The 230686-nt window shown below is 35.6% G+C and carries 220 protein-coding genes, 1 tRNA gene, 1 pseudogene, 1 riboswitch and 2 other annotated features (2 of these 225 only partly in view); of the genes and pseudogenes, 49 read left to right on the top strand and 173 right to left on the bottom strand.

The genetic code is table 11. From position 1 onward, the window contains the following. The 5 genes from RBQ61_RS09300 to pdaA all read right to left on the bottom strand — a co-directional run. A protein-coding gene (locus tag RBQ61_RS09300; RefSeq protein WP_308137059.1) for an aldehyde ferredoxin oxidoreductase crosses the window boundary here: on the bottom strand, positions 1-1229 show its 5' portion. Its footprint begins 874 nt before the window's first position; 1229 of the gene's 2103 nt are visible here — the first part of the coding sequence; it begins with the start codon at positions 1227-1229; its stop codon lies off the left edge, out of view. Between the two features lie 47 nt (positions 1230-1276). Further along, a complete protein-coding gene (locus RBQ61_RS09295; RefSeq protein ID WP_308137058.1) occupies positions 1277-1957 on the bottom strand; it encodes a ferredoxin-like protein in 681 nt (226 codons plus the stop codon). A gap of 55 nt (positions 1958-2012) precedes the next feature. Continuing rightward, on the bottom strand, positions 2013-2192 hold the full coding sequence (locus tag RBQ61_RS09290) for a twin-arginine translocase TatA/TatE family subunit (RefSeq protein WP_213925290.1): 180 nt from the start codon (positions 2190-2192) through the stop codon (positions 2013-2015). Between the two features lie 37 nt (positions 2193-2229). After that, entirely contained in the window at positions 2230-2856 is a 627-nt protein-coding gene (locus RBQ61_RS09285) for a hypothetical protein (RefSeq protein ID WP_308137057.1), read from the bottom strand. Between the two features lie 331 nt (positions 2857-3187). Then, positions 3188-3997: a delta-lactam-biosynthetic de-N-acetylase gene (gene pdaA, locus RBQ61_RS09280; RefSeq protein WP_308137056.1), complete on the bottom strand. Its 810-nt coding sequence runs from the start codon at positions 3995-3997 to the stop codon at positions 3188-3190. 170 nt (positions 3998-4167) lie between these two features. Here pdaA and RBQ61_RS09275 point away from each other — a divergent pair, with 170 nt between their 5' ends. Then, the gene (locus RBQ61_RS09275) at positions 4168-4557 is read left to right on the top strand and encodes a DUF1622 domain-containing protein (protein ID WP_308137055.1); all 390 of its coding nucleotides are present in this window, start codon (positions 4168-4170) and stop codon (positions 4555-4557) included. A 37-nt stretch (positions 4558-4594) separates the two neighbouring features. Here RBQ61_RS09275 and RBQ61_RS09270 read toward each other — a convergent pair whose 3' ends face one another. The 11 genes from RBQ61_RS09270 to RBQ61_RS09220 form a co-directional block, all read right to left on the bottom strand. Continuing rightward, positions 4595-4855, bottom strand: coding sequence for a thioredoxin family protein (locus RBQ61_RS09270; RefSeq protein ID WP_308137054.1), 261 nt, complete (start codon positions 4853-4855; stop codon positions 4595-4597). Beyond that, positions 4852-6348, bottom strand: a complete 1497-nt coding sequence (gene hemZ / locus RBQ61_RS09265) for a coproporphyrinogen dehydrogenase HemZ (protein WP_308137053.1) — start codon at positions 6346-6348, stop codon at positions 4852-4854. Before hemZ ends, RBQ61_RS09270 begins: the two co-directional genes overlap by 4 nt. Continuing rightward, positions 6349-6969 carry an MBL fold metallo-hydrolase gene (locus RBQ61_RS09260; protein WP_308137052.1) on the bottom strand — a complete coding sequence of 207 codons (621 nt, stop codon included), beginning with the start codon at positions 6967-6969 and terminating at the stop codon, positions 6349-6351. 9 nt (positions 6970-6978) lie between these two features. Continuing rightward, positions 6979-7428, bottom strand: a complete 450-nt coding sequence (dtd, locus tag RBQ61_RS09255; protein ID WP_308137051.1) for a D-aminoacyl-tRNA deacylase — start codon at positions 7426-7428, stop codon at positions 6979-6981. Between the two features lie 146 nt (positions 7429-7574). Further along, positions 7575-9791: a bifunctional (p)ppGpp synthetase/guanosine-3',5'-bis(diphosphate) 3'-pyrophosphohydrolase gene (locus RBQ61_RS09250; RefSeq protein ID WP_308137050.1), complete on the bottom strand. Its 2217-nt coding sequence runs from the start codon at positions 9789-9791 to the stop codon at positions 7575-7577. Between the two features lie 63 nt (positions 9792-9854). Then, positions 9855-10370 carry an adenine phosphoribosyltransferase gene (locus RBQ61_RS09245; RefSeq protein ID WP_308137049.1) on the bottom strand — a complete coding sequence of 172 codons (516 nt, stop codon included), beginning with the start codon at positions 10368-10370 and terminating at the stop codon, positions 9855-9857. Positions 10371-10390: 20 nt separating this feature from the next. Further along, positions 10391-12310, bottom strand: a complete 1920-nt coding sequence (gene recJ, locus RBQ61_RS09240; protein WP_308137048.1) for a single-stranded-DNA-specific exonuclease RecJ — start codon at positions 12308-12310, stop codon at positions 10391-10393. Further along, entirely contained in the window at positions 12285-12782 is a 498-nt protein-coding gene (locus RBQ61_RS09235) for a LapA family protein (RefSeq protein WP_308137047.1), read from the bottom strand. The genes recJ and RBQ61_RS09235 overlap by 26 nt, the downstream gene beginning before the upstream one ends. A gap of 108 nt (positions 12783-12890) precedes the next feature. After that, positions 12891-14228, bottom strand: coding sequence for a thioether cross-link-forming SCIFF peptide maturase (scfB, locus tag RBQ61_RS09230; protein WP_308137046.1), 1338 nt, complete (start codon positions 14226-14228; stop codon positions 12891-12893). A gap of 313 nt (positions 14229-14541) precedes the next feature. Further along, complete coding sequence (gene scfA / locus RBQ61_RS09225; RefSeq protein WP_213926898.1) at positions 14542-14682, bottom strand: six-cysteine ranthipeptide SCIFF; 141 nt, start codon at positions 14680-14682, stop codon at positions 14542-14544. A gap of 82 nt (positions 14683-14764) precedes the next feature. Beyond that, positions 14765-15130 (bottom strand): TIGR04086 family membrane protein, encoded by a 366-nt coding sequence (locus RBQ61_RS09220; RefSeq protein ID WP_308137045.1) that lies wholly within the window; start codon positions 15128-15130, stop codon positions 14765-14767. Positions 15131-15449: 319 nt separating this feature from the next. Between RBQ61_RS09220 and RBQ61_RS09215 the strand changes: the two genes are divergently transcribed. Then, the gene (locus RBQ61_RS09215; protein ID WP_308137044.1) at positions 15450-18131 is read left to right on the top strand and encodes a cation-translocating P-type ATPase; all 2682 of its coding nucleotides are present in this window, start codon (positions 15450-15452) and stop codon (positions 18129-18131) included. A 79-nt stretch (positions 18132-18210) separates the two neighbouring features. Here the strand turns inward: RBQ61_RS09215 and yajC are convergent, their stop codons facing one another. From yajC to ruvC, 7 genes are read right to left on the bottom strand one after another with little or no spacing between them, the layout of a single operon-like run. Then, on the bottom strand, positions 18211-18546 hold the full coding sequence (gene yajC, locus RBQ61_RS09210) for a preprotein translocase subunit YajC (protein WP_308137043.1): 336 nt from the start codon (positions 18544-18546) through the stop codon (positions 18211-18213). A 15-nt stretch (positions 18547-18561) separates the two neighbouring features. Further along, positions 18562-19671 carry a tRNA guanosine(34) transglycosylase Tgt gene (gene tgt / locus RBQ61_RS09205; protein WP_308137042.1) on the bottom strand — a complete coding sequence of 370 codons (1110 nt, stop codon included), beginning with the start codon at positions 19669-19671 and terminating at the stop codon, positions 18562-18564. Between the two features lie 10 nt (positions 19672-19681). Beyond that, positions 19682-20719 (bottom strand): tRNA preQ1(34) S-adenosylmethionine ribosyltransferase-isomerase QueA, encoded by a 1038-nt coding sequence (gene queA / locus RBQ61_RS09200; RefSeq protein ID WP_308137041.1) that lies wholly within the window; start codon positions 20717-20719, stop codon positions 19682-19684. Further along, a complete protein-coding gene (locus RBQ61_RS09195) occupies positions 20716-22452 on the bottom strand; it encodes a SpoIID/LytB domain-containing protein (RefSeq protein WP_308137040.1) in 1737 nt (578 codons plus the stop codon). The genes queA and RBQ61_RS09195 overlap by 4 nt, the downstream gene beginning before the upstream one ends. A gap of 9 nt (positions 22453-22461) precedes the next feature. After that, positions 22462-23496, bottom strand: coding sequence for a Holliday junction branch migration DNA helicase RuvB (gene ruvB, locus RBQ61_RS09190; protein WP_308140104.1), 1035 nt, complete (start codon positions 23494-23496; stop codon positions 22462-22464). A 2-nt stretch (positions 23497-23498) separates the two neighbouring features. Further along, positions 23499-24095, bottom strand: a complete 597-nt coding sequence (gene ruvA / locus RBQ61_RS09185; RefSeq protein ID WP_308137039.1) for a Holliday junction branch migration protein RuvA — start codon at positions 24093-24095, stop codon at positions 23499-23501. A gap of 11 nt (positions 24096-24106) precedes the next feature. Beyond that, positions 24107-24607: a crossover junction endodeoxyribonuclease RuvC gene (gene ruvC / locus RBQ61_RS09180; RefSeq protein ID WP_308137038.1), complete on the bottom strand. Its 501-nt coding sequence runs from the start codon at positions 24605-24607 to the stop codon at positions 24107-24109. A gap of 170 nt (positions 24608-24777) precedes the next feature. On the opposite strand from ruvC, the gene rodA reads away from it, so the two are divergent. Beyond that, complete coding sequence (gene rodA / locus RBQ61_RS09175; RefSeq protein ID WP_308137037.1) at positions 24778-25932, top strand: rod shape-determining protein RodA; 1155 nt, start codon at positions 24778-24780, stop codon at positions 25930-25932. A 40-nt stretch (positions 25933-25972) separates the two neighbouring features. Here rodA and RBQ61_RS17645 read toward each other — a convergent pair. Together RBQ61_RS17645 and RBQ61_RS09160 are read right to left on the bottom strand one after the other, a co-directional pair. Then, positions 25973-27623: pseudogene (locus RBQ61_RS17645) on the bottom strand (nucleoside kinase). Next, positions 27601-28542: an RluA family pseudouridine synthase gene (locus RBQ61_RS09160; protein ID WP_308137034.1), complete on the bottom strand. Its 942-nt coding sequence runs from the start codon at positions 28540-28542 to the stop codon at positions 27601-27603. The pseudogene RBQ61_RS17645 and the gene RBQ61_RS09160 overlap by 23 nt, the downstream one beginning before the upstream one ends. A gap of 175 nt (positions 28543-28717) precedes the next feature. On the opposite strand from RBQ61_RS09160, the gene RBQ61_RS09155 reads away from it, so the two are divergent. Beyond that, a complete protein-coding gene (locus RBQ61_RS09155) occupies positions 28718-29212 on the top strand; it encodes a hypothetical protein (protein WP_308137033.1) in 495 nt (164 codons plus the stop codon). A gap of 250 nt (positions 29213-29462) precedes the next feature. Here the strand turns inward: RBQ61_RS09155 and RBQ61_RS09150 are convergent, their stop codons facing one another. The 3 genes from RBQ61_RS09150 to RBQ61_RS09140 all read right to left on the bottom strand — a co-directional run bounded on the left by RBQ61_RS09150 (position 29463) and on the right by RBQ61_RS09140 (position 31807). After that, the gene (locus RBQ61_RS09150) at positions 29463-30017 is read right to left on the bottom strand and encodes a DUF6648 family protein (protein WP_308137032.1); all 555 of its coding nucleotides are present in this window, start codon (positions 30015-30017) and stop codon (positions 29463-29465) included. 310 nt (positions 30018-30327) lie between these two features. After that, positions 30328-30756, bottom strand: a complete 429-nt coding sequence (locus RBQ61_RS09145; RefSeq protein WP_308137031.1) for a hypothetical protein — start codon at positions 30754-30756, stop codon at positions 30328-30330. 121 nt (positions 30757-30877) lie between these two features. Further along, complete coding sequence (locus RBQ61_RS09140) at positions 30878-31807, bottom strand: TIGR01212 family radical SAM protein (RefSeq protein ID WP_308137030.1); 930 nt, start codon at positions 31805-31807, stop codon at positions 30878-30880. A gap of 174 nt (positions 31808-31981) precedes the next feature. On the opposite strand from RBQ61_RS09140, the gene RBQ61_RS09135 reads away from it, so the two are divergent. Then, positions 31982-32197: an asparagine synthase gene (locus RBQ61_RS09135; RefSeq protein WP_308137029.1), complete on the top strand. Its 216-nt coding sequence runs from the start codon at positions 31982-31984 to the stop codon at positions 32195-32197. 85 nt (positions 32198-32282) lie between these two features. On the opposite strand, the gene RBQ61_RS09130 is transcribed toward RBQ61_RS09135, so the two are convergent. The 19 genes from RBQ61_RS09130 to RBQ61_RS09040 all read right to left on the bottom strand — a co-directional run bounded on the left by RBQ61_RS09130 (position 32283) and on the right by RBQ61_RS09040 (position 50911). Beyond that, complete coding sequence (locus RBQ61_RS09130; protein WP_213926915.1) at positions 32283-32474, bottom strand: DUF378 domain-containing protein; 192 nt, start codon at positions 32472-32474, stop codon at positions 32283-32285. Positions 32475-32550: 76 nt separating this feature from the next. After that, positions 32551-33384, bottom strand: coding sequence for an HAD family hydrolase (locus RBQ61_RS09125; RefSeq protein ID WP_308137028.1), 834 nt, complete (start codon positions 33382-33384; stop codon positions 32551-32553). Positions 33385-33570: 186 nt separating this feature from the next. Then, entirely contained in the window at positions 33571-35289 is a 1719-nt protein-coding gene (lpdA, locus tag RBQ61_RS09120) for a dihydrolipoyl dehydrogenase (RefSeq protein ID WP_308137027.1), read from the bottom strand. A 66-nt stretch (positions 35290-35355) separates the two neighbouring features. Continuing rightward, positions 35356-35709, bottom strand: a complete 354-nt coding sequence (locus RBQ61_RS09115) for a carboxymuconolactone decarboxylase family protein (protein ID WP_308137026.1) — start codon at positions 35707-35709, stop codon at positions 35356-35358. 220 nt (positions 35710-35929) lie between these two features. Further along, positions 35930-36310 (bottom strand): MarR family winged helix-turn-helix transcriptional regulator, encoded by a 381-nt coding sequence (locus tag RBQ61_RS09110; RefSeq protein WP_308137025.1) that lies wholly within the window; start codon positions 36308-36310, stop codon positions 35930-35932. 397 nt (positions 36311-36707) lie between these two features. Next, positions 36708-38453: a peptide ABC transporter substrate-binding protein gene (locus RBQ61_RS09105; RefSeq protein WP_308137024.1), complete on the bottom strand. Its 1746-nt coding sequence runs from the start codon at positions 38451-38453 to the stop codon at positions 36708-36710. A gap of 123 nt (positions 38454-38576) precedes the next feature. Then, complete coding sequence (locus RBQ61_RS09100) at positions 38577-39560, bottom strand: ABC transporter ATP-binding protein (protein ID WP_308137023.1); 984 nt, start codon at positions 39558-39560, stop codon at positions 38577-38579. Beyond that, entirely contained in the window at positions 39550-40581 is a 1032-nt protein-coding gene (locus tag RBQ61_RS09095; protein WP_308137022.1) for an ABC transporter ATP-binding protein, read from the bottom strand. Before RBQ61_RS09095 ends, RBQ61_RS09100 begins: the two co-directional genes overlap by 11 nt. 15 nt (positions 40582-40596) lie before the next feature. After that, positions 40597-41859 carry an ABC transporter permease gene (locus tag RBQ61_RS09090; protein ID WP_308137021.1) on the bottom strand — a complete coding sequence of 421 codons (1263 nt, stop codon included), beginning with the start codon at positions 41857-41859 and terminating at the stop codon, positions 40597-40599. A 13-nt stretch (positions 41860-41872) separates the two neighbouring features. Then, complete coding sequence (locus tag RBQ61_RS09085) at positions 41873-42790, bottom strand: ABC transporter permease (RefSeq protein WP_308137020.1); 918 nt, start codon at positions 42788-42790, stop codon at positions 41873-41875. Positions 42791-43095: 305 nt separating this feature from the next. After that, the gene (locus RBQ61_RS09080) at positions 43096-44532 is read right to left on the bottom strand and encodes an aminoacyl-histidine dipeptidase (protein ID WP_308140103.1); all 1437 of its coding nucleotides are present in this window, start codon (positions 44530-44532) and stop codon (positions 43096-43098) included. 79 nt (positions 44533-44611) lie between these two features. After that, positions 44612-45121 carry a signal peptidase I gene (lepB, locus tag RBQ61_RS09075; protein WP_308137019.1) on the bottom strand — a complete coding sequence of 170 codons (510 nt, stop codon included), beginning with the start codon at positions 45119-45121 and terminating at the stop codon, positions 44612-44614. Between the two features lie 22 nt (positions 45122-45143). Next, on the bottom strand, positions 45144-46172 hold the full coding sequence (locus RBQ61_RS09070; RefSeq protein WP_308137018.1) for a dipeptidase: 1029 nt from the start codon (positions 46170-46172) through the stop codon (positions 45144-45146). A gap of 152 nt (positions 46173-46324) precedes the next feature. Continuing rightward, a complete protein-coding gene (locus RBQ61_RS09065; RefSeq protein WP_308137017.1) occupies positions 46325-47419 on the bottom strand; it encodes a Xaa-Pro peptidase family protein in 1095 nt (364 codons plus the stop codon). A 189-nt stretch (positions 47420-47608) separates the two neighbouring features. Then, on the bottom strand, positions 47609-48757 hold the full coding sequence (locus RBQ61_RS09060) for an FAD-binding oxidoreductase (RefSeq protein WP_308137016.1): 1149 nt from the start codon (positions 48755-48757) through the stop codon (positions 47609-47611). Then, on the bottom strand, positions 48747-49028 hold the full coding sequence (locus RBQ61_RS09055; RefSeq protein WP_308137015.1) for a (2Fe-2S)-binding protein: 282 nt from the start codon (positions 49026-49028) through the stop codon (positions 48747-48749). Before RBQ61_RS09055 ends, RBQ61_RS09060 begins: the two co-directional genes overlap by 11 nt. Continuing rightward, entirely contained in the window at positions 49029-49517 is a 489-nt protein-coding gene (locus RBQ61_RS09050) for a 4Fe-4S ferredoxin (protein WP_308137014.1), read from the bottom strand. Positions 49518-49529: 12 nt separating this feature from the next. Further along, the gene (locus RBQ61_RS09045; protein WP_308137013.1) at positions 49530-50609 is read right to left on the bottom strand and encodes an NAD(P)/FAD-dependent oxidoreductase; all 1080 of its coding nucleotides are present in this window, start codon (positions 50607-50609) and stop codon (positions 49530-49532) included. Beyond that, positions 50606-50911, bottom strand: coding sequence for a (2Fe-2S)-binding protein (locus RBQ61_RS09040; protein WP_308137012.1), 306 nt, complete (start codon positions 50909-50911; stop codon positions 50606-50608). The genes RBQ61_RS09045 and RBQ61_RS09040 overlap by 4 nt, the downstream gene beginning before the upstream one ends. 328 nt (positions 50912-51239) lie before the next feature. On the opposite strand from RBQ61_RS09040, the gene trkA reads away from it, so the two are divergent. Both trkA and RBQ61_RS09030 read left to right on the top strand, forming a co-directional pair. Further along, entirely contained in the window at positions 51240-52598 is a 1359-nt protein-coding gene (gene trkA, locus RBQ61_RS09035) for a Trk system potassium transporter TrkA (RefSeq protein ID WP_308137011.1), read from the top strand. Between the two features lie 15 nt (positions 52599-52613). Further along, on the top strand, positions 52614-54071 hold the full coding sequence (locus RBQ61_RS09030) for a TrkH family potassium uptake protein (RefSeq protein ID WP_308137010.1): 1458 nt from the start codon (positions 52614-52616) through the stop codon (positions 54069-54071). A gap of 117 nt (positions 54072-54188) precedes the next feature. On the opposite strand, the gene RBQ61_RS09025 is transcribed toward RBQ61_RS09030, so the two are convergent. The 6 genes from RBQ61_RS09025 to RBQ61_RS09000 form a co-directional block, all read right to left on the bottom strand. Then, positions 54189-55670 carry a cobyric acid synthase gene (locus RBQ61_RS09025; protein WP_308137009.1) on the bottom strand — a complete coding sequence of 494 codons (1482 nt, stop codon included), beginning with the start codon at positions 55668-55670 and terminating at the stop codon, positions 54189-54191. Between the two features lies 1 nt (position 55671). Further along, a complete protein-coding gene (locus RBQ61_RS09020; protein ID WP_308137008.1) occupies positions 55672-56703 on the bottom strand; it encodes a phosphoglycerate mutase in 1032 nt (343 codons plus the stop codon). Beyond that, complete coding sequence (cobD, locus tag RBQ61_RS09015) at positions 56700-57776, bottom strand: threonine-phosphate decarboxylase CobD (protein ID WP_308137007.1); 1077 nt, start codon at positions 57774-57776, stop codon at positions 56700-56702. Before cobD ends, RBQ61_RS09020 begins: the two co-directional genes overlap by 4 nt. 14 nt (positions 57777-57790) lie before the next feature. Continuing rightward, a complete protein-coding gene (gene cbiB, locus RBQ61_RS09010) occupies positions 57791-58741 on the bottom strand; it encodes an adenosylcobinamide-phosphate synthase CbiB (RefSeq protein ID WP_308137006.1) in 951 nt (316 codons plus the stop codon). A 94-nt stretch (positions 58742-58835) separates the two neighbouring features. Next, positions 58836-59005: riboswitch (cobalamin riboswitch) on the bottom strand. A 39-nt stretch (positions 59006-59044) separates the two neighbouring features. Further along, positions 59045-60139 carry a low specificity L-threonine aldolase gene (locus RBQ61_RS09005; protein WP_308137005.1) on the bottom strand — a complete coding sequence of 365 codons (1095 nt, stop codon included), beginning with the start codon at positions 60137-60139 and terminating at the stop codon, positions 59045-59047. Between the two features lie 175 nt (positions 60140-60314). Continuing rightward, positions 60315-61307 (bottom strand): L-lactate dehydrogenase, encoded by a 993-nt coding sequence (locus tag RBQ61_RS09000; RefSeq protein ID WP_308137004.1) that lies wholly within the window; start codon positions 61305-61307, stop codon positions 60315-60317. Between the two features lie 257 nt (positions 61308-61564). Here RBQ61_RS09000 and RBQ61_RS08995 point away from each other — a divergent pair, with 257 nt between their 5' ends. From RBQ61_RS08995 to RBQ61_RS08980, 4 genes are all read left to right on the top strand, one after another. After that, positions 61565-62284 carry an N-acetylmuramoyl-L-alanine amidase gene (locus RBQ61_RS08995; protein WP_308137003.1) on the top strand — a complete coding sequence of 240 codons (720 nt, stop codon included), beginning with the start codon at positions 61565-61567 and terminating at the stop codon, positions 62282-62284. A 158-nt stretch (positions 62285-62442) separates the two neighbouring features. Beyond that, a complete protein-coding gene (locus RBQ61_RS08990) occupies positions 62443-63066 on the top strand; it encodes a hypothetical protein (protein ID WP_213926939.1) in 624 nt (207 codons plus the stop codon). Positions 63067-63290: 224 nt separating this feature from the next. Further along, entirely contained in the window at positions 63291-64598 is a 1308-nt protein-coding gene (locus tag RBQ61_RS08985; protein WP_308137002.1) for an HD-GYP domain-containing protein, read from the top strand. 7 nt (positions 64599-64605) lie between these two features. Continuing rightward, positions 64606-65163: a DUF5317 domain-containing protein gene (locus RBQ61_RS08980; protein ID WP_308137001.1), complete on the top strand. Its 558-nt coding sequence runs from the start codon at positions 64606-64608 to the stop codon at positions 65161-65163. A gap of 59 nt (positions 65164-65222) precedes the next feature. Here RBQ61_RS08980 and RBQ61_RS08975 read toward each other — a convergent pair whose 3' ends face one another. The 3 genes from RBQ61_RS08975 to RBQ61_RS08965 form a co-directional block, all read right to left on the bottom strand. Continuing rightward, positions 65223-65738 (bottom strand): spore maturation protein, encoded by a 516-nt coding sequence (locus tag RBQ61_RS08975; RefSeq protein WP_308137000.1) that lies wholly within the window; start codon positions 65736-65738, stop codon positions 65223-65225. Then, positions 65735-66313, bottom strand: a complete 579-nt coding sequence (locus RBQ61_RS08970) for a nucleoside recognition domain-containing protein (protein ID WP_308136999.1) — start codon at positions 66311-66313, stop codon at positions 65735-65737. Before RBQ61_RS08970 ends, RBQ61_RS08975 begins: the two co-directional genes overlap by 4 nt. A 115-nt stretch (positions 66314-66428) precedes the next feature. Next, on the bottom strand, positions 66429-67694 hold the full coding sequence (locus RBQ61_RS08965) for a hemolysin family protein (RefSeq protein ID WP_308136998.1): 1266 nt from the start codon (positions 67692-67694) through the stop codon (positions 66429-66431). Positions 67695-68040: 346 nt separating this feature from the next. Here RBQ61_RS08965 and RBQ61_RS08960 point away from each other — a divergent pair, with 346 nt between their 5' ends. Further along, entirely contained in the window at positions 68041-69303 is a 1263-nt protein-coding gene (locus RBQ61_RS08960; protein ID WP_374049912.1) for a glycosyltransferase family 2 protein, read from the top strand. A 72-nt stretch (positions 69304-69375) separates the two neighbouring features. Here the strand turns inward: RBQ61_RS08960 and orr are convergent, their stop codons facing one another. The 8 genes from orr to RBQ61_RS08920 all read right to left on the bottom strand — a co-directional run bounded on the left by orr (position 69376) and on the right by RBQ61_RS08920 (position 79182). After that, positions 69376-70449, bottom strand: a complete 1074-nt coding sequence (gene orr / locus RBQ61_RS08955) for an ornithine racemase Orr (protein ID WP_308136996.1) — start codon at positions 70447-70449, stop codon at positions 69376-69378. 1 nt (position 70450) lies between these two features. Beyond that, complete coding sequence (locus RBQ61_RS08950; RefSeq protein WP_308136995.1) at positions 70451-71806, bottom strand: GlmL-related ornithine degradation protein; 1356 nt, start codon at positions 71804-71806, stop codon at positions 70451-70453. A 1-nt stretch (position 71807) separates the two neighbouring features. Continuing rightward, complete coding sequence (gene oraE, locus RBQ61_RS08945; RefSeq protein WP_308136994.1) at positions 71808-74000, bottom strand: D-ornithine 4,5-aminomutase subunit OraE; 2193 nt, start codon at positions 73998-74000, stop codon at positions 71808-71810. Positions 74001-74013: 13 nt separating this feature from the next. Then, positions 74014-74364 carry an ornithine aminomutase subunit alpha gene (locus tag RBQ61_RS08940; RefSeq protein ID WP_308136993.1) on the bottom strand — a complete coding sequence of 117 codons (351 nt, stop codon included), beginning with the start codon at positions 74362-74364 and terminating at the stop codon, positions 74014-74016. A 240-nt stretch (positions 74365-74604) separates the two neighbouring features. Then, positions 74605-76005, bottom strand: a complete 1401-nt coding sequence (ortB, locus tag RBQ61_RS08935) for a 2-amino-4-oxopentanoate thiolase subunit OrtB (RefSeq protein ID WP_308136992.1) — start codon at positions 76003-76005, stop codon at positions 74605-74607. Beyond that, positions 75998-76303, bottom strand: coding sequence for a 2-amino-4-oxopentanoate thiolase subunit OrtA (gene ortA / locus RBQ61_RS08930; RefSeq protein ID WP_308136991.1), 306 nt, complete (start codon positions 76301-76303; stop codon positions 75998-76000). Before ortA ends, ortB begins: the two co-directional genes overlap by 8 nt. Before the next feature lie 75 nt (positions 76304-76378). Next, a complete protein-coding gene (gene ord / locus RBQ61_RS08925) occupies positions 76379-77437 on the bottom strand; it encodes a 2,4-diaminopentanoate dehydrogenase (RefSeq protein ID WP_308136990.1) in 1059 nt (352 codons plus the stop codon). A gap of 350 nt (positions 77438-77787) precedes the next feature. Further along, positions 77788-79182 (bottom strand): sigma-54-dependent Fis family transcriptional regulator, encoded by a 1395-nt coding sequence (locus RBQ61_RS08920; protein WP_308136989.1) that lies wholly within the window; start codon positions 79180-79182, stop codon positions 77788-77790. 143 nt (positions 79183-79325) lie between these two features. On the opposite strand from RBQ61_RS08920, the gene RBQ61_RS08915 reads away from it, so the two are divergent. Next, positions 79326-79805 carry an S-ribosylhomocysteine lyase gene (locus RBQ61_RS08915; RefSeq protein WP_308136988.1) on the top strand — a complete coding sequence of 160 codons (480 nt, stop codon included), beginning with the start codon at positions 79326-79328 and terminating at the stop codon, positions 79803-79805. 109 nt (positions 79806-79914) lie between these two features. Here the strand turns inward: RBQ61_RS08915 and typA are convergent, their stop codons facing one another. From typA to RBQ61_RS08850, 13 genes are all read right to left on the bottom strand, one after another. Next, a complete protein-coding gene (gene typA / locus RBQ61_RS08910) occupies positions 79915-81744 on the bottom strand; it encodes a translational GTPase TypA (protein ID WP_308140102.1) in 1830 nt (609 codons plus the stop codon). Between the two features lie 444 nt (positions 81745-82188). Further along, positions 82189-83364, bottom strand: coding sequence for an amidohydrolase (locus RBQ61_RS08905; RefSeq protein ID WP_308136987.1), 1176 nt, complete (start codon positions 83362-83364; stop codon positions 82189-82191). 17 nt (positions 83365-83381) lie between these two features. Further along, positions 83382-84383 carry a tryptophan--tRNA ligase gene (gene trpS / locus RBQ61_RS08900; protein ID WP_308136986.1) on the bottom strand — a complete coding sequence of 334 codons (1002 nt, stop codon included), beginning with the start codon at positions 84381-84383 and terminating at the stop codon, positions 83382-83384. Positions 84384-84536: 153 nt separating this feature from the next. Beyond that, positions 84537-85685, bottom strand: a complete 1149-nt coding sequence (locus RBQ61_RS08895; RefSeq protein WP_308136985.1) for an ABC transporter permease — start codon at positions 85683-85685, stop codon at positions 84537-84539. Further along, positions 85639-86829 (bottom strand): ABC transporter permease, encoded by a 1191-nt coding sequence (locus RBQ61_RS08890; protein WP_308136984.1) that lies wholly within the window; start codon positions 86827-86829, stop codon positions 85639-85641. The genes RBQ61_RS08895 and RBQ61_RS08890 overlap by 47 nt, the downstream gene beginning before the upstream one ends. A gap of 12 nt (positions 86830-86841) precedes the next feature. After that, the gene (locus RBQ61_RS08885; protein WP_308136983.1) at positions 86842-88092 is read right to left on the bottom strand and encodes an HlyD family secretion protein; all 1251 of its coding nucleotides are present in this window, start codon (positions 88090-88092) and stop codon (positions 86842-86844) included. A 17-nt stretch (positions 88093-88109) separates the two neighbouring features. Continuing rightward, entirely contained in the window at positions 88110-89792 is a 1683-nt protein-coding gene (locus RBQ61_RS08880; protein WP_308136982.1) for a TolC family protein, read from the bottom strand. Positions 89793-89816: 24 nt separating this feature from the next. Beyond that, positions 89817-90188 carry a hypothetical protein gene (locus RBQ61_RS08875; protein WP_308136981.1) on the bottom strand — a complete coding sequence of 124 codons (372 nt, stop codon included), beginning with the start codon at positions 90186-90188 and terminating at the stop codon, positions 89817-89819. 159 nt (positions 90189-90347) lie between these two features. After that, positions 90348-92093: an ATP-binding protein gene (locus RBQ61_RS08870; protein ID WP_308136980.1), complete on the bottom strand. Its 1746-nt coding sequence runs from the start codon at positions 92091-92093 to the stop codon at positions 90348-90350. After that, positions 92090-92782 carry a response regulator transcription factor gene (locus RBQ61_RS08865; RefSeq protein WP_308136979.1) on the bottom strand — a complete coding sequence of 231 codons (693 nt, stop codon included), beginning with the start codon at positions 92780-92782 and terminating at the stop codon, positions 92090-92092. Before RBQ61_RS08865 ends, RBQ61_RS08870 begins: the two co-directional genes overlap by 4 nt. Positions 92783-92961: 179 nt before the next feature. Continuing rightward, positions 92962-93681, bottom strand: a complete 720-nt coding sequence (locus RBQ61_RS08860) for a hypothetical protein (protein WP_308136978.1) — start codon at positions 93679-93681, stop codon at positions 92962-92964. A gap of 358 nt (positions 93682-94039) precedes the next feature. Beyond that, entirely contained in the window at positions 94040-94741 is a 702-nt protein-coding gene (locus tag RBQ61_RS08855) for a hypothetical protein (RefSeq protein WP_308136977.1), read from the bottom strand. 80 nt (positions 94742-94821) lie between these two features. Next, positions 94822-96174 carry an S-layer homology domain-containing protein gene (locus RBQ61_RS08850; protein WP_308136976.1) on the bottom strand — a complete coding sequence of 451 codons (1353 nt, stop codon included), beginning with the start codon at positions 96172-96174 and terminating at the stop codon, positions 94822-94824. A 200-nt stretch (positions 96175-96374) separates the two neighbouring features. Here RBQ61_RS08850 and rlmH point away from each other — a divergent pair, with 200 nt between their 5' ends. Continuing rightward, on the top strand, positions 96375-96854 hold the full coding sequence (rlmH, locus tag RBQ61_RS08845; protein WP_308136975.1) for a 23S rRNA (pseudouridine(1915)-N(3))-methyltransferase RlmH: 480 nt from the start codon (positions 96375-96377) through the stop codon (positions 96852-96854). Here the strand turns inward: rlmH and RBQ61_RS17640 are convergent. From RBQ61_RS17640 to RBQ61_RS08815, 7 genes are all read right to left on the bottom strand, one after another. Beyond that, complete coding sequence (locus RBQ61_RS17640) at positions 96845-96931, bottom strand: putative holin-like toxin (RefSeq protein WP_374049911.1); 87 nt, start codon at positions 96929-96931, stop codon at positions 96845-96847. The two genes, rlmH and RBQ61_RS17640, sit on opposite strands and share 10 nt — an antisense overlap. A gap of 55 nt (positions 96932-96986) precedes the next feature. After that, positions 96987-97565: a Fic family protein gene (locus tag RBQ61_RS08840; protein ID WP_308136974.1), complete on the bottom strand. Its 579-nt coding sequence runs from the start codon at positions 97563-97565 to the stop codon at positions 96987-96989. 5 nt (positions 97566-97570) lie between these two features. Beyond that, positions 97571-97900, bottom strand: coding sequence for a type II toxin-antitoxin system RelB/DinJ family antitoxin (locus RBQ61_RS08835; protein ID WP_308136973.1), 330 nt, complete (start codon positions 97898-97900; stop codon positions 97571-97573). Positions 97901-98043: 143 nt separating this feature from the next. Beyond that, entirely contained in the window at positions 98044-98298 is a 255-nt protein-coding gene (locus RBQ61_RS08830; protein WP_308136972.1) for a TfoX/Sxy family protein, read from the bottom strand. Positions 98299-98378: 80 nt separating this feature from the next. Continuing rightward, positions 98379-99161 (bottom strand): VanW family protein, encoded by a 783-nt coding sequence (locus tag RBQ61_RS08825; RefSeq protein WP_308140101.1) that lies wholly within the window; start codon positions 99159-99161, stop codon positions 98379-98381. Between the two features lie 61 nt (positions 99162-99222). After that, on the bottom strand, positions 99223-99723 hold the full coding sequence (locus tag RBQ61_RS08820; protein WP_308136971.1) for a GNAT family N-acetyltransferase: 501 nt from the start codon (positions 99721-99723) through the stop codon (positions 99223-99225). Between the two features lie 114 nt (positions 99724-99837). Continuing rightward, the gene (locus RBQ61_RS08815; RefSeq protein WP_308136970.1) at positions 99838-100284 is read right to left on the bottom strand and encodes an N-acetyltransferase; all 447 of its coding nucleotides are present in this window, start codon (positions 100282-100284) and stop codon (positions 99838-99840) included. 257 nt (positions 100285-100541) lie between these two features. Between RBQ61_RS08815 and asnB the strand changes: the two genes are divergently transcribed. The 3 genes from asnB (at position 100542) to RBQ61_RS08800 (ending at position 103370) form a co-directional block, all read left to right on the top strand. Continuing rightward, positions 100542-102386, top strand: coding sequence for an asparagine synthase (glutamine-hydrolyzing) (gene asnB / locus RBQ61_RS08810; protein ID WP_308136969.1), 1845 nt, complete (start codon positions 100542-100544; stop codon positions 102384-102386). A gap of 161 nt (positions 102387-102547) precedes the next feature. Further along, positions 102548-102847 carry a hypothetical protein gene (locus RBQ61_RS08805; protein ID WP_308136968.1) on the top strand — a complete coding sequence of 100 codons (300 nt, stop codon included), beginning with the start codon at positions 102548-102550 and terminating at the stop codon, positions 102845-102847. A gap of 301 nt (positions 102848-103148) precedes the next feature. After that, on the top strand, positions 103149-103370 hold the full coding sequence (locus RBQ61_RS08800) for a small, acid-soluble spore protein, alpha/beta type (protein WP_308136967.1): 222 nt from the start codon (positions 103149-103151) through the stop codon (positions 103368-103370). 44 nt (positions 103371-103414) lie between these two features. Here the strand turns inward: RBQ61_RS08800 and RBQ61_RS08795 are convergent, their stop codons facing one another. The 10 genes from RBQ61_RS08795 to ftsH form a co-directional block, all read right to left on the bottom strand. Then, the gene (locus RBQ61_RS08795; protein ID WP_308136966.1) at positions 103415-104311 is read right to left on the bottom strand and encodes an LCP family protein; all 897 of its coding nucleotides are present in this window, start codon (positions 104309-104311) and stop codon (positions 103415-103417) included. Between the two features lie 132 nt (positions 104312-104443). Continuing rightward, positions 104444-104992: a cob(I)yrinic acid a,c-diamide adenosyltransferase gene (locus RBQ61_RS08790; RefSeq protein WP_308136965.1), complete on the bottom strand. Its 549-nt coding sequence runs from the start codon at positions 104990-104992 to the stop codon at positions 104444-104446. A gap of 65 nt (positions 104993-105057) precedes the next feature. Continuing rightward, positions 105058-105924: a 16S rRNA (adenine(1518)-N(6)/adenine(1519)-N(6))-dimethyltransferase RsmA gene (rsmA, locus tag RBQ61_RS08785; RefSeq protein WP_308136964.1), complete on the bottom strand. Its 867-nt coding sequence runs from the start codon at positions 105922-105924 to the stop codon at positions 105058-105060. Further along, positions 105924-106478 carry a ribonuclease M5 gene (gene rnmV, locus RBQ61_RS08780; RefSeq protein ID WP_308136963.1) on the bottom strand — a complete coding sequence of 185 codons (555 nt, stop codon included), beginning with the start codon at positions 106476-106478 and terminating at the stop codon, positions 105924-105926. The genes rsmA and rnmV overlap by 1 nt, the downstream gene beginning before the upstream one ends. After that, a complete protein-coding gene (gene udk, locus RBQ61_RS08775) occupies positions 106471-107124 on the bottom strand; it encodes a uridine kinase (protein WP_308136962.1) in 654 nt (217 codons plus the stop codon). The genes rnmV and udk overlap by 8 nt, the downstream gene beginning before the upstream one ends. Positions 107125-107347: 223 nt before the next feature. Next, positions 107348-108082, bottom strand: coding sequence for a 3D domain-containing protein (locus tag RBQ61_RS08770; RefSeq protein WP_308136961.1), 735 nt, complete (start codon positions 108080-108082; stop codon positions 107348-107350). 392 nt (positions 108083-108474) lie between these two features. Next, on the bottom strand, positions 108475-109341 hold the full coding sequence (locus RBQ61_RS08765; RefSeq protein WP_308136960.1) for a pyridoxamine kinase: 867 nt from the start codon (positions 109339-109341) through the stop codon (positions 108475-108477). Positions 109342-109538: 197 nt separating this feature from the next. After that, positions 109539-110462: a glycine betaine ABC transporter substrate-binding protein gene (locus RBQ61_RS08760; RefSeq protein ID WP_308136959.1), complete on the bottom strand. Its 924-nt coding sequence runs from the start codon at positions 110460-110462 to the stop codon at positions 109539-109541. 364 nt (positions 110463-110826) lie between these two features. Next, entirely contained in the window at positions 110827-111675 is an 849-nt protein-coding gene (locus RBQ61_RS08755) for a glycosyltransferase family 8 protein (RefSeq protein ID WP_308136958.1), read from the bottom strand. A 50-nt stretch (positions 111676-111725) separates the two neighbouring features. After that, positions 111726-113573, bottom strand: coding sequence for an ATP-dependent zinc metalloprotease FtsH (gene ftsH, locus RBQ61_RS08750; RefSeq protein ID WP_308136957.1), 1848 nt, complete (start codon positions 113571-113573; stop codon positions 111726-111728). A gap of 178 nt (positions 113574-113751) precedes the next feature. Next, positions 113752-113946, top strand: a binding site (T-box leader). Positions 113947-113982: 36 nt separating this feature from the next. Then, positions 113983-114180 (top strand) — a binding site (T-box leader). 57 nt (positions 114181-114237) lie between these two features. Here ftsH and RBQ61_RS08745 point away from each other — a divergent pair. Continuing rightward, positions 114238-115104, top strand: coding sequence for a pyrroline-5-carboxylate reductase dimerization domain-containing protein (locus RBQ61_RS08745; protein WP_308136956.1), 867 nt, complete (start codon positions 114238-114240; stop codon positions 115102-115104). 236 nt (positions 115105-115340) lie between these two features. On the opposite strand, the gene RBQ61_RS08740 is transcribed toward RBQ61_RS08745, so the two are convergent. The 4 genes from RBQ61_RS08740 to RBQ61_RS08725 are packed head-to-tail and all read right to left on the bottom strand — an operon-like array spanning position 115341 to position 118973. Beyond that, positions 115341-116522, bottom strand: coding sequence for a winged helix-turn-helix domain-containing protein (locus RBQ61_RS08740; protein ID WP_308136955.1), 1182 nt, complete (start codon positions 116520-116522; stop codon positions 115341-115343). Positions 116523-116577: 55 nt separating this feature from the next. Next, positions 116578-117249 (bottom strand): HD domain-containing protein, encoded by a 672-nt coding sequence (locus RBQ61_RS08735; protein WP_308136954.1) that lies wholly within the window; start codon positions 117247-117249, stop codon positions 116578-116580. Then, positions 117239-118639: an FtsW/RodA/SpoVE family cell cycle protein gene (locus tag RBQ61_RS08730; protein WP_308136953.1), complete on the bottom strand. Its 1401-nt coding sequence runs from the start codon at positions 118637-118639 to the stop codon at positions 117239-117241. Before RBQ61_RS08730 ends, RBQ61_RS08735 begins: the two co-directional genes overlap by 11 nt. Beyond that, positions 118626-118973, bottom strand: coding sequence for a PadR family transcriptional regulator (locus RBQ61_RS08725; RefSeq protein ID WP_213927000.1), 348 nt, complete (start codon positions 118971-118973; stop codon positions 118626-118628). The genes RBQ61_RS08730 and RBQ61_RS08725 overlap by 14 nt, the downstream gene beginning before the upstream one ends. Positions 118974-119214: 241 nt before the next feature. On the opposite strand from RBQ61_RS08725, the gene RBQ61_RS08720 reads away from it, so the two are divergent. Further along, the gene (locus tag RBQ61_RS08720; RefSeq protein ID WP_308136952.1) at positions 119215-120705 is read left to right on the top strand and encodes an IMP dehydrogenase; all 1491 of its coding nucleotides are present in this window, start codon (positions 119215-119217) and stop codon (positions 120703-120705) included. 88 nt (positions 120706-120793) lie between these two features. On the opposite strand, the gene RBQ61_RS08715 is transcribed toward RBQ61_RS08720, so the two are convergent. Continuing rightward, entirely contained in the window at positions 120794-121159 is a 366-nt protein-coding gene (locus RBQ61_RS08715; protein WP_308136951.1) for a DUF1292 domain-containing protein, read from the bottom strand. A gap of 153 nt (positions 121160-121312) precedes the next feature. On the opposite strand from RBQ61_RS08715, the gene RBQ61_RS08710 reads away from it, so the two are divergent. Together RBQ61_RS08710 and RBQ61_RS08705 are read left to right on the top strand one after the other, a co-directional pair. Beyond that, positions 121313-121389 (top strand) — tRNA-Pro (locus tag RBQ61_RS08710). A 176-nt stretch (positions 121390-121565) separates the two neighbouring features. Then, entirely contained in the window at positions 121566-122099 is a 534-nt protein-coding gene (locus tag RBQ61_RS08705; RefSeq protein WP_308136950.1) for a 2'-5' RNA ligase family protein, read from the top strand. 72 nt (positions 122100-122171) lie between these two features. Here the strand turns inward: RBQ61_RS08705 and RBQ61_RS08700 are convergent, their stop codons facing one another. The 3 genes from RBQ61_RS08700 to RBQ61_RS08690 are packed head-to-tail and all read right to left on the bottom strand — an operon-like array spanning position 122172 to position 129333. Further along, a complete protein-coding gene (locus RBQ61_RS08700; protein ID WP_308136949.1) occupies positions 122172-123230 on the bottom strand; it encodes a flavodoxin family protein in 1059 nt (352 codons plus the stop codon). Positions 123231-123259: 29 nt separating this feature from the next. Beyond that, positions 123260-124468, bottom strand: a complete 1209-nt coding sequence (locus RBQ61_RS08695; protein WP_308136948.1) for a lactate dehydrogenase — start codon at positions 124466-124468, stop codon at positions 123260-123262. Further along, positions 124468-129333, bottom strand: coding sequence for a cytidyltransferase (locus RBQ61_RS08690; protein WP_308136947.1), 4866 nt, complete (start codon positions 129331-129333; stop codon positions 124468-124470). Before RBQ61_RS08690 ends, RBQ61_RS08695 begins: the two co-directional genes overlap by 1 nt. Positions 129334-129496: 163 nt before the next feature. Between RBQ61_RS08690 and RBQ61_RS08685 the strand changes: the two genes are divergently transcribed. After that, the gene (locus RBQ61_RS08685; RefSeq protein WP_308136946.1) at positions 129497-130390 is read left to right on the top strand and encodes a fumarylacetoacetate hydrolase family protein; all 894 of its coding nucleotides are present in this window, start codon (positions 129497-129499) and stop codon (positions 130388-130390) included. Here the strand turns inward: RBQ61_RS08685 and RBQ61_RS08680 are convergent, their stop codons facing one another. From RBQ61_RS08680 to RBQ61_RS08610, 15 genes are all read right to left on the bottom strand, one after another. Next, positions 130391-130774, bottom strand: a complete 384-nt coding sequence (locus tag RBQ61_RS08680) for a DUF4363 family protein (protein WP_308136945.1) — start codon at positions 130772-130774, stop codon at positions 130391-130393. A 3-nt stretch (positions 130775-130777) separates the two neighbouring features. After that, complete coding sequence (locus RBQ61_RS08675; RefSeq protein ID WP_308136944.1) at positions 130778-131416, bottom strand: DUF421 domain-containing protein; 639 nt, start codon at positions 131414-131416, stop codon at positions 130778-130780. A gap of 184 nt (positions 131417-131600) precedes the next feature. Beyond that, positions 131601-132362 (bottom strand): GNAT family N-acetyltransferase, encoded by a 762-nt coding sequence (locus tag RBQ61_RS08670; protein ID WP_308136943.1) that lies wholly within the window; start codon positions 132360-132362, stop codon positions 131601-131603. A gap of 44 nt (positions 132363-132406) precedes the next feature. Next, positions 132407-133189, bottom strand: coding sequence for an epoxyqueuosine reductase (locus RBQ61_RS08665; RefSeq protein WP_308136942.1), 783 nt, complete (start codon positions 133187-133189; stop codon positions 132407-132409). 266 nt (positions 133190-133455) lie between these two features. Next, complete coding sequence (locus RBQ61_RS08660) at positions 133456-134142, bottom strand: hypothetical protein (RefSeq protein ID WP_308136941.1); 687 nt, start codon at positions 134140-134142, stop codon at positions 133456-133458. Between the two features lie 2 nt (positions 134143-134144). Continuing rightward, positions 134145-134468, bottom strand: coding sequence for a PadR family transcriptional regulator (locus RBQ61_RS08655; protein ID WP_308136940.1), 324 nt, complete (start codon positions 134466-134468; stop codon positions 134145-134147). Between the two features lie 263 nt (positions 134469-134731). Beyond that, a complete protein-coding gene (locus RBQ61_RS08650) occupies positions 134732-135826 on the bottom strand; it encodes a PIN/TRAM domain-containing protein (RefSeq protein ID WP_308136939.1) in 1095 nt (364 codons plus the stop codon). 179 nt (positions 135827-136005) lie between these two features. Further along, positions 136006-136500: a CarD family transcriptional regulator gene (locus tag RBQ61_RS08645; RefSeq protein ID WP_308136938.1), complete on the bottom strand. Its 495-nt coding sequence runs from the start codon at positions 136498-136500 to the stop codon at positions 136006-136008. A gap of 228 nt (positions 136501-136728) precedes the next feature. Further along, the gene (locus RBQ61_RS08640; RefSeq protein WP_308136937.1) at positions 136729-137670 is read right to left on the bottom strand and encodes a transketolase family protein; all 942 of its coding nucleotides are present in this window, start codon (positions 137668-137670) and stop codon (positions 136729-136731) included. Continuing rightward, entirely contained in the window at positions 137670-138482 is an 813-nt protein-coding gene (locus RBQ61_RS08635; RefSeq protein ID WP_308136936.1) for a transketolase, read from the bottom strand. Before RBQ61_RS08635 ends, RBQ61_RS08640 begins: the two co-directional genes overlap by 1 nt. A gap of 10 nt (positions 138483-138492) precedes the next feature. Beyond that, entirely contained in the window at positions 138493-139143 is a 651-nt protein-coding gene (fsa, locus tag RBQ61_RS08630) for a fructose-6-phosphate aldolase (protein WP_308136935.1), read from the bottom strand. A gap of 12 nt (positions 139144-139155) precedes the next feature. Beyond that, positions 139156-139923, bottom strand: coding sequence for a WecB/TagA/CpsF family glycosyltransferase (locus RBQ61_RS08625; protein WP_308136934.1), 768 nt, complete (start codon positions 139921-139923; stop codon positions 139156-139158). A gap of 2 nt (positions 139924-139925) precedes the next feature. After that, entirely contained in the window at positions 139926-140978 is a 1053-nt protein-coding gene (gene csaB / locus RBQ61_RS08620) for a polysaccharide pyruvyl transferase CsaB (protein WP_308136933.1), read from the bottom strand. Beyond that, complete coding sequence (locus RBQ61_RS08615) at positions 140975-143125, bottom strand: DUF5693 family protein (protein ID WP_308136932.1); 2151 nt, start codon at positions 143123-143125, stop codon at positions 140975-140977. Before RBQ61_RS08615 ends, csaB begins: the two co-directional genes overlap by 4 nt. Before the next feature lie 99 nt (positions 143126-143224). Further along, entirely contained in the window at positions 143225-144061 is an 837-nt protein-coding gene (locus RBQ61_RS08610) for a class I SAM-dependent methyltransferase (protein ID WP_308136931.1), read from the bottom strand. 226 nt (positions 144062-144287) lie between these two features. On the opposite strand from RBQ61_RS08610, the gene RBQ61_RS08605 reads away from it, so the two are divergent. After that, a complete protein-coding gene (locus RBQ61_RS08605) occupies positions 144288-144776 on the top strand; it encodes a hypothetical protein (protein ID WP_308136930.1) in 489 nt (162 codons plus the stop codon). A 95-nt stretch (positions 144777-144871) separates the two neighbouring features. Here the strand turns inward: RBQ61_RS08605 and RBQ61_RS08600 are convergent, their stop codons facing one another. The 3 genes from RBQ61_RS08600 to polA are packed head-to-tail and all read right to left on the bottom strand — an operon-like array spanning position 144872 to position 148814. Next, entirely contained in the window at positions 144872-145483 is a 612-nt protein-coding gene (locus tag RBQ61_RS08600) for a hypothetical protein (protein ID WP_308136929.1), read from the bottom strand. 3 nt (positions 145484-145486) lie between these two features. Then, on the bottom strand, positions 145487-146116 hold the full coding sequence (gene coaE / locus RBQ61_RS08595; RefSeq protein WP_308136928.1) for a dephospho-CoA kinase: 630 nt from the start codon (positions 146114-146116) through the stop codon (positions 145487-145489). Continuing rightward, positions 146103-148814 (bottom strand): DNA polymerase I, encoded by a 2712-nt coding sequence (gene polA, locus RBQ61_RS08590; RefSeq protein WP_308136927.1) that lies wholly within the window; start codon positions 148812-148814, stop codon positions 146103-146105. Before polA ends, coaE begins: the two co-directional genes overlap by 14 nt. 209 nt (positions 148815-149023) lie before the next feature. Between polA and RBQ61_RS08585 the strand changes: the two genes are divergently transcribed. After that, positions 149024-149641 (top strand): superoxide dismutase, encoded by a 618-nt coding sequence (locus RBQ61_RS08585; RefSeq protein ID WP_308136926.1) that lies wholly within the window; start codon positions 149024-149026, stop codon positions 149639-149641. A 183-nt stretch (positions 149642-149824) separates the two neighbouring features. Here the strand turns inward: RBQ61_RS08585 and RBQ61_RS08575 are convergent, their stop codons facing one another. From RBQ61_RS08575 to RBQ61_RS08550, 6 genes are all read right to left on the bottom strand, one after another. Further along, complete coding sequence (locus RBQ61_RS08575; RefSeq protein WP_308140070.1) at positions 149825-150772, bottom strand: selenium metabolism-associated LysR family transcriptional regulator; 948 nt, start codon at positions 150770-150772, stop codon at positions 149825-149827. Continuing rightward, on the bottom strand, positions 150738-151172 hold the full coding sequence (locus RBQ61_RS08570) for a HutP family protein (RefSeq protein ID WP_308140069.1): 435 nt from the start codon (positions 151170-151172) through the stop codon (positions 150738-150740). The genes RBQ61_RS08575 and RBQ61_RS08570 overlap by 35 nt, the downstream gene beginning before the upstream one ends. A gap of 48 nt (positions 151173-151220) precedes the next feature. Continuing rightward, entirely contained in the window at positions 151221-151835 is a 615-nt protein-coding gene (locus RBQ61_RS08565) for a cyclodeaminase/cyclohydrolase family protein (protein WP_308140068.1), read from the bottom strand. Position 151836: 1 nt separating this feature from the next. After that, positions 151837-153081, bottom strand: a complete 1245-nt coding sequence (hutI, locus tag RBQ61_RS08560) for an imidazolonepropionase (RefSeq protein WP_308140067.1) — start codon at positions 153079-153081, stop codon at positions 151837-151839. 86 nt (positions 153082-153167) lie between these two features. Continuing rightward, on the bottom strand, positions 153168-154058 hold the full coding sequence (ftcD, locus tag RBQ61_RS08555) for a glutamate formimidoyltransferase (RefSeq protein WP_308140066.1): 891 nt from the start codon (positions 154056-154058) through the stop codon (positions 153168-153170). A 22-nt stretch (positions 154059-154080) separates the two neighbouring features. Further along, a complete protein-coding gene (locus RBQ61_RS08550) occupies positions 154081-156102 on the bottom strand; it encodes a urocanate hydratase (protein WP_308140100.1) in 2022 nt (673 codons plus the stop codon). A 264-nt stretch (positions 156103-156366) separates the two neighbouring features. Between RBQ61_RS08550 and RBQ61_RS08545 the strand changes: the two genes are divergently transcribed. Then, complete coding sequence (locus tag RBQ61_RS08545; protein WP_308140065.1) at positions 156367-158040, top strand: BTAD domain-containing putative transcriptional regulator; 1674 nt, start codon at positions 156367-156369, stop codon at positions 158038-158040. 41 nt (positions 158041-158081) lie between these two features. On the opposite strand, the gene RBQ61_RS08540 is transcribed toward RBQ61_RS08545, so the two are convergent. From RBQ61_RS08540 to RBQ61_RS08515, 6 genes are all read right to left on the bottom strand, one after another. Then, on the bottom strand, positions 158082-158780 hold the full coding sequence (locus RBQ61_RS08540; RefSeq protein ID WP_308140064.1) for an ABC transporter permease: 699 nt from the start codon (positions 158778-158780) through the stop codon (positions 158082-158084). Continuing rightward, positions 158777-159460, bottom strand: a complete 684-nt coding sequence (locus RBQ61_RS08535; RefSeq protein WP_308140063.1) for an ABC transporter permease — start codon at positions 159458-159460, stop codon at positions 158777-158779. Before RBQ61_RS08535 ends, RBQ61_RS08540 begins: the two co-directional genes overlap by 4 nt. Continuing rightward, entirely contained in the window at positions 159457-160302 is an 846-nt protein-coding gene (locus tag RBQ61_RS08530) for an ABC transporter ATP-binding protein (protein WP_308140062.1), read from the bottom strand. The genes RBQ61_RS08535 and RBQ61_RS08530 overlap by 4 nt, the downstream gene beginning before the upstream one ends. Continuing rightward, positions 160295-160948: a TetR/AcrR family transcriptional regulator gene (locus tag RBQ61_RS08525; RefSeq protein ID WP_308140061.1), complete on the bottom strand. Its 654-nt coding sequence runs from the start codon at positions 160946-160948 to the stop codon at positions 160295-160297. Before RBQ61_RS08525 ends, RBQ61_RS08530 begins: the two co-directional genes overlap by 8 nt. 164 nt (positions 160949-161112) lie before the next feature. Beyond that, entirely contained in the window at positions 161113-161700 is a 588-nt protein-coding gene (locus tag RBQ61_RS08520) for a hypothetical protein (RefSeq protein WP_308140060.1), read from the bottom strand. A 121-nt stretch (positions 161701-161821) separates the two neighbouring features. Further along, positions 161822-162397 (bottom strand): TVP38/TMEM64 family protein, encoded by a 576-nt coding sequence (locus tag RBQ61_RS08515; RefSeq protein ID WP_308140059.1) that lies wholly within the window; start codon positions 162395-162397, stop codon positions 161822-161824. Between the two features lie 137 nt (positions 162398-162534). Here RBQ61_RS08515 and RBQ61_RS08510 point away from each other — a divergent pair, with 137 nt between their 5' ends. Then, positions 162535-163035, top strand: a complete 501-nt coding sequence (locus RBQ61_RS08510; protein WP_308140058.1) for a 2'-5' RNA ligase family protein — start codon at positions 162535-162537, stop codon at positions 163033-163035. A gap of 49 nt (positions 163036-163084) precedes the next feature. Here the strand turns inward: RBQ61_RS08510 and glmM are convergent, their stop codons facing one another. From glmM to RBQ61_RS08495, 3 genes are all read right to left on the bottom strand, one after another. Further along, complete coding sequence (gene glmM / locus RBQ61_RS08505) at positions 163085-164431, bottom strand: phosphoglucosamine mutase (protein WP_308140057.1); 1347 nt, start codon at positions 164429-164431, stop codon at positions 163085-163087. A gap of 136 nt (positions 164432-164567) precedes the next feature. After that, the gene (gene metA, locus RBQ61_RS08500) at positions 164568-165506 is read right to left on the bottom strand and encodes a homoserine O-succinyltransferase (protein ID WP_308140056.1); all 939 of its coding nucleotides are present in this window, start codon (positions 165504-165506) and stop codon (positions 164568-164570) included. Between the two features lie 176 nt (positions 165507-165682). After that, on the bottom strand, positions 165683-166159 hold the full coding sequence (locus tag RBQ61_RS08495) for a hypothetical protein (RefSeq protein WP_308140055.1): 477 nt from the start codon (positions 166157-166159) through the stop codon (positions 165683-165685). A gap of 163 nt (positions 166160-166322) precedes the next feature. On the opposite strand from RBQ61_RS08495, the gene RBQ61_RS08490 reads away from it, so the two are divergent. Together RBQ61_RS08490 and RBQ61_RS08485 are read left to right on the top strand one after the other, a co-directional pair. Continuing rightward, positions 166323-166712 carry a helix-turn-helix domain-containing protein gene (locus tag RBQ61_RS08490; protein ID WP_308140054.1) on the top strand — a complete coding sequence of 130 codons (390 nt, stop codon included), beginning with the start codon at positions 166323-166325 and terminating at the stop codon, positions 166710-166712. Positions 166713-166813: 101 nt separating this feature from the next. Continuing rightward, positions 166814-168730 carry an ABC-F family ATP-binding cassette domain-containing protein gene (locus RBQ61_RS08485; RefSeq protein ID WP_308140053.1) on the top strand — a complete coding sequence of 639 codons (1917 nt, stop codon included), beginning with the start codon at positions 166814-166816 and terminating at the stop codon, positions 168728-168730. A gap of 107 nt (positions 168731-168837) precedes the next feature. Here RBQ61_RS08485 and tsaD read toward each other — a convergent pair whose 3' ends face one another. From tsaD to RBQ61_RS08455, 6 genes are all read right to left on the bottom strand, one after another. Continuing rightward, positions 168838-169860, bottom strand: coding sequence for a tRNA (adenosine(37)-N6)-threonylcarbamoyltransferase complex transferase subunit TsaD (gene tsaD, locus RBQ61_RS08480; protein ID WP_308140052.1), 1023 nt, complete (start codon positions 169858-169860; stop codon positions 168838-168840). Positions 169861-169999: 139 nt separating this feature from the next. Then, positions 170000-171301 carry an ABC transporter permease gene (locus tag RBQ61_RS08475; RefSeq protein ID WP_308140051.1) on the bottom strand — a complete coding sequence of 434 codons (1302 nt, stop codon included), beginning with the start codon at positions 171299-171301 and terminating at the stop codon, positions 170000-170002. Next, positions 171301-172401 carry an ABC transporter permease gene (locus tag RBQ61_RS08470; RefSeq protein ID WP_308140050.1) on the bottom strand — a complete coding sequence of 367 codons (1101 nt, stop codon included), beginning with the start codon at positions 172399-172401 and terminating at the stop codon, positions 171301-171303. Before RBQ61_RS08470 ends, RBQ61_RS08475 begins: the two co-directional genes overlap by 1 nt. Continuing rightward, complete coding sequence (locus tag RBQ61_RS08465) at positions 172401-173996, bottom strand: sugar ABC transporter ATP-binding protein (protein ID WP_308140049.1); 1596 nt, start codon at positions 173994-173996, stop codon at positions 172401-172403. The genes RBQ61_RS08470 and RBQ61_RS08465 overlap by 1 nt, the downstream gene beginning before the upstream one ends. Positions 173997-174097: 101 nt before the next feature. After that, the gene (locus RBQ61_RS08460) at positions 174098-175336 is read right to left on the bottom strand and encodes a DUF3798 domain-containing protein (RefSeq protein ID WP_308140048.1); all 1239 of its coding nucleotides are present in this window, start codon (positions 175334-175336) and stop codon (positions 174098-174100) included. Positions 175337-175699: 363 nt separating this feature from the next. After that, a complete protein-coding gene (locus tag RBQ61_RS08455) occupies positions 175700-176017 on the bottom strand; it encodes a hypothetical protein (RefSeq protein WP_308140047.1) in 318 nt (105 codons plus the stop codon). Positions 176018-176179: 162 nt separating this feature from the next. Between RBQ61_RS08455 and RBQ61_RS08450 the strand changes: the two genes are divergently transcribed. After that, entirely contained in the window at positions 176180-177112 is a 933-nt protein-coding gene (locus RBQ61_RS08450) for a hypothetical protein (RefSeq protein ID WP_308140046.1), read from the top strand. Positions 177113-177171: 59 nt separating this feature from the next. On the opposite strand, the gene addA is transcribed toward RBQ61_RS08450, so the two are convergent. The 6 genes from addA to hutH all read right to left on the bottom strand — a co-directional run bounded on the left by addA (position 177172) and on the right by hutH (position 189171). After that, entirely contained in the window at positions 177172-180810 is a 3639-nt protein-coding gene (gene addA, locus RBQ61_RS08445; RefSeq protein ID WP_308140045.1) for a helicase-exonuclease AddAB subunit AddA, read from the bottom strand. After that, entirely contained in the window at positions 180807-184208 is a 3402-nt protein-coding gene (addB, locus tag RBQ61_RS08440) for a helicase-exonuclease AddAB subunit AddB (protein ID WP_308140044.1), read from the bottom strand. Before addB ends, addA begins: the two co-directional genes overlap by 4 nt. A 125-nt stretch (positions 184209-184333) precedes the next feature. Further along, positions 184334-185347, bottom strand: coding sequence for a 3'-5' exoribonuclease YhaM family protein (locus RBQ61_RS08435; protein ID WP_308140043.1), 1014 nt, complete (start codon positions 185345-185347; stop codon positions 184334-184336). Between the two features lie 197 nt (positions 185348-185544). Continuing rightward, the gene (locus RBQ61_RS08430; protein ID WP_308140042.1) at positions 185545-186822 is read right to left on the bottom strand and encodes a DUF4349 domain-containing protein; all 1278 of its coding nucleotides are present in this window, start codon (positions 186820-186822) and stop codon (positions 185545-185547) included. 12 nt (positions 186823-186834) lie between these two features. Beyond that, entirely contained in the window at positions 186835-187416 is a 582-nt protein-coding gene (locus tag RBQ61_RS08425) for an RNA polymerase sigma factor (RefSeq protein WP_308140041.1), read from the bottom strand. A gap of 225 nt (positions 187417-187641) precedes the next feature. Then, positions 187642-189171 (bottom strand): histidine ammonia-lyase, encoded by a 1530-nt coding sequence (gene hutH / locus RBQ61_RS08420; RefSeq protein ID WP_308140040.1) that lies wholly within the window; start codon positions 189169-189171, stop codon positions 187642-187644. Between the two features lie 298 nt (positions 189172-189469). Between hutH and RBQ61_RS08415 the strand changes: the two genes are divergently transcribed. Continuing rightward, positions 189470-189904 (top strand): Lrp/AsnC family transcriptional regulator, encoded by a 435-nt coding sequence (locus RBQ61_RS08415; protein WP_213924197.1) that lies wholly within the window; start codon positions 189470-189472, stop codon positions 189902-189904. A gap of 91 nt (positions 189905-189995) precedes the next feature. Here the strand turns inward: RBQ61_RS08415 and RBQ61_RS08410 are convergent, their stop codons facing one another. Further along, on the bottom strand, positions 189996-190427 hold the full coding sequence (locus tag RBQ61_RS08410; protein WP_308140039.1) for an FMN-binding protein: 432 nt from the start codon (positions 190425-190427) through the stop codon (positions 189996-189998). 404 nt (positions 190428-190831) lie between these two features. Between RBQ61_RS08410 and RBQ61_RS08405 the strand changes: the two genes are divergently transcribed. From RBQ61_RS08405 to RBQ61_RS08395, 3 genes are read left to right on the top strand one after another with little or no spacing between them, the layout of a single operon-like run. Continuing rightward, a complete protein-coding gene (locus RBQ61_RS08405) occupies positions 190832-191305 on the top strand; it encodes a hypothetical protein (protein ID WP_308140038.1) in 474 nt (157 codons plus the stop codon). A 1-nt stretch (position 191306) separates the two neighbouring features. Continuing rightward, positions 191307-192650: a TrkH family potassium uptake protein gene (locus RBQ61_RS08400; RefSeq protein ID WP_308140037.1), complete on the top strand. Its 1344-nt coding sequence runs from the start codon at positions 191307-191309 to the stop codon at positions 192648-192650. Between the two features lie 8 nt (positions 192651-192658). Beyond that, on the top strand, positions 192659-193306 hold the full coding sequence (locus RBQ61_RS08395) for a TrkA family potassium uptake protein (RefSeq protein ID WP_308140036.1): 648 nt from the start codon (positions 192659-192661) through the stop codon (positions 193304-193306). 140 nt (positions 193307-193446) lie between these two features. Here the strand turns inward: RBQ61_RS08395 and RBQ61_RS08390 are convergent, their stop codons facing one another. Both RBQ61_RS08390 and RBQ61_RS08385 read right to left on the bottom strand, forming a co-directional pair. Continuing rightward, on the bottom strand, positions 193447-194136 hold the full coding sequence (locus tag RBQ61_RS08390) for a response regulator (RefSeq protein WP_308140035.1): 690 nt from the start codon (positions 194134-194136) through the stop codon (positions 193447-193449). After that, positions 194136-195575, bottom strand: coding sequence for a DUF4118 domain-containing protein (locus RBQ61_RS08385; RefSeq protein ID WP_308140034.1), 1440 nt, complete (start codon positions 195573-195575; stop codon positions 194136-194138). The genes RBQ61_RS08390 and RBQ61_RS08385 overlap by 1 nt, the downstream gene beginning before the upstream one ends. Positions 195576-195704: 129 nt before the next feature. On the opposite strand from RBQ61_RS08385, the gene RBQ61_RS08380 reads away from it, so the two are divergent. Then, positions 195705-196337 carry a flavodoxin family protein gene (locus RBQ61_RS08380; RefSeq protein ID WP_308140033.1) on the top strand — a complete coding sequence of 211 codons (633 nt, stop codon included), beginning with the start codon at positions 195705-195707 and terminating at the stop codon, positions 196335-196337. A gap of 44 nt (positions 196338-196381) precedes the next feature. On the opposite strand, the gene RBQ61_RS08375 is transcribed toward RBQ61_RS08380, so the two are convergent. Beyond that, positions 196382-197008 carry a hypothetical protein gene (locus RBQ61_RS08375; RefSeq protein ID WP_308140032.1) on the bottom strand — a complete coding sequence of 209 codons (627 nt, stop codon included), beginning with the start codon at positions 197006-197008 and terminating at the stop codon, positions 196382-196384. Between the two features lie 250 nt (positions 197009-197258). Here RBQ61_RS08375 and RBQ61_RS08370 point away from each other — a divergent pair, with 250 nt between their 5' ends. The 5 genes from RBQ61_RS08370 to rbsB are packed head-to-tail and all read left to right on the top strand — an operon-like array spanning position 197259 to position 202114. Then, positions 197259-198269, top strand: a complete 1011-nt coding sequence (locus RBQ61_RS08370; RefSeq protein ID WP_308140031.1) for a LacI family DNA-binding transcriptional regulator — start codon at positions 197259-197261, stop codon at positions 198267-198269. Between the two features lie 23 nt (positions 198270-198292). Continuing rightward, positions 198293-198712 carry a D-ribose pyranase gene (gene rbsD, locus RBQ61_RS08365; RefSeq protein WP_308140030.1) on the top strand — a complete coding sequence of 140 codons (420 nt, stop codon included), beginning with the start codon at positions 198293-198295 and terminating at the stop codon, positions 198710-198712. Positions 198713-198741: 29 nt separating this feature from the next. Next, positions 198742-200235 carry a sugar ABC transporter ATP-binding protein gene (locus tag RBQ61_RS08360; RefSeq protein ID WP_308140029.1) on the top strand — a complete coding sequence of 498 codons (1494 nt, stop codon included), beginning with the start codon at positions 198742-198744 and terminating at the stop codon, positions 200233-200235. After that, complete coding sequence (rbsC, locus tag RBQ61_RS08355; RefSeq protein ID WP_308140028.1) at positions 200235-201182, top strand: ribose ABC transporter permease; 948 nt, start codon at positions 200235-200237, stop codon at positions 201180-201182. Before RBQ61_RS08360 ends, rbsC begins: the two co-directional genes overlap by 1 nt. A 29-nt stretch (positions 201183-201211) precedes the next feature. Continuing rightward, complete coding sequence (gene rbsB / locus RBQ61_RS08350) at positions 201212-202114, top strand: ribose ABC transporter substrate-binding protein RbsB (protein ID WP_308140027.1); 903 nt, start codon at positions 201212-201214, stop codon at positions 202112-202114. Positions 202115-202240: 126 nt separating this feature from the next. Here rbsB and RBQ61_RS08345 read toward each other — a convergent pair whose 3' ends face one another. The 14 genes from RBQ61_RS08345 to RBQ61_RS08280 all read right to left on the bottom strand — a co-directional run bounded on the left by RBQ61_RS08345 (position 202241) and on the right by RBQ61_RS08280 (position 214530). Further along, positions 202241-202975, bottom strand: coding sequence for a YoaK family protein (locus RBQ61_RS08345; protein ID WP_308140026.1), 735 nt, complete (start codon positions 202973-202975; stop codon positions 202241-202243). Between the two features lie 287 nt (positions 202976-203262). Continuing rightward, entirely contained in the window at positions 203263-203994 is a 732-nt protein-coding gene (locus RBQ61_RS08340; RefSeq protein ID WP_308140025.1) for an amino acid ABC transporter ATP-binding protein, read from the bottom strand. Beyond that, a complete protein-coding gene (locus RBQ61_RS08335) occupies positions 203981-204673 on the bottom strand; it encodes an amino acid ABC transporter permease (protein WP_308140024.1) in 693 nt (230 codons plus the stop codon). The genes RBQ61_RS08340 and RBQ61_RS08335 overlap by 14 nt, the downstream gene beginning before the upstream one ends. Positions 204674-204733: 60 nt before the next feature. Next, entirely contained in the window at positions 204734-205534 is an 801-nt protein-coding gene (locus RBQ61_RS08330; RefSeq protein ID WP_308140023.1) for a basic amino acid ABC transporter substrate-binding protein, read from the bottom strand. A 156-nt stretch (positions 205535-205690) separates the two neighbouring features. Continuing rightward, a complete protein-coding gene (locus RBQ61_RS08325; RefSeq protein ID WP_308140022.1) occupies positions 205691-205930 on the bottom strand; it encodes a hypothetical protein in 240 nt (79 codons plus the stop codon). A 129-nt stretch (positions 205931-206059) separates the two neighbouring features. Continuing rightward, positions 206060-207265, bottom strand: a complete 1206-nt coding sequence (locus RBQ61_RS08320; protein ID WP_308140021.1) for an ABC transporter permease — start codon at positions 207263-207265, stop codon at positions 206060-206062. Continuing rightward, complete coding sequence (locus RBQ61_RS08315; RefSeq protein ID WP_308140020.1) at positions 207262-207957, bottom strand: ABC transporter ATP-binding protein; 696 nt, start codon at positions 207955-207957, stop codon at positions 207262-207264. Before RBQ61_RS08315 ends, RBQ61_RS08320 begins: the two co-directional genes overlap by 4 nt. Positions 207958-207969: 12 nt before the next feature. Beyond that, positions 207970-209202, bottom strand: a complete 1233-nt coding sequence (locus tag RBQ61_RS08310; RefSeq protein WP_308140019.1) for an efflux RND transporter periplasmic adaptor subunit — start codon at positions 209200-209202, stop codon at positions 207970-207972. A gap of 164 nt (positions 209203-209366) precedes the next feature. Beyond that, positions 209367-209798: a hypothetical protein gene (locus tag RBQ61_RS08305; RefSeq protein ID WP_308140018.1), complete on the bottom strand. Its 432-nt coding sequence runs from the start codon at positions 209796-209798 to the stop codon at positions 209367-209369. Between the two features lie 121 nt (positions 209799-209919). Then, positions 209920-211203 (bottom strand): sensor histidine kinase, encoded by a 1284-nt coding sequence (locus tag RBQ61_RS08300; RefSeq protein WP_308140017.1) that lies wholly within the window; start codon positions 211201-211203, stop codon positions 209920-209922. Next, positions 211193-211921, bottom strand: a complete 729-nt coding sequence (locus RBQ61_RS08295) for a LytTR family DNA-binding domain-containing protein (RefSeq protein ID WP_308140016.1) — start codon at positions 211919-211921, stop codon at positions 211193-211195. The genes RBQ61_RS08300 and RBQ61_RS08295 overlap by 11 nt, the downstream gene beginning before the upstream one ends. A 144-nt stretch (positions 211922-212065) precedes the next feature. After that, positions 212066-212851 (bottom strand): EcsC family protein, encoded by a 786-nt coding sequence (locus tag RBQ61_RS08290; protein ID WP_308140015.1) that lies wholly within the window; start codon positions 212849-212851, stop codon positions 212066-212068. Positions 212852-212864: 13 nt separating this feature from the next. Then, on the bottom strand, positions 212865-214097 hold the full coding sequence (locus RBQ61_RS08285; RefSeq protein WP_308140014.1) for an MFS transporter: 1233 nt from the start codon (positions 214095-214097) through the stop codon (positions 212865-212867). Between the two features lie 67 nt (positions 214098-214164). Then, positions 214165-214530, bottom strand: a complete 366-nt coding sequence (locus RBQ61_RS08280; RefSeq protein WP_213924220.1) for a VOC family protein — start codon at positions 214528-214530, stop codon at positions 214165-214167. 228 nt (positions 214531-214758) lie between these two features. On the opposite strand from RBQ61_RS08280, the gene RBQ61_RS08275 reads away from it, so the two are divergent. Next, the gene (locus RBQ61_RS08275) at positions 214759-215391 is read left to right on the top strand and encodes an SIMPL domain-containing protein (RefSeq protein WP_308140013.1); all 633 of its coding nucleotides are present in this window, start codon (positions 214759-214761) and stop codon (positions 215389-215391) included. Positions 215392-215461: 70 nt separating this feature from the next. Here RBQ61_RS08275 and RBQ61_RS08270 read toward each other — a convergent pair whose 3' ends face one another. From RBQ61_RS08270 to RBQ61_RS08255, 4 genes are all read right to left on the bottom strand, one after another. Continuing rightward, entirely contained in the window at positions 215462-216610 is a 1149-nt protein-coding gene (locus RBQ61_RS08270; RefSeq protein WP_308140012.1) for an AI-2E family transporter, read from the bottom strand. Then, positions 216591-218237 carry a hypothetical protein gene (locus tag RBQ61_RS08265; protein WP_308140011.1) on the bottom strand — a complete coding sequence of 549 codons (1647 nt, stop codon included), beginning with the start codon at positions 218235-218237 and terminating at the stop codon, positions 216591-216593. The genes RBQ61_RS08270 and RBQ61_RS08265 overlap by 20 nt, the downstream gene beginning before the upstream one ends. Positions 218238-218246: 9 nt before the next feature. Next, on the bottom strand, positions 218247-219017 hold the full coding sequence (locus RBQ61_RS08260) for an ABC transporter ATP-binding protein (RefSeq protein ID WP_308140010.1): 771 nt from the start codon (positions 219015-219017) through the stop codon (positions 218247-218249). Positions 219018-219342: 325 nt separating this feature from the next. Next, positions 219343-219798: an Hsp20/alpha crystallin family protein gene (locus RBQ61_RS08255; protein ID WP_308140009.1), complete on the bottom strand. Its 456-nt coding sequence runs from the start codon at positions 219796-219798 to the stop codon at positions 219343-219345. 336 nt (positions 219799-220134) lie between these two features. On the opposite strand from RBQ61_RS08255, the gene yedE reads away from it, so the two are divergent. The 3 genes from yedE to RBQ61_RS08240 are packed head-to-tail and all read left to right on the top strand — an operon-like array spanning position 220135 to position 221690. After that, the gene (gene yedE, locus RBQ61_RS08250) at positions 220135-221232 is read left to right on the top strand and encodes a YedE family putative selenium transporter (RefSeq protein ID WP_308140008.1); all 1098 of its coding nucleotides are present in this window, start codon (positions 220135-220137) and stop codon (positions 221230-221232) included. Between the two features lie 12 nt (positions 221233-221244). After that, a complete protein-coding gene (locus RBQ61_RS08245; protein WP_308140007.1) occupies positions 221245-221454 on the top strand; it encodes a sulfurtransferase TusA family protein in 210 nt (69 codons plus the stop codon). Beyond that, positions 221451-221690, top strand: coding sequence for a DUF3343 domain-containing protein (locus RBQ61_RS08240; RefSeq protein WP_308140006.1), 240 nt, complete (start codon positions 221451-221453; stop codon positions 221688-221690). The genes RBQ61_RS08245 and RBQ61_RS08240 overlap by 4 nt, the downstream gene beginning before the upstream one ends. Before the next feature lie 110 nt (positions 221691-221800). Here RBQ61_RS08240 and RBQ61_RS08235 read toward each other — a convergent pair whose 3' ends face one another. The 3 genes from RBQ61_RS08235 to RBQ61_RS08225 all read right to left on the bottom strand — a co-directional run bounded on the left by RBQ61_RS08235 (position 221801) and on the right by RBQ61_RS08225 (position 224645). Then, entirely contained in the window at positions 221801-222799 is a 999-nt protein-coding gene (locus RBQ61_RS08235; RefSeq protein WP_308140005.1) for a nucleoid-associated protein, read from the bottom strand. Positions 222800-222985: 186 nt separating this feature from the next. Beyond that, positions 222986-223177: a DUF4177 domain-containing protein gene (locus RBQ61_RS08230; RefSeq protein WP_308140004.1), complete on the bottom strand. Its 192-nt coding sequence runs from the start codon at positions 223175-223177 to the stop codon at positions 222986-222988. A gap of 61 nt (positions 223178-223238) precedes the next feature. Then, on the bottom strand, positions 223239-224645 hold the full coding sequence (locus RBQ61_RS08225; RefSeq protein WP_308140003.1) for a glycosyl hydrolase family 18 protein: 1407 nt from the start codon (positions 224643-224645) through the stop codon (positions 223239-223241). Positions 224646-224899: 254 nt separating this feature from the next. Here RBQ61_RS08225 and RBQ61_RS08220 point away from each other — a divergent pair, with 254 nt between their 5' ends. Together RBQ61_RS08220 and RBQ61_RS08215 are read left to right on the top strand one after the other, a co-directional pair. Further along, positions 224900-225874, top strand: a complete 975-nt coding sequence (locus RBQ61_RS08220; RefSeq protein WP_308140002.1) for a biotin--[acetyl-CoA-carboxylase] ligase — start codon at positions 224900-224902, stop codon at positions 225872-225874. Between the two features lie 41 nt (positions 225875-225915). Next, positions 225916-226464 carry a biotin transporter BioY gene (locus tag RBQ61_RS08215; protein ID WP_308140001.1) on the top strand — a complete coding sequence of 183 codons (549 nt, stop codon included), beginning with the start codon at positions 225916-225918 and terminating at the stop codon, positions 226462-226464. Between the two features lie 42 nt (positions 226465-226506). Here the strand turns inward: RBQ61_RS08215 and RBQ61_RS08210 are convergent, their stop codons facing one another. Further along, positions 226507-227853: an FAD-dependent oxidoreductase gene (locus tag RBQ61_RS08210; RefSeq protein ID WP_308140000.1), complete on the bottom strand. Its 1347-nt coding sequence runs from the start codon at positions 227851-227853 to the stop codon at positions 226507-226509. Between the two features lie 201 nt (positions 227854-228054). Here RBQ61_RS08210 and RBQ61_RS08205 point away from each other — a divergent pair, with 201 nt between their 5' ends. The 4 genes in view from RBQ61_RS08205 to RBQ61_RS08190 are tightly spaced (at most 56 nt apart) and all read left to right on the top strand, a layout consistent with a single transcriptional unit that may run on beyond the window. Further along, positions 228055-228774, top strand: coding sequence for a carboxypeptidase-like regulatory domain-containing protein (locus RBQ61_RS08205; RefSeq protein WP_308139999.1), 720 nt, complete (start codon positions 228055-228057; stop codon positions 228772-228774). Positions 228775-228786: 12 nt separating this feature from the next. Then, entirely contained in the window at positions 228787-230199 is a 1413-nt protein-coding gene (locus RBQ61_RS08200) for a peptidoglycan-binding protein (RefSeq protein WP_308139998.1), read from the top strand. A 27-nt stretch (positions 230200-230226) separates the two neighbouring features. Beyond that, the gene (locus tag RBQ61_RS08195; RefSeq protein ID WP_308139997.1) at positions 230227-230376 is read left to right on the top strand and encodes a hypothetical protein; all 150 of its coding nucleotides are present in this window, start codon (positions 230227-230229) and stop codon (positions 230374-230376) included. Positions 230377-230432: 56 nt separating this feature from the next. After that, positions 230433-230686, top strand: partial view of a peptidoglycan-binding protein gene (locus tag RBQ61_RS08190; RefSeq protein WP_308139996.1) — the start only. Its footprint extends 274 nt past the window's final position; only the first 254 of its 528 coding nucleotides appear in the window; the start codon lies at positions 230433-230435; the stop codon falls past the right edge of the window.

Raw genomic sequence — 230686 nt, 5'->3', positions numbered from 1 at the left:
ATGCTGTCATATTCTTCCTTAGGAAGAACTTCTTTAAATTTCCCTGAATTATAAGCATATCTAAAGTCTCTCGGCAACTGACCGTAATTGCTCCAAATACCGTAATCATCAGCAAGCCTTGATCCCAGACATTTTGTAATAAGTGAATCCATTCCCTTCTTTTCACCATCTGCATAACCTTTTATCATTGCAGTGTTAGGCGAACTGTAGTTAATGCATGTACTTGTTGCATAAGGAGTTAATCCGTATTTTTCAAGTTCAGGCATATACATATTTGACTGACATCGAATCGGACATGAGTAGCATCCTCCCATTTTTATGGTTCTGTCTTCAGCCAGCGGTCCCAAGTCAAATATAGCCTTCTGTGTACGAAGTCCTACCTTGTTTTTATCTCCTGCAGCACATTCTCCCGTTTCCACAGGCGGATTAGCTGCTCCCCAGAACAGCCCAAGCTGTGCAGTCCAGCGGCTCTTTGAATTGTGATATTCTGCCCAAGGCTGTGGTGTGCTAGGTACCACGTGATTGTTGTTGGATCCTATTATATCTTTCATCATGTATTCATTCAAATCCAGCCAATCCTGAGCTTTTCCTTCTGCTATATGTACAGCATTAGTTCCTTTTACACCTATGGCTTTTAGTTTTTTTGCTCCTAAAATTCCTCCGTGTCCTCCTGCTGAGTGGTTAACTGAATTAACTATTGATGCCAGATTTTTCATCTGCTCCCCTGCAGGCCCGATTGCGGCAATACATGCTTCCTTACCCATAATTTCATTTATTGCATAAGTTGTGTCTATGGTACCTTTTCCCCATAAGTCACTTGCATCTTCTATTGATATATTATCATCTTCAATTTTTAACCATACAGGTTTTGTTGATTCCCCTTCAATTATAATTCCGTCGTATCCTGCAAATTTCAGCCAAGCTCCGAAATTTCCTCCCATGTGGCTGTCAGCTATAGCATGATACGGATTTGTAGGGCTCAATGAAGTAATATTTGTTCTTCCGCTACAAGGTGCCGTTGTACCTGTAAGCGGCCCCACTGCTATTACTACCTTGTTTGCTTCATCAAAAGCCTTTGTTCCCTGAGGAACTTCGTCAAATATTATTTTGTATCCGAATCCTGCTCCTCCTACAAGGTCTTTGTATTTCATTGTATCTTCTGTTTTAATATTGCCAGTAGTTAAATTAACTCTTAATAGACTTCCTGTCCATCCTGTTATATTAGCCATTTATTCTTCCTCCAATCAAAATTCTTTCATTTTTCAGTTAGCTTAAACTATGAAAATCTATATCCTTTTCTTCTGAAGATTGCCTCCATTTTTTCCCAAGGTATAATCTGCAAAGCTCCAGTTATGCAGTTGTCAGCACATGCACCACATAAAATACATTTAGTTGATTTACCTGTCTCCGGATCAACAGTAGGCATATTCCAAGGACATGCATCTGAACATGCTCCACAGCCCACACATAAACTTTCATCTACTGTCCAAGCCTTGGTTGTTTCATTTTGACTGATGGCATTTTTCGGACATGCTTCAGCACATTTAGCATCTTCGCATTGACGACATGTTTCAGGCGTCATCAAGAAGTTACCAAAATATCCGTTTTCATAACGATAGTTTTCTGTCATTTCTTTTCCGTAGTTAAAATTTCTGCTGATTTTGACTCTTGAAATTAACGGGTGAATCTTTTGGTCATTTGCAACAGTACAAACCATTTCACATCTCTGGCATCCTGTGCATTTGTTAGGCTCTACAACAAGAAGACCAGTAGGAATTACAAAGGCCTCAACTTCAGGTGATTCTTCATTTCCCGACGGCTCAGCCTGGGAACATCCCATTAGGTTCAAAACAGAAGTTGCGACAGTTACACCTGCAATTCCCTTACCGCTCATTTTCAAAAATTCGCGTCTTGTTCTGATTTTTTCAATAAAATCTTCAATCTCTCTTTCAAACATGATAACTCTCCCTTCAAATATATATCATCTCTCTGATAAAATATGAATCGCTTGTTTAATCTTCTTTAACAGCATCTTTTTCTGTAGGTTCGTCACTGGTCTTATTAACATTATCCTTAAATTCTCTTATAGATTTCCCGAATGCCTTTCCTATTTCCGGAAGTTTGGAAGGTCCAAATATAACTAAAGCTATAACTAATACAAGTATCAGTTCAGCAGGTCCTATTTTGCCCATGTTATCCCTCCTTTCCAAGTAATTTAAATTGACAAACTTATGGATTTTGCTCGGATTCCACTTCTATCCATTCGGCAAGTGAAGCGGCATGAGCTTTTCTCATGAACTTGTCAGAATAAAGATAAAGCGCATTATTTGAAGCTCTCGTTTCCTGTATATCCTTGTACTCCTCATTTTTTTTGAGCTGCTCATACACTTCTGCAAACTCTTCTTTGGACAACTTAAAAGGAGATTTACCGAACAGCCTTACATCTGTCGGCCTCGGATATATCCTTGATTCCTCTCTTACAGTTTCAGATATGGTTTTAAATAAATCATTTTCTTCCACCAAAACCATCATCTTAGCATATTTTCCGGTCATGTACTGCTCCGAGTACAAATACATTTTTTCCTTCCCGTTCATGGTGCAAATATCAGAGAATTCTTCTCTTGCTTTCAGCTCTTCAATGATCTCCAAAAGGTTTTCGACCTCCAATGACATCGGCTCGTCCAAAAAGTCCTCTGCATTTGCCAAAATTCCTTCATATGATTTATCCCTGATTAAAATTGCCAATTCAGCTAATTTATCATCAGGGGCATCTTCGAAAGCATCATTTTCCTCGGAAATTAAATCAGACTCAAATTCTTCTTCATTATTTCTGTCTTCAACAGAATTATCAATCATCAAGTCCCTCCCGCGAGCAATATTTTATAATTGTATATTTTTTAACAATTATAATGTTATAATTTTATCATAATTAAACTTTTTAATCAATACTAAAATCGCTTAAAACCGTTATATCCTAAATGATATAACGATTTTTCCTCATAAAAAAATGATTACTAATGAATATTTAATTTGTTTTTTTTACGACATATGTTAATTTGCTCACATATTAAGAATTTTACACACTTTCTTTCAATAGTTGTAAGCGCGCTTTTGCATAATCATTCAAACACTCTATTTTATTCCACATCTTTATAAATTATTAATTTTTTGTAATTCATTAGTTTTATTAATTATTTTCTGTTAAATCATCCAAAGTCTTAAATATATATCCTTCTTCCTTGTATTTTGTCAGAAGTTCATCCAATATTTCTGAATTTGTTTTTGAGGTACTATGCAAAAGTAATACGGCACCCGGATGAATTCTTGGTATAAGCTTGCTGTACGCCTGTTCTTTTGTAGGTTGCTTATCGGCGTACCAGTCTACATATGCAAGACTCCAGAAAATTGTTTTATATCCCAGTTCATTTGCCATCATTAGATTTTTTTCATTAAATTTACCCTGAGGAGGCCTATAATATTTAGACATTTCAGTACCAGTTATCTGCTTAAATATCTCTTCAAGAGATGTAAGCTCTTTTTTAAATGATTCCACATCTGATATCTTTGACATGTCCGGATGATGGTATGTATGGTTTGCTACAATATGCCCTTCATTAACCATTCTCTTAACCAGCAGCGGTTCTTCCTCCATATAATGGCCTACAAGAAAAAAAGCTGCCTTAACATCATGTTTTTTCAATGTATCAAGTATCTTTTCAGTAAATCCATTCTCAAAACCCGCATCAAAAGTAAGATATATTACCTTTTCGTCATCATTCCCCACGTAATAAGCATTGTATTCTTTTAGTGCCCTTGCGGTGGCATTGCCTATGGGAGCCTTTCCGTTTTCCCTGAAACTCAGTCCCCAATTGGTTATTTCAGTAGAAACTGTTATAGAAAAATTAAACATCGCCTCATAAACAAACATGCCCGCAAATAAAAGCACCGCACAAAACAAAGCTATACCAATACTTTTCTTTCTTATATAAATAATCATATACTTCACCCCTTACTTATATATATATATTGTGACGCACATTATGTCTTAAAATCGCAATATTAATTAGCACTTTTTACCAATCAAACGTATGCTCACATGTTTGACATAACGAGACAAATTATATATAATACTAGTAAATGTTTTCATTATATATACTTGGAGGTACTATGCTAGAACATTTGATTACTATTCTTGTGCCTAATATTGCGCATATTTTGGAATTAATAGGTGTATTTATAATAATTTACTCTGCTTTAAAGGCATTCGGAAGGTATGCGCTTAGGTTTTTTAAATTTACTGATGAAACTATTAAAATCGAATTTTCGCAGGCTCTGGCAATGGCACTGGAATTTAAACTGGGCGCTGAGATTTTAAAAACCTTGGTTATCAGAACAATTGATGAACTAATTATTCTTGCTTCCATAGTAGTTTTAAGAGCAGCATTAACATTAATTATTCATTGGGAAATAGAAAGCGATTCGAAACGTGCAAATCACTTCAAAGAATTGAAAGAAAAAACGGCTCACAAGAATGAAGTTGATGAAAAAAAATTATAACATACATAAAAAATTGGGACTGGCTCAGTCCCAATTTTTATGATATTGCTTTTTTCAATACTTCTTCTATTTTTTCGAAAGATGGTACTCCCTCATGGACTTTTATTTCGTCAACGTAAAATGTGGGAACCTGGTAATAATCATAAGCATCGGCAATTTGCGCATGCACTGATTCTTCAATACGTTCAATTTCAACATCCTTGTATTCAGGTTTTTTTGTCTTCAACGCATCTACCATTTTAAAGGCCCTCTTGCAGTGAGGACAATTTTCCAAATAGAATGCTTTTACCTTCTTCATACAATCTCCTTTTTGTCAAATAATAATCTCTTCTTTTTTTGCAATATTTCTTCAATCCGCCCTTCGTACTCCTCCAGACTTTTAAAATTCCGAAGGGGAACATGCCTCCCGTCCTGTTTCTTTATTTTTGAAGATGCTCCAAGTCCGCACGCCAGTATGGTCTCCAGTTCCTCTATTATAACAATATTGTATAAACTTTCCTTTTCCGGCAAAGTATAACCAATATTTTCAGAATTTCCCTTTATGTTTTTTTGCCTGTACATATAGTATGGTATGTACCCGCTGTCAATGCATTCCTTCTTTACCACCTCATACATTTTTTGTATCAAGTCATAATCCTTACGCAATTCTTCACTTTGTCTTGTAAGCTCAGATTTCGTCTTGTATGCCAGTGAATGGACAGTAATATTTTCAGGCCTTAATTTAATTATTTCTCTTATGGTGTAATTAACGTCTGCTTCATCTTCTCCTGGAAGTCCCAATATTATATCCGTGTTAATCCAATCAAAGCCTGTTTTTCTTGCAAGGTTATATTTATTTACTATATCCTCTGAAGAATGCTTTCTCCCGATTATTTCAAGCGTCTTTTCGTTCATTGTCTGAGGGTTGATGCTTATTCGGTTTACGCCTGTTTCTTTTAGGAATATCAATTTTTCTTCTGTCAAAGTATCCGGTCTTCCGGCTTCAAACATCACTTCTTTTATTTCAGCCAGATCATAGTATTTTTTTATGCAGTCAAATATAACAGATATCTGCCTTTCATTTAATACAGAAGGAGTTCCTCCTCCTATATATATAGTGTGTAGCTTTAGGCCCCTTCTCAAAGCCATTTTTATCGTTTCTTCAATCTCATATACAAGTACATCTATATATTTATCTATTTTATCTTCCTTTGCGCCTGTATATGATGTAAATGAACAATAGCTACATTTTGAAGGGCAAAACGGTATCCCGGCATACAAATTGTAATTTTGCTTGTTTTCCTCTTCATTCACATACTTTCTTTCAATATCCAGTACTTCCCACAAAAGATCAATTTTTTCCGGTAAAACTTCGTAGGTATCTTTTAATATTTTTGTAGTTTCTTTTTTTGTCTTCCCATGTTTAAGTGCTGTTATCAGTATCTTTACCACTCTCACGCCGGTCAGAATACCGTACTCTGGATTTACACCGTAGTATCTTTTCAGAACACTGTGTATTGATTTTACGACAAGAATCTTTTTAAGTCTCTTCGAATCAGCACTCTCAAGAAAAATTTCATCACTTTCGTATTCTGCTCTGAACAAAAGCTGGTCGTTTAAATACAGACAAGCAGTACTGATTAACGAATTCCCATCATCGTTCAATACTGACACCATTGCCAGCCCTGTGTCATTATAGCTTTTTCCGGAAAGTTTGACTTCATATCCTATGTTTAAATCAAATATTCTGAGGTCATTTCTTGCTTCATATTCAAAATTATGTCCTGAAAAATAAAATGTAAGCACCTTCATTTAGTTTACAAACGGATTCCCGAGTTTCTCAGATTTAATGGTAGAAGGTGAGTTGTGGCCCGGATATATTACAATATCATCGTCATATTTAAAGATTTTATTCTTTATTGAACTTATTATATCATCAAAGGATCCTCCCGGAAAATCCGTCCTGCCTATGGATTTGTTAAAGAGCGTATCGCCGGTCATCATAATATTTCCGACCTTTATACATATACCGCCCTTTGTATGGCCCGGAGTATGAATAATATCAAATTTTAAGTCTCCCAGCATTATATCATCACCATCATTTAATTCAACATCCGGAATTATAGATGTACTCCTGCCAGTAATCATCTTTGAAAAATTAGCATTGCCGTCCTTAAGAACTTCTGCGTCATCCTTGTGAATATAAATTTTCAAATTATACTTATCAGTCAGCTCCTTCACAGCTCCTATATGGTCACCGTGAGCATGAGTAAGTATGATAATTTTAGGAATAAGGTTAAGTTCCTTCAGCTTATCATCTATTTTTTTAAAGTCTGCTCCCGGATCTATTACAGCGGCTTCCATTGTTGTTTCAGAACCAACAATATAACAATTGGATAAATAAGACCCTACAGTCATAGCTTCAAATATCATTTGTTCCTCCTAAAATAATTTTTTGCTGTCTAGAAGAATTGTAACCGGGCCGTCATTGACAAGTTCTACATCCATATCGGCACCAAATTCTCCGCACTGAGTAAATATTTCTTTTTCTTTCATTCTATTTATGAAGCTTTCATACATGGGGACCGCCTTCTCCGGCAAAGCTGCGTGAATAAAACTGGGCCTTCTTCCTTTTCTTGCATCTCCCAAAAGAGTAAACTGAGAAACAACCAAAATACTTCCTTCCACATCTATGAGGCTTTTATTCATTTTCCCGTTTTCATCTTCAAATATCCTTAAATTAGGGACTTTTTCACACATGTATTCCAGGTCTTTTTCATTGTCCGTTTCTTCCACTCCAAGCAATAGCAATATACCGTGGTTTATCTCGCCTATAATCTTGTTGTCAACAGTAACGCCTGCTCTTTTTACACGCTGTACTACTCCTCTCATTTAATCACCTTCCTTATTTTATAGTTTAATTTTATGTTAGTCTGTAATTATGTCACCTACAATAAAACAGAACGACGCGAAGTCGTTCTCAGATTGATTACAAAGCCATCAAGATAACAAACCGTCTCGAAAAGTTTGTTATTAAACTATTTTTTGTTCCTGTATACTTCCAGTACTCCGTCTAACTTTTTGATTTTTTTGATTAAATCTTCTATTTGTTTTGTTTCATTTATTTCAAATCCAATGTCTAATATGGCAACCCGTTCCTTATTTACTCTTAAGTTGAGTGAAACGGCATTCAATTTAGCTTCCGAATATAGATTAGTCACGTCTTGAAGAAGTCTTGGTCTGTCTATGGCTTTTATCTGAAGCTCGCTTAAGAAAGTCGCCTTTTCTTCTGTGTCCCATTCTACCTCGATAAACCTTTGATCATCCGAATCATTCAGGTCATGGACATTTGTACAGTCTGACCTGTGAATCGAAACTCCTCTGCCTCTGGTAATATATCCTACAATTGCATCTCCGGGAACTGGATTGCAGCATTTAGAAAAACGGACCTTTATGTTGTCTATGCCCTTTATAATAACACCCGAAGCATGTTTTTCTTTTCTTGGCGGCGATGCTTTTGCTGCTGTCAGATTCTTCTCAAGATTTTCTATCTTTTCAAGCTCTATTTTATCCTTGTTTTTTTCCAGATATAGTAACTTCAGCCTGTTTACAATCTGGTTTTCTGTGATACCGCCATTTCCTACCGCCGCAAACAGATTGCTTATGGTATTCATGTTGTATTTATCTGCTACAAACTTCAGCCATTCTTCCTTCATCAAATCAACAATTTGAAAGCCTTGTTTTTTGACTTCTCGCTCTACAAGCTCTTTCCCTTTTTCAACATTGAAATCTTTGTCTTTTTCCTTGAAGAACTTCCTTATTTTTGATTTTGCCTGGCTTGATGCAGCTATTTTCAGCCAGTCTCTGCTGGGACCGACACTAGACTGCGATGTAAGTATTTCAACCTGATCACCTGTCTTTAGCTTCGTGTCAATAGGCACTATTCTGCCGTTTATCTTTGCACCTACACACCTGTTGCCCACGGCACTGTGTACCCTGTAAGCAAAATCTATCGGTATTGAACCCTTAGGCAGATTTACAACTTCTCCCTTAGGTGTAAATACAAATACTTCGTCAGCATATAAGTCTATTTTTAGCGATTCCATAAATTCCTGAGGATCATTTGTTTCCTGCTGCCATTCAAGCATCTGCCTCAGCCAGTTCAGTTTCTCCTCATAATTTGTCTTTTCATCGATTCCTTCCTTGTACTTCCAGTGCGCCGCAATACCGTACTCAGCAGTCCTGTGCATTTCAAGAGTCCTTATCTGTATCTCAAATGGTTCTCCATACGGCCCTATTACCGTAGTATGCAAAGACTGGTACATGTTTGGTTTTGGCATTGCAATGTAGTCTTTGAACCTTCCAGGAATAGGCTTCCAAAGTGTGTGCACAGTTCCCAGAGAGCCGTAGCAGTCTTTAATAGTGTCCACAATAATTCTAACGGCAATCAAGTCATATATCTGCTCAAAGGATTTATTCTTAAAATACATTTTCTTATAAATGGAATATAGACTTTTCGGTCTCCCTTTGATTTCTGATTTTATTCCCGCTTCGTTAAGCTTTTCAGACATTATAGAAATTATTTGAGAAATGTAATCTTTTCTCTTTTCACTTTTTTCCTGTACTTTTTTGACTAAGTCTTCATATCCTTCCGGATCTATATATTTAAGGCTCAAGTCTTCAAGCTCCCACTTAATGGATGCCATACCGAGACGATTCGCAATAGGTGCATATATTTCAATAGTTTCCATTGCCTTCTGGTACTGCTTTTCCTTAGGCATGTATTGAAGCGTTCTTATATTGTGAAGTCGATCCGCAAGTTTTATTATAACAACCCTGATATCCTTTGACATGGCAATTATCATTTTTCTTAAGGATTCAGCCTGGCGTTCTTCTTTATTTCGGTATTTTACCTTGCTCAACTTTGTGACACCGTCAACCATATTAGCAATTTCTTCACTGAATTCTCTCTTTATGTCATAATATGTAATGCCTGTATCTTCAACCACATCATGGAGAAGAGCTGCTGCGATCGTTTGTACATCAACATGCAAATCAGCTAAAATAAGCGCAACATTATAAGGATGCACAAAGTATCTTTCGCCAGAATACCTAGTCTGCGCATTTGAATGAGCCATCTCCGCATAGTTGTATGCCTTTGCAACAACAGAAATATCCGCATTGGAATTATACGATTCTATTTGATTAATTAAATTTTCCAGCATGTCTTCACCACTATTTCTAATCAGTATCATAATTAATGTCTGTTACTTTTTCTATTACAGTGTCTTATGTTAATAAGTTCACTGACTAAAGCATTAGCTGTATTTTACTAATGATTCAACATTGTACCCTTTTAGTTTTTCTCTTCCGTTTAAATCTTCCAGCTCAATTAAAAATCCAAGTCCTGCTACTTCGCCTCCCAGTTTTTCAACCAGTTTTGCAGCAGCGTACATCGTTCCACCGGTAGCAAGTAAATCATCCACAATTAATACTTTTTGCCCTTTCTTGATTGAGTCCTTATGTATTTCCAGTTTATCTTTTCCATATTCAAGGGAATATTCGTAACTTACTGTTTCAGCAGGAAGTTTTCCCTGCTTTCTTACAGGAACAAATCCTGTTCCCAGCAAATAAGCAAGAGGAGTTGCGAATATGAAGCCTCTTGATTCAGGTCCAACTATTATATCAACATCTATGTCCTTGAATTTTTCAGCCATTTTGTTTATGCATTCCTTTAAAGCATCCGCATCCTTCAGAAGTGTCGTTATGTCTTTAAAACTTATTCCCTCTGACGGAAACCCTTCTATTACACGAATCTTTTCTTTTAAGTCCATAATTCCTCCAATTTAAAAGACTATTTCTTTATATACAGTACTTCATTTTTTAATGCGTATTGAATATTATCAGCCTTTTTAAGCATACATATTATTTCTTCTGCTGTTATTTTAGTATTATATATTTTATTTAGCTTTTCCACAAGCACGAATATGTCAGTCTTTATTATTTTTGACTTGCTTTTATTTATGACTGAATTCAGCACTTTCATTTTTTCATCGTCGATAGAGTAATCCAGTTTGTCACTATCCTCAACATTCTGCAATACCAGCTGAATACTTTTTCTGCCGTTAAATTCATTCAAGCTCATGGTAACCACATAAGCTGACGGTTTTGTGAGAACTTTTTCCAAAATGCCGATTTTACCAAATCCAATTACAGAAATTTCTCTATTATCTTTTACAAGAACAAAGCTTAAATGACTTCCATCCCTGCCTACTTTTCGAATATTTTTCAGTTCTGCATCCTTAAGAGCAAACACCGGTTTCGGATTTCCCGATCCATAAGGCTCAAACATGCAGATTTCTTTATATAAATCAAAACTGACGTCTTTCGCTTCAATATACGAATCGGCTTCAATTTCATTTAGGCTGTCATCCCTGTTTAAAGAGAAGATGTAGCTGTTCAATTCATCTGCAAATATATTTATATTTTTCTCTTCTATCGTCAGTCCAGCTGCAAGCTTATGACCGCCATACTTCAGCAAATATTGCTTCACCGCTGTAAAAGCCTCAAAAATATCAACACATTCCAGACTCCTGGCAGATCCTTTGCCTATACCTTCTTTCATAGATATAACAACACTGGGTATTTCATATTTATCCGTAAGCTTTGAAGCTACAATTCCAAGCACGCCTTCATGCCAGTTCTCTCCATAAACAACAATAATACTCTTCTTGTATAAAAAGTCTGTTTCTATCTTATTAACAGCTTCTTCAAAAATTACACTCTCGGCCTGCTTTCTCAAAGCATTTAAAGCTTCAAGCTCCAGTGCAAGCTTTTCTGCTTCCTGCTCATCAGACGAAAGCATAAGCTTTATTGCCTTTTTTGCGGTATCCATTCTCCCAGCCGCATTTATTCTCGGAGCAATAATAAATCCAATGTGGTAGGATTCGATTTCTTTATCTTTGATACCGGAAACTTCAATAAGCTTTTTTAAGCCTATCAACCTTGTGTTGTTAATTTTTCTCAATCCGTTCTTTGCAATAACCCTGTTGTCTCCAAAAAGATCAACTATATCCGCTATAGTACCAAGGCATGCCAGTTCAAGAAGAACATCTTCAATGTCTTCAACCTTAAGATATGTGTTCAAATGTTTCAAAAATTTAAAAGACAGTCCTGCCGCGCATAAATGCTTGTTTTTCGACGGACAGTCTTTCTGCTTCGGATCTATGACTGCATAAGCCGGAGGCAGCTCCTCCTTGCACTGGTGATGGTCTATTATAACAACATCCTTATTCATTTCGCTTATGCAGGCAATCTTTTCAATTTCAGCTATACCGCAGTCTACTGTAACCACTAAGTCAGCCTCTATTCTATTATCCTTCAGCTTTTCCACAAATTCGGAACTTATGCCATAACCTTCATTTTCTCTTTCAGGCACATAATAATCAACATCTGCCCCAGCTTTTGACAAGAGCAATATGAATTGACTTATGGAGGTCACACCGTCTACATCATAATCTCCATATATGATTATTTTCTGATTCTTATCAATTGCTTCAAGAACTCTTGAACATCCTCTTTGTAAATCTTTATAATTCTTAGCATTTTCAAAGTATTTGAAATCCGGATTAAGAAATTCCTCTATTTCATTATATTCTGTTATATTTCTGTTTAAAAGTATCCTTGAGGATATTTTTGAAAGATTAAATTTTCTGCTTACATCTTTAATATATCCTCTGTCATACTCTTTAACTTTGAGCTTCACTTTTTTCATCGTTGTCAGTAATTTTGGCACCTTCATCTTTAGTATCGGTTACAATCGATTCGTTTGATTCAGTTTTTAGAGAATCCAATTCATTGTTTAACTTTGCGATTGTATCTGCCTGAGCCTTGTTTTTCTGCTCCAGTTCGGAGATTTTTGCTTCTAATGCGCTTCCGTTTTCTTTCAGCTTATTCGTTTCTTCTTCCATTGCTTTAATATTGCTGTCTGCCAGTACTTTGTCGTTTTCAAGTGTTTTTAATTTATTCTTCATCTCTTTTGACTCAGATCTTTTTTTAAACTGTCTAGTTGTTCCGAGAATCAAAACAAGTACAGCTCCTATAATTATACAAATCATCATAACAACAGCCAAAGGCATTTCAAATCTGGCAAGAAACAAATCAACAGGAACCGGTGTGCCGTTCTGAATAGCAAATATAGCAACAAAAATTGCTATTATCAATATAACTATAAAACCAACCTGCATAGTAACACTCCTCTCTTGTAATCATATGTAGATATCAAAATATATTATACTATAGTCTAGTATATATTTACCACTATTTTTTACAATTAAGCATAATATTACAATAAATTATTCACTTAATTTCGCTTTTATATATATTGAGCACTCAATTCTTTTTTTCTCAAGCTCGCATCCAACATTGTAAGGAACATCAAAATTATGGTTAAAATTGTATGCATTTGCATGACATCCTCCGCTGCAGTAATACTTTGCCCAGCAATCTTTGCATACAGGCTTGTCATTTACAGATACATTTTTGAATTTGCTTACAACCGGCTCGTTTACTATTCCTTCATCAACATTTCCTATAATGAATTCCTCCTGGCCGACAAACTGATGGCACGGATAAAATTCCCCTGCAGGCGTTACGGCAACATATTCCGTTCCTGCTCCGCAGCCTATAGATCTCTTGTATATGCACGGGCCTCCATCAAGTTCAATGTTAAAGTGGAAAAATTGGAATTTCTTGCTGTCATCTTTTTGGGATTCCAAATAAAGTCTGGCAAGCTTTTCGTATTCATTTTTTAATATTTCAAGATGTTCTTCAAGCAAGGCGTATTTTTCTTCTGGGCTTGCAACCACAGGCTCTACGGAGATTTTATCAAATCCCAAGTCTCTCATATGCCTTACATCTTCAGAAAAATCAAGATTGTTCGCAGTAAAAGTACCTCTGGCAAAATAATCTTTATCCATCCTTTTTGCTACAAATTTTTTAAAGTTATTTACAATAACATCGTAGCTACCCATTTTATTAACAGTCTTTCTCATGCGGTCGTTAGTAGATTTTCTTCCGTCTATACTTAACACCACATTGTCCATATTTTCATTTATATAGTCTATCTTTTCGTCATCCAGGAGAACTCCGTTTGTAGTTACGGTAAATCTAAAGTGCTTATTGTACTTATCTTCCAAAGACCTTCCATAACTCACAAGCTTTTTAATCGTTTCAAAATTCATAAGAGGTTCCCCTCCAAAGAAGTCAACTTCAAGATTTCTTCTTGTTCCAGAATTTTTCACCAGGTAATCAAAAGCTTTTTTCCCTGTTTCAAAGCTCATATATGATCTTTCACCGTTGTAACTTCCCTGTGATGCAAAGCAATATTCACACCTCAGGTTACAATCATGTGTCATGTTAAGACACATAGCCTTAACAGCAGGTTTAATTTTGTTTACAGGATTGGATTCTTCTGTGTAAAGCATATTGTTAACTATGAGATAGTTAATTTCTAAAATAGCCTCATCAGTTGCTTCCTTGCCGTATTTTTTTTCAATTTCTTCAACTTTATGTCCGCATTTAAAACTTTCATCATTTAATAGGTCATATACCACTTCATCAACAACATGCACCAGCCCGCTGTTAGTATCAATAGCGAAGCACATGTTGTCCAAACAAAATAGATGTATCATCTCTTCCTCCAAATTACTTTATGGCTCATCAATGGATCATATTATATTACATATTCCGTTAAACATTGTGTTGATCAGGCCATTTATCAGTTAGCGTTTCATTAACAGAAATTTTTCGCTGTTCAGAAAAAAACCCCCTTAAAGGGGTCATCTACACAAAGGCAACAACTTAACCAAGAAGCTGCACAAGTTGCTGAAAAAATCTGCCTGCATCGATTCTGTTAAAACAAACAATCGTTAAGTATCCGAACATACTGTTTATGCCTACCTTCCAAAATCTTGCAGAACAAACTTTTTCAACACCCTTAACTATTTATTTATTCTCGCACTTTTGGTTTCCTACTGTACAAGAAGTTTTGCATGCAGATTGACATGAAGTCTGGCATTCGCCGCATCCTTTTACATTCATGTTATCTGTAAGTTTTGTTTTGTTTAGCGTTTTAATATGTACCATACTGAACCTCCTTCGAACTTTTTAAATTATAGCATTTTTGGAGATTATTTAAAAGTGTTTTTTTTTAAATTTTATAAATAGGCTACCTTTGAGTGCGAAGTTTCATATTTACTCCTACTATTCCTGCGAGAATTGAAACAGGCAGGTAAAGCAAGTGCATCAATATATTTATTTCTCCCGGATGCCTGAATATAACTTTCATCAGCAACACAACTGCAAAATAAACTATCCACATTTCAATTCCCCTTAGCAAACCTCTCTCGTGCACACTTTTGGAGTACATAAGCGTCACTACAAACATACATATGGGAATCACAAAACTGTATGCAAGTTCCAATGAGGGCTGTTTAGAAAAAAAGTACATGTACAATGTAAGAATAAAAAATACAGACAAGGACATTATTAATAAATATAGCGAATATTTAAGCAATTTCATTATTTTCATCATATTAATCCTCCAATTATTATAATCATTAAATTTTATTCAGATGTAAAAAAAAAAGAACCGACAATACTAATAATGGCTATATTTGAGGCATAAAACACTTGACAACAACAGTCGGATTTGCTAAAGTAAGGATACTAAGAGGGAGTAGTTTTAAATCTTCAGTCAACAACCGAATGCCAGCATTCTGGCTGAAGATCTGTTTAAGTAACGTAGGTAACAAGACTTTTAGTATATCTTGGATTTATTATAAAGATATGCCACGAGTCTTTTTTTTTTTAGAAATGGCATACTAGTATAAACTATCAAAAAGGAGAAAATTATGTATTATCAAAAAAAAGCTGACGAAGTCTGTACAGAGTTAAGCACTCTAAGAAGCGGACTGAGTCAGGAGGAAGCAAAAAAGAGACTTGAGCAGAACGGGCCTAATGCTCTAGTTGAGAAAAGCCGTAAAACCTTACTCCAAAAGTTTTTGGCACAATTGAAGGATACTATGATTTATATATTGTTTGCTGCCGCAGCCATATCATTCATGCTGCATGAAGTAACAGATGCAATAATTATACTGCTGGTAGTGCTTATAAATTCTGTGATCGGTGTAATACAGGAATCAAAAGCAGAAGCAGCACTTGAAGCTTTAAAAAACCTTTCAAGCCCGTCAGCAATGGTAAAACGAGGCGGAAAAATAATGGAACTACCTGCATCTGAATTAGTAGTTGGAGACATTGTTGTACTAGAAGCTGGCCGGATAATTCCAGCAGACCTAAGACTTCTTAACTCAGTTAATCTGAAAATAGAAGAATCGGCATTGACCGGTGAATCAGTACCTGTTGACAAGAATGCTGAATTCATTGCAGATACAGAAGTCGGCATAGGCGACAGAATTAATATGGCATACTCATCAACAAGCGTTGCTTACGGGCGGGGCGAAGGTGTTGTTGTATATACGGGCATGGATACAGAAATCGGTAAAATTGCCGCAATGCTGAATGAAAGCGAAGAAGAGCTTACGCCTCTTCAAAAAAGGCTTAACGATTTAGGCAAGGTTCTGGGGATAGTTGCAATTGTAATAGTTCTTGCAATGTTCGGTATTGCGGTACTGCAGGGCAGAGACATTGTTGAAATGCTTATTACTGCAATTTCTCTTGCGGTAGCTGCTATTCCTGAGGGTCTTACAGCAGTTGTAACCATCGTTCTTGCTCTTGGGGTTCAAAGAATGGTAAAAGTCAACACAATAGTGCGAAAGCTGCCGGCAGTTGAAACATTAGGCGCAGTAAGCACTGTATGCTCAGATAAAACAGGTACCCTCACTCAGAATAAAATGACTGTAACAAAAATATATTTAGATGGGCAAATAAAAGAAGTTAATGACCTTTCCTACGATAAAAATACTGTATTTATGAAAGGTTTTGTACTGTGCAATGATGCCTCAACCGCAAACAATGAAAGAATAGGAGACCCAACTGAACTGGCTCTTCTTGATATGGGTTCTCTTTCCAACATTACGAGAGAAGAGCTGGAAAAGAGCAACCCACGAATAAACGAGCAGTCATTTGATTCTGCGCGTAAACTTATGACTACCGTCCACAAGGATGAGGACGGCAAGGTTATAAGCTACACAAAGGGAGCAACAGATGTGCTTCTTGGGCGATGTAAAAAAATATACATTGACGGAAAGACTGTAGATATTACAGATACGCATATTGCAGGCATAAACAATGCTGCTTCTGAAATGGCAAAAGATGCCTTAAGAGTTTTAGCACTGGGTATCAAACAGGATGATGATTCTGCAAGTGAAGAAAATCTTACATTTGTTGGTTTGGTTGGCATGATAGACCCTCCACGTCCGGAAGCCAAAGATTCTGTCAAAACATTAAAACAAGCGGGTATAACAACCATAATGATTACCGGAGATCATAAAGATACAGCCCTTGCAATAGCCAAGGAACTGGGTATTGCAGAGGATGAGAGCCAATGTATAACCGGAAGCCAGTTGAACGAGCTGACTCAGGAACAGTTAAACCATAAGGTTAACAACTTAAGAGTGTTCGCCCGCGTGTCGCCGGAACATAAGGTAATGATAGTTAAAGCATTCAAATCAAACGGAAGCATAGTTTCAATGACAGGTGACGGTGTAAATGATGCTCCTTCATTAAAAGCAGCCGACATTGGCGTTGCAATGGGAATAACCGGAACTGATGTAGCAAAAGGTGCCGCTGACATGGTTCTGACAGATGATAACTTTGCGACGATTGAGAAAGCAGTTGCTGAAGGAAGAGGTATTTACAATAATATCAAGAAGACTGTATTGTTCCTTCTTTCCTCAAATTTTGGAGAAGTTATATCCATGTTTGGAGCAATAGTCGCAGGACTTGCAGCTCCTCTGCAATCAATTCACATACTGTGGATTAACCTTATAACCGACTCTCTGCCGGGCCTTGCTCTTGGAGTTGACTCAAAAGATGAAGATATAATGGAAGCGAGTCCAAGAAATCCAAATGAAAGTCTGTTTGCCCACGGAGGCATGGCATTTACCGTATACAACGGCTTCATGATTGCAGCCCTTACATTGGGAGCATTTCTTTGGTCTCCTGTCATTCATCTGAATAATGCCGGCATGGAAGTAACACTGGAAAATATAAAATGGATGCTTGGACAGGTTATACAAGAAAACGGGGTCGATTACAGCATAATCGAGCATGCTCAGACATATGCATTCACAACACTGGGCGTTTCACAGCTGTTTCATGCAATAGGAATGAGAAACTACGATAAATCTCTTTTTAAACAGAATTTATTTGACAATAAATCAATGATAGGTGCTTTTATCATAGGTCTGCTTCTTCAAGTTGCAGTTACTGAAATTCCTATACTTGTCGAAGCTTTTGAAACTAGCAAACTGTCATTTAAAGAATGGGGAAACCTGATACTTTTATCAATGGTTCCTCTGCTGTCCCATGAAATTGTTGTAGCAGGAAAGCACATATTTAAAAAACAAGCATAATTATAAATAAACCCGGCTTCTTCAAGCCGGGTTTATTTATGCAAGAAAAAAGGAGCATCAATGCTCCTATATGTATCAATTACTTATTATCATCTTCATCTGTCGATTTGGTTTCAGTTTCAACTTCTTCGACAGCAGCTGCTTTTTCTTTTCCCTTTTTAACAACATTTCCTATTGCCCATTTAGAGAATTCAATTCTTTGCTTAGCGTGCGGCATTTCTAATACCACGATTTCATCATTAACCTTAACTACTTTTCCATGAATTCCGCCGATTGTAATGACTTCATCTCCTGTAGCCAGGCTGTCTCTCATTGCCTTTATTTCTTTGTCCTTTTTTTTCTGCGGTCTGATCATCATAAAATACATTAATGCAAATAAAACGACCATCATTAAAATTCCGCTATATTGTTCCATATTTCCTCCTAATGTTTAGTATCCATAGTTCTCATAAAATTGTTTTTTAAATTTCATGAAATTGTCTTCCATTATACTTATTCTAATACGTTTCATTAAATTAATCAAGAAAAATAAATTATGAATTGATGCAAGCCTTGCACCAAGTATCTCGTTTTCACTGAATAAATGCCTTATATAAGCCCTTGAATAGTTTCGGCATGTGTAGCATCCGCACTCTTCGTCAATTGGCCCAAAATCATGCTTGTGCTTGGCATTTTTAATGGTAAGCTGTCCTTTGCTCGTCATGAATGCACCGTGCCTTGCCATTCTTGTGGGAAGCACACAGTCCGCCATATCTATTCCTCTTTCAACCGCTTCAAACAGATAATCAGGACTTCCAACACCCATCAGGTATCTTGGTTTTTTCTTTGGCAGAAGCTCAACGGTATAATCCATTACCTCGCACATCAATTCTCTCGGCTCACCTACGCTTAGCCCTCCAACAGCATATCCAGGGAAATCAAGCTCTGTGAGTTGCTTTACACTTTCTATTCTCAAATCTTTGTACATTCCTCCCTGCACAATACCAAACAATGCCTGATTGTCGATATTTTTATGAAAGTCCTTGCAACGTTTTGCCCATCTTGTAGTTCTCTGCATAGATTTTTCAACATATTCATATGTTGCCGGATAAGGAGCACATTCATCAAATGCCATCATTATATCCGATCCCAGGTAGTTTTGTATTTCCATAGACTTTTCAGGGCTTATGAAGTGCTTAGAACCGTCTATGTGGGATCTGAATTCAACTCCCTCTTCCCTGATTTTTCTTAAATCTCCGAGGCTGAACACCTGAAACCCTCCGCTGTCCGTTAGAATTGGACCATCCCAGTTCATAAACTTGTGCAATCCTCCAGCTTCTCTAATAAGCTCATGTCCGGGTCTTAAGTACAAATGGTATGTATTGCTCAATATTATTTGAGCTTCCAACGATTTCATTTCTTCAGGAGTCATTGCCTTTACAGTCGCCTTAGTTCCCACCGGCATGAAAATAGGTGTTTCTATATCTCCGTGATTTGTATGGATAATTCCCAACCTTGCCTTACATTCTTTAGATTCTTTTATTAATTCAAAATTAAACATATTTCACCCTTTATTTAATCAGCATAGCATCGCCGAAGCTGAAAAACCTGTATTTGTTTTTTACTGCAATATTATAAGCATTCATTATGTTTTCTTTGCCTGCCAGCGCACTTACAAGCATTATAAGCGTGGACTCTGGCAGATGGAAATTTGTAATAAGTGTGTCCACAACCTTGTATTTATATCCCGGATATATAAATATATCTGTCCATCCTTTTTGAGCTCTAACAAATCCACGATCATCTCCTATTGTTTCCAATGTTCTCGTGCTTGTTGTTCCAACAGAGATTATTCTATTTCCATTCATTTTTGCCCTGTTTATTTTTTCCGCCTCGATTTCCGACAGCTCATAATATTCAGAGTGCATTTTATGCTCGGAAATAAATTCAGACTTAACCGGTCTAAAGGTTCCAAGCCCTACATGCAACGTCAGCCTGGCTATGTCTGTTCCCATTTCTTCTATCTTTTTCAACAATTCGTCATTGAAATGTAATCCGGCAGTAGGTGCGGCAGCAGAACCGGGATTTTTAGCATAAATCGTCTGATACCTGTTCTTATCCTCCAGCTTCTCGTGTATGTACGGAGGAAGCGGCATTTCTCCCAACTGATCCAGTATTTCCTCAAAAATTCCATTATATTTAAATTCAATTATTCGATTACCATCATCCTCAACCTCTATTATTTTGCCGGAAAGCAGATTTTCTTTGAATACTATTTCAACTCCGTTCCTTGCTTTCTTGCCTGGTTTAACTAAAGTTTCCCATTTGTTGTCATCAATCCTTTTCAACAAAAGAAGCTCAATTACGGCTCCCGTATCCTTTCTTGTTCCAAAAAGCCTCGCCGGTAGCACCTTAGTATCGTTAATTACAAGGCAGTCGCCTTTTTTTAAATAGTTCACAATTTCATAGAAATGTCTATGCTCAACCTCTCCGGTACTTTTATCAAGCACCAGAAGTCTTGAATGATCCCTATCCTTTATAGGAGTCTGAGCTATAAGCTCCTGGGGAAGATCATAATAAAAATCACTTGTCTTAAAATCATTTATCATCTAATTGTTACTCCAGTATAGTAATGTTCTAATATTTCGTCGTACTTAAATCCTTCTTCAGCCATTTGCTTGGCTCCGTACTGGCTCATGCCGATACCGTGCCCCCAGCCTCTTCCCTGGAAATTGTAATCTGATGAATCTGTATCCAAAACAGATACTCCTGAAGAGCTAATAACTGAAATTTTTTCTTGTGTTAATTTTTTTGTACCTGAGGATGATATTACATGTCGGCCTGTAACACTTCCTGTATCCAATCGATTCACCGTATCCGCCGTTTCGCTGCCTGCATCTTCTTCTGGTATTTCATCTATTATGTGATCCAGAATTCCTCCTCTTGAAGGGATTTCCTGCTTTAAACCGTCATCTTCAGCTGTGCTTGAACTTTTATCAAATGTAAATTCATTTGTAAAATAATACACTGTTCCGTTTTCAACTGTAAACCATTGGCTCATAAGACCAAGAACAAGCCTTGCATCTTCCTTATAATATACAATTTCTCCAATATCAGTTAAAAATATGCATTTCAAAACCCTGTTATTTTCAGAAACCTCCGCTATTTCTATACTGTAAAGCTCATCAACGTTGTTTCCATCATCATTGAGCATTTTAATTATTTCGCTTCTTTTATATGATTTCTGCCATTCATTGTACGGTGAATCAGACCTGTCCGAATACTCATCATCTACAGCAACGCCATACGGAAGTTTTGACGACCATACATTTTCCGTATTCTCGGTTTTTCCTCCGCTGGTAGAATGATAAAATGCTTGAATAAGCTTGTCTTCATAATAAATCATTTCACCCTTTGTTTCATCTACAGCTTCATTAGTTGATTCCTTTTCCGAAGAATAACCCATGTATACCTGGCTGTTTTGGTTGTCATCCATATCATAGCCGTATGAAGCATAAGGACTTAGGCAAGAAACTGCATATGTCCTGGCTGCAACCGCCTGTGCTTTAAGAGACTCTTTTCCCCATGAAGCGGATATTTCATTTGGAACTACACCATACAGATAGCTTTCAAGATCTACAAAATTAATAGAAATAAGCTTAGAATTATCTATTATTTTAAACCCTATAAAACCCCTGTAAGGTTTCTTATCAATTTTAATCATTTCACAGCCTTCGCCGTCATTGTATGATGAAAAATATATGTCCATGTCGTTACTGTACATAAATGCAACATTGTCATTATCATCATAGGCTGCTACATTTTGCATATTAGTGCTTACAACTTCTACTTCATACCCCTCGTCAACCATTTCTTCCATTAACTCTTTTGCTCCGTACATGTCAGCATACATACCACCGTAAATTCTGTAGCCATCATTACTAAGCTGTGGGAAAAAGTCTTCTCTGAATTCTTCCTCCAGTTCATTTGCAACTCTATCAGCTTTTTCAAAAGAAGAATATAGCTGGTCAAGAACAACATGGTTTGGTCCAACAGACGCCTTGTTTTTTTCCTGTGTGTAGCTGTATTCACTGTCGAAATACGAATCTAAGAGGAGACATAAGCTGTCTTCATTTAACTGAAACAGCTCCTCCGGCTTTCCATCCAGTTCATAAACGGTTATATCTTCATAGCTCTGGATTGATGACTGCTCGTTGTATACTCTTGGATACCGTATTCTGATTCTAACATATTCTTCATCAGAAGCTCCGAAGCAGGCAGAAATTGATAAAATTAAAATCAATAAAGACATAGCTGTAATCTTCAATATGTTTTTTTTCATATAAATCACCTAATCCAGATCAATTGTTGTTTGACTTGTATTTTTTCTATGCTTATTTACATGCCTGTATCCATGTTCTGTAACGATTCTACCTCTTGGCGTTCGGCTCAAATATCCTATCTGAAGAAGATAAGGTTCATAAACATCCTCTATCGTTCCCTTTTCTTCACCTATTGAAGCAGACAGAGTTTCCAGCCCTACAGGGCCTCCCTTGTAAAAATCAATGATTGTGTTCAATATTCTCCTGTCAAGTTTATCCAGTCCCATTTCATCTATTTCTAACATTTTAAGAGCGCTGTCAGCCGTTTCTGTATCGATTATTCCGTCACTTTTCACTATGGCATAATCCCTTACACGCCTTAGTAGTCTGTTTGCTATTCTAGGTGTTCCCCTTGATCTCCTTGCAATTTCTTCTGCTCCATTCTCATTTATTTCAACATCAATAATTCCGGCAGAACGAAGTACAATTTCTTTTAAATCTTTTACATTATAAAAATCCAGGTTGCACATGACACCGAACCTGTCTCTCAAAGGTGATGCCAGCATTCCAGATCTTGTTGTGGCACCGATTAAAGTAAATTTCGGCAAATCAAGCCTTATAGATCTTGCTGATGGTCCCTTGCCTATTATAATATCAAGAGCGAAATCCTCAAGTGCAGGGTATAAGATTTCTTCCACATTCTTATTTATTCTGTGAATCTCATCAATAAACAGCACATCATTCTCGTTTAAATTCGTCAATATTGCTGCTAAATCTCCCTGCCTTTCTATCGCCGGACCTGATGTAACTCTGATGTTCACTCCCATTTCATTTGAAATAATATTGGCAAGCGTGGTTTTTCCCAACCCAGGAGGCCCAGAAAGCAGCACATGATCCAGAGGCTGATTTCTCATTTGAGCCGACTGAATGAAAATATTAAGAACCTCTTTAACCTTGCTTTGTCCAATATATTGACAGAGTCTTTGGGGCCTCAGGCTGAGTTCAAGTTCTTCCTCACCTGTATTTGCAGTACCGGCAACTATTTCATTTTCTCTTTCAAACATCATTATCCCTGCCTGTTAATATTTTTTAATGCTTCCTTAATAATTTCGTTCTCCGTCTTTCCAGTCGTGTCAATTTTATCAAGGGCCTTTTTAGATTCATTCGGATTAAATCCCAGTGATATTAAACCATTTATTACATCATCTGATTCGGAATCAAAGCGCTGAATTTCCGTTGGTGCCGAAACTTCTATGCTGTCAAGTGTTCCAACTTTGTCCTTTAACTCAAGAATTATTTTCCCTGCTGTTTTTTTCCCTATGCCGGGAACCTTGGACATGCTTGCAACATCATCTTTAATAATTATTTCCTTAACAGTATTTGTTTCATAAGTGGACAAAATTGATAATCCTGCTTTAGGGCCGATACCATTCACTGAAATTAGTTTTTTATACATTTCAATTTCATCCGAGGTCAGAAACCCGTACAGCGCAATATTATCCTCTCTTACATGCATATATATATGTATTGAAGTCCTCTCTCCTTCACTTACCTTATTTAAAGTTGAGCGGGATGTGCTTACATAGTAGCCTATATCATTATTTTCTACAACTATGTAATCAGGTCCTTTTTTTACTACTTCACCTTTGATATAACTAATCATCTGACACTCCGTTAATATTTTAATATTTTATAGTTATTTGCATATTTTAATGAATGAGCATGACAGATAGCTGCCGCCAGTCCGTCGGCTACATCATCTGGCTTTGGAATGCATTCAAGGTGAAGTATTATTTTCACCATTTCTTGGATCTGCCTTTTTTCGGCTCTGCCGTAGCCCACAATGCCCTGCTTTATCTGAAGAGGTGTGTATTCATACAAAGGTATTCCGAAATTTTCCGCTGCTAAAAGGTGTACCCCCCTTGCCTCTGCAATGGCTATGGCTGTCTTAACATTTTTATTATAAAAAAGTTCCTCAATGGCAACTGCTTCGGGCTTGTACAACATAAACAGCTCTGTATATCTGTCATATATTTTTTTTAGCCTCTTTGGGAATTCTTCACAGCTGTCTGTTGTAACCGCACCGTAATCCAATACTTCGAATTTATTTCCGACATAATTTAAAATACCGTAGCCTGATATGGCAAGGCCCGGATCTATACCGAATATAATCATAGTTTCTCCTAACTCTTGGGTTATTTCAAATTATAACATAGATTCATCGTCATGTTAAGAACTTTTTAACCCCTGAAATATCACGGTATACAATTATTGTCATAAATAATATTTTACTTTTCATTATATTAAAATATGATATAATAACGTATATTACAAAGGAGTTTAACATGTTTAAGAAAGAAAGCAAACTTAAGAGGTTTGATTTTGTGTTGTTTTTTACAACGATTATATTGTGTGTTTTTGGTTTTATAATAATTAATAGCGCAACCATGAGCAAAATATCCGGAAGCGAGCCGTATTTAAAAACTCAGATAGCTGCCTTCGGGATTGGTCTAGCTGTACTGCTTGTGCTCGTAATGATAGACTACGACATATACGGAACCTTTTATATCCCAATTTACGGAGTAACTGTGATTCTGCTGGTATATGTTCTTATAAATCCCGTAAGCGCCTCAGAATGGGGTGATGTACGAAGCTGGATTTCCGTAGGTCCTATTGTATTTCAGCCTTCAGAATTGGCTAAATTTGGAGTTATAATATCAGTATCAAAATACATTGATATAAACAAGGAAAATTTGAACGATCCTGCAGTGCTTATAAAAGTTTTAATTTTTGCATTTTTCCCAATAGCATTAATTTTAATGCAGCCTGATTTTGGAACCGCCATGGTTTTCATTTTCTTTATTGCGGTTATGATTTTCGTAGCTGGGATAGACAGGAAATATATTATTTCAGTCATGTTAATTATTCTTATACTTCTTATAGTAGGGCTTGTTTTTCTCTACTATATAATGCAGGATTATACACCCAATGAAGATTATCGTATAGACAGAATAGTAACATTCTTTTACCCCGAACTGGACCCGGAAGATACAGGTTACCAGGTTATACAGTCCAAGACTGCCATCGGCTCAGGCATGCTTTACGGCAGAGGATTGTACAACGGAGTTCAAAACCAGCTTGGATACCTGCCGACAAAGGAAACAGATTTTATATTTGCGGTAATAGGAGAAGAATTAGGGCTCATTGGAGGTCTTTTTCTGCTCAGTCTTTATGCAATCTTGCTTAACAGGTTGATACGTATTGCGAAACATTCATCTAACCTGTTCGGATCCCTGATAGTGACAGGAATAGCCTCCATGCAATTCTTCCATATTTTCGAAAATATAGGCATGACAATGGGATTGTTACCTGTAACAGGTATACCTCTTCCGTTTATAAGTTCTGGAGGAACATTTATGCTTATAAATATGGTAAGCATGGGGCTCGCCCTCAGCGTAGGTATGAAAAGAGGAAAAGTAGATTTAAATGATTTCATGTAAAAAGGAGTTGAACAATTTGTTAATTGTTCAACTCCTTTTTTTATTCAAAACAGCTTCCACCTATAAATTCCCTCAAAATTGATGTGCTTGCAATTGCACTTTCATCTTCGATTGATTTAAAATAGCTTAAAAACTTCAGTAATCGCTGCCTCTCGGGATAAAACTTGCTATTTTTTTCTATTCCGTTTATAAGAGGCTCAGCGTATTTTTTTAGTACGCACAGTTCATATACCAAAGCAGAGTTAAATATTGCATCTGCATTTTCCTGATACGGAAAAATAAACCTTTCAGTTCCTCTAACTACATTATCCCAAAGCTCCATTGTTTTCAACGCATCATTTCCCCGGTGAGTATTGTCTCGCACTATTCTCCTCAGTAGCCTTAAATCAGATGTAGAAATACGATTGTGATTATCTATGTTCAGCTGAGTCAAAGCACTTATATAAATCTTAAACTTATTGATTTGAGGTATCTGCTTTGTGAGTTTATCATTCAACCCGTGTATTCCTTCAATAATAATTATGTGATCTTTCGTCAGGGTAACGGGCTCTCTGGTATATTCCCTCTTGCCAAGCTTAAAATTATAGACCGGCAATTTAACAGTTTCACAGGTCATAAGGCTCAACAGCTGCTCGTTAAACAAATCCAAATCCAAAGCGTCAATCGTCTCAAAATCATAAGCACCATTTTCGTCCTTAGGTGTCAGATACCTGTCAACAAAGTAATCATCAAGAGAAAGCGCATATGTCTTTTTCCCGTTAACTCTCAGCTGAATTGACAGCCTCTGCGCAAATGTAGTCTTGCCCGAAGAGGATGGACCAGCTATGAGCACTATTTTAATATTTTTGTCACCGGCTATCTCATCCGCAATATAGGCGATTTTTTTCTCATGCAGGGCTTCGTTAATACGGATCATATCATTAATTGTATTATTGACTATTTTTTTTGTTTAGAACGCCTACATAGCCTACATCCATTATTTCTCCCCACTCCTCTGCTTCCTTGAACACTTTGTAAAGCTTCTTCTGTTCAATGTATTCGGGAAGTTCAAAGTTGCTTTCTTTTGTGGGAAAATTTAATATTATTCCGGGATAAAACAGCCTCAAGTCAAATTTATCTATATAACCTGTATTTGGTGCCAGGTAGCCGTAGAAGGTATCATAGTATCCATCAAGTTCATATACACGAATTTTATCTTTAGTCCAATATTTCAGAAGCTCTGCCTTATCTTTCATGCCCTGTCCTAAGAATATTTTTTCAGCTTCATCGATATCTAAAAAAACAGTATTAACAGGTCTTTGAGCATCTATAATTTCCTTCATTCTCTTTTTTATGCTTTCAAGCTTGGTATTATTTACCGGCTGCTTAAATTCAAGTTCTGTATACAATCCCTTGTTTAATGAATGCTTAATCTCCACATCTATATTCTTAAATACATCCTTGCATGCTTTTATGTAAATCAAAGAAAGAGTTCTCACATAAATCCTGTGTCCGTCCCTGTCTGTTATATCCAGAAATTCGACCTTATCATTTTCGCAGAAATCTGCGTTGACAAGCTCACGCAGTTTATTGTTTACTTTGATTCCGAGATATTTTTTATAATCCGTTTTGTATTCCTTCAAAAAATCATACAAAGATTTATTATTATCTATGTCTACATTTTTATTTTCATTTACTAATTCTATTTTCATGAGTTTTCCCCCTTAATAAAAATCTGTCATTAATTTCCGACTTTACCGTCTTTCCGTTCAAATAAGACAAGCTGCCTTCATATCCTTCTAAAATCAATTTATAGGCATGCAGAATCTGGTGCTTTTCACTATCTTTTCTGCCATACTTTTTGTCTCCCACAATTGGATGCCCTATGGATGCAAGATGGGCTCTTATCTGGTGTGCTCTTCCGGTTTCTATTTCTATCTCAAGCCATGTAAAATTACCTTCTTCCCTCAAGGGACGTACCGTGGTAATTACCCGTTTTGCACTTTCAGCTTCGTTTTTTATTATTTTCACCATATTTTTATTTTCGTTTTTAATCAGGTAATCCTTAAGTTCAATAGTGTTATCGATTATTCCGTGCACCTTTGCCATGTAGAATTTTTTTATGCTTCTTTCTCTTATAGCCATGTTTGTCTGTTTCAGTGTCTCATAGTTTTTTGCTGCAATAACCAGACCTGAAGTATTCTTGTCCAGCCTGTTGCATACTGCCGGCTTGAAAGTAAAACTGATATTCTTCTCCTTTGCATCCAGATACATTTTAATCTCATCCACAAGGTTTATTGAACTTGTCTCGTCAGGCTGACTACTTAAGCCTATGGGTTTGTTTACAATAAGAATATTATCATCTTCATATACAACGCCAAAATGTATATCTGTCTGTTTTAGTGTTTTCTTTTCTCTGAATTTTGAGATTGTTTCATCAGATAGATAAACCTGCACCAAATCATCCTTTTTTAAAAGGATTTCAGGTTCTGCCTTGGAATTGTTCAATTTTATATTTTTCTTCCTTATCATTTTATAAATAAAGGACTGATTAGCTTTATTAAGATATTTTTTTAAGAATCTATCAAGTCTTTGGCCTTCTTCATTATTAGTAATTATTATTTCCTTCATGTTTTCTCCATGTCTGTTTTGTGATATCTTCATTATATTATACCAAATTATTAGTGAAAGTATATACCTTTGTAAAATTTGATAAAATTTAGTAGGTTTTTATATAACGTGATTATTGTATATGAGCGAATTTTGTGCTATTATTAATCAATAGGATAATCTCAAGGAGTTACAAATGAAAACAATAATTAATGCAATAAGAGACTTTTTATATAATATTACGGACTATGGGTTGATTATTACGGTAATCGTTATTATGGCTGTAATATTAAGTTGGAGGTTTGACATTTTATTTAGCAGGGGCATTGAAAAGGATGTTATTGAAGATTTTCCCGTTGCATCGGAAAATAACCCTGAGACACCAACCGGCGAAGACACTCCTGACCCCGAAAATCCGGAAAGCCCTGAAGAACCAGCGCAAGATGATAACCCAGGATCAGAAACTAATGGCGGAAACAAATTATTTGCAACAGTTAGTATTCCGGAAGGTTCATATCCATCGACAATCGGAGATATCCTTCTTAATTCCAATCTAATTGATGACAAGAATGAGTTTTTAAACAGATCAGTTGAGCTGGGACTTGATACAAGGCTTAGAAGCGGAACATTTGAAATAGAAGTGGGAACATCGTTGGACAATGTGATAAAGATAATAGCAAACGCACAATAGTGATGTCGACAGAAATACTAAAATCAAAGCTTAATAAATAAGAACATCAAGTACACAGCAAAACAGTTTTAAATTAATGGTTTGCTGTGTTTTATTATAATACTTCATATTTTATCATAATTTATAAAATTCATTAATTATGGGGTCTGCAGACAGTTCAAAAATGCTGCAGACCTTTTAATTGATGCTTTCTTAACCAAAAAAGTGTCAATAAAAGTTATAGGAACAATTTATATTCATTGCCTTTTCATCAATACTTAGAATTTACATAGTAATCAATAACCGATTTTTTCTTTTTATCTGAAAACACATTTTCTTTTTTTAATACTTCCAGAAGCCACAGGCTTTTAGAATGAAGCACCGCATATTCATAATCATTCAGCACAATTTCATAAAGCTTACCCTCAAGAATTGTAGATTCCATTTTAATATAGTATGCTTCTACATTTTCGTACTGAAGGAATCTCAAAAGCCTGAATGTTGTTTTATCCTTCTCATTATAATAATAATCGGCATCATTCAAGTACTTGCTGTAAAAGCTTATGTGCTTCCCTTTGTCCTTAATTTCTTGGGCAATCATTCTATGATACTTTGCCATCATATTGTAATACTGATAATTGTACATGCCTTTTTCAAAACTGTCTATTCGCTGAAACGGCTTAATATTTTTTTCAAGCATGTATTTATAATTTAATTCAAGATACTCCTTCTTATTGATATCACCATTCATATGCTGAATAATCAGCATATCCCTGTGTTCGAAAAACTCGTCAAAAATATTCTTGCTCTGTTTAAAATAATTCATAAGATCACTCTTTCTAATAGTCGTACTAAATAGTAAAATAATTTTAACAGAAAAAATGCTTTTTAGCAATAGTGACAGAGATAAGTCCCTAAAATTAGATTCGTTTTAAAGATAATTGCCGCCGAATATCGGCGGCAATTATTAAATAGCAAACATAACAAAATGACAACATCCAAAATGATTCGTTCCGCAGGGCACCTGTTGCGGATAAACCGAATGCATTTAGATGATTAGATTGATAGTTGAATTTTCTGAGATTTTTATAGTTTTAAAACAGCATGAGCCACCGATAAATCGGTGGCTCACCTAACTATAGCATTACTGCCTCTTCAATTACTCTATCTCTTAATCCTTCCGGAATATCTTCTACATCATGATTTACACTCATTACAAATTTCACATCAAATTTCTCTGATAAATAATCCAGTCTTTCTACTACATAATCCAGTTTTTCCATGCCCGCCTGGGCTATCTTGTACAATCCATCTATGTAAACCTGTTCTATATCATAATCTGTGGCAATTAAGCCGCATACAAAGCCTTCAAACTGCTCAGCATTTGTTAGTCCAAATTCTTTTGTGTTTATATATCTGATTCTGTAATCCAAATCGAATATATGTCGGTTGTTCGCTTCCAAAAAAACCATCTTTCCATGTATACTATCGATTGTTTTGTTTGCCATATCAATCATTCTTCTTGTTTTACCGGTGCCGTTGTGCCCACAAACTAATTGAACCATAATAATCACACTCCTATGTTTTTTTTATAAAAGTTAATTACATATATATTGTACCACAAATTGAAAATGTTTACACTACTTATTTTTAAAATTTACAAGTTGTAGTAAAAGTCTTTACATTTTAACCTGCGGTATAATTTTTTATTGATTTGGAACCTTGATGCCTGCCTTCCTTCTCCATTTTCTCAAGAATATCATCCTTTATTTTCCACCAGCTCATACCCCAGTTAACAAACAGGGAGTTTTTCTCCGGAGCTCTACCCACAAGCCTTTGCACCACTATATTCTTATCAAGATGTTCCAGAAATACAATTACTCTTTCAACATATTCTTCCTCGTCAATAACAGTTATTTCCTTATTTTTATATAATATTCCCATCTTTGTATTTTCCATAATATATAGTGAGTGAATTTTAACCTGGTCAACCATGAGTACTGACAAAATTTTTGCTGTCTCCTTCGCATCAATAATATCATCTCCCGGCAGGTTTAAAATAACGTGAGTACATACTTCAAAACCGTATTTTTTTATTCTCATAACAGCATCAATGAATTCAGCAAGAGTATGCCCTCTGTTAATGGATATAAGTGTGTGGTAATTTGCCGTCTGTAATCCCAGCTCTATTGAAATATCAATATTGTATAAATCTTTTACTTCTTTAAGAAACTCAAGATATTCGTTTCCTATACAATCAGGCCTCGTAGAAACAGATATCCCCACTATATCTTTACCAACTGCTTCATTGATATATTTTTTAAATTCTTCAAGTTCAAGATACGTATTCGTATAATTCTGGAAGTAAGCAATGAATTTTTTTGCCTTATACTTTTTAGATATATACTGCATGTTTTTTTCAATTTGTTCCTTTACACTAATAGTATTCTTAAGCATTTCAAAACCTGTACCTACATCTGCACAAAATGTGCACCCTCCGTATCCGATTGTTCCGTCGCGGTTAGGACATGTACATGGAATATTAACCGGAAGCTTATAAACCTTTTCGCCATATTTTTCTTTTAAAAATATAGAATATTCATTATATAATTTCATATTGCCCCTATCATTTGTAATTTTGCAATTTTATTTATATCATATAATTATAATTAAATTAAACAATTAAAGCAATTGAAATTATAATTATTTATATATTTTGGTAATAAAAATTATATTATTTTTAAAATTTATGCAAACAATAATTAAACAACAAAAATTCAGGAGGTATATATGCATATTAGAGAAGGAATCATCCCCGCAGTTTTAGGAACCGCCGTAACAGCTACGGGATTTGCACTAAAAAATAATATTCCGAAATCCTACAGAAACGGAATTATAGGCTTTGGCCTGGCGCATATTGCTATGGGCTCCGCAACGTTTGTAGGTCAAAAAGTCCAAAACAGCAATATGGTAAGAAAAGCTTCTAAAGCAGTTTCGTTTAAGTAGAAAATTTCTGATAATAATTACTGCGGAATATTTTAAAGCAGCAAAACGCTGATGAGCGTTATTGCTGCTTTAAAATATTATTGCTTTACGCAAATATTACGTATAAAAGAGAATAAAGTCCGGCAAGTCCAATAAGAATGTAAAGCATTCGTCCAAATTTATTTTTCCAACCGCCAAAGAAATTTTCAATTATATCAATTTTTGATAATCCGTATAGTCCCCAGTTTAAAGCTCCTATGATAATAAGAATTGACGCTATTGCAGTTAAGATTCTCATAATTCCTCCTCAACAATCTAATATTATTACATTATATTTGATGTCTAAGAGAAATATGTACAAAGCTTATATATTTTTACATCTTAAATATTTCATTCAATATATGGTAAACTCCAGAATCATTGTTATTGTGCGTAGTAATTATTTTAGCAGCTTTTTTTGATTCTTCAGTTCCGTTTAACATGGCAATTCCGAGGCCTGAATTTTTCAAAAGTTCGATATCATTGTTGTCATCTCCTATTGATACTATTTCATCCGGTCCAACATTGTGCTGTAAAGCGTATTTTTTTAATGCACTCCACTTACATCCATCAGGATGAAGGAACTCAAGCAGAGCTCTTTTTCCTATATTTCTGTTGCATATTGTATTATAATTTCCTCTATTTATTTTATTCATTTCATCACTGAAGTCACAAAGCATGTTATAATCATTAAAATAACATACAGACAAAATGTTCTTGATTTCTAGTGGATTAAATTTTTTAAGCTTCGCTCTTTCATAACCCTTCTTAATATATCCCCTGTATACTTCCTCAAAATTCTCATTTTCATATATAAGGTCATATCCGTTAAAGTACTCATCCACATGCAGAACAGGATTCAAATTGCGTTTTATTCCCTCTCGGTAGATTTTTTCAAACTCAAGAGGACTTAGATAATTACATTCAATGAGCTCGTCATTCTGTGATTTTCTTATTATAGCTCCGTTGTTTGCAAGAATAACTGGCTCAACATTTTCTACATCCTTAACAAGAGTCTTTGCCATATAATAATTTCTACCTGTGGCAATAACTATTTTTATTCCTCTTCCATGAAGATCATTTAATATTTCTATATTATTTAAGCTTATATGCTTATCATTATTCAGCAAAGTTCCGTCCAAGTCAAGGACAACCATTTTATACTTCATATAATCACCCCTGTTAATTATACACTGTATTCAGGGAATTGTATATATAAAAGAACGGCTGAGCAACTCTAAGCAATCCTCTGGCTCTATTCGATAAAAAAATAAAAAATATTAGAAAAAAAAATGCTAATTCTAATATTTTTTATTTTGCTGTATAAAATTTTAAAATAAATCTTACAATTCTATTTACTCAGCCAAATGTATTGCCCCTTTTGCTGTAGCTGCTAACATAGCCTCATGTACAGATTCGGCAGTTGTAGGATGAGCATGAACAGTATTAATTACATGTTCAGCGGTTGATTTGTTTTTTATTGCAACTGCAACTTCATGTATAAGATCTGAAGCGTGAGGACCTATTATAGATCCACCCAATATTACGCCTGTATCTTCCTGGGCTATTATTTTTACAAAACCCTTTCTGTCTCCCTGAGTCAGAGCCTTGCCGTTAGCTCCAAATGGGAACTTTCCAATGCTTACGGGTATACCTTGCTCTCTTGCATCTTTTTCTCTAATGCCGACAGAAGCAATTTCAGGGCTCGTAAATATTACGCTTGGTATAGCAGAATAATCAGTTTCTGTATCTTTGCCCATTATGTTCTCAATAGCAACCAAACCCTGATGAGAAGCAACGTGAGCCAATTGTATCACATTAGTAACATCTCCAACAGCGTAAATATTCTCTGCCGTAGTTTGCATCTTACTGTTAACTTTTATTCCTCTTTTATTTCTGCCAACTTCAATTCCCAGCTCTTCCAAATTTATATTACCATAAAATGGCTTTCTTCCAACTGCCATAAGAACTTTGTCACCTGTTATATAACCATTTTTACCTTCTTTATTGAATAATACGATTGACTTGCCTTCTTCGGTATCTATAATTTCTTCAACCTTTGAACCGATATATACCTTTATTCCTTTTTCTACAGCTATCTCTCTGATTTCATCTCTTATATCTTCATCCAATGAAACTAAAATATCATCAGCAAACTCTACCACACTAACATCTACATCTAAAGCATTGCAAATAAATGCAAACTCCATACCTATTACACCGCCACCTACAATAATTATTTTCTCAGGCAGTTGGCTTAAATTCAACATGTCAGTACTAGTCAGTACATTTTTTGACTCCACTCCTTTTATTGGAGGGACAAATGTATCTGAGCCGGTGGCTATTATGATGTTTTTTGTATTAATTGTAATTTCTTTGTTCCTTTCCTTTACAAATACCACATTCTTATTTACTATTTGACCGTCTCCTCTGAATACAGTAACATTATTTTTGGCCATCAGATAATCTATTCCTCCAACCAATTCCTTTACAACTTCATTCTTTCTATCTACTATTTTGGAAAAGTCGTAACTTGGAGAAGAATTAAAAATTCCATATCCTTCAGAGTTTTTAACTATATTGTAAACCTCAGAAGACCTCACCAAAGCTTTTGTTGGTATGCATCCTCTATTGAGACAGGTTCCTCCCAGGCTTTCTTTTTCAATCAATATTACATTAGCGCCTTCCTTAGCACCTTCAATTGCAGCAACATATCCTCCCGGACCGCCGCCGATTATGACTATGTCTCCGTCAATTGTTTCTTTTTGCGGTTTTAAAAAATTAGCCATATAATTAAAACCCTGCTTCTTATCAGTCTGCCCTTTACTTTCGACTTTTTCACCTTCAACAGTATATAGAACATCACCTATTGAAACCTTATCTCCTTGTTTTGCTTTTATTTCTACAATCTTTCCTTCCACATCAGAAGTAATGGTAATGTTCTTTTTTTTAACTTCTACATCGAGGACTTCATCTCCTGCTTTTACAGGGTCTCCATTTGACTTATATATGCTGCCTATCACTCCGGATCTGTCACTACCTGATAATTTTTCCAGTTTTATATCAAATATCACTTTATTCCTCCCGTTAATTTAAAGACTATGCAATGAGACTCCAATCTGCTCATTATCCTTTTTTGCCTATTTAAAATCCTTTTCAAATTCATCAAGAGAATCTTTTAATACTGTTGAACTATATGCCATTGAAGGGCCTCCTCCAAATGCTACAGAAACCATCGCTGCTTCTATAATTTCTTTTCTTGTGGCACCTGCCTGCAGAGCATTGTAAGTGTGGAAAACAATGCAATATTCACAACGATTGTAAACAGCAACTCCTACGCTTATTAATTCTTTTGTTTTTAAATCCAATGCATCAGGCTCGTAAGCCGCTCCCAATAAATTCATAAATGCATCAATCTGAGCTCCGCTGGTATTTGACAGCTCTTCCATTCCTCCTGTAAAATCCTGTAATAATTGTCTTACATCTTTAGCCATTTCTTATCCTCCCAATCATTTTACTTGCTATGCTAACTATTAGTATAGCAAGTAAAATGATTTTTGTCAACATTTTTGGACAAATTTTTAACAACTATTATAATTTTACATATTTTTATATTTAAAAAAGTTGATTCGTTGCCTCAACTTAACTGCAGAGCATCAAATCCTTGTAATTTTCATTATATATATTTACTAGTATAAAAAAAATGCACACATTTTATAATTCACGTGTACATTTTTCATCCATATTCTCTTCCAATATATTATTAACCATCTTTGATAAAACCATTGTAAATATCTTCATATCCTCATCCGATATGTTTTTATGCAACAATCTTTCAAATTTCTCACCTTCCGGAACCAATTTAGCTCTACGCTGCCTTCCTTTTTCGGTAAGTCTTAAATTTATAACTCTTTTATCTTCTTCGCTTCTGACTCTTTCCACTAATCCGTCTCTTTCCATACGATCTAAAAGTCTAGCTACAGATGATTCTTTTACACTCATTCTTTCAGCCAATTCCTTTTGACTTATAAATTCATCTTTTCCTAAATAATACAGAGCAATCCACTGTACTCTGGTTACACCTAAATCTTTCACCCTCTCACTAAAGGCATCACAGATAATTTTACTTGAATTATCTGCTATATATCCCACTCATCTATCTAAATCAAACATTTAAAAACCTCCTTAATTTTGCGGCATGAATATTTTTCATTTTTGTTTCGAAGTCAATTACAATAGTTTTTCCATGGCAAAGTTTTGCGGAAGAATTTTTATAATTATGTTATCTTTGCTCCTTTATTGTGCAACTATAATAACATAAAGCATACTCAAAGTCCAGCAATTCGTTGATTTAAACAATTTTTCACATCATTTATTCTCTTGTTCACCTTATCCTTAGATTCTAAATCTACGGAAAATTTTTGGTGCTTTTAAAGCCCTAAATTTCCATAAAAAAATACGGCAGAAAATCTGCCGTATTTTCGTAACTTTCTTATTTTATAATCTCAGCGTGTCTGAAATCCCATTTATTAGTCATTGTAAGCTCAACACCTTCAACTACAGATTCATCAACTATGTTTGTGAATGTATAGTAGTAAATAGGAGCTATAACATGATTGTTCATAAGAGCATCTTCAGCTATCTTCAATTGCTCATCTCTGTCTTTTCCGCTTGCAAGCATTGAAGCATCAATTGCATTTTCAAATTCTTCCTGCTCTGGGTTCAGCATTTTATCATGAGGTGCCAAAACAGACATTTCTTTGTATCTCCACTGAGGATCATTGTTTCCTGATTTACATGCAAATAAATCAAGCATAGTCATTGGATCACCGTAGTCACCCAACCAGCCGCCTCTGGCCATCATGTAGTTTCCAGCTCTTCTTTCTTCCTGGAATACAGCCCAGTCTTGATTAAGAAGTGTAACATCTACGCCAAGGTTTTGTTTCCACATACCCTGTAATGCTTCAGCAATTTTCTTATTGTTTTCGTTTGTATTGTAAAGGAATGTTACTTCAGATAATCCTTCTCCATTAGGATATCCAGCTTCAGCTAATAATGTCTGAGCTTCTTCTACTAATGCTTTGCTTGGGTCTATACCATACTCAACTGCTGGAAGTCCATTTTCATCCAACGGTCTGATGTCAGTTCCTTCAGAATACTGCATACCGGATGGTATAAATCCTGTTGCAGGAACCTGCCCACCCTTTGTAACCTGTTCAACAAACGCTTTTCTGTCAATAGCAAGTGAGAATGCTTTTCTTACTCTTACATCCTTAAATACATCGTCGTCAACGTTGAAGTTTACATAGTATGTTCCGATGTGAGGAGTAATTTTGAAGTTAGGATCTTCTTTTTGAAGTCTTGGAATCTGTTCTATAGTAATACTGTCAAGAACTTGGATTTCTCCATTTTCATAACCGTTAAGAGCAGTAGTTCCTTCAACTATCATAAGGCCTTTAATTCCAGCAAGTTTAATGCTGTCTGCATCCCAGTACTGGTCGTTCTTAACCATTGTTAAATGATCGCCAGTCTTATATTCAGAAAGCTTGAAAGCTCCGTTTGAAATACAAGTTTCAGGATTCTTTTCCCAACCTTCACCGTTAGCTTCAACTATGTCCTGTCTTACAGGCATGTAAGTATAGAATGAAGTCAAGCTCAGGAAGTAAGATACAGGGAATTTCAGATTAACTTCTAAAGTTGTATCGTCAAGTGCCTTAACTCCCACTTCATCTATTGTACCTTCACCGTTAAAAAATTCTTCTCCACCAACTAAGTAGCTAGTTACAAGGAAAGAATATTCTGATGCTGTTGCGGGATCGCATGCTCTTTTCCAAGCATATTCAAAATCCTTAGCTGTTAACGGTTGTCCGTCTGACCACTTAAGACCTTCTTTTAATTTGAATGTATAAGTTTTACCGTCATTTGTAATTTCCCAACTATCTGCTGCGGCAGCTTCAATACCATCTTTTGTTTCTCTTGTCAAACCTTCAAATAAGTTTTGAATTATGTGTCCACCGTCTGCAGAACTGTTAAGCGTTGGGTCCCAAGTTTGTGAGTCAACTGCTATGTTCCAAACTAAATAATCGTCATTACCTGCTGCTTGTTCAGCCGGCTGTTCTTCTGATGGTGTTTCCTCTGCTGGCTCATCTGTAGGTGCAGGTGCTTCCTGCTTAGCGCAGCCAACTATAGAAAATACCATTGCTAGTACCACTATTAACGCCAGTACTCTCTTTAACATAAAATCCCTCCAAATATCTATGTATTTACAGCCATTTTTTGGCTGCATTTATATTATCACCCTTTTTATGCAATATGTCAAGAGTTATACTTTTAACACATTGCATAAAGGATGAAAACATCATTATTTATTTACCAAATGACATGCTACAAAGTGTTCTTTTTCGACTTCTTTAAGTTCAGGCGACACTTCTTTGCATATATCTGTTGCATACCTGCATCTTGTCCTGAATTTACAGCCTGAAGGCGGATTTACAGGACTCGGAACGTCTCCTTCTAAAACGATTCTTTTTGATGCTTTTGCTATGTCTGGATCAGGTATAGGAATTGAAGACAGCAGAGCCTGAGTATACGGATGAACCGGATTTGCATACAGTTCACTGCTTTTTGCAACCTCCACAAGGCTTCCGAGATACATAACCCCTACCCTGTCTGATATATGTTTAACCATAGACAAATCATGAGCTATAAACAGGTACGTCAATCCTCTTTCTTCCTGCAGATCTTCAAGCATATTTACAACCTGTGCCTGAATAGAAACGTCAAGAGCCGAAATCGGCTCATCACATATTATGAATTCTGGATCAACGGCCAATGATCTGGCAATACCTATACGTTGTCTCTGTCCTCCGGAGAATTCATGAGGGTAACGCGCAGCATGATCCTTATTCAACCCTACTGTATCAAGCAACTCATAAATTTTTTCCTGACGCTCTTTTCCGGAAGCCAGATGATGTATATCCATGGGTTCCCCAATTATATCAGAAACCGTCATCCTGGCATTCAATGATGCATACGGGTCCTGGAAAATCATCTGCATTTTCTTTCTATACGGCATAAGCTGTTCTATGTTTAACTTTGCAATATCCTTTCCGTTATACAGTATTTCTCCTGACGTAGGCTCGTAAAGTCTCAAAATAGTACGTCCAGTAGTTGATTTACCGCAACCGGACTCACCAACCAGCCCCAGTGTTTCTCCATTTTTTATATAAAAAGATACGTCATCAACCGCTTTCGTTATTTCAAGTTTTTTTTGTATAAATCCTTTATTTTTTATAAAATATTTTTTCAAGTTTTTAACTTCAATCAATATTTCCTTATTTTCCAATTCTTACTCCTCCCTTCAATCGTTCATACTCTTCATTTCTGGGAGCTTCAGGGTGGAGTAACCAGCACATTGATTCGTGCTGCCCATCTGCTGTTTTAAAATACGGAGGCTGCTCCTGGTTGCATATGCGCATAGCATACTCACATCTTGCATAAAACGGACATCCTGTAGGAGGATGCAATAAATCAGGAGGAGTACCTGCTATTGGAATTAGCCTTTGTTTTTCATCGGAAGCTACTTTTGGTATTGATTTTAGCAATCCCATAGTATACGGATGCCTCGGTTCATAATAAATATTTTTTATGCTCCCTTTTTCCATTATGAGACCGCCGTACATAACAACTACTCTTGAGCAAACATCAGCAACAACTCCAAGATCATGAGTTATAAGCATTGTTGATGTGTCAAGCTTAGAATTCAGTGTTTTCATCAAATCAAGTATCTGTGCCTGAATCGTAACGTCAAGAGCCGTAGTAGGCTCATCTGCAATTAGCAATTCAGGTTCGCAAGACAGAGCTATTGCTATCATAGCTCTTTGTCTCATACCTCCCGAAAACTCATGAGGATAGTTCTTTATTCTCTTTTCAGGGTCCGGTATATTAACAAGCTTCAGCATTTCCAAAGCTTTTTCATTTGCATCTTTTTTCGATAATTTCTGATGCTTCATAATCGCTTCGGTAATTTGATTTCCTATTGTATAAACAGGATTCAATGATGTCATAGGGTCTTGAAATATCATTGCAATCTCATTTCCTCTGATGCCCATCATTTCTCTGTTTGATTTTTTTACTATATCAGCTCCATTGAACAGTATCTCTCCGCCTACAATTTTACCTGGATATAACAATAGTCTCATAATAGATAAAGAGGTAACGCTTTTACCGCTTCCTGACTCACCTACTATACCTAAGGATTCTCCTTTTTCAACATCAAAGCTTATGCCTCTTATAGCCTTTACTTCGCCTAAGTGAGTGAAAAATGATGTCCTTAAGTCTTTAACTTCTAATAATTTTTCTGACATTTTTTACACCTCACTTTACTTTCTTTGTTTTGGGTCAAGAGCATCTCTTAAACCGTCGCTAAATAAATTAAACGCCAATATTGTTATTGATATTGCAAAAGCCGGCAAGAACAATTGGTACGGATATGTCATGTATGTCAGCAATGCATCATTACACAGTGAACCCCAAGACGCCTGAGGAGCTGAAACTCCTAAACCTACGAAACTTAAAAAAGCTTCAGTAAATATGGCGTTCGGTATCTGCATGGTTACAGAAACCATTATCGGCCCCATCATATTAGGAATCAGGTGCCTTAACATTATTCTGTTTGTTGATGCGCCCAAAGACTGTGCTGCCAATACAAATTCCTGTTCCTTAAGTCCAAGAACCTGTCCTCTTACAAGTCTAGCCATACTTAGCCAGTAGGTTATACTCAGTGTAACAATTATAGGTGTCATACCACTTCCCATTATAACCATCAGGAGTATAACATATAAAAGTGTAGGTATGGCGTTTATTACGTCAACGACACGCATCATTAGATTGTCTGTTCTTCCTCCGATATATCCTGATATACCTCCGTACAGAACCCCTATGATGAAATTAACAAATGCAGCGACAAAACCTACTATGAATGATATCCTGCCTCCGTGAAGTATTCTTATGAACATATCTCTTCCGAGATTGTCTGTGCCAAATATATACGTCTTGTTGTGAACCGTATCAACAGGCTTTATTTCTGTGCCTTCAACAGTAAGCTCAACTCTTTTCGCATTGTCGAGGTTGAATTTTGCTTCAGTCAAGTCTATCGTAGGATCTTTTCTTGCTTTCTTTTCCAAGCTGTTATATTCAACTTTGGCATTAAAGTACGGACTGTAATCGACAATTACCTCTTTACCGCTAAAATCATAAATATACCTTTTATTCTGCACGTCATCCTTAACAAGTGGATGTTTCTGAAGAAGTTCTCCATCCTTTGTGATGTCCAAAAGATAATATTCGCCGTTCATATAGAAATAATTTCCGTCCACTTCATATATGTCAAGCATAATGCCTATATTTGAAAAGTCCAAAACCTGATCTTCGTAAGTTATTGGATAAAACATCGGCACAAAAGCACATGCCAAAATCATAATAGCAACAATAACCAGTGAAATCATTGCAACTTTATTTTGTTTTAATCTTCTTGCCGCATCCTGCCAAAATGTAAGACTTTGTCTGGATACACCTTCCGCATCCTTTTCTGATTTCTCCAAAGGCGTCCACATATCAGGAGACATTTTAAAATTGTTTTCCATCTATAAGTTCCTCCTAATCATACTTAATACGCGGATCTATGAAAACATAAAGAATATCCACTATTAAAGTCGCAATTACTATAAATATACCAAAAAACACTGTGATACCCATAATTAAAGTATAGTCTCTGTTCATAATACTTGTTGTAAACAGCGAACCTATTCCTGCGATACCAAATACTTTTTCAACTACAAATGATCCAGTAATAAGACCTGCTATCATTGGCCCAAGATAGCTTACAACCGGGATAAGCGCATTTCTTAAAGCATGTTTTACAATTACAACGCCTTCGGATAATCCTTTTGCCCTTGCAGTTCTTATGTAGTCCTGCTGCAGAACATCAAGAACCGAAGTCCTTGTAAGTCTTGTTACATACGCAAGCGAAAACATACCTATACAAAGAACAGGACCGATATAATGCTTCCATGTACCGGCACCGAAGGAAGGCACCCAGCCCAACTTCCTGTTAAATATATAAATGAACATTGTAGCAAAAACGAAACTCGGTATAGTTGCTCCCAATGTTGAAACTACCATCATTATTCTGTCAGGAATCTTATTTTGTTTAAGTGCCGATATTATCCCGAAAGATATGCCCGCCACTATTATAAATAACGATGACCATGCTCCGATTTTCAGCGAATATGGGAACCCATCACCAATTATTTGATTTGTTGTTAAACCTATTTTCTTGAATGAGACACCGAAATCTCCGTGTGCATAATTTTTTAAATAAGTAAAATATTGCTCAATTATAGGTCTGTCCAACCCGTATTTTGCTTTGATTGCTGCTTCGACCTCCGGCTGCAAAGCCTTTCCTGATGAAAACGGGTCACCTGGAATGCTGTTCATTAAAATGAATGTCAAAGTCAAAATAAACCATATAGTAATAAATGCTGAAATAATTCTTTTTACTATATATTTTACCACTTTTCTTTCTCCTCTCTTAGCTAAATGTGTAGGTTATTATAACATAGAAACTAATACATTTCAATATATTTATTTTTATACCACTAGCGTTTATTTATGTAACGAAATCGTTTTTTTCAATGATGTTAACGAATTCAATTTGCTGGTATTTTTAGTTAATTGCATATAGTAAAAATTGAATTTGATGAATTTATATTCAAATTTAACCATAGAAAGTTGAAAAGCAAGCATTCTCTATACATTCAAAACAATATTTTTGTAGTTAATATAAAGACAATGCTTGCTTACGTAAAACAAGTATTGGTTTATTTAATTTTTTCTAGAATTTTTAAGAGCAAATTATAGACATTTTCAGTAGACTTAATGCTTACATGTTCATTGGGAGAATGTGCGTCGTATGCATCTGGGCCCATTGAAATTGCATCCAAATTATGTATTTTACCCATCAGCAGACCACACTCCAGACCTGCATGAATAGCTTCCACAACAGGTTCTTTACCAAAAATATCGCGATAGGCTTCTGTGCAAATGTCCCTTATTTTAGATTCCTTGGCATATTCCCATCCCGGATAACACCCTCCGATCACGCATTCAATATCTAAAGCCTCTCCAATCTGCTTCATTACATATTCCACGTTATTTGTTATTAGTGATTTTACTGAACTTCTTACCTGATTGTTCAATATTATGGATTTATCATTCTGTGTTATAACTCCAAGGTTATTTGAGCTTATTACCAAATCTATTACAGTGCTTTTGGACAAAACGCCGCTAGGTATTAAATTGATGGCGCTTACAACTTTTTTAAATATATCTTTTTCTAAAGGATGTTCTTCTGAATCAGATTTTTCCAATAGAATCTCTATTTGCTTATCAGTAAATGAATATTCGTTTCTTAAGATTTCATTCCAACAATTTACTTTTTCTTGTACTTGCTCAATATTGCTTGAAGCGATAAACGCATGTGCCTCTCTAGGTATGGCATTTCCCTTTGAACCTCCGTTTATGCTTATTAAATCAACAATATCATATAAATCATAGAGAATTCTTCCCAGAATTTTATTGGCATTTCCTCTTTCTTTATCAATATCCGAACCTGAATGACCTCCCTGAAGCCCTTTAACGATAAGCTTATATGCTTGCATTTTAGTTTTCTGTTGAATGACAGGTATTTTAAAATCTACACCGCATCCGCCTGCACATCCGCAGGTAAAAACGCCCTCTTCCTCGCTGTCAAGATTTAACAAATACTTGCTATTAAACAAACTGGCATCTACATTTTCCGCACCGCTCATTCCTTTTTCTTCATCAACGGTTATCAAAACTTCCAATGCTGGATGCTTAATATCATCCGAATCAAGTATAGATAGCGCATATGCAACAGCAATTCCGTTATCTGCACCCAAAGTTGTTTCCGTGCCATAAATATTTCCGTCAATAACTCTTAATTTTATAGGATCTTTTTCAAAGTCATGTTCAATGCCTTCATTTTTTTCGCAAACCATATCCATATGCCCCTGAAGCATAACAACTGGTGCATTTTCATACCCTTTTGAGGCAGGTTTTTTTATTATGATATTTAAATAATCATCCTGAACAACATCCCAGTTCTTGGACTTTGCCAAGTTATACAAGTAGTCCGAAATTTGTTTTTCATTTCCGGATCCTCTTGGAATTTTCGATATTTCCTCAAAATAGTAAAATACCTTTTCTGGTTTTAATCCATCTAGTACTCTTTTCATCATACTCCTCCACTTTATTTATTAATAAGAATCAAACTTAATAAACGTTCAATATTCAAATATTAGTTAATTTTTAGATTTATTCAACTTTACCTATTCTGGTAAAGGGGAAAAATCTAAATTTAACATCTCCTATTATTTTGCTCCCGTCTATATATGGATTTTCCCAATAACGTGCATCATATGAAATAGGTCTGTTATCTCCAAAAAACAGGTAAGAATTCTCCGGAACTTTAAATACTTTTTCTTCGCCTTCGGCTTTAGTAACATAAGGTTCATCTAATTTTTCTCCGTTGATAAACACACTGCCGTCTTCCTTAACCTCGACTGTCTCCCCTGGGAGCCCTATCAATCTTTTAACCAATCTTTTTTCATCAAGCTCATCCGATTTGAACACTAATATATCTCCCCGCTCCGCATCTTTTATATCAAACAATTCATTAACATAAAGTCTGTCTCCGGGCATAATTGTACCCACCATAGAGCCCGTTGGCACGGTAACCAATATGAATACAAATTTGTTCAAAAATATTACTATTACCAGAGCTATTACAACAGGTACAACCCATTCTTTAATAAAATACTTCATTCTCTCATCCATTCCTTTTCAATTATTGAAGCATATCATTAAATATTCTATAGAAATTTCCGCCTATAATTAATTTCACATCTTCTTCTGACATACCTCTTCTTAAAAGCTCTTCAGTTATTAATACAGCCTCCGCATGGGAATTCAGGCTGTCATTATTATACGGTTCAAATTTAAACTTCAATTCGCTTTCATAGTAACCATTGCACAAATCGAATCCAAATCCAACATGTTTTGCCCCAACAAGGTTAACCATGTGCTCAATATGGTCGGCCAACTTTTTAACAGGGTTTTCTCCATCCTTAACTCCTGCAATATTTTTGTATGCGTTTATCCCTATTACGCCGCCTCTTTCACCTATAATTTTAATTTGTTCGTCTGTTAAATTTCGCATCCTTCCATGAATGTTTCTTGAATTTGAATGGGAAGCTATAAATGGCTTCTCAGTAAATTTTAAAACATCATAAAATCCTTCGTCGTTTAAGTGGCTTACGTCAATCAACATATTCATTTCATCCATCTCTTTCACAGCGTTTACTCCAAATTTTGTAAGCCCGCCTCTTTGCCCTTCTTCAACTGGATTAAAACTGCAACCATCAGCCGCGTAGTTCCTTCTGCTCCATACAAGACCGGCTGCGCGTACACCAAGTTCATAAAATATTTTTAAAAGCCCAATATCATTCCCTATTGGATCTAAGCCCTCAAAAGACAGCATTATTCCTATTTTATTTTCTTTTATTACATCTTCCATCTGTTTTTTTGTCTTTATAAGAATAACCTCTCCCTTTAACGTCTCTATATCTTCCATCAGCGCTCTTATTTGACCTAACGCAACTCTCAATCCCATTTCCGGCAAAAATATATCATCTATGAACAAAGAAGATACAATAATATTGAATCCCCCTTTTTTGAAATTGCTTAAATATTTATTTTTAATTACTTCTTTCTCACCCGCAAGGTACCTGTTGTATATTTCGCCTGCAAGATCAAGATGAGTGTCGACAACCACATTGCTTTTATGCAGTTGTAAAGCAGCTTCCTTAAAATCCATTTTGCTCTCCTTTGATTATAATATATTTAATTATAATTAATACATCAATATTTTACAAGTGTTTGTTAACTTAGAATTCAAATGAAGGGCATAAAATTAATAATGAGAATCTGCAGCATATGCAAATCCTCATTATAATTGTTATTTCTTTATTATTTCTTAATTATTTGAATTTCCTTTGTCGCTTTGTTCAGCACTTCATTGCCGTTCTCGGTAACAGCCACAATATTTTCTATGCGCATACCAAACTTTCCTGCTATATAGATTCCCGGCTCTATGCTGAAAACCATTCCTTTTTCAAGCTTTCTCTTGTTACTTGCCTTAATATCCGGCGCTTCGTGCACTGAATATCCTATACCGTGTCCCAGTCTGGTGAAGAAATTATTACTATATCCGGATTTTTCGATAACTTCTCTTGCCGCCTTGTCTACATCCGGTATATATGCTCCTTCAACAGCAGACTTTTCACCTGCTTCCTGAGACGCCAGTACAATTTCATATACTTTTCTTTCTTCCTCTGTAATATCTCCTACGAATACAGTTCTTGACATATCAGCACACATATTTTTATACTTGCATCCCCAGTCAAGAATTATAACGTCTTTTTCCTGAATTACCCTCTGGTCAGAATTGTAGTGAGGATATGACGAATTAGGCCCTGAACAAACCATTGTAAATCCTTCATCTGCACCTTTTTCCTTAAATATTTCGTTCATTTTTCTTGCAATATCAGCTTCTTTTATTCCAGGTCTAATATATTTTAAAAGTTCTTCATATGATTCATCTGTAATTCGTGCAGCCATTCTGAGGTTCTCAAGCTCTTCATCATTCTTAATCATTCTCATTTCTTCCAGCAGCGGCTTTCCGTTTACAAATTTGACATCCATCGCATCCATTATCTGGAGAACTAAAAATGCCCTTTCAGTAGAGTTTACTCCGATAACTTTTCCTATAAGGTCGTTTTCTTCAAATGCTTTTTTGACTGTGTCCGTAAATATATCTCCGTCAAACCATCCATAAACTTTTATATTCGGACCCAAGACAGCCTGAACCTCGTCAACCGTTAGCAGGTTGCATATGTAAAAATATGTTCCGTCTTTTTTAATAACTAATGCTTGAAATCTTTCGCAAAGATGTGTGTTATGCCCCATTATGAATTCCATTTCTTCCGAAGGTGCAATTAGAATGGCATCCATATTATTTTTCTGCAAAATATTCACAAGCTTATCCAAATACTTTTTCCTCATTTTTCACCTCTCATAGTAGTTGCGAACGATTACCTATTTAAAAAACATATGCTGAATGAAATTGTCCGCCTATATTTTATTATAAAGCCAAACATAACAAAAATCAAATCATTTTAATATCAATTAGTCGTTCTAACTAGTTAGAAACAACGCAAATGACTGCAGGTGCTCCTTTAACTGCAATACAATCTAAACAACAGAAGGTTCAAGTATAAGGTTTCCAGTCCTAAACCTATCAAGGTTAAGCATGCTCACGTCCACTGTCGGCTTTTCACCCAATATCATTTCAGACATGGCTACCCCTGTTATAGGCCCAAACATGAAGCCATGTCCGCTAAAACCTACAGCGAGATAAAAACCTTCCACATTTTCTGCTTTGTCATAAATAGGCTGCTTATCAGGCGTCATGTTATATAATCCCGCCCACTGCCTCACTACTCTTAATTTGGAAATCGGAGGCAATACAGCATCAATAGTCTTTGCCATCTCCTCTGCAAAATGCCAGCTTGAAGTAATTCTTAAATCTCTTGGCTCGCTATTATCACCTCTACCCATTATAAATGACCCTTCAGGCGACTGCTGCACATAAAGATTAAGCCCAAATGACATTACCATTGGTTCCTGCATAGGTTCAACAGGTTCAGTAACCAATATCTGATGTCTTTCAGAATATACTGGTATACCTAGTCCGATCATATCACAAATACTTTTTGAATATGCATTGGTTGCATTAACAACAATATTTGTGTGTATAACCCCTTTGTTTGTTTCTACACCTGTAACTCTACCTTTTTCTTTTATTATGCCTGTTACTTCGGTAAAGGTGTTAAATTTCACACCTAACCTTTTAGCTGCCCTGTAAAATGCGTCTGTGGTCTTAAATGGATTCAAGAATCCATCCTTGCTGCAATAAGCAGCGCCTTTAAGCATGTCTGTATTTAAGTACGGAACTATTTTTTTTGCTTCCTCCGGCGTAAGAAGGCTTGATGGTATACCGCACTCATGCTGAACTACAATATTTTTTTTAAACTGCTCTATTTCCTTTTCATTATCTGCTATCAGCAAATATCCGCTTTGTTTGAACTCAACATCTCTGTCGTATTCAAGAATTTCATTAGCATGTTCGTAAAATTCAATGCTTTTTTTGGCAATTTTGCAGTTCATCTCTGTTCCCCACTGCATTCTAACGCCTGCACCGCACCTACCAGTAGAGCCGCTGCATATATAGTTTTTCTCCAGCACAACAATATTTTTAACGCCTTTTTTTGCCAGGTTATAGGCAGTAGAACATCCTGATATGCCGCCACCTATAATTACCACCTCTGCACTATTCTTCATTTCTTCTTCCCTCCTCTGCTATAAGTCCCAGCTTAACTCCCACTGCCGGAGGTCTTGTCGTCTGGAATTTTACATCCTTAATGTTTTGCCCGGTTGCATTGGCTATTTCTCTCATTACAAGCTGACCGCAGGTTTTTCCCTGACACGGGCCCATACCGATACGAGTAATTCTTTTTATTTCATCATATGTCACATAGCCATCATTTATAAGATCTCTGACCTGCTTTAATGTAACATCCGAACATCTGCAAATTATAGTATTTTCGTCCATCTATGCCTCCACCTGAATATTTCTTAATTCATAAATATATTTTCTGTCAGCTTCTATGGTTATTACCGGAGTCCTATCAAAAGATTTTGGGTTTAAAACATTAACAACCGTTACATCCGCAACATATTTCCCTTCTCTGTCCAAACCTCTTACAATATCGCCCCTTTCAGGAAGCGGAAGAAACTCATAAGGAATCTTTATTTGTACGTTTTCTTCAGATTTAGAACCGTCCACAACCATTATAGCAAGCCCAGGACATTTGCTTAAGCATACAGCACAGCCTGTGCAATTATCAATATTCAAAACCGGAATGTTATTTATGTCATCACCTACATTGATTCCATTAAATTTACATGCTGTTTCACACGGATTGCACGGAATCTCTTTGTAGCATTCAACAACCGCAACCGGTCCTTTATTTATTCTTTCTATTGAAGGGAATTTGCCCGTAACCATTTCTTTACTTGGTATTCCTGTTTTTTCGAACATCACAACCTCCTGTTATATAACTATTTGTTCAATTCCTGATAATATGTGTCTGCTCACGGGACCTGAGCGCAGATCATTTAACTGTTTAACATAATCACTTTTTCTTTCGTCAAAATCATCAGGTGTGCATCCAATTTTTGAAGCTGCGCACAAACCTGCCAGATAACCTTCAACCATGGCTGCGCTGGCTTCTTCCACACCTGTTGCATCTCCTGCGGCAAACACATATTCAACAGTTGTTTCATAGTTTTCATCTCTTATAGGCACAAACCCGCTCAGCTGAGGAACATACTTCATCTGACATCCTCTCATAGAAAGCAGCTCATTTAGCGGTGTTAACCCTACGGATATGCAAATTACATCAACATCAAATTCTTTTTCAGTTCCAGCAATCGGCCGAAATTTTTCATCAACCTGGCTTACTATAGCTTTTTCCACAAAGTCTTTTCCAATAGCTTCTTTAACTGTATGCGACGTAAGTATCGGAACACCCATTCTTCTTATTTTAGAAGCATGAACAAGGTACCCTCCTATTCGCGGTGCTGCATCAAGAATTGCTGCTACCTCAACCCCGGCCTGAATAAGCTGATAACTCACAATCAGACCTATGTTGCCTGCCCCAACCATCAGCACTTTATCCCCGGGTTTTACGCCGTGAACATTCATGAGCGTCTGCACTGCACCTGCTCCGTAAATTCCCGGCAAATCATTGTTAGGGAAAGCCAAAGCTTTTTCAAAAGCACCCGTTGAAACTACAACTGCTTTAGGTTTAATTTTATAATACACATCCTCCTTGTGAAGAACCGATATCACCCCGTCTTCATACATCCCCACAACTGTGGTCTCCGTCAGAATTTCGACGTTATTAAAACAACCTAATTTATTTAATAACATTCCGGCAATGTCAATACCTCTGTCAGAAGCATACTGTTTCTCAGAACCGAAGAACATATGTGTCTGTTTTACAAGCTGGCCTCCAAGTACTTTGTTTCTTTCAATAACTAATACTCTTGCTCCGCTTTCAGCAGCGCTTATTGCGGCACACAATCCTGCAGGCCCTCCGCCTATTACAACCAAATCTGCCTCTCTCATATTATCTCTCCTTTGCCTTCCTGTGTTTCAACCACCATTCCTTCCTCAAGATCCGTAACGCAGGTTTTTACGTTTGCCACCCCGTTTACCTTCATTAAACAAGACGAGCAATTTCCTATTGCACAGTAAAATCCCCTCGGCCTGTGCATAAACAGACTTTTACCCAAAACTTTAACTCCTGCCGCATGCAAAGCTGCAGCTATTGTTTCTCCTTCATAACCCTCAATCTTCTCACCATTAAATGTAAATGAAATTTTCTTATTCCTGCGGAACTCAAGGATTGGATGTTTTTCAATTCTCATTTATTTTCTCCTCTCAAAAATTATGCCATAAAAGCGTCTATGTTTTTCACTTATGTTTTTGCAATAACTATGCCAAACGTTATCATTGATTGCTAAAGCCTGGTTCCAACAAAATTTAACATAGTAAGTGCGTAATTCTTTCAAAGTTTACGTCAAATATCTGACGCTTCGTCCGTTTTATGACGCAAGGTGTTTATATCTGTTATACTTATTACTTTAACGTTAAAAAATGCGAATTATCTTGCAAAATCTCAATTTTATGATATAATACATAGTATTTTACTAAACAAATTAACTTAATATTTAGCCTGTAATGTTCGGAGGAAATATGAAAATTATTATTGTCGGAGGCGGAAAGGTCGGATATACGTTAGCCCAACAGCTGACTACCGAGGAACACGATGTCATACTAATTGATAACAACCCAGTAGTTTTGAACCACGCTGATGAAACATTGGACATAATGTGCATCAGGGGTAACGGCGCAAGTGCTGAAATTTTAAAGGAAGCAAATATAAATGGAGCTGATTTGCTCATTGCCGTAACCGACGGTGATGAATTAAATATGATATGCTGCGTTATAGGGAAAAAACTAGGTGCAAAACATACCGTTGCACGTATAAGAAACACAGATTATTCCAATGAATACAAAATGCTTAAGCAGGAGCTTGAGCTTGATATGGTTATTAATCCGGAAATGGATGCTGCAGATGAATTAGCAAGGATGGTTCAATTCCCATCGGCGACCAATGTGGAAACTTTTGCAAACAACATGCTGGAAATGGTTGAGTTCCGTGTGCTTGAAACAGATCCAATAATAAATATAAAACTTATGGATCTTACTAAAAAGCTCCCATCAAAGGTGTTGTTCTGCGCAGTCAGAACAAACAATGAAATTATAATTCCAAATGGTAACTATACATTCAATTTGAACGATACAGTCTATGTTATCGGAGAAAGAGGAGATATTTCTAAATTTTTCAGTTTTTTAGGAAGAAGCTCACACAAAGCGAAAAACGTTACAATAATTGGTGGAAGCAGAATAGCAATATATTTGACATGGCTTTTGAATGAACTTGGAATGCATACAAAAATTATTGAAATAAATAAGGGCAGATGTGTTCTGCTAAGCGAAATGCTTAACAATGCTTTAATAATCTGCGGCGATGGTACGGATCAAGAGGTTTTGGATAATGAAAACATACAAACTGCAGATGCAATGATTTCATTAACCGATATGGACGAAGAAAATTTAATTTCATCTTTGTACGCACACCAATGCGGAGTTCCAAAGGTTATATTAAAAATTAACCGTCACAATTACATTCCAATAGTTAAAAGACTTGGCTTGGACAGCATAATAAGCCCTAAGCTGACAACAGCGAACAACATTTTAAGGTATGTAAGAGCCTTGGACAACTCTCAGGGCATAGCTGTTGAAAAGTTGTACAAGATATTGGATGACCAGGCGGAGGTTGCTGAATTCACAGCTAAAAATTCACCTGAGTTAAACGATATCAAACTTAAGGATCTTAATTTAAAGAAAGATATATTAATTGCAGCGATTGTACGAAACAAGAAAATAATCATCCCATACGGTGATGACTGCATCAAACAAGGTGATAAGGTAATCGTTGTAACTAAAACAGGATTTATAAGTGATTTAAGTGAAATTTTAGAAAATTAATGAGAGGTATTCAGAGTGAATATTAAAATTGTACTAAAAATAGTGGGTACAGTGTTATTTTGGGAATCCATTCTGATGATGCCCTCCCTGATAATCTCGGCTGTTGATGGCAGCTACGAGGTAAAAGCTTTTATTATAGCAATATTATTATGTGGTATCTTCGGATTATTATTTAAAAATATTAAAACTAACGAAAATGAAATGAGAAAAAGAGAAGGCTATGCATCAGTTGCATTGTGTTGGCTTGTAATGTCCTTAGCCGGTGCACTTCCGTTTTATATAAGCGGTTCCATACCTTCATACATAGATGCTTTATTTGAAACTGCGTCCGGGTTTACAACAACCGGTTCAAGCATATTAACAGATATTGAGGGTATGCCCCGCGGACTTCTTTTTTGGAGAAGCTTCACACACTGGATAGGTGGTATGGGCGTGCTTGTATTTACAATGGCTCTGGCTCCATTATTAGGAGCACGTTCAGTTTTTTTAATGAGAGCAGAAAGCCCTGGACCAACATTTGGTAAGCTCGTGCCTAAGCTTTCAAACTCGTCGAAAATACTTTACATCATTTACGCCAGCATGACTGCAGCCATGGTTATACTTCTTATTATGGCAGGAATGCCAGCTTTTGATTCTTTTATTCACGCCTTTGGTACTGCAGGAACAGGTGGATTTTCAAATAAGGCGCTGAGCATTGGAGCCTACAACAGCATATTGATAAATTGGATTATTATATTCGGAATGTTTTCGTTCGGTGTTAATTTTGCCCTTTATTACTTGTTTTTGACTAGCGGTAGCTTTAAAAACATATTTAAAGTATTTAAAAACGAAGAATTTCGCTTATATGCATCCTATGTTTTAATATCAATATTTCTTGTATTTTTGAATGTTCTTCATGATTTTGATTACGATATAATTAAAGCCTTGACACATTCAGCCTTTGCCGTTTCCACAGTCGTTTCAACTACAGGGTATGTTACGGCAGATTTCAATTTATGGCCTATGTTTTCAAAAGCGATTCTTGTAACCTTGATGCTTTTTGGCGCTTGTGCCGGCTCAACTGGAGGCGGAATGAAGTCAATACGAATTTTGGTACTTTTTAAGACATTGATTCATGAAATAAAGCACACGATTCATCCTAATTCAGTTCAGACAATACGAATTGACGGGAAACCAGTCGATGACGACACCATAAAAAGCATTTTGATATTTTTCTTTGCATATATAATCATAATAATTTTTGCGGTACTTATTGTATCGTTGGATAATTTTGATTTCCAGACATCACTTACAGCAGTAATTGCCACAATAAGCAACATTGGACCTGGATTGGGGGCCGTAGGGCCAGTGGGAAACTTTGCTGATTTTTCAAACATCAGCAAAATAGTTTTTACTATGTGCATGATAGTTGGAAGATTGGAGATTCTCCCGGTATTGGTTTTATTTTCTCCATCTATCTGGAAAAAACATTGAGCATAAATAAAATAATGGATAAATATAAAAGCCGATAATCGCTAAATACAAATTTCGGCTTTTTTTGCAAACAAGAGTTACATTAATCAAAAATCAAAGCACCCTGCTCTTTTCATTTTATATTCCTATTATTCTATATATTTGTTCCATGTCAACAGCATTCCTAACATTATCTGCTAATTTATCATACTGAATTTCTTTATATTTTTTAAAATCAAATTCGCTGATTTCTTCTAATGATAGACCCTTATGCTCTGCAAGTGTTCTTACAATGGCATTAACAACTCGACTGCTGTCAAATATTCCGTGGATATAGCTTCCGGCAACGTTGCTGCGGACACATCCGTCTTTTTTTTCATCCAGTAAACATAAGGGCTGTCCTTCCATTATCTTTGAATTGCCCATATGAATTTCATATCCTTCCACATCAATGCCTGAAAGCAGGCTGTAAAAGCCTTTTATATCACCTATTTTTCCCGACGAACGCACTGTAGTCTTTGTGCCTGAAAAGTCTGTAACAGTCTTAAGCAGACCTAACCCCCTGATGCTTCCTCCACCTTCTACACCCTCGGGGTCATTTATTATATCACCAAGCATCTGATAGCCTCCACATACACCAAACACGGCTCTTCCTTCCTTGGCATGCCTTACTATCTTTACCTCTAATCCCGACTGCCTGAGCCATTTTAAATCCTCTATGGTGTTTTTAGTGCCAGGTATAATTATCATATCGGGACTACCCAATTCTCTCACAGACGATACATATCTGAGCGAAACACCGCTGATTAATGAAAACACATTGAAATCAGTAAAATTAGACAACCTTGGTAGCTTAATAACTGCAATATCAATCATGCTGTGCTCACAACTTTCCACAAGCCTTTCAGAAAGGCTGTCCTCATCATCAATATCAACGTTCATGTAAGGCACTACTCCCAACACAGGTACCTCAACAATATTCTCAAGCATATCCAGTCCAGGCTCCAGAAGCTTTATGTCACCTCTGAATTTATTTATTACGAAGCCTTTAACTCTATCCTTCTCTTCTTCATCAAGCAAAAGCATTGTTCCTGCCAAAGATGCAAAGACTCCTCCTCTGTCAATATCTCCAACTATAATAACCGGTGCATCAGCAATTTTTGCCATGCCCATATTCACTATATCCTGTTCTTTCAAATTAATTTCCGCAGGGCTTCCAGCTCCCTCAATAACTATGATATCATATTCTTCCGCTAGTGAACTGTAAGACTTGATAATATGAGGAACCATTTCATCCTTGTAAGTATAATATTCTTCAGCCGACATGTCCTTGAATACCTTTCCGTTCAATACAATCTGCGATCCCTTTTCCCCAGTAGGCTTCAAAAGGATAGGATTCATTCTAACATCCGGTTCTATGCTGGCAGCTTCTGCCTGCATAACCTGTGCTCTTCCCATTTCAAATCCGTCCTTTGTTATGAACGAGTTTAAAGCCATGTTCTGCGACTTAAATGGTGCCGTTTTGTATCCGTCCTGCGTCAATATTCTGCACAGAGCGGCTGTTATAAGGCTCTTGCCCGCATTTGAAGTTGTTCCTTGAACCATTATTACTTTTGCCATCTTAATTCCTCCTATCGCTGCATATATAATCAACAAAGCCGGTTTCATGCCTGCCTGTTATGCTGCTGGTCTGATGATCCGATACAATAATCATACTTGCATTTTCTATGTTTTCGTAAATTATTTTTATTAATTCTTTGTCTATTTTTTCAATAAAATTTATTTTTCCTTTTATGTCCCTTCTATGGGAAGCTTCATCCGTTCCGTTTACATGAACTATAACTGTATCATGAGTTTTCAGCTCATTAATTGCATTTTCCGCTTTTTCTCTTAAATCTGTATCAACATCCCCCGTTCCCCTTTTAAGAACAGGAACGTCCATCTTCATAGATTTGGCTATACCTTTCATAATATCAGCACTGCATATGCACGAACAACTCTTTCCAAACAATTCAGGAAACGAAGGCAGTACTGTTTTATCCGCAACGCCCCAGGGATAAAACATATAGCTTTTACCTCTCACAGAAAATTTGTTATCATTTATAAATTCCTTTAATTCTTTAATTCCTTCAAGCTGATTCAGCAAGCACTCCATTCTGCCTCCTATGTTTTCATGAGGAGGCATATCCTTAATAGAAAAAAGCTTTTCTGATTTCCCAGCAATGATAATATTTCTGTATTCATTCAAGTGATAAAATTTAATGCCCCCGGGTTTTATATTCCCTGAAGCTGAACGCATCTCTTCTCTTGTAAGACCCTCACCGTTAAAGGATTCAAGCTTGTTGCCTTGAATGCTCACTAAGTTGCATCTCAGAGCAACCTCATCTTCTCCTGCATCAATATTTTCCGCAACTGCCTCAAGATATGCCCTGTTTTTTGGAATAAGATTTCCGTTAACTCCAAGTATTGATAAAATGCACCCCAAGCTGTCAGGCTCTCTTCCATCAGGGCAATACATCTTTTTTGTTCGGAACCCTTCATAAATAATCTTATCAATAAACGGTGTATATGCGTATTCTAAAGGCTGCATATCATTCAGCTCTGCTATATTTTTTTCACTTAAACCGTCTATTATTATTAAAACCTTCTTCATAGCATCTCCCTTATTTCATACAATGCCTTAATGAGAAGTTTATTTTCATTCTTTGATTTCACTGCAATTCTGTAATAGCTTCTGTCAAAGTTTTTGTAATTTGAGCAGCTTCTTATCAATATATTTTTTTTAAGCAGTTCTTCCTTTAAATCCACATCATTAAAAATTTTAAACAATATATAGTTGGCATTAGAATTATATGCCTTAATATTCAACTTATTTAGTTCACTGAGCATGTAATTTCTTTGCTCCTTTATGTACGAAACAGTCCTGCTTACATACTCTCTTTCCTTCAGTGCCGCAATCCCCGCAGCCTGTGCAATATTCGAAACATTCCAGGGAGGCCCTGACGATTTCAGTCCATTAATAACATCTCTTTTTGAAGACATACAATAACCCAGGCGTATCCCCGGAATAGCATATATTTTGGTAAATGCTTTCAATACAATAAGATTATTGTATTTATTCATTAGTCTGACAGAACTTAATGATTCTTTATTTTCCACAAAATCCAGAAAACATTCATCTATAACCACAGTTGCCCCTGACTTCATACATTTGTCAATTATTTTTTCTGTTGTTTTAATATCTGTTATTTGCCCAGTTGGATTATTGGGGTTGCACAAAAATACAATATCTGTATCATTATTTATATGATTTAATATGTTATCCTTTATCTTAAATTCATATTCTTCACCCAGATTGTAATAGTTAATATCTGCACCGACTGCTTTCAATGCGCTCTCATATTCGCTGAAGGCCGGTGCAGTAACAAGGCCTTTTTTGGGCATTAAGAAAAAAGCAATACGATATATGGCTTCTGCTGCTCCATTTGACGCAAAAATAAAGCTGGTCGGGACTTTTTCGACTGATGCAATACTTCGGATTAATTCTGAAGAATTGATGTCCGGATACCTGTTAGAATATTCAATTGAATTTATACAGGCGGATTTAACCGAATCGGGTATACCCAAAGGATTTATGTTTGATGAAAAATCCAATATTTCATTTATCCCGCTACCGTTTTTTTCGGCCGCCGTATATATGTCGGCGCCATGTATTTCTATACTCATAGTATTCTCCTATTTTATAAGCTTGTAACAAAGTAGTAAAGCAATGAACCTGTTGCCAACGTCAGCATAGATGCTGCGTACATAAGCCTATTAGCCCTTTTAATATCTTCTATTTCTATTTTTCTTATGTCATCTCCTATTGTCGGCTTGCTGACAAGCGCGCCTCCGTAATAGCTGTCTCCTCCAAGCATTATGTCCAGAGCTCCGGCGCACACTGATTCCGTATGTGCTGAGTTTGGGCTCTTGTGATTGTACCTATCTCGCAAATAGATTCTGAGGGCATTTTTGTAATCCATGCCTGTAATAAATGCCACAGCGATCATAATAAGCGCTGAAATCCTTGAGGGAATGAAATTTGCAACATCATCAGCTATGGCTGAAACCCTGCCTATATTTATATATTTTTCATTTTTGTATCCAACCATTGAATCTAAAGTATTGACTGCCTTGTACATAAATCCCAGAGGAGCTCCTCCAATCATTATGTAAAGCATTGGAGCAATAACCCCGTCAGATGCATTTTCTGCAACAGTTTCCACAGCCGCTTTTGCAACAGATACTTCATTAAGCTTTTCCACGTCCCTGCCCACAATAAAAGATAAATAATTACGAGCTTCAGCTAAATCATTTCTTTTCAGTGATTTATAAACCTTCATACTTTCATCCTTCAAACTTTTTGTTGCAAGTATGTAGTAGCACATTAATCCTTCAATAATTAATGCAAGCATAAAACTAACCTTTGATGCAAAATATAAAATTACATATGGAATTACAAATGAAGTAAAAACAACCGAAAACCATAATATCGCTCCTGCCGCTGTTTCTTCCTTTGAATTTTTGCAGCATTTTCTCAGCTTGTCCTCAACAAAGCAAATCATATTCCCTATGAGTCTTATAGGATGAAACCATCCTTGAGGATCTCCGATAATCAAATCAAGCACATATCCGATGATGAGTGAATTCATATTATTCCTTTCTGACATACCTTATTTGGACAAACAAAAAACCCTCCTGAACGGAAGGCGGTTACACACATATTTCAGACAGTCCTCCCGACAATCCATAAAAAACTAATTTGGCAGGTTTCCTGACTTTCGGATCATTTAACGCTCGCCTTCCCATTTTCACAGTGGCAATGAGCCTTATCACCTTTCACAGTAGCGGGGGCTGTAACAGCTTTTACTGTTTTCCCTATTAAAACAAAAGTTACCAACAAAGTACATTTTCATTTATTTATGAAATAATTATAAATCAACAGGATTTAAATGTCAATGAAAGAGATAGCTTCTTACTTTTATGTATTCATTAAACCTGTCAAATACTTGTTTTAACAATTCCTTAGGAATTTTCGAAAACTCTTCACCAATTGATATTTCGAATTTTGATGTTTTTTCATCTATTTTTTTAATACCTCCGGCTATTGAAACATCAAATTCGCTAAATATTTTTGAAACTATTTTCTCCAGTTGATCACTGCTGAAATCAGCATGCACATGAAACATATTAGTCATCGGTATTTCAGGTGTCGTACGAACAGATGGCAAATCATTGAAATACTTTGCCAGTTCTATAGCTTCTTCATGAAATTTACTCATCATATCTTTTCTTTTTTCATAATAATAATCAGCAGCAATGATATACGGATAGAGACTTATTAAATCCCCTCCATGCCTGCGTTTCCAGATTTTAGCTTTGTTAATAAACTCTTTTTCCCCAGCTAAAACAGCTCCTGCAACAGCACCTATACCCTTGTAAAAGGAAATATACACGCTGTCAAAATACGCTGATATTTCAGCCGGAGATTTTTCATAGTATGGAAGCGATTCAAATAATCTGGCACCGTCAAGATGGATGTACATATTTTTAGACCTTGCGTATTCTATAATTTCTTCCAATTCATTAAGAGCCGGCAGATATCCTCCTATTTCTCTCTGAGGTAGTTCAATTAACAAAGTCCCAACATTCTCCTTAACAGACATTAAATCTTTTATGGTAAACAGTCGGTTTGTTTCACCCAAAAGAACAGTTTCCAAACCATGCAAAATCTTTATTGCATCTTGCTCATGCAATTCCAAATGTGAGAGAGGATGATATGCAACTTTCTTGTTGTTTTTATCGTCTGCGTAGATCCTAAGAGCAATCTGTTGTGCCATCGTACCGCTTGGCATAAAAACAGCTGATTCTTTTCCAAGTATTCCAGCAAATTTCTTTTCAAATTCTTCAATAATTTCGCCTTTGCCGTATAAATCGGCAAACCTATCTTCTTGTATACTGTTTAAGGCTTCCTTTAATATATCGATACTTCTTGGACCGTTACCTTGGAATTTATACTTTGCAGCCTTATATTGATCAGTTAACTTCATAATTCACCTCTTAAAATGTTATTGTTACAATGCTTTCTAACAAGCATTTATTTTTATTATACCGCTAAATGATAATGTTTGCCACAATTATTATATATCATCGTTTTTGTAGCAAACAATAAAAATCAAAGTTTCAAATACTCTGTATCTAAAACTTTGATTTTTATTTTAAATATTATCTCTTAGAAAATTTAGGACCTGTTTTTGCATCAACCATGGTTTCTTGGATATACGCTATTGTTTCTTCTAATTTTTTTGTTTCCCATTCATTTAACTTTACAGGTATCTGCTTCAAAACACCTTCACGCCCTATAATACATGGCATGCTCAGCGCCACATCTTTGTCATGACCGTATTGACCACGCAATGTAGTTGATGCAGGGTAAATACTTTTTTCGTCTAACAGCACTGCCCTTGCCATTGTAACTGCCGACTGTGCGACTCCTGCATTTGTCCAGCCTTTGCCGTTAAACACTTCATATGCAGCGCTTACAGTCAATTTTTTAACCACATCGGGATTTTGTATATCTTTCTTTCCTTCTAGGAAAGTATCTGCTTCAGATAAAGGAATCCCGCTGATATATACATGGCTCATAACAGGAAAAGCTGTCCTGCCGTGTTCTCCCATCATAAATCCTGTAACAGATTTCGGATCAATATTGTAATTATCAGCAACTATTTTGCGTAGTCTGGCAGAATCAAGCATGGTTCCTGTACCAAAAATACGCCCTTTCGGATATCCAAATTCGTTTTCGGCAATATAAACCATAGTATCCAATGGATTAGTAATAAAAATAATAACAGCATCTTTAGTATATTTTGTAATACCTTTCATTACACCGCGAATAACTTCACAGTTTGTTTTTGTCAATAAGGTACGGTCTGGTTCACCTTTTGGATCATTTGGATCAGGTATTATGCTTGGACCTGCAGCTACGATAATCACATCTGCATCAGCACATTGTTCATATTCTCCATTTGTAACATTTACGTTGTTCATATAAGTCAATGCTGTAGCCTGGGCTTGATCCAATGCCTCGCCATAAGCTACATTCTCTAAAATATCAATTACTCCTATTTCAGCGAACAGTCCGGTTTTCATAGCATCTGCCAAAACATATGAACCGACATGTCCCACTCCTACAACTACTAATTTATTTTTGTGCATGTCATGTCTCCTAAAAATTGTTATTTAAATTTCTTTACAGTTTACTGCCATATATGTAATCTGTCAATCCCGCGCTGTGATTTACAATATCAGAAATTACATATTTATTCTCTTTTGGATTAATTAATTCCTATTAAATATTACTGTTTTCTGCCCTGCTGCCGCACGATTAAAATTTCAACTATATAAAGCAGTATTTTGTAATTATTGTTGACAGCCCCTCATAATCTTATATAAGAAAGGCTTTGGAGGTAGCAATGGAAAATATTTTTAAAAGAGTAAATATAATATTTGCGATAGCATTAATGATTGTAATGCTGATGTCATTATTTTCCGATATAAACAAAACAACAGAGACAATTGATGCAACGGATAGAGAACAGGTAAAAAAGCTCAAGGTTCTTATTGACCCCGGACACGGAGGTATCGATCAGGGAGCAAGCGGTGACATGGGAATTGGCGAAGCCCCCCTGACTCTTGCAATATCTGAAAAGCTTATGGCTTTCCTTGAAGGAAGCGGATTCGATGTAGAAATGACCAGGTATGAAGATGAAGGACTCTATTCGCTAAAATCCAAAACTATCAGAGAAAAGAAAAATGAAGATTTGACAAACAGGGTAAAAATGATAAATGAAACCGAAGCAGATTTGACAATTTCCATACATCTAAATTCCTTCCCGCAAAAACAATATTACGGCGCCCATGTTTTTTATCAAAAAAACAGCATGCCGGGAAAAATTGCCGCAGAAATAATGCAAGATTCATTAAAAAATATTCTTGATAAAAATAATAAAAGAGTTCCTCAGGTGAAAAAAAACATAAAAATAATGGACGAAACGAAACCTCCTGTACTGCTGATAGAATGCGGTTTTTTATCAAACCCTTCTGAAGAAAAGAAGCTGGTTTCCGATGAATATCAGGAAAAAACAGCTTGGGCAATATATACTGGGTTAATAAGATATTTTAATGAATATTAATATAATACAAAAAAATACGTTTGTGGTCTGCCTGCAAATGTATTTTTTTGTATTTATTGAAAATTATTAAAAAATATAATAATTATTGTTAACTTTGTGTTGAATTATAGGGAATGTTGTATTATAATCAAGATAGTATAACGTTTTGGAGGACTAATATGGATTTCGAAGAAATAGAATATTTTCTCGCCAATATCAAATCTGTTCTATCATGTAAAATTATTACCGACTCTAATAATAATATAACTGAAATACATGTCCTGTCTGACAGCAGCCGACACTCTAAACAAATTGTGCGGGACATAAGAACTGCTCTACTGTCTCATTTTAATTTGGATGTAGATTACAAGATTATAAGTGTTGCTCAAGTTAATAAGAACATTTCTATTAGCTCTGATTTCAGGCTGATTTACGAAGGTTATACAAATGAGACAAATTCGGAAAGAATAAAAATTTCCATTAAATTTTCATGGGATGAAAAACAATACATAGGAGAAGCAGAAGGAATAAAATCTGAAAAAAATACCCTCATGGTTGCGGCTCAGGCGACTTTGAACGCTATAAAAAAAGCAATTGATTTAGACTGCTTCATAGTTGATGATATACAAGCCGCCCGTATAGCAGGCATGGATGTAATGCTTTCTTCCGTTACCCATATAGAGCGTGGAAGAGAGAACACACTGATAGGATCTGCAATTGTTAATAACAATAAGGTCGATTCCACAATAAAAGCTACCCTTAATGCTATAAACAGAAAAATCTGTTTATTTATAAAAGAATGATCGGGCTGACTAAACAAAAAATAGAAACAAAAAACTAGCGTAGCGAAACCTTCCTGTTCTACTAGCGAACAGAGCAGAGATTCTCTGTAGGAGGGGTTCACACATGAAAAAATTAATGCCTATAATATCTTCAATAGTAGCATTGGTACTAGCTGCAGGCGCAAGCTTTACTTGGGCTTAACAGCAATTTAACATGTCAGCCCTTCATTATATGAGGAATGAAAATGAAAAATATTGCAGACAATAAAATACCTAAAAAAGAAAAAATAAGCACAAATTTATTTTTATATATTTTCATACTGGCTATTACGGCTTTTGTTCTTATGTTGCACCTTTCTAGAGTATATGCTATAAATGACTATTCCCTGCTCATAGTATTTTCCGCATTATCAATTATTGCGGAAACATTTTTTATATTGCTTCCTAAAGTTGGCGCAATTTCCGTAAGCTTTGCACTGTATTATTCTGCCATAATATTGACAAATCCCCTATTGGCTTCAATAATATCCGCCATAGGTGTCGCTTTTAGATTTCCATATAAGGATGGCGTAGGGAGAGTCCATATTTTAAACAACCCTATATATAAAACTATATTTAACACAAGCCAACTTATGATATGTTCAGGCATGGCTGGAATGGCATATGTATACTTAAATAATATTATAAATGTAGGTTTTGATTTTTATAATCCTGTCGCAGGAGCTGCAGCATTATCAGTATATATATTACTGAACACCCTTTTTATGTCAGCTTTAATGTCAATATTATTAAATGAGAAATTTATTTACATATGGAGAAACAATTTCTTTTCCATGATGATAAATGTGCTTTTAGTTGGATTGTTAGGCATAATACTTGCATTTGCGTACAACAGCTACGGTATCGGCGGTCTGCTGTTATTCTTCATTCCACTTTTGCTGGCAAGGTATACTTTTAAGCTTTATATAGATATGCGCAAAAACTATTTTGAAACAATGAATGTTTTGGTACGAGCTATTGAAGCAAACGACCCGTACACCAGCGGACACTCGTTAAGAGTGAGCGCATACTCCGAAGCAGTTGCAAAGCAAATCGGACTCCCTCAAAGCAAAATTGATTTGATAAAAAGTGCCGCTTTGCTGCACGATATAGGTAAAATCGGAATAGATAAAAATATATTAAATAAGACCGGCAAACTGGAGCGGGATGAATTTGAAACAATAAAATCTCACCCTGAAATAGGTGCTACTATAATTGCCGACTTAAGTTATCTGTCAAATATTTCAGATATTATTCGTCATCATCATGAAAGAAATGACGGAAAGGGCTATCCTGACGGTCTGTGTCATGACAGCATACCTCTTGAAACCTCAATACTCACTATTGCTGATTCCTTTGATGCCATGACAACCAACAGACCTTACAGAAAATCTCTGAGCCTAGAGGCTGCATTAAGTGAAATAAAGCTGAATTCGGGTACACAATTCAATCCCGACATAGTTGACGACGCAATAATAGCTCTGAGAACCACATATTACAAGGTAACAGAATAGGTGTACTATGCTTCCTGAAATCATATTTTTTTCAATACTGTCCATATTCATCCTGATTATAAGAAACAGAAAAATTAATTTCACAGATATTAAATTAGAAATTAAAGGATATAAAATACTGATAGCAGTGGCCGTAATAGAAATTACTGCTGAATATTTATACGGAAATTTCAGCCATAACAACCTGCTTAGGATTTTGAGCCTGAACTGGCTTATATACCTTGCGCTGATAATCGTTTCAACACTAAACTTCAAAAAAACATTCATGAAGCTTTTGCTTATAGGTACACTTCTCAACTTTATTGCAATAGCATCGAATGATTTCAAAATGCCTGTGCTTGTTTCCGATTTGCTGGCTAATGCAGATGCTAACAGGTTATACCTTGGAACAGGTCAGGATCTGATACATTCACTTCTAACCGAAGATACAAAGTTTAAAATGCTGTGTGACGTTATAACTCTTGCTTCTCCCTACCCTTTTCCTAAATCAATAAGTATAGGTGATATATTTTTATTTCTGGGAGTCTTTGTATTTTGGCAGGAGCTTCCGCGATATACTAAGTAATTAACTTGCATAAATCATAGCTAAAGCCTGATTCACAAAAAACAGTTTAACTTACTATTTTAAAACATTAATTTGCATACTGCCAGCGCAGCAAAAATTGATGCACAATGAGCTATTAAGCCAACTTTTATTGTATACCTTACGTTTTTAATTCCTACAGCTCCAAAATATACTGCAACAGTATAAAAAATCGTCTCTGATGATCCCATTAACACCGATGCGGTTCTTCCTATGTATGAGTCCGGACCGTAAATATCGAGTATTGTTTTAAATACACCCAGTGATCCGCCTCCGGAAAGGGGTTTTACTATTGACAGCGATAAGATTTCCGGGGGAAACCCAATCATAGAAGTTAAGGGAGAAAGAATTCCCACAATAAAAGCTTCTGCTCCGGAATGTATAAATAAATTGATTGCAAAAACAACAGCCAGTATATATGGAAAAATTTTCACTGCAGATTTTGCACCTTCCAGTGCCCCTTCAACAAAAACGCCGTAAATATCCACATTTTTTATCATTCCGTAAATTAATATTCCTCCAATTACCGACGAAAGCAGTATATCTGATGCGCTCATCTGAAATCCCTCCCTTCGTAATATTTTGCGGCAGCAACTGCAACCGCTGTTGAAAAAGCTGTTGCAACAATAGTAGGTACCATTACATCTCCCGGAAAGGCCGCTCCCGAATCCGCCCTTAATTTTATTATATTTATAGGAATAAGCTGAACGGACGATACGTTAATTATTAAAAACATACACATTGCATTATTTGCTGTGCTTTTATCTCTGTTATGAAGCTGCATTTCATGCATTGCCTTTATGCCGAATGCAGTAGCAGAATTACCGATACCAAGCATATTTGCTGCTAATGTCATAATAATTGCATTAACTGCTTTTGTATTATTTTGAACCTCTTTAAACAAAAATCCGACTATAGGTTTAATTGCTGTCGAAACCCTGCTTAAAATTCCTGATTTTTCAACTATTGCCATTAACCCTGTCCAAAAAGCCATAACAGGCAGTAAACTTAATATAATCTCAACTGATTTTTCCAAGTCATAAAATAAAACATTTGTAACTGTTTGAGGACTCCCGTTCAAAAATGAAAACAGTATGCCAAGTCCTATCAAGCTAATCCATATTTTCCCCATATTCAACCCTCTCCATGTATATGCTTCTTTGTTAATAAGTCATCACCCTGCAATTTAAGGCACAAAAAAACAAACATACTAAATAATATGCTTGTTTCTAATAAATATATCTTAATTATTGAACAATGGTATGTGCTTCATTTTTTATTTTTTCAACCTGTATTTCCAGGACTCTTTTTGCTTCAGCCTTTGTTACGGTAATATCCAAATTTTTATATGCAATTCTGCCCCCAACCTCTGGAATTTCTTCGAAGAGTGTTGTAATAAATCCATTCACTGTCGTAACATCCATCTCATCATCAGCTTCAAGTCCAAACAAATCAAACATGTCTTCAATGTCTGCATTGCATGAAATAAGGAACTTGTCGTCATCAATCTTTTTGAACCATTCTATTACCTCGTCATGCTCATCCCATATTTCTCCCACAAGCTCTTCAATTATGTCCTCCATTGTAACAAGGCCCTCTGTTCCTCCATATTCATCAATTACTATTGCCATATGTGCTTTTGCAATTTGAAGTTCTTTCAACAGCTCTGAAATTTTTTTGTTGGGCGTAACAAACAATATTTTGGAAACAAGCCCTTTAATATCTTTTTCCTTCCTGTTCAGAGCCTGATAAAAGTCTTTTTCGTGCAATACTCCAACAATATTATCAATATCTCCTCTAAATACAGGTAATCTTGAGTAACCGCTCAACAGAAATTTTTCCTTAATATCGTCAAGGTTTTCTTTTTCCTCAATACCTGCGATATCAATTCTCGGTGTATAAATATCCTCCACAACAGTTTCGTTAAACTCAATTGCAGATCTAATTAAGTCACTTTCACTTTTATTTATAACACCTTCATTTTCTACTTCATCAATCATAGTCTTAAGCTCATCCTCTGTAACAGACGGAAGGCTTTCTGTTCCAAAAATCCTGACGAATCCTTTTTTAAATGAAAACAACAGAAAATTTATCGGAATGCAGACAAATGCCAAAGCCTGTATTGCAGGAGCTGAAAATATAGCAAATTTTTCAGGTGCAATTTTGGCCAATACTTTAGGCAGCAGCTCTCCAAATATCAAAATTAACAAAATTGTGGTTATTGTAGCCAAAGCTATTCCATAATTGTTAAAATAACTAGATAAAGTAAATACTGCTATAGATGTTGCCGTAATATTTGTAATATTGTTAATAATAAGAATTGTCGACATCGTTTCTTCGTAATTTTCATCCAATTTCAAAACCAATGCCGCCTTCTTAGAATTCATGCTGTATAAATTTTTCATTCTAGTCCGGTTAAAGTTAATGAATGCTGTTTCTGCAGCGGAAAGAATTGCAGATGCCAGTATCAGAAAAATAAATATTACGACCCGACTTATACCGTCATCGTCCATTATTGTAAATCACTCCCAATTAATTATTATATATAAATAGTATAAGATATTCGATAACAATAGTCAATCGATTTTGTGTATCAGCGCTATATTAAATGTAGCGCATCGAACTTTTAGCTAAATTAATCTAGCAGTTTTTTAAAAATAATTTTATGGTATATTAAGGAATTAATAAATAGCATAAAAATATATATTTTTCAAATAATAATTAATACCTTCACTTTCAGATATTTGTATTTTAAATAGCTCAGTCCTTTAAATTAAGCGAATTTTAAGAATTCCTTAATTGATTTAATTCGTGGAAATGCTATACTTACAAAACGAAAAGGGTAAAAAAAATGGAGGTATTACATTGTTATCGTTTATAAGCATATTTAACTTAACTATATTTATAATATTAACAGGATTTTATTTTTATCAATTATTTTATGTATTTGTAGGTCTATTCAGAAAAAGTAAAATAATGTATGCTGAAAATAATAACAGATATGCTGTTATTATTGCAGCTAGGAATGAAAGTGCTGTTATAGGTCAATTATTAAAAAGCCTTAAAAAGCAGGATTATCCGTCCTCGCTTGTAGATGTTTACGTCGTTGCAGATAACTGCACCGATAATACTGCAGAAGTTGCCAAAAATTCAGGTGCAACTGTGTTTGAAAGGTTTAACAGACAACTTGTTGGAAAGGGATATGCCTTAGATTATGCATTTAAAAGGATATTGAACAGCGATGAAAAATATGACGCATATTTTATTTTTGATGCAGACAATCTGCTTGATGAAAAATATATTTCTGAAATGAACAAGGTATTTGATAACGGATATAAAATAGTAACAAGCTACAGAAACTCCAAAAATTATGACACCAACTGGCTTTCAGCAGGATATTCGTTATGGTTTTTGAGAGAAGCAAAGTACTTAAATAATTCGAGAATGATACTGAATACAGGATGTGCAATTTCGGGAACAGGATTTATGGTATCAGATGAAATTATAAGAAAGAATAATGGTTGGAAGCACCACTTGCTAACCGAAGACATAGAATTTTCTATCGACAGCGCCATTCATGGTGAACAGATAGGCTATTGCGGAAATGCAGTGCTGTACGATGAACAGCCTTATTTGTTTGAACAGTCATGGAATCAGAGACTTAGATGGGCAAAAGGTTTTTACCAGGTTTTTGCACGGTATGGTCTTGAACTGCTTAAGAACATTTTTACTAAAAGAAGCTTTTACTGCTACGATATGTTTGTAACTATATGCCCGGCATTATTTCTGTCTCTGCTGAACGTAAGTATAAATCTGATATTTCTTACTGTTGGTTTAATTAATATTGAAATATATCCGGAAATAATTCAGGAAACATCAGGAGCAATTATGATGTCCGTAATTAATTCTTATTCAGTTCTATTTGTATTGGGGTTAATTACAACAGTTTCAGAATGGAAAAACATAAATTCAACTCCATGGAACAAGGTTAAATATATGTTTACATTTCCAATATTTATTTTCACATATATTCCTATTTCAATAGTAGCTCTATGCAAGAAAATAGAATGGAAACCAATAACGCACAGCATTGCTAAATCTATTGAAGAAGTGCGACAATAAATACAAAAAGATATAAACAAACAGCCTCCTGAAAATTATGGAAGCTGTTTATTTATATCTAAGGCTTTGAAACTATCTTATATAGACTCTATCCACATATGCGCTGCTTGTAGCCGCTCTTAAAAGGCTTGAGTAGCTTAGTTTGAATTTAATTATATCTCCGACCTTGTAATTTCTATCAGATTCGTTTACATTTAAAAGCAAATGGTCAGAGCTTGCACCCAGTACGGATATTTTAGAGTCTATAGGATGCAGGTTGTCAGGATCAACGTCCTGTCTTCCTACTGCTATTATGGCTCTCTTGATTACTCCAAGATCTTCGTAAAAAGGCTTGTTTCCAAATGCATCCACACCTATCTCTCCGATAGGGACTGATTGCTTTTCCTTCAATTCAATTATTTCCGCTTCCAATGTAAAAGCATCGTCATAGAAACCGTCCAGCATTTGGCTGTACGCGGTTTCATCTCCCAGAGCGAATGCCTCTCCCACTCTCAAATTATTAATTCCTTCCGGAAGCTCATTTTTTCCTATCAGATGAACCGAACTTGAGTTTCCTCCTGAAATCATCTGAAGCCTTATTCCAAACTTTTTCTCTATTTTATCTGACGTTTCAACCAATATAGACAAGTTTTCCTTTTGAGGTATTACTGCACCGTAGCATGTAAGATTAACACCAACGCCGTAAAGCTCAATATTTTTCAGCTTAAGTATTTCCTCAACCGCATTGTAAATTTCGTCTTCATTTTTATAGAAAATTCCTTCTCTTAAATCTCCCAAATCTATCATCAGAAGTATCTTATGTTTTTTATTCTGTTCAGCTGCTGCTTCATTTAATCTTTTGATTGTTTCAATTTCTGAATTCAAAGAGATATCAGAATAACGAACTGTTTCTTCTGCTTCGGACATCATGGGAAGTCTTAAAAGCACTCTTCCTTTTTTTGTTCCTTCATATTTTTTCAGATTTTGGATTCTTGAATCGGCGAAGTAATCAATTTTTGATTCCTCCAGCATTTTGTATATCTCCATATCTGCACAATAAACTTTTGTCACTATCATGAGAGAACAGCCTGAACCTTTTACCAATTCAATAGTTTTATCCAGATTATTTTTCAATTTTTTTAAATCTATTACCAATCTGGGATACATATCATTCTCCTATTCTTAAGCTTTTTTTCATTAATCTCAAGGCATCCTTGGGATAACTTTTTGCAAGTACTCCTAAAGATGACAGTATATAATCTTCGTCTATTAATATTTTTGCTGTCTGTTTAGGATATAGTTCCTGCTCCTTGCTGTGATTTTTTACCTTCTCCAGTATTTTCTTTTTATTCGGTAACCTTGTTAGAGCTCCGCCGGTACCAATTACATATTTTATTACCGTAAGATCTTTTCCCTCAGCAACAGTCTTTTTACCAGATGCCGTATAAAAATATCTCAAATGCCCTGCATGTCTTTCCAGTGAAGTTAAAACAGCTTCAAGAGTCAGTCTTTCAACAAACTGCTTTTCTCTGTCTGTCTCTGGTATTGGCTTGTATCTTTCTAAAATTTCATCACAGTTAGGAAATTCTTGTCTCAGCTTGTCAATTCCTATTTTTTCGACAACGTGGCTAACATTGACAAATACACCTAAATCTCCCTCCACTGTACGCTTTGCTTCCGGTTCGGGACTGATTAAAATCGAATTGACCTCTTCACTCCCTGCAGTTACAGAATGGACATCCGTCGTTGCTCCACCCACATCAAACACAACCAAATCTCCCAAGTTATCCTTCAATACTTTGGCTGCTTCCATTACAGCTCCCGGTGTAGGAATTATAGGACCTTTAACAAGATCTCTAACTTTCGACATTCCCGGAGCATGAATAATATGCTCTTCAAAAGCATCTTGAATTATTTTTCTTGTAGGTTCAACTACAAGCGTATCTATTTTAGGATATACATTTTCAACAATATAAACCTGATTTCCGGCTTCCTCGCACATAAGTCTAACTTCATCCTGATTCTCAACATTTCCTGCATATATTATAGGAATGTTTAAATTCATCGAAAGAATCTTCTCCAGATTATGAAGCGCCGTTTCTCTTTCACCGTAATCCACTCCCCCGGCGACAAGAATAATATTAGGCATAATTTCCTGTATTTTTTTAAGATCCGTCCTTCTCATTCTACCTGAGGTAATCATTTTTATAATTCCTCCGGCTCCAAGCGCGGCTTCCTTTGCCGCTCTGACAGTCATGTCATATACCAGGCCGTGTACTGTCATTTTTAATCCGCCTGCAGCACTGCTTGTAGCCAACATATCATCCCATGTTATTTCATCCGCTTGCAGATTTCTGGTTAAGGAATCAATAGCTCCTTTAAGCCCGACCGTTACATCTCCCTCCAGGACGGATGTAGGTGCCTGACCCTGTCCTATAAAGACAGGGTCAATGCCTATTCCATTGAATGCGTTGACTACTGTAGTGGTGCTGCCTATTTCAGCTACCAATACATCAACTTTCAATTTAATTCATTTCCCTTCTTCTTTTTACTAAGAAACTTGCAACATCTATACCGTGTGTTCCTCTTCCAAATCCTGCATCAAGTCCGGCTTCCAAAGCTATTTCATTTGTTACCTGAGTTCCTCCGCAAATTATCATAACTTTTTCTCTGATACCTTTTTCTATGCACAAGTCATGAATCTTCTTCATGTTCTTAATGTGAACATCGTCATGAGTTATTATTGTACTTAACAATATTGCATCAGCATTAGTTTCTATTGCGGCATCCACAAGTTTCTCAACCGGGCATGATGTTCCAAGATATTCATACTTGATTCCAAATTTCTCAATTCCACCGTGCTTGATATCGAGAGTTTCCTTCAAACCTACGGAATGCTCATCTTCTCCGACTGTTGCAGCAACTATAAACATCGGTTTTTCCTGAATGTCATCTCTTATTTCCTGCTCTGAAAGCACTTCAGGTTTTTCCGGAATTACAAGTTCATTTATATCTATATCGAAGTTTACTCTTCCTTTAACTTCGCAATATGTTCCTTCTGAAGGATGCATGCATTGCTTGTGTACAACAGTTACATCTTCAAGTCCCATTTTTTCTCCACACTTCATTGCAGCAAACTCAGCCGTCCTTTCATCCAAAGGCAGGAATATAGAAAGAAGCACAGTTCCATCAGCTCTCCATTCAACTTCAGGTTTAACAAGATTTGTATCATAGTATTTTTCAACTTCTTTAAGTCTTACATTAACATTGTCATTTTCATCCAGCTCATCTATATATTGAATTTTAGAGCGGTCTTCAAATGTGTCTCCGCCTATTGCTTCACTTGCGCTCTTAAATTGCTTAGGAATGTTATTGTACCCATAGTGAACAGATACTGGAGCAAAATAATCCTCATCTCTTTCATAAACAAAGCCGTATCCTATTCCGCCTTCAATTTCTCTGGCAATACCGTCTCCGTTTCTTTCAGGATACTCACCGCTGTCAACAAAGAATCCTTGTTCAACTGCTTTAAAGAATCCGCCTACCTCAAGGATTTCTTCCATGAACAATACTGCTCTCTCCTTAAGTTCACGAACCTTATCTCCCAACGGTCCTTCTCTGTCCAACTTAACCATTTCTCTTAAGCCGTCCATACCTGTAAGAGACTGTTTTGCAGTCATAACACCTGCAATATTGTTATAATGCCAAGGAACGTTTCTTCCTTCGTCAGGAGTTATTGTCGACTGGATATCTGCACTTGTTAATCTTGATATCATCATGTTCATCGTGTGAGTAACAGCCGCCTCACGAGTATCTGATTCCATATATTTCGTATTTTGCTGAGCTCTCATCTTGTATTCTCTGAAGAAATCACGCAGTGCCACAGCATACGGAAGATCCAGTCTCATACACGGTGCCGGAGGAGCAGTCGGCGGTACTGTAGACAATGCTATATTTTCAGGCTTAATACCTACTTTTCTTGAGAATATTGAGTTAATAGCATGCTGAACCATTAATTCAGGCATTACTTTCCATGCTTTCATAGCAGTTGCATTTGCATTGTGCGCTCCATCTATTTGAAGCATATCAGACCAAGCCATTATTTTCTTTGCCTCACATGCGTCAACAAAGCTTCTTACCATGTTTACATTTCTGTACAGAACATTGTACTGAGGGTCCTGGTGTGCACCGTTAACTCCTTCTTCAGCAAACATAACCGCAATATCAGGACCTGCGACTCCTGAAATATATGAATGGAAATTAATAGGGCGCCCTACTTCATCTTCAATCAAATCGCATGCTTTTCTGCTTGCTCTTACCTGCTTTCTAGTTACCATGATACCGCCTATACCCTGGTTTGTTCCTTCCAGCAGTGAATCTATATGTGACTGTCCTGCTGTTCTGATAACCATTAGATGATCAGCACCGTGCCATGCAGCCATACGCATTCTTCTTATATCATCTTCAAATCTTCCTGAAGCAATTTCCGTAGTTATAACGCAATCAGGCTGAGGGTCTATATATCCGAAACCTCTGCTGCCAGGCAGCGGAACAGAATTCTTCAGGCCTTCGGATGTTTCGTGATATTCGAAATCTCCTACTGTCCTTTTTTCATTTCTTTTATCTCTCCAATGCCATCCGCGTCTTCTAGGCTCATATTTATCTAAGTCTTTCAATAATTCTTTAATATCTATCTTCTTGTTAGGATCTAGCTTCATCTACTTCCCCTCCTTAAAATAATGATTCTACGTCGTCCCAATGTCTTCCGTTTGCAAGCTCTAAACCTGCTTCACGAACTGAGCATCCCAGTTTTTGAGATAATCTCCAAACAACGTTTCCAGCACCCTTGCCCATAAGCCCTTTGTTCATAACACCTTCTACAATAGGCTTAACTTCAAGACTTGAGAATCCCATTCTTAACAAAACACTTCTTTCAACAGAAGGGGTTGTATTTTTCTTTCCTAATTCCAGCAGCGGGTCAACTACTTTATCTGCCAAATTCCAAAATCTTTCATATAATTCCTCATCTGAAAGATTCGCAAGATGAGCTCTTCTTTGTTCATAATCGTCGGCTCTTTTCATATTTTTCCTCCATCAAATAATTTGAACATATGCATTAACATATGAATCAGATCAATATCAAAGTATCAATCTGTTTGCCCGTATAATTCGTCCTGCGAGACACCATAATCTATCCGTAAGTACTGTAAAATACGTATATACCTGGCGGAAACGAAACGGTTCGTTTTTTCATCAAAAGCTACATTCTTTTTTAACAGCCTAAGGCGTATTTGCATACGCCTTAAATTAATTGCTTTTTTCTTATAAAGTCTCTAATACTTTCTTTACGTAATCTTTATCTGTCTTTGTTTCCTCTGCAAGGAACTCAATATCTGCATCATTTGGTACAACATCATAGTTTTTCAAAGCATTTTTAATAAGAGATTTTCTCATGTGTTCTAAGTCTGCATCATTTGCTTTAATCAATGACGGATGTGAAGGAAGAATTATATTTTTACCCGGAACTTCATCTTTAGGATCCCCGAATTTTACTTCTATTCCGTTTTGTCTTGCAAATGAAAGCTGTGGCTGTATATGCTTTCCTGCTCCAGTGTATTCAGTTTCCTGTACAACTATCATCTGATCCTGATCTAATTCCTGTGCCAGAGAGAATGCAGCTGTTAATGCAGTATTTCCTGCAGGCCCTTTTTCCAGTCCTTCAAGACTTGCAAGAACTTCGGTTATATAAAATACTTCGCCTTGACGAATTGTTAAATATCTATCCATGTATCTTAACGGTCTTGCAGCTGAACGAGGAACATCTGATCTGTCTGGCCATGTTGTAAATGGCATTCCAAACCCTGTATGTCCAGTTGTAAATGACTTTCTATTAAACTGACTGTCAGAAGCCATATGCAATCCTGACAAGTCAACACTTGCTGCAACTATTTTTGATTCAGCTCCTGCTTTTTTCAACCCTCTTGCAGTACCAGTCAAGTTTCCTCCGCCGGCATTTGTGCAAACTACCACATCTGGGTCCTTGCCGTGCTTTTCTCTAAACTGCATTGCTATTTCATATCCCAATGTTTCAACGCCTGCGATTGCAAATGGTGTATAAAGTGATGCATTGAAATATCCTGTTTCTTCAAGTATAGCCAAGAATGTGTAGAATAATTCAGGTCCTACAGTAAGTTGTACTACTTCTGCGCCCAGTGCTTCACATTTTCTAGCTTTTTCAATTATTTCAGGCTGTCCAATTCCTTTAGAATCATAGCACTCCTGAACTACTATACATTTCAATCCATACATTGCAGCCTGTGATGCAACTGCTGCACCATAGTTACCGCTTGTTGCTGAAACAACACCTTTATATCCAAGTTTCCATGCCTGATATACTGCTGTAGATGCTCTTCTTGCTTTAAAGCTACCAGATGCATTTGCTGCTTCATCTTTTATAAATATTCTAGCGCCTTTTCCTGCCGGTGCCATTTTTCTTGCTAATGCTGTAAGATTTCTCAGTTCTATTATGGGAGTATTTCCAACGCCGTGATCTGATTGGATTTTTTGAATTTCTTCAATTGAAAATCCTGCCTCTCTCATCATTCTTTCGTAGTCAAAAGCTATAGAACCGCTCTCAAATACAGAGAAATCAAGTCCTGCTGCCTGCTTCATTATCTCAGGCCTTCTGCTCATTACCGCTGAATAGCTCATATCCTTACTCATTGTCAGCACCTCCAAATAAAATATCTTTCACTTGATCGCTGATTTTCATTAGCTCAGGAACAAATGTGCCAAAGTCATGTTTATAGTACGGATTTGCTTCCAGCAAAGTTCCTTTTTCTGTACGTTTTGTCCTTGTAATAACTGTTACTTCATCGCCTACATTTGCGTCATCTTGCAGATATCCTTTAACCCACATTTCCAGAGGAACTTTTTTAGTATCATCTGGAGCCTGAGGTGCTCTTTGTGACGGTTCTAATATATTTCTGTGTATTAAAACCCATTCGCCTTTTTTAATCATTATTGCACTTCCTTATTTATTATTTTATTTCTTAACATACATAAGTATCGATTATACTTTTTATTCTGTTAACAATTATTTAACTATTTTGCATTCAGGATCTATTAAATCTCTCATATCACCCATAATAGCTCTTGGAACAGGCAGATCAATCATTGATCTTAATCCTGGTTTTGCATTGATTATCTGAGGTATCATGTTTACGCACATTGCAATTGTACCTATTCCTCCTGGAACTTCAGGTGAATTTACCATGTTAATATTTGGTGTTCCCTTAATTATTACATAATCACCTGTCTGTACTCCAACCTGTTCTGGCTCAATCTGCTGTGGATGATCCATCTCAAGTTTTAATTCTCCGTCAACGTATCCAAAACCTTTCATTGCAACGCCAGCAACATTTCCAGCTGCTGCAAAGCCATAAGGAGATTTTCTATCAACATCTGTAACTATAGGTTCCATTGAAGTAGTTATTTTGTCTACTTTCCAACCTATAGCATCAGCAATCATACTAATTGATTCATGGAATCCTACATGCCCTGCTAAGTGACCTGTTTCAACGCCTTTATTGAATTCATCAGCTGTGATTCCTATACCTTGTTCCTGCATAACAGTTGGTCCAAACGGAGACAAGCTGTTAACTCTTCTTGAAATTACGTGGTCAACTGATTCACAGCAACCTGTCATAACAACAACAAGCAGGTCCATAATTAAGCCAGGGTTAATTCCTGTACCAAGTATTGAAACTCCGTTTGCTTTTGCTATTTCATCTAATTTCTTAGCATGCTCAGGAGATTGAGCCTGTGGGTATGACATTTCTTCAGCACTCGATACAACGTTAATTTTTCTTTCTAAAACAAATTTAAGTCTTTCGAAAGCAACTTTGGTATAAGAGTCAGTACAGCACAAAACAACGTCTGCAGCCTTTTCCTTGATAACATCTTCAGGAGAGCCTATTAAAACTTCCGGTCTGTCTCCTTTTTCAACTCCTATTATTTCATACATGCTTTTACCGATTTTTGCTCCTCTGCCTACTGCACCTACGATATCAACACCTTTTTTGTTTAATAACATTTTAGCCATACCAGAACCCATTGCTCCAAGGCCCCAAATAATTACTTTTACATTCTGCATTTTGAATCCTCCTTATTTAAATAGATATATTATAGTTGCGGTCACGCCGCATCAAACATAAAAGTTAAAGCATATTTATTATTTACAACTTTAACACTTCATATACCCCTGACTCCCTTAACTATATATTTAGCAATAACTATGCCAAACATTTTCTAAAATAAATAAAATATTTGTTTTAATGCTTTCACAACGCTTTGTAGCGTTTATATTCCAATGAAAAAAAATCATTTACCAGTAAAAGTAATAAATTTATACATATGTATAAATTACATAAAAATACCATTTTCAAAATAAAAAAACGCAAAAATAGCAAATATTTTTGCGTTTAGCGCAAACATATTTGCTATTTATTGCATTATTTCATATTTCTTTATTTTATGTTGAAGCGTTTGCCGCTTAATTTTCAACGCCTCAGCTGCTTTTGTTATATTATTGTTGTTATTTCTCAAAGCTTTTTCAATTATACATTTTTCCAAGTTACTTAAGTATTCATCGATGCCCTCATCATCCATTTCGTGATCAACATTCGAATACTCTCTATCTGCATCAAGCACATTAAAGTGGTTTAGCTTCAATATTCTTTCATTATCATCTGTCATGCTTATAGCAGCCATAACAATATTTTCAAGTTCCCTGACATTGCCGGGATAGTTATATTTCAAAAGATTTTCCTGTGCGTCCTTCTCTATAGACAATATTTCTTTATTTAACCTGTCATTGTATTTGTGAATAAACATATTTACAAGCATCATAATGTCATCCTTGCGTTGACGAAGTGGCGGAACATTCAGCTGAATTACATTTAATCTGTAAAACAAGTCCTTTCTTATTTTGCCATTTTTCAATATTACTTCCGGTGGTTCATTGCTAGTGGAAATTATTCTTACATCTATTGGTATATCTCTTGTACCACCAACTCTTCTGATGTAATTTTCCTGCAAAACTCTTAAAAGTTTAGCCTGAAGTTCATACGGCATTGAATTTATCTCATCAAGCAACAATGTGCCACCGTTAGCCTGCTCAAAAAGCCCAGACCTGTCCATAGCGCCGGTAAATCCTCCTTTAGACGTACCAAACAAAAGCCCCTCAAGCAATGACTCTGGAAGAGCTGCGCAATTCTGCGCTATAAAAGGTTTATCCTTTCTAACGCCTTCATAGTGGATGCTCTGAGCTATGAGCTCCTTACCAGTGCCTGTTTCTCCGAATATGAATACCGAAGCCGAATTTTTTGATGCTTTTTTTGCCTTCTCTATTACGTTAATGAAATTGTTGCTGCTCCCAACTATATTATTAAAATTATACTTCCTGATTCTTTTAGTTTTAGCGGTTTCCGGCTTGCCGATTTCATTTTGTAGCTTTAAGATAGTATGAGACATTTCGGTCATTTTTGTTATGTTTTTAGCTACTTCAACAACTGCAATAACTTCGTCATTAATTACAACCGGAAATGTTGTATTGATAGTTGTTATTTCTCTTCCGTCCTTGTTAAGATAAGTTTGCTTAAGATCCGACGTAGTAACACGAGAGTTAAGCGCCTTAAGCAGTGTGCTGTTATCTACATCCAGATTTTTGAACACTTCTCCGAAGGGTTTTTTCATTACTTCCTTGGTTTCCATTTTTTCAAGCTTAGACATTGCTTCGTTATATATTATTGTATTGCCACTATTATCCAAAACATGAACACCTTCATCTGTATAGTGCAAAATTTTTTGCATTATAAACAAATATTCTTTAGCCTTCATACTACTCTCCTTTTACTATTATGTCATTATATCACGGTGATATATTTTTTACAATCATATAAGTTTACATACCAATCTAATTGTTGTAAAATTAAATTAATATAAATATAGTCAAAATATATATTTTTTATAAAGGAGTACAAATGAAAAAAATTGAAAGTTTTCAGGTAAATCATCTGAAATTAAAAAGAGGAATATACGTTTCAAGAAAAGATGCTGTGAATGATTCAGCTGTAACTACATTTGACATAAGAATGAAGGAACCCAATAATGAACCTGTAATCAACACAGCAGAGTTGCATGCAATAGAACATCTGGGAGCAACATTTCTAAGGAATCATGCGGTTTATGACAAGCAAACAGTGTATTTTGGGCCAATGGGATGCAGAACAGGATTTTATGTTATTTTTAAAGGAGACTTAAAATCAATAGATGTTGTTGATATAATAAAAGAAATGTTTAAGTTCATTAAAGATTATGAAGGAGAAATTCCCGGAGCAGATGCACGCTCCTGCGGAAACTACCTCGATATGAACCTGCCAATGGCAAAGTATGAAGCATCCAAATTTTACAATGAAGTTTTGTTAAATTTAAGGGACGAAAATTTAATTTATTCGAAATAGTTAAATGTGTAATTACCAAGAAGAAAAAATTGAAAATAGTTTCCATATTGAATGTCACTATCAGTTAAGAAATGGAAGAGCAGCTGCTCTTCCATTTTTATTAAATATATTATTGTGTCTTCAATCTGTTCGCGTGTTTCCTTCTGTCCATTTCAGTAAGATGTCTTTTTCTTAATCTTATATTGTCAGGAGTTACTTCCACAAGCTCATCATCATTAATAAATTCCAACGCCGATTCCAATGTCATGATTCTTGGAGGTGATAATTTTATTGAATCATCCGCTGATGAAGATCTTGTATTGGACTGTTTTTTAGCCTTGCACGGATTTACGGTTATATCCTCTCCTCTTGCACACATACCAATAATCATTCCTTCATACACCTTTTCACCGGCACTGATGAACAATGTTCCCCTGCTTTCAAGGTTATTTAAAGAATATGCAATTGCTTCACCTTCGTCGTTTGAAATAAGCACTCCGTTAATTCTTTGAGGAATTTCTCCTTTGTATTTCTCGTAATGGTCAAAGCTCCTTACCATTGTACCTTCGCCTCTGGTATCATTTATCAGCTCTGTTCTGTAACCCAGAAGTCCTCTTGTAGGAACCATGTACTCAATCCTTACATAATTTCCGTCTGGAGTCATGGATACCATCATTCCTTTTCTTACATTAAGCTTTGAAATTACTGAACCTGAATATATTTCAGGAACATTTACAAATACTCTTTCAATAGGCTCCATGGTAACGCCATCAATTTTTCTCAGTATTACTTCAGGACGTGAAACCGCAACTTCATAGCCTTCTCTTCTCATGTTTTCAAGGAGGATTGAAATATGAAGCTCTCCTCTTCCTGATACCTTGTAACCGTCTACAGCATCTTCCAACGGTTCAACCCTTAACCCTACATTTACCTCAAGCTCCTTTTCAAGCCTTGCTTTAAGATGTCTTGTAGTCACATACTTGCCTGACAATCCAACAAATGGAGATGTGTTTATCAAAAAATTCATTGAAAGTGTCGGCTCTTCTATTTTGATTGTCTCCATGGGTTTTACTTTGTTTTCTGTACATATCGTATCGCCTATGGAAATGTTTGGGACTCCTGCCACTACTACTATTTCGCCGCTTGAAGCTTCTTTTACGCTTATTCTGCTAAGGCCTTGGTATATAAATATATTTGATACCTTTTGCTTTTCTACAGATCCGTCATGCTTTGCCACAGATACAGTCTGGCCCTCTTTGATTGTCCCGGCTGTAACTCTTCCTATTCCAAGTCTTCCTATATATTCATCATACGCAAGTGAAGATATCTGCATTTGCAAATCTTCTCCATCTCTGTCAGGATACGGCGCAACGTGATTTATTATTGTTTCGAACAATGGTTTTATGCTGTCGCTGGGCTGATCCAGTTCGTACTGAACAATGCCTTGTTTTGCTATTCCGTACAATATAGGAAAGTCAAGCTGTTCATCAGTGGCATTCAACTCAACAAATAAGTCAAATACCATGTCTACAACTTCTTCTGCTCTATTGTTTTTCTTGTCTATTTTGTTAATAAGCAGAATAGGTTTCAGACCTATTGCCAGTGACTTTTGAAGAACAAATCTAGTTTGTGGCATAGGGCCTTCTATTGAGTCAACCAGCAGAATAACTGTATCCACAGTCTTCATAATACGCTCAACCTCTGATGAGAAATCCGCATGCCCTGGCGTATCCACAATATTAATTTTATAATCTCCATGCATTACTGAGCAGTTTTTTGAATAAATAGTTATTCCTCGTTCACGTTCAATTGCGTTAGAATCCATTACTTGATCTACCATTTCCTGGTTTTCTCTAAAAACGCCGCTTTGTTGAAGAAATGCATCTACTAATGTTGATTTTCCCGCATCTACGTGGGCTATTACCGCTATATTTATTATCTTATTTTTCATATTTACCATCCTCTTTTTTTCCACTGATAAGTTTATTCTTTCTAAAGACATTTTGCAAGTTTTTTTTCATATATTACACAAATTTTAATAAATAATTCAATAACTTGCAAATAACTAGCTGAGAATTCTATAGCACCGCCATTAAATTTAATCCTCACACATAGTTTGTCTCCCTTAATTAATAAATATATTTATTGAATTTTACGAATTGATAAACACAAAAAGGCCTTTCGGCCTTTTTGTTAAGCATTAAAAATGCTTAAAGGGGTATTGGGAATATTTTTAGTTATCGGGGGGGATAACCAATTATCATTATATCAATTATTTGATAATAATACAAGCTGATTGTTCTACAAAACTACATTTAATTTAATTCAATATTTTATATACCCATATGCAATAGGTTTATACTTGTTTATTGCATAATAGAACGTCAAAATGTATAGCTGATAGCTAAGCTATTACCTTTTCGTTTTTATAAACAATTCTGCCGTCTATTATGGTCATTACAGTTTCATAATCAACATCCAATAAAGGATTGCCTTTAAATATTGCTATATCCGCATCCTTACCTGCCTTGATGCTTCCAACTCTGTCAGCTATTCCGGTAATTTCAGCTGGATTTATTGTTATTGATCTCCATCCTTCTTCTTCCGGAAGTCCGGCCTTCACTGCCATGCCTGCACACATAGGTATGTGTTGAATGGGTATAACATTTGAATCTGTTATAATTGCAATTTTTATTCCTGAATCATATAATACTTTAGGTGTTTCGAAGCTTTTATTCTTAAGTTCATACTTTGTTCTGGACCCAAAAGTTGGCCCAATAAAGCAACTCTTGCCTGCTTCCTTCAATTCTTCGGCAATTAAATGTCCTTCCGTGCAATGATCTAAAGTAATGTCTAAATCAAATTCTTTGGCAATCCTAAGTGCCGTAAATATGTCATCCGCCCTGTGAGCATGCGCCTTCAAAGGAATCTCTTTTCTCATAACAGGCAGTAGAGCATCAAGCTTAAGATCAAAATCTGGCTTTTTGTCAGGATCTTCAACAGAAGCATCCAAATCTTCCTTATATTCCTTTGCCTCGTACAGCGTTTCCCTGAGCAATGCAGCTATGGCCATTCGAGTTACAGGAGACTTGTGCTGTTCATCATATACCCTTTTTGGGTTTTCGCCAAAAGCAATTTTCATGGCAACAGGATCTTTTATAACCATATCGTCCACTCTTTTGCCGTATGTCTTCATAGCCAAAAATGTTCCGCCTATTACATTAGCACTTCCCGGTCCTGTTATCGCTGTTGTTACTCCACCTTCAATTGCATCCGTGAACCCTTGGTCCATGGGGTTTATTGCATCAATTGCTCTCAGCTGTGGAGTTATGGGTTCCGTATCTTCATTGCCATCTGATCCTTCAAAACCTATGCCCTCTTCCCACATGCCTATGTGACAGTGACCATCAACAAAACCAGGAGAAACTATTAGCCCTCCTGCGTCTATTACCTCTGCATCATCTGGTATCTCCAGTTCCTTGCCAACAGCCTTTATCTTTCCTTCTTCAATAATTATTTGTCCGTTTTCTATATCTTTACCTGCCATAGTTTTTATATAGCCGTTTTTAATTACAATCATGTGTCCTCCGTTATGAATTAATATCTTGGAATAAAGCCTACCTTTTTATAAACCTTTCTCAATGTCTTTCTTGCTACTACCTCAGCTTTTTCAGCGCCTTTTACATAAATTCTTTCCAGATAATCTTTGTTCTTCAGCAAGTAATCAATTTTATCCTGAAGAGGTTTAAGCTCTCCGATTATTATCTCTGCAACGTCCTCCTTGAATTGGGCATAGCCCTTTCCATCATAAAGAGATACTATTTCATCGGATGATTTACCGGTTATTTTAGAATATATATTTATCAAGTTTTTAACGCCGGGCTGGTTATTGTCGTACCTTACAACGCCCTCAGAATCTGTTACTGCCCTTTTAAGCTTTCTTCTGACCGCATCAGGATCGTCCATTAAAATTATATATGAATTTTCATTTGGATCTGATTTTGACATTTTGCTGGTGGGATCCTGAAGACTCATTATTTTTGCTCCGTCCTTAGATATAAATGCATCCGGAACTTTGAACGTTTCGCTGAAGCGATTATTAAACCTTTGAGCAATGTCTCTTGTAATTTCAAGATGTTGTCTCTGATCCTCTCCAACAGGAACTAGATCAGCCTGATATAAGAGTATATCTGCCGCCATAAGGACAGGATATGTAAATAACCCGGCTGGAATTGAATTGTTGTCAAGTTTTTGTGACTTATCTTTGAACTGCGTCATTCTCCCCAGCTCACCGAAGTATGTTAAGCAGTTTAAAACCCATGACAGCTCCGCATGAGCAGATACATGGGATTGTATAAACAAAGTAACCTGGTCTGGATCCAAGCCTGCTGCAATATAATTAGCAAGTACCTCCAGTGTGTTTTTTCTCAAATTCTTGGGTTCCTTTGGAACTGTAATGGCATGCATATCTACTACACAGTAATAGCTGTCATATTCGCCCTGAAGCTTTACCCAGTTTTTTAATGCCCCAAGATAATTTCCCAGCGTAAGTGATCCTGATGGCTGCATACCGCTGAATATAACCTTTTTATTCTCCATTGTAACCTCCATATATTAAAAAGAACCTTCCAGCACATAAGACGAGAAAGCCCTAAAAAGTCTGATTTTTTTGATTATACTACAATCAATTTTATTTGTCAATGTACTGAAAGACCGCGAAAAAATGGATTTTTCACGGTCTGCAGACATTCATTACTGCTGTATGGTATCAGAATATGTGAGCGTAAATGATTTTTTATATAAATGAATACCTAATGGAAACCAAATTGCAGAAAACAGTAAAAGACTTATAATGTTTGGAAGAACAGTAATGAATCCCATCCCTTTTATAATTACCTCCTGCACTGTTTTTGCATAATATATCAAAGGCCAGGATATTTTCATTATCACTGCTAAAATCCACGGCATCTGCTCTACAGGCCACACACATCCAGCAGTTGCAAATGTGGGCAGCGACAGCATAAATTCAAGCTGTGAATATTTAATCCTGTCCTTTGTTAATGACAACATAATCAGAGACGGCCCTGTAAGCGCCAATATAAAGCAAAGTGTCATTATAACAACCGTAAGCATGTTCCCGGTAAACGGAACATGGAAAAGCATTTTAAGAATCAAAATACTTGCAATCAACGCCGGTATCATTGCTATAAAACATGAGCTTACTATTCCCAGTACCTTTTTAGCAGTATCTCCATGTGTTATGTATTCGCTCTCTCTGAAAAAAGAACCTCCCATGGCAGCAAGCATAAGCTGCTGAATGAATATTGCCAGGAAACAAATCATAAGGTAATTCATGTAGGTCATTTTAGGGTCGAATAAAATTCTTTCGCCAATGTTATATACGAGAGCCATGTTTTCAGCCACAGCAGGCAAAACACCTTTACCCTGTATCAGCTTCATTTCAATTCCGGCTGAAACTGATTGAACTATCATAGTAGCCTGGGCCAAAGCATTGTTTGCCGTAACAACATTTGAACCGTCTGTAATGACCAATATTTCAGAGGATTTATACGTTCCTACCTTGCTTTCAAAACCTTTCGGAATATATAACCCCATTTGCACTTCCCCGTTGTCAATGAGCTCCTGAAGTTCTTGTCTTGATTCGGGATAATTCGTTACCTGAAATCTTTCATTTGTAATAAAATAACTGTTTACAAGCCGGCTGAGGCTGGTGCAGTCTTCATCCAATACAGCAACAGGCACATCTTTTACATAATCATTGTAATATATGCCTCCAAAAAGAAGTGTAAGAAAAATCGGACCAATAAAAACAATTATCATCATGCCCTTGTGCTTAAATATTGAGCGAAATCCCCTTTTCATCGCGTTCATATAAGTCATAAGCCTTCACCTCCCCGAAATCGGATTTTTGCTCCGCTATAAGCATAACTCCTTCAGACAGCAGCAACATTACCGCTCCAAAGATAAGCATATAAATTATATCTCCGTAAATTTGATTTATTGAAAGCCCTTTAAGGTATAAATACCGTATATTACTTACATAGTGAGTAAAGGGCAGAAATTCAGCAAAACTCCTGTATCCTGAAAGCATCGACAATAGAGGCCATGTAGTTCCAGCCATTGCAGAATTAGGAATAAATACAACTGCTCCTGCAACTACGGCTATCATTCTGTTCTCAAACAGGGCAGAAATAAGAATGCAGAATGCAGAAACTGAAAAGCTTAAGGCAGCGGATAAAATTACCGCATAGAATATGTTACCTTCAAAAGGAAGGCGGAATACCACAACCTGAAAAACAATATTAATCATAAAAGCAATTGTGCCGCAAATAGTATAAAATATAGTCTTGCCTGTTGAATATCCCAAACGTTCGCTTCTTCTTTTTTTATATATACCGTGATCTACAGCCACTGCAGCCACCAATGCTATAGCAGACTGTACATACCCTGCCAACAAAATCGGAGACAGGAAATTATCAAAACTTTTTGTTGGATTATACAATGTTTGATTACTGAATTTTATTGCTTGAGCAATATTGTATGCCTCTTCATACGGCATATCCAGCCTTGCCGTAAGTTGTTTAATTGCCGCTCCAGCTTTATATGTCAATAGAATTTCGGTAGCCTTTGTTTTTGCGGCACTTGTAATGGACATATGGCTTCCGTCATACACCATCATTACGGTAGGAGATTTAAGCATGGCTATATCATTGTAAAAATTCTTCGGTATAATCATTCCTACCCTTGCTTTGCTGTTTTTCATAAGGTATTCCAGTTCATCTTCATTTGCCGGATGATAAACAACATTAAATATTTCATTGCTGTCAAAGGCATCCGTAAGCTGCATGCTAAATGTGGATTTATCATAGTCTATAACTGCCATTGGAATGCTGTCAATAAATTCATGCGACAGTTCTAAGCCCAGCACTATAGCAAAGATCAACGGTAATACCAGAAGCACTAAAATGCTCATTTTATTTTTCCTAAAGCTATAATATTCGTCTTTAAAGCTTTTAAAAATCATTGCACACACATCCTAATCAGCAAAATCCACGATAGCTGTCATTCCGGGTCTTATTAGCTCATCATGATTATCTAATTCAATTTTTACTTCGTATGAAACAATATCAATATTTCCGTTTTCCGATGTAGCTTTTTTTACGGCAAAATCCGGCTGCTTATTGATTGTAACTATTTTACCTATAAATTTCTTCCCCTTGTAAGCTGGAAGATTTACATCTACCGACTGTCCTTCCGACAGATCGCTCAGCTTATATTCATCAAGATTTGCACTCACCCAGCACTTATCCAAATTACTAACTGTTCCTATGGAAGTTCCTGTAGATACCAGCTCTCCCTCATCGGAATTTAACGCTGTAACAGTTCCGTCAATAGGAGATTTTATAAGCGTATCCTGCAGATATACCTCTACCTCCTGCTGTCCTGCTTTAGCCTGCTCTAACTTTCCCTGAGCCGCCGTAAGCCCAGCCTGAGCCTGATTTACCTGAGCAAGAGCAATGTTTGAAGCTTCATTTGCCTGATTAAGCAATGACGCGCTGGACTGGACTCCTGCCTCAGCCATTGAGAGCTGTGCTAAGGCTGCTTTTTTATCTTCCGATCTTGCCCCTTCTTTTGCCATATTTAGAGTCTGCTCTGAAACATCCATCTGTGTTTTTATTTCTTCAAGCTTCTGCTTTGTAAGAGCTCCTCCCTCATAAAGAACCTTAGCTCTGTCATATGTAGATTTCCATAAATTATATGCACTTTCAGCCTGAGCTACTTCCTGCGTTCTAGCACCATTTTCGGCTTTTTCGCTTACAGCCTTTGCCATATCTCTTTGACTTTGACTTGCCTTGAGCCCTGCCTCTGCTTGCTTTACCCTCTCCTGAGACAGACTGTAGTTTCCCTGAGCCATTTCAAGCAATGCCTTCGATGCATCAACACCTGCCTGTGCCTGCTCTATCTGCGCTTCCAGCTGCGCCTTTTTGGCCTGCAGCTCCTCACTTGATATTTCTACAATAGGATCCCCCGCCTTAATCTTCTGTCCTTCTTCTACATAAAACTTCACAATTCTCCCAGGTATTTTTGTGTTTAGGCTTACGTCCTTGGCATATACAATACCTTGAGATTTATCCTTATCAATACTGCCGGCACTTACCTGAACCGCCCCTACGGTAATAATCATTGCTGAGCATATTACCACGAGAGAAACAACAATTTTTCTGATATTCCTACTTATCCACTCCTTATTGGAGACAGTTTTCAATGTATCTTTAAATCTGTTCATATGCTTTCCGTCCTTTCTTATTTATAAATTAAAATTCCTGCATCATTTTGATACTTTATTCTTGCCATTATGCTGTTGTATCTAATTTGAGCAACCTGAGCCTCAACCTCTGACAGCTTTTCCTGTGCCGCAATAAGTTCAATCACAGTGCCGGAACTCTCCTCAAGATTCATCTGTTTTAAAAGAGAGTTTTCTACACCAAACCCCTGCTCATACTTCAGCTTAGCAATTCTTACAACTTCCTCTGCATTGCCTACAAGTTCTTTTGATTCTTCCAGCATTTTATTCAATGCGGTCATTGTCTCATAAGACTGCACAATGTCGGATTCCACAGTTTTTTTAACCTGTTCAAGCTGCAGCTCTGCACCTTCCCTCAACAGTTTAGCCTCTTTAATTGCTCTGGAATTTGTTCTATATTCAGCTCTTGATGTAATCAGCTTTTCGTTTAGCTGATATATAGCCAGTTGCCCCAAAGCCTGCTGTATTTCAAGCCTGTTTGTCAACCCTGATTTTATTCCTTCCTCAAGGCTTTCAACTTCTGCATTATTTGGATCCACATCTGCCAGTGTTATTTCAGTATCAAAATCAATATTCATATTTTTTTTCAACTCTGTAACCGCATTATTATAATCAGCTATTGCCAGATCGTATTGAAGAACTGTGCTGTCATAATACATTTTACTTAGCAAAAGATCGTCTTTCGCCTTCATTCCGTTATCATAAGACAGTTTAACAATATTGTACTGCTTTTCTCCGCGTTTCATTGCAATTTCTTTAAGTTCTGCAAATTTTTTTGTGTACAATGCATCATAATAATTTTTATTTATAAGCATTGCTATCTGGTTTTTGTATATACTTTTTGCATACCTGGTTACATCAAGATTAACTCCGCCCATTTCTATCATAAGTTTACTTGCATCATTTGCATCAAGTGTTATAAAACTTCCGTAATCCATCTTTACATCAAGCTTTTCAGAGGTATCTTTAAGTACATCCTTAAACTGCTCTTTTTTTAATTCAAGTGTTTCCTTTGCTTCGGACAGTGCTGTGGAAGCTTCGCTTATTTTACCTTTTGATCCTTCCAGCTCATTTTCAACACCGGATATTATTTGTGAAGCAACGCTTTGTGCCATGCTTTCAGGGTATCCGTTTTTAACTAACTCAGATACTATATTAGAGCCTGCAGGAATAACAATTGCATTTCCCAAAGGATCCTTAAATGGTATTGACTGTGGAGCTATACCTTTGCCAAGAAGCGCCTCCGCTTTATCTAGATTGCTTATTCCTTCTGCCAACTCCTTCTGTTTATCAAAAAGCTCATTGTTTGCATCGTTGAGGGTTTTTTTGGCATCTTTAAGATCTTTGGCATTCTTCTTTGAATTTTGATACAATACCTCAGCAATCTTAATCTTATTATCCAATATTTCAATAGTTTTGTTATGCTCCAACCCGTATTCTACTGCCGATTCAGCGGTGAAATTAACAACATTTTTTTCCTTGGGTTCTTCCTCATCAGTATTCTCACTATCTTCTTCAGAAGATTTACTGTCTTTTCCTTCATCCTCAGGTAGCTTGTATGGTGCTGTAACTTCCGTGCTGTCTTTGGAATCATCCGTGTTTTTATCAGCAGCATATACCGGATATACTGACGAACACAGCAATATAGAAGCAATGCATATAAAGGCCGTAATTTTTTTCATATTCATCATTCCTTTCTTGTTTTACTAAAAAACATATACTTTAACACTGTCTGTATTAACTTTAGATTTTTTTTCAAGGGTGCTCAAAACTGTATTATCGTTTGGCAGAATTATGTTTATAACATTGAACCTCTCAATACAATCTTTTAGTATGTCAATAGGATTATCAGAAAAAAATATGAGCATCTGTGCGTTAAGCTTCTCTGAAAGAGTAAACATATCTTCCAGCTCTCTGCTCAACTTTCTTCCCCATTTGCAATTTTCCTGAACATTTATTATGTACAATTGAGTATTTGTATCATCAGCAATTTTTCTGCCCTCGTTCAGGAACCCCCACCCCTCTGACTGTGCCTCTAAAAAAACTAAAGTTGTTTTGATCTTCAATTCATCAGGCATTTTACACCTCACAATTTGTATTCCCTAAACAATTTTAAAGTAATTATAATTTATATATTTGTATTTAGTATGGTATGAATTTGAACAATTGTGAACAACTTGGAAATAATGTTAACAAAAAAAGCATAAGCCCCAGCTTATGCTCAGATATTTATTCATTTATATTTCTTCTGTGTGTACCGTAAATTCAAACTTACTTCCCTTTCCGGCAGTGCTTTCCACCGTTATGCTCTCACCCATTATATTGAGTATCTCTTTTGCAATGGAAAGGCCAAGTCCTGTACCTTTTTTTGAACGTGACTTGTCACTTTTATAAAATCTGTCAAAAATATATGGTAAGTCATCAGGTGAAATGCCTTCACCAGTATCTTCAACTGAAACCGCAACATATTTTTCTGCTATCTTTGTGGATATTTCTATAGTTCCGCCTTTTTTTATAAATTTATAAGCATTATCCAGCAATATTACCATGACCTGCTCAATCCTGTCATAATTGGTATAAACCTTTGGAACTGGGCTTGCAGAATATACAAGACTGATTTCCTCGTCATGCAGCCTGTATCTTTCATATACCATTTCCAAGAGAGCTTTTAAATCTACCCTGCTTTTATCAATAACCGCCCCATCGTTCTGAAGCCTGGACAATTCCATAATATCATCCACAAGCCTTGAAAGTCTCAGGCTCTCCTGATAAATTATATTATAATATCTTTTAATATCCTTTTCGTCAGTCACAATGGAATCCATAAGTGGCTCAATTAGCCCTCTTATAGATGTCAGCGGTGAACGAAGTTCATGAGATACATTGGCCACATAATTTTTTCTCATGCTTTCCAGTTTTTCTAATTCAGTAATATCTCTAAACAATATAACAGCACCTACTGCAGAGCTTTTCTCATCCTCTATTGAAGCTATTATTATTCTTATAATACGTCCATTAGCAGTACTATTTTTAACGATAGAATATTTTCCCTCAATAACCTGTGTAAGTTCTGTCAAATCCTCAGATATTATTTCTATGTCATCCACACACGTTTCCTTTATATCCTCCTTTAAATTAAACATGTCCAAAAACACTTTGTTGAAATGCGTTATATTTTTATTTTCATCTACTGCAATCATGCCCTCTTCAAGGCTGTCCAAAACTTTTTGAAGCCTGTTTCTTTCTATAAAAAGCTGTGATACATTTCTGTACAAGTCAACAGACATCTTATTTAAGGTTCTTCCTAAAAAACCTATTTCTCCTTTCAGAGTTTCATCAGCCCGAATCGAAAAATCTCCCTCAGTCATAGAAAGAGCCACCTCTACAACATTCTTCACAGGTTTGACTATTCTTTGTAAAACCATGTATGAAAGAACCGAAATAAAAGGAATAACTATAAACAAAGAAATAATCACAGCCTTCATAAAACGCATCCTGTCAGGCAAGAAATCAGCTGCACACTCCAAAGCAAATGCGGCACAAATAATTTGATTTTCCTTTACAATCGGTATCCCCACAAGCACCAAAGGATTATTCGGATAATCGTATAATTTAACAACCGTTTTTTTATTTTTTAAAATTTCACTGATTGAATCATTTATTTTTTCTTCTGTAGTATTATCTGTTTTTTCTCCTGTGTTTATAAGAATTGTACCGTCAGAGTTAAATATAATATATTGTCTGTTATTTTCCTCCACGGAATTCATTATAATGTTTTCATATGTATTTCTGTCAATATTTCCGTCAATATAATTAAGAGTGTTCTGTTCCACAAGAGAAAGAGCCGGAATAAGCTGCTTCCCCATATTATCCACTTTAATACTTTCCGACATTACAGCACCCAAAAAAGCTACAAGCACCGATGATATCATCAGTGCCAGTGAAATTAAGATTGTAAGGCGTCTGGTTATTGTATTTTTCACTGTTCCACCTCGAATTTATATCCAACTCCGTACACTGTCTGCAGACTCCAGCTTGTACCATCCTGAGGCAGCTTTGATCTTATTCGCTTAATGTGTGTATCAACGGTACGTGTGTCACCGTAATATTCATATCCCCACACTCTGTCAAGTATCTGCTCTCTTGAAAATACTTGTCCCGGATTAGAAGCAAGAAGGTATAGTATTTCAACCTCCTTAGGCGTTGAAATTACAACTTCATTCTTGTACGTAACCTGATACTTTTTAATGCTTACTTTCATTTCGCCAAACAAAAGGGTCAATGATTTTCCTTCTACTGCATTTTCAGTAATCCTTCTTCTTACAGCCTTAATCCTGGCCACTACTTCCCTGGGGCTGAAAGGCTTTACTATGTAATCATCCGCTCCAAGCTCCAGGCCCAAAATCCTGTCAATTTCCTCGCCCTTTGCAGTCAGCATAATTATCGGCACCGTGCTTGATTTTCTTATTTCCTTGCATACGTCCAGCCCGTTTATTTTTGGCATCATAATATCAAGCACAACCAAATCAGGTCGGTTATCTTTGACCTGCATCAAGGCATTCTCTCCGTCATAGGCCGACATGCATGCAAAGCCCTCATTTTTTAAGTATATTTTAAGAGATTCATGCACCACCGGATCATCATCACATATCAAAATATTGGTATCTCTCATCTGTCAACTTCCTTCTTATAATTTTTGTCTCTATGCTATGAAAAGTATAACACAAAAATATATAATTGATAATATTGTTTTTCCAATAATTAATTCCACATTGAGTATATTCTAAGTTTGTTGCAAACGAGCTTCAGTTCAGCAAATAGCTTTTAGTCAAAGCAAACGCAATAGTGTCTCTAAAGCATGGAATCAATATCCTTCGTATCGCACATTTCTTGTTTTAGTAATTGGTAATATCCTGTAGTAGAAACCGCAAATGCACTAACCGCATCAACAATTATATCCTTCATTGTATCCTCCAAAGCTTCTCTTCCAACCAACGGAATTCCGTTTTTCAGCGTATGTTTTTGCATATTAAGAGATAGCAAGCCGTCAAAAGTAAATTCATAAATCTCCCAAGCAGCTCCTGCTGCCAATGCAAAGCAAAAAGCAAACATTGCAACAAAAAACGGACTCAATTTTAGGTTAATGTAACTGGCATCGTTTAAAAAACTCACAAGCCAAAACCCTAGCGCCCCAAGCATGGCCCCGCTGAATGCATGCAGAATTGTATCCCAGTATGGTATCAAATAGTAGAAATCCCGAACTTCTCCCAAATATATTGCACAAAATAAAAATATAAAATATAGCACTTCCATATTATTTGGAATATCTATTGAAAGCCGACGTTCAACTATAGATGGAATCATCATTACAATCAGTCCTAGAATACACTGTATAAGCATAAGAACATAATCACTTTTTATTTTAACATGAGCATCCGAAACGGTAAGCTCGGAAGGTGCCATTATTATTCTTACTATCGTATAAGCAATAGAGATTAATAAAACAACAAATAAGAAGTAGCCCGTGATATTCTTCCAATTTCTTTTCTTTTTTTCATTGATTCCCGACATATTTACCTCTCAGTATTCATTAAGTTTGCAACTAATTATATCCTATTATCCTTAATATTATATTATGCTGTGCTTTAGTATTCTTTTTTTTTCTTATTTATAAGACGATTCCCATTTCACTGCGGAAAATATCGCTAAAAAAAGGAGCAACATATACATTAATATGATACTCCTTTTTATTCTCCAACAAATATATTATTATTCCAAAATATAATTCAAGACAGCATCATTACCATTCATAAAATCCTCTATGGAAGGGCTTAACAGTATATCCGGCGTATATGTATTGCTGCCGTTCGTTACATATTTTATACAAAACAACGACCATCAGGTCGTTGAATATGCATAGTTGAAAATTTTAAATTTTCAGTATATATGTAATTATAAGAAACAAAAGTTGCGTCATTTCAATGATTGTTCCTTCAACTGAATTCGGAAGCTTTTTTATTTTTTCATCCAAAATGCTCACAACGGCAGCAAGTACAATATATGTAAGTGCAAGTGAAACAACCAATCTGTAATTAAAAACGGCAGCTGTAAAAAATGAAATTCCAAATGCTGCTATGATATGGTACCGCCCGCAGTACTTCATGATCGTCGTGTTGCTCTTGTTACGTTTTATTGCTGAGCTTGATATAATGAGACCTGAGTATCCTGCCGAAGCCATGACTATCAGTGCTGTGGAAGAGACAATTCTGAAAATAGAAAAATACATTAAATTAACCAATATAATACCGATCAGCCCTGCAAGCTGCTCTGACTGATTTTTTGGTTTTATATAATAATTTAATGTTTTGTAGGTATCTCTCATAGTTACGGTTTTTGTAACTACATTATAATATGAAAGGATTAAAGCACTTACAAAAAACCCATCATAGAATATTTTCAGAGACGAAATAATAAACGCAATAAAGCCGATGGCAATACCAATCAAGGGCAGTGCCATTATGCCGCTTTTATAATCTTCTTCATTTTCCTCTGCGTATATGGTAATATCAACACAAGTATATCTTTTCAGCATCAACACAATGCCTATTACAATACTTCTCAAGTCAAACATGTCTCTACCCTCATTATTTTTACCATTATAACACATATGAAAAATTTATTAAATATGTTATTTTCAAACAATATGTATTGTTAAATTAGCGAATAAAATCTCATCAGTATAAGATATGCTTCTTGGTATGTGCAATAATTGTGAGGCTTGAAGCTTGTTCCATAGCCCTTAAGCAGCCCTTTGCTTGATGCAAAATATATAAGGTTTTTTTCAGATTTGTTAACACTTGAAATGTCATCATAATTAACAGCCTCGTAGTCGGAAATATCAACACCCAGTTCATTTCCCAGATAGTTAAATATTCTTGCAATCTCAAGCCTGGTTATATATTTATTTAAATCCGACAATCCCTCGGCATCAATTAATCCTATCTGATATGCTTCATAAAGCTTTTTTTCTTTATAATCGCTCACGTTAAAATCAATGTTTACTACATCTGCACAACTATTAACAAAAATTTCACCTTTTACAGGGTCAATGGATACATTGCCCTCATCGCTAATTAAGTTGAAAGTTTTTACGAATTCTTCTCTGCCAAGCTTTTTTTCTATTACATTCAGAGTCAGTACATAAAAATCTTCTCTTGTTACATAGGATCCATACATTCCGTCAAATTCTTCAGGAATAAGAGCTGCCTCTTTCATAGCTTGTATAGTATCTAATGCCCAAGAATCAGGTTTTTGCGGTAAGGCTTCAAGCCACATCTTTGAATCCGCAGTTACGGATTTTAAACTTTCATCTAAAGCATGTGCTAAAACCTCAACCTTTTTATGTATAACGGTATAATTATCTTTATCAATAGTTCTTACAATATTGGGATGAATTTCATTGAACCATATTAAATCCACAACTTCATCTTCAAAGCTAAGGGAGGCATGTTTATTTACAAATACATTTTCATAACCATCTTTCCATGCACCGTATGTATAACCCTCATTTAATTTTTCAAATTCCTTTTTAATTTTGTCATAGCCGTAAGAATTAAATAAATAATCACTTATAAAGCGTCCCATCTCATAGACAAATCCTTCCTCAGATGCAACGCAAGAAGCATTATACATGCTGCTTTGAAGTGTATTTATATATATATCAGCCGAATGCTCATTTAATTTATATTCAGAAAACAAATCCTTTATTTTTTCAGTCTTATTTATTATAATATTTGTTTCTATACCATTATCAAAATAGTATTGTGTTATTTCCTTTATAACTCCATCCGAGAACCTGCTTAACCCTCGTTCAAGAACCAGCAGACATTCTCTGTATCTTACATATTCCCCGTCATCCGGAATAATTATATTTATATTGTAATTACTTTCAAGATTTTTAATTAATTCTTCTTCATCTGAAGGTTCATATGCAAGACCGTATGCATATGTTCCTATAAAGCATATTGCAAAGGCAACACATAAAATTCTTATTAGTTTTATCATAGTTTCTACCTCGCTAATTTGGATTTTATTGCTTGCGTTAGCGTGATTATTAAAAAATTATAACATATTAATAGTTTATAATCAATAATAAAATTGTAAACGTTTACTTAAAAAATCCTGTAAAAATTTGTTTCTTATTGTTATACTATTATATTATAGAGAAAAAAAATTATGAAAAAAACTTGCTTAAGGATACGAATATGAAAATTACAATAATTTCCGTAGGAAAAATTAAAGAAAGATTTTTTACAGACGCAATAAATGAATATTCAAAAAGACTTACAAAATTCTGCAGGCTGTCAGAAGAGATAATACATGACGAACGAGCTGACGAAAGCTTTTCTCCTGCAGAAATAGAACAGGTTAAAATTAAAGAAGGTATAAAAATATTAAATAAAATACCAAAAAACACTTATATTGTCGTGTTGGATGTAAAGGGAAAACAACTTACTTCAGAAGAGCTTGCCGAAAAAATCAATTCATTGGGAATTGACGGAATTTCAGATATAACGTTTATAATAGGCGGCAGTAACGGTCTGTCCAAGGAAGTTCTGGATGCTGCAAATTTCAAGCTTTCATTTTCCAAAATGACATTTCCGCACCAGCTTTTTAAAGTAATTTTAATGGAACAGATATACAGAACATTTAAAATTAATTCAGGTGAGGCATATCATAAGTAACTTTTTTTGTCATTTATGATAACCGCTACTAACATCGCAAACGCAATCATTAATGTTAAAGTATCATATATTGACATAGGCTATCGAAGCCGAAATGGTTATATACTTTCTGTGATAAATAACAAACATTGCCTATAACTTTTCACTTAAGCAAATATTAAATAGTTCTTCCATTTTACTATAATTGCACAAAAAAGAATCTTTACAAGCTTCTAACATTAGGTTATTATCTATTTTTCTAAAATCAATTCTATAATTGAAAAACAGTGCCAATTCTCTAATAAATTCTCTTTGACTACGTCCATTACCCTCTCTGAAAGGATGAAGTGCATTTATTTCAGAAAAATAATAAGCTAATTTTATTATCATTTCATCTCGACCCAAACTATATAAATAGTTGTCCTTCTTCAGACTTTCAAAAATACTATTAGCCTGTTCTTCAATATATTGAGCCTTACAAAACATATTTCCCTTAGATATATTTACTGTACGAATTTCACCAGCCCAATGATAAATATCTTGAAATATATATTTATGAATTGCCTGCAAATGTCTTAAGTCAAACTCACCTTCAATAGGAGTGTCAATCAAATCAGAAATACGTAACATTGTAAGTTTTCTTTCAGCTTCAATCAATATCTTACTATCTCGAATATTTAATTTATTAGTCAATACATCGGAATTAGCATAGCAATATACATGATCGCTCATTCTTATTACTCCTTGGTATATTCAGAAATTATTTTTTTCCGAATTTTATCAGCTGAACTCTTATCATTCCTATATTCTTTTAATAATAATATATCTTCTTTTGTTAAATTCATATTTTCCATCGCTAAAGTCGCAACTATTTCAGAAACTGCTTCATCTTCAGCATAGCTGGTTTCATTAAGCTTCACTTCAAACGGAATGCTTTTAGTCATAATAATTTGTTTTAATAGCATATTTACAACCGTAGATAAATTAGTACCTAACTTTTCAAGTATTTCAGATGCTAATTCCTTATCGCTTTCTTCCGCTCTCACTTGAATATATGTTTTTGACATAAAATCACCTCATCATAATTATACCTCATTGTAATGACAACATCAATACAATTTTATCTTTTATGAATAATTAGTCGTCAATAATATATGTTACGGAGAGGCATCATAAGTGCTATGCCTAACTTTATGTAGCAAAATGCTAGCTATTTTACTGAATTGCAAAATTTTTTCAGCTCACTTTTTATTTCCTCTGAAAGGCTGTGCCACCTGATTCCTTGTATTGCTCCCTCTAACGCGCACAGTCTGTTAATGCATGCAGAATTATCATTAGCCTTAATTTCAAGCCAGGCCTGTTTGCTTCCGACTTTCTTTAATTGTTCAGTTGTATTTATACCGATTTCATTAAGCTGTTCTTCAAGTTTAATTCCTATATTCGGTAATTTGCTTAATTCTCCCATTATTACCTCCTTCACAAGTTTTATTAGGCAACAGCAGTTAATACAATAATATAATAGCCATACGCTAACGTCATAAAGCTTCACTCCGCTTCCGACTCTATAAATGGTGAGTACATCATCAGCGCATGGTTTTCTGTTATATATTGTTCTTCTATTAATTCTCCAGACAAGTTATATTTTTTTCTGTAAAGCTCGTTGTGCCTGCTAAATGCTCCCCAGTATTCGCTCTCAAATCTATGGTTCTTTTCAACTATCTCATATCTGCTGCAGGGCTTGAAATCAGTCAGCCACTTGCCCTCTAAGTATGCGTCTCCAACCTTAACTCTCAGCTGAAAGTTATCTTCAGTATCATTTCTTATCATCAAATCCCTGTATGGATAAACGCAGGTTGCTCCACTGCCGAAAGGCTGAGTGCGGTTTGAATCCGGGAAAACATCAAATGAGTGGCGATATCTTTCCACAACCGTCAGCGGAGTATGAAGAGTCATCCAATATATCAGATTTGACAATTGACACAATCCTCCCCCAATTCCCATGGTATAGCTTCCACAATATAAAACCATGCCTTGTACATAACCTTTTCTTGAAGTAGGATTACCTATACACTTCCAATAGCTGAAGGTTTCTCCTGGCTTTATTATTATTCCGTCAATTTTTTTAACCGCAAGCTTCAGATTGATAATTTTATTGTATTGATAAATCATATCAACTTCCTTAAGCTTTCTGATCAATGGAGTATTATGAGAAAAATATTCATATTCCAAATTGCTTTCGGATTGATGCCCGGCATATTTATACTTACCTGAATGCCACAGCATGTACCGCAAAGCTGTATAATATACCTTCCCAGCCATCAAACGCATTTTGTTTCTGTTAACTGGTTTTATAGTCAAATTGTCGGCTTTCTTCAATTAACTTCCCCTTTTAATATTTTTGAAAGTATTCATCTTTTAGCATAGAGTAAACCACCTGATCCAAGTATCCTCTCTCGGATTTGTAATTCTGCCTCAGCACACCATCCCTGTGCATTCCCACCTTTTCGTAGAGCTTTATTCCTGCAGAATTATCAGGATATACGTCCAACCAGAATTTGTTCATTTTAAGATTTTCAAATGCAAACTTAAACAATCCTGTTATTACTTCACTACCATATCCCATTCTTTTTTTTGAGATAACAAATCTCCTAAGCTCAAATCGTCTGGACTTATTATCCAGGTGAATAAGACAGAACCCTACGGTTTCGCTATCTTCCTTCTGCTTGACAACAAAGAGGAAAAAGTCACTGTTCTTAATTTCTTCCTTATGCTCTTTATAAGTGCCTTTCCATACGAAGTTCCTGTTATCTTTATGATTTTCCAACTCCATAATTGTATCTATATCTGATTCCTTTGCATCATCCAAGTACAGTCTTTTAGTTTCGATCATTTTTGCCCCCTGTTAATTCTTATGTTTACTATATAATACCATAATTTGTGCTGCTATAAAAGAAGTTGTCCTGAAAGTAGTCCTAATTTGATTTCAATGCACTTCATGTATTTATTATAACCGCATTTCAATGGTATTTTCTTTAAACCCTAATGTTCTGTAAAACTGAATTGTATTTTCGTTTTCATATGCAACTATTATTGTAATATTTGTGCACCCATTATTTTTCATCCACTCTATATGGCTGCTCATCAGGCTTTTACCAATTCCACACCCACGGGCACCTTCATATACATGTAGAGAGTGAGTTTCTCCTTCAACTCCATTAAAAGTGGATATACAATATCCCAATATTTCTTTGTCTGAGGAATTTTCGGCAATTGTTATTTTTATGTGGTCTTTATCAAAGACACCAAAATTATTGATTCTCTCTTCAAAAATCAGATTTGAATATATTTCTCCAAAATTTTTTGATAATCTTTCATGGTACTCTCTGTTCTTTTCCCACAAACACTTTATAATTGAAACATCGCTGAATGGTATATCTCTGCAACAAAACATTTTATTCCTCCCATGTTTTTAAATTATGTGTTGCACTTCCTTCAATGCTAAAATCCTATGGTATCGTTATCTCCACATATTCATTTTTACATCCTTAGGCCATAGAAATATCAAAGCCATAGAAATATTATATAATAATCAGGATAATATTTCCACTGTTTACTTTAAACTGTAATTACATTTTATAAAATTATTATGGAACAATAGATGTATTGACACATAAAATTATTTTATCAAAATTAATTAGGAGGCATCATATGTGTGGTATTGCAGGATGGATTAACACCAAAGCAAAAATCTCAGGCAACATGGAAATAATGAAAAACATGACTGATAAATTATTATCCAGAGGGCCGGATAATTCCGGCTACTATGAGGATGAAAATATAATACTTGGTCACAGGCGTTTAATAATTGTTGATGCTGAAGGCGGAGTACAACCAATGATAAGGCAGATAGGGGAGCACAAGTTTTTGATGGTGTACAACGGCGAACTTTACAACACGGACGATTTAAGAAATGAACTAAAATTAAAAGGATACAATTTTGAATCATATTCAGATACGGAAGTGCTGCTTGTCTCATATATTGAGTGGGGTCCAAACTGTGTTAATCACATAAACGGCATTTTTGCATTCGGTGTTTGGGATGAATACAACAAAACTTTCTTTCTGGCAAGAGACCATTTGGGAGTAAAACCATTATTCTACAGCTTTAAGGATAATAACCTTTTATTTGCTTCTCAGATAAAGGCCATACTTGCACATCCCATGGCAGAACCTGCTATAGGAGAAGAAGGAATCATGGAAATACTAGGCCTTGGACCTGCACGTTCATTGGGCAGCGGAATATTTAAAGATATTAAAGAAATTCCACCTGCTCACTACCTTTTTTACAGAGACGGCTCAACTATGCTCAGAGAATATTGGAAACTCGAAGCAAAACCTCACGAAGAGGATTTCAAACAAACAAAACAGTCTGTTAGAAATCTGTTGATTGATGCTGTTGAGAGACAGCTTGTCTCTGATGTTCCGTTATGCACATTTCTTTCAGGCGGACTTGATTCAAGCGCCATTTCCTCAATATCTTCTAAATACCTGGCTAAACACGGTAGAGAAATACTCAACACATATTCCATAGATTACAAGGATAATGACAAGTACTTTCATTCTAATATGTTCCAGCCAACTTCCGATCAGCAATTTGCAGTAAAAATGTCCGAGCATATTAAAAGCATTCACCATACAGTAGTACTCGACAACTTAAAACTTATGAACGCCCTTGAGGATGCAGTCAAAGCAAACGATCTACCAGGAATGGCGGATATTGATTCCTCACTGTTATTATTCTGCAGAGAAATAAGAAAGAATTTTACGGTAGCCCTGTCAGGTGAGTGCGCTGATGAAATCTTCGGAGGATATCCATGGTTTACACGCCCTGAAGATATAAGTTCCGATACATTCCCATGGTCAAAATCAACAAAAGAAAGACGTGAAATCATTAATAAGGAGCTATCACATCTTCCGATAGAGGATTATGTAAATCAAAAGTATCACGATACTATCATCAAAGTATCTAAACTCAGCGGTGAATCAAAAGAAGAATCAAGAATGAGAGAGCTGTTTTATCTTAATATAAAATGGTTTATGATGGCGCTTTTAAACAGAAAAGACCGCATGAGCATGGCTAACAGCCTTGAAGTAAGAGTACCGTTTGCTGATTACAGGTTAGTTGAATACGCTTTTAATATTCCTAATAAATTTAAATTTTACAATGGCAGAGAAAAGGGTCTTCTAAGAGAGGCATTGAGAGGAATGCTTCCTGATTATATTATAGACCGAAAAAAATCTCCTTATCCCAAAACACATCATATTGATTACACAAATGCTGTTCAAAGCAAAATGAGAAACATCCTGTCAGATAGTAACGCACCTATTTATCAGCTTATTGACAAGGAAAAGGTCAGCGATATAGTAGAATCCGGAGGCAAATCCTTCAAAAAACCATGGTATGGTCAACTTATGACAGGCCCTCAGCTCATTGCCTACTTTATACAGATTAATACATGGATGCAGGAATTCAATGTAACCATTAAAAAGTAAGATATAATTATATTTTTTAAAATAGTGTACATGTCGTAACACTTTGAAATATGTCGAATATGATATTAATGAGCTTGGCTCAAATTTAAAAAGAATAAGGTGTTATAATGTGTTGCAATAATAGATGTAGATGTAGATGTAGATGTGGAAACGGTCAGGTTATGGGAGAATCTGAAATTCCCAGAATAGCACTGAGAGGACCCGGATGCATAAGCGGCACAGGACGATGCGATGTGCTCGGAACTGGCGGAAGAAGATGTAACAATATATTAGGTGCCGGAGGAAGAAACTGCGGAAATTTCAGAGGCACCGGAGGCAGCGGATGCAATAATAACACTGCCGGAGCTGGCGGAAACCGCTGCAATAATGTCCAAGGCTCAGGCGGAAGCAACAGATGCCACAGATGCTGCTGCGGATGGCTTTGGAATTCACTTGAAACTCCTATAACTGTTCCCAGATAATATACCTGTCGGTATGTACTACTCATAAAGCTGCTGAAAAAGCAACTATTAGCCCGATTCAGTAATTCATTTCTCTGTTATGTCTAAGCGCTTCGGGCAACAACTAAGTCAACTTGAAATTTTTCAGCAGCTTACTATTATAAGTACTCATTATCCCCATAATGAAATTACACTGGTAACTATATAACCAAGTATAAATTTTTACATTAATTTTTTATTATAGAAATATTTATCAGTTTATTTTTTTGATTGATGATAATAATAAATATATAGCTTCATAAAATGAAAGGAGCTGTATATTATGAGCAAGAACAAAATAATAGTTCCTGAAGCTCAGCAGGCCATTAATAATCTGAAAATGGAAATAGCGCAGGACTTAGGTATCCCTACAATAAACGGCACGACTTCTGAAATGTATCCTGCCATTGTTAATGGCCTGAGTGTCCGGGAAATGGTTCGAATGGGAGAAAAGATGCTTGCAAACAGGCAAACCGAATCTCCTTCTGATAGAGATATTTTCTGACACTAAATAAAAAACGCCTTCGGGCGTTTTTTTTAGTCCATTTATTATTCTATTTCGAGTATGCTGTAAACAAGATCTTTAGTTTCAGTTGTATCCATTATATAGAACGAAAGTCCATTTATTGTCTTTGAATTTCCCGGCAAAACATGAAAATTTATATTTTCAGTTGAAAGTCCAATGCTGCTCACAGCTAAAGAAGTTGCCTCAGCTAATGTAAAGTCTGTGTCCACATACGGGTAAACCTCGCTGACAACCTTAGGCAACTTAAAACTAAGCGCTTTTTTAATTGCTGATTTAATAAATCCCTGCTGAGCTTCTATTCTTCCCAAGTCACCTTCTGAATACCCCGAGTATCCGGAATAATTGGTTTTTCTAAATCTTAAAAATTCCATGGCATTATCGCCATCTATAGTCTGTACCCCGGCAGGTATGTTTATATCCAAAGGTGGATCTGAATACGGGTCGGTATATCTCATATGAAACGGTACATCTACCTCTACTCCTCCTACAGCATCAACTGCAGCTCTTACACCATCATAATCAATTGTAACAAACTTATCTACTTCAATACCTGTAATGTTTAAGACTACTTTCTTTAGTCCTTCCATCCCTTTTACAGTATAGACAGAATTTATTTTGTTGTTTGCGCTGTTTACAAAGCCGTCTCTTTCCACGTATGTATCTCTGGGAATAGAAATTATATCGGCTGTCTTTGTTTTTGTATCATAGCTTGCAAGCATTATTGTATCAGACCGTTCATGTTCTAGACCGAGCAAAAGCACGTTTATTCTTTTTTCTTTGTCGTTACCTATTATATTAAATATATCTGAAGCATCCACATTTTGATCGCTGCTAAACCCGGCAAGAACATATAAACCAGCAGTCGCAACCAGCGAAAAGCAAATGAGGGATGTAAAAAACACCTTAAGAAATCGCTTCAATTTTACTTCCTCCAAAATTAGTATCATTGATATATAATAACACAAATTATGTTTTTGTAAATAAATTAAATCTTAATTTTTAATTAATAAAGGGAAACGGATTTCCGTTTCCCTTTCAGATAATTATAGAACTTAGAGCTTTTCATTATATGCTTTTTCAAAATCCATTATAGTCAAATCACTTTCAAGGTATCTTGCATATGAATAAAGAACATCTGAAAGTCTGTTGACAAATTTAAGGAGAACATCACTAACCTGCTCATGCTTTTTTAATGTTATTATTCTTCTCTCTGCTCTTCTGCATATAGTTCTGGCTACATGCAGGTATGCCGCTGCTTTCGAAGAGCCTGGAACTATAAATTTATCTTCCCCTTTTATTTCTGAAATACAGCCGTCGATTATTTTTTCAAGAGCCGCTATATCTTCTTCCGTTATCTTATATTTGTACCTTCCTTCTTCAATTGTAGCAAGCTCACCGGCTACAAAGAAAAGGCGCATCTGAATTTTTTTGAGAGATTCCCTTATATCTTCATCTTCAACAAATCTGATTGCAACACCTATGGAAGAATTAAGCTCATCAACAGTGCCGTAGGATTCAACTCTTAACGAATCCTTGTCAATTCTTGTTCCGTCATAAAGCGATGTCTGTCCTTTATCACCTGTCTTGGTATAAATTTTCATAAATGCCTCCCATTATATTACTATATTATGTTATTGTAATATATACCCCGTTTTATGTGTTTTAATTATAAAATTAATTTACTCAATTCATCCGAAATTTTTCCGAATTGCTCCAGACACAGCATCTCTCCCCTGACACTCGGGTCAATTTCCGCATTTTCCAAAGCATTTTTAACAATATCCTTTGATATTTTCAAGTTGTTGCTCATTCCGTTAAGCAAAGTCTTCCTTCTCTGTCCGAACGATGCCTTTATTACCCTAAAAAGTAAATCTTCATCCTGTACAGTTATTCTAGGTGTGCCCAGGATGTTGAATTCAATTACTGCCGAATCTACCTTTGGCCGTGGCATAAACACGGAATTCGGAACAATCATGGCAATATTCGTATCTGCCCTATATTGTACCGCAAGAGTTATAGCTCCGAATTCTTTACTTCCAGGTGCTGAATTAAGCCTTTGAGCCACTTCCTTTTGAACCATGACCACAATCTTTGAAACTTTATATTTTTCTTCAAGTATTTTCATGATTATTGGAGTTGTTATGTAGTAAGGCAAATTAGCAACTATTTTTACATCAAGTCCGGAGAACTCTTCATCAATAAGCTTATTTACATCTACCTTCATAAAATCATCATATATTAATTTAAGGTTGTCGTAATTCAGAGTTTCCCTATGCACCTTTTCCAGACTTTTATCCACTTCTATAGCAACAACCTTTTTCGCCCTGCCGCAAAGAATCTGGGTCAGAGTACCAAATCCCGGTCCTATTTCAAGCACTCCGGAATTTTCATCCAGTTCTGCTACATCTACTATCTTATTGATTATATTTCCGTCTATGAGAAAATTCTGCCCGAGGCTCTTACTAAACTTAAATCCGTACTTATCAAGTATATCCTTCATCACTCTTGGGGAGTATAGTTTTTTGTCATCCATTATTTATCCGCTACCTCTTTTTTATCTGCCAATATAACTGCTTTTTCCAGTTCGGCTCTGGTTATACCGAATGAATTTATTCTTTTCAAGAATTGTTTTGCACTGCAATATCCTATGCCAAGCTCATCACCAACCTTGGCTCTTCTTTTGGATGCATTGTCATTGCCTGCAAGATCATAGTAAATCATATCCCTGTTAGTAAATTCCTGCCTGCATTCAGTTATTTCAGCCCGTGCATTTTTCAATGCTTCTCTTATTATGTCCGGAGAAGCATTTTCAACGCCGACATCACCGTTTTTGGTTGCCTTGTCTCTTGGAATAAAAGCATGCTTGCAGTTTTCTATTTCAGCTGAAAGCATATATCTTATTTTTTTACCGGGATAGTCCGGATCTGTAAGTATTATAATTCCTTTTCCTTTTGAAGCTCTTTTTATAGTCTTGATAATATTTTGGTTGAGTCCCAGTCCGCTTGTAGCTATAACCTGCGCATCCACAGCTCTCTTCACTGCGTTTATGTCTGATTTACCCTCAACGACTATTATTTCCTTAATCATAAGCTTTGCCCCTCATAACATTTTTAGAGCTTTCCAGCAGAGATTTAATTTTTGTAACCATAAGGTCTACAGCAACAAGGTTGTTTCCGCCTTCTGTAACAATTATATCGGCATATTTCTTGCTTGGCTCTATAAATTGTTCATGAGCCGGTCTTACCATACCCATATATTGGCTTATTACCGATTCTAGGCTTCTTGACCTTTCGTTAATATCTCTTACGATTCTTCTTAAAATTCTGATATCTGCATCAGTATCAACATATATTTTAATATCCAGCAACTCTCTTATTCTTTTTTCGTAGAATACCAAGAGCCCCTCAACTATAATTATCTCTTTTGGATCCACAGCAATCGTATCATTCTTTCTGTTATGTATTCCATAATCATAAATCGGTTTTCTTACCGAATTCCCTTTTTTTAATTCCTTTATGTGCTCTACAAACAAGTCCGTATCAAACGCAAACGGATGGTCGTAATTTGTCTTGCATCTTTCTTCATATGTTAATGAGCTCTGATCCTTATAGTATGAATCATGCTCCATTATTGTAATGCTCTTTTCGGGTACAGCTGAATATATTCTGTTAACTATTGTTGTTTTTCCCGAGCCGCTTCCTCCTGATATTCCTATAAATATTGGTTTTTTCATACATTCCTCACATGTAAATAATTTATAATAACAATATACACTATTTTTTACAATTTGCCTACATGAAAAAAGAAAAAAATCCGATTGATTTTTAAAAATTCAAAATTATAAGGTTTTTATTATTATAAAAAAATCTACTGATTAAAAAGATAAAAATGAAGTCCTCACTTATATGTGTGAGGACTTCATTTTGTTTTTAATTTATCAAGTAGCTTCAGATGGGCTACTCTAAAATATAAACTTTTACTTGTCTCATCCCATAGTTGTAACATACTGTACCGTCTTCAAAAAACAAGTCGATTCGGTTTCCCTTTATGGCACCTCCTGTATCGAGAGCCGTTGCAAAACCATAATCAGGACTGCCATCTGTAGAAGCTACGTATAGCTTCGTTCCAAGCGGGATTACACTTGGATCCACCGCAACCGTACCTGGCTGAGCTTTCGTGCCAGATGCTGTTATTCCATAGTAAGGATCACCGGGATACTTGCCGCAGCTTTCATATGATAAATCATATGCACTTGCTATCATATCAAGCTCTTCTTCAAATCTGATTCCACCTCTTGATGTGACAACTTCATATTCCTTTGTTCCTATTTCAATAATTTCGTCTACCGGATCAATGTATACTATTTCTTTTTTCAGAGACTTGGAAGTCAGTTTTCCGTCAGTATAGCATTCCTGGTAAACTGATTTCTTCATTCCGTCTGATCCTTTCTGAACTACTTTCTTATAGTCAACATATTTTTCATTGTTATATAATATTTTTGTTTCATGCTCTACTCCAGTTTTGTAAATATCATATTTTATTTCTTTTAATGAAGGTTTTGATATTGCCGTTAAGTTATTTTTTGTATCCGCAAACACATTTGCACCGATGCTTCCTTCATCATAATAATAAAATGCAATAAAGCTCATTATCAATACTGCCATAATAAATGGGTATATTTTTCTTTTCATATTATCACCAACCTTTTACTTTTTTCCAAAATTGACATTTCTACCTGTCAAATAAAGGTGTAAATTTTTACTGGAAAAATTTACTTTTTGTATAAGTATTAACTTATAGCTCTCTGGCAATCCCTATGCAAAATCCCATATTTTTTTGCACAAGTGCTATTATAACCGATTTATATAAATAAAACAAATTAATTTTTTCTTAAGTGGTGTTAAGAAATTCGACTGCTGTGCATTTTTAAGGATTTTTTATATAAATTTTCCCGTAAATTACACATAGTATTTGCTTATTTTTATAAAATATACCAATTTAACATAAAAAATACATGAAAACAGCTGGTATCGTCCTTTATGGATGCGCCATGGGCCGCTTTCATGTATGTCATCATTAATATTTATATTCGTGAATATTTATAATATTTGTGTTTCTTGTATAATTCTTTCATTATTTTTTCAAACATAACCCCTTCGGATTTCGGAGTATTTGCCTTGTGCGTTTCCTTAACCGCCTTAGAAATAAATATCGAAGCATCTTCCATAGCCTCCGGTAATTTTTTCCCTTCCAATAGGTAGCCTGTAAATAAAGAAGCAAATAAGTCACCGGTTCCTGGATACCTTGTATCAACATACTCAAAGGGAACCTTCCAATATTCATCGGTATTCTTATCATAACACGCATTTATGTGTTCTCCCTCATTGGTGGTAACACCTGTTATAACTGCCGTGCCAGGCCCCATTGAACAGAGTTTTTTCAAATACTCTTTCAAAGCAGAAATACTTATTGTCTCACCGTCATATTTTTCACCGATTAAAATTGCTGCTTCCGTCAAGTTTGGAGTAATTATGTCAGCCTTATTTACCAAGCAGCCCATTTTATGCACCATCTCAGATGTATACGTTTTATAAATTTCGCCATGATCGCCCATTACAGGATCAACTACTATTAACGGATTATTGTGTTCCTTCATTTTATCTATAATATCTATCATAATGTTAATTTGTTTCTCTGAACCTATAAAACCGCTGTACAGGCAGTCAAATTCAGCATCGTTTTTTTCCCAATTGCTGTAATATTCCTTCATATGATCAGTAAAATCAAAAAAATAAAAATATTCGTATTCAGAATGATTGCTGAGAAGTGCAGTTGGCAGAGGACAAACCTGACAGCCCAACGCTGACATTATGGGAATTATAACCGTCATAGAGCACCTTCCCATACCTGACATGTCATGTATGGCTGCTACTTTTGGAACATTTTTCATATGCCATATCCTTTCTTATAAATGTGCTACTATTATTATAAGCAATTTTGGTACTTTCAAAAGGTACAGATTGCCATAATTATAGGATAACAGCCAACACTGTCACTATAATTTAATCTGTCCATATATAAAATCTCCATAATATTATAGTTGTTTTGCAAAAAAAAGCACCCTTATTTAGGTGCTTATTCATTCGATTATTTTATAAGACCTTCTGATTCAAGCCACTCTCTGGCAACTTCTTCAGGCTCTCTCTCATTTATATCTACTTCATAATTTAATTGCATCATTGTTTCAGAATCTAATAATCCAGCAATTTCTTCAAGAACATCCTTTATTTCAGGGTTGCTTTCCAAAACATCAGTTCTAACTATAGGAGCCCCATTATAAACTGGGAAAAATGCCTTGTCATCTTCCAAAGATACCAAATCATACGCGGGTATACGCCCATCTGTTGAAAGTCCCATTGCTACATCAACCTGTCCTTCCTGTAAAGTCTTGTACATAATTCCCATGTCCATTATTTTTATATCATCTTCGTCATGCGCATATCCGTAATGTTTCTGTACTCCCGGGTATCCGTCAGGTCTTATTGCAAATTCATGACCTACCGCAACTGTTAATTCTTCTGGATTTGAATTAACATATTCAGCTAAATCGCTAAGCGTTTTTATGCCAAGCTCTTCTGCCTCCGCACGCCTCATCAGCAATGTATAGGTATTATTTAATGGTGCATACTGGAGCCATGTAATTCCATTTTTAGCATCTTCATCTCTTACTTTCTCAAAAGCTTCCTGGGAATCTGTTATAGGTTCATCATGCTGAAGGTGAGAAAGCCACGCTGTCCCTGTATATTCCCAATATAAATCAAAATCACCACTTTCAAGTGCCATACGTACTTTATCCGATCCAGCTACATTAGTTTTATCTTCCACATTAAAACCTGCATTTTCCAAAGCAATTACAGATATCTTTCCTAAAATTATTTGCTCAGTAAATTCTTTTGAACCTACCTTAATAGTATTTTCGTCTTTACCACCGCATGCACTAACTGATACTGCTATAAATAGCAACACTAATGCTAGCGCTAAACCTTTCATATGTTTTGATTTTTTAATCATAAAATTCCTCCTAAATAATTGTATTTTTAGTGAGTTCGAGTAAACTCATTAATAAGCCATTAGCTTGCAGCTCTCCTGCGCCATAAAAAAGCAACCGGAATCACTGCACCTTTGATTTATTGTAACCACAGTGCATATCCGGCCATATTTTAAAACTCAGACATTACCATACATTTTAATAGTTTTTTTATTCTTAGTAACTATAAATCAAGCCAACTACTTCAGTGTATCATACAAGTTGTTGTTTTGGCTAGGGTTTTTATACAAAAAAGAGACTTACTTTTTATGCAGTCTCTTTTTTGTAAATAAAAATATCCTTTACAAATGGTAAAACTTATCAAATAACTTCATGGTTTAATTTTTTTTAGTCATTTTTACAAAACGCATATTTATTTTTACCCCTCTTCAAAATATTTTCATAGTAATAATAAAATACTCCCAAATCTCCTCTGTAATTATTCTTCCACGGTTTGTTACGTCCGCAGTAGTGAATAATCGATGTGTTATGTGCTACCCATCTCATATCCTTTTTGTTACCAATATTTTTCGGATTAGCATTATAAAAATTCAAATATCTGTCACTGAGATTATATATCAATGCATCGAGATGCATGGTTTTATCTGCGTATACTCCGTTAAGAACATCCTGATCCGGAAGCAGCAAAAATAGTTTTTTATTTTCTATGTAATCATACACCTCCCTAACATTTTGGTTTTCTCTCAACTCCTTCAAATTCATAAGCATCACTCCAGAATTTATATATGTACTATCCTCCGGCATATCGAGCCTTATCCCGTTTATCCTCTTCAAGTTTTTGTCTACATGGGATGCGGCGGCAAAATAATTGCCGCGCAAATCCATGCTGTACAAATCACTTATCTCGTTGATTACAACAATGTCAGGATCCAGATACAAAATTTTGTCCATGTCTTGCGGAAGATATTTAGCCGCGAAAATTCTGTAATACATTTCCTTCGGATATCGGTCTGTTACAGGCGCTCCAGCAAACATATCGTCAGGAATCACAACATTTGTAATACTGCACATATCATTATCAACGCTTCTTTTAATAAAATTAAAATCATTCTCAGTCAGAGACGAATGTGCTAAATAAACATCAAATTTTTCATTACTGTTCGATGTTATAAGTGATGTAAGCATTACCGTCAACTGCTCTGCATAATTTGAATCAATCGTAACCAAAATATTCATAGGGGCAATTCTCCTCGTTTGACTATTCCTTTTACTTCTTATTGTTAATATTACTCTGGTGAATTTGGATTGTTTTTTCTGTTTAATATTTCCATAAATTCTTCACCTGTAATAGTTTCCTTTTCTAATAAATAACTTGCAAGCTCATGAAGCTTATCCTCATTTTCTTTTAAAATATTGATTGCTTTTTCATGAGCATTTTTAATTAGTTTTAAGACTTCATCATCTATTTTGCTAGAAGTTACAGAAGAGCACGCTATGGAAGACTCTCCTCCAAGATACGGATTGCTTACACTCTCCAATGCCATCATGTCAAACTCCTCGCTCATTCCGTAACGCGTGACCATAGATCTCGCAAGCTTTGTTGCCTGTTCGATGTCATTTGATGCTCCAGTTGTAAATGTATTGAAAATAACTTCTTCAGCAGCACGTCCACCTGTAAGAGTGACAATTTTATTGAATGCTTCCTCTCTCGAAAGCAGGAACTGTTCTTCTTCGGCAACCTGCATAGTATAGCCCAGTGCCCCTGAAGTACGCGGAATTATTGTAATTTTATGGACAGGCGCTGATTCTGTCTGCTTTGCAGCAACAAGGGCATGACCTATTTCATGGTATGCTACAATTTTCTTTTCCTTAGGTGAAATCACAGCATTTTTTCTCTGATATCCTGCTATTACAACTTCAACAGCTTCCTCCAAATCATCTTGGGATGTTTTACTCCTTCCATTTTTAACTGCCCGTAACGCACCTTCATTTATTATATTTGCAAGCTCTGCGCCGCTGGCACCGGCAGTTGCTCTGGCTACGGCATTAAAATCAACATTTTCATCAAGCTGCACCTTCTTTGCATGAACTTTAAGAATCGCTTCACGTCCGGCAAGATCAGGCAGCTCAACTGGGATTCGCCTGTCAAACCTGCCCGGTCTCAGCAAAGCTCTGTCCAGCGACTCTGGTCTGTTGGTAGCGGCAAGTATAACTACTCCCTTAGTACCGTCAAATCCGTCCATTTCCGTTAGTAGCTGATTTAACGTCTGCTCTCTTTCGTCATTTCCCCCTATTCCTCCGGCGCTGTCTCTTTTTTTACCTATTGTATCTATTTCATCGATAAACACAATGCACGGAGCTTTTTCCTGAGCCTGTTTAAATAAATCTCTGACCTTTGCAGCACCCATACCTACAAACATCTCAACAAATTCCGAACCTGATATAGAAAAGAACGGAACTTTTGCTTCTCCAGCAACAGCCTTTGCCAGCAAGGTCTTACCTGTGCCCGGAGGCCCCACCAAAAGTGCTCCCTTAGGCATAGATGCTCCAATTTCCTCATATTTTCCTGGATTATGAAGGAAATCGACTAATTCCGTGAGAGCTTCCTTCGCTTCATCTTGTCCGGCTACATCTTCAAATCTTTTGCCAGTTTGAGCTTCCACATATATTTTTGCATTGCTTTTACCAAACTGCATTGCTCCCGGCCCCATTCTTTTCTGCAACTGCCTGGATAATATCTGCCCTATTGCAATAAAGAACAATAGCGGAAGCACCCATGACAATACGGCATTTAAAAACGTAGAATTTTCCTTTGGTATTACCTTGGAAAACTTTATATCTTTATCATATAATCGCAACCTGTCCACTAGGTTGGGATCATCCATCTTTCCTGTTATATACACGGTCCCCTTCTGAGAGCTTGAGAGAAAGGCAATCTGCCTGTCATCTATTTCCACTTCTGTTACATCTCCTGATTCAACCATTGATAGAAATGTCCCGTAATCAACTTCTACCACTTCAGATCGAAGCTTGTTCATATATGGAACTAAAAAAGCATTTAACATTACCATTACTATGAGCACTATTCCATAATAATATATAAACGGTCTTTTTGTATTTTTTTGTTCTTTCATTCTTCCTCCTGCATTTATATCCTCATTATGATATATAAATATATAATAATATTATATCCATACATCATTAATTGAATCTTAAAATAATAAAAACATCCATTTACTTTTAAAAATCCAAATAATGGTATAAAAAAAAGATTGACAAAATTAGATTATTGGTATATTATGCAATATAAAATAAACAGCTGTGATGAGAAGCAGTAAATTTGCATGGTCCAAAGAGAGAAAACTGGTGGTGAAATGTTTTTGTCCCTCTGCATATTGAACCCGTCTTGGAGCTTTCGGGTGTGGCAACCCGAACGGCATAAACCGTTATTTAAATGAGATACTGTATACAGTAATTAGAGTGGTACCGCGGATATCCGCCTCTTTGTAGAGGTGGTTTTTATTTTTTATACCTTAAAACAGAATATGAGCTGTGATGAGAAGCAGTAAATTTGCATGGTCCAAAGAGAAAAAACTGGTGGTGAGATGTTTTTGTCCCTCTGCATATTGAACCCGTCTCGGAGCTTTCAGGTATGGCAACCTGAACGGCATAAACCGTTATTTGAAATGAGATGCCGCATTGCGGCAATTAGAGTGGTACCGTGGATAATCCGCCTCTTAGTGAGGGCGGATTTTTTATATGTACCTGATTTCTAAAAATTAATATATGGAGGCTATTATGAAAAAAAATATAGGAATAATCGGAATAGGAAATGTGGGCTCAATGATGCTTCGCAAATTTATAGAACTTAATTTATTTAAAGAAGAAAATATTTATGCAGCAAATCGTTCGGAAGAAAAGTTGGAAAGCTTAAGAAAAAAATATCCATCGCTGAATATATGTAAAAGTAATATTGAGTTGGCTCAAAACTGCAGTAATATCCTGCTATGTGTTGAACCCCTCAATTTACCTAAGGTACTTTTAGAAATCCAGCCGTATTTAAACAAAGAAACTTACTTGATGGTGTCAACCTCCATGGTTGCACACAAGGATATATATAATTTTCACAAAGGCGGTATAACTATATTCATGCCCACGCTGATATCAATGGTTAACGGTGGTGTAACACTTACTTTTCACAACAAGCTTGTGAAAGATGATAAAAGAATATTCTTTGAAAGCATAATAGGAAGCTTCAGCGAAGTTAAGATTATAGGCGAAGAAGACATTAATTTAGCACAAAATATGACAGCAAGCTTTCCAGGTTTCTTCGCCGAAATAATGCTTGAATTCGTTAAGGCCGCTTCAAAAAAAAGCACAAATTTATCGAACGATGAGCTGGAACACATGCTTTTAGTATCTCTGCTTGGTGCTTCAAGGCTACTGCTTGAGAAAAACATGAGCTTTGAAGAAACCATACACCGTGTATCCACCAAGGGGGGCATAACCTACGAAGGTGTAAAGGTATTTGAGGAAAAGCTGCCCGAGGTTTTCGATGCCGCACTTAATGCATCAACCAAGAGATATGACGAAATAACAAAATTGGCAGCGGAAAGTATAAACGGCCTTACAAATGGTTGCAATCAATGCTCAAAAGCAGTGTAAATTAATTATAAGTAATTTTAGAGCAATGAATTTGTTTAAGCACTATTGTCAGGGCATATTATTAAATAATATATCCTGGCAATATTTCATATTCCTTGCTTACAATTGCAGCTTTATTTGCTTTAGCATACTTGAATCGCTCTTGTATCATTATTTTCCTCACATAAAATAATTTCTGAAGTATAAAGTATTTAGATTCCCTTACAGTTTATTCCTCTTCAAGAACTGAATATAATTTATATCAAAACTTCTCTGATATATTCGCATTCATTAAATTCGGCAAATCTTTGGATACAGTCGCTAAGCGCCTTTTTTAACTTCTTAGTTTGCTTGACATTTTCCTCGTACCAGATATTTTTCACAATCATCGTTTTATTCTTACGATCACATACTACCTCTACTCTGCCTATAAAACTATCACCATAAAGCAAAGGAAGGACATAGTATCCGAATTTTCTCTGTAATTTAGGAGTGTAAATTTCCCACTTATAGTCAAAATCAAAAAGTATCTTAATAAGTCTTCTGTCCCAAAGCATATTGTCAAGAGGAGCAATCAGTTCACAGCGTTCTTTTAGTTTAGAATCCTGCAATACCTCTTCAAGTAAATCACAGTCAGATGAAAGACAATACAACCTGTCTTTTACATTTTCCACATTAACTCCAAGTACCCCTTCTTCTGCAAGCAGCCGCTTAAAAATTTCATTTCTCTCAGCTGCTTTTAGATTTATGATATTCAACCATGCATCAGAGGCTTTATTCCATAATAGTCCCACTGCACCAATTCTGCGCAATACACACCACTTCTGATAGTCAAGTTCGTTGGCATGCGGTCTGTGGGCATTCAATATCTTTGCGTCAATGCAATTTTCAGCAAGATCGTAATACTTAATTGTTCCTTTCTTATGATGTACTGCCAGCTCACCGCGAAAATACATGGTTTCAAGAGCGGCACGAGATAGCTTTGTATTACTCCAATACCAGTTAACCTTATTGTCAAATCCTATGTTAGCAGATGAGACAGGACCTTGTTTGCGTATTATATTTTTGATTTCTTCACATACCTTATTTACTTCGTCATGACTCCTGCCGCCGGTTTTATACACCTCACGATGACGCCATAAATACTTCCAGTCTGCAGATTGAATAATTGCAAGATTCTTATCAAAATGGTCAAGCAAGGCTCTGTCATCGTATAAAAGTGAATAAAGCATTTGCTTGGTAAAGCCTTTTACTCTGGATTGCAGTACTAGTTCGGCATTCTTACCACACACATCAATTGGATCATACTGAATACAGCCTGCTTGACGTACAAAATCAATCACACCATTCCTACCCGTAAATTTATAGTCATCTATAAGGCCGTGCTTAAGAAGTATAAATCTGCGGGCTTGCTTATTAGTTAAATAAATATCCCTCATAATTATGTTTTTCCCCTTTAACAGATTTCCATATAACCGACATCTATAAAGCTTTTTACTTGCCTTCTAATTCTAATTTTAGTTTTTTAAAAAACTCATCCATAAATTTCATTCTTTCTTTGCTTATTTCTTTTGCCTTATCAGTATATAATTTATCAGGAATCTTTTTTAGCTTAAATTCATATTCAATTAATGCCGAGTGTTTTGACCAATTCTTAATCCTCCCGTTTTCTGCAGTGTTTGATGAAAGATAATCGTCAATTGAATCGCTTAATGCTAACCCTTGCCCGCTTTGGCCAGATAACATAAAAGCTCGAGCAATGCCTACAGCTCCTATTGCGTCAATCTTATCTGCGTCAAATAGTATTTTAGCTTCTATCGTAATAGGTTTATTTCCTGTTCTATACCTGTGTGCTAATATGCAATGTTTAATTTTCTCAACTTTTTCTTTATCATAGTCCATATTTTTCAATATATCGCCGGCCAATTTGCTCCCTAAGACAGCATGATCCGTTTTTCCCGTTTTATCCTCTATCTCATCAACTCTTGCAATATCATGAAGCAGTGCCGAGGGAACAAGAACATCCAAATCTACATTTTTTTCATGTTCGGCAAGCATCAGGCATAGGTTGTATACCCTCATAACATGGTCCAGGTTATGAGCAGAACACTTTAATTTATCACGGACTATTCGCAGAATTTCATTATGTATTTCATTATTGTTCATTATTTACCTCCAAATTCTTTTTTAATTTAGTATTCAAATCAATAGTAATCTTGCCTTCTGAATATTCGAATAACTTATTTTTGTTTAGTGCATGTTTAGGTTTATCATCATAGTATAAATCCCCTGTATTAAATACTGAAAGCAATATTCCTATTAATATCATATTTATTACAATTGATGCTGACCCGTATGAAAAAAACGGCAAAGTAAGTGGGGATAACAGTTGAAATCCTAAATTATAAATAACATATACAAAAACTTGCATTGTAAATGTAATTAATATAGAAGTTGATACCAATTTTGCCAAAACACTTTTTTGTTTCTTGCAAAGCTTAAATAAACGAATAATAAATATTATAACAATCATCGTTACAACAATAAATGAAACCCAGCCTACTTTATGTATTAAATATGTTAGTAAAAGATCACTATGTTTACTAGGCAAAGTAACTCCTGCATATTCACCTAAAGAACCTTGTCCAAAAAGCTTTGCACCAGAAATTCTATTGCGCACAAAAATTGTCAGCCATCCTGAAGTTTGTGGTTCAAGGGAAGGATTAAAAGCCCCTTGAAGCCTATGGAACATGTAAGATCTCGTTGAAATTATTACAAGCATAGAAGTTGTAGATACCAATGCAACAACTCCATAGACAAGAGAAAGTGCGTTTGATTTTTTTACATTAACCCAGCCATTTAAAATCGCTGCTGTCAACAACATAAGGCATGAAATTGAATAAATTATAATGCTTGAAATAGTCCTTGCATTTAAACAAATAACAGCAGGTATGAAAAAAAATATGCCCATTTGTATTATTCCCAGATAGCTTTTGTTTCTCATTTTATGTATAATTCCTGCAAAAATCGTTGGGAAAAATAGAAGTATAAACGAAAAAGTTGTTGGTGAAAAGTAAGGATTATTATTCGTAAAAGTTACTATAACTAAAACTATCAGTCCAAAAAAAATTTTCTTAGGATGTTTTCCGATTATAGTAAAATCTAAAAAATATGCTGTAGTCATAAATGCAAATCCAATTATAATACTTAAAATATCCTTAGATATAGATATATTTATGTTTTCGGCAGAATTGTAAATTACAAAGTATCTAACTAAAAATCCCATAAATACCATAATACATGTTAAAATAACAATACTCCACTCAACTTTTGGTCTGTATGATCGGTCAAATTCTGTTCCAATCAGTACCGGATCACCCATTTCAATAATTGCTTTTTCCGTTGCAGTTTTATCATCTAAACCGCTATTTATAAATGCATTTTTTTGATCAACTATATGATCTTTTATTTCTTCCGAAATCAAATCATGAGCCTTTTTCCATCTTACTTGTTCACAAACAGTCTTTACGTATTCGGTAATATTAGATTGTTGCAATATTCGCACCCCCTTGCAAAACTTGATTAATGGCAAATGCATAAGCATCCCATTCTTCTTTTTTTTCTCTGAGAACACCTATTCCTTTAATTGTAATACTGTAATATTTTCTTACTCTAGAACTGTCAGCATTTTCTATATAGGAACTTATCAATTCTTGTTTCTCAAGGTTATGCAAAAGTGGATATAGTGTACCTGCTTTTAATGAGAATATATTATTTGATCTTTTTTCAAGTTCTTCAATCATTTCATATCCATACATGTCCTTATCTTCCAGTAGCCTTAACAAGAGCATTGATGTACTTCCCGACAGCAAGTTTTTATTACCAGACATATTTACTTGATCCTCCTTTATATAGATTATCTATACAAATTATATATAGATAATCTATATATGTCAATACTTAAAGTATAATAATTACGATTCGCCACTTGCATTCTTCTGATATCTGTTGATTGCACAATACAAACGATTTCTAAAAAAATATAATATTGACAATACAATCTTGTTGTGATAACCTCAAGAATAATTATTAATTTTGTTTATGGATTACATATGAAAAGGAGAAACAATAATGGCAAGAATTATCAACGAGCCTTCCAGAACGTTTGGAGAATATTTGCTTTTACCAAGTTTAACCACAAAGGATTGTATTGTTGAAAATGTGGATTTAAGCACACCTATATGTAGATATAAAAAAGGCGATGAACCGGAATTAAAATTGAATGTTCCTTTTTCATCGGCAATTATGCAGTCTGTTTCCGACAATAACATGGCAATAGCACTTGCAAAAAATGGAGGAATATCTTTTATATATTGCTCTCAGTCAATTGAAAGCCAGGCAGAGATGATACGCAAGGTAAAAAAATACAAAGCTGGCTTTGTTATAAGTGACTCAAATCTGACACCTGAGGATACCCTAAAGGATGTTCTTGAACTTAAAAAAAGAACAGGACATTCAACCATGGCAATTACTGAGGATGGTTCCTCAGATGGAAAACTTTTGGGAATCGTAACCAGCAGAGACTACAGAATTACAAGAGACCCTCTTGATAAAAAAACAAAGGAATTTATGACTCCTGCTGAATCTCTTATAGTGGGCCACGAGGGCATCACCCTTTCAGAAGCAAATGATATTATCTGGCAGCATAAGTTAAATGCTCTACCCATAATTGATGACGATTTTAACCTTGTATACATGGTTTTCAGAAAAGACTACTCTGAGGATAAGGAAAATCCCCGATCATTGCTTGATAAACAGAAAAGATACATTGTTGGTGCAGGAATCAATTCTAGAGATTACAAAGACAGAGTCCCAGCGCTTGTTGAAGCAGGAGCCGACATATTGTGCATAGATTCTTCTGAGGGATTCAGCGAATGGCAGCACGACACCATAAAATGGATTAAAGGAAAGTACGGTGACAAGGTCAAAGTAGGAGCAGGTAATGTCGTTGAAGAAGAAGGCTTTAATTACCTTGCTGATGCGGGAGCAGATTTTGTTAAAATAGGTATAGGTGGAGGATCCATCTGCATAACAAGAGAACAGAAGGGCATAGGAAGAGGCCAGGCTTCTTCAGTACTGGATGTTGCAAAGGCACGAGATAAATATTATGAAAATACTGGAATTTACGTACCCATATGTTCTGACGGTGGTATTGTGCTAGATTACCACATAACGCTGGCACTGGCTATGGGCGCTGACTTCGTAATGCTTGGAAGATATTTTGCCGGTTTTGACGAAAGTCCAACTACCAAAATCAAGTATGGCAACGGTTATGTAAAGGAATATTGGGGTGAAGGCTCAAACAGGGCAAGAAACTGGGCAAGATATGATCTTGGTGGAAAAGCTGGCCTTCAATTTGAGGAAGGCGTAGATTCATATGTGCCTTATGCCGGCAAACTTGATGATGGGTTGGGTTCAACAATCCATAAAGTAAAAAGCACAATGTGTAACTGCGGTGCAAAATCAATTAAGGAACTGCAAAAGAACGGAAAACTCACAATTGTTTCTGCTACCTCAATTTCTGAGGGCGGAGCTCATGATGTTATTCTAAAGAACCAATAATTACAATATAAAAGACAGCTCAGGCTGTCTTTTTTTATGTGTTTTATATTGTGTTTTATATTGTGTTTTATATTGTGTTTTATATTATTTATTCTTCATCCTCATCATCTAGCAACTCGTCAATTTCAGCTTCGTCCAGTATTTCATCAAACGCTGTCGTAACTTTCTCGTATTCTTCGTCTGATTCAATACTAAGAAGTTCAAAAGAGCCGTCTTCATGTTCTTCAAAGCCATATAAGAATACTTCACCGTCTTCCTGATTTTCAAGCGGTAAAAGAGCTATGTAATCTTTTTCTCCAACAGGGAATATGGCAATAATGGCACATTCCATTTCTGTGCCGTCTTCGAGGGTAATAGTCATTATTTCTTCTTCATGTTCGTGTTCACAGCCGCATCCGCATCCGCAGCCTTCATCTTCGCCGCATCCACAGTCGAATAATTCATTATCATTCATAATATTTACATCCTTAATATTATTTTATCAATTATATTGATAGATATTTAAACTCTATCAGAATGCACTTTAAATTGCAAGAAATAATTTTGTATTATTTTATTAAATCTTTCTTTACAAAATACAGTTTTTTGTTTATAATAGTAGTGTAACCGGGATGTAGCGCAGTTTGGTAGCGCACAAGCATGGGGTGTTTGGGGCCGCAAGTTCGAATCTTGTCATCCCGACCAAGCTAAAAGTTGTATTTTTGTTGGTAATAACCAATAAAAGTGCAGCTTTTTTTGTTAAAAATAGCACATATAGTTTGATACTTGGAGCTGCTTTTATTTGGACGTAATTTGACAAGATTTATTTCTGATAGTATAATTTACTAAAAACTCTGTAATTAAAATAATGAGGGGGTATTATGGATCAGCTACGAACTCTATGTGTCATGGGCACATTTGATAATCAGGCAAACCAAGAAGTGCACCGAATAAAAGACAAGCTAAAAATGCATGGTATAGCTACTGATGAATACGAGCCGCACATAACATTCGGCATATATACAGAATTAAATGATGAGGATCTGCTACAGTGGATTGATAAAATTGCAAAGCAACAGAAAAGCATTAAAATCCACTTAAACCATTTTGGTTTTTTCACAGATGCTCGCTTATGCTTTTTGGCCCCCTGCTCAAGCTGGAATCTACTTGAGCTTCACTCAAACATACACAAAAGATACGATGAATGTTGTACTGATAAAGGATGCTTGTTCTCTCTGAAGCAAAACAGCTGGACACCTCATATGTCAATAGCTTCGATTGATCCAGGTCAGGAACAGAAGATACTTTCAATCCTTTGGGAAAGTTTTTCTCCATTTACAGCTGAAATCACCAGCTTGAAGATAACTTCTTCTGATATGAGCAAAGCCGTAGGCGTGTTTGAACTGAACAAATGATTATTGACCGCCTTGTACAGTAACGAAACAGGCGGGCTTTTTATAAGCTAAATTAACCTGACAGCAGCCAGGTTAATTTTTTTTACTAACACAGCTCTTTATGTTTTCAGCAAACCTCTTAGCTTTATGGTCTATATTTTCTATTTTATCAATAGCTCCGAAATCATTTGCTGTCTCCATCAGAGCAAATTTCGGCGGCAGCATAAAAGTCTTGTTTATATTAAGCGAACTTATGAGCTGCTGTGCTATTATATCGCTTCCGCTGAAACCTGAAACTATAACTGAATATACATATTTGTCATAAAATTTAGTTTTCCTGAACAAAGAAGTGAGCCTGTTAATTACAGCTGACAAATTGGCGCTTATGGAATCATTGTAATTAGGACACAACATTATGAGAATATCGCAATCAAGTATAGCAGGATACACTTCTTCAACCATTACTCCTCCATAAAAGCAGTTAGTGCTCTGTGAATAGTGCTTGCAGGCCTTGTACGGGCAACCCTTGCAGTCTCTCACAGACCCGTTTTCTATATGTATCTCTTTAATGTTGTAACCTGTTAGATTTTTTTTAACTTTATTCCATAGAGACAGCGTATTTGAGGTTCTGTAATTGCTTGCATGAAGCGTAAGTATTTTAGGATCTGATATTTTTGTTACCTTGAAATCAATTAATCTTTCTACAACATTTCTGCTGTCACTGAAGCATATTTCTTCAAGATTCATACCTGGTATTCTTTTTTTCTGGGTACTGAAGTTTTTTAGAGAGCCTGTAGCTTCCGAAAGCGGCCTTCCCGGGAACATACATCCAGCCAGATTACAGTACAGTATTATTTTGCGCGCAACATCTCGTGAATATAGCTCATTACCGCTGTTTATGAGAACACTTCCAAATGAATCTTGCATAAAATCATCCCCGGACAGCTTAATTTTATTTAAGATTTTGAACAGCTCAATATTTATTCCTGAATCTCCGAGATCTACCGCAAATAATATTCTCTTATTTTTCAGATTATTAATTTCGCATGATTCTCTTATTATTTCAATCTCGTACCCTTTTGTGGAATATTCGTACATTTTACGAAGTCTTTCCGAAACTTCTCCTGGCATTATTACAGTTAATTTACTCATTGCTTCACCCCCGTTATGCAAACATCAGTTCAAATAAATTTTTTCAATTCATTATATGTTTTTTCAAGACGCTTAAACAATTTATTGGGCATTATAATTTTTTCTATTTCCAGCCCTGATGGAATATTTCTGTTTTTAGCTCCCATAAATACTCCCCCCAAGTAGTTGGAACTGTAATGCCATTTACCCTCCAGTGTCAGCACAATGGATATTGCACCAGATGACAGAGCAGGTGCTATATACGGCTTAAACCCGGTTTCACGAACCTGAAGATTTGCTTGAACAGCAAGCTTCGTAAGCTCCTCAGAGAGATTATTGTCATAACTATCTATGCTGTTTGCAATAACCAAACCATTTCCATGAGGTCCAAATGCTCTTCCATGTGATAAATAAGATGAATATTTATCATCCTTTTTAGCATAATAGGCAGCTCTTGCATTCATGACGCCAAGGCCGTATCCCTTTATCTGTTCAGGAGCAAGTTTCCCTTCGCTTTCTTTGAGAACAGAAGCGCACAAAGGATCAACAGGATCAGACACAACAGCGAATATTCCTGTAAAGTTTTTTTTCGCAGCCATTACCGCGTATTCTTTTATAAGCTTTTTATTTTCCTCAAATTGAACCATTCTTACGTCAATACCTTCAGACCCTACTGGAGGAACTCCCTTTGAAGCACAGAACACAAACATATCACAGTCAAACAATTCCTCTTTTGAAATTCCCTGAACTTCAGGAAATGAATAAAAATCAAAGGGATAGGAAGTTTGATTCATTTCATATTCCCATCTTTTAATCTTATCCGGACTTCTGTCAAATATACCTATGCTTCCTATGGAATTCCCGCCAAGCAGTCTAAGTCCCGTAAGAAGCGTGCTTCCCACATCTCCAAGCGCCAATATATTTACTTTCTTCTTTATGTTACACTCCATTGAAAGGCAGTCCTCAAAATCATTATAGGAGGTATTTACGGCTTTTATCTTTCTTTGCTCAATTAGCCTCGTTATTTTATCGTCTATATCATAGCATCTATCTGTTAACTTCAACATTTCAAGGCTTTCTTCCATGGCGAAAATATCTGATGTATGCGACACGGCATAAGATTTTTTAGATTTATTCTTATCAATGTTGCAAAGAAAATAAAGCTCATTAAGATTATCCGGCAAACTTTCCAGTTTTTCAAAATTGTAATTATCTTCAAGGGAAAAAAGGTACGTGTTCTTGTATTTGTAATAAAACATTATTTAATAATCCTTTCAAGCTTTATAAGTTTTTCGATGCTGCCGCCCATAAAGCCGGAAGCCTCCTTGTTCAGGTCGTAATATATGTTCTCACCTAAGTATGGAAGTCTGGGCGAAATCAAAACTTCTCCAAGTCTTTTAACGGTAAGCTTTTTCTCATACATCTCTTGATACTCTGCTTCAAGTGCCAAAAGAATCGATCTTGCATTTTCAAGGCAGACCATTGACAGATTATAAATCGATTCGTTTGTTGCCTTGCTTATATACATTGGCGAATAATACGGAAGTATCAGATTTATGGATGGAATCAAATTCTGCATATTTTCATTATTCATCCACATACCGTCTCCTCCTAAAAATGGATACATAAGGTTTTCGTTAAACCATATCCTCAAATTCGGTATAAAGTATGCACAATCATAATCTCTTCCCTGAATTTCCATCAGGTCCTTTCCTCTTCCCGACATAATGCCGACTATTATTTTTTTAACATCTACATTGTACCTTTTGAGTATTGGATCCAATTCTTTTATTCTGTATCCTTTGTGAAGTAGGTCATCGACCAAAATAACTGGTTTTTCAAAGGATTTTATGGTTTTTACCTGAATTTCTATAGGTGAATAAAAAGGATACTCAGTTATCTTGAATGTCATTGCATCCGTTGAATATACCTTCTCTGTATGAAGAGACTTTGTAACCGTATTTGGAACAACCATCCCTTTTAAAATATTTCCGAAGGGAACACACATATTTTCCCCTATCGCTCTGGGAATCTGCATTTCATTGTTGACATTATTTATGCTGCATATTTTGTTTATAAGCGTCTGGTTAATCATGTCATTGTCAATGGACAGAACCAAGGATCCCGGGTAAAGCTCAGTCAGTGACTTTTGAAGCCTCTTTCTGGCAGCTTCGATAGCATCGTGAACCTTCTCATTTGTGCTGAGAGATTCTTTTAAAAAGCTCTTCATGTTCAGTGTCAGGCATATTGGAAATTTCATATCAACAGCATATACGGATTTATTCATACCTTCATCATGAATTTTTTTGAACCCCTGATGCTTTAATGTATCTATTATGGTGTCCGAGTTCGTATTGGACATATTGTTGTAATAGAGAGCATAAGTAAAATCATTTTTCAAGCAGTATGCAAGAGTTTCAGTCAGTATTATCTGTTCCATATTGTTATAAATCTTGCTAGGATTCATAAAAATACCATCTATTATAATTATTCTTCCTGCCGTGTTTTCTCTTACATAATTTGCAATATACTGACTTTGAAACTCACCGTATACCTCTGATGAAGCAATTTTATGAAACGCTGAGAATCCAAGAAGCTTATTTGAATTCTTGCTGTCTCTTATAACGAGAAGCTTAATTTTTTTGGAAATGAGCTGTTCTCCGATATTTTCATATAAACTCGTATGCATGAAAATGTAGTGGCCTATTTCATCCACAATTTTTTGGCTCAGATCATCTATTATCTCGATTGTAAACGGCTTAGATTTTAAGATACCCTTATTTAAAGGCTCTCTTGTATAGAGATTTCTGTCATAAATAAAGCTCTGCGCCAGAGAATCTATTAAGTTAGATATATCTCTGTTATTATCTATGTTATCTCTTATCTGAGTTGAGCTTATATCTTCCAGATACATTGGAAGCTGAAGATCAACTATAGTTCCTTTGATTCTGCTTTTAGCATCTTCAGTCTTCTTGGCAGATGAAGGCACTTCATCCTGAGTGCGTTTAAACACAATATGATTAAAACTGTGTATTGAATGCTTTGTAGGTCTTGACTTGTATGCTGTAGCATTTAGGAGGACATCACTACCCACAACAATATATATTTCCTTTTTCGGGAACAGTCCTTTAAGGGCTTTTAAGTCATTGGAACTTGACAGATTCACAGGCACATCGTCTGGAAACAAAAATACTCCCAATTCGTCGGCGATGGACATGTTAATTATCTGTCTTCTTATCATCCTAGGCTGCACTTTCTTAGACCATGAGAATTCATCAACCGATAAATATACCTCATATCCAAGATTTCGTATTGCTGTTACGATTCCTTTGTGGCTCAATGAAAAAGGATCAAAGGTACCGGGGAAAAATGCAATGTTCCCATTCACATGTATATCAAAATTTTTATAATAAAATTCATAATCACTTATAAACCTGTATATATGATTAAATGATGATGAGTTATTAAAGAAAAATAAATCTTCCAGCTCTTTTTCATTTATCAATGTCAAAAGTTTTTTGTATAAAATCAAAAATAATTTGTGCTTTTCTTTCAAGCTGAGGATCTTAGACCCAAACACATTCTGCCCTATAACAAAAAATGTTTCCTGCTTTATTTGAGTGTTATAATTTGCAAGGCCGCTTAAAATAATACCCAGCATTTTTTTAAGTCTCTTATTATACGATTCTTCATCTTCTTTAAACCTATCTATGTACTCTGGGTAATACTGTAATATTATGCCAAATGTATTAATTACCAGCACACTGACACGGGGATTAGTTCCTTTGTAAATTATATTCAAATCCAAAATGCATTCATCAAGTTCTTTGGGAGGCAGAAGCATCATAAACCTGCCCAGATATTCCGGAATGTACTTTGCATATTGAAGTTCATCTATTTCAAGGCCTTTAAATAGCTCCACCGCTATTTCATTTCTCTGTTCTATTGATAAAAACGGTCCTATTTCAACCAAAGAATTTCCAGCCTTATTTCTTACGGATTCCTTAGCGCTTACCTTTACCAGATTGGCAAGGTGCGTTGCAGTCTGAAGCAATGTAACTTCGTTTTTACTTTTTATGTTTTCCATAATAAAATCAATGCTGATTGTTTTTACATTCCAAGGTGTAGCAGCTTTTAAGTTATTCAGAAACAGTTCGGAGGTTTTGTATATACTGCTGCTCATAAGTTCATTGTATTTATCCGAAACATAATCAGGCGCATCTAGTTTTTTTGCTATTCTGCCCTTTAAATAATTTATACACAAACCGTCATTCTCATTTACTTGCAATGCAAATTCACGCAGCTTATCTAATGATGCCTTAGCACTGCTTTTATAGTTTACAAGCATGTTAAAAAACTGAACCGCCATCAGACTTATATTTTGTGCAGTATCATTAACAGAATCAAGTGAATACGAAATCACAAATTCCAACTGCTCTTTCTCATACAAGTCAATCGGAATGCTCAATAAGGAATTTAAAACATTGAATCTGGCAACCTCGTCTGCATTAATTTCTTTTATTTTTTTAATAAATATCTCAAGATAGCTTTTCTTATCCTTGTTCCTGCTTGAGTTAATAACGCTGTCGACAAAAACTCTCAATGAATATCCAATCCATTCCTTATGGTTATCTGTTACCTTGTAGCCAGGATCAAGAAATATACCTAAGTATTTATCCCATATTGATAACCCTGTATTCTCTTCAATAAACTCAATTTTAACATCCTCAGGCAGCTCTTTTGAATGCTCGGGATCGTATGTTACAATTATTTTTCCCATAAGGCCTGCTACCTGACGCCTGATATCACCTTCCCTGTGCACCAGCATTTCGTACAGGAAGCTTAGCGTAAACAGCTTCTCTTTTTGAGAAAGATATATGTAGTACTCTTCCAATATATTCAGATATGCCCTTAAGTTCTGCCAGTTCTGTTCGCTTCTTGCTGATTCTATCATACTTGAGAACACAACTTCATTGTTTAGCTTGCTCATCAATGAAGTATTGTGCTCTATAGCCATGTACTTAAAGTTTTCAACAACCTCATACCCGTCCAGAAGAGCATAGTCAACAAATTTAGACGGCATAGGTTCGTCAGTTTTGAAATCTATATTAATTCCTTCATGCACTATATAATTTTCAAAATCTTTGAGCTTGGAATAAACTCTTTGATATCTTTTTTCCTTTTTTTCATCCACATTATCAAGCTTGTCAAGTATGATTTGGAATGACTCACTCAAATCATAAATGTGCATTTCAGGTCCATTCTTTGTAGACATATTTTTGACTCTGAAATCGGCATAAATCAAAATAAGAGATTCTAACGGCAGATTTTCCAGCTCAAGATCCCATGTTGAATGGTTTGTTGCAATAAGGCCTATATTAGGCATATTGTACTTAGTAAACCATTGATCTGTATAATAATAATGCAGATACGCAACCCTTCTTTTTTCCAATCCTTTACAACCGTACTTGCCTATATCATGTCCTGCAGCAGCACCTGAAACAAGACCCAGGTTAACATGCGAACCCACCTTCTTAAGCTGGCTGGCAATATGCATTGCAACATAGTGAACAGCAGCAACGTGGTTTAACGTGTTGAATCCGTTCACCTCATGATCCAGCATCATAAGTTCATATATATAATTTTTTTCAAACTTATCAAGGAAGGTGATATATTCCTCCTGGTTTGGCAAATCTTTTATATCATCTTCACTTAAAAATTTAAAATCAGTAAATTTATCGAACATGCCGCTGTTATGCCCATGTCGAAGTATTGTTTTCAGCATTTCCAGGTATATGAGAGCGCCATTTTCGTATTTTGTAAAAAGTTTGATCGTTGTTGCGTCAGGAAATGATTTATGCAGTGTATATTGGAATATGTATGACAGCCAGTCTTTAGGAGACTCATTGCAAACGTTATTTAATATGTCGAAAGACAAATCCAGTACATCTCTGCATAATAATTGGTTTTTGTTAATAAGTATAAGAAGGTTATTAACAAATTTTTTATTGATGATAGAAGACTGTATTTTTTCTTCTGAAACATTAATTTTTTTCAAAAAATCTTTTTTTGTTAGACTTTGCAGTATTTCCTTATGTAACTCATTCAACATAAATCTACTCATAATATACCTCATTAAATTAAAAGTTCAATGTAAACATTATACCATATGAAAGTTTATACTGCAATAAATTCATAAATCCAAGGAATTTAGCAGATATGTAAATAACTCTTGAAAAATTTATGATAAAGTATTATATTATATTATAAAAATTATGGAGGTTCATATGTACATACTAACTTATTTTCATGAAAACAAAGAGCATATTGGATTTTTAAGTGAAAACAGAAATGAAATCATTCCAGCTGAAGCTGTTTTTAAAAAATTAAATTTTCCGGTACCCTCGAATATGTTAAACCTGATTGATACTTTTGACCAGCTGGATACGGCTAAGCTAAACGATGCAATAGCTTCGTCAGACAGCCATCTTAAAATTGAAGATGTTAATATAATGGCACCCATACCTTACCCAAGGAGAAATGTACTCTGTCTCGGTAAGAACTATGTAGACCATGTTAACGAAGTCGGAGGACTTAGAAATGTTAATTCTGATATTCCGAAGAAACCTATATATTTCAGCAAGATTGCGTATCCTGCAGTTGGACACAATGATGAGGTTATTGCTCATTCAGAAGTTGTTAAAGAGCTGGATTATGAAGTTGAACTTGCAGTTATAATTGGCAAAGAATGCAAAGATGTCTCCAGAGAAGAAGCCGAGAGCGTGATTTTCGGTTACACTATAGCTAACGACATATCAGCACGTGATATGCAGCAAGATCACATGCAGTGGCACAAAGGAAAATCTCTCGACACTTACTGCCCTATGGGTCCGTACATAGTGCCTAAATCCTGCATACCTTTCCCGCCAAATCTGGAAATAAAAAGCTATGTTAACGGTGAGTTAAGACAAAACGCAAATACAAATCAACTTATATTTGACATACCTGAAATAATAAGTGACCTGTCAGCAGGAATAACTCTATATCCTGGCGACATAATATTAACAGGAACTCCGGCAGGAGTTGGAGCTGGTTTTAAGCCTCCAAAATACCTTAGTGCAGGTGACACCGTTGATTGTACAATCGAAAAAATTGGTACGCTCTCTAATACTATTAAATAACTAAAAAATATTATCCAATGTTACACATTCATTCTCTTTTATAACAACAAACAATACCTTTAAGTGCTCAAGCTCTGCTTGAGCCATTACTTTATCTCGATTTCCTACAAATGACTTCAGTTTTTCCATAGATGCATCTATATTATCTATATCGTCTTGGTTGACAAAATATATCCACAGCTCTCTGGTATCCTGCCATTCTTCATAATAATTGACCATATTAGACTCAACACTGTCCCAATCCCCTGCATCTATTAAATCACCTAACCCGGTTAATTCTTCTCGATAATATTCAGTCATTGGATCTATTGAGGTGAAATGCACCCAAGTCCATATAGCCATTAGCACAAGTAGGATCGTCAAGGATATTACAACCATTCTCATAACTTACCTCTCAAGAAAAACAAATCTGTCATTTTCATCCACAAACCCATACAATACTTGATTTGGATTTAATTTTTTCTTTTTTAACTCTTCTTCAAATCTTTTGTACGAAATCTTGTATTTTTTAAAATTATCATGCATTACTTCACCGTCCAGTATAGTCGCAATGGGAATTCTGATACATTTCTTGCCTGGATGATCATCTGGTGCAATAATGCTCATTTCCCCATTTGTTTCCATTATAATATAGTCCACGTCTTCAACATTATTATATCCCTTTAGACGCATCTGCCCCAATACATCATTTATGTTTATTCTAAGCTTATTCATTTCTTTTATATTAAATTTACCGTGGTCAATTATTATTGTTGGTGTTCCGCATATAAATTTCCTTGCTGTATTATTTTTCAAAGTTATATAGGAAATAAAACACTGAAGAAACATTATTGTTGCTGTCGCAATAAATCCGTGCAGCAGAGGCTCACCTAAGTCCTCCATGGGCATTACGGCAAGCTCCGCAAGCATCAAAGAAACTACAAGATCGTGAGGCTGAAGCTCTCCCAATTCTCCCTTTCCCATTATTCTCATGGATATCATCAAAACTGTGTATAAAATTATTGCTCTTATAACAACTATAACCATAGAAATCTCCGCCCTGAAATCATAAATACAATTATTCTTATATTTTGACCACTTACAGAAGTTATATACATTAAAAAACCATGCAGAAAATTTGAACTTTTTTAAAATAAAATGACATTTTGGGGACGGACCTTTTGGCATTCTGGGTGGCATTCTGGGGACGGACCTTTGAGCGGAGGACTGATTATTGGCACCACTCTGGAAGTGAACCTTTAACAGCCCACCATGATTTAAATGTTTCACCGGTAAATCCTAGTTTTCTGTAAACGCTTGCTGCATCAGGGTTATGTGTGTGCAGATATATAAATGAATCCTTGTAATATGATATAACAGCATCTATAACTGCCATTCCATATCCTTGGCATCTGTTTGACGGTGTTGTATAAACGTTTGATATGTAGACTGTATTGTTGTATTTTTCAGCCAATGCCATGCTGACAGGGCAGCATGCTTCATTATAAGCAAAAAACATATTATTACCTGCGGCTATTTGTTTATTAAGAAGTTTTATGCCGTATGTTTCGCCGTCATCCTGTTCTAGGACCAGATTGTATTCCTTTCCATCCAGAACATGTCCAACCCGTCTAATTTTACATCCTTTAATTTTGTTATTAATAGCATCATTCATATTTAAAATCATCAAATCTATATCAAATTCCCTTATTGAGTAACCATATTTTTCATAATAAGGTCTTAAAACATCTAGCTCCAAAGAACCATGACGGTAAAAAATTTTAGGAATTATATTTTTTGAATTATAGTATTCTTCTATTTCTTTAATAATGTCATCAATATTTTCATTTTTATCAATAACGGCATAATTAGATGTATAACTTTCTTTATTATCCATATCGCTGTACATCCTTCCCCATGATGTGAGCTGGTAATCAAGATACCTCATTGGGCTGTTTTTTTCCAGTTTAGCAATTTGTTCTGAAATTTCCATATTAACCTCCACTGATATTTTAATGTGTCATAGACACAACATAATTATTTCACAGGATTGACAAAAGAACATGGGATATTAACCATACACTTCCCGCATACCTCGGTAAACCCCTCAACATCCGAATGAAGCTTATCGTTGTAAAGGCACATTTCAAAGCATTTAAATCTGTCAAACTCATCTGTCTTCAAGGCATCATTCACACATTTTTTAACGCATTTCTTACATATACTTTTATGCTTAAACAAGCAATTTTCTTTATCAGTTCTTTTGGTGGGCTCAATTTTTCCGTCTGTTATAAAACTGCCGATTCTTCCACAGCATCCTTTCTCAGTTATGAGCATATTGTTCAGCCCGAAGGTTCCCAATCCGGCAATATATGCCACATGCCTGTGAGACCAGCTACTGATTAATTTTTCCTCGTCAAAATTATGAGTTGCAGGAGTGATCACTGCTTTATAGCCTGATTCTTCTAATACGTCCTTTATATATGTATTTACATCCAATATGAGCTGATTTGTTTCTAAATATGCCCTTGCCCATTCCTTTGAGCACTCCCTGCCATCTATGTTGCTTTTAACTATTGACTCATGGAAGGGGATAAAATATGCGACTACTGTTTGGGCTTCCTTTAAACTGTCTTTTGGCAGAGCGTGATAAGAACTGACTACATCCTTGAGTTTGTAAAACATCTTATCATTTGCATCCGCATATGCAGTAAGAGATTCTTCCCATTTAGTTTGAACATTTTTAAGTTTTGAATAATCAGCTACATATTGTTTTAGAGTATTTTCAATTTTATTTTTCAATTTATCTTCATAACACATGACTTATACCTCCAACGATATTCATAATCAGTAGACAGCAGTTTAAAATATAGTACAACATTAAACAATATTATAACAAGTATTACTGCGGCTAATAAAAGAAAGAAAATTGATTTTTTACGTGTATTAATCATCGCATACTGTTTCTTTCTATTTTTTCCATTATAACCCATAGTTTATAAAGTTACAATATTTATTCATAAATTATGTTTAGTGTTTGCATTCCTATAACTTAACTCGTTATAATTTTTTAACTTAATAGCCAATCAACTCAAATCTTGTATAAAATTCTTTTTATTAATTGCTAATTTATGAATATTCTTAAAATTCAAATATTTTGCTATCAGATAGGCTAATCCTGATACAAGCATTATACAGCCTACATTAATTTCCATTATGTTCTGATTATCATATAGAAAAAAATATATAATTGTTACAACTAAAAATAACACTATGGAAATTATTGAACCGCATTCTTTCTTAAATCCTTTTTCCATACTAAATACAGGTGCTACCAAGCCTTCTGTTATGAAACTTAGTATTACGACTGAAAAGTAAAATAAAAATATTATTGGATTAACTCTCCAACCTAATTCTCCTCCATAGGCTCCAAAAGATAATACTAAAAACCAAGCAAAAAAATATCCTGTCAACTTTAATAGAAATCCTAAAAATATTTCATACTTACATGGTCCTCCGCTGTTTTTTATAATATCATGAGCAAATCCTTTTACATCACTCCCAATGGCATCATGTAATGTTTTGTTTCTTAATTCAAATTCCTGCGCCATCCCTATCAAATCTCTTTTGATTACTTGCGCATCATAAGAATTAACCTTAAATATACTCATACCTTTCATAATATCCTTTATGGTCTGGACGTCGTCATCCCTTAAAGCTTTTATTTGTGCTTCATTTTCTTTTTTAAGTAAGATCATTTCATTCATAAACATAATTATTCCCCTTTCAATACTTTGTCAACGGACTTTTTTACATCATTCCACACCAATTGAAATTCATTTAAAAATTCTTCTCCTGTTTCAGTTAAGAAATAGTATTTTCTTTTCGGACCAAGAGGTGACTCTTTGTATTTGGATGTTATAATTTTTTTCCTCTCAAGTCTTACCAAAATAGGATAGGTTGTTCCTTCTCTTACATCATCAAAACCATAATCCTGTAAGCGGGATATTATTTCATACCCGTATGTTTCTTCATCACCAATTATTTTCACTATACATCCTTCCAATGTACCTCTTAATAATTGCGATTTATCCACCATGTATTCCACCTACCTTGCACCGCATAATAGTTAACTACATTGTACCGCACAGTAGATGTTATGTCAATCATAAAAAGTTATTCCATATAAAAATAATTTTAATTACAAAAAAAATAATCTTTAAAGCTTCATTCTAAGGTCTGTACCCAGAATGTTTGTGAATATTTTTTTGCATAACAAAAGAAGATAGCTGAATATAATATCCAACTATCTTTTTCATATTTCATTTTAATTTTATCCACGCTGTATCAGGATTGTTTCCTCTATACAGCTTTGTTTATTACATTTTTAAGCTTGGCAAAAATCATTCTTCCTGCTGCCGTTTGAAGCACGCTCGTTACTGTTACAACAACAGAATCTCCGATGCATTTTTTGCCGCCTTCCACAACAATCATTGTTCCATCATCAAGGTATGCCAGACCCTGCCCTGATTCCTTACCGTCCTTGACAACCATTACAGTCATTTCTTCTCCGGGAAGAACAACAGGCTTAACAGCATTAGCCAGCTCATTGATATTTAAAACTTCAACACCCTGGAATTCAGCAACCTTATTCAAGTTAAAATCATTTGTCAGGACTTTGCCTCCAAGCTCTTTAGCAAGCTTCAAAAGCTTTACATCAACTTCTATATTATCTCCGTAATCTTTTGATTCAATAACAACATGCACTGCATCATCTTTTTGCAAAATATTTAAAATATCCAATCCTCTTCTTCCTCTGTTTCTTTTGAGGCTGTCTGAAGAATCAGCAATGTGTCTTAATTCCTTAAGAACAAATTCAGGTATAACCAGTGTTCCTTCAATAAACCCAGTCTTGCAAATATCAGAAATTCTTCCGTCTATAATCACGCTAGTATCAAGTATTTTTGGTAAATATGTTTCTTTCTTTGAATTTCTATCCTGTTTTTTTGAAACAGCCGTTTTTTTCAAGTTTATTTGCGGCCATATTACATCGTCTTTTTTCCTTGTGGAAATTTTGATTCCCAAATATCCAAATATTAAATAAGACAAAATTGAAATAATTGTGCCCACATACTTAATATCAGAAAATGGCTGACTGATCAGGAAAGCAATAATAAACCCCACTATAAGCCCCAAAGCTCCCCAAATAATATCCATGGTAGAAAATTTAAGTAGCTCCGTTTCAAAAGCTCCTACTACTTTGAGACCAATTTTTTTGATTCTGGTTGATAAAAGAAAAAATATAATTCCAAATACTAAACTGATACCAATGATTACTAAAACATTTTGAAATTCCGTAAAATTAAGAAGACCGTTTTGGTTTAGAAGCACCCCAGTAAAAACACCTAGTAATGTTCCTATTACAGTAATAACCGCCTTTATTATTTTATCTATCATGTAATCACCTCCTTTACAGTATACCCATATATTGCTACATTATTTAATGTATCATATTTTTTGTTATTTGGCTATACTATTTTCTTCAAATTATATATATTTATTATTAATTTTACCTTAATTTTAAGGACAATTTTAAGGACAAAAAGAAAATGCACTAAAGCACATTATCTCATATGTTATTGCTTTAACGCATCCTCATTAATGATATTATCCAAATAATCCTGTATGTTTTTGCCATCGGTATTAGTTGAAAGAGCTATTTCGCTTACAAGCATCTGCTTTGCGCTTACAAGCATTTTCTTCTCACCTGTTGACAACCCTTTCTCTCTGTCCCGAAAGGTCAAATCCCTTACCACCTTGGCGACCTCGAAAATATCTCCTGTCTTCATCTTAACCATATTATCCCGGTATCTTTTATTCCAGTTTGAATCGTTGAGTTCGGCACTTTGCTTTAAAATTTTATAGACTTTTTCTACTGCCTCTGTATCTATAATATTTCTTAATCCGATATTGTTTACGTTGTCTACAGGTATCATGAGCTTCATTTCTCCAATAGGCATCTTAAGAACATAGTATTTTTTAACTTCACCGAGTATTTCCTTTTGTTCCATCGTTTCAATAACACCGGCACCATGCATTGGGTATACAACTTTGTCTCCTAACTTAAACATGCTACTACCTCCCTACTCTTTAGTATACACTAAACAGAAACAATTGTCAAATCGATAATTATACCTTGGCATTACAACAATGTCAATATATATTTCAAAAAAAATTATTACAATTACAACTTATTTTTATCATAATTTTACAATAAGAAATATTTTTGCAAATTATTAATTTTTTTTATTATTTTTAAAATCACGACCGCTAAAGCGATCGTGATTTTTATTGTGTATTTATTTAATGTTTTTTAATTTTATTACTTCCTTGCAGGCTTCCTGAATGTCTTTAGCAGTTAAATGATACTTTTCAAGAAGGTCAGCCGGTTTCCCTGACTCTCCGAATGTATCCAGAACACCTATTCTTTTAACAGGTACTGGATGTTTATCGGACAAAGCTTCTAAAACCGCGCTTCCCAGTCCGCCTATTATGCTGTGTTCCTCTGCTGTAACTATTGCCTTAGTCTCTCTTGCAGCATTTATAATTATTTCCTCATCGATGGGTTTTATTGTGTGTATATTTATTACTCTTGCATTTATTCCTTCTCCGGAAAGCTCCTCTGAAGCCTTTAACGCTTCTTGAACCATTAATCCGGTAGCTATAATTGTTACATCATTTCCTTTTTTAAGTTCTACGCCCTTGCCCAATTCAAATTTGTAATCCTGTCCATACACATTATCAACAGCCATTCTTCCCAGTCTGATATATACAGGGCCTTTCATTTCAGCCGCTTTTAAAACAGCCTGTTCCGCCTCAATGCTGTCTGACGGATTAATAACCGTCATATTCGGTATGCTTCTCATCAAACTTATATCTTCAATGGCTTGGTGTGATGCTCCGTCTTCCCCAACTGTCAGTCCCGCATGAGTTGCAGCAATTTTAACATTCAGCTTTGGATATGCAACTGTATTTCTTATTATTTCAAACGCCCTTCCTGCAGCAAACATTGCAAAAGAACTGGCAAAAGGAATTTTACCCGCTATTGCCATTCCGGCCGCCGTTCCAATAAGATCCTGTTCAGCTATGCCTACGTTAAAAAATCTTTCGGGTGCCACCTTTTTAAATTCAGCTGTCTTTGTTGACCCAGACAGGTCAGCATCCAACACTACAACATCCGGATTATTGGCAGCCAGTTTCTTTAATGCTTCACCGTATGCTTCTCTAGTCGCCTTAGCCATTATTCGCACCTCCCTAATTCATTCATGGCAATAGAATATTCTTCATCGTTTGGAGCCTTGCCATGCCATGATGCTTTATCTTCCATAAATGAGCAGCCTTTTCCCTTTACGGTATCAGCAATAATTACCGTCGGCTTATCTGTAATGCTTCTTCTTTCTGAAAAGGCCTTTTCCAATGAGTCAAAGTTATTTCCATCAGCTTTAATAACGTGCCATCCAAAAGCTTCCCATTTCTTATCAATAGGTTCAACTTTCATAACATCATTATTTCTTCCATCTATTTGCAGTCCATTGTGGTCTATTATAGCAGTCACGTTATCCAGTTTATAATGTCCGGCAAGCATTGCAGCCTCCCATACCATTCCTTCCTGCAGTTCACCGTCTCCAAGAAGAGCAAAAACTCTGTTTTTCTTTTTATCAAGCTTAAACGCAAGTGCCATTCCATTTGCAATTGCCAGTCCCTGTCCCAGCGATCCAGTGGATGCCTCCACTCCGGGAAGTTTTTTCATATCTGGGTGTCCCTGAAGTTTAGAGTTTATTTTTCTCAACGTTCCAATCAAGGATTTATCTACAAATCCCTTCTCCATCAATGCTGAATACAAAACTGGAGCGCCATGTCCCTTTGACAGCACAAAACGGTCTCTGTTCTCATCCTCGGGATTTTCTATATTCATTTCATTAAAATACAGATATGTTACTATTTCAACTGCCGAAAGCGAACCTCCCGGATGCCCCGACTTTGCGTCGTGAATCATAGTTAAAATATTGCTTCTCATATTTTTAGCTATGACACATAATTTTTCGTGATTCATCTTATCCTCCTTATTTTCTCTTAGGTACTGATTCCCAATCCTTTAAAAACCTATCTATTCCTTTATCTGTCAGCGGATGCCCTGCCATTTGAATTAACACCTTGTACGGAACAGTTGCTATGTGGCAACCAAGTTTCGCAGCCTCTGTCACATGCATTGGATGTCTTATACTAGCTGCTATTATCTCTGTATCTATATCGTAATTATTAAATATAGTTACTATATCCTTTATCAGTTCCATCCCGCTGCTGCTTACATCATCCAGTCTTCCCACAAATGGGCTAACATAAGTTGCTCCTGCCCTTGCCGCCATCAGAGCCTGAGATGCGGAAAATATAAGAGTAACATTTGTTTTTATGTTTTCTTTTTTTAGAATCTTAACCGCTTTAAGCCCTTCAATCGTCATCGGTATTTTTATAATTATATTTTTATGTATCCTCGAAAGTTCTGTAGCTTCTTTAATCATTCCTTCACAGTCAGCACTTATAACTTCTGCACTTATTGGCCCGTCTACAATACCAGTTATTTCCTTTACAACATCCTCAAATATTTTTCCTTCCTTGGCAATTAAAGACGGGTTTGTAGTAACCCCACAAATAATTCCCATTTCATTTGCATTTTTTATTTCTTCAACATTTGCCGTATCAATAAATAATTTCAATGTTCAGCCTCCTTATTCAATTACTTTTACTACGTCTTTATTGCCGAAAAGCACTCTAAACACAAAAATCGGTAATAAAATCTGTCTTTTTATTCTTTTTGGTTCCTTCATAAGCCTGTAAAACCATTCAAGTCCAAGTTTAATAAATAATTCAGGCGCTCTCTTCACATGCCCGGCCAATCCGTCCAGAGTTCCACCATTGCCTATAATTATTTTGGCATTAATTTTATCTCTGTTAAATTCTATCCACTGTTCCTGCTTCTTAGCACCAAATCCCACAAACAAAATGTGAGGCTCTGCCCGGTTTATATCTTCTATAACCTTCACTTCCTCCTCATGTCCTTGCTTCCCTAGATGTGACCCCTTGAAGTATCCGTGCTGAGCTCCCATTATTTTTATTCCGGGATATTCTTCATGGACTTTATCCATTGCGGTTTTAGCTACGCCGGGCTTGCCCCCCACAACATAAAGCTTTAATCCCTGTTCATCGGCCAGCTTCAGCAGATTAACAGATAAATCGAAGCCCGCAACTTTTTCTTTCAATGGATGTTTCTTGATTTTAGAAGCATATATCAAACCTACACCGTCGGGAATATTTATATCCGATTTGTTCATCAGCTCCATGAATTCATCATCTTTCTGACACATCATAACAATTTCGGTATTTGGAGTATATATTATATATCGTTCATTATCGGCAATTTTCTTTTTTACCATGTCCACAGCTTCGTCCATGCTCTTATTGTCGATTCTGACACCCATTATACTTAGTTTATTCATATTTATATTTCCTTCAGTATTTTATAATTAATCTTTGTCATCTCTCTCAATTCCTCTACACTTTCTTCAAGCTTCTTCTTTTCCTCGGATTCATTGCTGATTTTTTTCATTATTTCGTCAAAGAGCAAATCCACATCTATATTGTCAATCACACATGCAACTTTCATATTTACACTGTTTGCAAAGTGGTCAACTTTATGATCATATGAAACCGCCACAAAAGGTACATTTGCGGCTGCCGCAAATATTAGAGAATGCAGCCTCACTCCCACAAGCACATCCATATCTCTTATTATATCAAACGCCTGGCTTGTTGTAAGCCTCTCCTTGTAATAAACAGCTTTGTCTCCGATGCTTTTTTCAACCTGATCTATCAGTTCCGTATCCTCATTGTAATAAAAAGGAATAAAATAGCACTCTATGCCGTTTTCAACCAGCTTTTCCGTTAGTATGCTTATTTTTTTGCTTACATCAGCATTCTTCCAATTTCTCAGCGAAAAACAGACCTTTTTTTTACCGCGGCCTTTTGACTTGTATTTTTCTCCTGCTCTCAAATTAATTACCGGATCGGTTGACAGAAATACTTTATTTTTATCCATACCGATCCCTTCAAGAAATTCCTTGGAGTGCTTATCTCTTACAGTCATGTAATCTATAAGCGGCAGTGTATCTTTCAGGGCTTTTTTGCTGTTTTCGTTTATTATTGGACCTATACCCTGGCTGAGCATTATTACCTTGTTATTCATCAACTTTGCAAGCCTGATTAAAAAAAGATAGTAATATATGCTTCTCTTGCTTGTTATATCCTGAAGAAGGCTTCCGCCTCCAAATACTAGAGCATCCGACTTCACAAGATTGAACACAATTGAAAACACATTGTATCTGTCAATTGTACTTACATTGTATTTTTCTCTTGTTCTTTCCTTATTGCCGGATAAAACCGTAATATTTTCTATATCCGTAATTTCAAGCATTTGTTTAATTGCCATCTCCAATATTGCTTCGTCCCCTAAATTTCCAAACCCATAGTATCCCGCCAACAATATTTTTTTCACTTCAGCCTCTCCTGCAACACAGCATATATTTTATATAGTAAATCCATTATAATAACAGCAATACATCCAATTACAATTCCAAACCCCAAAGCGATAACTGTTCTTGCCAAAGAAAGGTATATCGGTGTTCTCAAATGGGAAAAAGTGTTTATGACGGAAGATGTTCCGATTGCAGCTGCAAGCATGAATATACCCGTAAAAAACTCTGATTTTTTGCTTGCGGCATACACAGCTGCGAAAACAGCAGGAAACGCAAACAAAAATTCTTTTGTTCTGGGTCGTGCCAGCAATACATATTCCATGAAATTCCTTGTAATCATTTCTATGTTTGAAGGCTGAAGATTCGATTCATGTCCCGTTCTGGAAATGTACACATAGGCAATGGCGCCGATAATCGCAACAATTATTCCATAATAAATTTTTATCCTTAAATTCAGAAACTTTATTGCAGTATTTACAGCACCCTTTACAGGGTTATCTGCTTCCCTGTTCATAAAGTATATCAAAAACATAATCAAAAATACTCCGAAAGGCAGTATCTGAGCAAATTTTACACCCCTGAAAATATCCATTTCAAGAAAGTACCTTACATCAGCGAGCATTGCATCCACAAATGCTGCCCCTGCCAGCGATATAACTATAGCTCCCGCCAGTATTACAGTTGAATAAGACATTGTTTTAATTAATGAATATTTTTCGGATGAATCGTATATTTTCTTTATCTGCATCATAAAGAAATATATACCCAGTGATGAAAAAACAACTGCAGCAGCAAATGAAAAGCCTTTTTCAGATAAGCTTCTCATTACTAATGGTGCAAAAGCTGCAGGCACACTGAACAAATAAAGGAAACCTGCTCTTTTATCCTTTATGTTAAACATTTTGATAAATAAGAATACCGAAGCCAGTGCTATGCCGAAAGACAATACAGCCAATCTTTTTGATCCTATGTGAAATTCTTTGATGGCTTCAGCTCTTCCAAGACTTATACCATGCTCGTTAAGCCTTTCCTCAAGGCTTTCAAATGTTCTTTTATATTCCTGCTCGTCAGTTAAGTATTTTGTGCTTTTTTGTTCTTCAAAGAATGGCTTAAAATATATAACTCTTATATTTCGCTCGGTAATCGCCCTAAACATTGTATTTTCAATTTCTTCAGCACCTTCGTAATTATAGTACTTGTTTCTCTCTCTTATGTAATCCCACATGGTGAAAACTCTGAGAGCACTATATCCCGAATCCTCAACCAGTTTATTCAAACCCTCGCTCTCGAGATGCTCTCTTTGCGTTGAACTCTCAATAAGCCCTATGGCAATATTATTTTCCCTTACGTATTCAAGCAGCTTATCCTCGTTTTCTGGATATCCCAGCACTTCCTTGCTGCCAACCAGATATATCCTGGGCTCTAATCCATATTTCTCATTGGTTAATTTATATACATCCGTCAGTTTTTCATTGTATGTAGGAAAGTTGATAGGTCTTAATATAGCATCGAGTCCCGCATCCTTTGCCAGATTAATTTTAGCATCGTCATAGCCGATACCGATATTCATCAGTCTTGAATCAACAGCTCTTTTAGACTCATATACTCCGTCACCCTTGAGATTTGTCACCCTTTCAGTCTGACCATAATATACATCATCATTTGTACCCTTCAGCAATATATAATAAACATTGTCCAGTGTGTATGTATCAAAAAATTCCTTACTGTATCTTTCTGTCAGCCCGAATATGATGTAGTTGTATAATTCTTCATCTTCTGTTGTTACGATTACATCATTTGAGCCGATTTCCTTTTCTTCAATCAATGAAACAATCTCGGCATCATAATCATCCTGCCAGTTATAGTTTTTAATGAGCTCTGATACCATTTCTGCTCTAAGGGGTTTTCCCTGTTCCATCAATCGCTTTAATGTTTCTTCCGGTATTGCAACAGACTGTGCTCCATATTCCTTGAATTCTTTAAGCCAATAGCTTAAAGAATTCTCCGAGCTATTAGCGAATTTTTCCATTTCATTATAATCAAGCATGATTTCCGCAGTGTTATATTGTTTTTCAATTTCCATCCTCTGGTACATTGTAAAAACCGCTACCAACAGTGAAAAACAAATCAACAGAAGAATCCATTTATCAACTTTATTTAACCTCATTTTATCTCCTTATATCCTTTTTAATTTAACAAAAAATTGGCAATATTATACCTATATAGAAAATAATAATCTCATACTCTAATGAGATTCTCTTATGAATTACTTTCTTAAAACGCAGACCACCATTTTTACCAAAAATTCCTTTAAACCTGGAAGTTTTGCAGGATATTTAAATATGTTCCTCAAGGGCTCTTCCGAATAATACTCGATATTAAATTTGCTGTTTTGCAATATATTATCGGCTCTTTTTATGGTCATTTTATTTATGTAAGAAAAATATTCAGTTCCATCGGATTTTTTGCTGATTCTGAATTCAATTCTGTCTCTGCCATCAGGCAAATCCTTTACCAGCTCTTTGTACGTTTCTATAAGTGTTTTTTCACTGAAGAAAACATGCACCCACGGCATTCCTATCGCATCACTTAAATGCGCACCATATGGATGATTGTACGGCGGAAAATTCAAATACAGCCTACCGTTCTTTTTTAATATTCTGTAGCATTCATCAAGGACCTTCTCAGGTTCATCCACATGCTCCATGGCATCATTCATTATTATGGTATCAAACGTCTCATCCTCAAAAGGAGTTTTAGACGCATCAGCACTTACAAATTGGAACTTATCTTCCATGCCGTATTTCTTTGCCAGTCCCTCAGCTTCCTCTTTATATTTTCCCAGTATTTCAACTCCTACTATTTTCTTTACTCCCCTTGATGCGTAATACACAGTCTTGCCCCCTGCACCGCAGCCTATATCAAGGACAACTTTATCCTTAAACATTTCATCAACACTTGTGTGTTTCAAGTAAAATTTAATTGTATCAATGCCTTTTTCATATTGCCATTCAGCATATGTTTTTTTGCCCTCATTGTTAAGGTTGAAGGGATGTACAGGCAGCTTAAACATTTTATTTACTGTCATACATAATTTCTTCATATTTTAACCTTCTTCATCAGTTTTTTATTCTTTTGCAATTATATCATTTAGATTTATCAAATTCAATCATTTGTTGCATGTTTATTGCGGTAAATGCATTCTCTCGTAGATTTTACGCTAAATTGAATTATTCAGCTTCTGTCAATTTTTGTTGAATTATTTACTAATTTAATATAAAATATCAATACGGCAAAGTGAACAGAATATTATTAAGGGAGTTGTTAATTTGAAAAAAATCCTTATTACAGTGCTAATACTTACATTTGCTCTCACCACGGTAATATTTGCAGCACCGGGTGACACAAATGATCCAATTGTTGTATTGAGCTATCTGAACGATCGTCTGGAAGATCTGATAGAAAAATACAGGCTTGAGGATATTGATGAAATAAAAGAACAGGTTGAAGCATTAAGTGAAGGTTCTGGATCTACGGAAACAGGTGGATCTTCAACATTAGAAATCGTAGAAATCAATGAAGGTGAAAAGCTTATAGCAGGAGCAGGTTCGGAAATCATTTTAAGAGGCGGTGAAGCAACCGTTATTGGAAGCGAACTTGGCGGAATAACAAATGTAACTCTGGGCAAGGATTTTGTATCAGGTATGGACCTTGTGCCAAATAATCTTTTTATAATCCCAAGAGATGATGGAAGAGGTGCCTATACGGACAGCTATGCAATATTTATGGTTCGCGGTACATATGAAGTAATTAAATAAACAAAACAACAACCCCCACCAAGTACGGTGGGGGTTCTGTCCAACGGAGATGTTCCATATGGACATCCCGGCGGAATATTCCGCCGGGATGGATTTTATTTTGTCAATTCTTCTATCATTCTTACAAATTCATCATCTGCCTGGTAGCCTATAAGTTTCTGCTTATTATTTTTTTTACTGAATTCTGAATAATACTTTTCTTTTACATATACAACCTTGCTTTCTATATCATAGTACAAATCAAAATTGTATACATCATTGCCTCCAAACAGGCTTTTTTCCCCGACCGAAAAATCTGCATCTATCCAGTAATAGCCATCATCTGTCAGCGGAAGATCTTCTGTTCCTGATGTTTGATTTAATTTAAGCAGACTTTCAAACAGCATCCTTACTCTTTCTGTTTTCTCTGAATCATCCGAAATGGTTCCGTCAAAGCTGTCAAGCTTCTTTATGCCTTCATGTTGGTTTGCATATCTTATTCCTTCATTTGAATATACGGTTATATCCACATCCGAAACATGGTTTACCGTACCTGTTATTTTAGCTGTACCAGAGTCGAGAGCCTCATCAATCACAGTCATATAATCATTCTTCCTGAATAGGAACGATACAAGGACCACAATCGCTGCAAGCACCAATACCAGCAGCAGAATGCGCCCGTAATTAATCTTCCTTCTTCTTGCGTACATACTTCGCCTTCTTGCCATAACTCACCTACTTAATCCTTTTATTTTAAAAAGCTCAGTAATTTTTCCTTCAAGCTCCTCAATTGTACCATCATTGATTATGACTTCATCAACCATAGATACCTTATCATCTATAGGTATTTGTTTATTTATTATATTTAATACATCCTCAGGATTTTTATTTTCTTTTATTGCTCTTTGTTTCAATCGAGCCGCCTGTGTTTCCGAATTTACATATATGAGCCATACTTCGTCGTATTTCAAGCCATATCCCTTCTTTGTTCTGATACTTTCCAAAATCAGAGGAATATCAAGAAAAACTACTTCATCTTCTGAAGCTTCAACGCCCTTTGCAAGCATATCAATGACATATTCATGCACAATTGAATTTAACATAGTTAGTTTTTTTTCATCATTAAATACTATTCTACCCAGAGCCTGCCTGTTTATAGCATTATGCTCATCTAATATTTTGCTACCGAATACTTCGGTTACCTTATAATAAAGAGCTCTTCCTCTATTATAGCCCTCATGAACAATTTTATCGGAATCCAGAACCAAAAAACCGAATTTTTTAATTATATTTACGGCAGTTGATTTTCCTGTTCCAATTCCACCTGTTATGACAATCACTTTTTTATTATTTTGCTTCATACCAGCTTCTTCCCACATTTACATCAGATTTAAGACTTACCTTGAATGTTTCAACTACATTTTCCATTTCTTCTTTAAGTATTTTTTTCACTTCTTCCAGCTCTGAATCATATGCTTCGATAATGAGTTCGTCATGCACCTGCAATATAAGCCTGGATTTCATTTTGTTTTTCTTTAATCTCTTGTACACTCCTACCATGGCACACTTGATTATATCTGCAGCGGTTCCCTGAACAGGTGTGTTAAGTGCAATTCTTTCCCCAAACGATCGTATATTGAAGTTTCTTGATGCCAGTTCCGGTATACTTCTTCTCCTGCCGAAATATGTTGTTACATATCCGTCGGCTTTGCCCTGTTCCACTATATGCTTCATATACATGTCGATACTTCCGAAATACTTGAGATAGTTGTCAATGTACTGCTTTGCTTCTTTTCTTGGAATGCTTAAATCCCTGCTCAGACCGTAATCACTTATACCGTAGACTATGCCAAAGTTTACCGCCTTAGCCCTGCTTCTCATTTCGGAGGTTACATCTTCCATACTAACATGGAAAACCTGGGACGCGGTCTTTGTGTGTATGTCCTCATTGTTTGCGAATGCATCAATAAGATTTTTTTCATCTGCCAGATGGGCAAGCACCCTCAACTCTATCTGCGAATAATCCGCATCGCAAAGGACATATCCGTCTTCTGCCACAAAAGCTTTCCTAAGCTCCCTGCCCTCCTGAGTCCTTGTAGGTATATTCTGAAGGTTTGGCTCTGTGCTGGAAATTCTGCCTGTAGCCGTAATTGTCTGGTTAAATGACGAATGCACCCTTCCGGTTTCACTGCTAACAACATTTTTCAGTCCCTCCACATATGTTGAATTAAGTTTAACCATGGATCTGTATTCCAATATTAGATTAATAATTTCATGCTCCGATTTCAACCTATCGAGTACCTCTGCATCTGTGGATATTCCCGTCTTAGTTTTCTTTATTACAGGCAGGCCCAGCTTTTCAAACAATATAACTGAAAGCTGCTTAGGTGAATTAATATTAAATTTCTCTCCTGCCATCTCGTAAATTTCTTTCTCTAGAAAACTTATTTTTTCCTGAAAGTGAGCACCCAGACTGTCCATTACATCCATGTCTACCTTAAACCCGACAAACTCCATATATGCCAACACTTCAATCAAAGGAAGCTCAATAATATTATAAAGATCTAACATTTCCAAACTCTTGATTTCTTCTATAATGTACTTTTCTGCTCCCTGCACAGTCTTCAGATAATTGCATATATAATTTTTCCTTTCTTCCAAATCAAGTTCACCAAATGATAGTCTTTTTTTACCTGTGCCAAGAATATCATTCTCAGAGGGTATTTCATCATTTAAGTATTCATATGCAATTTTATCTATGGAATAAGAACTTTCCGACGGATCGAGAAGATATTTTCCTATTTCAGAATCAAATGATATGCTGTTAAGCTCAATATTTTTCTTCATCAGGTATATAACTTCATTTTTAATGCTGTGGCCGCTTATCTGGATATCATCCCGCTCAAAAACATCTCTTAAGGCTTCTATAACTGTTGTTTCATCTGCCTTATACAAATCTATGTAGTATATATCTCTTCCATCTGATATTCCAACAGCAATGGCTTTTCCGTAAAGAGCTCTGTCAGAGTCCATAAGAAACTTTAAGACAAGTTTTCCGCTTTTTGCAATATTTTCTGCGACATCCTTAACATCTTCCGGCTTATCAATATAAATAACAGAGACTTTTTTTACTTGCATTTCATCGGACTTTTTAAATTCTGAGTCAAACATTGACATCTGAGCTTTCTTTTGCGTATTTTCCGCTGAGATTCTTTTTTTTAAGGTTCTGAACTCAAGCTCGTCATACATATCTAACAGCTTCTGTGAATCTGCTTCCTGAATTTTATATTCATCCAAATTAAAATCCACAGGTATGTCTATTATAATTCTCGCAAGAGTCTGGCTCATATATGCCTGCATCTTGTCAGTTTCAAGTTTTTCTTTAAGCTTGCCCTTAATGTTTTCTATATTTTCATACACGCCGTCGAGGCTTCCGTATTCACGTATAAGCTTCAACGCAGTTTTTTCTCCCACACCGCCGACACCTGGTATATTATCGGATGAGTCTCCCATCAATGCCTTTAAATCAATAAACTGCTCAGGCGTTATACCGTATGTGTCCTCCATTGACTGCAAGCTCATTTCCTCTGTATTTGTAACTCCCTTTTTTGTCAAAATTACCTTTGTATTTTCATCAATAAGCTGCAAGTAGTCCTTGTCACTGGTAACAAGGTATACTTCAGCCCCTTGCTTTTCAGCGGCGCCAGCAAATGTTCCGGCAACATCATCCGCCTCAAATCCTTCAATTTCAACACATTTTATGTTATGTATATCAAGAACGTCTCTAATAAGCTGGAATTGCTCAACTAATTCGTTAGGTGCTTTTGCCCTGTTCGCCTTGTAGTCCTTGTACTGATCATGTCTGAAGGACGGTTTTTTAGGATCGAAAGCAACACATATGTATTCAGGAGAATATGTATCTAAAAGCTTATACAACATGCTTAAAAAACCATATACCGCATTTGTATATTGCCCTTTTTTTGTTTTAAGAGGCGGCATAGCATAAAATGCTCTAAAAAGCAGACTATTGCCGTCCAGTATCATAATTTTGTTTTTCATGACATCTCCTATATGTTTTTTATTTTAACATTTAATCTTTTCAATGACACAAGAAGCGAATTGCAAATTAACTGCAAAAACCTCTCAAACAATGAAAATTGAAAATGTATTATTTAAATTATAACAACTAATATTCAATGGGTAAAGGAATATTTTCATTTATCATATCCTGCAATTGCTCACATATAAATAGTATGGAGGTAAAGTATATGAATTATATAAATGCAAAGCACTATAATTTTTCTAACGTTAAATTCTTCTCACCAATGCAGTTAAGTCAGCATTATGTTTTATATACAAGATACGTAGACAGCTTAAACAAGGTTATGGAAAGTCTCAGCAGTGATAAAACATATTCAACATGCAGTCCCAATTACAGTCAAGTAAGGTCAGATCAGAAAGCAAAAACTTTTTGCTATGATGCAGTCATGCTCCATGAATTATACTTTGAGAATCTCACAGGTCGCAACACGAGAATGTACGGACAAATTGAATCTCTTATCAATAAAATCTTCGGATCATACGAAAATTTCATTGATAAATTCAAGTGTATCGGATTATCCATGCACGGATGGGTTTTGCTGTGCTACGACCGGTTTAGAGATGAATATTGTATTTACGGCCAGGATTCCCATGATGAAGGTGTTATCCTCTGCTCCGAACCTCTTATCGTAATGGATGTATATGAGCATGCATACATGATGGATTATGGAATAAATAGATCGGAATATATTGATGCGTTCATTGCCAACTTGGATTACAGCATTGTAAATAAAAGATTAAGCAGCTTAATTTTTGAAAAACCCAGTAACCGTCTTAATGCGTAAACATATAATATCGTAAACAATACTTTAAGGAGGTTAATTATGGGATTTTGCGGAAATAATGTTTGCGGAGAAAGCGGAACAAATTTACTATTTTTCTTCTTATTGTTAGTAATTTTATTCAGCTGGTGCGAAAGCGACTGCTAATGTCAAAAACAGGTCTGGAATCCAGACCTGTTTCATATTTTATTGACACATGTGCTTATTAATCATAAATTCCTTAAATTTGTTTTCTATCTTGGAAAAATATCTATCCTGCTCATAGATATAGTAAAGTTTTCTTTTGAGCTTTACGTCGCCCAGATTCAAAATAAACATTTTTCCTTCTTTAACTTCGTTTTCAACGGTTTTTTTAGGTAGAATGGCTATACCCAGATTTTCAGCAAGAAATTTTTTTATCATTTCATTGTCCTCGGTCTGAATTACCACATTCAGCTCACTAAGCTTAATATGATTTTTTCTTAAAAATTTTTCAAAAACCTGCAAAGTTGCAGAACCGTTTTCTCTTAATATAAATTTCTGGTTTACAATATCCTTGACATTTAACTTATCTCCGTTAAATTCATCCTTTTTTTCGGAAGGAGCCACAATCACTATCTCATCTTCAGCAATGCATATGTTTTTAATCTTTCTTGATTTCGGAGGTGTTCCAGTAAAACCAAAGCTTGTAAAGCCTTCCTCTATATTCTTAAATACCTTGCTGGAGTCTACTTTCATAATAGAATAAGTAACTTCCGGATACATTTTGCTGAATTCTACTATTAAATCATGTATGTAGTACTCAGCCGGCATTGAACTTGTATATATCTCCAGTTTTCCGCTAAGCTTGTTATCATCTCTTCTCAGCTGTGAATATATTTTGTTCTCCTCGTTCAGCACATTTTTAGCAAACTTATACAAAATATAGCCGTCTTCCGTAGGAATTATTTCTCTTCCATTTTTCTTAAACAATTCGGCCCCAAAATCCTTTTCAAGCAATTGAAGCTGCTTCGACACAGCAGGCTGAGTTACAAACAATTTTTCAGCAGCCTTTGATATGTTTTTCAGATTAATAACTTCGATAAATGTTCTTAAATAAGCTGTATTCATTTCTACCTCACTATATCGGCTGTATTCCCATACCGATTGCTTCATGCTCAAATCCTCGCCTTGGTGAACCTATATGTCCGTAAAGAACAACAGAAATCCAATTCCCGCTGGTAGGTTCGTCCTCCGCAAGAAGTCCACGTACAATTACAAATGTCAGTCCAGCACTTCTTAATACCTCTCCGAGCATTACCTGACCTCTGCAAAATCCGCTCAGAGCCTCTATAATCGCATGATACAAAGCATGCTCCTCATGATAGTTTTCCCTTATCAAGTCTTCGCGAGTAGCCGCGGTCTCTATTGCTGCAACTATTTTTTTCGCGTCCATGGAGCCTGCCTGCCCTTTGTATATTATGTAGTTTTTATTTTCATAATATGATTTTAACTCTTCTGTGTCGTCACCTAAAGCGAGAAGCAGTGCAATTTTTCCTATTCCTTTTTTCTCCATACAGTAACCCCACTCAAAGATAATAAAAGCAACCGTCTACATTATACATTAAAACGGAGAATATTCCAATATTTTTTTCTCATAATTTAAAACCTTTGCTTCAAGCAAATCAGATTTCTCTTTATATCTAACAGCAAATTCCTCGTCACTTATAGAGCTAAGATTTACTCTTACGTTAAGCAGAGCAGATAATACAGCTGTCCTTGTGAGCATAGCAGCTACAAGAGCATCCGTTACTGCATTTGAATTTCCTCTCAGCACAACCGCTTCCGCCAGATGCATAATTTCATATGATGTATGTGCAACCTCAAGTGGAATAGCTGCAGCAAGCTTTGACCCTTCTTCTATTGCCAGCTTTCTGGTTTCCTTCTCTTCCTGCGTTTCCTTCGGAAGCCTGTAAGCATCCATTACCATGTTGTATGCATTGCTGTCCTTTTCAATATAGTCCATGAGCTTGTTTTTAAGTTGAGAAGCTTCTTCTTTTATTTCAAGCATTTCTTTTTCATGCTCAGCATATTTTTTCTTTCCTATTGTAAGATTAGCAACCATTTCCGAAAGAGCAGCACTAAGCATTCCGCATACGGCAGCAACGCTTCCACCTCCGGGAACGGGCTCATTTGATGAAACAACATTCGCAAATTGTTCCAGTGTCATATTTTTCATTCTAGTTCTCCTTTACGATCTTCCCGTTTTTTATTACTGTTTCAACTATGTTTACCCCTGCATGATACGGAAGAAAATGTATAGAAGGGTATTCAAGAATTATTATATCCGCTTTCTTTCCAACTTCTATGCTCCCTGTCACATGGCCTCTTCCCACTGCAGAGGCAGCATTTACTGTTAGAGCGGTTATTATTTCTTCAACAGACATCTTCATATGAATCGCAGCCAATGCTATAATAAGCGGTATAGAATTTGTAAAACAGCTTCCAGGATTAAAATCTGTAGCCAAAGCTACGGCGCAGCCGGAATCTATCATGTCTCTTGCTCTTGCATACTCCTCATTAAGGCAGAAAGCAGTCGCCGGAAGCAGCGTTGCAACGGTATCTGACTGGGAAAGCATTTTTATGCCCTCATCTGATGCCTGCAACAAATGGTCCGCAGAAGTGCATCCAAGCTCTACCGCAAGTTCTGTCCCGCCAAGTTGAAATATTTCATCAGCATGGATTTTTAAATTAAGTCCGCTTTTTTTAGCTTCTGATAAAAACCTTTTTGACTGTTCAATGTCGAACACATTTTTTTCACAGAAAATATCCGCAAATTCAGCAAGATTATTTTCTGCAACATACTGCATAACTTCAATCATGAAATCTATGAATTCATCTTCTTTGCCTTTGTATTCAGGCAGTACACTGTGTGGCCCCAAAAAAGTAGATACAATATCCACAGGATGCATTTCATTAAGTTTCTTTACGGCCTCAAGCTGCCTCATTTCCGTATCTCTGTCAAGTCCGTATCCGCTTTTTCCTTCAACTGTTGTTACACCCATGGCCATTATTTTATCCAGCCTCTTCATTCCTAATTCAACAAATTCATCAAGAGATGTGTTTCTCGTTGCTCTGACCGTGCTTGTAATTCCGCCCCCGCGTTCCATGATTGACATATAGGTGTCCCCTCTCAGCCTCCATGAAAATTCATCAGCTCTATATCCGCCAAACACCAGATGGGTATGAGAATCTATAAATCCCGGCAGCACCGCTTTGCCTGATGCATCTATTACTTTGTACTCATCTTGCATGTATTTATCTATAATGTCCTCTGTTGTACCAACATCAATAATTAGACCATCTTTAACGACCACGCATCCGTTTTTAATCATTCCTATTTCAGACATATCTTTGCCGTGTTTTGGCCCTTCCCCTTTGCATGTAACCAACTCTGAAGCATTTTTAATTATTAATTTACTCATTCAATCACTTCCTTTTCATACTTAGTATTATGTCATAGCCAAATGAATCTGTCCCACAAAGAACAGATTCATCGGCTCAAATTAATCTACAGCCTTGTTTCAAGCACCTGGTCAAAACTAAATCCTTCCAAACGCAGATAGTAATCCGCTGTATCAACAAGTGCCTGCATTGGAACCAATCCTACAATTTCACTTCCTACAATACTTACTCCGTAACGTTGTGCCTCCATTTTAATAGTTTCAAACACTCTGTAAATTGACGTCTTTGTGTAGTCCGTCAGATTCATGGACACCTGCACGATTCCCCTGTCCTCAAGCTCTATGCCCAAAGCCTTTACGTATCTGAATCCTCCGTTTATATGTCTCACCTGTTTTGCAATTTTTGTAGCAATGTCCAGATTATTTGTTGAAAGATTAACATTGTACGCAACTAGTGGCATTCTAGCTCCTATAGCAGTAACACCGGCAGTTGGATGTATGGTTCCCGGACCGAAATCAGGCTTCCACATATCATCCTTCATTTTTTCCTTCATACCCTCAAACTGGCCTTTTCTTATACTTGCCAAATTTTCTCTGTGAGGTGCTGTTGCTGATTTTTCATAAAGAAAGAAGGGAAGTCCGTAAAGCTTTGACGCTTCCTTTGCAACATCTTTCGCAAGTGCGTCAGCTTCCTCTACAGTAGCGTTTTTCACAGGAATAAACGGTATTACATCAACTGCTCCCATTCGAGGATGCTGTCCATCATGTTTTGTAAGGTCAATAAGTTCAACTGCTTTCCCTATTGCTTCTACTACTGCTGATTTAAGCGCATCCGGCTCGCCAACAATTGTTACCACTGTCCTGTTATGATCCTCATCGCTTGAATAATCCAAAAGCTTAACATCTTGCTTCCCTCTAAAAGCATCAAGTATTTTTTCAAGTTTTTTTAAATCTCTGCCTTCGCTAAAATTAGGAACGCATTCTATAATTTTATTCATATGTCCTCCGAATGTCCTCCGACTATTTGCTATAGTTCTTAACAGTTTCTTCGATTAATTTATCATTTGCAAGGTAAGGAATTGTTATATGATCCTGTCCCGCGAATTTATTGTTATATTCCATTGATGTTTCTATTGAATGATCGTTTCTTGCCCAATTTCTTCTGGACACTCCTACCATAGTATCCCATGGTATGGACTTTTTAAGGATATCATCAACTCTTTTGCTTCCGTCCAGAACCATTCCAAATCCTCCGTTTATGGATTTGCTTATTCCTACACCGCCGCCGTTGTGCAGAGCAACAAGACTCATTCCTCTGGCCGCATTTCCTGCAAAGCAGTGAACAGCCATGTCTGCCGTAACATTGCTTCCGTCATAAATATTCGACGTCTCTCTGTAAGGAGAATCCGTACCTCCTGTATCGTGGTGATCTCTTCCAAGCATAACAGGACCTATCTCACCATTTCTCACCATTTCATTGAATTTTAATGCTATATCTCTTCTTCCCAGAGCATCCTGGTATAAAATCCTGGCCTGTGTTCCGACTACCAACTTATTTTTCTCAGCATCACGAATCCATATATAATTATCCCTGTCCTGCCCTCTTCTATCAGGGTTTATCACAGACATGGCCGCATGATCTGTTTTCCTGAGATCCTCAGGTTTACCGCTTAAGCATACCCATCTGAAGGGGCCGTATCCATAGTCAAACAACATCGGACCCATTATATCCTCAACATAAGATGGGAATATAAATCCTTCACTTGTATCAACACCGTTTTTTGATATTTCCTTTATTCCAGAGTCAAATACCGCTTTCATGAAAGCATTGCCATAGTCAAAGAAATAAGTTCCTCTGTCAACAAGAGTTTTAACTGCTCTGAAATGTTCTGCCAAAGATTTATCAACAAGCTGGGCAAATTTATCCCGGTCTCTGTTTAGCAGCTCAGTTCTTTCTTCAAATGTCAGTCCTTTAGGACAGTATCCTCCGTCATATGGAACGTGACAAGAAGTCTGATCAGACAGTAAATCAACATGTATATTGTTATCAACTGCATATTCAAGCAAATCAACTATATTTCCGTGATAGGCTATTGATATGGTTTGCTTTTTATCTATATATTCCTGCGCAGTTTTAAAAGCTTCCTCCAAGCTTTCCGTTGCCTTTGAAACCCACCCCTGATTTATCCTCGTTTCAATTCTGGAATAATCAACTTCCGCAATTATTCCCACTCCGTTTGCTATCTCAATTGCTTTAGGTTGAGCACCGCTCATTCCTCCAAGACCGGACGTTATGAACAAATGTCCTGCCAAATCCTTGTCATCAGGGATTCCAAGCTCTTTTCTTCCTGCATTTATCAAGGTGTTAAATGTACCGTGAACAATTCCCTGAGGTCCTATGTACATCCATCCTCCTGCGGTCATCTGTCCATAGCTGGAACATCCCATTGCAGTCGCCTTCGCCCAATCATGCGGGTTATCAAACATCCCTATCATCAATCCGTTGGACAAAATAACACGAGGGCTTGTTTTATGAGATTTAAAAAGTCCCAGTGGATGGCCGGACAAAATAGCAAGTGTCTGTTCATCTGTCAGCTGCTCCAGATATTTTTTTATAAGCCTGTACTGCATCCAATTTTGGCACACCTGTCCGGTTTCACCGTAGGTTACAAGCTCATAGGGATATAATGCTACATCATGGTTTAAATTGTTGTCAATCATAACCTGAAATGCTTTTCCTTCTATGCAGTTTCCTTTATATTCATCGATAGGTTTCCCGTAAATTCTTTCCTTAGGCATGAACCTGTAGCCGTAAATTCTTCCCATGGTCATTAATTCTTCAAGAAACTCCGGTGCTAATTCTTCATGCAGACTTTCAGGAACATACCTTAAGGCATTCTTTAATGCAAGTTTGATTTCCCTTTGATTGAGTGTAAGCTCTCTTTTTGGAGCCCTTCTCACTCCATCTTTAAAAACGGGATATTCCGGCAGAATATCATCTAATTTAATAGTCATAGCTTTTGAAATGTCTGAATTATTAATCATAAAACACCTCCATTTATTTACTGATTATATTATATATTATTAACGTCGATAATTCGTCTAAACTTAAGATTACTTAAAGCTTTTATTTCTATAATGTAAATAAGCTAATAAGATAAACTTATTACTTACCCTCTCCCCCTTGTTTTTTTATAAATATATTATTAGGCCTTACGTGCGATGTAGGGTCTAATTTTTTATGTTTTAATTGAAAAACCACCAATAATAATGTATCATTAAACTAACAGAATTCGAGGTGTTAACATGGATATTATTTCGGTAAAACTTCTGGGAACTCCGTCAGTAAAACTTAATAATAAATATGTAAGTTTCCCATACAAAAAATCGGAAGCATTATTTTACTATATCCTCATAAATAAAAAAATATCCAGAGAAGAAGCAATCAACATATTTTGGGCAGACTCAGGAGAGGAAACGGGAAGAAAAAATTTAAGAGATGCTCTGTACAAAATAAAGACAAGCACAATTGAAAGCATCTTTTCCAATTCAAAATCATTTATAGAATTTTCAAACAATCTGATTATTGAATCTGATGTGGGCAAAATTAACGAAACAAACGCAGTTAATCTGTATACAGGCGATTTTTTATTAAATTTTTCCGTGAAAAACTGCTATGATTTTGAAAATTGGATGCATGATAAAAGAAACCACTACAGAAATATATACGTTAAATCCGTATACAGTAAAATGAACGAGCTAATAAGCATAAGCGATTTTAGCAGCATTGAGAAGTACGGGAATATTCTCATAAAAAACGACCCTTACAATGAAAAAACCTATCGTTATTTAATGAAGACACACGCGCTTTCCGAGGATTATAACAAAGCCATAAAACTTTATTATGAACTGTCTGACGTATTGAAAAAAGATTTGGATGTTGAACCGGAACTTAAAACAAAGAAACTTTTCAAAGAAATTTTAGATCTAAAAAATACCATTAATTCGAACTATGAAAACAATTATATTAATTTAAAAAGTAAAGTTGAAAATTTAACCGATTACTACACCATGTACCATGAGACCTATCCTTCTTTGTCATCTGAAACAATAGAAGCTTCAGATACTTCAAATATAAGTGACATTGAATCAGAACTAAAAAATATTGAAAAAGATTTAGACACCATAGATGATTTAGATACTGAATACATAAAAATAAAAATGAAAGCTTCTTACCTTGCAGGAAGATACTATATTTCCATAGGTGAATATGAAAAAGGAATTAAAAACATACAAATAAGCATTAGGCTGGCAAATAAACTTGATAATTTAATATATTTGTTAAGTAATTACAAGCAAATGATTTTCTATGCAATACAAACCGGCAATAATGATACCATGAATGATTATATTAACAAATGCTTATATCTTTTGGAGAAAAGAGACATTATAGATGAAAGGGGCATAATTCTAAGACTGCAGGGACTTTATTTTATTAAGACAGGTAACTTCAAAGAAGCGGACAGAGTATTGAATGAATCTATTAGCATTTTTTCAAGCCTGAATAAATTCAGCGGCAAGTACAGTGTTAACATTTCCGCATGCTACAATTATCTGGGGCAAATGAACCGAGATATGGAAAATTATGAAAACGCCTATGGTTATTTTATGAAAGCGATAGATATATGCATTGAAAACTCAGTTATCAAGGGTTTGGAAATTTTTTATTCAAACGCCGGGCAAGCGCTGTACAACTTAGGAAGATTCAAGGAAGCTGAAGAATTAATAAATAAATCCATTGAATATTTTGATAAATTTAATGTTATTTGGGGAAGAGACTTTGCAGAATACTATAAAGCGCTGTTGGAAATAAAAAAAGGGAATTATACAGAAGCTAAATTTCATTCAAAAAAAGCATACAACCTTGCAAAAAAACTTGATAATCCCAGATCTTTGTACCTAATTAAAAAACTTATGTGACAGTCGAATATAACTACTGTCACATACTTATTATTACAAAATCAATAAATTTTTTTTATGAATCTTTTAATAAATAATAATATCCATATAGTCGACACTCCAATGCATAAAAAAAAGTAAAGCAATGAATTTTCCATAAAAAATTTGGCAATCCATAATGAGGGTAAAAAGAAAAATAAATACTGGAACTTCTCTGCAATTAAAAATGCTGCCGGAATTCCTAATATTATAATTCCCGATAACTTCATTACTGCCATACCCTCCACCTTATTTGCAGCAATTGATATTACCATCATTGACATTATAAGCCCAAGCATTGATGTTAATATTGATATTCCAATTACACGCCCAAGAGCAGGTTCTGTCAGAGAAAATATTATCATGACAATAATTGTTATAAAAAATGAGGCTGCCAGAGGAAATCCTAATTTTGAAATTAAATATCCGCTTTTTCCGAGAGGCGTAACTGCCATATGCCTTGTTATTCCTTCATCAACATCTCCAAGAATTACCATGGCAGAAACGTATGAAATCATCATAGGAGTCAGTACTGCCAAAAGTAAATCAAATAAAAGATAATATGGTTTAAGCATTGCCACCGACGGTATGCCAAATTTAAACAATACTCCGCATAGAAAAGGAGATAGGCAAACTATAAAAAGCATGGCATCCTTAGTAATCTGTATTAAATACTGCTTAAATGAAATAAACAATTTTCCACAATTTCCACCGGAGTTCATAGCTTTATACCTCCAAGACTCTGAAACATTTTAATTACATTAAAACGTGCCACTTTATATAAAACCAAAAACCACATGATCAATACTGGGAAAATAAACAAAATATAATTACCGCTGCCACTGATCATACTTATTACCATGCAACCTGGATGCAAAAGCATAAGTTTATTGTCATATCCAAACACATATAGAAGCGGCGGAATAAAAATTATAATTTCAACCGGAACAACTGCCGTTACAAACTGATTCAAGCTGTTTATATTAATTGCAATAATCAATCCGACAAGAGTAAACAACACAGAACCAGCAAATACTCCCATTAATACAATTAGTATATTTTGAACATCTGCCGATAAGGCTATCGAAGCACCCGAAATTACAGATATCACACCCAGCGATACAACCTTTGAAATTATATAATCATCTGCCTTTACAGGTGAAACAGCTATAGTGCTGAGCACTCTCTCACTTTTTTCCAACAAAACTATTGCCCCCATAAAAAATAGTCCCATTGCAGAAGGATCAGAAAATATTAAAACGGCTGCAGTTTTTTCTCTCCATTCTAAAGGCAGAAAAAATAATACTGAAATATACATTAAGGTAAACACAACATAAACAAAGTAAAATCCATACTTATACTGAAACCTAATATCACCGTAAATAAGATTTATGAGCCTCATTGCAACACACTCCCTGTAACTTCCGCAAATATATCATCCAACGTAGGTTCGCTGCTGTGTATCGATACAATTCTATTTGATTTTATCAGATCATAAAGCATCGTATCTTCTGATGTTTTGTTAAGCAGGCATTCTCGAGTTTCTTCTTTGCCATCCATGAAGGTATATTTTATTTTTGCAGCACCCTTGGACATAATTAAATTATGCGGTGAATCCAATGCTTTTATACTTCCATTAACTATAAAAGCCACTCTGTCGCATAATTCCGTAGCATCAACCATATTGTGTGTTGTTAGGATTATGGTCCTGCCTTTTTCTTTTTCCTTGAGAATTATGTTTTTCATAATTCTGCTGTTATTTGGATCCAACCCATTAGTGGGCTCATCCAAAAATAAAATATCCGGATTGTGAAGCAATGCTTTTATGAAGTTCAGCCTTGACTTCATGCCCTTTGAATATTCTGAAACTTTTTTGCCTCCATCGTTTTGTAATCCAACCATTTTTAATGATTCATCAATATCTCTGAGTTCTTTGGAATACAATGACCCGAAAAATTTTAAATTTTCTTTTCCAGTCAACTTCTCATAAAGTGAGGGGAATTCAAAATCAACACCGATATTTTCATAAAAATCATTTTTATAGCTTTTGCATTCTGTTTCGTTTACAATTGCATTTCCATTATAACTTCTGATTAGCCCCGTCAGTATCTTTTGCAAAGTGCTTTTGCCTGCTCCGGAAGGCCCCAGAAAACCGAATATCTCTCCCTTTTGAACACTGAAGTTCATGTGCTCTATAAAAGGTTTATGGTTATAGCTGAATGATAAATCAACAACTTCAATCATTTTGTTCCTCCGTCAATTGAATAGCAATTCCTCTTATCATAAGCTTCAATGATGGATCAAATACATCTTCGCCTATTTCCCTTTTATGCAGCATGGACATAAAAATACCGCGCAATGCTCCGCTAAAATATTTAATGTCTACATTATTTCTATGTGGAATTATTCCCAAAATATTTTCAATTATTAAATCATCATGAGCAAGATGTTCCTCCACAATATCAAGAGGCAGTTTTCTCATCAATAATTCTAATTCTCCGTTTGTAAGAATTTTTAACAGAAATGTATTTTCAACTTTTTTATAAAAGCTGAATAAAAATTCAGCTAATACTTCACTGTCAATATTGCCGCTTAAAGCTTGTAATCCATGTATTACACAGTTTTGTATATCATCATGTACATCATTAATCACGTCGAACAGCAGCAACTCCTTTGAATCATAAAACAAATAAAATGTTCCTTTAGGTATATTTACTCTTTTAACCAGCTCATCAACTGTTGTTTTTTTAATACCATATCGATTTAAGCACTCTTTCGCTTCTTCTTTCAGCCTAGTTTTAATATACTCTCTTTCTTGTTCAGTAAAAGGCTTTGGCATATTTTTCTCTCCTCGTTTGTACTGTTTGACTATATTTATTTTTTTAGTCATTATAGCTCATAACAATCTTTTTGTCAATCACTTATTCTTAACTTATATATTGCACACAGCATAATGTTTTATAATAAATTTGGAAGTATTTATGATGCTACCTCCAGTCTTGTTTCAAATAGTTTAAAAAATATATTCTTATAATCTAAAAATCAATATGCGGTTTATATCTCCGCATATTGATATATTGGCAAAAGTTCATCTCCGTTATATACTTTTCTCGACCAATCCGCATTTTTAAGATTTCCGCTAAATACGGTTCTGCCCTTTATATTTAGAAAATCTTGAGGCCTCACAAGATTTCTCGATTTACTAAAATCAACTATATTGCTTTTATTTAGAATATAATATACAAATTCCGAACATAAAAATCTGTTATCATTACGTGATTCTCTGTTAAGAAAGCAATTAATAAGTCCCATATAGTTATATTTGTATAAATTGCTGTTTAAAATAAATTCATTTATTAAATTCTCCGCTTTTAAATACTGCTCATATGTTATCTCAATTTCCATTACTAAACCGCAGAGATTATTGTGTATGCCGTACACTCCTTTATTCAAATCCTCCTTGACGAAACGTCCTAAAAAAGGGTTGTATGTATATTTTCTGCCGAAGCTGTACATTTTGCTCAAATTTTTATCCAGAGAAATTGAGGCATGCGTATATTCATCCCCTGTTACAACTCCGATTAATCTTGACAAAATTGTATTTGTTCTTGTTAGAACAATATAAATTTTTTTGTTTTCCATAATTAGCTCCTTATTTCTGCTATGCCTCCAATTATGGAACAATAATTTTAATTTACTATAAAATAAAGATTAATGAATTATTAAAATTTAATTGTAATATCATAAGATAATATTGAATTTATTAATTACCTCTGTGGTGCTCTTCGTATTTCTGAAACGCTTTTTTACTAATTAAATTAAATACAAGAATTAATAATATGTACAGTATAGATTTTACCGGGTTTTCAAAAAATGAACTGACATTTTCACCTATAAAGGACAAGGATAAAACCATCACGAATTTTGAAGGAAGCATAGTGATTAAAAACCGCTGAGTATCCATGTTAGCGAGAGCAGCAGCACCACTTATCAAAAATGAAGGTGTAAAAGGAAAACAATACAAAAAGAACAAAACCGTCATATCTTTCTTTTTTATCTTATCAAGAGTTCCTCTGTATCTGCTATTTTTTATCCTAACCTCAAGTCTGTTTCCCCCTATTTTCCTGATTACTAAAAATAAAAGAAAAGTTCCGATGCAATTCCCCAGCCATGAGTAAAGATAGCCGAAGAAAAATCCAAAGGCAGCAACATTTATTATTACAAATCCAACCAGCGGCAATACAGGAATAAATGCCTCTATTATAGGCAGCAATATACCTGCCAGCGGTCCGATTTTTTCAACATAGTCAAACAAAATATAAAATTTTTCATAATCCATGATTTCTTTTCAATTCCTTACTTCATAATTTATATATAATATACCCTGTTTTTTGGTTCTGATTTATTATAATACAGACTTGAATAATTTGAAATATAAAATATAATATAAAAAGAACAACTCAGAAAGGATAATTCATGAAATATTTTATAGGTATACCTATTCCAAAAGATTACAAACATAAAATTGAAATGCTGCGAGCAGAATTTAGTTTTTTTTCTACGGAACCACATATAACTATTGTTCCGCCACCATCGCTTCCTGATAATGACTCTTTCATAAAAAACACAGTTGAAGTGTGCAGGAAAACAGAAAAATTTCATATTAAGCTGGGCTCCTTAGAACAGTTTGGACGCAGGGTGTTATATGTAAGCGTTGATTCACCGGAACTTATATCCTTATATAATGATCTCTTCCAGTCATTAGGGCTTAAAAAAGAAGCAAGAGACTACACGCCTCATCTCACTGTCATAAAAGAAAGGCCGAAAAAAAAGATTGATATTGATATTGCACGAAAGCGAGCAGAAGTTAAACTGCCTGAATTTTCCGAGTACATTTTAAATTCTGTTACAATATATCGCCAGCCAAGAGAGCGATTCATTTATGTACCTTACATGCAGATCCCTATAGGGAGATAATAAAAAAAGACATAACAACGATTCGTTTGTTCTGTCTTTTTTATCATTCTTAATTAAGTCTTTCTTCTATTAACACCGCAAGCTCATTTGCGTATTTGTCAAGCTCCTCCTGCCTCTCTCCTTCTATCATGACTCTTACAAGAGGCTCTGTTCCAGAAGGTCTTATGAGCACCCTTCCATTGCCGTGAAAATGTCGTTCAATTTCTTCTATTTTACTTTTTATTATATCATCATCAGTATATGACTTTTTCTTTTCTTCTGATACACGTGCGTTTACTAATACCTGAGGCATTACCTCCATTACAGATGCAAGTTCGGAGAGTTTCATATTCTTTTTCTTCATTACGCTCAAAAGCTGAATTGCAGTGAGAAGTCCGTCTCCAGTAGTATTATGATCAAGAAAGATTATATGCCCAGACTGCTCTCCTCCTATTGAGTGTCCTCCTTTAATCATCTCTTCCAGAACATATCTGTCCCCAACTTTTGTTTTTATAATATTTATATCTTTTTCCTTAAGACATATATCCAGCCCCATGTTCGTCATTACGGTTCCGATTATGGTATTGCTTTTAAGCTTTCCTGATTCTTTCATATTAGAACCGCAAATTGCCAGTATATGATCTCCGTCCACAATACTTCCGTTTTCATCCGCAGCTATCAGTCTGTCTGCGTCTCCGTCAAAAGACAGTCCCACGTCCGCTCCAGTCTCTAAAACAAGCTTTTGAACCTCTTCCGGCTTAGTAGAACCACATTCTACATTTATATTGATTCCGTTAGGGTCATTGTGAATTACATATACCTGCGCTCCAAGTTCTCTCAACAGCTCTGGTGCAGCCTTGTAAACTGCCCCGTTGCCACAGTCAACAGCAACTTTTATCCCTGTAAGGTCAGTATCAATAGTTTGTTTTAAAAAATCCGTATATTTTCTTAAGGGATTTTCAACTCGAATTATTCTTCCTACCTCTCCCGCAACAGGCAAAAATTCTATGTCTAAATTGTTAAGTATGTATTCTTCAATGGAATTTTCTATTTCATCAGTAAGTTTTAAGCCATGTTCGTTAAAAAATTTTATTCCGTTATATTCAACAGGATTGTGAGAAGCAGTAACCATAACTCCACCGTCTGCTTCCAAAACTTTTATCATGCGGGCTACCGCTGGTGTCGGCAATATACCCAGGTATAACACATCCACTCCGGCAGAATTTAAGCCTGAGGACAAGGCTGCCACGAGCATATCACCTGAAATTCTTGTATCTGTTCCCACAACCATCTTTGGCCTCTTTTTACCCTGTGTTAAAAAAAAGCCTCCTATTCGCCCAAGTTTGTAAGCCAGTTCAGGTGACAAATCTTTATTTGCAATACCCCTTACTCCGTCAGTACCAAATAATTTACCCATATTTCCTCCAAAATCACAATTTATAGCTGCCTCAAAGCAGCACATAATATTTTATCACATTTTAGTTCAAAAAAAAAGATACCATTAAATATAATGGTATGCTATTCTTCATTATATACAACATTCTAACAATAAACTAATGGTACCAATCAGTTCTTTTTTTCCCGACTTCCCTTATATCGTATGGAGTCTCTTGGTATATTATATTTATCCAATTTTTAAACAACAAATTTGCATGACTTCTCCATTTGACAAACGGCTTGCGGGACGGATCATTTTCAGGATAATAGTTCATTGGAATATTTATGTACTTTCCAAGACTTATATCTCTGTCATATTCCTTTTTAAGTGTTAAAGGATCATACTCTGAATGTCCCATTACAAATATTTTACTATAATCATCTGTAACTGCAATATGTACTCCGGCATCTTTCGACTCTGCAAGTATAATTAATTCTTCAACGCTTTTTATATCTTCCGCTGTCACTTCTGTATGTCTCGAATGTGGAACATAAAATATGTCATCAAATCCGTTCAGGAGCATGCATGTTTCATGTTTCTTCTCATGTTCAAACACTCCAAAGACCTTTTTGTCAAGAACTCTTTTATTAAGTCCGTAATAATAATGAAGCGCAGCCTGCGCACTCCAGCAAATAAACATTGTGGATGTAACGTTCAAAGAAGAAAAGTCCAGTATTCTCTCAAGCTCTTTCCAATAATCCACTTCTTCGAACTCCATTAACTCAACTGGTGCTCCTGTTATAATCATAGCATCATATTTTTTATCTTTTATGTCGTCAATACTTTTATAAAAACTCTTCATGTGGCTTTCTGATGCATTTTTCGTATTATGTGTACATGTGTGAATAAATTCAACATTTATCTGTATGGGTGAATTTGATAAAAGCCTTACAAACTGTGTTTCTGTTTCAATTTTTGTAGGCATAAGATTTACCAAGGCAACTTCAAGAGGCCTTATATCCTGAGATTTTGCCCGTTCGCTGCTCATTACAAATATGTTTTCTTCGTGCATAGTGTTGTAAGCTGGAAGTGTTGAGGGTATTATTACCGGCATGTGTTTTTCCTCCTTGTGTCAATGTTTAAAATCTTGTCACATCAGATTTAATCTGCTGTAATCTGTATGTCAAACATACTTCAAAAAATTAAGTATATAAAAAATCCTCATAATGAGGATTTTATACAAAGTATATTATTTTAATTTATACTAAATAAATTATTTTGTCAAACAATTTATTTTAAACTGCTCATATATAAATCTGACAAGCTCCTATTAAAAATATCATAAGCTTCAGTTACTGCTTCATTATTCTTAAGAGAAGCAATATTTCTTTCTTCAATTAAAAGCGAAGCAAGCTCATTAAAATTATTTATTAAATCATTCTTATTATATTTATCATATGAAAACACTTTATACTCATTATTATGCCACAAATTAAAGTAATCAACTATGTAGTTGAACATATTTCTGTTTTTGGAAACAAATCTGTAGATATCAAGAAATAAATAGCTATCTCTGCATTTCACTTTGCTGAGTCCTGCAATTGTAAAAAAAGAATTTTCTTTACCGGGAACGATAATGCCTTCAATACACCCTGTCAATGCAGCAACCAAGTGAGCATTCTCCCCTGTTTTTACGAGATCATAAAAGTCTGCAACTTCCACATAATTTTCAATGTCGAATTCTACAGCAACAGTCTTGCTTTGCATATCAATTCTCCTTAATATGTAATGTAGTTTTCAAATATATAATACTCTTTACTTTGCCAGTTGTCAATATTTATATTAATAATTTACTTTTTGTAAATTTTTGTAGTTTTTTATCACGAATTACATTATAATATAATTATAATAATTAAAAGGACTGACAAAGATGAAAATAGACGAACGAATCCGCTATCTTCGCACCAAGTATAATCTTACTTCAAAAGAGCTGAGCAAAGCTCTGAACGTATCAGAATCGTCAATTTCATTGTATGAAAGCGGCAAAAGGCGACCGAGTGTCGATCTGATAGTTAAAATGGCATATTACTTTGATGTTTCTACCGATTTTATCCTAGGCATTTCTGATTCTTATGAAAAAAATAAATTAGAGGAACTCGATACCGATTATTCTGAATTATTGAATAAAATCATTTCTTCTTTGAATGGCAAAAATTGCATGATTTTCAACGGCGATCGCCTTGATAGCAAAATTGTCATAATATTCAAAAATAATTTAAATCTCGTATTAGAAAATATGAATATGATAGTCAGCAAATGATTAATTGGCTCAACCGTATCAATTTAATACATTTGAAAAATAAAATTAAAACTGTTATAATTATATGACTTTATACAATAATGACCGGAAAGGAAAATACTATGATTGTTTTATCATGCAATGATGTTTCAAAAGCCTACGTTGTTGATAATATTATTGAAAATATATCATTCACAGTTAATGACAACGAAAAAGTTGGATTGATAGGACTAAATGGAGCAGGTAAGACTACCTTATTCAATATATTGACCGGAAAATCAGATTTTGACAGCGGAGAAATATATCTAGCTAAAGGAAAAAAGATTGGTTATTTAAAACAAAACACAAATATAGAAAGCAACCGCAGCATTATGAATGAAATGCTCACCATATATCAAAATGTAATCAAGCTTGAACAAGACCTCCATGAATTATCTCATAAAATAAGCAGCTACACTGAAAACGATGATTCAGAGGAACTTCAGCAAATCATGGAAACATATGCAAAAATGAGCGAAAAATTTGAAGAAATGGACGGCTATATTTTCAAAAGTCACATAAAGGGTGTACTAAAGGGCTTAGGTTTTTCTGAAAGCGAGTTTGACAAGCCTGTCAACTTGCTCAGCGGAGGACAAAAAAGCAGAGTTATGCTCGCTAAGTTGCTGCTGGAAAAGGCAGATGTACTTCTTTTGGATGAACCTACAAACCACCTGGACATCGAAGCAATTTCTTGGCTTGAGAAATATATAAAAGATTTTAAGGGTGCTGTAATAATTATTTCCCATGACAGATATTTCTTGGACAATACAGTAAGTAGAATCTTTCTAATGGAAAACAAGAATTTGAAAGAATACGACGGAAACTTTACGGAATTCATAAAAAAAAGGAAGATTGAGCTTGAACAGCGGGCAAAGCAATATGAAGAGTATGAAAAGGAAATAAACAGGCAGGAGGAAATGATTCGGCGCCTTCACGCTTACGGAAGCAAACGAAATATAAGACAGGCACTCAGCAGACAAAAATCCCTGGACAAAATTAAAAAAATGGACAAACCGGCTCTGAACAATAAAAAAGTCAAGCTTCGGTTCGCAACAAGAATAAAAAGCGGAACCGACGTTCTCGCAGCAGAAGGCTTAGCCGTAAATTATGGAGAGCATAGAGTTTTCAACAATATCAACATTAACGTATACAAAGGTGAAAAGGTCGGAATAATTGGCCCGAATGGTATCGGAAAATCTACTCTGTTAAAAGTAATAGCAGGTAAAGTTGAATCTTATGAGGGTAATGTAACTATTGGTCATAATGTAAATATAGGCTATTATGATCAGGAACAAACTAATTTGGACAGCGAAAGTACTGTTATAGATGAGATCTGGGATTATAATCCTGATTTAAACTATTATGACATACGCAGCATGCTGGCAAGATTTTTATTTAACGGCGATGATATGTACAAAATAGTCGGAGACTTAAGCGGAGGTGAAAAAAGCAGATTATCACTGCTGAAGCTTATGACTTCAAACTCAAATTTTCTTCTGATGGATGAACCCACAAATCATCTGGACATTGACTCAAAGGAAATTTTAGAGGATGCACTCGTTAACTATGAAGGAACAGTACTTGTTGTATCCCACGACAGATATTTTCTTAACAAAGTTGCAGATAAAATTTATGATGTGTCATCAGACAGCGCCTTCCAGTATCTTGGCAACTATGATTACTACATTCAAAAAAAAGCGGAGCTTGAGGAAACTGACGAGTCAGTAACTGTTTTAAAAACAAAGACACAATTAAATGCTGAAAAGAAAAAAGAGCGTGAAAATATACGCGACCGACAACAAAGAGAAAAGACAATTCAAAAACTAGAAGAAAAAATTCAATTGCATGAAAATAAAATTCATGAACTTGAATTTGAATTATGCCAACCTTCAACATATGAAGATAAAGTTCTAATTATTGATTTAAATGAAAAATTAAACACTTATAAAAATGAACTTGACATTCTATACACAGATTGGACGGAACTTTTAGAAAATTAAAAAAGTTGTCCACATGTTGTTAATGAACTGTGAACAACTTTTTCATTAGTATTTCAGTATCAACAGCTTTATCCACAGCTGTTGATACTTTTTTACACTTAATCTGTTTATAAGTTTTCAAGCTCCAAATTAGGTATCGCATTTAATGATGCATCGCAAAACTGCTTATTTAAATATTTATAATATCCGGCGCATCCAATCATAGCTGCATTATCGGTGCATAAAATAGGTGATGGTTTTGTAAATTTATAATTATTTTCCTGGCATTTCTCCATAAGCATTTCTCTCAAGCGTGAGTTTGAAGCAACACCTCCGGCAAGTGCAATCGTCTTGCAGTTCTTTTGCTTGGCAGCTTTAATTGTTTTCATAACAAGGACTTCTACTACTGCCTCCTGAAAACTTGCCGCAACATCTTCGACAACAATTTTTTCGTTTCTTTGCTCACTATTATGCAGATAATTCAGCACTGAAGATTTTAATCCACTGAAACTAAAATCCAAAGTATCTTCATCTATAATTACTCTAGGAAATTTGATAGCCGTCTTGCAGCCTTGCTTTGCAGCTTTATCTATCAACGGACCTCCAGGGTATCCTAGACCTACTGCTCTGGCAATCTTGTCAAAAGCCTCCCCTGCCGCATCATCTCTTGTCTTCCCCATTATCTCATACTTTCCGTAATCTTTCACATATACGAGATGTGTGTGGCCACCTGATGCAACCAGGCATATGAATGGAGGTTCAAGGTTTTTATCTTCAATAAAATTAGCACTTATATGACCTTCTATGTGATTAACCCCAATAAGAGGTTTATTAAATGCGTAGGACAGCCCCTTTGCAAAGTTTACTCCCACAAGCAGTGCACCCACTAACCCTGGTCCATATGTTACAGCGATTGCATCAACCTGATCCTTTGTTACATCTGCAGTTCTCAAGGCCTCTTCAACAACTCCGTTTATATTTTCTATGTGCTTTCTTGAGGCTACCTCAGGTACAACACCTCCAAATTCCTTATGTATATCTATCTGAGATGATATAACGTTTGATAAAACATCTCTTCCATTTTTAATAACAGAAGCAGCTGTTTCATCACATGATGATTCTATTGCAAGTATCAATATATTTTCTTTCATATTTTCCTCCGCTTCGATTGTTTTGATTATAATCCAAAAGGGCTCTTTGCGCAAGAAGCAAAATACAAATCAAAAATAAATAAAACAGCTGCGTGTATTGCTTATACAAGCAGCTGTTAAAATTAGCGATATAAGAAATTTATTCTAGTGATTCTTTCGCTTTCTTGTTTGTTCTCCAAACATGAAGTCCAAGCGCAAGACCTATTACTCCGTATACCATAAATGTTCTGAAATATTCTCCCAGAAGTGCGTTGCCAAATAAGGACAACCCTATTTCTGGTGACATGATAAACATTGAGTTAAATAGCAATGTTCCAAGTATGGCATGGCGTATGTTTGCTTTTTGAGTTGAAGCACCTCCTACCAAAAGTGCTGCAACCGAAAACATACCTATTTGAGTATGGGCTCCATATGTGTTCAACGTTCCCATGTTCTGAAGGTACATAATCTGCCCCCACGCTGCAAGAACCGTCGACATAATTGTTGCAATTATTCTTGTCCGATCAACATTTATACCAGAAACTTGCGCAATATGCTGACTCTGACCAACACTTCTGAAATCCTGTCCAAGTTTTGTTCTTAATATCAATTCATTAAATACACACAAACCTATGATAAAAATACCTATTACAACAGGTACTTTTCTTACTTTCATCAGGCCGGAATCTGTTGCTATAGCAAAGATGCTTATAGCTATAATCACAAGACATATAACGGAATTTAAAATAGTCATCATTTTTTTGTTTTTAGTGAAAACTGCCGTATTCTTTTTCCTTGCAAGTCTTATAATTTGCAAAGCAAGTATAGCAGCTGCTACTACCAGGACAGCCCACATAAATGGTATTTCCATAATGCTGTCAAGTGCGTATTTTAATCCGCCTTCTTCTACCTTAACAAGGTCAACCGTTGTTCTTATGCCTACTCCGTCAGGCTTAATCATTGGATGTGTATCAGGAACTTTTATGATAACTCCCACAACGAACAAAAACAGAAATTGATAAATACCATTTGCGAAAAAGCCTACTATTAAGCTGGCAATCATTTCCTGGCCCCTGGTTTTATTGTATAAAGCTCCCGTAAAATATCCGAACAATGCTGCAATAGGTAATGCCAGCAAAAATGTAAGAGCCATTCCGGAATATCCTCCCAGCTCAAAATATCTTACAATTGCTATGGCAACCTGTCCAGCCATTGCTCCTACAACAATACCAAAGTTAAGCCCAAGGCCTGCAACAACTGGTATTATCAGCGACAATACAAGAAATGCATTTCTAAAAAACCTGCTAGACAATTCAGTAAGAAAGTAATTTACTGTTACACCGTCAGATACTAGAAAACCAAATAAGGTAAATGCAACAAAAATCAGCGTAACTATGTTATCCGCAATCCATGACGTATCTTTCTTATTACTAAGTCTCTCTCCTGTAGATATATTATTCATTATTTATCGCCTCCTTTAACCTGAGTTAAAGCATAAAGGATTATTCCGTTCTGAATTACCATACGAAGTATTTCCGACAAGTCGGTGCCTTCAAATAACTGATTTGCTACAGGCAATGCAGTCGTCAAAAGTCCCTGGAATATAATTGTTCCTATTATTACATGCGAAACCTTGGCTCTTGAAGCTGTTGCCCCTCCTATGAGAACGGCTGCTACAGCTGGGAACGCCATCATTAGAGGTGCATTATAAAGCTGAGCATATCCATATCCCTGCGAATATACTATTATTCCCACTGCCCCCAATACTGTGGACAAAATATTAGCTTTTACCCTGTTTCTATTTATTTCGATGCCGGATGCTTGAGCGAATCTAGGATTGATTCCTCCAGCTGATATTGCTATACCGGATTTTGATCTGAAATACAGCCATACAAGCGCACAGCATAAAAGGAATATCAGTATCATCCCTGTAGGTATTATAAGTCCTTTAGTACCGCCTACAGTGATCAATCCGTTCTCTCCTCCAATTGCAAATCTCCAGAAATTGCTTAATATTTGAGCTCCTTCAACAGCATCCAACTGAATTGTTTCCCTTAATCCATTTCCCATAAACCATCCCATTTTGGTGCTTGTGAATGGAATCATAAGCCATGCAAGACACATAAACGCGGATATAGAAAATCCCGTATAAGTAGCTATGGTCATTTCTGAACCCTTAACTGCATTTAATAGCTTTCCATACAAATACCCAAGGATAGTTGCAAATACAATTGCAAGAGCGATAGAAACAAACAACCATGATGCTCCCATAAAACCGAATTCTATGGAAAGAACTATAGCAAACAAGCCGCACACAATGCCTATAGGCAATGCAAAATTAGGTCCCGTTCCTGACTGGATAGAAGGAACCATAGCTAGAACAAGTATTCCGTTCATGCCAGCTCTTTTTAACGTATCACTCATCAGAGTTGACATTGATATACCCAAAGCGCCTCCCATAATAAGAAGAGCTATCCAAAATGTACCTATGATCATCGTCGGTAAGCCTATCTTATTTATAATTTCCTTAAAGCTTTTGCTTTTATCCTTTACTTCAACCATTATGCTTCACTCCCTTCTACATCATGCCGGCTTCCTGACATCATCAGACCAAAATCCGCATCGGGAGCCTCAGGAGAAAGAACTCCTTCAACCTTGCCTTCGCATATTATTACAATCCTGTCACATATACTTCTTAATTCCGCAAGTTCGGAGGAAGTCATAACTATGGTCATACCGTATTCTTCGTTCAATTTTTTCAATAAATCCAGTACCAGTTTCTTGGCACCTATGTCAATTCCTCTTGTAGGCTCTGAAACCAGAAGAAGATTTGGATTTAAAGTAAGAGCCCTAGCAACGCACACTTTCTGTTGATTGCCTCCGCTGAGTCTCCCAGCGTTTTGCAGAGAAGATGTGCATCTAATATCAAGATCCTTAATCATCTTTAAAGCATGCTGCCTTATCATTTTTGAATCCTTAAATCTGAAAGGACCAATTTCAGTAAGAAAATCATTTCTCGTCTGCATTGCAGAAAAAACTATGTTACCCTCTATAGATTCATCCAGTAAAAGGCCTATGCCTTTTCTGTCTTCGCTAACAAATGCAAGCCCTGCCTGTATAACTTCCTTAGGATCATTTAGGGAGAGTTTTTCTCCGTTAAAAGTAATTTCTCCTGTTGCCGGATATATTCCCATTAAGCCATTGGCGATACCCAGTTTTCCTTGTCCCGCAAGGCCTCCTATTCCTACTATCTCTCCTTTTTTGATATCAAGGTTCACACCCTTTACTCTTTCTCCGGGCATGGATACATTCAAATCTTTGATGCTTAAAATTGTTTCATCACTTATAACTTTATTTTCAGCGCTTTTTCTGTCAATTGAAACCTTTCTGCCAACCATAAGCTGGGCTATCTCAAACTTATTTGTGTCTTTTATTTTTTTTGTTGCAACGTGCTCACCATCTCTAAGTACTGTAACTTTATCTGCTACATCTATAATTTCATCAAGCCTATGACTGATAAATATAATACCTATACCTTTTTTGGACAATTTTTTTATTGCATTTAGAAGATTTTTAGCTTCGGCTTCTGCCAATACCGCAGTGGGTTCATCAAACACAAGAATTTTAATTCCCTTTTTATCTATTTCACGTGCAATTTCTATAAACTGCATATGCCCTACGGGAAGCCCTGCAACAGGAAGAAACTCATCAATGTTCATGTCAAGAATATCAAGAGCTTTTCTTGCATCTTCGTTCATTTTCTTTACGTCCAAAGATTCCATACGTTTACCAAAAACTTGGCTCACAACGTTAGGCTTGGTAATTTCCCTGTTTAATTTAATATTTTCTGTAATTGTAAAACCGGGTATAAGCATAAATTCCTGATGTACCATACCTATACCATAATCCATTGCATCGTGTGGAGATTTTATATTAACATGTTTTCCTTCAATTTCAATATTACCATCAAATCCTCCAGTCGTATGAATAACGGGCATTCCAAACAATATGTTCATTAATGTTGATTTTCCAGCACCGTTCTCACCTATTAGAGCAAGTATTTCACCTTTTTCCAGCTCAATATTTATATCCTTTAATACTTTGTTTCCGGAATACTCCTTTGAAACATTTTTTAAGCTTAGAAGGTTTTCACTCATTTTTACCTCCTGTGGTATGTTTAATAAAAGGAATGCAACGGAAGTTCATCAATAGGAAACTCCGAAACATTCCTTAATTACCTTTTAATATTAATAAAGTGTTAATCTATAATATGCTCTTCACCATATGTTAAGAAATCCATCATTATCAGTCTGAATGTAGGATATTCAGCTGTCCCGTCTGTTGTTTCTTCTATGTATTGTGTTGTAGAAACTTCAAGTCCGTTAGCATATTCCGTCATTAATTGTTCCAATACTTCCGGCTCAAGGTCATCTCCAACTTCACCTTTTATCCATTTGATAGCATATTCACTTCCAGATACAGTGTTCATCATAGCTACAGGTACTGGCCATGTTGAGAATCTGCCAAGAACTCCGCCTTCTTGAAGTTTTTTTGCTGTTTCGCTTATTACATTTGCCATCGCATCTACGGTATATCCTGTTGATTCAATACCTAGTGCTGACGGGTATCCGTGATATGGTGATGGACAGCATGGCTGAGGATAAATAGCTCCTGCATCATAACAAGCTTTAATTAACGGTGTCTGCATTGCACAGTTTGTTGAGAAGAATGCAGTATCTTTACCGTATTTTTCTACCATTTTAGGAACATCTTCAAGAATAAATTGCTGCGCTCCAGGTACACCTGCATCTCCTGTTGGATCCGGTGCAGTTGCATCAACAAATTCAAGTCCTATTTCTTCGCACTTAGCTATCATAAGGTCTCTTCTTGCTGAAAGAAGTACAACTGACATATGTCTTGGGAATGAATAGTGAACCAATGTCTTAGCTCCTAATAATTGAGCCTGCTCCGGAATACTGTTACCCATTCCAAGCTCATCCGGCTGAAGGATTAAGTTTGCTCTTGCCACAACATCTGGAGGATTTTCCTGAGGTGCACAGTAAACAATAAACATGTCATCACGCATTTCCAGCAATTTATCAACGGCTGCATTTGTTCCCGGTACAGCCTGGTTTATAATCAGCGCTTTTACATCAGGGTCTGAACCTATCTTTGTAATAATACTGATCATTTGTTCCTGCTCAGTCATAAAGTTATCCGGCCATAAAACATGTGATACTTTATCTTCGCCGTATCTCTCTACCATTTCCTGAGCCGAACGATACTCTTCTTCATTTTGTGAAAGTGTATTTGTTACAATAGCAATTTTGCCTTCAAAAGGCTCTGCATCTCCTGCAGGTTGTTCTGCTGGTGCTTCCGCAGGTTGTTCTGCCGGCTGCTCTGCCGGTTGTTCTGCCGGTGCTTCCGCAGGTTTACTGCAAGCAGCTAAACCGAAAACCATAACAAGCACTAACAAGATACTTATAACCTTCTTCATTTTGTCCCTCCTAATTAATAAAATATAACCTGGTTTTAATTATAATTGAATATATATGAATTGTCAAACAATTATTATATGTCCTGTTTTTTCCATTTATAAATGTTTTGCTAATTTTTGTATTTTAATGAAAACGATTATTTATTTTTTTTAATTATTTTAATAAATTTTGAAACGTTTTCAAAATAAACACATAATGATGTTAGCGTTTTCAGTTCAATTTTTAAATACAAACACTTTTTAACATTTGTATGCATTAAAAAAACAAAATAATATAAATATGTATCTTGTTGTATAAAAATTTTTATAAAAATAAAGAAAAAAGGGAGGTTTTATTCCCTTTTAACTTACTTTAAATCAAGACTATTTTAAACTATCCAAAAACTTTCTCATTTTCTTTTTTTGTTCAGGACTTAGAAACATTTCAAAGTTTTTTAGGTCGTTTATTTTTTTGTTATATTCCTCTTCTCCGTATTGTTCCTTAAGCTTTTTGCTCATGTTTTTAGCATCATTTAAAATTTCATCTTCTGACTTGCCCGTATATTTCTCTTGGAATTCTTTAAACTGTTTATTGTTCACAAAATCATTGACCTTTTTGTTGTTAGCTACCTTCTTAAACTCCTTGCTTTCAGTGATTTTATTTAATTCATTGTCATCGAAACTTTTAAAAATTTTTGACATGTGTATACCTCCATTCCTAATTACATAATATGCCGCAAAATTAAATAGATTACAGATTAATTTATCTTAATGGCTCATTTTTGTGTAACACAATATAACCCCATGAATAAAATGTAATATTGATTATCATTTTAAGAGGGTGATATTATTCCAGTTCAAATATTGCTGTATTTATTTGCCGCAAAGTATATTTTCGGAACAAACCAGCTTCCGGGCATGGTGTCTAAATTATCAGGAACTACAAAAAACCTGACATCCGGCTTAATATCAGATCCGCAAAAGGTTGAAAATTTAATCGGCATGGTTCGGACATTTGCTCCGCTGACATCTCCAGGCACAGTAACAAGAGTTAATACATATTTGCCGCTTTTTGAAAAAATAAGCACATTGCTCGGATTATATTCATTTCTGAACCGAGCTCAGACATTCAAGCCAATTGAATCTTTAAATGCAAAATCTCCCACCGACATGATGACCGCACTAATGAAGGGTGGAAATGTTCCAATGGGCAAAATTCTTTCACAGCCGCTTATTGCAAACAACATGGAAAAAATAATGAGTACCGTTGCAATGAATATGATGAAAAACGGCGGTTTTAATGATTTGCTTAAAAATGAAAACATTAGCGATATTATATCAAATTTTGCACAAAATTCGGATAGCGGGTCCTCCGAAAATAATGTTGATTTAAACAGCCTCATGGAAGCTTTCATGCCTATGATAAATAGCATGAACACTAAAGCAGAAGAGAAAAATGACAATTATAAAGATATAGATGTCAAAGATTTAGAAACTTATGACGATTACACTGATAAACCTGAATTCCGAAACGAATCATTTTTACCGGATGATGAGGATGATGAAGTTGCAATACCAAATCTTGCAGCACAACATAAAGAAAATGAAAAGAATACATACGACAGCAGGGATGAAAACTATAACAAACTTGAAAATGACAGATATAGCAAACACTATAAAAACAACCGCTATGAAAGTCACGAAAAAACAATAAATTATGATGAACACAAAGCCAACTACAACGAAAAAAAAGAGAATCCAACACCAATTCGCATTAAGCAGAGAAGGAGACGTTAGGCATAAAAAAATAATGAAGAGTGACGGCCAATCATTCTTCATTATTTTTTTTTCAGCTTTTATCTTATCTCAACCGCCTGTTCAATATCAAACAAGTACAGGTAACATTCCTTAACTTCGACTCCCGTTATTTTTTCTACAGCTTCCTTATATGACAATATCTGACGGCTGTATTCATCAATAGCAGCATCTGTATTGCCGTCAATAATTTCATCCGTTTTATAGTCTATTATTACAATTTTATCGTCTTCATAGAAATAGCAGTCTATAATTCCCTGAATTAGTATCATATCATCACCATCCAGGTATTCAATAATCTCAGAAGCACTTTTTTTGATCACAAATGGAACTTCTCTCTTTACTTGTAACGACGATCTCATTCTTCTGCCTATATCAGTTCTGAAAAACCCAAATATTTTTTTTACATCAACCACACTTGCTTCCTGCTCAGTCAAAAGTTTTTTTTGAACCATACCATCTATTTGTTCCTTAATATTTTCTATTCCCATGTTGTCATAAATATTGAGATGCTGCATTACGAAGTGGACAATTGACCCTATTTCTGCCTGTGTAAAATCAGAATCCTTTTCTTTAAACTGAGGTATGTCTCTCAAAGCAGGAATATTAAACTTAACCGTTTCAATATTCTCGCGCTTTAAAACCTTTAAATCTGTTACCGAAAGCTTTGTAGGAACATTTATGGAACTTCTGAAAGAGTATTCACAGCTCAGCCTGCGGTTTATTTCTGTTTTCTCATTGCTGTAATCATGGCATTTAAACAAATTCATTTCATTTATCCTCACAGCTTTTTTTTCAGCCGCTTCACACTCATTTCTGTTTATTTGAGATAATGTAATCTTGTTTACATTCCATTTTGCAGGACTGACACCTTCGCTGACAAATGTTTCGAAAATCATATTTTCAGAGCTTACACTACTAAGCGTGCTGTATGCATCTAAGTTTTTAAATAAAGTGGTGCAAATCCATTCCAAAAATGAATCGCCATTGTAAATATTATACAAAGACGGTCCTTTTGACCATTTTTTCAACCTTCTGTCGAATTTATCAACTGTTCCTATCATTATTAGCCTGTCAATTGCTCTCGTCATGGCAACATAAAGAACCCTCATTTCTTCTGAAATATTTTCAGTTCTTATTATATTTTTTACGGCGATTCTCGGCAAAGTCTCTCTGTATATCCTCTGCTGCGGATTAATATATTTTGGAGCGATTCCATGCAGTTTATGCTTTAATATGCTTTTTGACGAATCGGTCCGATTAAACTTTTTGTTCAGGCCGCAAATAATTACAACAGGGAATTCAAGGCCCTTGCTTTTGTGCACAGACATAAGCCGTACAACATTGTCATTTTCTCCAAGTGTTTTTGCACTACCGGTATCAGATGAAGAATTATTAAGCTTTTCAACATACCTTAAAAAATTAAACAGACCACTCATGGAAGTTTTTTCAAAATCAGATGCTTTTTCAGTCAGCATCCTTAGATTTGCCTGCCTTATTCTCCCATTGGGAAGCATTCCGACAAAATAATAATAATTTGTCTCCATCAATACCTCCCATATAAAATCACTTAGCTGACTGTACCTGCTCCTCTTTTTCCAGTTTTCAATTTTGTCTATAAAATTTCTTATTTTTATGGCAAGATCATCAGAGCAGTTATTTTTATATTCGTACAGAGCATCAATAAAATTTAATTTTGGATTCTTAAGACGTATTTGTACAAGGTCATCAGCTTCAAACAAGCCTATTGGAGATCTCATAACACTTAAAGCCGGAACATCCTGCCTTATGTTATCAATTATTTTAAGCAAATTCAATATAACTTGTATTTCAATAGTTTCATAATAACCGGATCCTCCGTCAAAATAGAAAGGTATCCCATTATCATTGAAAATTTGTTCAAATATACCTGCCCACCCTGATACAGAACGCATAAGCAGCACTATGTCCTTGTATTGAATTTTTTTTGCTTCTACACCTGCTTTGTTATATACATTATTTGCTCTTATAGGTTCATTCATGTTTTTTTTAAGAAGCTGATTTATTTTTTGAACAGCCATATAAGCTTCAAGTTCTGCTGTCTTCATAGATCTGATTTCATCATCCAAGTCATCTGATTCCGAGGTATCCTTATCTATAATTGTAAGATCCATAAAGCAGTCTCTTTCATCCGAACGGTTATCTGTGAATTCCGAACCGGGGTTTAAAAATACATCCCGGTTATAATCCACCTCTCCAAGAGTCTTATTCATAACATTACTGAATACATAATTTATCCCGCTCAATATTTCCTTTCTGCTTCTGAAGTTTTGCGTCAGATCAATTCTTATATCCTGACCGCTCCTCTCAGAAAGTGGGTATGTTTCGCACTTCTCGTTAAAAATCGCAGGATCAGACAATCTGAAACGGTATATGCTCTGCTTTACATCTCCTACCATAAATAAATTATTTTCTCTTTTTATTTTGCTCAGCAATTCCTCCTGGAGGCTGTTGCTATCCTGGTACTCATCAATAAATATATATTTAAACCTGCTCCTGTAACTTTTGCCTATGTCCTCCTGCCTCAAAATTTCAAGGGCGTAATGTTCTACATCATTGAAATCCGCAATCGATTTATCCATTTTTTTGGTTTTGAAACTTTTGTCCAGATCGCAAATAATGTCAAACAGAGCCCTCATAGAAACATGCATATAATTAACATCAGCAGCAAATTCAGACAATGTTCTGTTCGGTATCATCTTGTTAATGCTGCTTATAATTTTCTTGTATTCATCTCTCAGAAGTTTTACTTCTTCCTGTTTTTCCGCATCAATCTCTTCCTTTGCTTTTCCCCTTATCTGCTTCAGTGACAAATACTTCACGCTGTGTATCGAATATAGAAACTTTTCAAAATCATTTTCAAGGAACTCTTCCAAATTTTGAATATTTTGCATATCATCCGTCAGTGTTTCTTTATACGGAGTGGGACCTCCATCATCAGCACACAATTTTATCGCGGTTTTAAGTATTTCTTCGCCTCCTGATAGCTGAAGCCTAAGATTATCCTTTATTGCCTCCAACCACGGTGATTTTTTCAAACCATCACTAGACATCAAAAGCAGATTAATTTTTTCATCGAGCCACTTCATTGGATCTGGAAAGCTTAAAATAAATCTGTAAATATCCTTAATAATTTCGTTAAGTTCAAAATCGCCGCGGTTTCCGGTAAAACTCTCAACAAGCTGAATAAATCCAGGTGTTTTCTCTGTATAATGCTTTTCCAAAATCTCGTCTATTGTTTCATTAAGAAGTATATCAATTTCATTTACATCGCCTATCCTAAAATTCGGATCGATTCCGATTACATGAAAGTTTTTTCGAACAATATCAATGCAGAATGCGTGTATTGTAGAAATGTTTGACCTGCTTAAAAGATTAAGCTGCCTGCTTAGATGCCCTTTGTTACTGCTATTCTGCACTGCCTTTATAAGAGATTTGTGAATTTTCTGCTTCATGCCGGAAGCAGCAGCATTTGTAAAGGTTACAATCAAAAATTTATCTATGTCCTCATTATCGTCAATCAACAACTTAATAATTCTTTCTACCAGGACTGTAGTCTTTCCAGACCCTGCCGCTGCAGACACAAGTATATTTTTGTTCCTCGTATTTATTACTTTTAGTTGACCGTCACTGAATTTCATTCATCTTCACAACCTTTTTTCAATATTTCCGACAATATTTCTTCCTTGCGCAGTTTTTTTATCCTTCGATAATTATTTCCATCCACAGCCGGGTCAAACTGACACACAGATTTGAATTCACAATATTGACAGGGGGTCTTGCTTCCTGAATCTTTCCTGTACGGCATTATATCAATATTTCCATCCATTATTTTTTCTGCAATTTCTCCCGCAACTTCATCTGCTTTGTTTAAAATCGCTTTAAATTCTTTATAAGTGAGTGTTTTTGAAAATCTGGACGTACTTCCGTCCTTGTTTAACGAAACGGGAACAACATCAGATTTCCTTACAGCTTCAACATCACTGTCCATGTTCAAAATAACATCCATATCTTCAACAATGTAACCTTTGAGAGAAAGTTTTTTAAATATTTCATTTTCCGATTCTGAAGATAAAACTTCATCGCCGTCAATCATGGGATCATCTATACAAAAGTAATACGCTCCACCTATCTCGGGAGCTGTCTCAAACAGCTTTTTACCATTTTTGATTACTGCCGACATATATATCAACAGCTGAAGCTGGAGTCCCTGCACAGCATCGGACAAATCAATATCCTTATATGAAGACTTATAGTCTATTACATTTATATATACCTTATCATTCTTCTTAAGAATATCCACCCTGTCAATCCTGCCTTGCAGAAATATGCTTGTATTATTTGTCAGCTTTATTTCAACAGGGTCAATCCTAATTTCCATATGCCTGTCACCTATAACAAGCTCTGTATACGTGGGACGAAATTTACCTTTTTTAAGCTGCTCAACAATTGTTTTTGCGGCCCTGTTTACCAGCCTTTTTACCTTTTCTTTCATGTATCTGTTCCGTTCGTTTGAATCAAAAGCTGTATAATCCATAGCTCCGCCTTGTAAGATTTTCTCCGTGCATTCTTGAGACATGGTATGTATTTTACCCTTGTCCAATTTATCTATATTTTCAAGCTCACTAGAAATTGATTTAGTAAACTGTTCAACAGACTGGTGATATATATTTCCCAGGTCATAAAATTCTATTTTTTGAACTAATCTAGGTTGCGGCCTGATCACATTGTCCATAAAAAATTTAAACGGGCATGCAGCAAAATTTTCAATTTTAGATACCGACATTAAAACAGGATTCTCATGTATCTTCTTCAGGCTGTTTTTATTTATATTTTCTGTGCTATTTTTATAGGACAGCCCTTTGTGTATCAAATCTATTACAATTTCTTCATTTGCTTCGTACCATGAATACACATCCTTCCAGACAACATCAATGTTGTTTCCTTCAACAAAATCTCTCATGTTTGAAATAAGATAGTCAACGGTTCCGCTTCGGTTTGATATCCTTTCCCACTGGCTCATTCCACTTAAGTCAGTCTGCTCCTTGACTGCCGGAAATATCTGCCTCAGCTTGTCCGCATACATTGACGGCTGCATAGTTCTTCCCTCAGCATTTCCAAGAGCCCAGCTCAAATATAGTCTGTCAGAAGCATTTGTAAACAGCTTATAAATTGTATGCTTTTCCTTGTAAACATAATAGTCGGAATCATTTAAAAGCTTCATGCCTGACTTTTCAAGAAATTCTCTTTCGTAATCAAGAAGTAGACCCTTTTCGTTGTTTCTTGAATCAAGTTTTCCTTCATTGGCTCCAAGTATAAAAAGAACCTTTGAGGATTTTAAAGATATTTTCTCAATTTCACCTACAGTAACCTTATCCAGAGTAGGCGGGATAATGCTTATTTTAACTTCGCTAAATCCTGTCTCTATCATTTTTTTATATTCACGCGGGCTTATTTCTGTATCTCCTCCCACAAGAACAATTTGTTCAAAAATATCTATTACATAGTTCCATACTTGAGCATTTTCGCCTGACAGCTCGAATTGTCCTGATTTCTTAAATATTTCAACCTGTCTTTCAATTTTTTCCTGAACCTTGTATTCTCTGAGAAAGTCAAGCATAAATACTGTAATATCCGCTGTTGTTTTTAAATCTTTCAGTTTCTTTTTATAGGCTACCAATCCGTTCACAAACTTTTTTCTCAGTAAATTAAAATACTCAATACCATCAGCGTTAAATTTGAAAGGCTTAAACCACTTATCTCCTTTGATTCCGTATTGAAGAGCAAAGTTTTCAAGTCTGCTTACTTCATCATAATTCAAATCGGAAAATCCTGTTTTCAAAAATTCAAATGTGCTGTCATGCCTGAAATTATAAATAAGCATATCAAACAGAGACAATATGAATTTCGTAAGGGGGTTTCCCATTATATCTCTCTTATAATCAAGGAAGTAAGGAATTTCATATTTTGCGAACACCTTTTTCACATTGACAGAATAGCTATCCATATCACTTGCGGCAATAGCTATGTCCTTCCACCTGTATCCGTCATCCCGAACAAGTGAAACAATCTTCTGAGCAACTCTTTCCGTCTCGGAATAAGGATTCAGCGATGAAAATATCTGTATGGCTCCGGTGCCTTGGATGAATTTTGACGGACTTACGGAAAATAGGTTTTGTTCTATTGTTTTGATTTCGTTCTTTATTCTGCTACTGCTGAGAGAAATCAAGTTAATTGAATCATCCAAACCCTCTGACAAAATTCTATACGTATCACATACAATTTTAAATGCCTCCCAGTCTTCTGTACTGTGTGGGCTAATTAAGGTTTTTGATTCTGCATTTAGTGTTATTGTAACGTTTATTGAACTTTCAGCCAGTTTTTTTATCAGTCTGTGCCTCTGCATGCTGAAGCTTTCAAATCCGTCAATCCATATCACGGAATTTTTTATATAATCAGATTTTTCAACAGCCTCAATAACAAGATTAAGTTTATCTTCTTCATCAAAAAATATGTTATTTGTTCTCTTAATAATTTCACCGTAAACTTTAATTATATCTTCAAGCTTTTTATTTAAAAGCCTATTTTCATTATCATTTACCTTGTACTTAATTATTTTTTCAAGAAATTCTACGCTTATGCAGTTTTGCTTCATTTCACTGATAAGAGAATTAAATTCTCTCAGGAACCCCTCCTGCTTTGAAGCTGTTCTAAACAGTTTAAGATCGTCCTTGTTCTCTTCGAACACCTGCTTTAAAAGCATAATCTTTCCATAATCGTTAATTTCCTGCATTTTTAGGCCGCCAACTTCTTCGAGAATTTTATAGCCCAACCGTGTAAAGCTTAAAACCTCAGCAGACATTATTCCATTGCTGCCTGTTCTTTCAATAACGTCGTATTCAGCCTGATATGTCATTTGTTCAGGAACTATCAGCAATAAATGATTATGATTTTTCTTTAGTATTTCATTATTTATATCATCACTTATATATTTTGATTTACCTGTCTTGGCCCTTCCGGCTATAATGGTTAGTCCCATTCCTTCCCTCCTGTTACAATTTCAGTACAATTGTAAAGGAACGACATAAATCGATCGACAAGCTGCTGAATCACCTTGCCGCTTTGATGACGAAGTCGTTCCTTAAATCTGTTTATATTGCTGCTTTACTCACCTGACATTTTATACAAATTTCTGTTATCCAAAATCCATATCTTATCGGTAAATTGGCCATCTCCTATACCTTCAAGCGCATGTTCAAAGTCAAACATTCTTGCATCTATTATGTCCAGAAAATGCAAAAGCTCTGCTTCGGGAGTCATGGGCTTTTTAGGGCTGCCGAATTCCGGTTCATAATGGTGAGATAAAACCATGTGCTGTAGAATTATGCTCTTTTCCCTGTCTATACCGATTTTATCTCCTTCAATTTCTATTTCCTTTATTCCTTGGATTATATGCCCCAACAGCTTACCTTCCATTGTGTAGTCAGAAACAACACCGTATTCATCAGAGTCCATTTCCAGTATTTTACATATGTCATGGAGTATAACTCCTGAATACACGTAATCCATTCTTAGAAAGCCATACACCTGACCAAGCTTTTCACCTGACTGCAACATCCTAAGCGTATGGTACAGCAGTCCCCCCATGTATGAGTGGTGATTTTTTTTTGCAGCGGGATAGTAAAGCAGCTTATTACTGTATTTGGAAATTATATTTCTTACAAGCAATTTAATTTCTTTATCATTAATTTTATCTATATATGATTCAACTTCCGTATACATTTCATCATTACTAATAGGTGCCGAAGGTATAAGCTCCGATACTTGTATGGAATCCGAAGAGTTCTTAGCTCTTACTTTATTTACTTTAAGCTGCTTTGACCCGTTCCATTCTAAAACCTCTCCTCTTACTTTGACAATAGAATTATTTTTCAGGATAGCTTCTTTTTCTTCGGTATACTCCCATATTTTCGCGTTAATTTCACCCGTTTTATCCACCAATTCAATATCTATGTACTGCTTTCCGTTTGTAGTCTTCTTAACCTCGCTGCTTTTTACGAGATAGAATCCATCTGCTTTTTCGCCTGCCGTCAGCTCAGAAATATTTTTGTTGGGATTTCTCATAGTTTTCATCTGCTCTTTTGCTTTATCATTTAACAAGTCTTCTATACTTGACATCTATCTGCCTCACTTTTTTAATTTTTTATAGTAGTTATTATAACATATGCAGCAGAATCATTAAATAACTTTTATAATTAATTAACTCGAAGCGCAACAGCGAAAAAAGCCTGGATCCCTTAGCTTTAGGGTTACAGGCTTTAATACTCTTTTTTTCAACACATAATTTGATTCTAACTTTAGAAAAGTAACTGATTTTACATTTTCTTCTTCCAATATTTTTTAATCTTCAGTAGTAATACTATAAATATAATTATAATTGGAATCAGTATAGGTGAGGAAGTCACTGCGGCAACTACCATGTTTCCAAATCCCCTTACTATTGAATTTACCGTATTGATAAATCCTTCTTTAGCACGTTCCCATATTCCTTTTTCACTTTTGAGGGTGAAATTGACTTCTCTTACTTCCTCAACATCCAAATCTATTGTGGACATTGAAGCTCTGTCATCTATATCTGCAAGGCTTACATTAAGTGCATCTATTTCTGTTCTGACTCTTCTAAGCTCATTTTCTATCTTAAGCATTTCTTCGACCGTACTCGCCTTTTCAAACAGGTCTCTCAAATGCTGCTCCTGAATCTCAAGATTTTTTACCTTGTTGTCTTTTTCGTAGTATTCCTTTGTTGCATCCTTCTCACTAATGCTTTTTCTCTTAACATCGGAGTTTTCTTCTAGATAACTTACAAGCTCGTAGAAATCCTCCTGCGGGATTCGAACCTTCAAATTTCCGCGCATAAGCTTTTTATCTTCATAAACCTGATATACTTCCGTTATATTATTTTCAATAAAGCCGCCCATGGAACTGATTTTTGTGTTTATCTCATTGAAAAATTCATTATAATCCTTTGTCTGCAGATACAGACTTGCAGACTTAATAATCTTCATTTCTCTGTTACTCTCGGCAGTTAATGCAGACTGATTTGAATCAATGCTGTCATTTTCTTCCCCTCTTACGCCTGCCGCCTTTAGATTGTTCGTATCTGCGATGAAATATTGTTCTTCTGTCGCGGATTCAGGCGCGGTACCTGATTCTTCAATATACTCCTGAGGCATTTCTGAAGGAGCTTCAGCCGTATCATATGACATTTCATTGCTTGATTTTCCCATGCGTGCATTGTTTAAACTATATACTAATAATACCAATACAAACGCAGCGGCAAGACTGCCATACTTCATCCACTTAAATTTACCGCTTCTCTTACTGTATACTTCCTGAATATCGGAGGTCTTCGTTGCTTCAATATCTTCAGATGCTGCCTTCATAAGCTTTTTATGAAGTCTGTCGCAGTATCCGGCAGGCGGTTCTTCATCAGGAAGCTCATTCAACATTTGTATAAGCTTCCTGTAATCCTCAAGTTCACTTCGGCATTCAGGACAATTATCTAAATGCTCATCCATCAACTTTTTTTCTTCTTCACTTAATTCATTATCGATATAGAGTGATAAATTATCTCTAACTTCATTACAATTCATATTTTCACCGCCTTAGTACTGAAATTTCAGTTCATTTTCTAATATTTCTTTCAAGTTCTTTCTTGCCCTGTTAAGTCTGGATTTTACCGTACCTAAATTACATGAAAGTATTTCAGATATTTCACCGTAAGAAAACCCCTGAATATCTCTTAAAATTATAATGGTTTTAAAATCATCATCCAATTTATTTATAGCATCATTAACAAGTTTATTCTTGAAATTTTTTTCAACCAATTCATCCGGGTTCCCAGAGTTATCGGCAATTTCTCTTTGAACTTCGTTTACTCCTCCCAAATCAATACTTTCATCAATTGAAAAGGTATTTATAGCCTTTTTTCTTTTTAAATCAATACATGTATTAACAACTATTCTATACAGCCAAACCTTAAAGGTTGACTCCATGTTAAAACTTTTTATGCTTTTATATACCTTAATTAAAGCTTCCTGTGATGCGTCCTCTGCGTCTTCGGTATTTTTGAGAACTTTCAATGCAATGTTATATGCAATTTTTTTGTAATCTTTGATCAGCTCTTCAAAAGCATCTATATTCCCCTTCTTGCTTTGCTCTACAAGCCACAGCTCATTGCTTTTCATTATTTCACCCCGTTCGGTTATAATATAAGACGTTATAAAATTTTTATTTGTTCCAAAAAAATTTATTTTAATAAATTTTTCTTTTACAAAAAATATTTTTATAACTAAAAATATTAAATTAATTATAGCATTTATCAATATTTCTGGCAACAAAAAAGCGTTTCTTTCGAAACGCTCGAGTTTAATGATAAATTCATCAAGATATCAGTCTGTAAAAAAATTCTTTTAAAATTCAATACTTCCGGCCGCCTGCTCACTGGCACTTATAATAGTATTATCCATGATAAGTTCTTCGCACTTATTAATGTCTTCATAAAGAGGTCTGTCTTCTTTTAGCATTGGAACACGCTGTCTGACTGCGTTGTATACCGGCTCTGTACCATCGCCCAATCCCCTGTTTCCTCTCAGATCAATTCCTTGGCAAGCGCACATTATCTCCATAGCAAGCACCCTTCTCACATTCTCCATTATTTCTTTTGCCTTTCTTGCCGCTATGGTTCCCATGGAAACATGGTCCTCTTGATTAGCAGATGATGGAATACTGTCAACAGATGCAGGATGAGCAAGAACTTTATTTTCGGATACAAGAGCTGCAGCCGAATATTGTACAATCATAAATCCGGAGTTCAATCCTCCGTGTTCAACAAGAAATGCCGGGAGTCCGCTTAGCGACGGATTTACCAGCCTCTCAAGTCTTCTTTCAGATATATCCGCAAGCTCTGCTAAAGCAATACCCAAGAAATCAAAGCTCAGCGCCATAGGCTGTCCGTGGAAGTTGCCGCCTGATATTCCTTCTCTGGTTTCAGGGAATATTATTGGATTATCGGTTACTGAATTAATTTCTATTTCAACTTTTTCCTTTACATAATTTATTGCATCCTTGCTTGCACCGTGAACCTGAGGAGTACATCGAAGAGAATACGCATCCTGAACTCTTATATCTCCCTGCCTTGTTGTCATTTTGCTTTCAGCAAGCAACTGAAGCATAATTCTGGCCGTATCCTTCTGCCCTTTATGAGGACGCACGTCATGAACTTTATGATCAAGTGCATCTACTATACCGTTATGTGCTTCAAAACTCAGTGAAGCCGCTATATCCGATACTTTTAAAAGGTTAATCGCATCGTAGACAGTCAATGCTCCCACTGAAGTCATAACCTGAGTACCGTTAATCAATGCAAGACCTTCTTTTGAAGTAAGTTCAATTATAGGTATACCTGCCTTTTTCATAGCTTCGGCCCCACTCATAACCTCACCTGCATATTCAGCCATTCCAAGGCCTATCATTGGAAGAACCATATGAGATAAAGGGGCTAAGTCTCCGCTGGCTCCCAGAGAACCCTTTTGAGGAACTACGGGATGCACTCCCTTATTAAGCATATCTATCATAGTTTGGATAGTTTCAAGCTTGGCGCCCGAATACCCCTTCGCCAGATTATTTATTCTAAGCAGTATTATTCCTCTTACTATTTCTGTATCGAAAGGTTTTCCGGCACCAACCGCATGAGTCACAATAAGATTTTTTTGAAGAAGCTTCGATTCTTCTTTTGAAATTGAAACATCGCTAAACTTCCCAAAACCCGTTGTTATGCCGTAGACAACATCTTCGTTTTCAACAAACTCATCCACTATTTTTCTTGATGCAATTATTTTATCAACTGCCGATTTTGATAATTCAACCTCATAGAAATTCCTGCAAACAGCTGCCACCTCTTCAAGAGTTAAAGTATTTCCCGTAATTATTACTTTGCTCATTTTTACCTCCTAAATTTAATATTTTTTAAAAAAATAAGGACAAATTTCAGTGTACAAAAACTACACTAAAATCTGCCCCCTCATATCTCATGTCTATAGGCGTATTTCAATACTTAAATTATATTATAATTTTGCAAAATTGTCAAATGTTTAAAAGGTGTATTTCTGTACATGTATATAAGTTTATTACGTATTGTTTATAAAAAAAAATTTGCAAACCATGTTCCGATATGCTATATTAAAACAATGTTAGATTTGTTCCAATATAAAATTATTAATTGGTTTAAGAGGTAATAAAATGGATTCATTGGATATGCTTATAATTGAAAATATTGAAAAAGAAGGCAGAATTTCGCATGAAGAATTATCAAAACGCTTAAATTTGTCCAGACCTGCCATTCATAACAGAGTTACAAAACTCGAAGAGCAAGGAATAATTTCCGGATACAAGGCCGAAATAAATTGGTCCATGCTCGGTTATAAGACTAATGCAATGATTTCTTTAAGAGTGCGAACCACTAATTATGATAAATTTTTAGAGCAATTAAAAAACCTTAAAATTGCCGATCTCATTATTGAAGAGTGCCACATTGTTACAGGAACATGGTGCATATTGATGAAAGTAAGATGCATATCACCACTTGGATTAAAGTCCTTGCAGGACGAACTACATAAAATTGACTGCATTAAAGAAACATCAACATCACTTATATTAACCTCAGTATATAATTAAAATAGTTAAAACTAAATAGTTAAAACTAAGTATATAAAAAACCAGGTTAGACTTTATGATTAAGTCCAACCTGGTTTTTCATTCAACATATTTATTTCATTCCTTCTAAAGCATTGTCAACGGCTTCTTTAATAGCATCGCTCGTAACAGTTGCTCCGGAAATACTTTCTACATCTGTCGAATCAGCTTCTTCTATTTTTGCCGGAAGCTGATCTAAGGCATTAGAACCTACACCCTGGGTTTCCTTTTCACCCACAGCCTCAACAGACATAATGTCATCGCCGCTAACTTTTACTGTTACGCTCACTTCTCCGCCATATCCTTGAGCAGTCCCTGTCAGAGTCTGGGTGTCGGTCATATCATTAGTTTCATTATCTGTAACCGTACCCTCATCAACAACATCATTACCTACTGAATTATTGCCGTCAGTAATATCTTCAGTCAAATCATTATTTTTATCCTCAGTACATGCCACCATGCTGAGCAACATAAGTACACATACCAATAATGCAAGTTTCTTCATAATTATCCTCCAATTTAATATTAGTTTTTCATAAATAGTATAACCAAAATAAAAATTACCATTAAAAATTTAATAAAATATTAATAATTAAATGTTAATTTGATTTTTTACCACTAAATATCCGCAAATATTATTTAATTTCACTGCAGATATTGAGTTTGTATCGATAAATACCGCTTTTTATGCTCATAACAAATTAAATAAGTAAAAATCCGGTTAATATAATCAGAATTCACATATAATATATTTTTACGAAAGAAAGTGCACAGTCAAAGTATCAATTATCAGGCAGTAATTATTTTACGTTTTGTTACTTATACAATATTAACACCCTGATACATAACTTAATACATTTTTAATGTCAATAATATTATAATAATTACAATAAAATTAAGGAGCTCAGTATGAATGCAGCTATTATATTATCGCTTATTGCAGTATTCTTAATTAATTTCATTTTTATAGATAAAATTTATACTATTATCGAACCTCCTTCTAAAAATCACTGCAATTCCAATAATAATTTTGTTTGCAGAGAAAAAGATGTTTTAATATACGGCAACAAAGCTGTATGCCGTGAAATAAGCTGTTTGCTGATGCAGAAGGATTTAACTTCAGATATATTTAACGATATTGACAAATTGGATAAATCTCGTAATTACAGCTGTATGCTGGCTGTCAATGATGATGATTTGGAAAATCTGACAGCATGCTCTATAGCGTCTAAATTAATGAAAATAAAAATTATATTTGCAATATGCAATAAGCAATATAACAAAAATATATATGAAGAAAATGAAATTACGTGTATTGACGGTAAATCCTCAGCACCTGAAATCGTATTAATGCTGCTTAACAGCAAGGCCACAAGGAGATAATATGTTTAAAATAAAAAACCTAAAAATGACTTATACTGAAATCATTGTGTTTGGTACTTTGTTAATTATAATAGCAGGCGGAATTATTTTGAGTCTTCCCGTATCATCAAGAAACAACATGCCTACACCATATATAGATTCACTGTTTACCGCAGCCTCTGCGTTTTGTGTAACCGGCCTTGTACTATACGATACCTATACTCATTGGTCTTTATTTGGACAAATAGTTATACTTGTGCTCATCCAGGTAGGCGGACTTGGCTTTATGACTATAATTACCTTATTTTCAATGTTTCTTAGAAGAAAAATAGGTTTGAAGGAAAGAAGATTATTGATGGAATCGGCAAATACATTGAAAATAGGAGGAATTGTATTTCTTGTTAAAAAAATTTTAATAAGGACATTTATTTTTGAGGGTATAGGAACCATATTTCTTTCACTGCGTTTTTGCCCTAAAATGGGCTTTTACTTAGGATTATATAACGGTATATTTCATTCGGTTTCCGCATTTTGCAATGCGGGCTTTGACTTAATGGGCAGATACGGTCAATTTTCATCACTCACTTCATATGCGAACGATGTTGTTGTAAATATTGTAGTAATGGGGCTAATAGTAATAGGAGGTATTGGTTTTGTTGTATGGGATGATATTGCTAAAAATTTATTTAAGTTCAACAAATACAGTCTTCATACCAAAATAGTTCTTACTGCTACAATTTCTCTGATACTTGGAGGTGCAGCCATATTTTTAGCAATGGAGTCAAAGCACAGCATGATAAATATGAGCTTGGGAGAGAAAATACTGTCAGCACTATTTCATTCCATAACTCCCAGAACAGCTGGATTTAACACTATTAATTTAAACACCATGTCTGAAGGAGGGTATCTGCTTACAATGCTATTAATGGTTATCGGAGGCAGCCCCGGATCTACAGCAGGCGGTATAAAAACAACCACTTTTGTTACATTAATCATCACCGCTTTGTCATCGGCAAAACAGCTTTCAGACATTACTATATTTAAAAGAAGACTTGAAACAGATTCTCTGAAAAAAGCAAGCTCAATCACGGTCATTTATATTTCAACTATTTTTTTAGCTGTAATGCTTATAAGTGCAACTCAAAATTTCAGTCTGGAAGAGACAATGTTTGAAGTAATTTCAGCAATCGGCACTGTAGGTTTATCATTGGGAATTACACCGTTATTGAGTAATTTTTCTAAAATTATTATTTCTTTTCTCATGTACGGAGGAAAAGTAGGAGTGCTATCAATGGCTGCTGTTTTGGCTGAGAAGAAAGAAACATCTCCGCTTAGCAGACCATACGGAAAAATCATTATCGGGTAGGTGGTATTATGAAATCAGTTTTAATTATAGGAATGGGCGCATTTGGAATTCATCTAGCACTGAAAATGTCAGATTTAAAAAATGACGTAATGATAGTTGATAAGGATGCATCTATTATAGATGAAATGTCATCTCTAGTCACCGATGCTCAAATCGGAGACTGCACAAAAGAAGATGTATTAAAAGCACTTGGTGTAAGCAATTTTGATATTTGCTTTGTAACAATAGGCGATAATTTTCAGTCTTCCTTGGAAATAACATCCTTACTAAAGGATTTGGGTGCCAAGTATGTAATATCAAAATCAAGCAGGGATATACAGGCCAAATTTCTATTAAGAAACGGCGCAGATGAAGTTGTATATCCAGATAAGGACATGGCTGAGAAACTAGCAACAAGATGCAGTGCAAACAATGTACTGGATTACTTTTCAATTACTAAGGAATATTCTATTTTTGAAACACCAATTATTCAAGATTGGATAGGGCAAAGTATAGAAAACATAAACGTAAGAAAAAAACACCATATTAATATACTTCTTATTAAAAACGGAAATGATATTACAATGCCAAAGGCAGACTATACATTCAGAAAAAATGATAATCTCATTATCATAGGCAAATCAGAAGAGGTTCAAAAATTTACAAATAATATATAAATCAAATAAAATATATTATTTTAGCTGTTTAAAATTTTTTTGATTGGTTTCCCGCTCTGGCATGCAATCTCACGCATATCTGAATACACTGTGATTGCGTGCCGTTTTAGGCGCTTCTTATTGGCAAAATTATCAAACTTTTATTCATCTGCAAATCGATATCCGACACCGATTTCAGTTAGAATATACCTTGGATTTGATGTATCCTTTTCTATCTTTCTTCTCAGACTTGCCATAAATACTCTTATGCTTTTAGAATCCCCAGTTTCACCATAGCCCCATACTTCTTTTGATATCTGGCTGTGCGTTATGACCTTTCCCCTGTTCTTAATAAGCAGAACCAACAGCTTGAACTCAATCGGAGTAAGGTGTATTTCATCGTCGTCAACATATACTCTGTGCTTTTCAATATCGACAGTTAAGTAGTCCACTTTGTAAATAATTTCAGCAGAAGGTAAAACTTCCCTTTCAATAAGCCTTTCCATTACTCTTATTCTGGCAAGCAGCTCTCCCATTGAAAATGGCTTTGTAACATAATCATTTGCCCCTGCATCAAGAGCTGCAATTTTATCATAGTCCTGTTCTCTGGCCGAGACAATTATTACAGGAATATTTGAAACTTCTCTTATCTTATTGATTATTTCAATACCATCCATATCAGGAAGTCCTAAATCCAGCAAAATGATATCAGGAGTTTCGGTACAGAAATATAAAATTCCGTCGTTTCCGTTTCTTGCCGTTATTACTGAATATCCCTTAGCTTTTAATGCCATAGACATAAAGTTTACTATTTTATTGTCATCTTCTATTATCAATATTTTATTATCCATTATTCAACCTCCATAGGCAGCTCTATTTTGAATGATGCCCCTCCGGCTTTTAAATTATGAGCAATAATTTTACCTCCGTGTGCATTTACAATTTCCTTGCATATGCTGAGCCCCAATCCGACACCTAAGCTGCCATCCGCAATATTGTTCTTTTGGCGGGTAACAAATCCGTCAAATATTTTATTCAACATAGATGGCTCAATTCCGATACCGTTATCTGAAACTTCAAATATAACAAATTTATCTTCAACATACACACTTAAGCATATATCGGCACTTTCTCCTGCATGCTTATATTCATTATCCAGCAAATTAACCAATACCTGAACAAAAAGCCTGCCGTCAACTGGAACAAGAACTATGTCATCAGGAATTTTTACGCAAAGTCTTCCCGTCTCATGAAGCCGCGGCACCAGAGATAACGTTTGGTTTACAATATCATCTACAGCTTCATAGCTTTTTTTAACAGTAAGTTTACCTTCATTTATTCTCGTCATATCAAGAATATTTTGTACCGTCTTCATTAACCATGTAGATTCATCAAAAATATCTGATGCCAACTTCTTAATATTATCTTCGTCTAAATTATCATAATTATCGCATATTAGTTCACTAGCACCCTTGATACTTGTCAGAGGTGTTCTGATATCATGAGAGATACTCCTTAAGAGGGTACTCTTAAGACGCTCTCTTTCAATGTCAACCTTTATCTTCTGCCTCTCTTCATAAATAAATTCTCTATCCAAGATTATAGCCATCTGATGAACTATTGCTTTAATTAACATGTCCTTTTCCTGTGATAAGGCGTCGTCAATAATGATTCGCACTTCACCTCTTTGTTTTGCTACTCCTTTTATAGGAACAATCATAGTGTTTATTTCATCAACTTTACTATATTCTGTCGATCCCAGCGTACCATATACTTTTTCCTCACTGTTTAATTTTACACAACAATCATAGCCGGCATATTCCTTTATATATTTTATACCTTTCAAAATAATGTTTTCGTTCCCAGTTACATTTAAAAAACCCTTTGTTATTTCATACAGAAATTTTGCTGTTTTTTCATTTCGCTTGGATGATTCAGTCTGATATTGAAGCTTTGATGTCATATTGCTTGAAATTAAAGCTGCAATCAGGAAAAACATCATCAAGATTATATCATGAGTATTGCTTATTTTAAGGCTGTGCACTGGATTTGTAAACATATAGTTGAACATGAGCACACTTACTATTGATGCAATCGCACTGTAGACATAACCACGTGTTACTATGGTAACAGCCAGCACCCCTACGATAAAAACCATCAAAGTATTTTCTTTTCCTATTCCAAATTCGTTAATAATAATTGATAAAAGCATTGAAATAACACATATAGCAATTACTCTTAAAGAATATTGCAATTTTATATTTTTTATTTTTTTACTTTTATTTTTCATATAATTCTCCGCTTATTGAGTCGTATTATTATACCACAATACTTAAAATATTTCTATTATTACTGCACTTATCATTGTAATAAGCTACTCATTTTAGTATAATGTCTTAAATGGATTAGGAGGTAATTTATGAAAGTAGTTGCATTTAACGGAAGTCCCAGAAAAGAAGGAAATACTTATGAAGCAATAAAAATAGTGGCTGATCAACTAATAAATGAAAATATTGATGTTGAAATAATTCATGTAGGAAACAAGAAAATCCAAGGCTGCACTGCATGTAACTCCTGTTTTAAGTCAAGGAATGAACGATGTATAATTGATGATGAAGTTAACGAATGGATTCAAAAAATGAAGGAAGCTGATGGAATAATATTTGGCTCTCCAGTTCACTTTTCAGATATCAGCTCCACAATGAAAGCCTTTCTTGACAGGGCTACATATGTGGGGAGTGCAAACAACGGATTATTCAGACATAAAGTCGGAACAGGCATTATATCAGTCAGACGAGCAGGAGGAATCCCTGCATTCAACCAGTTGAACAATTACATAAGCTATTCGGAAATGCTTATGCCCACATCAAATTACTGGAACGTTATTTTTGGTTTGAGACCTGGTGAAGCTGTCAAGGATGATGAAGGTGTTCAAATAATGCGAATCCTTGGGAAAAATATGGCTTGGCTCATGAAGCTGATAGAGTTTAGCGAAGGCAAAATAGAAAAACCCATGCCTGAAAGAAAGGCATATATGAATATGGTGCGATAAACATTAACATTATCAAAAATCACTGATTGGGCTCATTATCCTAATCAGTGATTTTTATCATCAAAATAAAAAGAAACAAATCCTCCACCCAGCATTGTGGTATTATACCACATCAAAAGATTAATTCGCTTTTTAATACCTTCATCAAGTATTTCTGCATATGCACTGCTTAAATCATCTTCATATTCCAAAGCGGCAATTGTAACCCAGTGCCATTTATCCAAATTCTTTTCTTCTCCGTTACACAAGTTTAGAAATGCTACAGGTATGTCATTTATCAAGGATGACGAAATAAATTCAATTAGACTTTTAAAAGGCGGTCTGACATCTGTTTTTTCCGGCACATCTACAGAGTAATATATTAGCTTTATTCCTTTGCTTTCGGAGTATGATAAAAGTCCGCTACAAAATAAGCCGGTGCTGTTCACTCCTCTTATTGTTGGCGTAACATGATTCCACATTTCTTCCATCATTTTAAGACAACTCGCCTTATCCAATCCACGATTTTTTTGTAAATATGAAACAATACCGGCAGCAACCGTAGGTCCGCATCCTGCCGTTCTCTGCCAGTGCTTTACATACCATTCTTGGTTGCAGCCCAAGTGATTTTCGTTTGTTGCCTCATCCATAATTCCAAAATATTCAAGGTTTTTAACCGATATTTTTGTCATTTACTTTCCACCTTATAATTTTAAATTAGTTTTATCATTGTGTGTGCAAACCGTCAATCGGATTGCTTAAAATATATTAATCGGGTAAAACAGACAGGTTTTTAATTACCCTGCTATATTATATTATACCTAAATTTATTCTACATTAATTTTAAAAAACATTTTTGTTTTGGAAAATGTTTGCTTTTATTGTTGACTTTTCCAATATTTAGTATTATAATTTAGTTAAACGTTTAAATAGGTGTGCAATATGAAAATTACAATTAAAGAAATCGCAAAAGAAGCTGGCGTATCCATTGCCACAGTTTCGATGATTTTAAACAACAAGGATAAAAGTATTACAGATGCAACCCGAACCAGAGTTCTGGATGCAGTAAAAAAATATAACTACATTCCAAATGCCATGGCAGGGAGTCTCGTAACGCAAAAAACTCATACTGTAGGTTTGATACTTCCTGATATTACAAATCCCTTTTTCCCCGGTGTTGCCAGAGGAGCCGAAGACAAGGCAAATGAATCGGGCTACAGCATTATATTTTGCAATACGGATGATAAGCTTGAAGTGGAAGAAAAGCACATTGAAACCCTTACAAAAAAAATGGCTGACGGTATTATAATCGCGCACTCTTCCAACAGTGAAAAAATGTCCGGAATATTAGAGCGGTGCAAGGTTCCTGTAATTTTGATAGACAGAGATTTTTATTCCAAAAACATTTGCGGAAAGGTCTTGGTAAACAATTTAGAAGGAGCATACAATGGCGTTGTCCACCTTATAAATAAAGGGTATAAAAAAATAGCATATCTGTCAGGGTCTTTAAAAACACGTACAGCAAGAGACCGATTAGCCGGATATAGAAAAGCCTTATGTGACAATGGTTTGGAATATGATGAAAAACTTATTAAGTACGGTGAATATAAAATTGAATGGGGAAAAAATGGTATTATTGAATTGTTATCTGAGAACAAGAATTTTGATGCCATATTTTGCGGTAATGATCTAATTGCAGTGGGAGCTGTTAAGGAGCTTAAGAAGCGCGGCTTCAATATTCCTGATGATATAGGCATAATTGGTTTTGATGATATATATCTGGCAGGACTTGTTGAACCTTCTCTTACTACCGTCAGACAGCCAAACTACGAAATGGGTTACATGGCTATGGAGCTGCTATTAAAAAATTTAAACAGCTCCGATAAAAAGGTAAACAAAGAAGCAGAAGTAATCATACTAAATACAGAAATAATAGAAAGAAGCTCTGTATAATCAATGATAAAGCAGGTGGTAGAATGAAAAAAGGACGTCTGTTAAATTCTGAAATCTCATACGTTATAGGAAAAATGGGACATACGGATTCAATTACCATAGGCGACTGCGGTCTTCCTGTTCCGGATGGAGTTCAAAGGATAGATCTGGCTGTGGCAAAGGGACTGCCTGAGCTTATTCCGGTATTGACGGCAGTACTGGACGAGCTGTTTATTGAAAGGGTTATACTTGCGCAGGAAATAATTGAAAGCAATCCGGAATTGAACAATAAGATAATAAAAATAATAAAAAGTATAGAGAAGGAAGAAATTAGATCTATAGACGTTGAATATGTCGCTCATAAAGAATTCAAGAAACTGACTGCAGGTACAAAAGCTGTTGTAAGAACAGGTGAATATAAGTCCTATGCCAACATAATTCTAGTATCTGGAGTAACATTCTAATATATAATCAGTTTCCGGGTGGTGATTAATTGAAAGACATTGCAGTATCCATGAAACATATCAATAAAGATTTTTCAGGTGTTAATGTATTAAAAAATGTAAATTTCAACATTTATAAAGGGCATGCCATGGCTCTTGTAGGAGAAAACGGAGCCGGAAAATCAACCCTCATGAAAATACTTACCGGAGTTTACTTAAAAACAAGCGGCGAAGTTTATCTGAACGGGCTTCAAGTTAATTTCAATGATACACGATCCTCTCAACAAGCCGGAATCGCCATTATACATCAGGAGCTAAACTTGGTCAAAGATCTGTCCATAGGAGAAAATATATTCCTGGGAAGAGAGCCTGTATCGGCACGTGGGCGAATTCTTTGGAGCAAACTTTACTCTGATTCTGAATACTGGCTGAAAAAATTAGGGCTAAATGAGAACCCCAAAGAATTAGTTAAAAACTTAAGTGTAGGAAAGCAGCAATTGGTTGAAATTGCAAAGGCACTTTCTATTGATGCAAATGTTATCATCATGGATGAGCCAACCGGTGCCTTGACCCCATCAGAAACACAAAAATTATTTAATGTAATAAATGACTTGAAATTTGAAGGAAAAAGCATTGTGTACATATCTCATAGACTTCAGGAAATATTTGAAATTTGTGATGATGTAACAGTATTGAGAGACGGAGAGTTAATCGGAGAAAAATCAATTAAGGAAACTGATGAAGATAAAGTAATTGAAATGATGGTTGGCAGAAAACTTAATGAGCAATATCCTCGAATTAAAACGGTGGCCGGCCCTGAAGTTTTGAAAGTGGAAAACCTTTCGAATCAGTTTGTAAAAAATGTTTCATTTACGATAAGACAAGGCGAAACACTAGGTGTAGCAGGCTTAATGGGTTCTTCAAGAACCGAACTTATGAGAACTCTTTATGGAATCTATCCATACAATGGGGAAATCTTCTTAAATGGTGAAAAAGTAAAAATTTCATCTTCCATGAATGCCTTAAATTTGGGTATAGCATATGTTTCAGAGGACAGGAAATCTAACGGAATAATAAACGAAATGAATGTACGAGAAAATATAACTCTATCATCTCTTAAAAAATTTACAAATGCTACAGGCTTAATCAACAGAAGCAAGGAAGAAACTTCGGCAAATAATTATATAGAAACAATGTCAATTAAAACTGCCGGGACACAACAGCTTTTAAAATATTTAAGCGGCGGAAACCAGCAAAAAGTATCCATTGCAAAAAACTTAAATACAAATCCGAAAATACTCATTCTGGATGAGCCTACACGTGGAGTTGACGTTGGAGCGAGAAAAGACATCTACGATTTAATAAATAAATTCAAAACCAAAGGCATGTGCATTATAGTAGTGTCTTCCGATATACCTGAAATCCTTGGAATTTGCGACCGAATAATGGTCATGCACGAGGGAAAGATCTCTGGATTTTTGCAGCAAAAGGATGCTACACAGGAGGCAATTATGACCCTCGCCGTAGGAAAGGATGTAGTATAATGAATAAATTATTAAAAAAGCTGCTTAAAAACAAACCTCTGATAGTATTGCTTATCACTTCAATTATTGTTGCAATTCTCAACCCCAGATTTTTGACTTGGGGCAATATTCTTACTGTTCTAAGGCAAACATCAATTAATGCTGTAATAGCTACTGGAATGACGTTTGCAATACTAATTGGCGGGATTGATTTATCTGTTGGATCGGTTTTGGGAATTTGTGGTGCTGTGGCGGCTGCCATGATTTCATCTGGCACAAATGTATTTATTGCTGTAATTGTCGTTCTCCTGCTGGGAACATTTATAGGATTTCTTAACGGAACACTTATTACCGCAGGACGGTTGCAACCTTTTATTGCAACTCTGGGCACCGTTACTCTGCTAAGAGGTATAATTCTTGTATTTACACAAGGACGACCAATAAGCACTGGAAGCACAGAAGCATCCGAAGCTTTCGGAGAAATAGGTTCAGGCTTTATCGGCCCAATACCTATTCCAGTTTATATAATGATATTAGTATTTATCATTGCATACTATATACTAAATCACACCCGCATAGGAAGATATATTTATGCAACAGGTTCCAATGAGGAAGCAACAATTTATTCTGGAATTAAAACCAACCGCGTTAAGCTGTTTGTATATTCAGCCTCAGGAATGATGGCCGCACTGGCTGGAATATTGATTACAGCCAGGTTGGGCTCAGCACAGCCCACGGCAGGAGCAGGATATGAGCTTGATGCTATTGCTGCAGTTGTTCTTGGAGGAACAAGCATGGCTGGAGGGATAGGAACAATTGCAGGTACGGCAATAGGAGCTCTCATAATCGGCGTACTGAACAATGCCCTGAACTTAATGCAAGTATCCTCTTATTACCAGGATGTTGCAAAAGGCATAGTAATACTTGCCGCTGTACTTCTTGATAGAAAACAAAAATTATCAAGATAAAAATAAAACTTTTAATTAGGGAGGAATTTATGAAAAAATTTTTGAGTTTTGTTGTTGTAACGCTAATGATACTGTCTCTGTTTACAGGATGCGGTAAAAATGAAAATCCAGACGGCGAAGAAACAAAAACCATAGGACTGGCAATTTCAACATTAAACAATCCTTTCTTTGTAGACTTGGAGGCAGGTGCCAAGGCAAAGGCTCAGGAACTGGGAGTTTCACTTGTTACTCTTGACTCTCAGGACGACTCCGCTACAGAAATGTCAAATGTAGAGGATTTAATTAACCAAGGTGTTGATATCATCATGATTAACCCTACAGATTCCGATGCTGTTAAAAGCGCCGTTGAAGCAGCTAACAATGCAAACATACCTGTAATAACTTTGGATAGAGGTGCTAACGGCGGTGAAGTTGTATCTCACATTGCATCCGATAACGTTGCAGGCGGCAGACTGGCAGGAGAATACATAGTTGAGCTTCTGGGCGGAAATGGAAAAGTTGTTGAGCTTGAAGGCATCCCAGGTGCTTCTGCAGCAAGAGACAGGGGCCAAGGATTTAACGAAGCAATAAGTGAAACAGATATTGAGGTAGTTGCAAAGCAAACAGCAAACTTTGACAGAGCTGAGGGGCTGACAGTAATGGAAAATATTCTTCAAGCTCAGACTGAAATAAATGCCGTATTTGCTCACAATGATGAAATGGCTCTAGGAGCCATAGAAGCTATTAAAGCTTCAAAAAGAGATATACTTGTTGTAGGTTTCGATGCCACCGACGATGCAAAAGCAGCGGTTGAAAGCGGAGAGATGGCAGCAACAGTTGAGCAGCTTCCAAAGGAAATAGGTTCTCTGGGTGTTGAAACAGCAGTAAAAATCCTAAATGGTGAGCAGGTTGAAAGCATGATACCAGTAGATCTGCAACTTGTTAAGAAATAAGAAAAAACATACTCCCGAAGCAAAAGTCATACATTTATTGACTGGCACTTCGGGAGTTTTTCAAGTTCAATTAAATAAGGCGTAACAATTAAATCATATTAATTATAAAGTTTAACTTTTTAAAGTTCATTTGAACTTTCTTTTATTTTTTTGACCTGCTCTTAATATATCTATCTCGACCTCTTTTTCGAAAAACATAAATAGAAATACAATCGATAAAATTACTACACTTACAAGTATTGCCTGTTGCCCAAGTATTGCAATGCAGTTTTTACCTGAAATTGCACCGATTGTAAATATAAATATGACTCCGTAATAAAATATGCTTCTGTGAAATAACGAAGTGTCTTTTTTAATTATTGAGCCACAAAGTAAATCTGTAGCCGTACGCAGGTTTCCTATACACATAGTCGTAGCCAAAGAATTATCGTGTATCTTTCTAAAGCTTTGAACTTGAATTCCGCATGCATAAGAAATCATACTGTTAGCAACCAGATTCAGGTCAGTTCCCATAAGAGACACCACCAGCATTATAATAATCTCTACCAGTATTCCGATTTGACGCCAATGAATCTTTCTGGTATTACCGAACTTAAGCTTCAACATCTGTGCAGTAAAAACACCAGCTATAAATGATATTACTGGAATCAGATACCTTACAGCTTCCGAATAATTTAATCCTGAAATATTTATTCCAAGAAGTATAATATTTCCTGTCTGTGCGTTGGCAAAAACCTTACCTCTGAAAACATAGGTATATGCATCCATATATCCTCCTGAAAAGGCTAAAAGTATACCTATCATAATAGATTCGGACATTTGCCACCTGTTAATTTCATTGTTTATCTGTTTCTTATTCATTTTGTTCATTTAAATTAAATACGCTTCCTTAAATTTATGTCATCATCACTATACCAGAACAAATTACGGCATGCAAGTCTATATTACAAAACTTAAAATTGCATGTTATTACAGAATTTTTTAACATAAAAAAACTAATCATAAAAATAATTCTATTATTGCAATATCAATTATTTGTGCGAATTTAACCCTAAATTTAAAACAAATAGTAATTTGTTTCTACAGATCTTCTGAAATTAACTGGATAGATTTCATAAACTATCCATTCATAAAATATCAGTCAGATTTTATATATTGTATAAAACCTTGGACAGAAATTCCTTTGCTCTTTCGTGCTTGGGATTTGTAAAAAAGTCACTTGGATTATTTTCTTCCAATATCTGCCCGTCATCCATGAATAATATTCTGTTTGCAACACTTTTCGCAAAGCCCATCTCATGAGTAACAACAACCATCGTCATGCCTTCCTCCGCCAAATCCTTCATAAGATTAAGCACTTCTCCAATCATTTCGGGGTCAAGAGCCGATGTAGGCTCGTCAAAAAGCATTATTTCCGGCTTCATAGCAAGCGATCTTACAATTGCTATTCTTTGCTTCTGTCCTCCTGAAAGCTTATTGGGATATTCATTCTTCTTATCTGCAAGTCCTATTCTTTCCAAAAGCTTTACCGCAATCTCTTCTGCCTCAGTTTTAGTTTGAAGGCCCAGTTTAACCGGAGCCAAAGTAATATTTTCCAATACTGTTAAGTGAGGAAAAAGATTGAAATGTTGAAACACCATCCCCATTTTCTGCCTTACGCTATTTATTTTGCATTTTTTATCTGTAATAGCTTCACCTTCAAAAAATATGTTTCCGGAATTTGGAATCTCCAACAGGTTCATGCATCTTAATAACGTGCTCTTTCCAGATCCAGATGGGCCTATGATTACAACTTTCTCACCTCTGCTGACAGAAGTATTCACATTCTTCAAAACATGGTTCTCGCCAAAGCTTTTGTTTACATTTTTAATTTCTATCACTTTGAGAAAGCCTCCTTTCCAATCTTTTCTGCACTGCACCCATACCAAGAACCATTACAAGGTATGCTATAGCTACTGTATACAGCGAAAAGAATGGCTCGTATGTCCTGCTTCGAATTAGATTTCCAGCATTGGTCAAATCAATAACAGGAATAAATCCAACTACTGAAGTTTCCTTTAAAAGAGCAATGAACTCATTTCCCAATGCAGGCAATATGTTTTTTACAGCCTGAGGAAGTATTATGTGAAACATCGTACTGTTGCTACTGAGGCCAAGTGATAATCCTGCTTCCATCTGACCCTTATCGACAGATTCAATTCCTGCTCGCGCTATTTCTGCAACATAGGCTCCTGAATTAATTCCAAAAGTCATGATTGCTATAAATATAGTATTATCCATATTTACAAATACTGCATAGTACATTATTAAAAGTTGTACAACCACAGGCGTTCCTCTAATAACAGTGACATATAACCTGCAAATCAAGTCCGGAATATACATTTTTTTGTTATTTTTGGCGCTATATCGAATAACTGCAACTATCAACCCTATTAATATTCCCATAAGTGTGGCAAAAAGAGCAATTAATATTGTATTCTTTATACCCGTAAGAAATAATTTATATCTTGCATCCTTAATAAATGTCTTAGTAAAGTTTATTATAAATTCGTCTAACAAAATCTCACTCCTCTGCAAACAAAAGACGATCTCCGCAAGCAGATCGTCCTTAATCCAATCCTAATTAGAATGCTTAGCTATAAGCTCTTCAATCTTACCTTCATCTAAAAGCTTTTGAAGAGTCTTGTTTACAGCCTCAAGCAGCTCTGTATTGCCTTTTTCTACCGCTATTCCGTATTGTTCGCTTATTTCTCCAAATATGCATGTTACTAACTCTTCACTGTTATTTTTTACAATTTCTTCTGCAGGCATTTCATCTACAATAACCGCATCAATTCTTCCGTTCAATAAATCCTGTGCCGCTTCCAATGCGTTTGCATATGTCTTTACTTCCGCGCCTGTGTTGTACAAGTCTCCGTCCTCAAGATCTACTGCATCGCTTATAGCAAGGTCTCCCGTAGTCCCCAACTGTACACCGATCTTCTTACCTTCTAAATCTTCCATGGTTGTAATCTCAGCATCATTTTTGGAAATAATATTTTGAATTGATTCAACATAAGGTATTGAAAAATCAACTTCTTCTGCCCTTTCAGGGTTTATAGTCATTCCTGCAGCCACCAAATCAGCTTTGCCTGCTACAAGTGAAGGAATGAGGCTGTCAAAATCCGTATGCTCTATAACAAGCTCTTTTCCCATTTCATTAGCTATTTCCTGAACTATGTCAGGATCAACACCCACAACCTTTTCTCCTTCAAAATACTCAAATGGAGCAAATTCCGCATTAGTGTACATTACTAATTTATTATTTTCAACATCGGCTGGTGTCTCTGCAGGCTGTTCACTGCCTGAATCGGAGCTACATCCTGTTGACAGAACAAAAACCATGGTCATCATTAATATAATAGATATTACCTTTTTCATTTTATCCTCCAAAATTGTCCTTATATTTTTTAACATAAACGTATATTAGCACTTTTTGAAGGTTGTGTCAAATATTTTTTCATATTCTTGCATATTTATATATTTATTCTATTGATGCATTCTTATTCTTATGTTTACACACAAAATATTGTACGTCTATCTAGGATTATGTTTCTCTCCTACGGTAAAATTCTTTGCCTTATTTTGAATGCATGGAAACATCTGAACCGCGGTTACAGAACCTACAATAATGATTGTGGATATTGCATAAAACATAATTCTGGAATCCAGTACGAAACTGCCCTTTTCTATAATTGTTTCATAGTCTCCGGGCTTTATGTCTTCAACTACATTTGCTTGTATATATATACCAAAAAAATGCACCCTGCGGAGCATTTTCTGCAATTATCTCCACAGGGTAATTCTTTTTTTACTAAAATTGTAGCTAAATTTCCTTTTTTGTTTTCTATTCTGCCTATTAAAGCCATTTACTTTCCCTTTCATTACAAATGAAGTGTCGATGACTTATTCATATCTTAAAGCATCAATAGGGTCGGATTTTGCTGCTTTTCTGGCAGGGTAGTATCCGAAAAATACACCAATTATCATAGAAAAGGCTACGGCTACCACTATTGATACAGGATTTACAACAATAGGAAGCGAGATTATTTTTCCGCCAAGCATAACAAGTCCGATGCCCAACAACGTTCCAACAATTCCTCCAAGTGCCGACAATGTAGCAGACTCAATCAAAAACTGAAACAAAACATCTTTTGTTCTTGCACCAAGTGCCTTCTTTATACCTATCTCCCTTGTTCTTTCTGTTACCGAAACAAGCATTATGTTCATTATGCCTATGCCTCCAACCAATAAGGATATGGCCGCTATGGCAGCAACAGCTATGGACATGCCACCTAATATTCCATCAACCGTCTGCTGATCTTCCTCCACTGTATAAAACCAGTAATTTTCAGGCAGCCTGTTCTTAAGCCCTGCTATATATGACAGTATCTCGTCACCTGTTTGGCTTACAGGATATTTTTCTCCGATAAAGACATCCAACCCGTAAAAAGAATAGCTGTCAGGAAAAGCCATAGTATAAGGTATATAGCTGTCCTCATAGGTTTTCTGCCCCTGCAGCATAGATAAAACAGGTGACTCCTCATTCTTGTATACGCCTACTACAAGCAAATCTTCCAAATTATTTTCTATTTCAACCCTTACTGTCTGTCCCGTTACATTTTCTTTATTGAACAGCTTCATAGCCGCGCTTTGCTCCAAGACAACCACCTTGCTTTTTCTGTCCACGTCACTCTTGTTTATCATTCTTCCGTATAGCATCTTAATCTTCTGTACGTCACTTAAGTTATAATCAACACATTCCATACTAAGTTTAATAATATTTTTATTATGAGTAACATCACTTCTTATTGATTCTGAAGGACACAAATATGAAATTTTATCTCCAAATCTTTCTTTAAGAAGCTCCATATCATCCCTGTTAAAAAAATCTGTAGAACGGTAATCCTCTATGTTAGTATATATGTATGCACGATTTTTGCCTATGTCCTTATATATATCATCCATAACGCCCTTCATGCTGTCACCTATTGCCACTATTGCAATTACAGAACTAATACCGATTATTATTCCAAGCATTGTAAGAAGAGATCTCATTTTATTGGATATTATGGACTGAACAGCTATTTTTACATTTTCCATCCAAATCATCTTACAGCCTCCTTCTTTCGGTCTTCGATAATACATCCATCTCTGAAAACTATTATCCTGTTCGCAAATTCTGCTATATCCGGCTCATGGGTTACCAAAATTACACTGCTTCCTTCTTTATTCAGTGTCTTAAATATCTCCATTATTTCTTCCGAAGCCTGTGTATCAAGATTGCCTGTGGGTTCGTCGGCAAGAATAATGGGCGGATTATTTGAAAGAGCTCTGGCTATTGCAACCCTTTGCTTCTGACCCCCTGACAATTCGTTTGGCAGATGATTTATTCTTTCAGCCAGCCCTACTTTTTCCAGAAGCTCCATCGCTCTTTTTTTCCTGTAAGAAGATTTTGTCTTGGCATATACCATAGGAAGCTCCACATTTTTAAGAACACTGGTTCTAGGTATGAGATTAAATGCCTGAAAAACAAATCCTATTTTTTTGTTCCTGATAAACGAAAGTTCATCCTGAGTCTGGTCTTTGATATTAATCCCCTCAAGCAGATATTCTCCTGACGATGGCCTGTCCAGACATCCTAATATATTCATGAAAGTTGATTTTCCCGAACCTGAATGTCCCATTATCGCTATAAATTCACCATGACTGATTTCCAGGCTTACGTCTTTAAGAGCATGAACTTCAACTGAACCATTTTTGTATGTTTTATTTAAATTACTAATAGATATCATATTGCTCATATTGCGCCTACTTTATTCTTGATTTTCATTAATTGTAACAATCATACCATCCGTAAAACTTGCATCCGGATTAACAATAACCTTCATACCGGCATTAAGCTCACTGCTTATTATTTCTGTTTCAAGGTCAGTTACGAGCCCTGTATCAACAAGCACAGATTTTATTGAGCCATCATCCTGCTGTACAAACACTTTATTTTGATTGTTTTCATCTGTAATGATTGCTCCTGATGGAACCGCAAAAACATTCTCTGCCTTGTCAACTTTGATTTTTGCCGTAGCAATAACTCCAGCCATTAAATTTTCAGGCCTTTTTGTTACATCAATAACTACAGGTATAACTCTTTCCATCGTATTGTTATCTTTTTGTTCAGCTGTAGGAGAAATTCTGGAAACAATTCCTTCCGCAGTGTCAGCTCCCATAACATCCGAATGTATAACAACCTCCTGGCCTGTCTTTATCTTCCCTATATCATACTCACTGATAGACACCTTCATCTGAAGCTTGTCGAGATTTTCAACAACAAACATTGCTTTTTCGTCTTCGGTATCCTTGGCATACCTTCCCAGATTTACATTAACTCTTGTTACTGTACCATCTATAGGACTTTTAACATATATTTTTTCAAGATCCTCTTTTTTCTTTTCCAATTCCTGCTTTTGGATTTCTATTCGCTTAAGCTCGGCAGACGATGCAACTACTTTTCCGTTTGTTACATTAAAGCTTTCCAGATTTTTTCTCGCTTCTTTCAAACTCATTTCTAATTTGTCAAATGCCTCCTGAGTTATTATTTCGTTTATAAGAAGCTCTTTGTTCTGCTCATAATTTCCTTCAAGATCCTTAACCGAAAGAATTGCATTGTCATATTCTATCTGCTTAGCATTAAGCTTTTCGTCAAGTTCAAGGGTAGACAGTTCTATCTGATTCTCTTCAGAAGCTATTTGTTTTTCCAGCTCCTCGCTGTCAAGCACCGCCAATACCTGATCTTTTTTAACTATGTCTCCTTCCTTGACACGTATATCAATAATCTCATAGTTTAATGGAGACACCACATCTGCCTTTGCAATTCCCTCCAGTGGAGCTTTTACAGATATTATCTGCTCAATACTCTTTGTATCCAGAATTTCAGCATTAGCGTAAACTTCCGCTGTGCCTTTATCCTTGTTTAAGGCAGTAAAAACAGCCAAGGCTGCTATAACAATAAGTGCTGCAATTAATACTTTTTTTCTTTTAAATACTTTCATTTTACTCTCCAAATATTAAATTTCTAAACTCTGTTTCATAAATAATATTAGCCAAATCGGCCAGTATTAACCATAGAATTATCTTACATTATTAAAATTAACCTTACATTAATGCAAGGTTAGTTTTTTCTAAATATATCTCCTGATTTTCTTAAGTGTTCAGGTTATTGCCGCAATGTATTTTTCAATTGCGTTTTTATTTGATATCTTGCACCATTAAGCTCTTTATAAAGTATTTGTCTTGAATAATTTTTGTCTGAAATTTCATCTATTTCAAATCCAAGAATATCTCTCCACACTATTGATATTCTCATTATTGGTTCAAGAGACATCAACGTGGATTGAAACGGCTCATCATATGATTCCAGCCTTGAGGAATATTTAAAAACCTTATTGTCATTAATGTATTCTAACGCAAACAGCCTAATAACTTCACCTGCAGTTTTTTTGAAAAGCTGCGGCTGCACTTTCTCTGATAACTCACCTAAAAAAACATTGTCTATTGCATTATGAGATATGTCTGACGCCCGTTTTTCATCTCCTGTAAGGCGAAAAGCCACAGTATAAATTTTCTTAAAATAATCATTGACATTCAATGCAAATCCTCCATTGTTATTTAATGATAATTCTGAGAACATTCTATCACAAAAACATAAAGTGCGACGCTAATTGTAATAATTAACAGGAATTATGTAATAATTAAATTTTCTTTACTTCCTACAAGCAATTATATATTAACACATCAACAAAAAACATATTGCCGTTGTGATGTATCTCCATGGCACCGTTATATTTTTCCAGCGACTTCATTACACTCTTAATTCCCATTCCGTGGTTTTGCTTATCACATTTTGTTGTAGCCAGCACGCCGTCATCATAATGAAGATTTCCCGCAAACGAATTGGAAATGCTTATATATAATACATTCCTGTCAAGCTCCAGCATTATTTTGATTATTTTTTCATCGCATTTGCAGACTGCTTCTACTGCGTTATCAAGGAGGTTCCCAAGTACTACGCTTAAATCAAATGGCAAAATGTTGAGTCTCTCCGGAACATTAATGCTTATATCCGTATTTATACCAAGAGATTTTGCATTATGGAGCTTGTAATTAAGAATGCTGTCAATCTCAAAATTCCCGGATTTGGAATACTCATTCGTTATATCTGTGAACTTAAAAACACTGTTCAGATAATCCAGAGCCTTCTCGCTTTCATTATTTTCAATAAGTGTCTTTATTGAAAGCATATGATTTTTCATATCATGGCTGAACACTCTCAAATTTTCTTTTGATTGATTAATTATCTCAAGCTGCTCTAGATATGCATAATTTTGCTGTTGAAGCAGAGCATTCTCCATTTTTTCATCATAAGATTTTATTAAAAAGTCATACAAGTAAAATATAAATAAATTTATTATAAAAAGTATAATCACACTTGTAATTATTCCGGTTAGGTTATTAGGATTGGCTTTCATAACCATCATCAATGCCAGAATCAATGTACCGGCAGGTATTATAAATATTGAAAGCCAATGAAAAACCGAAACTTTAACATCATTTTTAATCCTCTTAAAGTTTGACAAAAGAAGCATAATGTTGTACGTAATTATTTTTATTGTTATTAGCGCGGCCATTAATTTGAGATCAGAATCCTTGGATATAATCGTTATGTCATAATATTGCATGGGCAATACAACGGACAACTCTATAATTGCAAGTATAACATAAATTGATATCGATACTGTAATTCTTTTTCTCAATGCAGCTTCATAGTTAAAAGTGATTAAAAAAAACATAATTAAGTTTGCAAAGACATTAAGCGTAGAATTGTTAAACGCAATGAACAGTAATCCTATAGTAAAAAAATAAAGTAAGTAGGATACCGCTTCTACCTTCTTATCTGTTTCAGCCACATCAAAAAAAATGCGCATAAATCTATAAATTATATATGTACCGAACGCATTTGTTATAAGGTATACTGAAGCAACATTATTTGTCATGCCGTTCTCTCAGCTTTCTTTGCATTATTTTTTCTCGGACTGTCTTTCTGTTATTTTGACTTATTGTCAAAATTTCTCCATTAATCATTTTTACATGCTCGTAGGTGTGTTCAATGCATTTCTTAAAATTTATTAAGTATGATTTATGTATCAGAATGAAATCATTATTCTTAATCTGCTCCTCAACTTCTGAAAGCTTACCGTAAAAGCTGCTGACTTCGCCATCCTGAATGACATTGACCTTGCGGCCCCTGCTTTCAAAATACAAAATATCATTTATGTTTACGTTGGTTGTAACATTTCCGTTTTTATACTCAAAAAATTTATTCTCTTTATTGAGAAGCTTAACCGCTTTCAGCAGAACTTCTTTGATTTTTTCCATGCTGACAGGTTTTATTAAAAAATTAAGTGGTCTTATATCAAACAATTCCATTGCATAACTTTCCTTGAATGATATGTATACAATCTGAGTAAGCTCATCACCAAATTCATCCCTTATCTTCCTACCTACCTCAACTCCACTGATTTTGCAGAGCTCAATATCAAGCAATATTATATCATACCTGCTTTTATTGTTAAGTGATTTGCACAGCTCTTCCCCGGAATAATATACATCCGTCTCAATTTCCTGGTTTATACAGTTTTCTATTTCCAGCAGCATGTCCTCCAGCTGCCGGCATATAATTTTTTCGTCATCACAAATTGCAATTCGTAACATTTCTCCACCGCTTTATCTAATGTTTCAAAATTTGTTCATATCTGCATAAGCTGCAGGCTTGTTGACCCCACGCAAATGAGATTATATTTCATCTGTTTTATTTATTGTATCATATTAAGTATTTAGAAGCATTTTTATAATTTATCATTTCTTATTATTTTTCAAATATCTTTTCTTGTACTTTATCAAACAATACCCGCTGATTTTATTTATTATCGAATAATTATATATGCTGCCCACCACGCCTACAACCGGTATGCCCTGTATAAATTTAGCTGTAAGCATAGAATCTGATAAAATCTTTGATGTATTTAGTATTTCTTTGTTCAAATCGTATTTAAACATAATATGATTATCTATTTTGTCCGATATTAAATCCACTCTTCGGTTGTATTTGCTCTGTCTTTCTCCGTTTGTGAGTGAAGCATTTATTATATTAAGAATATATATTTTTTCTTCTTCAAGTTCATAAAGAAACCCATAGCTTAATGATATCTCATAAACGGTTTTTAGTATCATTGCCGAAAAAAGAGGAATATCAGGTATTCCCATGCCCAATAATCCCAAGCCCGCGCCCTCCAGAGTTGAAATAGATGCATTTAACATAGTACTTTTTTTGGAATGCCCGTCAATTCTCCTGATACTTCTGCTATTTGAATTCTTTTTAAGGTTGTAGTCATGAATATTGTGATTGAATTGTATTTTATTTTTATTGTACAGTTTTTCAATATACTTTGTTCCATTTTTGAAAATAAGCTTAAAAGACTTATAAAATGCCGCATCCAATGTATTTTTTAAAGAATCTGGTATTTTTGACTCAACTTTGTTAACTATGGGTTCTATTTTTTCTCCCATAATTCCCTGTTTTTTATTCAGAATTTTTAATTCTTTTTTTTCAAGCTTTCTTAAATGCTTTTTTATAATATCCATAAATATTTCCATCCTACTGTGCAAGTTTATCAGTCGGTACCTGTTTCCCAGCTTCAATCAAAATTTTATTTTTCCCAAAGAAAAGTGACATTGCAATAATTATCCCACCTGTTACCAAAAGAATAATTTCTATTTCTACATAATCCGAAACAGGACCAAAAACAAGCATTCCAAAAGGCATCATTATACTTGATATCATTCCGAGAATGCTGAATACTCTGCCCATAAAATTTGCTTCGACCCTTTCCTGAAGCAACACTATGGCAGGAGTATTAAGTATTGGCATAGCTACTCCGAACAGACAAATAATAGAAATATATACCCAGAAATATGGTACAATGCCTAGTAACACTGTACACACACCTATAATAATACAGGCTGTCGCCATTGTGTGTATTCTGTTTTTGAATCCCTCCCAATATGCCATCAGAGCACCTCCAATTACCATGCCTGCCGAAAATACAACCTCAAGAGTCGTAAGACGCCACACATCATTTCCAAAGCTTCTTGCGACCTGCAATGGTGTCAGAAATGCCGGAGGGGCAAGCAATACATAAAATACAGCTAAAAAAGAAAAATATATCTTCAAAAATTGACGTTCGTTAATATATTTTATTCCTTCTTTCATATCTTTAAAATAGTTTAATTTATGCTCTTCCAATGCCTTTGCGTGTGGAGCAGCATGAAGAAAAAAAACTAAAATTGATATTGCTACTACAGCAGTTATAACATCAACTAAAAATATGACTTTTATACCTATCAAACTTAACAATGCTCCGCTTGCCATTGGAGAAAACAGTGTAGCCATAGCCTGCAAACTTCCGTTAGTAGCATTGACCTTAGTGAGCTTATCTTCGGGAACAAGCTGAGGAATAAATGCGTTAACAGCAGGAGTCTGTACTCCTGAGCCAAAGGCTCTTATGACTGATGCAGCAAATAACAGCCATATGGATTCATATCCCATGTAAAACAAAATTGCAAGAATGAGTGTCGCCAACGCTATAAATGAATCTGCAAGAATAATTAACTTTTTTCTGTCGTAACGGTCTGCCCAGACCCCTGCAAATGGGGATAATACAAAAATAGGAAGAAATCCACATAAAATTGATATTGTCATCATAACTCCTGACCGAGTTTCAAGAGTTATGTACCACATTATTGCATATTGAACCAACGAAGTCCCGAACAATGAGATAATTTGGCTCAGTAAAAACAAAACAATATTTTTTTTCCAATCTTCATTCATATATTAAATTCTCCAACCTCATATCGTCTTTATTAAATGCTGCATTTCAGTTTTATATTTGCTGATTTCAGTCAAGCTGTTCTGCAAACTGTATCTTTACTCCGTTAGGGTCCTGAATGATAAAGTATCTTATATGCGGATTCGGCTGAACAGGACCGGTTTTTATTTCAATTCCTCTTTTATTTACAGACTGAACTGCCTTATCAAGTGAATCAACCTTAAAGCCAAGAGTAACCGCATTTCCTGGATTTATATTCTTTATTTTTTCATTACAAATTAACTCTATCTTTGTCTCACCTTCACCTAAAAAACAAATTTCCATTCCAGGTGCTCCGCTGAATCTTCTTTCTAATTTCAACTCTAAAAATTCCTGGTAAAATTTCAAGCTTTCTTCCATATTATTCACCAAAATTGTTGTCCATAAAAATTTCATACTTACCTCCGATTATGTATCTTTAATACAATATAATATATTTATTTGCCATATGCAATAATTTTAACAATTAATAAATTGTTCGCCATTAATATTTGGTTAATTTCTCATTAGAATATGTTTCATTTAACAAAATTTTTACCATTAACACGTCATATTTGCTATAACAGGTACAGCCGACTGCCTTCTGTCATATAATAAATAATATATTGCAGAAAGGAGCTTTTCATGTCTAAATATTATAACGACAATTTACATAACAGGACGATGACAATGACTGGTCAGGGCCAGATTTCAGCAATTCCTAATTTAGCCGTACTGCGTCTTGGCGTGCAGACAACAGGAGAAAATTTGGTCAATATTCAATCCGATAACGCTCAAAAAACTCAATCAATCATTGATATTCTTAAACGGATGGGTGTTTCTGACATTAAAACGTATCAGTACACAATAGACAAGATGTACGACTATGAAGACGGAAGACGCATAGACAAAGGATATTCTGTAAAAAATATACTGGAAATAAGAACGTCAAATATGGACAGAGTAGGTACCATAATAGATGCCTCTGTAAATGCCGGAGCTAACATAATCGACCTGATTTCATTTGAGGTCTCAAACAAAGAATATTATTACCAGCAAGCGCTTAACATGGCCGTGATGAACGCTATTCAGAAAGCAAAATCAATTTCTCAGAATTTAGGAATTTCTGCCAACCCTGTTCCAATGAGAATAGTTGAAAGCGGTACACTTCCTATACAACAACCATATTACAGGCAGGAACAACTTGCATCATCTACACCGGTCATGCCAGGAAATATTAAAATTGAAGCTTTTGTAACCGTAGATTTTACATTTTAACTTCGGAGTGTTTTTTCAAACATACTAATTATGGGCCTGTCATAAAAAGGCAGGCCGCATACTTTATTCTTTATATTTCATTTCTTTTGTTTACAGCTTTTCTAAGTAATTTGTAAGCAGTCGCCACTAACGGAACTCCAAACAAAATGCCTGTTATTCCCATTAAACCTCCACCTACGGCCACAGCCGCAAAAACCCATATTCCAGGAAGCCCTATACTGCTTCCTACAACCTTTGGATATATAAAATTTCCTTCCAGCTGTTGAAGCACAACTATAAACACAAGAAACAATACTGCCTGAAACCAGTCTATAGTTACTATTAATAAAAATCCCAACACTGCTCCTATATATGCCCCAAGCATCGGAATAAGCGCTGTCAATCCAATAACCGGCCCTATGACTTTAGCATATGGAAACCTAAGGATAAGCATTCCTATGGTGCATAGAATTCCCAATATAACAGCTTCCTTGCACTGGCCCACTATGTAGCCTGAAAAAGTATCATTTGCAGTTTCCATAACTTCATAAAGTTTTTTTCTTGTGCTTGGTTTTATATATGCTTTAAATAGCCTATCAAATCTACGTTTCAATTCTTCCTTATCGGCCAGTATATATATTCCGAAGGTTAGTGCAAGTATAAATTTTATAACAGCTCCAAAAGCAGAGCCTATAAATGATACGGTACCGAATGTCCAGTTCCCCAGAATTTCCATGCTTTTTTTCAACACCTCTTCACCGTTCATGCTAAAGCCCTCCACCTTTTTCTGCAGTGACGGTATAACGTCCGAATTGTCAATGGCCCATTTTAAAGCACTGTCATAAACGTCAGGGAATCCCTTTATCAAGAGAGATACAAATTGGACAATTTGCGGTATGACTATATTAAGAAAAAATATAACTACTAAAATAATTGTCAGCAAAGAAAAAAGTATGCTCATTCCTCTTTTAGACTTATTGACTAATTTGTTTCTGCTCCTGGGGAAATATATTCTTTCGTAAAAAACAACCAGAATATTCAAAACAAACGCAATCGCAGCACCGTATATAAGCGGTGAAATAACGGCATTTATTTTTCTCATCACACCAATAGCGGCATCGAAATTAAGGACTACAATCATAACTAGCCCAATTAAAAGTATCATTTTTACAATAAAGTTCCGCTTTTTTAAATCATCCATCATGGCATCCCCTCTTTTATCATATTTTCTTTGCTTCATTTACTGGCTTAGTAACCTTAGGAGAAACAAATATCCAACTTAACGGCAGTAAAACCGCCATTAGGCCGATATAAATCCACACTCCCATTTGGAATCTTCGAAAAACAACATGCATAATAACTATGCATACTATCACTCCCAGTGAATAAATAAATTTATCCATATCTTTACCTTGGTTTGATTCATCTATAGGTCTTGAAAAAGGAAACTCTGTAAGATATATTCTCCCCAGCACCGGAAATATTGCTATAGTTGCAATCAGCATAGAAACTATATCAACAGCAAATCTATCCTTAAAAAGCACTATATAAATTGCACTGTTCACTATCATTAAAGGTATAAAAAGACGTATTACAACTGCTTCTAAAATTCCTCTGAACATCTTTTTTGTATCGGTAAATCCTGTAACAGCATATATATATGCACCCTTCCACGCGGATGAAAACAGTACAAGGTTTATGACAGAAGGAATAATCAGCAGATTAAAGTAAAGATACAGATATTCAAACCCAAGCGGTTCATAGCCCTTTCCCCTGACCCCCATATTAAATATCATGAGTACAGGAAGCAAAATTCCCGTAGACAGAGCAGGATATATTTTCAGCTTAAGGCTTCTATCGCTTCTAATTACAGAATTTGCAAAATGAAATGACTGCCTTGTCACCTCATTTCTGTTTAAAACTCTGCCCACAAGTGATTCAATCGGATGCCTCAAAGGCTTTTCACCTCCGTCACTTTCCAGCTTGAGCAAAAGAGATTCCATTTTTTTGCTTAGTTTTATATACACTATAAAGCAACTTACTGGGACTACAATTAATAACAATACAAATATGTACAGATACATTTCATCGCCACCGTTGAACAAGATTTCAAATGGTGCGCCGAACCACAGTATGGGATTTAAATAATTATAAACTTTAAAAGTATAGGTTATATTTTGCAGATCAGAAAAATCAATCATTCTAATTGCAATTTGATACCCTACAGTTACCAAAATTGTAAGCAGAATCTGAATATAATTAATTATATTCCTTAAAAACTCTCCGTCAAAAAATCTTAGCACCAAAATATATATAAATGCCGTAACCAAAAATATAAGCAAATCCATAAACAAAATTTCCAGCAACAACACAGGTATTGCCAACACTCCGTTTAGCATTACAATAGCTACAAGAGACGGGCCTGCAAGAAAGATATTGAGCCGAAACATGTATATCAAAATATGCAGAACCTTTGCCAAAGACACAGCTTTGCTATCCACAGGCTTGGTCATTAGAATATTCTTATCCTTTGTATCCAAAAGTACGAATGAAAAATCTGAAATCAGGTACATAGTTGTCATAAAAAACATCGCCCCTGAAAAATATATCATTCTTATCATTTCATCATTTATAAAATATATGAAAAACGCGAGAAATAAGCCAAAAATTAGATGAAGCAGGTATCTCTTAATGAATGAAGGATTTTCTGTTTCATTTTTTTTGTTTTGCCCTGATATAACAGGAGCTTTTCTTGAATCAAGCAAAAGCTTTGTATTTAATATTATTCGCATCATTTCATAGTCAATTCCTAATCTTCCAAACAAACCTTTAAAATTATCAAGAATTTTTAAAGACATAAATTCCATAATTACCTCCTAGCTCATAAATGCATCAATAAACTTATGAGCAAGCTTTTCATGATCGTGAAAACCTGTTACATCATTAAATATAGATTCAAGTGAAGAGTCAGATTTCTTTTGTCTAACCTCGTTCATTGTGCCGTCCAAGACAATATTGCCTTCATTTAACAGAAGTAACCTGTCGCTGAGTTTTTCCACAACCTCAAGTATATGTGACGAATAAAAAATAGTCTTTCCTGAATTTTTCAAGCCCTGAATAATTTCCTTAAACACAAGGACGCTGTTTGCATCTATACCGCCAAGAGGCTCATCCAGAAAAAGTATATCGGGATTATGAAGCATTCCAGTTATAATAGACAGCTTCTGCCTCATTCCTTTTGAAAATGTGTGAATCCTTCCGTCAATAGCTTCCTCAATACCAAATACACTCATCATCTCCTTTGCCTTTGAAACCGCCTTAATAGATCCTATACCGTAAAGCATACCTATAAACCCAATATATTCGCAGGCTGTGAGATTATCATACATATCCGATATCTCGGGAACATACCCGATTTTTCTCTTATAGTCGGTTTGTCCTTTGATATTTTCGCCGAATACATATACATCACCATCATAATCGTCAATCAAGCCGAGTATAATCTTTATTGTAGTGCTTTTACCGGCTCCGTTTGAACCTATATATCCTATAATTTCACCGCTGTTAACCGTAAAATTAATATCCTTAAGTACCTCCTTGCTTCCAAATCTTTTACTCACATGATTCAATTTCAAAACGTCAGCCATAAATCCTCCTGAAAATGCGCTTGCTTCAGAAGCGCGCCAATGCATTTTTTTAATTTAAATATATTATTGCTGTAAATCAATGGGGCTTTCATTCTTATCTCCCAAATTTTTAAAAAGAATTCCTTATTCTACTTATTATCATCAGCAAGTACACCTGAATATCCATTAATATGCTCACCTTGAAATAATAATATTATCTTAACATATAATTATCATTATTTCAGCTCAAATGTTAAAATTAATAATCATTCTGCCATAAATAACAGATGACACAAAGCACAAAAAAAGTAAAGGAAACAGATTAATACCTGCTTCCTTTACTTTTTTATTCAATATCGATTTTAACAGATTTATTTGGTCTTGATTCTTTTGGAACCGCAATTTTTAAGACGCCGTTATCAAGGCCGGCTTTTATATCCTGCGATTTTGCATCCTCCAGGTAAATGCATCTGCTCATTGAACTGTAACGTCTTTCTCTATGAATGTAGTTTTTCTTCTCTTCATTTACATTTTCTTCTTTTTTTACATTAATACTTAGTTTCCCGTCATCCATTTCAATATTTACTTCATCTTTGCTGACACCCGGCAGCTCTGCTTCAATTAAGTATTTTTTATCGTCTTCCTGAACATCGACCTTGAAGGTATCTTTAATAAAATTCTTGCCTGATGGCCAGTTAAAATTAAAAAAGTCATCAACCATGTTGTAAAAGTTACCAAAATCATCAAAATCCTTACTCATTAAACTTCTGTTCTTTCTGTTAAATGGTACTAATCCAGACATGCTCAACATCTCCTTTATTATTAAATTTATTTTGTTAGCACTCTCGTCTGGTGAGTGCTAATCTTATGGTTATATAATACCACTCATTTATAATTTGTCAACTACTTTTAGAAAAGATTTTTAATTTTTTTCATCTTTTTCTCATTTAATAATTAAAATGTTTAACTATTAGTAGGAGTTATTTTCAAAAACAAATGTAGAATTATTAAAATACATCCATTTTTTCTTAAAATATAAATGTTTGTTATGCAATGTGCTGCTTTTTTAACTTTTTTCTATTTTACTTTCAAAAGATTGTGAAATATAATACAATTATTGATATGTTAGGAGGAAGAAATGGAAAAAGAAAAATTATCAGACGAAAAAATACCTTTTTTTGAAAGCAAAAAAGGTATAATTTTTGCCGGCGGAGCAGTAGGAATCATAGCTTTAATATTAGTTGCTCTTGGAAACCCCCAAAACATGGGATTCTGCATAGCATGTTTTGAAAGAGACATAGCAGGAGCTTTAGGCCTCCACAGAGCGGCGGTAGTTCAATACATAAGGCCTGAAATAATAGGATTAATCTTAGGAGCATTTATTGCCGCTTTAGCAGGTAAAGAGTTTAAGTCTAAAGGTGGATCTTCACCAATTACAAGATTTTTCATAGGAATAGCCGTAATGATTGGCGCCCTGATGTTCTTAGGATGTCCTCTGAGAATGGTACTTAGAATAGGCGGAGGAGATCTAAATGCAATTGTTGGACTGGTTGGTTTCATGGCCGGAATAGGTGTGGGAATATTATTTTTAAATAAGGGTTTTTCGCTCAAAAGAAATTACAAAACATCCTCATTTGACGGATATGTAATGCCTATTGCATCAGTTGGACTGTTTATACTTCTGCTGGCTGCACCAGCGTTCATTTTCTTCAGCGAAGAAGGTCCTGGAAGCATGCATGCACCAATTTTTATTGCACTTGTATGCGGCTTGATTGTAGGATTTTTATCACAAAAGACAAGACTTTGCATGGTTGGAGGCCTCAGAGATAAAGTAATGTTCAAACAGAATTACTTGCTTCTTGGCTTTGTTGCAATTATTGTTGTAACAGCAATAGGCAATCTTGTTCTCGGAAACTTCAACCTAGGGTTTGCTGAACAGCCTGTTTCACATACTGACGGCCTTTGGAACTTCCTCGGTATGGCTCTTGTAGGTTGGGGATCCGTTCTTTTAGGCGGCTGCCCGTTGAGACAGCTTATACTTTCAGGTGAAGGAAATTCAGATTCAGCTGTTACAGTCTTCGGAATGATAGTCGGTGCCGCATTTGCTCATAATTTTTCTTTGGCTTCAAGCGGAAACGGACCTACTCCAAATGGACAAATTGCAGTTATAATATGTTTTGCATTTATATTGCTTTTGTCAATAGCAAACTCAGATTTGCTTAAAAAAAATAGTTAAGAGGTGAAAAAAATGAGAATTGATACATGTGGTACTTCTTGCCCTCAGCCGGTATTAATGACAAAAAAAGCTCTGAGTGGCAATACGGGAGCAGATAAAATTGAAGTGCTGACAGACAATAACACTTCAAAAACAAACGTAAAAAAATACCTTTTAAGCAATGGATTCAATGTTGAAATAGAAGAAGCTGATGATTTATTTATTGTCAGAGGAATAAAATGAAATACACAGTAGTTTTTCATACTCAGTCCGGTGCAATAAAGTTTGACAGCAAAATGAAAAAACTAAACATACCCTGCACCTTGCAGCCTGTACCGAGAAAGCTCAGTTCCAGCTGCGGAATATGTGCCAGGCTTGCTTATGAGGAAAATCCTCTAACTCTTGTAGAACCGGAAATTGAAAGAATTTATGAGGATAAATCAACTAACCAATATGTGCTGTTGTATGAAGATGAATAATCCAATAGTCGCAGATATTTCTGCGTACCACCAGCATAAAATTAAGGTTGCGAAATGCAAAAAAGGCTGTCTCTTTTTAGAGGCCGCCTTTTTAACGCGTTCAAACATTATTATTTGTCAACTATGTTGTCAATATTTTTCAGCATAATTGAAATTGTACCATTAGTGTTAGTAATAAACTCTACCTTTTCCTTGTCACTCAACATTTCATAAGGAATATTTATTTCAATTCCTTCATCGGTAATAAATTTTTGCTTAGTTTTTATTTTATTTGCATAGTTAAAGTTTACTTTGATTTCCGGCTCTCTTATGCCCTTCATCTGAATTTCTTCGTTGTATACCTTCCTTGCAGCCTCATCCTTAAACGCTTTTTCAGATATTTCTTCTATGTTTATATTCAACTTTTCTTCAACATTTTCTCTTATTATATTTTTTACACGGCTTTTCATAAGCATATCATCATCGTAGTATTCCTTGATAATTTTATCTGTCGCTTGAGTTATAATTTTCACTTTTTCCTTGTCAGGCTTCTCCTCCTTACATTCAAGTATGTGCTTTGAAATATAGTAGCTGGGTTCATTATAAACCTGGCATTTTCTCTCTTTTACAAATACATCAAGGCTGTTTAAATCGACAAATATGAATTCGTCTATTTTTTGTGATGTAGCCGGCAATGAACAAGGCTGTTCTATTATAATATTTTTTGTAGTGTCATCCTGCTTCGTAAAATGGATATATCCTTTTTTGTAATTGAGCTTAAGTATCACTATATAGTCCTTGTTAAATACATTAGCTTGTACAAACATCAAATCACAAGGTTTTATATCAGGGTTTTCAGCTATTATCTTAAAGAAAAATTCAGAAACCTCTCTTGAAAATTTTATAAAGTCATCATTTTTTAAATATTGATTAACCAGCTTTAAAAATATTCCATCTTGATTTACAAATTTTGTTTTCTTTAAATCTGCGTCATTATAACTCTTTAAGATGTGTTTTTCCGTATATTCTCTCATCTGATCATTAAATGACATGAGATTTTCGGAAAGAACAGGAATTCCAAGACTTGGATCAAGAATGTGAAGTATCGCCTTCGTTATTGAAACACTCATTTTTACCTCTCCATAAAGTTGATTATTCAATTATACATCATAAGCATTTTATTTACCAAACATTCTGACCAAAATTATGCACATTTTTTACTCCTGTGTTTTCAGTTTCCCCAGTGTATGGTTTTACTCATCAAAAAAGCCCTAACTATACACTTAGTCAATTAAGGACTTAATTTTAATATTTAATCACTCTTGTTTCATTTCCCTTTCAAACACCAGGTCAAATTCGAATATAACACCATGTCCGTTGCTTTCCGTTGGTATGGCAGTTACAAATCTCCATCCTTCTCTGCTGTACCTGTCTATTAACTCTCTGTGGTTTTGTTTTCCGTTAAATACTCCTCCTGTTGTTGCCTTTACAAACTTGTACTTGTACATTCTTCCACACTCCTCACATCTTATTTTATTAAAGCTATATAATGTCTATCTTAATATAAATCTAATTAGTTTCCTGTTCCTTTTCTGTCAACAAAACTGTTCTGCTGCTGCCGTGCCAGTCAATTTGATACTCGAACGCTTCAAAAACCGTTCTTAGTGGAATGTACGTTCTTCCGCTTATTATAAATGATTTTGCATCTGTTTTAATTTCTTTTTCATTTATATAAACAACATCTTTATCAACTGGAATTTTTACTGTTATATCATCCTTGACAGCAGTTACAATTCTATTTTCATTGTCATATCTCACTTTCGCTCCTATTGCCTCCAGAGGCATCCTGAGCGGAAGCATCGTTCTGCCTGCTTCACTTATAAACGGCTTTCCATAGCCTTCGCTTTCCGAAAACACCAATTCCCTTCCATTTAAAACAACTGTTACATAACTGTTCATTTCATCTGCTGATAAATTAGCAGTTTTCTTAACGATATCGTCTATCATGGAGACTATGCTATATTTGTCATTTGTGTCTTCATTGACATCAAAAAGCATTACTCCCCCCGCCTTGCTCAAAGATATTACAGTCTTTTCTCTTAACGTATTTATTCCGTTATAATATGATTCCAGCGGGTCTGTTGGCGCATAATCCGTATATGCATATTCTGTATTCATAGAAACTAAATGTCTGTACTGCATCCAACTGGGTCTGGCATATAGAGGCATTCCAAGTACAATTTTCTCGGACGGTACTCCTCTGTTCAGCCAATAATCTATGGATGTTTCGGAAAACCACAAAGGGCTGTGATCGGCATTACTTATATCATATGCCATTACATTTATAAAACTGAAACTTTCAAGACATTTGTCCGTCAGTACCATAGAAGGCTCCGGCCCAGCAGTCTTAGACCAAGCACCGTTTAGTGCCGCTGTCATTTCCTTTCCCATCTGTTTTAGTGCTTCACTCAACTCAACTGCAAGTTTTTCATAATCAAATGCAGTATTTGCATTTGGATGCTCCCAGTCAAGCTCAACTCCATCAAGGTTGTATTCTTCAACAATATCAGCTATATTTTCTATAAACGCTTTTCTCTTTTCATCCGATGAAGCAATCTCCTCAAATACAGGCTGCAAGGTGTTCCCTTCATATGACCAGCCTCCCACAGCAATGAAAACATTCGTTCCATCAGCATGGCATTTTTCAACCAATTTTCTAAGTTTCTCTGGATTCTTCAATTCAATAAGCGAACCATCCTCTTGAGGAATCAAAAAAGCATATATGACATGAGTCAACTTATCCGTCTGCAAATTCTCCAAGGGCTCATCAAACAAGTCCCCCGAATAATATCCTATAACTTTAAACTTTTTTCCGCTTTCATTTTCATCGTATTCTGCGGCAGATGCATTTACCAAGAATACATTAACAAACAAAATCAATGCAATTAGACCGTATGTTAAATTTTTTCTTTTCATAATAACCCTCTCTTAAATATATTCCAATGTTTCCTTATACATTTTAACTCCATACACAAAAATATTGCCTAATGCAATACAAAAATCAGCCGGTATTTTTTATCTCTTTCTTATAATAGACTTATTCTGTTCAAAATTTGTTCCAAAATAAAATTAAAATCTTTTACAATAAGATAGATGTATTGTTAACCATTTTTTTTTTTTGGTTGACAATCTTTCTTTGTAATTATATAATATCATATCGAGGTGATAGTATGACAGTAAAAAATGAGGTTTTAAATATTTTGGAGCAATATAAAGGCAAGAGTATCTCCGGACAGGAACTGGCAGAAAAACTATGTGTTTCCAGAACATCTATATGGAAAGCAATTAATTCGCTAAAAAATGAAGGTTACATAATCACAGGAGTTTCTAACAAAGGGTATTCACTGTCAAAAACTTCGGATATTTTATCATCAGAGGGTATTAGGACATTTTTAAGCGACGAATACAAAAATATATCTTTGACCGTTCACAAAACTATTGGTTCCACAAACACAGAAGCAAAACTTATGTCAATGAAACATGCAGATCATGGAACTGTAATTTTGTCTGAGGAGCAAACCGAAGGCAGAGGCAGAATGGGAAGAAGTTTCTATTCTCCGTCCGAATCCGGCATTTATATGAGTATTATTTTAAAGCCAAAGCTGAACATATCTGATTCTGTGCTGATTACTACTGCCGCAGCAGTTGCCGTATGTCTTTCCATCGATAAATTCACAAACCAATATGCTGAAATCAAATGGGTCAATGATGTATATATTGGCGGTAAAAAAGTTTGCGGAATATTGACGGAAGCAGTTACTGATATGGAAAGCGGAACAGTGAGCAGCATCGTAGTCGGCATAGGTTTAAATGTCCAGACCGAACTTTTCCCGCCGGAGCTAAAAGAAACAGCCGGATCTATATTTAGTTCAAGGGAAGGTCACTCCATACGAAATCAACTTTCAGCAGAAATAATAAACAATATTTTGTCAATATGCAATGAAATTGAAACCCGGTCATTTTTAAAGATATATAAGGATAGGTCCATGATTTTAGGCGAAAGAATAAGATACCTAAAAAATGGCAAGTGGATTGAAGGGTACGCCCAGGATATAGATGAACATGGTGGGCTGGTTGTCTTCCACGATGACGACAATAAGGAAATTCTCCATTCAGGAGAAATATCTGTTAGAAAGCAACAATAAGAAAAAGAACATCATTTTAATATACTAAATAAGGAGTATTTATGACTACAATGAAACTTACAGCAAAGGATATTACACAAATAGGAATGTTTTCCGCATTGACTGCAATAGGTGCATTTCTTACAATTCCCGTAGGGCCTGTGCCAATTACACTTCAATCTTTTTTTGTACTTTTATCAGGTATAATGCTTGGTTCAAAAAAAGCAATGTATTCACAACTGGTTTATATTCTGCTGGGATTAGCAGGCCTCCCTATATTTTCAGGTTTTTCAGGGGGATTGCAGCACGTCCTTAAACCAAGCTTCGGATTCCTAATAGGATACATATTTGCAGCATATATCACAGGAAAAATAGCCGAAAAAAATTCAACAGCAAAAAACTTATTACTTGCTGTATTTGCAGGAACTGCGGTATTGTACGCTATCGGGATTCCATACATGTACTACATACTGAATATAATGCTTGCAAAGAACTTTACAATGGCTCAAATACTAAATATGGGGATGTTCATGTTCATTCCGGGAGATACGTTAAAAGCCGCCGTTGCGGTGTTTGCAGGGGAAAAAATAAAGGCAAGGCTTACTGTATAACTTCATATACCGCAAGCCCCGCACCAATTTTGTGAGCGGCAGCTACTTTTTGCGATTGCCGTCTAAAGCCGCTCTCAATTTTGCTCCCGAATAATAAACCGGATCTCTAGGAATAGAATATGGTGGTGAATAAGCCAAATCTAAATGCATTAAGTCTTCAGCTTTTGCCTTCAATGAAATAGCAGTTACAAATACATCAAGCCTCTTATCTACTCCTTCGAAGCCTACTATTTGAGCTCCTAAAACAATTCCTGTCTTTCTGTCGGCAACAGCTTTTATAATTATTGGCTTTCCACCCAAGTATTCAGGTTTATTATATTTTTGATCTATTATAGAAACCGCATCATATCCATTCATTTTAGCTTCTGCTTCAGATAATCCGGTCTGCCCTACAGTCATATCAAAAATTCTGTAAATTCCCGTTCCTAGTATGCCTCTAAATTCATCAGCTTTTCCGCATATGCTGCTTCCTGCAATTGTTCCCGTTTTATTGGCGGTTGATCCCAACGGCCTGTACATAGCTTTACCGGTAATTGTATTATAAGATTCTGCACAGTCCCCGCAACTGTAAATGTCAGCGATATTTGTTCTCATATGCTTGTCAGTTTTTATCGCTCCTGTAACTCCTATTTCAACTCCTGCGCCGGCAGCGAGCTCAACATTCGGCTTTATACCTGCAGCAACCAGTATTATGTCGGCTTCAACAATTTTTCCGTCATTTAATACTACACCTTTTTCATTGATTTCTTTTGTAGGTGCATTCGTAATTACTGTGACCTTTTTTTGTGTTAGATAATTTTCAATATAGGATGTCATGTCTCCGTCCATGCCTTTTGAAATTGTAGACCGTGCAATTAATGTCACTTCCATTCCAAGCTTTTTAAAACTTTCGCACATTTCCATACCTATAAAACCGCTTCCGATAATTGCAGCCTTTTTAGGAATTTCGCTTTCAATAAATGATTTAATTAAATTCATATTTTCTATATTTCTCAAAAAGAAGACATTATTTCTTTCAATTCCTTTTATATCAGGTACATCAATTCTTGCTCCAGTTGCAATTATAAGCTTATCATATATGTCAGTAAATGTTTCATTCATTAAAATGTTTTTAACTGTAACTGACTTTGAATTCGGATCTATTGACACAACCTCATGCTCGGTCATTACGTCTATATTGCTTTTCTTCTTAAAAAATTCAGAGTTCCGAGGAATTAAACTGCTTAAATCTGTAAATTCGTTGCTAATATAGTATGGCATGCCACACCCTGCATACGAAATATATTTATCCCTTTCGTAAATTACTATTTCTGCATTTTTATCGTTTCTTCTTATCTCTGTTGCAGCAGATGTGCCTGCTGCTACTGCACCAACAATAATTATTCTCATAAATCCTCCTCATCTAAAATATAATTAATAAATACCCTATATATCTTATTCTAAACCGACATATGTCAATTTTATCTGCTATAACAGATATTTTCAGGCTTGTACTATTTTGCGGCATCTGCTGTTCGCATAAACTCGCTGTTTAAATCAATGATAAACTCTTTCGATTTTTCAATCACGGGATAAGCAAATCGAGTCTGAATGCATATAATAGATATTATTTACTATGTAATTTATCGGAAGGATGTGACTATTCTGAAAAATAAAAATTATCCATTTATACCAGATTCATATTTAAAAGACAATTATTTTAGCAGTAATGAGTCCTATACGGCACGAAATATACTGTCAAACAAAATCTATTCTTCATCTGTTTTTGCCCAGGAAACTCCTCCGTTATCTCCGGAACAGAAACCTGAGAATGAACAGCAGCCTGCTATACGAGAACAGGCTCCCGAATCGGGACTCCCGCCAGGCGATATTCCTGCAGCTCCGGCAGAGCCCAGTAAGATAACCGAAGAAGAATCGGAAGAAGTTGGATACATATCAGTGGGCGTTTTTACTGCGTCAGGCGCTTTGCCTGTGGAAGATGCCGTTGTTACAGTATACACACTCGATGAAAACAATGAAGAAAATGTCATAACACATCTTGTCACAGATGCTAACGGTCAGGTTCCCACAATAGAATTGCCTGTACTATATGACGGTACAGCCTCTGGTGGAAGGTCTTATACAACTTACAATCTACGAATTCAAGCTATTAACTATTATACTGTAAACATTCTTGATTTCCGTGTGTTTCCTGACATTACAACAAATTTTACTATTGATATGATTCCGGTAGCAGCAGGCCCGACAGAATCAAGACCTGATATGACTTTTGTCATACCTCCGAGTCCGGCTGATATTTCAAATGATTAAGGTGGTGCTATAATGAGTATAGAAATTCCGGGATTAACACAAGTTGTAATACCGGCCGCAATAACAGTTCATCTGGGATCTCCGGATGAAGTTGCCGAAAACGTAACGGTATCTTTTTTAGACTATATAAAAAATGTTGCCTCCAGTGAATTATATCCCACATGGCCTGAAGAGGCTCTGAGAGCAAATGTATACGCCATAGTTTCTACAGCATTAAACAGAGTCTTTACTGAGTGGTACAGGTCAAGAGGGTACAATTTTGATATTACCAACGATACCCGTTACGACCAGGCCTTCGTTCCAAACAGAGGAATATTCGACAACGTTGCAGCTATTGTTGATGATTTATTTGACAGTTACATCGTAAAACAAGGACGTCTTGAACCTCTTTATGCACAATTCTGCGACGGTCGTATTTCACAATGCCCCGGGCTACTTCAATGGGGTTCAGTAGATTTATCTGAGCAAGGTTATACACCATATGAGATTCTTCAATATTATTACGGGGATAATATTGATTTAAGAACCGATACTCCATTAGCTGAAGCATATGAAACATTTCCTGGAATTCCGCTTCAGCTGGGGGACAACAACCCCTATGTGCTTCTGATGCAAATTTCGCTTAATACAATTTCCACAAATTATCCGGCAATACCGAAAATTCCAAGTCCCACAGGAACATTTGACGAACCAACACAAGCAGCCGTAGAAGAATTTCAAAGAATTTTTAACCTCCCGGTTACAGGTATCATAGATAAACCGACCTGGTACAGCATTCGAAGAATATACACTGCAGTAACATCCTTGGCCGAATTAACTTCACAAGGTATTATGCTGAGTGAAATTCCTCAATTTACACCGACGCCGGGATCCGAGGAGGTAGTACCGAGAGTTCAGGCAGTTCAGTATTTTCTTAACGTTTTGTCCGCATATTATAATACAATTCCTTCGGTTGATATCAGCGGTATATTAGATACTCTTACGAGAACATCCATAATGGAATTTCAAAACACATTTGGGCTTCCCATAACAGGAATTGTAGACGAACAAACATGGAATGCCATGTATGACGCTGTTGAAGGAATACTCGAGACACTGCCGCCGACTGCCATCGCTCTTCCTTCTCTGCTATGGCCCGGCACCGTATTCCAACTGGGCTCTGAAGGGCCGGAAATATATATACTTCAACAATACCTGGCATATATAGGTTCTGTACTTGAAGGATTGCCTCCCATAGATCCCGATGGAGTGTACGGACCAAAAACAGAACAGGCCGTAAGAGACTTTCAAAATTATTTTGGAATAGATGAAACGGGTGTGGTGGATCAATACACTTGGAACAGAATAATACTTATATATAGAAATCTAAGATTTGGGAATTCAAGAAATATAGGTCAATTCCCCGGGAGTGATATTGGAGGTTAATAATTAAATCTGCCTGTATTGCATAATATGGAAACACCTACAGAGAATGGTTCTTCAGAGTATCATCTTGTTATTGAATCGCCGGGATATCATACAACCGTTGTTATAGACGTAGAAATATATCCTGATATAGTAACACAATTTAATATAAATCTAACTCCGGTTCTCAGAAAGTAGAAGAAAAAATAAATAAGATACCAGTGCCGGCTAATGTATATATAAAGGAGGTAAAAATGAAAAGTAAGTTAGACGCTGTGAAAGCTGCAAATCCTGTTCTGGAAATACAATTTAAATTGAGAGATATTTCTAATATACATCAAGATATCCCTAAAGTACTGCCCACCGGAAAATTTAACGGAGAAACTGAACTTGCAGTAAAGGAATTTCAAAAAAAATTTAATCTCCCCGCTACCGGAAAGGTTGACTTTTCTACATGGAGCACTCTCAATAAGGAACATGCGAACTGTATGCACTGTATCAATACTCC

The sequence above is a fragment of the Sedimentibacter sp. MB35-C1 genome (genome assembly GCF_030913635.1).
In the GTDB taxonomy this organism is placed as follows: domain Bacteria; phylum Bacillota; class Clostridia; order Tissierellales; family Sedimentibacteraceae; genus Sedimentibacter.
Note: the sequence above shows the minus strand (reverse complement) of the source record. Positions and strands in the feature narration are given on the sequence as shown.

Bases quoted from the DNA above. Each gene is read 5' to 3' on its own strand.
- glmM (WP_308140057.1), bottom strand. From the start codon at position 164,431: ATGGGTAAATTATTTGGTACTGACGGAGTAAGGGGTATTGCAAATAAA.
- RBQ61_RS08965 (WP_308136998.1), bottom strand. From the start codon at position 67,694: ATGGACGATGACGGTATAAGTCGGGTCGTAATATTTATTTTTCTGATA.
- rlmH (WP_308136975.1), top strand. From the start codon at position 96,375: ATGAAAATTACAATAATTTCCGTAGGAAAAATTAAAGAAAGATTTTTT.
- RBQ61_RS08820 (WP_308136971.1), bottom strand. From the start codon at position 99,723: ATGATCGAAACTAAAAGACTGTACTTGGATGATGCAAAGGAATCAGAT.
- scfB (WP_308137046.1), bottom strand. From the start codon at position 14,228: ATGATACATCTATTTTGTTTGGACAACATGTGCTTCGCTATTGATACT.
- tgt (WP_308137042.1), bottom strand. From the start codon at position 19,671: ATGTTTAATTTTGAATTAATAAAAGAATCTAAAGAATGTAAGGCAAGG.
- RBQ61_RS08860 (WP_308136978.1), bottom strand. From the start codon at position 93,681: ATGTCGGGAATCAATGAAAAAAAGAAAAGAAATTGGAAGAATATCACG.
- rnmV (WP_308136963.1), bottom strand. From the start codon at position 106,478: ATGATTAAGGAAATAATAGTCGTTGAGGGTAAATCAGACATAAACGCA.
- RBQ61_RS08880 (WP_308136982.1), bottom strand. From the start codon at position 89,792: ATGAAAAAAATTACGGCCTTTATATGCATTGCTTCTATATTGCTGTGT.
- RBQ61_RS08740 (WP_308136955.1), bottom strand. From the start codon at position 116,522: ATGAGGGATATTTATTTAACTAATAAGCAAGCCCGCAGATTTATACTT.
- RBQ61_RS08455 (WP_308140047.1), bottom strand. From the start codon at position 176,017: ATGTCAAAAATTTTTAAAAGTTTCGATGACAATGAATTAAATAAAATC.
- RBQ61_RS08855 (WP_308136977.1), bottom strand. From the start codon at position 94,741: ATGTTTGACTTGAGAAGTATTGTAATAGGCATTGTGTTGATGCTGAAA.
- RBQ61_RS09260 (WP_308137052.1), bottom strand. From the start codon at position 6,969: ATGATATTTGAAGCTATGACTGTAGGGTCTTATTTATCCAATTGTTAT.
- RBQ61_RS08245 (WP_308140007.1), top strand. From the start codon at position 221,245: ATGAGAATTGATACATGTGGTACTTCTTGCCCTCAGCCGGTATTAATG.
- RBQ61_RS08670 (WP_308136943.1), bottom strand. From the start codon at position 132,362: ATGGAAATTTCAGAACAAATTGCTAAACTGGAAAAAAACAGCCCAATG.
- RBQ61_RS08545 (WP_308140065.1), top strand. From the start codon at position 156,367: ATGGATATTATTTCGGTAAAACTTCTGGGAACTCCGTCAGTAAAACTT.
- RBQ61_RS08530 (WP_308140062.1), bottom strand. From the start codon at position 160,302: ATGATTGAAGTTGTTGATTTATCATTCAGCTATAACCATAAACCTTTT.
- RBQ61_RS08400 (WP_308140037.1), top strand. From the start codon at position 191,307: ATGTTTAAAATAAAAAACCTAAAAATGACTTATACTGAAATCATTGTG.
- RBQ61_RS08815 (WP_308136970.1), bottom strand. From the start codon at position 100,284: ATGTTTTGTTGCAGAGATATACCATTCAGCGATGTTTCAATTATAAAG.
- typA (WP_308140102.1), bottom strand. From the start codon at position 81,744: ATGGTAAATATGAAAAATAAGATAATAAATATAGCGGTAATAGCCCAC.
- RBQ61_RS08735 (WP_308136954.1), bottom strand. From the start codon at position 117,249: ATGAACAATAATGAAATACATAATGAAATTCTGCGAATAGTCCGTGAT.
- RBQ61_RS08985 (WP_308137002.1), top strand. From the start codon at position 63,291: ATGAAAAATATTGCAGACAATAAAATACCTAAAAAAGAAAAAATAAGC.
- RBQ61_RS08585 (WP_308136926.1), top strand. From the start codon at position 149,024: ATGAATTATATAAATGCAAAGCACTATAATTTTTCTAACGTTAAATTC.
- RBQ61_RS09065 (WP_308137017.1), bottom strand. From the start codon at position 47,419: ATGAGGAAAAAGTATTTGGATAAGCTTGTGAATATTTTGCAGAAAAAT.
- RBQ61_RS09095 (WP_308137022.1), bottom strand. From the start codon at position 40,581: ATGTCAGAAAAATTATTAGAAGTTAAAGACTTAAGGACATCATTTTTC.
- RBQ61_RS08410 (WP_308140039.1), bottom strand. From the start codon at position 190,427: ATGAAGAAACTTGCATTATTGGTATGTGTACTTATGTTGCTCAGCATG.
- RBQ61_RS08315 (WP_308140020.1), bottom strand. From the start codon at position 207,957: ATGAGCAATATGATATCTATTAGTAATTTAAATAAAACATACAAAAAT.
- RBQ61_RS09020 (WP_308137008.1), bottom strand. From the start codon at position 56,703: ATGAAGAAGGTTTTAATAATAATAGACGGTTTAAGTGAAAAAAATATA.
- RBQ61_RS08600 (WP_308136929.1), bottom strand. From the start codon at position 145,483: ATGGCAAGAAGGCGAAGTATGTACGCAAGAAGAAGGAAGATTAATTAC.
- RBQ61_RS08260 (WP_308140010.1), bottom strand. From the start codon at position 219,017: ATGGCTGACGTTTTGAAATTGAATCATGTGAGTAAAAGATTTGGAAGC.
- RBQ61_RS08915 (WP_308136988.1), top strand. From the start codon at position 79,326: ATGAAAAAAATTGAAAGTTTTCAGGTAAATCATCTGAAATTAAAAAGA.
- RBQ61_RS09290 (WP_213925290.1), bottom strand. From the start codon at position 2,192: ATGGGCAAAATAGGACCTGCTGAACTGATACTTGTATTAGTTATAGCT.
- RBQ61_RS08475 (WP_308140051.1), bottom strand. From the start codon at position 171,301: ATGAATAATATATCTACAGGAGAGAGACTTAGTAATAAGAAAGATACG.
- addA (WP_308140045.1), bottom strand. From the start codon at position 180,810: ATGAAATTCAGTGACGGTCAACTAAAAGTAATAAATACGAGGAACAAA.
- RBQ61_RS08905 (WP_308136987.1), bottom strand. From the start codon at position 83,364: ATGATTGTAATTAAAAACGGCTATATAAAAACTATGGCAGGTAAAGAT.
- RBQ61_RS08695 (WP_308136948.1), bottom strand. From the start codon at position 124,468: ATGTTTTATTACAAATACAAGAACACGTACCTTTTTTCCCTTGAAGAT.
- rbsB (WP_308140027.1), top strand. From the start codon at position 201,212: ATGAAAAAATTTTTGAGTTTTGTTGTTGTAACGCTAATGATACTGTCT.
- yedE (WP_308140008.1), top strand. From the start codon at position 220,135: ATGGAAAAAGAAAAATTATCAGACGAAAAAATACCTTTTTTTGAAAGC.
- RBQ61_RS08570 (WP_308140069.1), bottom strand. From the start codon at position 151,172: ATGGAGAAAAAAGGAATAGGAAAAATTGCACTGCTTCTCGCTTTAGGT.
- RBQ61_RS09115 (WP_308137026.1), bottom strand. From the start codon at position 35,709: ATGGCTAAAGATGTAAGACAATTATTACAGGATTTTACAGGAGGAATG.
- RBQ61_RS09160 (WP_308137034.1), bottom strand. From the start codon at position 28,542: ATGAAGGAAATAATAATTACTAATAATGAAGAAGGCCAAAGACTTGAT.
- polA (WP_308136927.1), bottom strand. From the start codon at position 148,814: ATGAAAAACAAAATTATGATACTGGACGGCAATAGTCTGCTTTTTAGA.
- queA (WP_308137041.1), bottom strand. From the start codon at position 20,719: ATGATAAATGATTTTAAGACAAGTGATTTTTATTATGATCTTCCCCAG.
- hemZ (WP_308137053.1), bottom strand. From the start codon at position 6,348: ATGAAGGTGCTTACATTTTATTTTTCAGGACATAATTTTGAATATGAA.
- RBQ61_RS08835 (WP_308136973.1), bottom strand. From the start codon at position 97,900: ATGTCAAAAACATATATTCAAGTGAGAGCGGAAGAAAGCGATAAGGAA.
- RBQ61_RS08215 (WP_308140001.1), top strand. From the start codon at position 225,916: ATGACTACAATGAAACTTACAGCAAAGGATATTACACAAATAGGAATG.
- RBQ61_RS08415 (WP_213924197.1), top strand. From the start codon at position 189,470: ATGGATTCATTGGATATGCTTATAATTGAAAATATTGAAAAAGAAGGC.
- RBQ61_RS08405 (WP_308140038.1), top strand. From the start codon at position 190,832: ATGAATGCAGCTATTATATTATCGCTTATTGCAGTATTCTTAATTAAT.
- RBQ61_RS08510 (WP_308140058.1), top strand. From the start codon at position 162,535: ATGAAATATTTTATAGGTATACCTATTCCAAAAGATTACAAACATAAA.
- RBQ61_RS08770 (WP_308136961.1), bottom strand. From the start codon at position 108,082: ATGAAAAGAAAAATATACCCATTTATTATGGCAGTATTGATAATGAGC.
- RBQ61_RS08975 (WP_308137000.1), bottom strand. From the start codon at position 65,738: ATGAGCGCATCAGATATACTGCTTTCGTCGGTAATTGGAGGAATATTA.
- RBQ61_RS09130 (WP_213926915.1), bottom strand. From the start codon at position 32,474: ATGAGAATCTTAACTGCAATAGCGTCAATTCTTATTATCATAGGAGCT.
- asnB (WP_308136969.1), top strand. From the start codon at position 100,542: ATGTGTGGTATTGCAGGATGGATTAACACCAAAGCAAAAATCTCAGGC.
- RBQ61_RS08825 (WP_308140101.1), bottom strand. From the start codon at position 99,161: ATGCGTTTGATGGCTGGGAAGGTATATTATACAGCTTTGCGGTACATG.
- RBQ61_RS09090 (WP_308137021.1), bottom strand. From the start codon at position 41,859: ATGGAAAACAATTTTAAAATGTCTCCTGATATGTGGACGCCTTTGGAG.
- RBQ61_RS08755 (WP_308136958.1), bottom strand. From the start codon at position 111,675: ATGAATATTTTGGTTACGATTGATTCAAATTATGCAGAGCAGTTGACG.
- RBQ61_RS08435 (WP_308140043.1), bottom strand. From the start codon at position 185,347: ATGTCAAGTATAGAAGACTTGTTAAATGATAAAGCAAAAGAGCAGATG.
- RBQ61_RS09050 (WP_308137014.1), bottom strand. From the start codon at position 49,517: ATGTTCGAAAAAACAGGAATACCAAGTAAAGAAATGGTTACGGGCAAA.
- RBQ61_RS08675 (WP_308136944.1), bottom strand. From the start codon at position 131,416: ATGGTTATAGTTGTTATAAGAGCAATAATTTTATACACAGTTTTGATG.
- RBQ61_RS08320 (WP_308140021.1), bottom strand. From the start codon at position 207,265: ATGATTTGGATGGAAAATGTAAAAATAGCTGTTCAGTCCATAATATCC.
- rsmA (WP_308136964.1), bottom strand. From the start codon at position 105,924: ATGGATGACAAAAAACTATACTCCCCAAGAGTGATGAAGGATATACTT.
- RBQ61_RS08520 (WP_308140060.1), bottom strand. From the start codon at position 161,700: ATGGAAAACAAAAAAATTTATATTGTTCTAACAAGAACAAATACAATT.
- RBQ61_RS08980 (WP_308137001.1), top strand. From the start codon at position 64,606: ATGCTTCCTGAAATCATATTTTTTTCAATACTGTCCATATTCATCCTG.
- RBQ61_RS09150 (WP_308137032.1), bottom strand. From the start codon at position 30,017: ATGAATTATTTTAAACAGAGCAAGAATATTTTTGACGAGTTTTTCGAA.
- RBQ61_RS08370 (WP_308140031.1), top strand. From the start codon at position 197,259: ATGAAAATTACAATTAAAGAAATCGCAAAAGAAGCTGGCGTATCCATT.
- RBQ61_RS08765 (WP_308136960.1), bottom strand. From the start codon at position 109,341: ATGAAAAATGTTCCAAAAGTAGCAGCCATACATGACATGTCAGGTATG.
- RBQ61_RS08210 (WP_308140000.1), bottom strand. From the start codon at position 227,853: ATGAGAATAATTATTGTTGGTGCAGTAGCAGCAGGCACATCTGCTGCA.
- RBQ61_RS08380 (WP_308140033.1), top strand. From the start codon at position 195,705: ATGAAAGTAGTTGCATTTAACGGAAGTCCCAGAAAAGAAGGAAATACT.
- scfA (WP_213926898.1), bottom strand. From the start codon at position 14,682: ATGGTACATATTAAAACGCTAAACAAAACAAAACTTACAGATAACATG.
- RBQ61_RS08700 (WP_308136949.1), bottom strand. From the start codon at position 123,230: ATGAGTAAATTAACTGTAATAATGCCAGGAGAAGTTTCGGAAAGACTT.
- RBQ61_RS08195 (WP_308139997.1), top strand. From the start codon at position 230,227: ATGGAAACACCTACAGAGAATGGTTCTTCAGAGTATCATCTTGTTATT.
- trkA (WP_308137011.1), top strand. From the start codon at position 51,240: ATGAAAATTATTATTGTCGGAGGCGGAAAGGTCGGATATACGTTAGCC.
- RBQ61_RS08575 (WP_308140070.1), bottom strand. From the start codon at position 150,772: ATGAAGCAATCGGTATGGGAATACAGCCGATATAGTGAGGTAGAAATG.
- cobD (WP_308137007.1), bottom strand. From the start codon at position 57,776: ATGAGTATAGAAATACATGGCGCCGACATATATACGGCGGCCGAAAAA.
- RBQ61_RS08715 (WP_308136951.1), bottom strand. From the start codon at position 121,159: ATGAATGATAATGAATTATTCGACTGTGGATGCGGCGAAGATGAAGGC.
- RBQ61_RS08205 (WP_308139999.1), top strand. From the start codon at position 228,055: ATGCATATAATAGATATTATTTACTATGTAATTTATCGGAAGGATGTG.
- addB (WP_308140044.1), bottom strand. From the start codon at position 184,208: ATGGGACTAACCATTATAGCCGGAAGGGCCAAGACAGGTAAATCAAAA.
- RBQ61_RS08790 (WP_308136965.1), bottom strand. From the start codon at position 104,992: ATGAAAATTTATACCAAGACAGGTGATAAAGGACAGACATCGCTTTAT.
- RBQ61_RS08995 (WP_308137003.1), top strand. From the start codon at position 61,565: ATGGAAAATATTTTTAAAAGAGTAAATATAATATTTGCGATAGCATTA.
- RBQ61_RS09080 (WP_308140103.1), bottom strand. From the start codon at position 44,532: ATGAAAAGAGTACTAGATGGATTAAAACCAGAAAAGGTATTTTACTAT.
- RBQ61_RS08460 (WP_308140048.1), bottom strand. From the start codon at position 175,336: ATGAAGAAGGTTATAAGTATCTTGTTAGTGCTTGTTATGGTTTTCGGT.
- ftsH (WP_308136957.1), bottom strand. From the start codon at position 113,573: ATGAAAGAACAAAAAAATACAAAAAGACCGTTTATATATTATTATGGA.
- RBQ61_RS08290 (WP_308140015.1), bottom strand. From the start codon at position 212,851: ATGGATATTATAAAAAAGCATTTAAGAAAGCTTGAAAAAAAAGAATTA.
- RBQ61_RS08275 (WP_308140013.1), top strand. From the start codon at position 214,759: ATGTCTAAATATTATAACGACAATTTACATAACAGGACGATGACAATG.
- RBQ61_RS08295 (WP_308140016.1), bottom strand. From the start codon at position 211,921: ATGTTACGAATTGCAATTTGTGATGACGAAAAAATTATATGCCGGCAG.
- RBQ61_RS08325 (WP_308140022.1), bottom strand. From the start codon at position 205,930: ATGCTCCGCAGGGTGCATTTTTTTGGTATATATATACAAGCAAATGTA.
- RBQ61_RS08565 (WP_308140068.1), bottom strand. From the start codon at position 151,835: ATGAAAAATATGACACTGGAACAATTTGCGAATGTTGTTTCATCAAAT.
- RBQ61_RS08395 (WP_308140036.1), top strand. From the start codon at position 192,659: ATGAAATCAGTTTTAATTATAGGAATGGGCGCATTTGGAATTCATCTA.
- RBQ61_RS08345 (WP_308140026.1), bottom strand. From the start codon at position 202,975: ATGAATAAGAAACAGATAAACAATGAAATTAACAGGTGGCAAATGTCC.
- RBQ61_RS08225 (WP_308140003.1), bottom strand. From the start codon at position 224,645: ATGAAAAGAAAAAATTTAACATACGGTCTAATTGCATTGATTTTGTTT.
- RBQ61_RS08615 (WP_308136932.1), bottom strand. From the start codon at position 143,125: ATGAGGTTAAATAAAGTTGATAAATGGATTCTTCTGTTGATTTGTTTT.
- RBQ61_RS08375 (WP_308140032.1), bottom strand. From the start codon at position 197,008: ATGACAAAAATATCGGTTAAAAACCTTGAATATTTTGGAATTATGGAT.
- orr (WP_308136996.1), bottom strand. From the start codon at position 70,449: ATGTATCCCAGATTGGTAATAGATTTAAAAAAATTGAAAAATAATCTG.
- RBQ61_RS08270 (WP_308140012.1), bottom strand. From the start codon at position 216,610: ATGAAGCAAAGAAAATATGATAAAAGAGGGGATGCCATGATGGATGAT.
- RBQ61_RS08865 (WP_308136979.1), bottom strand. From the start codon at position 92,782: ATGAGAGATACCAATATTTTGATATGTGATGATGATCCGGTGGTGCAT.
- RBQ61_RS09040 (WP_308137012.1), bottom strand. From the start codon at position 50,911: ATGAGAATTGAAAAACATCCAATCCTTGAGTTCCGCAGGAATAAGAAA.
- RBQ61_RS08645 (WP_308136938.1), bottom strand. From the start codon at position 136,500: ATGTTTAAGTTAGGAGACAAAGTTGTATACCCAATGCATGGTGCCGGT.
- RBQ61_RS08830 (WP_308136972.1), bottom strand. From the start codon at position 98,298: ATGGGAGAATTAAGCAAATTACCGAATATAGGAATTAAACTTGAAGAA.
- RBQ61_RS08310 (WP_308140019.1), bottom strand. From the start codon at position 209,202: ATGAAAGTATTTAAAAGAAAAAAAGTATTAATTGCAGCACTTATTGTT.
- RBQ61_RS09145 (WP_308137031.1), bottom strand. From the start codon at position 30,756: ATGGTTCAATTAGTTTGTGGGCACAACGGCACCGGTAAAACAAGAAGA.
- RBQ61_RS09295 (WP_308137058.1), bottom strand. From the start codon at position 1,957: ATGTTTGAAAGAGAGATTGAAGATTTTATTGAAAAAATCAGAACAAGA.
- RBQ61_RS17640 (WP_374049911.1), bottom strand. From the start codon at position 96,931: ATGTCAATATATGATACTTTAACATTAATGATTGCGTTTGCGATGTTA.
- RBQ61_RS08535 (WP_308140063.1), bottom strand. From the start codon at position 159,460: ATGAGGCTCATAAATCTTATTTACGGTGATATTAGGTTTCAGTATAAG.
- RBQ61_RS08330 (WP_308140023.1), bottom strand. From the start codon at position 205,534: ATGAAAAAGGTAATATCTATTATATTAATGATGACCATGGTTTTTGTT.
- RBQ61_RS09045 (WP_308137013.1), bottom strand. From the start codon at position 50,609: ATGAGAGAGGCAGATTTGGTTGTAATAGGCGGAGGGCCTGCAGGATTG.
- RBQ61_RS09250 (WP_308137050.1), bottom strand. From the start codon at position 9,791: ATGATACTGATTAGAAATAGTGGTGAAGACATGCTGGAAAATTTAATT.
- RBQ61_RS08495 (WP_308140055.1), bottom strand. From the start codon at position 166,159: ATGCAAAGCAAGACTGTTGCTGTAGAATTCGACATTGAAAATTATGTG.
- RBQ61_RS08725 (WP_213927000.1), bottom strand. From the start codon at position 118,973: ATGTCTGGTAATAAAAACTTGCTGTCGGGAAGTACATCAATGCTCTTG.
- ruvA (WP_308137039.1), bottom strand. From the start codon at position 24,095: ATGATTAGTTATATCAAAGGTGAAGTAGTAAAAAAAGGACCTGATTAC.
- RBQ61_RS08220 (WP_308140002.1), top strand. From the start codon at position 224,900: ATGACAGTAAAAAATGAGGTTTTAAATATTTTGGAGCAATATAAAGGC.
- dtd (WP_308137051.1), bottom strand. From the start codon at position 7,428: ATGAGAGGAGTAGTACAGCGTGTAAAAAGAGCAGGCGTTACTGTTGAC.
- RBQ61_RS08390 (WP_308140035.1), bottom strand. From the start codon at position 194,136: ATGGATAATAAAATATTGATAATAGAAGATGACAATAAAATAGTAAAC.
- RBQ61_RS08680 (WP_308136945.1), bottom strand. From the start codon at position 130,774: ATGAGAATGGTTGTAATATCCTTGACGATCCTACTTGTGCTAATGGCT.
- RBQ61_RS09005 (WP_308137005.1), bottom strand. From the start codon at position 60,139: ATGAAGTTAACTGATCAATATAAGGCTGCAAAGTATAAATTCCAAGGT.
- RBQ61_RS09245 (WP_308137049.1), bottom strand. From the start codon at position 10,370: ATGGACTTAAAAGAAAAGATTCGTGTAATAGAAGGGTTTCCGTCAGAG.
- oraE (WP_308136994.1), bottom strand. From the start codon at position 74,000: ATGAAGCTAGATCCTAACAAGAAGATAGATATTAAAGAATTATTGAAA.
- RBQ61_RS08540 (WP_308140064.1), bottom strand. From the start codon at position 158,780: ATGAACTCCGGTGGAAATTGTGGAAAATTGTTTATTTCATTTAAGCAG.
- RBQ61_RS08230 (WP_308140004.1), bottom strand. From the start codon at position 223,177: ATGTACAAGTACAAGTTTGTAAAGGCAACAACAGGAGGAGTATTTAAC.
- recJ (WP_308137048.1), bottom strand. From the start codon at position 12,310: ATGAAAAAAGTGAAGCTCAAAGTTAAAGAGTATGACAGAGGATATATT.
- RBQ61_RS08800 (WP_308136967.1), top strand. From the start codon at position 103,149: ATGAGCAAGAACAAAATAATAGTTCCTGAAGCTCAGCAGGCCATTAAT.
- RBQ61_RS09000 (WP_308137004.1), bottom strand. From the start codon at position 61,307: ATGCACAAAAATAAATTAGTAGTTGTAGGAGTGGGACATGTCGGTTCA.
- RBQ61_RS08655 (WP_308136940.1), bottom strand. From the start codon at position 134,468: ATGGTGGATAAATCGCAATTATTAAGAGGTACATTGGAAGGATGTATA.
- ortA (WP_308136991.1), bottom strand. From the start codon at position 76,303: ATGATTAAAAAAGGCGAATGGGTTTTAATACACAGAAATATATTAGAA.
- RBQ61_RS08650 (WP_308136939.1), bottom strand. From the start codon at position 135,826: ATGATAGATAAAATAATAAAGGCGGTTATTACTGTAATAGGAACATTA.
- hutH (WP_308140040.1), bottom strand. From the start codon at position 189,171: ATGAGCAAAGTAATAATTACGGGAAATACTTTAACTCTTGAAGAGGTG.
- RBQ61_RS08760 (WP_308136959.1), bottom strand. From the start codon at position 110,462: ATGATTAAAAAATCAAAACATATGAAAGGTTTAGCGCTAGCATTAGTG.
- RBQ61_RS09220 (WP_308137045.1), bottom strand. From the start codon at position 15,130: ATGATGAAAATAATGAAATTGCTTAAATATTCGCTATATTTATTAATA.
- RBQ61_RS08805 (WP_308136968.1), top strand. From the start codon at position 102,548: ATGGGAGAATCTGAAATTCCCAGAATAGCACTGAGAGGACCCGGATGC.
- RBQ61_RS08385 (WP_308140034.1), bottom strand. From the start codon at position 195,575: ATGAAAAATAAAAGTAAAAAAATAAAAAATATAAAATTGCAATATTCT.
- rbsC (WP_308140028.1), top strand. From the start codon at position 200,235: ATGAATAAATTATTAAAAAAGCTGCTTAAAAACAAACCTCTGATAGTA.
- RBQ61_RS08470 (WP_308140050.1), bottom strand. From the start codon at position 172,401: ATGGTTGAAGTAAAGGATAAAAGCAAAAGCTTTAAGGAAATTATAAAT.
- RBQ61_RS08840 (WP_308136974.1), bottom strand. From the start codon at position 97,565: ATGAGCGATCATGTATATTGCTATGCTAATTCCGATGTATTGACTAAT.
- udk (WP_308136962.1), bottom strand. From the start codon at position 107,124: ATGAAAAAACCAATATTTATAGGAATATCAGGAGGAAGCGGCTCGGGA.
- RBQ61_RS08465 (WP_308140049.1), bottom strand. From the start codon at position 173,996: ATGAGTGAAAACCTTCTAAGCTTAAAAAATGTTTCAAAGGAGTATTCC.
- RBQ61_RS08635 (WP_308136936.1), bottom strand. From the start codon at position 138,482: ATGAATCACGAAAAATTATGTGTCATAGCTAAAAATATGAGAAGCAAT.
- RBQ61_RS08525 (WP_308140061.1), bottom strand. From the start codon at position 160,948: ATGACTAAAAAAATAAATATAGTCAAACAGTACAAACGAGGAGAGAAA.
- coaE (WP_308136928.1), bottom strand. From the start codon at position 146,116: ATGAAGCAAAATAATAAAAAAGTGATTGTCATAACAGGTGGAATTGGA.
- RBQ61_RS08490 (WP_308140054.1), top strand. From the start codon at position 166,323: ATGAAAATAGACGAACGAATCCGCTATCTTCGCACCAAGTATAATCTT.
- trpS (WP_308136986.1), bottom strand. From the start codon at position 84,383: ATGGAGAATAAAAAGGTTATATTCAGCGGTATGCAGCCATCAGGATCA.
- RBQ61_RS08625 (WP_308136934.1), bottom strand. From the start codon at position 139,923: ATGAATAAACTAAGTATAATGGGTGTCAGAATCGACAATAAGAGCATG.
- RBQ61_RS09270 (WP_308137054.1), bottom strand. From the start codon at position 4,855: ATGAAGAAGGTAAAAGCATTCTATTTGGAAAATTGTCCTCACTGCAAG.
- RBQ61_RS09215 (WP_308137044.1), top strand. From the start codon at position 15,450: ATGTATTATCAAAAAAAAGCTGACGAAGTCTGTACAGAGTTAAGCACT.
- pdaA (WP_308137056.1), bottom strand. From the start codon at position 3,997: ATGATTATTTATATAAGAAAGAAAAGTATTGGTATAGCTTTGTTTTGT.
- RBQ61_RS08665 (WP_308136942.1), bottom strand. From the start codon at position 133,189: ATGTGTTATGAAGATAAATTGAAAAATAAAATTGAAAATACTCTAAAA.
- RBQ61_RS08745 (WP_308136956.1), top strand. From the start codon at position 114,238: ATGAAAAAAAATATAGGAATAATCGGAATAGGAAATGTGGGCTCAATG.
- cbiB (WP_308137006.1), bottom strand. From the start codon at position 58,741: ATGAATTCACTCATCATCGGATATGTGCTTGATTTGATTATCGGAGAT.
- RBQ61_RS08265 (WP_308140011.1), bottom strand. From the start codon at position 218,237: ATGGAATTTATGTCTTTAAAAATTCTTGATAATTTTAAAGGTTTGTTT.
- RBQ61_RS08640 (WP_308136937.1), bottom strand. From the start codon at position 137,670: ATGGCTAAGGCGACTAGAGAAGCATACGGTGAAGCATTAAAGAAACTG.
- RBQ61_RS08240 (WP_308140006.1), top strand. From the start codon at position 221,451: ATGAAATACACAGTAGTTTTTCATACTCAGTCCGGTGCAATAAAGTTT.
- RBQ61_RS09025 (WP_308137009.1), bottom strand. From the start codon at position 55,670: ATGGCAAAAGTAATAATGGTTCAAGGAACAACTTCAAATGCGGGCAAG.
- RBQ61_RS09055 (WP_308137015.1), bottom strand. From the start codon at position 49,028: ATGGACGAAAATACTATAATTTGCAGATGTTCGGATGTTACATTAAAG.
- ruvB (WP_308140104.1), bottom strand. From the start codon at position 23,496: ATGTTTGAAAGAGAAAATGAAATAGTTGCCGGTACTGCAAATACAGGT.
- RBQ61_RS08485 (WP_308140053.1), top strand. From the start codon at position 166,814: ATGATTGTTTTATCATGCAATGATGTTTCAAAAGCCTACGTTGTTGAT.
- RBQ61_RS09105 (WP_308137024.1), bottom strand. From the start codon at position 38,453: ATGTTAAAGAGAGTACTGGCGTTAATAGTGGTACTAGCAATGGTATTT.
- ftcD (WP_308140066.1), bottom strand. From the start codon at position 154,058: ATGAATAAAATTATAGAATGCGTTCCTAATTTTAGCGAAGGCAGAGAT.
- RBQ61_RS08430 (WP_308140042.1), bottom strand. From the start codon at position 186,822: ATGAATTGTAATGAAGTTAGAGATAATTTATCACTCTATATCGATAAT.
- RBQ61_RS08875 (WP_308136981.1), bottom strand. From the start codon at position 90,188: ATGCCTGATGAATTGAAGATCAAAACAACTTTAGTTTTTTTAGAGGCA.
- ord (WP_308136990.1), bottom strand. From the start codon at position 77,437: ATGCAGAATGTAAAAGTAATTATTTGGGGCCTTGGAGCAATGGGTTCT.
- RBQ61_RS08850 (WP_308136976.1), bottom strand. From the start codon at position 96,174: ATGATAAAACTAATAAGAATTTTATGTGTTGCCTTTGCAATATGCTTT.
- hutI (WP_308140067.1), bottom strand. From the start codon at position 153,081: ATGAGTAAATTAATAATTAAAAATGCTTCAGAGTTGGTTACATGCAAA.
- RBQ61_RS08610 (WP_308136931.1), bottom strand. From the start codon at position 144,061: ATGAAGAAATTATGTATGACAGTAAATAAAATGTTTAAGCTGCCTGTA.
- RBQ61_RS08660 (WP_308136941.1), bottom strand. From the start codon at position 134,142: ATGTTTATGAATGAAATGATCTTACTTAAAAAAGAAAATGAAGCACAA.
- tsaD (WP_308140052.1), bottom strand. From the start codon at position 169,860: ATGAAAGAAAATATATTGATACTTGCAATAGAATCATCATGTGATGAA.
- RBQ61_RS09135 (WP_308137029.1), top strand. From the start codon at position 31,982: ATGCATATTAGAGAAGGAATCATCCCCGCAGTTTTAGGAACCGCCGTA.
- RBQ61_RS08685 (WP_308136946.1), top strand. From the start codon at position 129,497: ATGTACATACTAACTTATTTTCATGAAAACAAAGAGCATATTGGATTT.
- RBQ61_RS08255 (WP_308140009.1), bottom strand. From the start codon at position 219,798: ATGTCTGGATTAGTACCATTTAACAGAAAGAACAGAAGTTTAATGAGT.
- RBQ61_RS08895 (WP_308136985.1), bottom strand. From the start codon at position 85,685: ATGACTTATATGAACGCGATGAAAAGGGGATTTCGCTCAATATTTAAG.
- RBQ61_RS08300 (WP_308140017.1), bottom strand. From the start codon at position 211,203: ATGACAAATAATGTTGCTTCAGTATACCTTATAACAAATGCGTTCGGT.
- RBQ61_RS08970 (WP_308136999.1), bottom strand. From the start codon at position 66,313: ATGGGGAAAATATGGATTAGCTTGATAGGACTTGGCATACTGTTTTCA.
- RBQ61_RS09070 (WP_308137018.1), bottom strand. From the start codon at position 46,172: ATGGATTTTAAGGAAGCTGCTTTACAACTGCATAAAAGCAATGTGGTT.
- RBQ61_RS08690 (WP_308136947.1), bottom strand. From the start codon at position 129,333: ATGAGTAGATTTATGTTGAATGAGTTACATAAGGAAATACTGCAAAGT.
- lepB (WP_308137019.1), bottom strand. From the start codon at position 45,121: ATGAAGTATTTTATTAAAGAATGGGTTGTACCTGTTGTAATAGCTCTG.
- rodA (WP_308137037.1), top strand. From the start codon at position 24,778: ATGTTTAAGAAAGAAAGCAAACTTAAGAGGTTTGATTTTGTGTTGTTT.
- rbsD (WP_308140030.1), top strand. From the start codon at position 198,293: ATGAAAAAAGGACGTCTGTTAAATTCTGAAATCTCATACGTTATAGGA.
- RBQ61_RS09235 (WP_308137047.1), bottom strand. From the start codon at position 12,782: ATGCAGGTTGGTTTTATAGTTATATTGATAATAGCAATTTTTGTTGCT.
- RBQ61_RS08515 (WP_308140059.1), bottom strand. From the start codon at position 162,397: ATGGATTATGAAAAATTTTATATTTTGTTTGACTATGTTGAAAAAATC.
- RBQ61_RS08425 (WP_308140041.1), bottom strand. From the start codon at position 187,416: ATGAAAAGCAATGAGCTGTGGCTTGTAGAGCAAAGCAAGAAGGGGAAT.
- RBQ61_RS08280 (WP_213924220.1), bottom strand. From the start codon at position 214,530: ATGAAATTTTTATGGACAACAATTTTGGTGAATAATATGGAAGAAAGC.
- RBQ61_RS08200 (WP_308139998.1), top strand. From the start codon at position 228,787: ATGAGTATAGAAATTCCGGGATTAACACAAGTTGTAATACCGGCCGCA.
- RBQ61_RS09275 (WP_308137055.1), top strand. From the start codon at position 4,168: ATGCTAGAACATTTGATTACTATTCTTGTGCCTAATATTGCGCATATT.
- RBQ61_RS08885 (WP_308136983.1), bottom strand. From the start codon at position 88,092: ATGAACAGATTTAAAGATACATTGAAAACTGTCTCCAATAAGGAGTGG.
- RBQ61_RS09285 (WP_308137057.1), bottom strand. From the start codon at position 2,856: ATGATTGATAATTCTGTTGAAGACAGAAATAATGAAGAAGAATTTGAG.
- RBQ61_RS08940 (WP_308136993.1), bottom strand. From the start codon at position 74,364: ATGAAAAGAGCCGACGATTATGAACAAAGAAGAGCTCATCTTGCGAAT.
- RBQ61_RS09195 (WP_308137040.1), bottom strand. From the start codon at position 22,452: ATGAAAAAAAACATATTGAAGATTACAGCTATGTCTTTATTGATTTTA.
- RBQ61_RS08720 (WP_308136952.1), top strand. From the start codon at position 119,215: ATGGCAAGAATTATCAACGAGCCTTCCAGAACGTTTGGAGAATATTTG.
- RBQ61_RS08990 (WP_213926939.1), top strand. From the start codon at position 62,443: ATGGATTTCGAAGAAATAGAATATTTTCTCGCCAATATCAAATCTGTT.
- RBQ61_RS09060 (WP_308137016.1), bottom strand. From the start codon at position 48,757: ATGAAGAATAGTGCAGAGGTGGTAATTATAGGTGGCGGCATATCAGGA.
- metA (WP_308140056.1), bottom strand. From the start codon at position 165,506: ATGCCGGTAATAATACCCTCAACACTTCCAGCTTACAACACTATGCAC.
- RBQ61_RS08235 (WP_308140005.1), bottom strand. From the start codon at position 222,799: ATGAGTGTTTCAATAACGAAGGCGATACTTCACATTCTTGATCCAAGT.
- RBQ61_RS09155 (WP_308137033.1), top strand. From the start codon at position 28,718: ATGAAAACAATAATTAATGCAATAAGAGACTTTTTATATAATATTACG.
- ortB (WP_308136992.1), bottom strand. From the start codon at position 76,005: ATGAGTAAGGATATGAGCTATTCAGCGGTAATGAGCAGAAGGCCTGAG.
- RBQ61_RS08285 (WP_308140014.1), bottom strand. From the start codon at position 214,097: ATGAATGAAGATTGGAAAAAAAATATTGTTTTGTTTTTACTGAGCCAA.
- RBQ61_RS08920 (WP_308136989.1), bottom strand. From the start codon at position 79,182: ATGAAGGCTAAAGAATATTTGTTTATAATGCAAAAAATTTTGCACTAT.
- yajC (WP_308137043.1), bottom strand. From the start codon at position 18,546: ATGGAACAATATAGCGGAATTTTAATGATGGTCGTTTTATTTGCATTA.
- ruvC (WP_308137038.1), bottom strand. From the start codon at position 24,607: ATGATTATATTCGGTATAGATCCGGGCCTTGCCATATCAGGCTACGGT.
- RBQ61_RS09125 (WP_308137028.1), bottom strand. From the start codon at position 33,384: ATGAAGTATAAAATGGTTGTCCTTGACTTGGACGGAACTTTGCTGAAT.
- RBQ61_RS09140 (WP_308137030.1), bottom strand. From the start codon at position 31,807: ATGAAATTATATAATGAATATTCTATATTTTTAAAAGAAAAATATGGC.
- RBQ61_RS08890 (WP_308136984.1), bottom strand. From the start codon at position 86,829: ATGATTTTTAAAAGCTTTAAAGACGAATATTATAGCTTTAGGAAAAAT.
- RBQ61_RS08705 (WP_308136950.1), top strand. From the start codon at position 121,566: ATGGATCAGCTACGAACTCTATGTGTCATGGGCACATTTGATAATCAG.